Raw genomic sequence first — 228,142 nt, 5'->3', positions numbered from 1 at the left:
GTGCGAGATGAGAACGGTGATCTGCCCGGGGAGCCGGGGTCCTTGGAGGACCGCCTGATAGACGGCGTGTTCGGCGCGCGGGTCCATGCTGGCCGTCGGTTCGTCGAGGAGGAGGACGGGCGCCTGCTTGTAGAGGCCGCGGGCCACCGCGATCTTCGCCCACTGTCCGGCGGAGAGCTGCTGTCCGCCGCGGAAGCGTTTGGACAGCAGCGTGGTCCACGCGTCGGGGAGGGAGGCGATGACCTGGTCGGCGCCGGAGGCGGTGGCCGCGCGGTGGGCGGCTTCGGGGTCCGCGTCGGTGATGGAGCCGCGGGAGACGGTGATGTTCGCCAGTGCGGTGAAGGGGAAGTGGGCGGGTTGCTGGAGGACCATGGAGACCCGCCGCTGAAGGGAGAGGGGGTCGAGGTGCTGTGCGTCGGCGCCGTTCCAGGAGACGGTTCCGGCGGTCGGGTCGTACAGGCCGGCGATGAGTTTGGAACAGGTGCTCTTGCCGGAGCCGTTGACGCCGACGAACGCGACGGTCTCCCCGGCCTTCAGGGTCAGGGTCACACCGTCGAGCGCGGGGGCGTCCTTGCCCGGGTAGCTGAAGCTGACCTCGTCGAGCCGGATCTCCTTCACCGCCTCGGGGGCAGTCAGGCCGCCGGTGCGGGGGAGACGGGTGCGGCAATGGGATTGCACCGTCAACAGGTCCGAGACCCATAGGGCGTTCTCGAACACGAGATGAGCGAGGTTGACGAACGTGGTCAGCGACGTACGGCCGGTCTGGAGGGCCAGGACGGCCCCGGCACCGACGGCGAGCGGAATCCAGCCGTCCAGCAGCATCAGGCACAGCGCCGCGTAGGTGAGCCCGGCACCCAGGCCGCCGACGGCTCGTCCGGCGAGGTTGATCCGGGCCGCGCTCACACCCAGCCTCGTCTCCTCGGCGGCGATCCGCTCGGCGATCCGCCGGTACTCGGACAGCAGCGCGCCCTGGGAAGCGGTCGAGCGCAACTCGGCCGCGGAATCCTGGTCGAGCAGCAGCCAGGTGAACACCCGCAGCCGGCGTTGCATCGCGTTCCACCGCATATGGGAGTGGAAGCGGTCCCGGGCGGCGCGTACGGCGGCGGCCCCGACCGGCAGGACGGACAGCGGCAGCATCAGGATCAGCAGCGGATGGAGCACGGTGAGGACGCTCGCGGTGCCGATGATGTCCAGGGCCGCGGCGGCGAGCGCGACGACGTTGCCGACGATCTGCCGCGCGTAGTACAAGCCCTTGTCGGAGGCGCGGTGGACCGTGTCGTGCCAGTCGGGGTCCTCGACCGCCTCCAGCCGCACCCGCGCGGCCAGGTCGTAGAACTCGGACTCCAGCGCGACCCGGATCTTCGGTGTGAGCTTCGCCTCGGCGGCGGCGACCCCGGCCTCCAGCAGTGCCCGCAGCGACAGCAGACCGACGACGAGAAGCAGTTGGGGGAGCGCGGCACGAACCCTGTCGGGGGTCGGACCGGTCCCGAACAGTTCACGCAGGACACCGACCGAGGCGACCAGACCGAAGGCGGCCATCGCCGCCGACGCGAGCTGGAGGACGACCACCAGCAAGGTGTTGCGGCGATCGGCCCGCCAGGCCAGCGTCCCGACCTGCCGGAGAATCTGCGGCAGCCGGCCGAGGATCTCCCCGACACTCGCCTTCGCCGAAGCCCCGTCGTGCACAGACCAGTACGGCGTCTTCAGTCCGTCGGTGATGTCGTCGCCGTCGGCGGGCCCGGCCGGCACCCGCGCCGGCGGGAGCTCCAGCCCGGGCGCCGGCCGGGGCGGCGGGACGCGCCGCCCTCCGGTACGGGCGGCCCCGCTCTGCGCCCCGGTCATCCGCGCCTCCCCGCCGTCGGCCGAGGGCGCCGGGCGCGCGGACCCTCTTCGAGGGGTGGAGCCGGGGTGCGGGGCGTCGACGTCATCGGCGGTTCTCCTTGTCTCCGCGCCGCGGGGCGCGCGGCGTTCATCGGCCCGGCGGCCACTCGCGGGGCGGATGGGCGGAACGATCTCGGGTCTCGGTGCTGCGGTATCCGTGACAACGACCGGGCCGCCTTCTCGAACACACGTCTTTCAGTCGTGGCGAGAACCGCATGAAGAAGCGAATTCTGGAGGCTGTAGCAGCCATCGACCCGTGCCGCGCCGGGAGTGTCCCCACAGCGCGCGATGGCCGAATCGCCGGGGGCGATAGCCCTGTGACAGGTGGGTTTTCCCGCCTCCGCCTCCGCCTCCGTCACGGGCCTGGGCGTGGGCGTGGGTGTGGGCGCCGGAGTGGACGGGGACGGGGGTCGCGGGCGCCCGGACACGGAAGGCGCCCGGCGCGGAGACGGTGCGGGAGCCGTCGGGGGCCGGGCAGGCGGCGGTGACGGTGCAGAGACCGGGTTCGGCGGTAAGCAGGGACCGCCGCCACCGGAGCCGACGCAGGCACTCTCGTACAGGGCTGGGTTCGCGGAGTAGAGGAAGGCGATGGGCGCTGTCGGGACCGTGCCCGTGGCAGGCGCGAGCCACGGCGAGGAAGAGACGGATGCGTCCGTAAGAAGGTCACACTGGCCAGAGAGCGCCATGTATCGGCGCGGTGCATCGGATCGCGGCCGGAGGCGGCGAGTCGCGGCGCGGCAAGGGCAGGCCGACCGCCCTGCCCGGTGTCACGAGGTCAGGGGGCCGTAGCCGGGCCGCGATGTCATCGGCTTCGATCTCACGGATCCGACCGGCTACCGGTCAGATCTGCTGCACCAGCATCCATATGACGAACGCCAGGAACACCGCCCCGGTCGCTCGCTGCATGGCGTACCCCTTGCCGGTGGGCTCCGTCGCGTCCGGGTCCTTCACCCACCCCCGCTGGAAATTTCTGTTCAGCTTCCAGAGCAGTTGAGGGCGCAGGACCTGAACCAGTCCCATGACGAGGAAGAGGCACAGGAGCGGGATGAGGACCGGGTTGCTGCTGCCGTCAGAGGCCACAATTATCGACGCTTCGATGTTCATGCGTCTCCGGGTGCCCTGACATCGACTCAGGAAACGGTCGGCGTCCGGCGTGAACGCGCCTGCCAGGCCCGGTTCCGTCGCGGCAGCGGAACCATGCGCGATGGGACGCATCCGGCGTCGGGTACGGGCACGGGCACGGTGCGGTACGCGTGGCCTGGGACGGATCAGAGCGGGTGGGGCGCCGTGTGCCGGATGGGTGGCGGCGCCCGGAAGGCCGCGCGCCGATCAGGCACGGTCGGCGCGGCTCCCTTGGGCTGCTCCGCCGGAGGCCGTTCAGACCGTGGAGCCGGGATCCGGGTGCGCCGCCGTCCACGGGGAGCCGTCCCCCGGCAGTGGTCCCCACACCAGCGCACCCCGGTGAAGGCCCGGAGTGGCTTCGTCCATCAGTGGGCCGGTGCCTTCGGTGAGGGCCTGTGCCAGGGCGTCCAGGAACTCACCGAGGGATACGTATCCGGGGGAGTCGTGCGGTGCGGACGGCGGCTCACCGTCGGCCAGGCCGAAGGCCGCGAGCCGACCGTGGGCGTCGACTGCCAGGCCGCTCCAGGGGGTGAGGGCGTAGTCGGACACCGCGAAGGGAATCCAGCTGCCCCAGAACTGTTCGGCGCTACCTCCGCTGTCCCTGACCGCTTCTATCCCCTTGAGCGGCAGCAAATGGTGCTGGGCGAGGAAATGGCCCGGTTCGTACTCGTCGGGGTCGCGGTCCAGGGCTGAGGCGTCGACCGTTCCGTCGCAGGCCGTCAGCAGCCTCACCAGGTCCGCGGGCAGGCGCACTCCCCATTTCTCCTCCGCCGTACGGATGTCGGCCTCGGTCGCGCCTGGTCGCATGACGGTGTGCGAGGCGGGTGCGTGGACCGCCAGCCAGTCCGTGATGGCGGTCCAGGCGGGCAGGACGTCACTCGTCATGTCTTCCCTCATCGTGCTCCTTGGCTGAGGTGAGCAAGAGGTTCGACTCCTTCCTCTCGGTCGCCGTGGGCGCAATGATTATCGAATGAAGCGAATCTCGAAGTCGTGGCGCTGGCCCTTGGCCGGACTGTTGCTCACCTCGGCGGGCGCTCTGGTGGTGCCGGTCGGTGACATGCTCTGGCTCCACCTGGCAGTGACGCTGAGCGCGCTCGTACTGCTCGTACGACTGGCGCATCGCGAGGTTCCGTTCCCGCTGGCCCTGGCCCAGTTACGGCTCGGCGGCGACGATCCGGCCCTCCTGCGCGCCCGTGTCCTGTCGGCGGCGCACGGTATGCAACAGGGGCGGATCGGCCTTGTGCTGACCCGGCTGCGGTTGGTCCTGCCGGATCTGACCCGCGTACTGGGGCCGGATCACCCCGACACCCTGGCCGCCCGTTCGTTGAGTTTGCAGGTGCGGGGCGAGACGGGTGACCTGCCCGACCGCCTCTCCGCGATGCGGGAACTGATCGGCGACATGACACCGGTCCTCGATCCCGGACACCCCGATGTTCTCGCCGCCCGCTATTGCCTCGCCGAGTGGCTCAAGAGCGACGGCTTCACCGCCGAGGCCGAAGCGGCGTTCGCGGACGTCATCGCCTTGGGCACCGAGCAGCTGGGACCCGATCACAACATCGTCCTGATCGCCCGCAGTTCCCTCACGATCCTGCGCTACGACCGCACCGGCTCCGACCCAAGTGCGGCCGTCGAAGACATGATCACCATCGTCGCCGCGATGGAACGCACCCTCGGCCCCGCCCATCCGACCGCCGCCGCTACCCGGCACCTTCTCGCACAGTGGCGAAGCACCTAGGCGGACAGCGGGGCGTGACGGACGCGAGCGGTGGAGCGGGTGTTCGCAGCGCTGCTTCGAGGGGCGCCTGGTCGGCGGCGGGACCGGGCCCACGCCGACACGACGACGGGTGAGGGCCCGACTTCGAGCAGCCGGTCCCGGACGCCCCCACCCCCGTTGGCACATGCCGGGCACGAACGCCCTGATCATCCGGACCGCCGGGACCGCATTGACCTGGTACGCCGTGGCCCACAGCTCCGGCGTGGCCTTTGCCCACGGGACGGGATCGGTGCCCCCGGCGTTGTTGTCCAGGGACCGGCCCCGGCTACCGCCCGGCGTTCAGCGGCGACTTCTCCGGGGGCGCGCCCCCGGATGCCGGACGACGTATCCGTGCTACGAGCAGCCGGCCGCAGGACCAGCACAGGTCCACGAGCACGACGAAGGTCCAGATCCGGCCGCCGCCGTAGACCAGTCCCTCGAAGCCGGAGTTCCGGCCGCCGCCGCTCATCAGGGTGGTGGTGAACCCCTTGGTGAACAGGTCCTCGATCCAGGACAGTCCGAGGAGCAGCAGTGCCACCTGGGCGGCGGCGAACACGGCCAGCCGGGCCCCCAGCTCCCGGACCTGCCGACGCGGTGTCCTCGGTGCGGCCTCAGGAACCGCCTCCGGTGCGGCCGCGGGGACCGACCTCCCAGCGGCCTCCAGCAGATGCTCGGACGGCTGCTCGGACGGCTGCTCGGGTTCCTCGGGCGACTTCGGCGGGGCCGGGGGCGGTACGTCGGCGACGCCGAGACTCCGTACGGCGCGGGGCACGATCACCGAACCGGCCAGCAGCGCTGCCGCCGCGACCAGACAGGCCACGGCCCACTCCACGCTGTCGTAGAGCGCGCCCGCCGCCAGGGAACCAGCCAGCGCGCCCAGCAGGCTCGCCGACTCGTACACCCCCATGCCGCGGCCGGTCTGTTCGCCGGACGCCTCGGCGATCACGGCCTGCTGGATCGGCATCACGGCCGCCCAGGCGAGTCCGCTGAGGATCCAGAGCGCCGCGATCACCACCGGATGCGGCGCCCACGCCAGGTTGGCGGCGAACGCCGCGCTGGAGAGCGAGGCGAACATCAGCACCCGGGTCCGGCCGTAGCGGACCACGATGGTGTGCAGCCGCTCGGCGGCCATGCTCATCGCGATGGCGCCGGGCAGGAACACAAAGGCGACCTCCAGGACCTCCAGGCCGAAGCCGCGCTGGAGATGGAGCACCAGCAGCAGGGATATCGCCGCCTCGGCCGTCATGGTGAAGGCGACGGCGAAGAGCATCGGCCGCAGCCTCCGGCCCATCGCGCCGAGTCCGGCCGCCGCCACGCCCTCGTCGGCGCGCTTCCCGGGAACCGCCCGGCTGGGGGAGGCCAGCAGCAGGACCGTGGCGACGACGCAGGCTGCCGCGCAGGCCAGGAAGACACCCTGGTAGTCGATGGCGCTGATCAGGGTCATACCGACGAGGAACGCGATCCAGGAGCCGTTCTCCTGTGCGGCGAGCAGCCGGGGGAAGACCGCGGAGTCCTCCGCGAGCCGCTCGCTGATGATCGCCCGGACGGCGACCCAGAGCAGTGCGCCGCCCGCGCCGCCGACCGCGGCTGCCGCGTAGGCGAGGGGCGCGCTCTGTGCGAGCGCGTAGCCCAGGGCGGAGAGCGCGTAGAGCGCGGCGCCTGCCGCGGCCACGTAGCGGCGCTCGTAGGTGTCGGCGAGGACGCCGGCGAGGGGCCGCATGACGACCGATACGGCCATCTCGACGGCGAGCAGGATGCCGACCTCGGTGGCACCGAGGCCGATGGCGGCCCCGGCCCAGAGCGGGAGCAGGAAGTCGATCAGCTCGGTCGGCCCGTTGGTCAGGGTGGCCGCCAGGAGGGTGTTCCCCTCGCGGCGGCGACGGGCGCGCGAATGCTTCGTCACCGACACCGGGGTGCCCCCGATCATGCGCAGACCCCCATAACTCCGAACGGTGTTCGGATAACTCCGAACGATATACTGAGTTATTCGGCGGCGCAAAGAGCCGTGGTCGGCCCAAGCGGCCGTCCCTGGGGTCGATGCGCGGCGCGGAGCCGGTCGAACGACAGGTCAGGGGCTTATCAATGGCACAAGCGCCCACCGGGCCCACCGCGCAGGAGCGGGCCCTGGAGCTGCTCTGGAGAAACGGGCGGCGCGGGACCCGCGGCCCCGAACGAGGACTCACCCTGACCCGGATCGTCCAGGTCGCGATCGAGCTGGTGGAGGCCGAGGGGCCCGCCGCGCTGTCGATGCGCGGGGTGGCGACCCGCCTCGGCATCGGCACCGCCTCCCTCTACACCTATCTGCCGGGCAAGGCCGAACTGGAGGCCCTGATGCTCGACGCCGTCGCCACCGGCCCCGTACTGCCGCACGAATGGCCGGGGGACTGGCGCGCCAAACTGGAGTCCTGGGCGCACGACGACTGGCGGGAGATCCAGCTCCACCCCTGGGTGCTGCGGCTGCGCGCGGCCGAGCAGGTGCCCGGCCCCAACATGCTGCGCTGGCTCGACTCCGCGCTGCGCGTCTTCGACGGGACCGGGCTGACCGAGCCGGAGAAGCTCGCCGCCGTCGAGTCGGTGGACGCGTATGTGCGGGGACTCGCACGGCTGCGGCTGGACAGCGGTACGCCGCCCGGTGGCGCCGGTGCGCCGAAGCCCGAGGAGACCCGCCGACGCGACGACACTCTCGGCCGGTTGGTCGACTTCGACCGCTATCCGGCGCTCCGACGTGCCTTGTCGCAGGGCGCCACGCCATACGCCGGTGACCGGTTCGACTTCGGACTCCAGCGGCTGCTCGACGGCATCGAGCGCCTGATCGAGAGCCGCGCCGACCGGACCGGCCGCTGATCCCCGCCCGTCGCTGTTCCGGGGCGGTACACGCGTGGCCGCAGTGAGGGAGCCCGCGCCGTCCGGGCCGGGTACTGGGGTGGGTCGGCCTGAGGCAGTTCGGTCGAGCTGCCCAGGAGGGAAGTCCACACGCCGCTGGGAAGTCCACACGCTACTGGGTGGCCCGGGACGCGACCGGACGACGGCCGTGCGGCCGGGACCGAACTCGCCGGTGTTCTCGTACACCCCCGAACTCGCCGGTGTTCTCGTACACCACCCGTGCTCGTCGGCGTTCCCCACACGGCACAAGAGGTGTGCCGGATCGAGTCAGTGGATGGCACTTCGGTTCAACGGATGAGACTTCGGTCCGCGGTGCCGTCGGCGGGATACGGCCCGGTGAGCGGGTGGTCCGCCGTTCGGATGTGGTGGTGCATCGCGGCGGCGTCGGCGTCCAGCCCCCGGTCGGTGTAGATCGCGGCGGCTTCCTGCCAGCAGGCGATGGCCTCGCTCCGGCGTCCGAGGTGGTGCAGCGATGTGGCGAGGACGGCGAGAGGCCAGGCGAGGGTCTCGTCGTGGCTCCCGAGGGACGCGCGGCCGAGGGCGATCGCGCGTCGGCAGTGGACGATAGCCGTGTCGTGGTCGCCGATGCCCTGCCAGCCCCTGGCGATGGCCGAGAGCGCGCATGCCTCGCCGTCGGCGTCGCCGATCCGATGGCGCAGCAGCGCGCTGCGGGTGCCGTGGTCGACGGCTTGCCGATGGTTGCCGAGATCGGCGTGGAGCTGGGCGATGTTGCCTTCCGCCACCGCTTCCCACCGTCCCGTGTCGAACCCTGGGCTGAGCACACGCACCTCGCCGAAGTGGTGCAGTGCCTCGGTGAACCGGGTCTGCCGACGCAGCAGTTGGCCGAGTTCGGTGCGGGCGGCGATCTGGATGTGGATGTTGCCGACGTCCTGGGCGAGTGCGCAGGCGCGGGCGAGGTCCGGCTCGGCGTCGGCATGCCGCAGGTGCGCCAGCGCTTCCCCGCGAGCGAGCAGCACGTTGGCCTCGTGCTCGGTCCGGCCGGACCGCCGCGCCGCGCGCAGACCCGCGGTGGCGGTGTCGATGCGTTCCTCCCAGCCACCCATGAGCACGAGGAACCCGAGAGCGTCGACGAGGTGCAGGGCGTACCGGTCCATGGCGCGGTCGACGGCGTGGTGCAGGGCGGCGACCAGGTTGGCCCGTTCGGCGGTGAACCAGGCCCAGGCATGGTCACGGTCGGCCACGGGATGGGGATGAGCGGGCTCGGCGGGATGTGTCACCAGGCGTGTGCAGGTGGGGTAGAGGCGCCGGTCGGCGGTGTGAGCGGTGTGGGTGTACCAGGTGAGCACCGCGTCGAGTGCGTGCCGGCGCTCGTCCTCGGTGTCCTGGGCACCGGCCAACTCGTCCGCGTAGGCGCGCAGCAGATCGTGGAAGCGGTATCGGTCGTGCGCGGACGGTTCGATGAGATGCGCGTCGGCCAGAGACTTGAGCAACTGCCTTGTCTCGCGCGGCGGCCGATGTGCGAGGGCCGCCGCGGCGGGCGTCGAGATGTCCGGACCCGGGTGCAGACCGAGGCGCCGGAACAGCTGTGCCTGCGATGCGGTCAGTTGTTCGTAGGACCACTGGAGTACGTTGCGGACCGCCGCGTAGGGGTCCTGGCCCCAGCTCAGCGCGTCCAGTCTGGAGTCCTCTTCGGCGAGCTCGGTGACGATGTCGGCGACGGAGACCTGCTCGTACGCGGCCGCGCGCCCGGCGGCGATCCGCAGCGCCAGCGGCAGCCGCGCGCACAGCCGGATCAGGTCCTCCACCGCGGCCGGCTCTGCTTGGGCCCGCGTCGGGCCGATGATGCCGACGACCAGGCTCAGGGCCTCGGCCGGGGACAGCACGTCGAGGGTGAGCCGGTGCGCGGCTTCGGTGACCACCAGGCCGGTGAGGCTGTCGCGGCTGGTCACCAGCACCATGCACCCGGGTGCCCCCGGCAGCAGTGACCGGACCTGCTCGGCGCTGTTGGCGTTGTCCAGCACGATCAGCATCCGCCGCCCCGCCGCCAGCGTGCGGAACAGTCCTGAGCGGGCGCCGGTCCCGGCGGGTACCGCCGCCGGATGCACGCCGAGCGCGACCAGGAAGTCGTCGAGCACCTCGTCGGGGCTCGCGGGCCTGCCGGGACCGTAACCGCGCAGATTGGTGTGCAACGTGCCGTCCGGGAACCGGTCCTGGACGCGGTGGGCCCAGTGCACCGCGAGCGTCGTCTTGCCCACTCCGCCCGATCCGTCGAGTGCGGAGATCACCACGGCCTGCCCACCGGCAGTCGGTAACAGGGCGTCGAGCGCGTCCAGGTGATCGGCGCGGCCGGTGAAGTCGCGGATCGTCTGCGGCAGTTGCCGGGGCACCGGTGACGCGACGGCGAAGGGCTTCCTCGGGGCAGGCACGGCGCCGAAGGGCCGGGCGCCGTCGTCCCGGCGGGGTCGGGATTCCCCCCGCAGGATCTGCTCGTGCAGCCGCCGCACATCGGCTCCGGGGCCGACTCCGAGTTCTTCGGCGAGACTGGTGCGGAGGCGGTGGAAGACCTGGAGCGCGTCCGCGCGGCGGCCGCAGTGGTCCAGCGCCGTCATCAGCTGCGCGTGCAGCCCTTCGCGCAGGGGATGGTCGTGCACGAGGTCCGCGAGCTCATCGACGACTTCGTGGTGCTCGCCGAGTTCCGTCCTCCACCTGGCACACAACTCCAGCGCGCCGAGCCGCTGCTCGTCCCATCGCGCGGCGGATCTGGTCAGCGCCGCGGTGCCCAGCCCGTCGAGCGCGGGCCCACGCCAGAGGCCCAGTGCCGACCGGATCGCCTGGGTCGCCCGGTCCAGCCTCCCCTCGGCGGCATGGCGGCGGCTGTCGGCCACCCCGGCGGCGAACCGGAGCGAGTCGAGCCGCTCCGCACCGACGCAGATCCGGTAACCGGGTTCCTCGGTGCGGATGAGCCCCTGGCCGGTGTCGCCCAAGCAATCCCGCAGCGCCGAGACCGAGTTCCGCAACTGCTTGACGGCGGTGGCGGGTGGCTCGTCGTCCCAGGTCGTCTCGACGAGCCTGGACAGCGGCACCACCGAGTTCGGTGCCAGCAGCAAAGCGGCCAACAGCCGCTGACGACGCGCCCCCGGCAGCAGCACTCGCCCACAGCCTGTCCAGACCTCAAGCGCGCCGAGTACACGGAAGTCCATCCCCCCGATTTCCCCCCTCACCGAAAGTAATCGGATCAGAGCATAGCGTTCGCGGAGAGGTCCGCTCGACGGCCGATGGGGACGTGGTGAGGACGCCGTGGGGACGGCACGCGGGACGGTGATCGTCGTCAACCCGAACGACCGGGCGACGCCACGGGCGGCGCGCCGACGAACCGTACTCAAGGGGATCAATCATGGAACTCACGGGCAACCTCCTTCGACTCGCCGGTGCGGGAGCGGCGATCGCGCTCAGCGCGACACCGCTGGTCGGCGCCCCATCGGCGCAGGCGGCACCGGTGGTGAACTACCAGGTGGCCAACGGCAACAGCAGGAACGCCTGCCTTCAGGTGGTCAACGCCCACACAGGCACGGGAAACGTCGTCCTCGCCACCTGCGACCGCAGCGCGAAGCAGGTGTGGCGCATCGGCGGCGGGATCTTCAGGAACCCGGCGTCGAACCACTGCCTCGACGGAAACGGCACGGATGTCTACACGACGCGGTGCAACACCGACGGGTACCAGAAGTGGAAGACCACGTCCGGCAGTCCGAAGTACATCAACCAGGACCGGGGCGGGAAGTACCTGCACGCGGCCGGGCGCGTCGGGGAGCATGTCGTCTACAAGCCCAGCAGCGGGACGTCGTCCCGCTGGGTGATCGGCCGGGTGTGAACCGGCTGATCCCGTGAGTCCGGCGGGCCGCCCCCACCGGCGGCCCGCCGTCCCGAACGCGGTGCACGGATGCCGGATGATCAGCTGTCGGTGTCATTGACGATCAATTCGGTCATCTTGAGCAGACAGCGGAAGTTGTCGAACCCCGCGGGATATGTCAACGGATACCCGAGCCTGGCGACGTGCGCACGTAGTTCAGGAAGACTCTCGACGAGGTGGACGCCTGTCCGGACCGGGGGTCCCGAGCCAGGTGGCGTGGCTCCTCGGGGGCTGGCAGCGCGTGCCGGGGTTGGCCTCGGGTGGTGGCCGTTCCGGTCGCCCACTTCAACGCGGACTGCTCAGACGGTGGGAGTTGGCCAGGGCACGTCGATCTCGATGGCGGCGGTGTAGTCGACGCCGGGGACCGAGAAGCCGTAGAGGCGACGGATCTCTTCGCTGAACCAGTCGAGGTCGGCGAGTTCGGTGATGGTTTCGCTGGTGGCGGTGGACCAGCGCTGGGTGACGGCGCTCTGTGCGGCGGGGGCGAGTTCCCAGGTGTCGAGGCGGACGCGGCCCTCCGCGTCAAGGTCGAGGGGGCGGACGCCGGTCAGTTGGTCCCACAGCTCGACCAGTTGATGGATCGGGGCCACCATGGCACTGCCGAGGACACCGCGCAGCAGCCCGACGTACAGAGCGATTCCGGGGATGGCGGTGGAGGACTGGGTGACGGCAGCGGCGTTGACCGAGGTCACGGCCCGGCCGCCCAGGGACTTGCCGAGGAGTTCGTCCAACGTGCGTGCCGTGGCTTCGAGGTGGCCCTTCGCCGTGCCGATGGTGCCCTGCCGGTAGATCGCCGCGGTCAGCGGCGAGCCGATATAGGACAGGGCGGCGGTGGTGAAGCCGTCGGCGAGCAGGGACCGGTCGGCCAGGAAGGTGACCCACCGTTCCCAGTCGGTGCCGCCCATCACCGCCACGGTCTGCTCGATGTCGTCGCCCTCGGCCGGCGCGATGGTGACCTCCTTCACCTCCGGGACGCCGTGCTCGTCGAAGACGAGGGTCTTGGTGGCGTGCGGCGAGCCGACCGGTTTGAGGACCGAGGCATACACATCGCCGGTGTCCGGGTCGGTGCGGCGAGGCGCGGCCACCGAGTAGACGAGGAAGTCGAGCCGTCCCCCGAACCGCTCGGCGAGGAGGCCGGCAACCTGCTCCTTCATCGCGTCGCTGAACGCGTCGCCGTTGAGGAAGACCATGTCCCGCCCGTGCTGTCGGGCGAGCTGGGCGGTGGCGGCGGTGCGGTACCAGCCGGCCGTGCCGGTGCGCCGGGCCGGCGACTTCTCGAAGCACACACCGATGCCGCGGACGCCGGCCCGGGCCAGGCCCGCGATCGTCGCGGCCAGGCCGTACCCGGCGGACGAGCCGATGATCAGGGCCACCGGTCCGTCCCCGCCGCCGGTGACGGGGGCGGGGACGGCCTGCCACATCTCGTCCACCAGCTGTCGGCAGCCGCCGGGATGGGAGTCAAGGAACAGGAAGCCACGGTTCTTGGGCGCGATGACGCGTTCGCTCACGGTGTGGTGCCCCAGTGTTGTCACGGACAAGGAAGCGGCGGCCCCTTCGGCCGTCCCGTCCCGCAAGTCTGCGGCCGCGCGGATGAGATCGGTGATCTTGACCGCCACAACGATGTCCGGCCGCGCTTGGAGGGTCCCTACTGGCTCAAGCGGCGGCCCGGGCCAGTCCGGGCGTGGTGGTACGAGGGATACGGCGCGGCTGGTGCTCGAACGGGGACCGTTCTCGACGCGCCTGGAGCCAAAGCCGCCAGCGTGCGGTGCGGGCGGGGCCGACCGATCGCCGTCATCCCGCCCGAGTCGTACGGCTGCCCTGGGGTGCTCCTGCTGCTTCGCGCTTCCGGCGGTCCCGGTGGTCCCGGCGTGGCCTGTCGCAGGACCGGGAAATCCGGTGTCCTCCAGGGGACGACGACCATCCCGGCATCCTGCCCCTGGACCCCTGAACAGCCACTTGCCGCATTTCTGCTCGCCGTCCATCGGTGCTCCGAGCCGCCCGGCCTGCCGGACGAGGCCCGTGCGAGCATCCCGGTATGAGGCAATTCGAGACCATCACGCATATCGCCGCGCCCCCTGCCGTCGTCTTCGACCTGTCGTTGGACGTGGATCTGCACACCGCCTCCATGGCCCGCTCCGGCGAGCGGATCATCGGTGGTGTCCGCACCGGACGTATGGCGCTAGGTGACGATGTGACCTGGGAGGCCCGGCACTTCGGCATCAAGTGGCGGATGACCTCGCGTATCAGCGCGTACGAGAAGCCAGGAAGCTTCGTGGACGAGCAGGTGGCCGGCCCGTTCCGGCGGTGGCACCACACCCACCGCTTCGTGCCGGACGGACGAGGCGGCACGGTGATGCACGACGAGATCCAGTTCGCCGCGCCGTTCGGCTTGTTGGGCGCGGCTGTGGAGACGGTGGTACTCGCCCGGTACATGCGGAATCTCATTGAGGCGCGCAACGTACATGTGAAGCAGCGCGCGGAGGAGTCGGCCCGGACCTCGTAGGGATCACCTGACGCTCGGGACCGATGCCGTACGGGATGAGCGACGGCCGCGCGGAACGATGACTTCAAAGCCGGGGCCGGAACGGGGACGGCCCCGCTACGCACCGGCAGGCCGACAACGACCGGCCCCCACGCGAGGCTTGTGAAGGAATGGTGAACGTGGTGTGGCCAGATTCTCTCCATCATTGGTATGGACACGTTCAACTAACGCCGATAGTTTGGGCCTTGGTCTAGACCAGAGTGCGCGTACGTCTCACGGAACCCCACGTTCTTCAGGAGTGCAGCATGCGAAAGAAGATGTACGCGGCCATGCTCGGGATGGCCACCGTCGGAGCTGTCACGCTCTCGTCCGGTGGTGCCAGCAGCCACGGGTACACCGATCAGCCCCTGAGCCGCCAGAAGGCGTGCGGGAACGGCGGCATCGTCAAGGGCTGCGGTTCCATCCAGTACGAGCCGCAGAGCGTCGAGGGCCTCAAGGGCTTCCCGGCCGGCGGCCCGGCCGACGGCAAGCTGTGTTCCGCGGGGATCGGCGGCTACAGTGCCCTCGACCACCCGAAGCAGCCGAACGGCACCGCGTGGCCCGCCACGCAGCTGTCCGGCGGCCAGAGCTACAACTTCCGCTGGCAGTTCACGGCCGCGCACGCCACGGCCGACTTCAAGTACTACATCACCAAGAACGGCTGGAACCAGAACGCTCCGCTGACGCGGGCCGCCCTGGAGTCCACCCCGTTCCTGACGGTGCCGTACAACGGTCAGCGCCCGCCGTGGACCCTGTCGCACTCCGGCCAGGTCCCCTCCGGCAAGACCGGGAACCATGTGGTCCTCGCGGTGTGGACGGTCGCCGACACCCCGAACGCCTTCTACGCCTGCTCCGACGTCAAGTTCTGATCTGACCCCGGAGCCGGACATCACTGAGGTCTCCCCGTGACCCCCCACAGGTACGGTCATCGCGCACGCCACCCGTGGCCGCGTGGCATGCGCGAGTACCGGCGCGGGGAGACCTCATGAAGTGCGTGCGCGAAGCCGCCCCTCGCTGGAGCTTCGGTTCAACTGGTGCCGCTCCCGCGTGTGTGGGGACTGCGCGTGTCGCGTCATGGAGATGACCCGCGCGATCCTGTCGTCCCCGCACGGGCGGGGGCCGCTCTCAACGCGTGCTGACCTGCTGGCGCACAACAGCGTGCTGATCTGTCGGCACAGCAGGCGGTAGGCCCCGCCGCGGGTCGAACTCTCGCCTCCCCGCCTCCGGCGACCTATGGCCGGCCGCTCAGGACGTCGGCAGACATAGGGCGTATGCCGTCACCGTGGCCGTGGACGTACCGGTCGCGTTGAAGCTCGGGAGCAGCTCGACCGTCCACGTCGTGGCCCCCGCGTCGGGGTACTCGCTGGACACCCCGAGGACATCGCTCGGCGTCGCACGCCATCCGCCGCCCGTCAACGTGGTCCCGTCCGGGCACGTGGCGGTCACCCGGAAGGGAAAGGGCGAATTCTGGTCGTGGGTCACAGGAGTGCCGGTGACCACGGTCGTGGGCTTCGGCGCCCCGGCAGGTCCTTGCGGACCGGCGGGGCCTTCACGGCCTTCAGCGCCTGCCGGACCTGCAGGGCCGGGAGGACCGGCGGGACCTGCGGGGCCCGGAGGGCCGGGAGGGCCGGAGATCTGGCAGTTGTGGTTCCCGATGTAGGTGACGCAGCGCTTGCCCTCGTCCCCTGACTGAGCCGCGGCCGCGGGAACGGTGGCAGTGGTGGAGAGCCCGAGAGCGAGCAGGCCGCTCATCACCGTGACGGATGTGCGCATCCAAACCTCCTGTGCGGGTGAGTCCTCACACTCCCTCCCCTCCCGTGGGCCCGCGTTGTCGCCTCGCGGTCGACTTCCCCACGAATGGCGCAGAACTTCACCGGCGAGCCTCCTTGCGCTCCCCGCCGCATCCGCTCGCGGAGGGGCCGGTAGTCCCTGCCGGACGCCGGTGAGCACAGCCGCGCCGTGAGCGCAGCCGCCGCCAACGCAGCCGCCGCCAACGCAGCCGCCGTAGACACAGCCGCCGTAGACACAGCCGACGTGAACGCAGCCGGAAGCGTGGGAAGGCCGCGCAGCGTGCGCGCCGCGAGCACATCAGCTCGGAGGCCACGCTCGGGGCCCGGTGCGAGTGACGGCGGCCGCCGTCTAAGCTGACTTAGGTAAGCCTAAGCAGGTTTCTGCGAGGTGGGCCCGCTGTTGTGGTGCCTGCCGGGTGGGCCAGGCGTTCGCGGTGGTGCGACGTCGACCGGGGATGAGGACGGGCGACGGTGTACGGCCGCATGGATCGTCTTCGTCCGGCGCTCCCGCCGGCACGTCCGCCCATGGCTGTCCTCTCCGCTCCTTCGCCCGAAAGTAGATCGTCGATGTCGAGCACCACCCTCCCGTTCCGTCGCGTGCTTCCTGTGTCCGCCGCGCTCGCCGGAGTCCTGACCCTCAGTGCGTGCGGCTCCGGCTCGGGTGGCGGGCAGGGTGCCGGGGGAGGGGACGGCGCGAAGACCCGTACCGTCACCACGGCCATGGGAGAGGTCCAGGTTCCCGCCGAACCGAAGCGGGTCGTCGTGCTCGACACCGCTGAACTGGACTCGGCGGTCACCCTCGGCGTGAAGCCCGTCGGCGCGACCCGCACCGACTCGCCGTCCGGCTTCCCCGCCCATCTGCCCGCCGGCATGGTCGAGGACGTCAAGATCGTCGGTCAGATGCTGGAGCCCAGCATGGAGGCCATCCTCGCGCTGAAGCCCGACCTGATCCTCACCAGCAAGCTGCGCCACGGCGGAAAGTACGCCGAACTGAAGCAGATAGCTCCGACCGTGATGACCGAGGGCACCGGCCCCTCCTGGAAGGAGAACTTCCTCGTGCACGCGAAGGCGCTCGGCAAGGAGGCCGAGGCAGGGAAGACCATCGCGGACTACAGCGCGCGTGCCGCCGAGGTGACCGCCGCGCTCGGCGGCAAGAAGCAGGCCGGCCGGACGAAGGTCAGCATGGTCCGGTTCGTCGAGGGGATGGACGTCTGCCTGTACGGGAAGAAGAACTACATCGGCACCGTCCTCGCCGATGTCGGCCTGGACCGTCCCCCCGTCACGGACCAGGCCAAGGACGGTTTCATCCTCACCGTGAGCCCTGAGAACATCGACCGGGCGGACGCGGACGTGATCTTCCACTCCGTGTACGGGGACCCGAAGAAGGCCAAGGTCCCCGCGGTCACGGGTGGTCCGCTGTGGAAGAACCTCACCGCCGTGAAGAACGACCGGGTCCACGCCGTGAACGACGCGCTGTGGATGCAGGGCATCGGCTACACCGCGGCGGACAAGATCCTCGGCGAGCTTCAGGAAGCCCTCACCGCCTAGGACGTCGTGTCATTCCGGGTGCGAGCCCGTTTCCGCAGCTGCGCACGGCCGTCGTCCCCCTTGTCGGCCGTGAGCCTGTCATGTCGGCTCGGGCTGCCGTCAGGTGTACCCGGAGGACGCCACGAACAAGATCGCGGTTGGGGCCGCCCGCTCGCGGTACGCAGGGATCGGTACCCAGGGATCGGCAGCCAGGGATCGGTACCCAAGGATCGGCAGCCAGGGACCGGTACCCAAGGATCGGTACCCAGGGATCGGCAGCCGGGCGGGCTCAATCGCGGTGGCGTGGCACCAGCGACAGGCCGATCAGCGGGACGGCCGCCAGGGCGAACCATGACAGCCCCCCGCCCGTGTCGAGCAGCGCGCCGGTCGGGGCGCTGCCGAGCAGTACGACCACCCCGGAGACCGACGACAGCGCGCCGGTGTAGAGGCCGAGGCGCCGGTCGTCGGCCAGGTCGGGCAGCCAGGCCCGGACCCCGGGTATCACCAGCATCTGTCCGACGGTGAGCAGCACCACGAAGACCAGCGACGGCAGGAGCCCGCCTGCCAGTGGAGGGAGGGCTCCGGCCGCCGTGAACGCACCCGTGATGAGCAGCAGGCCCCAGCGGACGGCCGCCGCGTGGGACATCGCCCCGGCGACCCGGCCGGACAGCGGCAGTTGTCCGAGCACGACCATGAGGGACGACAGCGCGAGCATCCAACCCAGCGCGACCTGGGATCCGGTGGTCCGTTCCAGCTCCATCGGCAGTGCCAGATAGAGCTGGTTGTAGGCGAGGAGATAGCTGCCGTAGGCGAGGCACAGGGCGAGGAACCGCCGGTTCCGCAGCAGTTCGCCGACGCCCGACCTGGCGGACGTGGACGGAGTGACGGGTTCCGGCGCGGTACGGGGTTCCGGGGCGGGCAGCAGACGGTGGAGCGCGACCAGGATCACCGCGAAAACCACTGCCCCGGCGAGACATGCGGCCCTGAACCCACCCGCGAGCAGCGCCGTGCCCGCGATCGGTCCGATGAGCGCGCCCGCCTGGCCGCCCATGAGGAACAGGCCGAGCGTCCTGGTCCTGGCCACCTTGTCCGTCTGCTCGTGCCGGACCGCCTGCCGGGCGATCTCGGTCTCCAGCGCCGGGGCGTACAGCGCCGCGGCGAAGCCGACGAGGAGAACCGAGCCGATCACCGACCATGTGCTGTGCGCGAAACCGAGCCAGCCGAAGCCGGCGATCCGCAGTGCGCAGCCCGCCAGCATCACCCGCCGTGCGCCGTAGCGGTCGGTGAGCGCCCCGCCGACGACGAAGAGTCCTTGCTGCGAGAACGTCCGGAGGCCGAGTACCAGCCCGACGAGCCATGCGGCCAGGCCGAGCGCGCCCCCGAGATGTTCGGCGAGATAGGGCAGGACGAGGAAGAACCCGAGATTGAAGGCGAAGCCGCTGAGGATGAGCAGACGGGTCACAGAACCGAGCGCCCGAAGATCGCGCACCACCCCCACGCCGCCGCCGGTCACCGAGGAGAGCCGAGAGGTGGTCTTCATGTGATCGGCTGCCGCCTTCGTGTCTGGGGGAGCGACCACACGTGCGGTGGAGCTGTGGCAGCCGACGGACGAAGACGGACACTCCCACCGAACCCGGCCCCGACGGGATACCAGTATGTACCACCGATATCGGAGCGCTTCCCGGGGCGGCCTCAGTGGTGCCTCCGCGGAGCCTCTGCGGCACCTCAAGAGCATTGACGGACGATGACGGGTGCGGAGTTGGCGGGGTCGGGGGCCCAGCCGGTGACGATGGGCTTGTCGGCGGCGGCAGTGCCGGGAGTTCGAGTTCGGCGGCGGAAGCGGAGGCGCGTCGGCGGCCCGTGCGACTCCGAGGCTCTGGAGTGTGGCCCCCGGCAGATCAATCGCCGTTAAAGTAACGGCCGTTGGCGTGCTGGGCGGGGCGGACCGGGGCGGGCGGAAATGCACAGCGACAGGGTGAAGCAGGCGCAGCCGGAGCGTCGATTCGGGCCGTTCACGGTGCTCGGGGAGTTGGCCAGTGGCGGCATGGGGAGGGTGTATCTGGCGACCACCGCGGGCGGTCGGACGGTCGCGGTGAAGACGTTGCTGGCCGACAACGCGAGCGGTGTCGTAGCCCAGGCGGACCGGCGCCGCTTCGCCCGCGAGGTGGCGCTCGCACAGCGGGTGCAGGGGGTCTACACCGCGAGTGTGGTCGCCGCGGACGCGCACGCGCCGATGCCGTGGATGGCCACCGAGTACATCGCGGCCCCTTCCCTGCGAGACCTGGTGGCCGGCTGCGGAACCCTTCGACCGCAGGCCTTGTACTGGGTGGCCGCGGGTATCGCGGAGGCGCTGGTGAGTATCCATGCCGCGGGGCTGGTGCACCGTGATGTGAAGCCGTCGAACGTGCTGCTCCCCATCGACGGCCCCCGGGTCATCGACTTCGGGATCTCCCATGCCGTCGACATGACGAGGACGCAGGCCGTGCTGGGCACGGTCGCGTTCGCCGCGCCCGAGCAGGCCCAGGGGCAGGCCAGCACATCCGCCTCGGATGTCTTCTCGCTGGGCGCCACGCTTTTCCATCTGGCGGTCGGCCGGGCCCCGTACCGGGACGGCGGCTCCGGCCCGGCGATGGAACAACTGGTACGGGCGGCGACCGGCGACCTCGATGTGTCCGGGCTGGCGCCCGAACTCCACGCCCTGATCCTGCCGTGTCTCGCGCTCGACCCCGCTCACCGCCCGACGCCTGCCCGGATCCTGGAGGAATGCGCGGGGCAGTTGAGGCGTCGGCCGACCGGCCAGGGCGGCAGGCATTGGCTGGACCCGGCCTGGACCAGCGAGATCGAACGGTATGGCGAGCGCCGGTCGCGCGAGGTGGAGGACGCGCGGCGGCGGGTGGACCCGGACGCGCCGACCGGGCCGGTAGGAGCGCCCCGGCGCACCACAGTGCTGCCGTCCCCGCCCCAGCACGAGCACGTGCCGCCCGGCGGGCGAGGCGCACGAGGACGTCTCTGGGCCATCGGTTCGGGGGCGGCGGCGGTCGTCATGGTGGGGGCGCTGCTGCTCTGGCGGCCCTGGCAGGAAACCGGCGGGCCGACCCTCGCGGCGCCGGCTGAACCGGTGGGCTTCTACGCCGTGGACAGCAAGGTCAAAGGCGTGTGCTCCACCGATTCCCCGGATCAACCCATGGTCTCTCCCGGTACCGAACCGCCACGGTCCTACACCGCGGACGACCGCAGCGCGTGCGCCACCGTCTCCACGCCTGGCGGCCTGGAGGTGAGGAAGCTGGACGGTGTCCGCACCTTCGAGGACACCGAATCAGGCAGGGACTGGATCGTCGAGATCACGTTCAACAGCAAGGACGCAGAACGGTTCTCCGACCTGACCGGTCAGGTCGCGGGCCGGCCGGAGCCACGCAACCAGATCGCCATCGTCATGGGCGACCGGATGCTCGCCAACCCCGTCATCGCGGAGCGCTTGACGGGCCGCACCATCCCGATCGCGATCCGCCTCACCACAGCACAGGCCAAGATCCTGGCCGAAGCCCTCGGCGCCCGCTGACTCCACGACGGCGAGCGTTCAGCACCCGGTTCCCGTCACTGAACCTCCGGTCGACGTGGTCGGGCGTTCGTCGCGCTCGCCGCGCCGCGGGGCGTGATGCCGACTTCCCGGCAGGGCGGCGGCCAACGTTCTCCAGCGCTTCGGCATCCGCAGATGTCTCGCCGCCGAGGATCCCCGTTCTTCATGGTGCTGCGATGTGGAAAGCCCCGAACCCGCCCTCGCCGCCCCGGATCTGCACCTGGTGATGTGCTGTGCGATGTACACCGTTACCTGTACGCGGTGCTGAGCTGCACGGTCACTGGGGAATCGAACCCCCGCGTTGCTCTTCACGCGCCAGGAGTGGGCCGGAAAACCGCCGGCCCTCGGGTGTGTGCACGCCTCCGAAGCTGCTACCTGCTCCACATCGTCCCGGCCTGCCGGACTGTTCAGTCCAGCAGATCGACCTCCCAGTTCGTACGCTGGATCCGCACATCGACCTCGCGGATCTCCCGGGCGAGCGCATCCGCCTGTCCGCGCAGTTCCGCGACCGGCAGCGCGGAAAGCATCATCAGCTCGGACCGGAGCTGCCGGCCGTGTCCCCGCTCGCCCTTGCCCGCCGCCGCGTCCGCCGCCGAGGTGATCACGGAGTGCCGCAACCGCAGGACATCCCGGCGGGCGAGGGCATCGGTGAGCGTGCCGTCCGGCCCCATTTCCACCGTGGCATTCGTCCGGTTGATCCGTCTGATCAACGTTTCCAGAGCGTCCAACACCTCACCGGCCTCAGCCAACAGCCGAGCCGCGTCCTCGGCGGGTGTCTCCCCTTCCTGGTAACGCGCACTGCTGACGACGCGCGCCCGCAGCTGTTCCACGCGGCGCGTCGCCTCCGCACGTTCTGCCAGTGCCTCGGCAAGCTTCACCGTCTTCCCCTCCCTCCATGAGCTCGCACGAGTATAAGAGCGCGAACCAGCCCATACGCATCCGATTTTTTTGCTCCGCCAGAGCCCTGACCAGCCGCTGGAGCGAGAACGGGCAGCCGACGAGACAATGCGTTCGCCACCATGCGGTCGCCGAAGGCGAGCCGGTACGGCAGCATCCGGGCAGGTCCGATGACGAGGAGCGCGGTGATCACCCAGGGCGTGAGGACCACGGCACCATGCGAAGCCTGCGGCGGCATCCTGATACGCGACACCGGCCAGTTCCTCGACCAAGGAACGCTGTGGTGGGGCACGGAGGGAACCTGCCGGAACTGCCCCGCCGCCTGGTGCGAGCAGGACAGCGGCGGCGCGACTCCCGAGGAGATCCGCCAGGCACTCCTGACGGAACACGGCCCCGCCCGACTCCGGCTGACAGCACCCGAAGCGAACCGAGTGACCGTCCTGCGCGTGCTGCGAGAAGTGCACGAGCTGTCTCCGGCACAAGCACGGGCGAGGGCAGGGGAGTTGAGAACTTCCGGGTTGGTGGGCACTCTCGTCGAGATGGAACTCATAGCCGCCCGGCTTCGGGCCCGCTCCGTAGCGGTGACCGTCGAGACGTCACCCAGCTGACCGGTACGACGAACGGCATACCGGACGAGACACCCACCGTCCCGGGAACAGTCTCCCGTTCCGCGGCGTCGAGGAACGGGCCGCCGGTGGTGGTCGACGTCACCCACCGCAGGTAGTGCCGCCCGATGTCCGTGTATCCGTATGTCCCTCTTGGCCTGTGCGGTGGGTCAGGGCAGGATCTCGACGTACCCGTCGGTTCCGTGCACACGGATACGCTGCCCGTCGCGGATCAGCCGGGTGGCCCGCTCCACGCCCACGACGGCGGGCAGGCCGTACTCCCGGGCGATCACCGCGCCGTGGGTCATCAAGCCGCCCACCTCCGTCACCAGTCCCGCGATCCCGACGAACAGCGGGGTCCAGCCGGGGTCCGTGCACGCCGTGACCAGGATGTCGCCCGCCGCGAGATCGGCCTCCGCCAGGTCGAGGACGACGCGGGCCCTTCCTTCGACGGTCCCGGCGGAGACCGGTACGCCGATCAGGGCACCGGCCGGCACGTCGTCGCGCCGGTAGACCCCGGCGACCGCCTCGCCGTCCGAGGTGAGCACCCGGGGCGGTGTGAGCGCGTGGTACGACCGGAACGCGTCCTTGCGTTCTTGGATGAGCCGCTCATCCACCTGGTTGGAGCGCACGACGTCGTGGAACTCCTGGAACGTGAGGTGGAAGACGTCCTCCTTCTCAGCAAGCACACCGGCCCGCACCAAGCGCTCGGCCTCCGCCAGCAAGGCCTGCTTGTAGACGAAGTAGCGGCTGACGATGCCGTACTTCGGGTACTCCCGGTACCCGATGAAGGTCCGGACCCGGTCGATCATCCGCTTGGCCTCGTCGGCCTTCCGCTCCCCGTCCGGCAGGTCCCGCAAGCGCGACAGCAGGTCCTGTTCCTTCTGCTGGGCCTCCCGCCGCCCGTGTTCGAAGCGCCGCTCGGAGGCACCCGGCTCGAAGTTCCTGACATTGTCCAGGATGGCGGGCACGAGCGTGGAGGGGCGCTCGCGCCAGCGCGGCCTCGTGATGTCGATCTCGCCGATGCAGCGCATGCCGTACCGGTCCAGGTAGTCCTCGATCGCGTCGCGCGCCTCGGCCCCGCCCGGGAGCTTCGCCAGCTCGTCCAGGAAGCCCTCGTCCTCGACGCCCTCCAGCAACGCCACCACCTCCGGATGCGGGCGGATCACGTCCGCGACATCGAGCAGCGCCAGCCCCATCTCCGACGTGACGTTGTCGGGGGCGGACAGCGTCAGGGTGTCGGCCGCGTTCTTCTCTCCCAGCCATTCCAGCAGCTTGTCGTTGAGCCACCGCGTGGCATCCATCCCCGCCATGATCGCCTGAAAGTTCAGCGGATCACCGAGGATCCGCTTGTGCTCCTCGAAGGCCTCCAGCAGGAAGTCGAACAGCGCCGGTCCGCTCTTGGTCCGGATGTCGCGCCCCAGGGCGGCGATGGACGCCTGGCTGCGCTCGATCAGCCCGGCGACGATGGCCGGATCGGTCTCGACAGGGACGGGCGCGTCGGCAGGCGGCCTGCCGGGATCCGCGTCCGGGAGCGACGGGACGAAGCCGTCGCGGTCCAGGACGGTCTCCAGCGCGTCCCTGATCAGCAGATCGTCCTTCCCCAGCGCGTCCAGGAGTCCGGCGCGGCTCGCTGGTGACGCCAGGCGCCGGGTGACGTCGACGAACAGCCTTCCACCGGCCGTGTGCATCGGCACCAGGGCCGTCAGCTGCCACATGGAGAGCCCCAGGGGCTTCATGGGATCGGTCATCATCTGCCCGTGACCGACGGAGACGTAGACGTGATTCTCCTGGTCGCCGGTCTCGGGGGCAGGGAAAAGCGTCGTGATCGGCCGACTCTGAACCATCTGGAAGTCATCGTTCAGCAGACACCATTCGATGTCCTGCGGGCGGCCGAAGTGCGCCTCGATCCGCCGCCCGAGCTCAACGAGCCGTACGACCTGCGCATCCGTCAGCGTCGGCTCTCCCTGGCGCCGCGGGTCGATCGCCACTTCCTCCGTACCACCGGTCGGCCTGGCGTGAACAGCGCGCTGTTTGGCGGCGACCGCTTTGGCGACGATCTCGCCGTCGCGCATCTTGAACACGTCAGGGTTCACCAGGCCGGAGACCAGGGCCTCACCGAGGCCGAAGCCGGCGTCCACCGTGGCGACCTTCCGGTTGCCCGTGAGGGGGTCCGCCGTGAACAGGATGCCCGCCGCATGCGGGAAGACCATCCGCTGCACCACCACGGCCATGCGGACCGTACGGTGGTCGATGCCGTTCCGCCGGCGGTAGGTCACGGCCCGCTCGGTGAACAGCGAGGCCCAGCACCGGCTGATGTGCTGAAGGACCGCCGCGGGCCCCACGACGTTCAGATACGTGTCCTGCTGGCCGGCGAAGGACGCTGTCGGCAGGTCCTCCGCCGTCGCGCTGGACCGGACGGCGTAGCCGGACTCCTCGCCGAGCCGTGCGAGCGCCCGGGTGATCGCCGTCGCGAGATCGTCCGGGAGGGCGATCCCCTCGATGGTCCGGCGGATCCTTGCGCTGAGCGTACGGATCGCCTCCCGGTCATCCGGGTCCAGGCGCGACAGCCGATCGAGTTGATCATCGATGGACGGCGCTTCCGCCATGATCCGCCGGAAGGCGTCCGTCGTCACGCAGAAGCCGTCCGGCACGCGGATGCCTTCGATCCGGGACAGCCCGCCCAGGTGCGCGCCCTTGCCGCCGACGACCGCGACCTGCGTCTCGTCGACCTCTTGAAGATCCAACACGTACTGCTCGATCATCGCGGTACCTCCGGAACAGTCGTGTCCTGTCGCATTGCGCCGGCCGGTCGAATGACCGGCGCCTCCAGCTCTGCCGAACCTCTTGTCGCGCACGTCCTCATCCCTTGGTTGTCTTCCCTCCGACGGTTCGGCCGGTCCGCCCAGCCGAGCGGCGCGCGAGTCGGCCGACCGAGCCGCCCGGCCGAGCACCGCGGACCCCTCCGCACTCCCGTACCACCGCCCCGAGCGCTCACGACCACGCTGCCGGTTCCAGCGCTGGCCCGACGCCACCGCGTCCCCGTACGTCGACAGCGGCACAGGCACGTCGTCCCGCCGTTCCCGCAGGTCGTGGCCTCGGCTGAGGATTCTGCGCCATGACGGGGGCCTTGCCGCAAGCCCCCCGGTGCGCTATACCTTGAGCACGGCAAGGAGAGACCTCCTTGCCGTTGCGTTTTGCCTCCGCGGTGATCCATCAGTCGTTCAGGCCGCGATCGTGGCGCGACGCCCTGCCCGGCGAACACCCTTCTCAGTGCGGATACGGGCCCGCTCGCGTCGTTCGGCCGCGAGGGTGCTCCCGCCTGGCGGCCGGATGCCTTGTGGGCGGCGTCGGCCTGGCCCCCGGGATCGTTCCACGCCCCAACTCGGCTCACCGATAGGGTCGTTGACCATGACTCGAACGCCCACGCCTTTGTCGGACGAACTGTTCGACTACCTGTGCGTCAACGGGAGCCCGCCCGACGCCGTGCAATCCCGGCTGATCGCCGAGACCGCCACTCTCGGACACGAGGCCCGACTCCAGATCTCGCCCGACGAAGGCGCCTTCCTGACCCTTCTGACCAAGCTGACGGGAGCCCGCACCGCCCTGGAGATCGGAACCTTCACCGGCTACTCCGCCTTGGCCATCGCCCGCGGACTCGGTGAGGACGGCCGTCTGACCTGTCTGGACATCAGCGAGGAATGGACCCGGATCGCCCGCCGCCACTGGCGGGCCGCCGGAGTCCAGGACCGCATCGAACTCCGTCTCGGCCCGGCCTTGGACACCCTCACGTCCCTGCCCGACGAGCCGGCCTACGACCTGGTCTTCATCGACGCCGACTACGAGAACTACACCGCGTACTGGGAACAGGTGGTGCCCCGCGTCCGGCCCGGCGGAGTGATCCTGGTCGACAACGTCCTCTACCACGGGCGCGTCATCGACCCCGACGACACCGCCGGGACCACCCAGGCGGTCCGGCAGCTCAACGAACGCGTCCGCACCGACGACCGCGTCGAAGCCACCATGATCCATATCGCCGACGGACTCACCCTCGCCCGCAAGAAGTAGCCGTCCCCCGACCCCGTAGCCGGGCCACCCGGTCATTCCCGCTCGGCGGTGTCCGGTTGCGGCCTCCCCGCGCATCGCCAGGGCTTGGCGCCGGTCTGCCCTCCGGTGCCCCTCGATCTCGAACCCGCACGACACCGCAGCTCTCAACAGCGCGATAGTCGGCATCTTCGCCCTCCAAGGGGGAGAGGATGCCGAGGAGGAGAGATCCCCGTACCTCCGACCGAAAGGCACTCCATGGCGGACGAGTTGCTCATCCGTAAGATCGGCCACGGTTTCGACCATCTCGACCGGGACGGTGACGGCCGCCTCACGGAACACGACCACGTTCTGATGGGGCGGTCGGTCGCCGCCTCCCTCGGACACGCGGGGGGTTCACCAGCCGAGCAGCAAGTGGTCGCCGCCTACCTGGCGATCTGGTGCGACCTGCATCTGCCTCATCTGCCGCCGGGGGCGGACGCGGTGACCCGGGCGGAGTTCATCGTGTCCACCCGGTCGCTGGCGGACGATCCCGCGGCGGCCCGCGCGACGCTCGGCGCCCTCGCGGAGGCGTTCCTGGCGGTCGCCGACACCGACGGCGACGGGAGGGTGGACGGGGAGGAGTTCTTCGCTTTCCAGCACGGCCACTTCCCCGCCCTGACGCGGGAGGCCGCCGCCGAGGCGTTTCGTCACCTCGACCGGGACGGTGACGGGACCCTCTCCCGGGAGGAGTTCATAGGCGGCCTCATCGAATTCTGGACGAGCCGTGACCCCGAGGCCCCCGGCACCTGGTGGACCGGAACAACCTGCTTCCCGGACAACTGAGCCTCCAACCGGGCCCGTTCGACCCCGGCAGCGGGATCGCCCCGGCCGGTCCTTCGGCTCGTACGGCCCTGGGCGCGGGACCAGGCCCGTACCGGAGTACGGGCCTGGCTTGGTACGCCGCGCGATCGAACAGCACCTGCATGAGGGGGCGTTGGAATATGCGCGTGGCTTCGATGCCTCTGGGGGAGCCGGCGCCAGCGGCGTGCGTGACGGCACGCACGCCGCCGACGCGTTTCGGGGGACCTGGGCACCTTGACGTGGCGTCGTGCGGCCGATAGTCAAGGCGGGCGGCTTTGGTATAGACCAGGCTGCCGTACCGGCCCGCTCGAATCGCGCTCGTTCCCTGCCTGGGAGGCAGCAATGCGAAGACCACCGGCGTCGCTGATCGCCATCGTTCTGGGGTTCCTCACCCTGCTGCTCGCCCCACCCGCCACCGCGAGCAGCCCGCTCGCCCAGGTGACCGCGGAGTTCCGCAAGACCTCGTCCTGGGAGAGCGGTTACCAGGGCGGCTACACCATCAAGAACGGCAGCCGCACCCGACTGGACGGCTGGAGCGTCGCGTTCACCCTTCCGGCGAACACCACGGTCAGTACCCAGTGGGACGCCCGTCTCACCCGTGAAGGGTCCCGTCATGTCTTCAGCGACGCGGGCTACAACGGCACATTGGCACCCGGCGCGTCCGTTACGTTCGGCTGGGTGGCCACCGGCCACGGAGTCCCCGCGCACTGCGTCCTCAACAACGGCGGACCCTGCGACAACGGCTCCGACACCACACCGCCCTCGGTTCCGACGGGCGTCACCGTCACCTCGGTCGAGGAATCCGCGCTCCAGATCGGCTGGACGGCGTCCACCGACGACCGGAGCACGCCCCTGACCTACGAGATATCCCTCGACGGGGCAGCCCCCGTCACCGTCGTCGGTGCCACGTCCTACCGGGTCACCGGTCTCAGCCCCGCCACCGGCTACCTGCTCCGCGTCCGCGCGAAGGACGCCGCAGGCAACACCTCCGCGTACAGCCCCGCGGTCACGGGCCGGACGGGCGATCCCCGTCCCCGCCCCCGGACCATGCCCACCGCGCCCTACGTCGACATGGGCGCCTGGCCCACCCCGAGCCTGCCCACCCTGGCCTCGGAGAGCGGGCTCAAGAACTTCAGTCTCGGCTTCATCACCGCCACCACCTGCAAGGCGATGTGGTTCAACCACTTCGATCCGCGCACCGGCTGGGCCGGTGCGGACATCGCCGCGCTGCGGGCGTCCGGGGGCGAGGTGAAGGTGTCCTTCGGCGGAGCGGGCGGCAGGGAGCTGGCCCAGACCTCCGACTCGGTGGACGCGCTGTTCGCCGAGTACGACGCCGTGGTCACCCAGTACGACCTCAAGTACGTCGACTTCGACATCGAGGGCTCCGCCACCGCCGACCCGGTATCCATCGCCCGCCGCTCGGCCGCGCTCGCCCGGCTGCAACAGGCCCACCCCGGCCTGCGGATCTCGCTCACCCTGCCGGTCACCCCCAGCGGGCTGACGGCCACCGGACTCTCCGTGGTGGCCTCCGCCCGGGACGCGGGCGCCGAGTTGGACATCGTCAACATCATGACGATGGACTACTTCATGGTCATCGACTACGGAGACGCCGCCCTGAGTGCCGCCGAGGCCACCGTCGCCCAGCTGAGGTCGCTCTACCCGGCCGGTGACGACGCCCGGCTCTGGGGCATGCTCGGTGTCACCCCCATGCTCGGGGAGAACGACGACCACCAGATCTACGACCAGGCCGACACCCGTCAGCTCGTCGCCTTCGCGCGCAGCCGCGGACTCGGCATGATCTCCTACTGGGACGTCACCCGCGACCGCAACGCCTGCACCGGGGGCCATCTCTCCCTGTGCACCAACATCCCCCAGTCGCCCTACGAGTTCTCCCGTATCGCTGCCGCCTACACCGGCTGACCCGGCCCCGTGTCCGCGCCCGCCCGCCCACCTCGCGAGGGGCGGGCGCGGACAAAGGGTGCCATCCCGTGCACCCGGTTCCCGCACGCACTCCAGCACACTCATCAACTTTGACTAGAGTGGTCAACTTTGACTACTCTGCCGCCATGGCTGAGAAGACGATTCCCCTCCTGCCCTGCCGGTCGGAGCTGATCGAGCCGCTGCTCGACTTCTACACCGCGCTGGGGTTCGGGACGACGTTCCACCAGAAGAGCCCCTACGCGTACGTGGTGGTCGAACGGGGCACCGTGGAGCTCCAGTTCCTCGGCATGAAGGAGTACGACCCCGCCGCCTCGTACTCCGGTTGCTACATCCTCACCGACGACGTGGAGGGCCTGTACGAGGCGTTCCGCAGCGGCCTCAAGAGCGCGTACGGAAGGATTCCCGCCCGCGGGCTGCCGCGCATCGGGCCGCTGAAGGACATGTCCTACGGGGTGCGGCAGTTCCTGATGACCGACCCCACGGGCAACTCCATCCGGATCGGCCAGCCGATCAGCGACGACGGCAGTCACCGCCCCCTGCCCGCGGAGACCTTCGCCCGCGCGCTGCATCTGGCCGATCTCTTCGTGGACTCCAAGGAGGACCTGCCCGGAGCGGTGCGGATCGTCGACCGGGCACTCGCGCAGACCGGCAAGCGGCCCACCCCCGCGCAGTCGCTGCGGCTGCTGGTCCTCCGCGGCGATCTCGCGCAACGGCTCGGCGACGACGGAACGGCCCGCTCCATGCTGGACCGGGCCGCCTCGGTGGCGGCCGCGGACCTCGCCGACCCCGCCGCCCTCGCGGAGCTGACCGAGGAGGAGCGGGGGGCGGTGCGCGACGCCGTGGCCAGGCTCGCGGAGCTGCGTGGCTAACTGATCGTTTCAGAGTGGGGTTCGGAGTCGGTGGAGGCATATGAGGCTGCAGGCCGGTCCGGGCAGGCCCTGGTGGAGATCGGCAGGTCGCTCGTGTCGGATACGGAGCCGTTTGAAACTGGTGGAGCCGGGTGAAGGCGCGCTCGGCCACCCATCGCACTCTGCCCGGTCCGGAGCCGTGGGCGACGCCGTGTCGGGCGGTCATGGGTCCGATACCGCGCTTCCACAGCAGGCGGCGGTACGTGTCGAAGTCGTAGCCACGGTCCGCGTACAGGCGTCGGGGCATATGGGTTGTTGCCCTCCGCCGGATTTCCCAGGAGGTCCCATTCGTTAGTCAGCCACTGGTCGCCAACGCCCTGCCTCCTTGAGAGCTACGCGCACTGCCCACGCGGTCATCACGAGCGCCAGCGTGATCACTATTGTGACGCTCCAGCCGATGAGTGTGACGGGGAGTCCTTCGGCGCGAATGGGAGGGCCTTGCATGGGCAGGGTGAGCACTACCGCGGCGCAGACGCCGATGAGTGTCGCGCAGAGGAAGGCACCGAGGAAGACGAGCAGTGTTGTCCAGGCAAATAGACGTCTGTTTCCCGCCATAACGATGGTGGGTGCCAAGGATTTAGAGAAGCGCAGGAACTCGGCCATGTTGGCGAGGCAGGTGGCAAAAGCAAGGATCGCCAACGTGGCCATCGCGAACATGGGGAGCCACCAGTTGTGTTCCCGGTAGAGGGCTAGTGTAGCTGTCCACTCGTCGCCGGGGACGGTGACGTGCCATCCCGGCATGAGAGTCTGGTTGGCCAGGTGCTTGACCGTTGGCGGGTCAACTTTGTGGCCTTCGGGAGCGATGGCCTGGAGCATACGCAGGTTCTTTGTGGTAGCGACGGCGCCCCGCTCGATGGCGACTGTGCCGTCGGCCATGGTGTCCGCTGCTTGCAGCAGCGCCCGCCCGCGGTTGGAGTGGACCTTTTGAGCGGAGGCAGTCAGGACTTGTCCATCCTTGGACGGGACGGGCAAGCCTGCTTGTCTCAGGGCTGCGTCACCACCAAGAACGCGAGTCCTTTTCTGCGCCCCAGGGCTATCGTTGTTGTAGACAGCCAGTACCTTCTGCTCGCCGGGCAGTGCGGTGATGAAGGACTGCAGTTGTTGGAGCGAGTTGCGGTCCACCCCGTCCACCACTACGGCGGAGGAGTCGAGCATCCGCTGGGTTGCCAGAGCCTCAGCGTCGGACTCCGTGGTTCGGTTGTTCCAGGTGTAGAGCTGGGCCGACAGACCGATCAGGAGAACGATGCTGGTGACGACACGGGTGACGGCAGCCGGGCTGGCTGCGACCCACCGCCCGGCGAGCAGGGCCACCGGATGTCCCCCGCGTCGTCCCCACCACCCGGTGAGTCGGCCCAGTTGCGTGGTGAGGGCTGACAGAGCAGCGGGAAGCATCAGCAACGCGGTCAGGGAACCAGCAGCGTAGGGCAACAGGAACAGCATTTCGTTGTCCTGAGCGCTGAACAGGCTCGGACCGAAGAAGGCAACGGCGAATGCCACAGGACACAGCCATCGCGCGGTGCGTACCAGTGCACGGCCCTGGCCTATGCCTGGGCGGGCCCCGATGACACCAGCGGTGCGCGGCTTGACGGTGACTGCTGCTGTGAGTACGACGAGTGCGGCCAGGCCCGCGCTGCCGAAGAACGGCAGCAGGTGCGGCTGCAGATAGTCGACGGTCATGACGTAATTGACCCTGGGCAAGTTCCAGTTGGTGCCTTGCCAGACATACATCGCCAGGACGGCCAGCGCGGCTCCGGCGAGGATCGGTGGTGCTGTTTCACCGAGGTCGACGAGAAGCCTGTGTCGCCGGGAGGCTCCCATCGCGTGGAGTACCGACTGGCGTCGGTCTCGCTTCACGGAGCCTGTGCGGCATGCGATGACGGTGAGAGCAAGGGCGGGGACCAGACACGTCGCAGTGATGAGGACGTAGAAGCCGGTGGCCGGCTGAATGTTCAGCGGCTCCCCGAAGACAGTTCCCTCAGGATTTCCCCACGCCGAGACGTAGAGCCCTTCCTTCATGGGCTTGGCCGGGCGTACGTAGATGAGGGGCTCGGAAAGGCTGGCCAGCCCTTCGAGTTCCAAACGAGCGTCCATCTCTCCGTAGCGAGAGGTGATGCCCTCGTGTCGGCCAGCCAGTTCGGCGCCATAGGACACTGCAGAGTGGCCCGGTGCCGGCCAGTACCGAAGCCCCGGGGGCGGCGGCGCGTCCTTGCGGAGAGGCTGGATGTAGATCACGGAGTACTGCCGTCCTTCGACAGTGTCAGCCGATTCCATCCAGCGTGCGATGGCCTGTTCTGCCTGCTGCTCAGGGACGGTGACCGGGCTGCGTGCCTCTTGCGCGGCGGCACGGCCTGAATAGGTGGCCGACACCACGACGCAGGCCGCAAAGGACAACGCCAGCACGAGCGTTGCCACACACATGGCGACCAGCCGGATCCTTCCGCTCTCCGCACCCTGAGCCGCACTCCGCCCGATGCGTAGCAGTGACGACACAGTTCCCAGCGGAGCTTGGTTACGCTTCTTCCGTCTGGTGCTCATGCCGTGCCGCCCGCGTGCTCCGCCACGTGAAAGGCCCCTTGACGCAGCACCACATGTCTGTCGGCTTGGCCAGCGATGGAGGCGTCATGCGTGACCACGAGCAAGCCGCAGTTCCACCGCTTGGGCAGCGAGAACAGCAGCGTGGCCACGCTGTCGCGGTTCTCCTCGTCGAGAGCGCCAGTGGGCTCGTCGGCGAGCAGCAACGCCGGCTCGTTGATCAGTGCCCGGGCGACAGCGACTCGTTGTCGCTCCCCACCGGACAGGTCGGTTGTTGCAGTACTGAGTGCTCCTGAGACGGCGAGTTCGTCGAGAAGTTCCTCGGCACGTGAAAACGCCTCACCGCGCTTGCGCCCGGCAAGCAGCGCGGCGAGGGCGACATTCTCAACCGGGGACAGTTCGGGTAGCAGCTCAGCGAACTGGAACACCATGCCGATGGAGTCACGGCGATGCTTGGCAAGTTGCCCGGGCCGCATACGGGTGATCTCCTTTCCTGCAATTTCAATTCGGCCCGATTTCGGCTGAAGTAGACCCAAAAGGCACATTAATAGAGTTGACTTGCCGCTACCGGATGGACCCGTTACTGCCACAGATTGTCCAGATTCAACCGTCAGGGTTGCGCCATCCAGGAGGGTGCGGCCAGGTATTTCATAACGCAGTCCGGTCGCGGAAAGCGCAGAATTGGCGACGGGTGGCAGGATGGGGGCCATGCGTTCCTTCAGGCTTAGAGTTTGCAGCGCCTGGATCGCCTCCCTTCCAAGGGGGGGGCGATCCAGCCGCTTCAGTATCCGGCTTGTCAGCGCAGCTCAGTAGTTCCAGGATCCATAGCGGTCCGCGCCGCCGATCTGCTGTTCGCGGACGCGCAGCTTCATCACGCTGCTGCCGTCACCGCTGGAAGCGCAGGTGTGCACCCCTGTCTGGTTCCACTTGGTCAGCAAGGTGCCTGGGTTCGCGGACCGGTAGTACTGACCTGCAACCGCATGGGCGTCGGCATCGCTATCGCATACCTCGACGAGAGTCCGGGCGTACCACGTCCGAGCGGTCCCCGCGCCACCGAGCGACGCGTGGATCTCGGCTGCGGAAGCCGGAACCGCTATCGCCGCGACACTCGCCCCAACCAGTGCCGTCATTGCCACAGCCTTCATGCGCATGTAAATCTATTCCCCTCCCGAATAGAGCGACGCCGACCGATGAAGGCGCGGCTTCGCAATGTCGAGTTGTAGATTACACAAACGAGAGGGAAGGTCAACTTTACGTAATCGGCCACAGGGGTTTGCCCGACCGAATGTATAGTGTCCGGCTTGACTCTCTAGCGGGTTTCCCGGTATGGGATGATTGAGGGGTTGTCGCCTTGTGTGGTATTTACTCATGTTGGGCGCTTATTGATCACGTGTCATGTTGATCAGAAACTCATGAAGGTCACTCATCGATGATGTGCCGGACGTGCCGACCGCCGAAGTATCCGTGCAAGAGGTGGGGTTGCCGTTGTCGACAGTGGAAGAACCGGCCGGTTCCGGCGGCGAGTTCAAGTCTGATTCTGGCGCCTGGTAGGCGCGAGGCAGGCTGCGTTTAAGGTCGGCGTTGACTATTTTATCCGGGTTCAGTTCGAGTGAGTACGAAGGCGCCAAGTGTAGTTCGACCCCGGTCTTTGCGGTCGGCGAGCACGTCCGGATGGTCTTCGAGCGGCGGGCCGAGTGGCGGTCGACAATCGTGTGGACCTTGTGGTCGAAGTGCCCGACGAGCCAGGCGAGAAAGCGGCACATGACCTTCGCGTCGAACGCCTCGGTGAAGACCATGGAGAACGGTGTGACGATCGGGATGTTCGCGAGGACATCGGGCGCCAGGACTGGCAGATGGCGCTCGGCCTTCTCACCGAGTTCGGGGATGTCCATCCGAAGGTTGGCCGGGACTCGCCCTGCTGGAGACCTCCGGGCTGCTCCTGGGTCTGCCCGCAGCTCTGATCGCGCCGCCGAGCAGGTGGTGCTCGCAGTCGCTCTCGACGAAGAGCCGGCTGGCGACGATGACGGCGAGCATTTCCAGGAACAGTGACCGGGCCTGGAAGGTGAACACGTTCGGGCCGCCGCAGTGGCGGACCGTGGCTACGACTTCGACACGTACCGCCGCCTGCTGTGGAAGCGCGGTATCGGACCCATGACCGCCCGACACGGCGTCGCCCACGGCTCCGGACCGGGCAGAGTGCGATGGGTGGCCGAGCGCGCCTTCACCCGGCTCCACCAGTTTCAAACGGCTCCGTATCCGACACGAGCGACCTGCCGATCTCCACCAGGGCCTGCCCGGACCGGCCTGCAGCCTCATATGCCTCCACCGACTCCGAACCCCACTCTGAAACGATCAGCAAGGGGGAGTGCGGCCGTACCCGCCCCTGCGGCCGTACTCGTACCCGGCCCCGTCATCGGGCCGCCCGCGCGGTCTGCGACCGGGCGCTGTGCCCGAGTTCATGGCCGAGCCCGAAGTAGTGACGGAAGTTGTACACGAGCGGGCTCCAGCGCGCGGGGTCGATGTGATGGGTGGCGGGGACGGTGATGTCCGGTGCCGCGTGGACCCGCAGCACACGGGTCTCGACGATCAGGAACTCCTTGCCGCTGTCGGGGCGTACCTCCTCCGCGACCGTCTCGAACTGGAGCGGGCACTGGGCGACGCGCGGCGGCGCGATGAGTTCGGACGGCACCGCGGTGAGACCGGACGCGGCGAACTTGGCGGGCTCGTGCACGACCGGGCCGCGGGGATCGCCCGGCCGCGGTCCACGGCCGGTGAGCCCGCCCAGCCGCTCGACCTGCCGCCACAGCTCCGGGCCGGGCAGGCTCAGGACCAGTTCCCGTCGGCCCGCGAGCAGATTGTGAGCGGTCTGCCCGTCCGGTCCCAGTCCCAGCACGATCACCTGGCCCAGAGCCCAGGCCGAGGAGATGGGTGCGAGGTTCGGCGAGCCGTCCTCGTTCTCGGTCGTGACAAGCACGACGGGGGTGCCGAAGTAGAGGATGCTCGGGTTGATCGTCTTCGTTTCCATGGCCAGGACCGTAGGCGGTGCACGGTTCGGTACCCGCCGAACCGACAGCGGCGGAAGATGGACGGATGGACACACGTGAGACCGGACAGGGGGTGGCCGCCGTGGCCGCTCTCCTCGCCGACCCGACCCGAGCGGTGTTCTGTCTGGCCCTGCTCGACGGACGGGCCTGGACCGCCGGTGAGCTGGCGCGTCACGCGGGCGTCGCGGCATCGACGGCCACCGGGCACCTCAATCTGCTCGTGACCGCCGGGCTGCTGGCCGAGCACCGCCAAGGCCGCCACCGCTACGTCGGACTGGCCGGTCCGAAGGCCGCGGAGCTCGTCGAATCCCTGGCGGCCCTCGCACCGGGGGACCGGGAGCCGCACCGCTCGCTGAACGCGGCCCGGCGTTCCCGTACCCTCGCCCGGGGCCGTACCTGTTACGACCACCTGGCGGGCATGCTCGGTGTGGCCGTCACCGACGCCCTCACCGAGCGCGGTTTCCTCGACGACCGTCATGGGCTAGCCCTCACGTCCCGGGGCCGTGACTGGCTCACCGGCCTCGGGATCGCCCTCGCCCCCACCCGCCGCCCCGCCGTCCGCACCTGTCTGGACTTCACCGAACGCCGCCCCCACCTCGCGGGTGCTGTCGGCGCCGCCCTGTGCCGCCACGCGTTCGACACCGGCTGGATCACCCGCGTCGGCACCACGCGCGCCGTGGCCCTCACCGAACAGGGCCATGACGAACTCCGCCGTCACCTCGGTCTGGACTTGGCCGCGGCCTGAGAACGGCTCCCGTCTGCGCGACCTCCGGCCCCACGGCGGGCTCTTCGACCGGTCGCTGCCCGGGCCCGCTCCGGACGCCCCTGCCTCCCCGGGCGTCTGCCCGGACCTGCCTCGACTCCGGCGTAGGTCGGCCGAACCCGGGCCGGGCCCGCCGTCACGACAGTCGTCCGTCCCTCCTGTCCGAAGCCCTCCTGTCCGAAGCCTTCGTGCGAATCCTCCCGTCCAACTCACCGACAAATTAATTTGTCTTGACAGTATTAAAGTTCGGTGTGAAGGTGGGGACATGTTCGAAGTAGCGGTGATCGAGGATGCGGCAGCGGCCGAGGCGTCGCTCGACCCCATGCGGGCCGGACTGCTGGCCGCGCTGGCGGCCGGGCCCGCATCGGCGTCGATGCTGGCGGCCCGGGTCGGGCTGGCCCGGCAGAAGGTCAACTACCACCTCAAGGCGCTTGAGCGGCACGGCCTGATCGAGCTGGTCGAGGAGCGGCGCAAGGGCAATGTCACCGAGCGCGTCATGCGGGCCACCGCCGAGTCCTTCGTGATCTCCCCAGTGGTCGCGGAAGGGGTGCGGCCCGACCCCGCGCGCTTCACCGACCAGCTGTCCGCACGCTGGCTGCTCGCCGTCGCCGCCCAGCTCGTGGGCGACGTCGGGGCGCTGATCACCGGCGCGACCAAGGCCCGCAAGCGCCTGGCGACATTCGCGATGGACGGACGGGTGCGCTTCGCCTCGGCGGCCGACCGTGCCGCGTTCGCCGAGGAAATGGCCGGTGCGGTCACCGCCCTGGTCGCCAAGTACCACACCGAGAGCGCCGAGGCCGGACGTGACCACCGTGTGGTGGTCGCCCTCCACCCGAGTGTCGCTCCGCCGGCGGACGGCACCAGCGCCGAGGATTCCTGACACGGCGCCCACAGCGGCAGCCGCCCCGACCGCCACGCCGTACGCGCGGCGAACAGCCCCGCGCACCCGGCCCGATCCGGAACCTGATCCGGTCCGCGACCCGAAACCGGCCCGGTCCGGAAGCGGAACCCGGACCGGTCAGGAACCGGAACCGGTCCGGCGAGAGCTTGCCCCGTCCCCCAGGGACGGACATCACCAGCACGACCGGCCGCGGAGAACCACCACGGCCGCGACGACCACCGAAGGAGCGCATGATGGGAACGATCAAGGTTCAGGAGTTCATCACCCTCGACGGAGTGATCGGCGCGCCGACCTGGACGATGGAGTACGGGTTCACCCCCGAGATGGGCGAGTCCATCGGCGGCTTCGTGGAGTCGTGCGTCGCGATCCTCCTCGGCCGCACCACCTACGAGGAGTTCGCCCCCGCTTGGGCCACCCGTTCCGTGGAGGACGACCCCGGCGCCCCGTTCATGAACGAGACCCCCAAGTACGTCGTCTCCTCCACCCTGGAACACGCCGACTGGAAGAACTCGACCGTCCTCGGCGGGTACGACGCCGACGCCATCCGCCGGTTGAAGGACAGCGTCGACGGAGGGATCTACGTCAGCGGCAGCGGCACCCTGGTCCGCGCGCTGCTCGCCGACGGCCTGGTCGACGAACTCCACCTGATCGTCTACCCCGTCACGCTCGGCACCGGCCCCCGGCTCTTCCCCGAGGGCGCACCGAAGTCGTCACTGAAACTCGCCGGGAGCCGCGCCTTCGGCAACGGAGTGCTGCACCTGACCTACAACCCCGCCACACGCTGACCGCCACCGCGCCGCACCGCCCGGAACCGCGCACCGCCCGGGAGTGCCTGGGCGTGGCCTCCGCCACCCGCGCGGCACGCCACCACGCACCCGACGAAGAACGAGAGATCCCCCGATGCCGCACCCCTTCGAGCTGCGCAAAGAGATCACCCTGGACGCGACACCCGAAGAGGTCTGGGACGCGATCGCGACCGGTCCGGGAATCGACTCCTGGTTCATGGGCCGCAACGAGGTGACGCCGGGCGAGGGCGGCCGGAACGGTATGGACCTGGGCGGTCATGTCCAGGAGTCCACCGTCACCGCGTGGCAGCCGCCCCTGCGCTTCGCGCACCGCTCGGCCGAGGCCGACGACGGTTCGTTCATGGCCATGGAGTTCCTGGTCGAGGGCCGTGACCAGGGCAGCACCGTACTGCGGCTCGTGCAGAGCGGTGTGCTGGGTGACGACTGGGAGACGGAGTACGAGGCCATGGCCGTCGGATGGGACATGTACCTCCACACCCTGGCCGCCTACCTCACCCACTTCCCCGGCCGGACCGCGGCACCCGTGGGCGCCTTCCGCCCGGGAGCCGCCGCACCCGAACGGGCCTGGGCGGTCCTCAAGGAGGCGCTCGGCCTGCCCGACCGCCTCACCGAGGGCGACGCGGTCCGGCTGGCCGTCCCGGGCGGCGCGCCGGTCGAGGGCGTCGTCGACTACCTGGCCGCACCGGCCTTCCTGGGCGTACGCACCGCCGACGGGCTCTACCGCTTCATCCACTCCGGACCGGACCGCGGCAACGTCATCGTGCTGGGCCACCACGTCTTCGAAGCGGACGCGGCCGACGGGCGGATCGAGCGGTCCTGGAGGGACTGGCTCGCCGGGCTGACCTTCTAGGACCGTCCGCGGCGGCTGCGTCAGGACCACGTGCTGTCGGTGTGCGGGGCCGGGCGGACCCTGGGCGGATCGGGTGGTCCGGGGCTTGGGGCGCGCGCCTTCACACACGCGCCGGACACCGGTACCTCGCTCGGGGTCGCCCGCCCCGGGGCGCCCCCGAACCATGTACGGGAGGCCCCACGATGCCTCCGTGGGCCACCCGTGCCGCCCCAATCAGCTTGTTGGAGTGCGGTGGTGCGCCCGCGGACCACGCGCCCTTGCCCGGCACCCCCGCGCGCCGGGGCGCAAGCCTTCTCACCCCTTCCGGCCTGCCGGAATGCTGATGCCGCTGGACACGGAACCCCCTACTTCAGGAGGCAGACATGGCAGTCGCACGCTACTTGGTCGTCGCCGTCGCCGCGGCAGGACTTCTCGCGACCGGTCCGGGGATGGCATCGGCCGCTCCGTCGGCGGTGGCCGTGAGCCGGTTCGACGACGGCAGCTTCGAGTACCCCACCGCGCCGGCGAACTCGTTCACGACCGTCACCGCCGGGCAGTCGATCGGGCCGTGGAAGGTGAGCGCCGGCGGGGTGGACCTGATCGGCGCCGGGTTCTGGCAGGCCGCCGAGGGCGACCAGTCCGTCGACCTCAACGCCACCCAGCCGGGCGCGGTCGCACAGACCTTCACCACCGTGGTGGGACGTACGTACACGGTCACCTACGCGCTGGCGGCGAACCCGGAGGGCGGTGCCGCGGTGAAGACCGGCAAGGTCCTGGTCGACGGGCAGAACTTCCAGGACTTCTCCTTCGACTCCACCGGGAAGACGCGCGCCGCGATGGGCTATGTGCAACGGCAGGTCACGTTCGTGGCAAACGCGCCGACGACGACCCTCGGGTTCGCCAGCACCCTTCCCGGTGCGTACGGACCCGTCATCGACGATGTCCGCGTCACCGCGTCCTCTCCCTGCTCCTGCAACCCCTGACGGCCCGGTCGTCCTGACCTGGCCTGACGTGACCTGATCCGACCCATGCCCGCCCCGGACGCACACCGACGGTGTACGACCCGGGGCGGGACAGCGGGACAGCGGGACAGCGGGACAGCGGCACAGCGAGGCGGCGGGACAGCGGGCGGGGCGCATTCCACGCCGCCGCACCTGCTCGCCGAAGCTCGCGCACCAGGCCGCTAACCTTCCCGGATGGCTGACGTCCCCCTCACGGTCAACCCCCTGTTCGACGGCACCGGCCTCGTCCTCGCGAAGGACCCGGACGAGGCCGGGACGTACCGCTTCCCCCGCCACGACCAGGCGCCGGACGGCACCTGGCGCTCGCTGACCCTGGCCGAGGCACGCCACGCACGTATCCGGCCGGTAGGCACCGCCGAGACGGTCCTGAGGGACTGGACGACACGCGGTCCGGTGCGACGGCCGGTTCCCTGGGTCGACCCGGCGGCCGACGAACCGGTGCGGGTCCGGGCCGGTGCGGTGGTGATCCGCGACGAGCACATCCTGCTCATCGGCTTCGAGGAGGACGGACAGCCGTTCTACGAGATACCCGGCGGCGGGGTTGAGGACGGTGAACCCTTGCACCGCGCGGTGGTCCGCGAACTGCGGGAGGAGTCCGGCCTGAGCGGGGACGTGGTCCGGGAAGTGGCCCGGGTCTGGAAGGAACGACGCCGCGAGCACTACTTCCTCCTGGAAGCCGAAGGAGAGCTCGGCGCCCGCGAAACACTCGACAACCACGGCGGCACCCCCGTGTGGATCCCGGTCCGCCAACTGCCCGTCACCCCCGTCTGGCCGCGGCGGCTCGCCTGGCGGATCACCCACTGGCACACGACGGGCTGGCCGTCCCACCCGGCCGAACTCGCCGACAGCATCCACGACCTGCGAGCCGGGTGCACCTGGTGAGCCGCGCCTTCGGCCGCCGTTGCGCGAGCGGCTGACGCTGAGCCATCGCGTCCGCCCACGTGCCCGTTCAACCCGCCCCCGGTGGACCCCGTCCACCCCACCCCACCCCACCGGCATCGGCATTGGCCGGCACGGCGAGTGGCCCGTGCGCTCATGCCCCCTTCGGTCCTTCGGTGGGTCGGTCCATCGACCTGGTGATCCGGCGACCCGGCGATGTCAGTGGTCGTCCCTAAGCTGCTTGGCGTGGTCCGTTCCCGGGAGCGAGTGGGGGTCGTGGTGCGCAGGCCGGTCGAGGGCAATGTTGAGGTTCATTACAGTCAGATCTATGTCGAGAGCGATCCGGACGGCGTTTTCCCGGAACTCGCGGAAGCGCTCGGCGGACAACGCAACGGGTTGTGCGGGGCGGCGACCCCCGGTCTGCTGTGGCTGATCACCGGCCTGCACACCGGCAGTGTCGTCTTCACCGTGGAGGTGCACGACCAGGCCCCGCCGCTGGACGACGGGTGGGAGGAGATCGTGGAGGTCTCCTTCCGGCCCGCCTCCACCAGCACCGCACTCGTGGAGTGGGGAGGCGGGGGCTCCTGGGACCTGGGCCTGGACGAGATCGACCACCGGGTCCGGTACTGCGCCACACGCATGGACGAGGGGAAGCAGCACGACACCCGGTTCCCCGAGGAGGCCGAACTGGACCGCTATCTGTTGCAGTTCTGGCCGGCACCGCCCGGTCCGGACCGCGTCCTGAAGCAGACCTCGGAGGTCGCCGCCTACTGGCACGACTACGCCCAGGAGCAGCCGCCCCCGCCGACCCCGGCCGAACGTGCCGAAGCCGCGCGCCTCGCCCGGCTCGCGGAAGCAGAAGCAGAGAGGCGGCAAAAGCTCGCCTACGAACTGTGGAAATGGGGAGGGAAGTTGCCGAGCCCGGCGCTCAGCGCCGTCGGCGGCAATGTGCGCGGTCTGCTCCGCTTCGACCCGGCCCTTGTCCACGCTCTCGACGCCGCGGGCTCCGCAACCCAGCGTCAGGTGGCCGTGCTGGCGGCGCGCCGCGCGTGCGAAGCGGCCGGACTGACCGCGCTGGACCCGGTCGCCGCCGCACTCACGGACCTCGCCGAAGGGCGTCCACTGCCGCCGCCCTTCAACGACCCGGACCGTGCGTGGCGGGTTCTGGAGTCCGACCCGCGCTTCCCCGACAGGACCGTGGCCGAGGCTGTCCCGCCCGAGCGGCCTCCCTTCGAGCCACCCGCCCGGGACGGCGTGGACGCCCCGGTCTCACAGCCCTCGCCGGTGGTGCATCTCGTGGGCCCCGCGGCGATGGTGGCGCATCCGGACTACCCGTCGCCCACCGGAGCGACGATGTACGCGCTGACCACGGTCGGCCGGCCCGTCCGGCCGCCCCGCATGTCCCAGCCGCACATGGCCGTCCCCGCCCTGTTCGGTGCCGCCGGGTCCGACCCGCTCCGGGCCGCCCTCGATTCGGTGTTCGCGGCCGTGGTCACCTACGGCGAGGACTATCCGGCACTTCTGCGGGAGATCCGGTCCGCCTGCCAGGAGTATCCGCAGGCGTAGACATCCCGCCGCTGCCCCGGCCGTCGGCGTGGACCGGGTCGGACCGGCGGACCCGGTCCGACCCGGTCCGACCCCGGGATGTCCCCCGGCGGGCCGGCCGGGCGTCACCCCAGGGAGCCCCGGCTCGTTGCACCGGTATGGCCTACTCCGTACCGGGCGCCCGGCCGCAGACGGCCATGCCCGTGCCCGACCGGCACGCGACATCCGGCGTTGGCCCCGCGGCCATGGGCGACGCGTATGTTCCCTGGTCGTGCGATCCCGCCCCGTCGACCGGTGGTCCGGGCCGGTCACCAGCCCCCTGGAGTGATTCATGGAACGTCGCACCTTCCTCCGCACGGCGGTCATCGGTACCTCGACAGCGGCGTTCGGCGGCTCCCTGTGGCGCGGTGCGGCGCTCGCCGATCCCGCGCGGCCCGGCCCGGGCCCGTACGGCACGCTGCGGCCGGCCGACGCCAACGGCATCGCCCTGCCGGGCGGGTTCACCAGCCGGGTCGTCGCCCGTTCCGGCCAGAAGGTCGGCTCCACCCCGTACACCTGGCACGACGCGCCCGACGGCGGCGCGTGCTACGCCGACGGCACGGGATGGATCTATGTCTCCAACGCGGAGGTCACCCCGGGCGGAGCCGGTGCGCTGCGGTTCGCCCCGACGGGGGCGATCACCGGCGCGTACCGCATCCTGTCGGACACCCGGCAGAACTGCGCGGGCGGGAGGAAGCCGTGGAACACCTGGCTGTCCTGCGAGGAGGTGAGCCGGGGCTACGTCCATGAAGCGGACCCCTGGGGCACGGCCCCGGCCGTACGGCGCGACGCGATGGGCCGGTTCAAGCACGAGGCCGCCGCGGCCGACCCCGTGCGCGAGGCGGTCTATCTGACCGAGGACGAGTCGAACGGCTGCCTCTACCGTTTCCTCCCCACCACCTGGGGCGACCTGTCCTCCGGCAGGCTCCAGGTGCTCACCGCCGGAGCCGCCGTCTCCGGCAGCTTCGGCTGGGCGGACGTCCCGGACCCCGGCGGCTCACCGACCGTGACCCGCGACCAGGTGCCGGGTGCGAAGAGGTTCGACGGAGGCGAGGGCTGCCACTACGCCGACGACAAGGTCTGGTTCACCACCAAGGGCGACAACCGGGTCTGGCAGCTGAACCTCACGAGCGACACCTACGAACTGGCCTACGACGACTCGCTGGTCAGCGGGGGCGCTCCACTGACCGGGGTCGACAACGTCACCGGCTCCTCGTCCGGTGACCTGTTCGTCGCCGAGGACGGCGGCACCATGGACATCTGTGTGATCACACCGGCCGGGACGGTCGCGCCCTTCCTGCGGATCGACGGCCAGTCGTCGTCGGAGATCACCGGACCGGCCTTCTCACCGGACGGCTCACGGCTGTACTTCTCCAGCCAGCGCGGCACGAGCGGTTCGTCGTCCGGCGGCATCACCTACGAGGTGACCGGCCCCTTCCGCACCTGATCGCACCCTCGCCGCCCGGACCGTGCCCCACCCGTGCTGGTGCAGTCCGGCGGACGGCGTCCGCGCCGACTCCACTGCCGCGCCCGGCTGTTCACCGAGCCCGGGCCCGGCCCCCGCTCCGGTGCGCGGGCGCGCCGAGACGGACCGGGACTCCCGGTGAGTACAGGACGCTGACCGGCTCCGCGTGCCGCGGCGGCAGCCCCGCCGCCGCGACGAGTCCGTCCTGGCATTCCAGGAGTTCCGCCCGGTACAGCGGCCAGCGCGGGTGGTCGTTGGGCAGATAGGCGACGCCGCGAGGGAAGGCGTTGTGCATGCCCCACCGGGCGGTGAGGAAGTGTTCGAGTTCTGTCGGCTCGCCGACGCGTCCGCCCTTGCGTATGACGACCCGGCTGCTGACGCCGCGCGGCGCGGGCCAGCGCCGGGACGTGGTGTAGGCGACGGTGTCACCTTCGGCGCGAACGGACATACGGGACCACATGTACGGCAGCCGGAACCCGGCCCGCCCCATGACCACCGGTACGAGCCGGGCGGCGTCCATCGAGCGGAACACCACGCCGCGCCTCCCCTCGGCGTCGACCGAGTAGAGGCGCACGTTCGTTTCCGGGAAGGCGCCGAAGTAGGGGACACCCGGCAGCCGGAACCAGCCGACCCGGTGCATCCGGAAGGCCACGAGGCCGACGTACGTGGTCCCCTGGAACGTGTCGGGCACGGTCCCGGCCGGCAGCAGTCCCGCCACGCGGTCCGGGTCCACGGCCCAGTGGACGAAGGCGAGGTCCAGCCACCACTGGGTGAGCAGTGGCCGTGCGATCGCCGTGGTGGCGTCCGGGCTGACGGGCTCCGGGCGGTCTTCTGTGCTCGACATGACGCCAGCATCGCAGCGTGGCCCACGCCGGCCGGGCGGGGGCCTACCGCAGAGGGATGCCGTGTCCGGGGCCGCGCTCATGCTCGGGCCTGGGGCCCGAGTAGCGCCGGTCGGACTCGGCGATGACCGTGTCGTTGATGCTGGCCTCGCGGCGGGTCATGAGTCCGCGCTCGTCGAACTCCCACAACTCATTGCCGTAGCTGCGGTACCACTGGTCCTCGGTGTCGTGCCATTCGTACTGGAACCGGACGGCGATCCGGTTCCCGCCGAACGACCACAGGCTCTTGCGCAGTACGTAGTCGAGTTCGCGTTCCCACTTGGCGGTGAGGAAGGTGATGATCTGCTCGCGGCCCGTGAGGAAGACGTCCCGGTTCCGCCAGACGGAATCCTCGGAGTAGGCGAGGGCGACCTTGTGCGGATCGCGGGTGTTCCACGCGTCCTCGGCGGCCTGGACCTTGGCGATGGCGCTGTCGGCGTCGAACGGCGGCAGCGGTGGACGGGCCTCGGACATGCTGATGATCCTTCCGGGAGTCGGGAGTCGGGAGTCGGGAGTCGGGAGTCGGGAGTCGGGAGTCGGGTCAGGGGACGGCTCGCGCGCGGTGCCGACGTACGGCGTCACGGTTGGCGCAACGCCGGCCACAGTAACGCTGCCGTCCGGGGACCAGGGCGCGCCCCTCTACCGGGAGCTCGGATTCACCGATCGCCCGGACCCCGCGCTGTACTGGCGCCCGTGACCGCCCCGTTCCCGTACGCGCTCCAAGGCGTAACGGTGCGGACCGCGGATGGTGTCCGGATGGCCGTAGCGGCGAGAGGGGGCGCTTCTCCCGGTGCGGGACGGTGGGCTGTTCGTGCGGGGGCGCGTTCATCATGCGATATGCTTCATGTGTGTTCGCCGCCGTGACAAGCGGTGGCGGGACATGCGTTGGTGGTCCAAGGAAAGACACCCCACTTCCCGTGGGGGGATGTAGGTGCAAGGCCTGCCCAGCGCTCGATCAAGACCCGGTCTCCTTCAGGGAGACCGGGTCTTTTGATGTGTGCCGAATAGGGAGTGGGCTACCGGCGGTCGGTGCCGAACGGGCCGCGCCGAATACCTCGCGTCCCCACCGGTCTTCCTTCGCCGCCGCGAAAGGGCCGACGAAGCGCGGTGTCGCTTTCTGCACGGACATCGCGGATGTCGGCACAGCTCTGCGCGGTGAGAAAGAGCTCACCGGTGATTCCGGCGAGCTGAACGTCAGGTCCCCCGCAGTCATCACGCAGGTCACGTATCCCGTGGGGCGAGCGAGCGAGCGGGGCGCCGGGGCCGCGGGGTGAATCCAGTGATCCCGATGTCCTCGCCACCGTCCTCGTGGAGAAGCTCGGGGCCGCTCCTGGGAGTCACGACGCCGCTGTGACGAGTGCTTCTTTTGAGCCGAAGTCGCCGTGTGTCAGGGGCTCTTCAGGGCCCGCGCTCCCGGTGATGCCGCACGCCGTGGTGCCGTCGCGGCTGTACCGTGCGGTATACGGGGTGCCATAGCCCGCAGAAGCGGTGCGGGTGCCCGCCGTATCGCGTTCATGGGCAAACGAAGGGCATTTTCTCCCTGCGCCGACCCGCCCGGCCTGTTCCTCCGCCCTGCCTCCGTATGCCTCATACCGCACGTCCTGCGGGTACGGCTTTCAGCTGTCCAAAATTCATCGCACGATGAAATCAACCGTTGACCTGCCCGTGAGTCGACCACAATTATTCATTTGCGGCAGGGAATCGCAGGCTCCCCCCGGCTGCGTACAGCCGGACAACGGCGTCCGGCTCCTTCCCGCCCGCCCCGCCGGCCTCTCGCCGGGCCAATGGAGCGTGCGACGAAGGCGGTTGACGGTACGGCCACCGTCAAGGGAGCCCTGCTCCGGGGCGACGTCGCGGTTCAGTCGGCACCTGCCCGCCGCCGGGCCCGGCGCAGGCGGTGACCTTCCGCGGCGGCCCCGAACGGACTTCGCGCCAGCAGAGCCCATCGGAAAGGCATCATTCGTGCGCATACTGTTCACCACCCTCGGCAGCCCCTCGCACGGGCGCGCCCAACTGCCGCTCGCCAGGGCGCTCGCCGCCGCGGGCCATGAGGTGCTCGCGGCCACCACCCCGCCCATCGGCTCGGTCTTCGAGCACGACGACGTCCGGGTGACGACCCCCATCGACGACGTCATGCCGGGCGCCGATGTGATGCCCGAGCTGGTGGAGATCGCCGGGCGGACGGATCTGGACGAGAAGGAACGGAACGATCTGACCTTGCAGGTCATGTCCCGGTCGGTGGCCGGCGGCATGGCACGTGAACTCCTCGGCTCCCTGCTCCCCGTGGCACAGGACTTCCAGCCGGACCTGATCCTCCGCGACGGCATGGACCTCGCCAGTGTGCTGATGGGTGAGAAGCTCGGCATCCCCCAGCTGCCCACCCCGTCAGGGACCAGCAACTCCCTCGACCCGGCCGACCTGCTTCCGCATCTGAACGTCCTGCGGGAGGAACTCGGGCTGCCCACCCATGAGGACCCCCTGTCCGTCGTCCCGCGCGGCCGCATCGACTACGTGCCGCCGGAGCTCTCCTTCTCCAAGTATCTGCCGGCGTCGTGGTCGTACCGGCAGACGGTGAACGTGGACCGGGGTTCCGTGCTGCCGCGATGGGTCGCGGAACTGCCCACGGACCGCCCCCTGGTGTTCGCCGCCCTGGGCACCGCGCTCCCCATGTTCCAGGAGAGGCAGGGCAGCGAGGAGATGCCCGAGATGCCCTTCCGGATGCCGGACCCGAACGACTCGCTGCGGACGATCATCGAGGCGGTGTCACGTCTCGACGACTGCACTGCCATCGTCGCGACCATGGGCATCCCGGTGGACACCGACGGCCTGCCGTCGCATGTGCACGTCGCCGAGCGGCTGCCGCAGCCGCTGCTGCTGGAGGCCGTGGACCTCTTCCTGACCCATGGAGGGTTCAACAGCATCCGGGAGGCGCTGCGCACGGCCACACCCGTGGCGGTGCTGCCCCAGTTCGGGGACCAGCACAAGAACGCGCAGCGTATCCAGGAACTCGGCCTCGGCCGGAAGGTCACCGAATCCACACCGGGCGCCATCACCGGTACCTGCCGCGAGGTGCTGGCGGACAGCGCCATCGCCGCGCGGGCCCGTCGGGCCCGTATGTCGATGCTGGCACTGCCGGAGATCGAGAGCGCTGTCGCCGACCTGGAGAAGCTCGTCGGGTGACGCGTCCGTTCCGCGGCTGCCCGGACCCCGTACCGGGCCCCCGTACCGGGCGGCCGGGCGGCTGCGGAACCCCCTGTTCAACCCCCTGTTCAGCAACCCGGGTTCAGCAACCCGGGTTCAGCAACCCGGTTCAGCAACCCGGGTTCAGCAACCCGGGTTCACCAGTCCCATTTCAGTGGTCCGACAGCACGGTGCAAGCACGTGCGGCAGAGAAGGTTGCCAAGGATGTCCCCACCCTCCATGATCCCTGACGCCGTGAACCGTGCCGTGCACCTCGGCCGCCCGTACCGGCTGCCCGACCCGACGGGCGTGAACCGCGCCGCCCGCCGTGGCCGTCCACGCCGACTGCCGGTTACGACGGTGCTCTCGGTTCCGACGGTGTACTCGGCACCGTCGAAGGGCTGGTGCGGCGCACAGCCGTCCGGCGCCATACGTCCGGGCACCACCGCGTGAGCCGGGGAGACGGCCCGGCCGCCCCGGACGCGACCCCACGCGACGCGAAGAGCGGCCCGCAGAGCGAGCAGGCCGCTCCGGCCCGGCTGACGCACCGGCAGATCGTCACCGTTCTCTCCGGCCTCATGCTCGGCATGTTCCTCGCCGCGCTCGACCAGATGGTCGTCTCGTCGGCGCTGCGCACCATCGCCGACGACCTCCACGGGCTGACCGCCCAGGCCTGGGTGACCACCGCCTACCTCGTGGCGGGCACCATCGCCACCCCGCTGTACGGGAAGCTCTCCGACATCCACGGCCGGCGGCCCGTCTATCTGTGGGCGATCGTCCTGTTCGCCGTCGGGTCGCTGCTGTGCGGATTCGCCACGTCCATCCACCAGCTCGCGGCCTTCCGGGCGGTGCAGGGAATCGGCGGCGGCGGACTGATGTCGCTCGCGATGACGATCATCGCCGACATCACCTCGCCGCGTGAACGCGGCCGCTACCAGGGCTACATCACGGCGGTCTTCGCCGGTTCCAGCGTAGCCGGGCCGTTGGTCGGGGGAGTGTTCGCGGAACGCTCCACGCTTCTCGGGCTCGACGGCTGGCGCTGGATCTTCCTGATCAACGTGCCGCTGGCGGCCCTGGCCGTCGTCGTGATCCTGCGCGTCCTTCGCATACCGCACAAGCCGGTGCGGCACCGGCTGGACCGCGGCGGGGCGGTGGCGCTGGCGGTCGGTATCGTCCCGCTGCTCCTCGTCGCCGAGCAGGGACGCGGCTGGGGCTGGGGCTCCCCCCGGGCGCTGACCCTGTGCGCGGTCGGCCTCGCAGGTCTGCTCGTCTTCGTCCTGGTCGAGCGGCGGATGGGGGACGCCGCCCTGCTGCCGCTGCGGCTGTTCCGCATCAAGGCGTTCCGCCTGGGGGCGGCCCTGCACTTCGTCGTCGGTATCCCGATGTTCGGCGCGATGGCGCTGCTTCCCCTGTACCTGCAACTCGCCCAGGGCATGACTCCCGTCAACGCGGGTCTCGCCTCCCTGCCCATCGTGGTGGCGAACGTGGTGGCGACCATCGCGGTCGGCCGGATGATGTCCCGGACGGGGAAGTTCAAGGTGCACCTGGTGGCGGGCATCGGCTCGCTCACCGCGGGCATGGCGGTGTTCGCGACGCTGAGGGAGGACAGCCCGCTCTGGTACGTCTCCATCGGCATGCTGTTCGTGGGAGCGGGACTCGGCGCGGCGATGCAGACGATCACCACGCTGGCCCAGTCCGACGTCCCCCCGGGGGACATGGGCGCGGCGACCGCGTCGGTCAACTTCTTCCGCTCGAACGGCGGCACGGTGGGCACCGCCATGTTCTTCTCGATCCTCTTCTCGCTGGCCGGCCCGCGTATCGGCGAAGGGCTGGCCGAGGCCCGTGAGGAACCGTCGTTCCGCCAACTGGAGGCCGAGCCCGCGAACGCCGGTGCGCTGGAAGGGGTCCTGCGGCCCGACGGCGGTCTCAACCTGGAGGACTCGGCCTTTCTTCGCACTGTCGACACCCAGGTCGCACAGCCCTTCCTCGACGGCTATGTCAGCGCGATGCAGGCGGTCTTCCTCACCGGGGCAGTCGTGGCGCTGCTCGCCTTCGTGATCGCGGCGTGGCGGGTGCCGGACACCACACTGTCCTCGGAGTGATGACGCCTTGTCTCCGGGAGCACGGGAGCACGAAAGCCGGGGGACAGGGACCCGGGAGCGCGGGACCCGGGAATTCCCGGGCATGTCGTCGGCGGGAGGGGGTACCCGCAGGGATGAGAAGAGTGCACCACGGATCGACGATAGGAGTCAGATCGTGCACGCCTCCAAGAGCATGTCCGATATCAGCGCACCTTCCCATGTCCAGGGTCTCGCGGTTCTCAGCCTGGCCCTCGGAATCCTCGGATTCTTCTTCTTCAGCCTGATTCTGGGGCCGCTCGCCATCCTGACGGGATACTTGGCCATGCGAGGCACGGAGCCTCAGCACACGGCCATGGCGAAGGCCGGGATCGCGGTCGGTACCGCCGTCCTGGTCCTCCACGCGATCCTGCTCACGGCCCAGTCCTGAACAGTTCTCACGGTTCTCCTCTGACGGAGCGGCCCGGCGTGGTTCGCGGCGTTCCGTCGGACCCTTCCGCCGGTGCGACCGGCAGCCGGTGCGATCCGGTGAGGTGATCCCGTGACGTGATCCATGTCCGTCCCGTGTCAGCCGTCGCTCCGGGCGGCGAGGCCGGTGGACCCGATCAGTCCGGCGAGCCCGGCGAGTCCGGTGGCCGCGATGCGGCCGCCGTCGCCATGAGCCGGGCCGGGGCCGGTGTGTCCAGGGCATGTCCACGTCGGATGGGGGTACCCGGGCTGGGACACCCAGGGGAGGGAACTCGGATGACGACGACGGACGGGTCCGGTACAGCCACGACGGACCATGAAAGTTCTTGCTGCGGGAGACATCCCGCAGCCGGGAGCCAGGGATCCGAGGAGAGCCCGCGGGAGCGGGTGAACCGGCGGTGGAACGAGATACTCCAGGAGACCCGCGTCGCGCAGACCGGCGTCCAGATCCTGTTCGGATTCCTGCTGAGTGTGGCCTTCACCCAGACCTTCCGTGAGCTGGAGGAGCCCAGCAAGGTGCTGTACGTGGTGACGGTGGCGCTCGGAGCGTCCGCCACCGCGGCCCTGATCGCACCCGTGTCGATCCACCGGTTCCTCTCCGGCCAGAGCATGAAGGACGAGGTCGTCAGCTACGCCGCCCGCCTGGTGATGTGCGGGCTGGTGCTGCTGGCCCTGACCATCGGATGCACCCTGCTCCTCATCCTCCACGTCGTGCTGTCCGGGACGGTGGCCACAATCATCGCCGCGGTGGTGATGATCTGGTTCGTCCTGTGCTGGTACGTACTGCCCTTCCGGCTGAGTCGCCAGGGACCCCGCTCCACCACCGGCGCGGCTTCCAGCACCGACTGACGTCCCGTCGGCGCCGGACTGCCCGACGCGTACGTCAGGCCGTCCGACCGGACCGCGTCGGCAGGGCCCCATGAGGGGGTTTCCCCCACCTCCGAGTTGTGGCCCGCCGGATGGGCAACGGCGTTTCGTACGGCCATCGTTGGGCGTCCGGGCCTCCGTTCGTCCGGCGATGACGGTTCGTCCATGTGAGGGCGGAGCCGCCGTCCGCCACGTGGTGAGGGCGTAGCCGCCGTCCGCGGCGTGCCGCGGAAGGCCGACCGAAGGATCACGAGGGGGAACAGTGGAACGTCCCGTGGAGCGCGGCCTTCCGCGCCGAACGCTGCTGGCCGGTGCCGGGGCTGCTGGTGTCGGGACGGTCTGGGGAGCCGAGGGGGGCGCCGTCGCCGCCGGGCGGACCCGGCCGGTGGGCCAAGGGGCGGTGGACGCCGAGGCGGCACGTCTGGAGCGGGGGCTGATCGCGCTGCGGCGGGACCTCCACCGGCATCCCGAGGCGCCGGGGCAGGAGCGGCGTACCGCCGGTGTGGTGGCCCGCGAGCTGCGGGCGGCCGGGCTCGACGTGACCACCGGGGTCGGCGGCCACGGTGTCGTCGGCGTCCTGCGGGGGGCGCGTCCGGGCCGGACCGTCGCGTACCGGGCGGACATGGACGCGGTACCGGCCAGGGACATCATCGGTGGCGGCCCGTCGGTGGCCCATCTCTGCGGGCACGACGTCCACACCGTCATCGCACTGGGTGTCGCACGGGTCCTGTCGCGGTTGCGGCGCCGGCTGGACGGAACGGCGGTGTTCCTCTTCCAGCCCGCCGAGGAGACCCTGTCCGGAGCCCGTGCGCTGATCGACGCGGGCGTGCTGGAGCGCACCGGTACGAAGGAGATCCACGCGCTGCACTGCGGGCCGTTCCCCGTCGGCCGGTTCGCCGTGACCCCGGGATTCGGGATGCCGGGCCAGGACAAGGCGGAGGTGACCGTCCCTGGGCCGGACGCGCCCGGTACGGCGCGACGACTGGCCGAACAGATCGGCGGGCTCGCGACGGTGCCCTTGCCGCGCACTCCCGCGGACCTTGAGCGACTGGTCGCCGACGCCCGCACGCCCGACGGGCCGCTGGCCCGGTTCGTGACCGTACAGGCCCGCGCACAGGAGGCCGGGGTGAGCGTGTCCTACCGCTGTTGGCCCGAGGACCGGTACCTGGACGTCCGAGAAGACATCCGCCGACTGGCCGCGTCGTTCCCCGGGGCCCGGGTGAGCTTCCCCGCCGGGCCGTTCCCGGCGATGGTCTGCCCGGAGCGCGACGGCCGCGCGCTCGCCCGGTATCTGCGCCGCACCCGCGGTCGGGACGCCGTCATCCGGCTCCATGCCGCCTTCCCACCCTTCAGCGGCGAGGACTTCGCCCTCTACCTGGACCGACTCCCCGGTACGTTCACCTTCCTCGGCGTCCGCGCGCCCGGCGCGCCTGTTACCACGAGTTACCCGCACTTTCCCGACTTCGCCCCGGACGAGCGTGCCATCGGCATCGGCGTACGGGCCATGGCGGGCTGGATCGCGGAGCGGACCCGCGGGCGAAGTAAGTTCCTTCACCCTTGACCTGAACCGTAGTCGAGGTCCTACGGTCGCTGTGGCGGAACTGGCCCCGGTCGACCTCCGGAGCCCGAAGCCTGGTGCGGTCTGGTGCCCAGGGCGCATGGCGAAGCGAAGCGGCCGGAGCGGAAGGCGGAGTGGTGGAGTACTCGCACGAGGACGGGGAACTGGTGGGCCAGCCGGTCGGATACTGGACCTGGGCGGCGAACAAGACGCTCATGGCGTACGTCAGGGGGCGGCTCGCGGCGATCGGGATCACCCAGCCGCAGTGGTGGGTGCTGCACCAGGCCCTGCACAGCGAGCACGGTGTGACCCGGGACGAGTTGATCAGCGCGCTCCAGGCCAACCTCGACGTCGGGGCCGGTCTGGCCCCCGACATCGATCTCCTGGTGGAGCGGACGCTGCTCGTCCCGGACGCGGAGGGACGGCTGCGGATCACCGACGAGGGCAGGGCACTGCACCGGCGCGCCGCCGAGACCCAGCGGACCAGTCGCGAGCATGTGCACGCGGACATCCCGGACGAGGAGTACCTGATCACCCTCAAGGTTCTCCAGCGCATGATTCACAACGCGGGCGGGGACGTGACCCAGCGCTGACGGCCGGCGGCGGCACCCGGCGGGCGGACGGCACCCGGTCCACGGGCCCAAGGGGCCGCGTCGGCAGGGGTGTTCCCGTCGGCCGTGCGGGTGCGCCGGCCGCGGCCCGGGTCACAGCAGACGGGCCAGAGGCAGTGCGGCGATGTCGGCGGCGGGCCGGGACAGATACAGGTCGGCGTGGTAGTAGCCGTCCTCCTCCTTGTCCGCCGTGGGCAGCCCGGTCGCGGCCAGGGCGTCGAACGCCGCCTGCCGTTCCGCGTCGTCGGCGAAGCGGCGCTGCCGGAAGGTGCGGCCGGTCAGCTTCTCCGTCACCAGGCCCGAACCGGCGAGCAGCTCGGCGATCGGCTCGTAGGGCACCGTCCGCAGCACGAACGCCGCGACCCAGGGCGGGGCCGCCACACAGTCGAGGAGCCGGGCGAACGTCCTGGTACGGACGTAGCCGATGCCGCCGGTCACGGTGATGAGGTCCGTGTCCGCCAGTGCGTCGCGCAAGGCGGGGCTCGGCCCGGTGACTTCGAGGTTCTCCGCGAAGGCGTCGTCGAGCAGGCCCGCTTCGCGGGCGTATCCGGCGGCGTGGGCCGCCGCGTCGATTCCCGTCACCGAAACGGCTTCCGGGGTACGGCGCGCCGTGAAGAAGGCCCGGTCCTCGGCCGCGAGCTGCCGGGCCGACAGGGCGGCGATGCGGGGTGTGGCGTACCGGGTGTACAGCTCGGCCAGGGTCACCCGGTGGTTCAGGAGCGCCGCGTTGATCCCGTAGGAACAGCACAGGTCCACCACGGCAGGTGGCGTCCGGTCGGGGCGCAGCCGGCGCAGTGCCTCGGTCAGTGCCCGGAAGGCGGCCTGGCCGTGGTGGGGTATCTGGTACCCCAGCGGGCGCAGCGTCGCGAAGTACGGGCGGGGGTCGGGGCAGTCGTAGATGTCGCCGAAGTTCGCTTTGCCCCAGTCGGCACTCGTGGTGGTGCTGCTCGGTTCGGCAGTCATGGAAGGCCCTTCTGACGTGCGTCGCCATGCAAAGGACTCGACAAACCGTAGAGAGTTACGGCCGAAGGCGGTGCGGTGGTGCGCCACGGCTTCCGGTCCCGCCTCCTCGGCACGGGCGGCACGCGACGGCATCCGGGAGGAGCGGACCGGGCGGGGGCTCCCTACATCCAGTGTCGCCAGCCCGACCGGGCCCGTGCCAGCGACTAACAGGCCAACACACCGGTCCCGAACGGCTCCGTTGCGGATGTCACGCTCCTCGTGGCGGCGGACGCCCGGCCGGTGCGCGGGCCACGCGGCGCCGCGGTTGACCCTGACGCAGGGGCAACCGCGCAGCATGGTCGGCATGACGACAAGAACTGCCGCGACCGAGGTCACGGGACCGCGTGAACCGTACGACGAGCACGAGTTGGCCCCCGGAGCCGGCCAGGGGCCTTGCCCACCGGCGAGCACCTCGACGCGGACCGGTGACGACGGGGGCCACCGGACCGGCGGTGACGACGGGGGCCACCGGACCGGCGGAGGCGACGGGGCGATGCGGCACTTCACGGTCCACCACGACGGCGTGACGATCCCGGTGTCCCGCGGCGGCCGGGGACGACCGCTGGTCCTGTGCCCCGGACTGAACTCGACCCAGGCGGACCTGAGCGAGCTCGCCGAACTCCTTCGACGCGACTACGACGTGGTCACCTTCGACCTCCGGGGCCACGGCCTCGCCTCGGGAGCCGACCGGTACTCCTTCGACGCGTTCCTGAGCGATCTCGTCGCCGTACTCGATGAGCTGGAACGCCACGACCCGGCTGCGGCGCCCGTGCTCGTGGGGTACTCGCTGGGCGCGGATCTGGCTGTGCGCCATGCCGCCGAGCGGCCCGGTGCCGTCGCCGGGCTCGTCCTCATCGACGGGGCGAACCCGTTGCCCGAACCGTTCATCACGGACATCGACCTGGCGGAGTTCCGCGCCATGGCGCGGGATCAGGCGCGAAGCGCCGAGCGGGCCAAGGGCACCGCGCGTCAGGTCCTGCTCACCGCGCGGGACATCTTCGCCCTGGGTCAGGAGATCGACGAGGTGCGGTCCAAAATCCTCGACCGGTACCGGGAGATCGACCGCCCCATCAACATGATCATGTCCACCGCCATCGCCGGTGACAGCACCGAAGGCCGTGCGCCGCGGCACAACCAGCTCTGGCGCAGCGGCGTCGAGCGGCTCGTCCGCGAGCAGCCGCACATTGCCACGTCCTGGCTCGACACCGGCCACCAGCTGGTCTTCACACACGCTCCTCGGATCGCGGAGATCATCCGCCGCGCGCACCACCCGTCGGCCGCGCCCGCTTCCTGAGCGGTCGTAGGAGACTGGTCCGATGCTGACCATCGGCGAGCTGGCGTCGTACGCCGGGGTCACCGTGCGCGCGGTGAGGCACTATCACGCCAAGGGGCTGCTGCTGGAGCCGGAGCGGGACCACTCCGGCTATCGGCGGTACAGCGCCGACGCGGTGGTCGAGCTGATCAGAATCCGGACCCTCGCCCAGGCAGGGGTTCCGCTGTCACGCGTCTCGGAGCTGCTCCAGGCTGGCGGGAAGGAGTTCGCCGCGGCGGTCGCGGACATCGACAAGCGGCTGCGCGCGGAGATCCGGGAGCGTCGGCGGCACCGCGAACAGATCGCCCTCCTCGCCTCCGGGGACGGCCTGGCGCTGCCTCCGGAGGTGGTCGGGTTCCTCGACCGGCTGCGGGCGCTCGGGGTCGACGAGCGGATCGTCCAGGTCGAACGCGACGGCTGGATTCCGCTGGCCGCGCACTCACCCGAGCGGGTCGCCGAGTGGACGGCACGCAAGCGGAAGCAGCTCGCCCACCCGCAGCTCATCGACTTCTACCTCACCCTGGGCCAGGCTCTTGACCGGACCGACGACGATCCACGGCTGGCCGAACTGGCCGACGAGCTCGCCGTCTACCTCGACCGGCTCGCCGACGAACAGGGCGAGGACCACGTGGACGACGCCGAGATCGAGGCACCGTTCGTCACCCTGATGGACACCCTGGCGTTCGACGCCGCGCCACCGGCGCGTCGTCTGATCGAGCTGCTGGAACGGCGCGGCTGGACCGGCTGGACCAAGGTCGAGCGCCTGGACCCCGCACGGAGTGCGGCCGGAGACCGGCAGCAGGGCACGCGGTCGAGACGCCCCCGGCACGAACGCTGAGAACAGCCCTCGACAGCCCCCAACGCCAACGCCGGCTTCGGCCCTGGCCCCAGCTTCAGCTCTGGCCCCAGCCCCAGCCCCAGCCCCGGGCCCGGCTCCAGCCCCAGCTCCGGCCTCGGCCCGGTCGAGTGCCGGGCCGCAGTGGTCAGCGCAGCCGGGCTCCCGGCCCGCTGAACGAGGAACCCGGCTCGGGATCTTGCGGTGACCGTGGGTGGCGTCGCCCATGAGGTGGCTGCGCGGTCCGGCGTCCTGGCCCCGGTCCGGCCGCGCCGGGCAGAGGACCGGCGAGGTGGCCGCAGCGGACGGCGGCGCGGGGGAGTGGGCTTCCTGCCGCCGGGCACTGGGCGGCGGCAGCCGCATTGCGTAGGGTCGAGGTCGTGACCGGAACCGGGCCGACCGCCGTGCGGCAGAATTTCCTCAACTCTGTTCGGCCGGGCGAGGTCAGGAGGGGAACGGTGTCCGGCTTCGAAGGCCGGGAAGCCATCGTGGACCTTGAAGGGGCAACGGCCCCGCCTGGAGTGGTGGTGGGCCGCATCATCCGGCACGAGCTGTCATGGCGTCGCGCGGACGATCCGGCGGAACTGGTCGACATCGGACAAGTGGTCGAGGCCGAGGTGATAGGGGTCGACCGGGGCAGGGAATGTGTCCTGCTCTCGGCCAGGGCCTGTGAGGACCAGGCACTGCGGGCCTTCCTCGTCGGTATCCGGCGCGGCGACATCATGACCGGGACGGTGGCGGGCGTCCACAACTTCGGCGTCTTCGTCAACCTCGATGGCGAACCTGCGGAGAACCGCACCGGCTACGACGGCACGGGATTCATCCGGGGCCCCGAACTGTCCTGGTCGCACATCGATCATCCGTCGGACGCCGTCGAGGTGGGGCAACGGGTCACCGTGAAGGTGCTCGACGCGGACACGCGCCAGGGGCAAGTGGCCGTGTCGTTGAAGGCACCGCAGGAAGATCCCCTTCTCGGGTTCGCCGACCAGGTCGGCAAGGTCCTCCCCGGCCGCATTGTGAAGCTCGTCCCTTTCGGTGCCTTCGTGCGCGTCGCTGAGGGAATCGAGGGCCTTCTTCATCTGACCGACCTCACCGACGAGCCGGTCGGCTCACCTGAGGAGGTCGTCGCGGTGGGGGACCCGGTCACGGTGAAGATCGTCTACGTCGACCCTCAGCACCGCCAGGTCGGGCTGGAGCTTGCGCGCGCGACATAGAACGTCTGCCGGGCCCACCCGCCGCAGCGTCACGGAAAGCGAGTCACGGCCGTTCCGCCTTCCGGGCGACGAACGCGGCGACGCTCCTCGTGGCACCCTCGGCGGGTCCCTCCACCAGGCGCGAGGTCACGACGAGCCCGGCCTCGTCCGGGAGCCCGGCGACCCGATCCGGTGGCAGCAGAGCTGGAGGTCGGCTCCGAGTGCTCCCCGTCCGGCGGTTGCGCGGGGGTATACGCGCTGGGCCGTGTGCGGTGCGCGCCGCCGCGTCGCACACCGGACAACCACTACGCCGATCACCGACCGCCGGTATGCCGAACAACCCGTAGGAGTGAATAGGCGGGAAGTCCTATGTGCGCCGTGAGGGAGCCCGGCAGTCTGCTGTCCGACGCTCAGGGCGGTCCCGGGGGAGGGGCATGTTCGGGCGCCGGGTTCCGGGGGCCGGTGCCACCGCGGACCGTTCGCGCGGCGACGACGGGAGGGGGACACATGCGGATCGAAGAGGACACCGGAGTCCCGGCCTGGGCACCGGCCGGGGCCGGGGCACCCCGTCCGGCGGGCGGGCGGCACAGGAGCGTGCCGCGTCATGTCGCCTGCGTGATGGACGGCAACGGCCGGTGGGCTGCGCAGCGGTCCCTGCCACGTACGTCGGGCCACCGCGCGGCGGAGACGACGGTGATCGACGTCATCGAGGCGGCCCGGTCCGCCGGTGTGGAGTGGCTGAGCCTCTACGCGTTCTCCACGGAGAACTGGCGGCGCCCGGGCAGCGAGGTCGACTTCCTGATGCACCTGGTGCGCCGTGTGGTGCGCAAACACGCGCCGCTGCTCCACGCCCGGGGCATCCGCTGCCGCATCCTCGGCGGGTCGGATGCGCGGATACCGGCCCCGTTGGCGCGGGACTTCGACGACCTGATGACGCTGACCGGGGCCAACCGGGGCATGACGCTGACCGTGGCGTTCGACCACGGGGGGCGCGGGGACATCGTCGAGGCGGCCCGGTCGCTCATCCGCAGCGGTGTGGCGGCCGACGCCGTGTCCGAACAGAGCTTCGCCGCCCATCTGCCCTTCCCCGACACACCCGACGTGGATCTCGTCATCCGCACCTCGGGGGAGCAGCGCATCTCCAACTTCATGCTGTGGCAGGTCGCCTACGCCGAATGGGTCTTCCCGCCGGTGCTCTGGCCCGACTTCCGCGCGGCGCACTTCGTGGAGTGCGTGCACACCTACCAGCAGCGCGACCGCCGGTTCGGCGGCGTCGCACCGGACGTGAACGGAGCCCCCCGATCGTGACCAGCAGCGTGCCCAGCGCCTCCGGCCCCCATCCCGACAGCGGCGAGCCGGAGGCCACCGCCGGCCACGGGCCCGGGCAGCCGCTCCCGCCCGCCGACGCCGATCCCGCGTTCGACCCGGGAGCGCGGTTCCGTCAGTTCTTCAACGACCCCCGCTGGGCACTGGCCATGCTCCGCGCCACCGTGCTGGAGGCCGCGCATCCGCAGATCGGTGCCGCCCTGATCGACAGCTCCACCTTCGTCGCGCACCCCTGGCGGCGGCTCCGGAACACCCTCCTGAGCATGCAGCGGATGTTCGGCGCCGACGACGAGGTGCGGCAGCGGGAGGCGGCACGCCTGAACCGGATGCACGCGCGGTTGAGCGGCACCGACGCGCGCGATCAGCCGTACGACGCGATGGACCCCCAGGTCCGGGCCTGGGTGGTGGCGACGATGTACGAGAGCGCCGTCACCATGTACCGGCTCAGCGGTCAGCCCCTCGACCAGAGCACCATGGAGGGCCTGTACGCCGAGTTCCAGGCGTTCCTCGCGGTCCTCGGGGACCAGGCCGGTCATCTGCCGCCCACGCTCCAGGAGTTCTGGCCGTACTACGACCGCGTGGTCGAGGAGGAGCTGGAGAACACCGAGGCGCTGCGCATCATCCTCTACAAGCTGTTCGACCATCTCCCCGCGCCGGCGGTGCTGGAGGGGCTGCCCACCGTCTGGGCGGCCGGCCGGGCACTCGCCGGACCGGTCCTCGGCGCGGTCACCGTGGCGTCACTCCCGGAGTCCTTCCGCCGTCGCGCGGGTCTGCCCGAACTCCCCGGCGCCCGCACACTGACCCAGAGCGCCTATCTGGCCATCGGCCTGGCACGCTTCCTGCCCGACGACTGGATCCAGGCGGAAGCGGTGGCCGGCCTGCTGACTCTGTCCCCCGACAGCGACGACCCCCGCGCCAGGACGGTCACGGCGGTACGCGACGGGATCAAGCGGGCCGGAGCCCTGATCAGGCTGATCACCCCACTTCCCGCGGAGCCGCCGTCCACGGGGTCCACGGACAGCGCCGGGTCGCGGCGCGGCGCCGAGGAGTTCTTCCACGCGGTGCTGGACCAGACCGGTGACGGCTGTCTGACCTGGCCCGACCTCGCGGCCATGGCCCGCGAGCTCTCCGGCCGCCTCGACCTGGACGAACCCGAGGAGACCCGGCTCTACAACGCCTACGCCGACTGGTGGAAGGAACTCCAGACGGCCCTCGACAGCGACGGCGACGGCCGCGTCAGCGCCGAGGAGTACGCCGCCGCCGTACCCACGCTCGCCGGGCCCGCCCTGATCAGGGTCGCGGACGTCCTCTTCGACGCCACCGACACCGACGGCGACCAGTCCATCGACGCGGACGAGTACCGGGCACTGTTCCGCACCGGCTTCGGCCGCGACCTGGCCGACACCGGCGGCACCTGCTCCCGGAGCGCCTTCGTGAAGGACTTCCTGTCCTTCATGTCGGGTCGCGAGCGCTCCAAGGCCTACGATCCGCTGCTCGCGCAGGCATGAGGCCCCGGGCCGGTCCGGCCAGGGGACGGCCAGGGGACGCCGGCCGGGCGGACCGTGTCACGGCACGGCTGTACGGGGGAGCTTCCCGGCGCAGGAGGCTGACCCGCGGCGACTTCGGGCCGGGGCCCTCGGTGGCGGGACCGGCCCGCGATACGGATCGTGACCATGATCAAAGCACAGGCGTCCGCGGGTCTCCGCGGACGAAGAACCGCAGGTCTGGTGGTGGCGATGGTGGTCGGAGCGCTGGGAGCGGTACTCCCGGCCGCCCCACCGGCCACCGCCACGGGCCACGCACCGGCCACTGCCTCGGGCCTCCCGGCGGCCGTCACCCCGGGTCTGCCGTCGGCCGTCACCCCGGGCCTCCCCGAGACCGCCGCCGCCCCGCTCAGGCCCGCATCGCTCAAGGCCGCCCCGCTCAAGGCCGCCGCCCCGCGTGCCGGGACCCCGTTGGTGGCGGAGACGTTCACGGGCGCGACAGCCGACGCCGGCTTCGTCGCGGTGGGCTCGGCGTGCCTCACCGGGGCCCCGGCCGCCCCGGCGCCGGGGCCGGGCGGGCACCCGCTCGGCGGCTGCCCGGCGGCGCGGACCGGACCGGTCCCTCCGGCCGACGGCGCGCCCCACGGGTACCTCCAGCTCACCGACGCGTCCAACGACCAGTCGGGTGCCGTCCTCTACGACCAAGCGCTGCCCGCCGCCGAAGGGCTCGACGTCACCTTCGACCAGTGGCAGTACGGCAGCACCACTCCGGCGACCCCGGCCGACGGCATCTCGTTCTTCCTGGTGGACGGCGACACCTCGCTCACCCATCCGGGCGCGTTCGGCGGCAGCCTCGGCTACGCGCAGAAGCTGCCCGACGACAACCCCGTCAACTCCTTCGTCCCCGGGGTCGACCGGGGATATCTCGGTGTCGGCCTGGATGTCCTCGGCAACTATTTCGGCGACTGGGAGCAGCGCGGCAACGGCTGCGCCCAGCGCTCACCGGCGGGCACCGCGTTCCGGATTCCCGCCCCCGGCGCCAACATGGTGACCGTGCGGGGTCCGGGTGACGGTATCGAGGGGTACTGCTTCCTGACCGCCACCACGAGCAACTTCACGACGAACGGGCCCTGGCCGTCCACCCTGCCCGGTTCGCTCCAGGGGCCGCTGACGGATCTGCCGCCCGGTGCCACCCCGGCAGAGGCCGAGACCGCGCTGGAGCCGTCGCGCCGCCGGGTGAACGTCCATCTGACCCCGGCGCCGAACCCGGTGCTGACGGTGGCGGTGGACTTCAACGACGGGGCGGGCTTCCAGCAGGTCATCTCCACCCCCGCGCCCGAACCGGTACCCGACACCTACAAGTTCGGCTTCGCCGCGTCGACCGGGCTGTTCACCGACGTGCACCTCATCCGCAATGTCGCCATCGCCACCGAACGGCCGCTGCCCGCGCTGGACCTGGTGAAGCAGGTCCGTGAGCCGCTGCCCGGTCTGCTGGAGGAGGGCAGCGAGGTCCCGTACGACTTCGTGGTCACCAACTCCGGTGGCGCGCCGATCACCCAACTGGTGGTGAACGACCCGAAGGTCGGTCCGGTGAGCTGTCCGGTCACCACGCTCGGTGTGGGCGAGACCGTCACCTGTACGGCGACGTATGTGGTCACCGCCCAGGATGTGGCGCAGGGGTCGATCACCAACACCGCTGTCGCGAGCGGCACTTCGGGTGGTACCCCGGTCAGCTCGCCGCCGTCCGACGAGACCGTGCCGATCGCGCGCGCCCCGGGCATCTCGCTGGAGAAGCGGGTCACGACCCCCGGCCCGTACACCGTGGGCACCCAGGTCGGGTACGGGTACACGGTCCGCAACACGGGGGGCCTCCCGCTGACCGGTGTCACGGTGACGGACGACCGGGTCACCGGCATCACCTGTGACGCGACCACCCTGCAACCGGAGGGCGAGAGCGGCGACAGCACCGAATGCCGGGGCACGTACACCGTCACCCAGGCGGACGCCGACGCCGGTTCCGTCACCAACACCGCGAACGCCACGGGTACCGCGGCGGGCCGGACCGTCACCTCACCCCCGGCCCAGGCGACCCTGCCGATCGCCGGCGGGCCCGCGATCTCCGTCACCAAGCGGGTGACCAGCCCCGGCCCCCACCGGGTCGGTGACACCGTCGAGTACGCGTACACCGTCACCAACAGCGGCACCCGGACCCTGACCGGGGTACGGGTGACGGACGACCACATCACGTCCGTCGTCTGCGCGGCGACGACCCTGGCGCCGGGCGCCGTGACGACCTGCACCGGCGCGTACGTCCTCACCGAGGCGGACGGCCGCGAGGGCGAGGTCACCAACCGCGCCCAGGCCGCCGGGGAGGACCCGGCCGGGAACACCGTGGTGAGCGGCCCTGTCACGGCGACCGTCACGATCCCCCCGGTCAAGGGCACCATCAAGGTCCACAAGACCGACGCGAAGAACGGCCGGGCGCTGCCAGGAGCCGTCTTCGAGGTCTGGGAGGAGACGAACGGGGTGACCGGCCTCCAGACCAGGGCCGCAGGCACCGTCCCCGCGGACACCCGGATCGGTGGCGGCTGCGCCACGGACCGCGCGGGTGTGTGCGTCTTCGGTGATCTGCCCGCGGGCGCGTACTACCTGCGGGAGACCGACGTTCCCGAGGGCTATGTGCTGCCCGCCAGGCCCGTCACCGGTCCCTACGAGATCACCGCCCTGAACGCGGACACCCCGATCGGCGTCCGGATCGCCAACCAGCGGGGTGAGAACCCCAAGGGCAAGGCGGTGCGGTCCTGATCCGACACCATTTCCCGTGCCGGGCTCCCACACGGAGCCCGGCACGGCTGTGCCGGTCCGGGACCGCGGGGCCGAAGCGCACCGCACCGCTCCCGGCTGTGACGGGTGTGCTCCTGGGGCGCCCAGGGGCCGTTGTGCCGTCTGAGTCTGTCCGGACTACGTCTGGCGTACCGCGACGAGTGCTCTACGTCGTACAGCGGTACGAGGCCCGTCGAGCGTGTGAAAGCGCTCCTAAAAGGGACCAACTCCGTTGGTTTCGGAGCGAAATGACGCTGAGTCATATGTCACCGGGTCAGGAAGCGCACAGCTTCTTGCGTATGTCGACGAGTCTGATTAGGTTAGCCTTACTTTACCGAGCGAGGGGGGATGCATGTTTGCCCGGGACGGGGGAAGTACGGGCTCGGTCGCGCTGGTCACCGGGGCGGCCAGAGGGATAGGGGCCGCCGTGGTCGACGGACTGGTCCGTGAGGGCGCGACCGTCGCCGCGGTCGACATCGACGCGGACGGTCTGAAGGATCTCGCGGAACGCTCCGGCGGAAGGGTCGTCCCCTTCACCGCCGATGTGGCCGACCCGGCCGCGGTCGCCGACGTCGTCGACCGGACCGAACACGACATCGGGCCGATCGTCACCGGGGTGTCCGTCGCGGGCATCCTGCGGCCCGCACCGCTGTGCGAGACCACCGACGAGGACTGGGCGGACACCTTCTCCGTGAACACCACGGGCGCGTTCCTCGTCCTGCGTGAACTGGCCCGCCGGATGGTCCCACGAGGGCGCGGTTCCCTGGTGACCGTCGGCTCCAACGCCTCGGGCGTACCACGTACGGGCATGGGCGCCTACGCGGCCTCCAAAGCGGCGACCACCATGCTCACCCGCTGCCTCGGACTGGAGGTCGCCCGCCACGGCATCCGCTGCAACGTGGTCTCACCCGGCTCGACCGACACCCCGATGCAGCGACTGCTGTGGACGGACGAGGACGACCTCGACCGGGTGATAGCGGGCACCCCCGAACAGTTCCGGGTGGGCATACCGCTCGGGCGCATCGCCGAGCCGGCCGACATCGCCGACGCCGTGCTGTTCCTGGTCTCCGACCGGGCCCGGCACATCACCATGCAGAACCTGTTCGTCGACGGCGGCGCGACCCTGCGCGCCTGAGGAAGGAATCGCTGACGTGTCCATATCCGCGCTGGTGCGCCCGAGGCCTGTGCACCGGGCGGCCGACCTCCTGGCTGCCTATCTGCCCGGCTCCTTATACTTCTCCTCCCCCCGGGGGACCCTGCTCGCCGACGGCGTCCACGCCCGGGTGCGGGCCGGTGGCGGGGCGCAGGCCCTCGCCGCGGCCGAGGCGCTCGACGCGGCCGCCACGGCGGGAGTGCCCGAGCCCGTCGTCGCCGGGGCCGTCGGCTTCAACCCGGCGGCGGAGACCGGCCTGGTGGTGCCCTCCGTGGTGCGGCGCGCGGACGCCCCCGCCGGGGTACGGGCCCCCGAAGCGGAGTCCGGCACCTCATGGACGATCACCCCGCGCCCCGAGTCCGCGCGCTACGCCGAAAGCGTCCGCCGCGCCCTGGAACTCATCGGCCGCGGCGACCTGCGCAAGGTCGTACTGGCCCGCGGTCTGGAACTGACCGCGGATGCCCCGGTGTGGGTGCCCGCGCTGCTGGCCCGGCTGGTGCGCGCCGACCCCGCCGCGTACGCCTTCGCCGTGGACGTCACCGCGCCCGGTGACCCCGCCCCGCGCACCCTCGTCGGAGCCAGCCCCGAACTGCTGGTGTCCCGTCGCGGCGCGACCGTGGTCGCCAACCCGCTGGCGGGCTCGGCCCCCCGGTCGGGCGACGACGCGCTGGACCGCGAGCGGGTCGCGCGGCTGCGTGAATCGGCCAAGGACCTCGGCGAACACGCCCACACCGCGGCCCAGGTGGCCGAGGTGCTCGGCAGGTTCTGTGCCGACCTGGACGTGCCCTCGGGGCCCGAGGTGATCGGCACCCCGACCATGTGGCATCTGTCCACCCGGATCACCGGACGGCTGGCGGACCCCACCGACCCCGCCTGTTCGGCGCTGGGACTGGCCGAGGCGCTGCACCCCACCCCCGCGGTGTGCGGTGTGCCCGCGCCCGGCGCCCTCGCCGCCATCACGGACCTGGAACCGCAGGCCCGCGGCTACTACGCGGGGATGGTCGGCTGGACCGGCCTCGACGGCGACGGCGAGTGGGCGGTGACGATACGCAGCGCCGAGGTGTGCGACCGGACCGTGCGGCTGTTCGCCGGGGCCGGGATCGTCGCGGGCTCGGACCCCGCCGCCGAACTGGCCGAGACCGGGGCGAAGTTCCGCACGCTGCTGCGTGCCCTCGGCGTGGAGGACATGGCATGACCGTGGACCATGTGCCCTGGCCGCCGGACACCGCCGCGCGCTACCGGGCGTCGGGCCACTGGCGCGGACAGACCTTCGGGGCGCTCCTCACCTCGCTGGCCGCCGCGTACCCGGACCGGACCGCCGTCGTCGGCGGGGACACCCGCTGGAGCTTCGCCGAGCTGGACGAGCGGGCCCACCGGATCGCGGCGGGCCTGGTCGGCGCCGGGTTCGCGCCCGGTGAACGGATCGTGCTGCAACTGCCCAACATCCCCGAGTTCCTGCCGGTGGTGTTCGGGATGTGGCGTGCCGGGGTGCTGCCGGTGTTCGCGCTGCCCGCGCACCGGCGCAGCGAGCTGCGGCACTTCGCCGCGCACAGCGAGGCCGCCGCCGTCATCACCGTCGGCGAGCACGAGCGGCACGACCACGCCGCGACCGCCCGCGCCGTCGCGTCCGAGGTGGACTCCCTGCGGCGGGTACTGGTGGTCGGCTCGGACGAGTTCGCCGGCCTGGCCGCGACCGCGCCGCGCGAACTGCCCGACCCCGACCCGCAGGGGGTGGCGTTCCTCCAGCTGTCCGGCGGGAGCACCGGGCTGGCGAAGCTGATCCCGCGCACCCACGACGACTACCTCTACAGCGTCCGGGAGAGCGCCCGGATCTGCGGGCTGCGCCCGGACAGCGTGTACCTGGCCGCACTGCCCGTGTCGCACAACTTCCCGCTCAGCTCACCGGGGGTGCTGGGCGCGCTCCACGCGGGCGCGGCCACGGTCATGGCGCCCCGGCCGGACGCGGACACCGCGTTCCGGCTGATCCAGGACGAACGGGTCACGATCACCGGGGTGGTGCCGCCGCTGGCCGCCGCGTGGGTGCAGGCCGCGGCCCGCACCGACCGTGATCTGTCCTCCCTGGAGGTCCTGCTGGTCGGCGGCGCCAAATGCGGGCGCGAACTCGCCGAGCGGATCGGCCCCGCGCTGGGCTGCCGTCTTCAGCAGGTGTTCGGGATGGCCGAGGGCCTGGTCTGCTACACGCGCCTCGACGACCCCGAGGAGACCGTGCTCACCACCCAGGGCCGCCCCATCTCCTCCGACGACGAGATCCGCGTCGTCGCCCCGGACACCGGCGCCGAGGTGGCACCGGGCGGCACCGGCGCCCTGCTCACCCGGGGTCCCTACACGATCCGCGGCTACTACCGCGCCGTCGAGCACAACGCCACCGCGTTCACCGCGGACGGCTTCTACCGCACCGGTGACCTGGTGCGCCGTACGCCCTCGGGGCAGCTGGAGGTCGTCGGCCGGGTCAAGGAGCAGATCAACCGGGGCGGCGAGAAGATCGCCGCCGAAGAGGTCGAGAACCATCTGATGGCGCACCCGGCCGTGCTCGACGCCGCCGTCGTCGCGGTGCCCGACACCTACCTCGGTGAGCGGACCTGTGCCTATGTCGTGCCCGCCGAGGGCGCGTCGCCCACCGGCCGCGAGCTGCGCGCCTTCGTGCGGGAGCGCGGGATCGCGGCGTTCAAGGTGCCGGACCTGGTCCAGGTCGTCGGGGAGTTCCCGGTGACCGGCGTCGGCAAGACCAGCAAGCGCGAGCTGAGAGCGGCACTGGCCGCGCTCGCGAAGAAGGAGTGATGAGTGTGTCCCTGCCCCAGATCCGGCCCTATCAGCTGCCCGTGGCCGCGGAACTGCCCAGGGGACGGGTGCGGTGGACGCCCGATCCGGCCCGCGCCGCCCTGCTGGTCCACGACATGCAGCGCTACTTCCTCGCGCCGTACGCCGGGGCCCCGGTGCCCGAGGCGACCGCGAACATCGCACGGCTGGCGGACGCCGCCCGTGAGCGGGGGATCCCGGTGTTCTACACCGCGCAGCCCGGCAGGCAGGCCGCCGAGGACCGCGGACTGCTCACCGAGTTCTGGGGCGACGGCATCGGCGCGGTGATCGACTCCGACCCCCGGGCCGCGGACATCGTCCCCGAGCTCGCCCCGGCCGAGTCCGACACCGTCCTCGCCAAATGGCGCTACAGCGCCTTCCAGCGCAGCTCGTTCGCCGAACTGCTGGGGGCGCTGGGCCGCGACCAGCTGCTGATCACGGGTGTGTACGCGCACATCGGCTGCCAGGCCACCGCCGTCGAGGCGTTCATGCGTGACGTCCAGCCCTTCCTGGTGGCCGACGCCGTCGCCGACTTCTCCCGCGAACGCCACGACCAGGCCTGCGAGTACGTCGCCCAGCGCTGCGGTGTGGTGACCACGACGGCCGACACCCTGGCCGCGCTGTCGGCGGCCCCGGTCCCCGCGGGAGCCGCACGATGAGCGTGAGCCTGACGCCCGAGCGGGTCCGCGCCGATGTCGCGGAGGTGCTGGGCTGCGACCCCGCCGCGATCGGCCCCGAGGACGACCTGGTCGACTCCGGCCTGGACTCGATGCGGATGATGACCCTCGTCGAGCGCTGGCGCGCGGCGGGAGCGGTCACGCTGGAGTTCCCCGACCTGGCCGAGCGGCCCGAACTGGCCCACTGGACGGCGATCCTGACGGGCGGCACCGCATGACCCGGACCGACCACCGGCACCGGCACCTGGAACGGATCGCGGAGGTCCTGGAGGGCCGGGAAGCCGAGAAGGTGGGCTATCCGATCCGGGTCCGGCAGACCGAGGTCGTGCGTACCGCCAGGGTCGGCGCGGGTCTGCTGCGGGTGACCCTGGGCGGCGCGGGCGCCGAGGGCTTCGAGGCCCACGCGCCCGACGAACACGTGAAGCTCATCTTCCCCGGCCCGGACGGCTCGCTCAGGCTGCCCGAACAGGACGGGGCGATGCTGCGCTGGCCGCGGCCCGCACCCGTCTCACGCGAGTACACCGTGCGCCGCTACGACCCGGTCGCGCGCGAGATCGACATCGACATCGCGCCGCACGAGGGCGGTCTCGCGTCCGACTGGGCGCGCGCGGTGCGGCCGGGCGCGGTCGTGCATGTCGCCGGGCCGCCCGGCGGACTGATCGTGCCGCACGCCTACGACCGCTATCTGTTCGCGGGCGACATCACGGCGCTCCCCGCGATCGCGCGCTGGCTGGAGGAACTGCCCCGCGACGCCCGCGGCTGGGCGTTCGTCGAGGTCACCGACGCGGCCGAGGAGATCGCGCTGTCCGGACCCGACGGGGTCGAGGTGCGCTGGCTGCACCGGGGCGGGCGGCCCGTGGGCACCGGCGACGCGCTCGCGCGGGCCGTGACCGCGGTGACCGTGCCCGACGGCGAACGGCTCTACGTATGGGTCGCGGGGGAGGCGGGGCAGATCAAACCGCTGCGCCGCTGGGTCCGTGACGATCTGCGGCTGGAGAAGGCCGACCACGACATCACCGGCTACTGGAAGCGCGGCGTCGCGGACTTCGACGACGACCACTGAGCCCCGGCGGCTCCGGCCGCGCGGACCGCGACGACCCAGGGGGCCGGGACACCCACGTCCCGCCCCCGTCCGTCCCGCCCGACAGTCCGTCAGGAAGCCGTCGGGCAGGACGAGTTCTCTCTCATATCAAGGAGTTTGCGCATGTTCATGAACAGATCAACGGGTCTGGCCGGTGCCCTGGCCCTCTCCCTGGCCCTGACCGGCTGCGGAGCGTCGGACGACGGGAAGGACTCGGACGCCAAGGACGGCAAGGGCAAGACCCGGGTGTTCACCGCCGACAACGGCAAGATCACCATCCCCGTCGACCCCCAGCGCGTGGTCGCCACCGGGTACGCCGTGCCCGTCCTGGTCGAGGCCGGCGCCCCGCTCGTCGGGATCTCGTCGTGGAAGCGCGGCGAACCGATGATGGGCGAGAAGGAGCTGGTCGCCTACAAGAAGCTCCCCAAGGTCGCGGGCGAGCTGGCGGCCGAGACCAACTACGAGGCCATCGCCGAGGCCGACCCGGACCTGATCGTCATCGGCGTGCCCGCCCCCGTCCTCGGCGACATCGACGTGAAGCGGCTGGAGTCCATCGCCCCGGTCGTCGCGATCGGCCCGACCATCCCGTCCGCGTGGCGCGACCTGTCCCTCAAGCAGTCCGACGCGGCCGGCGCGCTGGAGAAGTTCAACTCCGTGAAGACCGCGTACGAGGCCAAGGCCACCGGACTCGCCGAGAAGTACAAGGACGTACTGCCCGGACTCAAGCTGGGTCACGTCGGCGCCTACGGCGAGGTCGCCAAGGGCACCTTCCAGCGCGAGTTCAACGGCTCCTGGGGCACCAACATCGCGGAGGACCTCGGCGCGAAGTACTACGGCAAGGTCAAGGAGCCCGGACCCGGCTCGCGCGCCGTCAGCGAGTACCCGTCCATCGAGGAACTCCCCGCCGCGTTCCGCGAGGCCGACGTCATCACCTACTCGGTCCAGGCCGACGGCAGCGTGCCCGAGCCGGTGAAGTACGCCATGGACTCCAAGCTGTGGAAGAACCTGCCCGCGGTCAAGGCCGGGAAGACCATCCCGCTCGGCTACACCGAGGCCGCGACCTACGGACAGGCCACCCAGACCCTGGACGTGCTCGACAAGGCGTTCGCGCCGCTGCTGGACCGGTGACCGCCGCAGACCACGCGCCCCGGACGGTGGGAACCCGGCGGGCCGTGCCGCAGGCCGGCATCCTCGTCGGCGGACTGGTGCTGCTGGCGGCGGTCGCCGTGCTCAGCATCGGCGTCGGCGCCCGCCCGGTCCCGCCCGCCGAGGTCGTCCGGGCCCTGGTCGACTTCCAGGGCACCGACGACCACATCACCGTCCGCGATGTCCGGGCCCCCCGCGCGCTGCTGGCCGTCGCGGTGGGCGCCGCGCTGGCGGTGGCGGGCGCCCTGATCCAGACGCTCGCCCGCAACCCGCTGGCCGAGCCCGGCATCCTCGGGGTCACCGCGGGCGCCGGGTTCGCCATCACCGTCGGCTCGGCCCTCGGCCTGGCCGCCGGGCAGGCGGGCGAGCTGGGCTTCGCGATCATCGGCTCGGTGCTCGCGGCACTGCTCGTCGCCGCGGTCGGACGGCGCTCACCGCTGCGCCTGGTACTCACCGGCGTCGCGCTGACCGCCGTCCTGAGCGGTGTCGCCCTCGGTATGCGGCTGATGCTCCCGGACGTCTTCGACGCCTACCGCTTCTGGTCCGTCGGCTCGCTGGCGGCCCGCGAACAGGCGCCGCTGACACTGCCGCTGGCCGCGATCGCGGTGTGCCTGTCCGGCGCGCTGCTGCTGAGCCGATCGCTCAACGCCCTGAGCCTGGGGGAGAGCGTCGCCCACACCCTGGGCGCCGGGGTGAACCGGGTACGGGCCGTCGCGCTGGTACTGATCACCGTGCTCAGCGGGGCGGCCACGGCGGTGGCCGGCCCGATCCTGTTCGTCGGACTGATCGTGCCGCACCTGGTCCGCCGGCCCGCGGCGGGCTCGGTGCCGTGGCTGATGCTCTACACGATGGTCCTCGGGCCGATCCTGCTGCTGATCGCCGACATGGGATCACGGGTGCTGCTGCCCACCGGCGAGGTGCCGGTGGCCATCGTCACCGCCTTCCTGGGCGGCCCCATGCTGATCTGGGCCGTCCGCCGCTACGGCGCGGGATCGCTGTGAGCGCCCTCGGAGTGCGGGCCGAACCCCGCACCCTCGTCCTCGTCGCGGTAATGGTCTCCGCGCTGCTGGGACTCGGCCTGCTCGGGCTGTGCTACGGCGCGTCCTGGTCGTCGCCGGGCGAGGTGCTCGCCGCCCTGACCGGCACGGAACGCTCCGTGGTGATCCTGGAATGGCGGCTGCCACGGGTCCTCGCCGGACTCGTCTTCGGCGCCGCGCTCGGTGTCGCCGGGGCCATCTTCCAGAACCTCACCCGCAACCCGATGGGCAGCCCCGACGTCATCGGCCTCGACGCGGGCGCCTACACCGGCGCCCTGGTCGCCATCACCGTACTGTCGGGCGCCTCCGCGCAACTGGCCGTCGGCTCCGTGCTCGGCGGGCTCGTCGTCGCGGCCCTGATCTACGTCCTCTCGTTCGACCGGGGATTCTCCGGGCTGCGACTGGTGGTGATCGGCATCGCCGTCAACGCGATGGTCACCGCGATCAACTCCTGGATCGTGCTGCGCGCCGAACTGGAGGTCGCGATCGCCGCGGTCGGCTGGAGCGCGGGCTCGCTCAACGGCGTCGGCTGGCCCGACCTGTGGATACCGTTCTCCGTCATCGCCGTCCTGCTGATCCTCATGGCCGCCCGCGCGCACGCCATGCACCAGGCATCGCTCGGCGACGCGATCGCGGTCACCACCGGCGTCGGACTCGACCGGCTGCGCCTGCTGATGGTCCTCGTCGGCGTCGGCTGCACCGCCACGGTCACCGCGGTGGCCGGACCGATCGCCTTCATCGCCCTCGCCGCCCCGCAGATCGGCCGCAGGCTCGCGGGCGCCGCCGGGGTACCGCTGCTCCCCGCCGCGCTCACCGGCGCGGTCCTGCTCCAAGGCGCCGATCTGCTCGCCCAGATGCTGCTGGCGCCCGTCGCGCTGCCCGTCGGCGTGGTGAGCACCGCGATCGGCGGCTGCTACCTGATATGGCTGCTGACCAAGGAAGTGAGGCGAGCGTGACCGCACGCCTGACCGCGCGGGACATCACCCTGCGCTACGGAGACCGGGTGGTGTCCACACGGCTGAGCCTCGACGTCCCCGACGGCGCGTTCACCGCCATCGTGGGCCCCAACGCCTGTGGGAAATCCACCCTGCTGCGCGCCTTCGTCCGGCTGCTGCGCCCCGACACCGGGCAGGTACGGCTCGACGGCCGGGAGGTCGGCGCCTACGCGCCCAAGGCACTGGCCAAGCAACTCGGCTTCCTGCCGCAGGACCCGCTGGCCCCCGAGGACATCTTGGTCCGGCAACTCGTCGGCCGGGGACGCTTCCCCCACCAGTCGCTGCTGGCCCTGTGGTCACCGCACGACGAGGAGGCCGTCACCGGGGCGATGGACGCCGCGGGCGTCACCGACCTCGCCGACCGGCCCGTGCAGGAACTGTCCGGCGGACAGCGGCAACGCGTGTGGATCGCCATGGTCCTCGCCCAGGAGACGCCCTGTCTGCTGCTCGACGAACCGACGTCGTTCCTGGACATCACCCACCAGTACCAACTGCTCGGCCTGCTCGCCCGGCTGCGCGACCAGGGCCGCACGGTGATCGCCGTCCTGCACGACATCAACCAGGCATGCCGGTTCGCCGACCACCTGGTCGCCATGAAGGACGGCCGGGTGGTCGCCGAGGGTGTCCCCGCCGACATCGTGGACGCCGTGCTGATCAAGGACGTGTTCGACCTGCCGAGCGTCATCGTCCCCGACCCGGTGACCGATACGCCGATGGTCGTCCCCACACTTCAAGGAGAGTAAGTTGAGCACCGCACGCGTGCCCTCGGACGGACTGCTCGCCCTGACCAGCGCCCAGTTGGGCATCTGGAACGCGCAGCGCCTCGAACCCGACTCGCCGTACTACCTGGTCGGCGACGTGGTGGAGATATCCGGCGACCGGCCGGTCGACACCGACGCGCTGGCCGAGGCGGTCCGGGCCACCACCGAGGAGGCCGAGAGCCTGCGGCTGCGGGTCCACGACACCCCCCAGGGGCCGCGCCAGAGCGTCGACGGCCGGCCGGTCGAGCGGCCCGTGGTGGCCGACGTCAGCGGCGAGGCCGACCCCGTCGCCGCGGCCCACGCGCTCGTCGCCGCCGAGCGGGCACGGGCGGGCGAGGAATGCCGGGGCATGGTCGACCGGCAGCTGTACGCGCGTACGGTCATCCGGCTGTCCGACCGGGAGGTCTGGTACACCCAGCTCGGCCACCATCTGGTCTTCGACGGCTACACCGCCGCGATGCTCGCCCGCCGCACCGCCGCCCACTACACCGCCCTGGTCAACGGCATCGAACCGCCCCCGTCGTCCTTCGGCAGGTTTGCCGACCTCGTCGCCGCCGACCGCGCCTACCGGGACAGCGACCGCGGCGCCAAGGACCGCGCGTACTGGGTCGAGCGGTTCACCCCGCTGCCCGACCTCGGCGACACGGACACCGCCGCCGGTCCGCCCGAGCACACCGTCACGGCCCGCGCCGTCGTCCCGCCCGGGGAGACGGCCCGGCTGCGCGCGTTCGCCGACCGGGAGGGCGTCACCTGGGGCGAGGCGCTGATCGCCGTCTACGCCGCCTTCCTGCACCGCGTACTGGGCGGCACCGACGTGGTGTTCGCGCTGCCGCTGATGTGCCGGGCGGGCTCGGCCGAGCTGCGCACCCCGTCCATGGCCGTCAACGTACTGCCGTTACGTGTGAGTGTCCGCGGCGGCGACGGACTCGGGGAACTGAGCCGGCGGGTCGCCTCCGCCATGCGCGGGATGCGCGAGCACCAGCGCTACCGGGGCGAGGACCTGCCCCGGGACCTCGGCGCGCCCGGCGCGGGCGCGCTGCTGCACGGACGCGGGATCAACCTCAAGGCGTTCGACCTGGCGATCGACTTCGCCGGGTCGACCGGGGTGATGCGCAATGTCGCGGGCGGCCCGCCGGAGGACATGGGGCTGAGCGTCCTGCCGACCCGCGACGGCGGACTGCTGCTCGGCTTCGAGGCCGACGCCCGCGGCAGCGACCAGGCCGCCGTCGACGGCAAACTGTCCGGCCTGCGCACCCTGCTCACCGCACTGGTCGACGGCCTGCCCGTAGGACGGATCGCCCTGGCCGAGGACGTGGACCGGCTCCTGACGGACTGGTCCCCGCCCGCCCTGCCCGGCACCCCGGTCGACGCGCCGACCGCGTTCGACGCCATGGCCGCCGCGCGTCCGGAGCACACCGCCCTGGTGTGCGGCGACGAACGGCTGTCCGCCGCGCTGCTGGCGGACCGGGTGCACCGGCTCGCCCGCGCGCTGCGCGCCCGCGGCATCGGACCCGACGACATCGTCGCGCTGGCGCTGCCACGCTCCGCCGACTCGGTGGTCGCCCTGCTGGCGGTGATGGACGCGGGCGCCGCGTTCCAGCCCCTGGACGCCGCCCATCCGCCCGAGCGGCTGCGCGAACTGATCGCCGACACCCGCCCCGCGCTCGTCCTCGTCGGTGACACCGGACCCGGGTCCGGTGCCACCGACGGGATCGACGGACCGCCCTGGGCCACCCTGACCGACGGCGCGATCGGCGGACTGCCCTGGGCCACCCTGGCCGACGAGGCCGCCGCACTGTCCGGCGCGCCGCTCACCGCCGACGAACTCGCCGCGCCACGCCACCCCGAGCACCTCGCCTATGTGATCCACACCTCCGGGTCCACCGGGCGGCCCAAGGGCGTGCTCGGCCGGGTCGGCGGCCTCGCCGCCCTGCTGCACCACCAGCGCTCCACGGCCGTCGCACGGGCCGAACGGTCCGCGGGCAGGCCGCTGCGCGCCGCCCACACCTACTCGTTCGCCTTCGACTCCGCCCTCGAACACCTCGTATGGCTGCTCTGCGGCCATGAACTGCACGTCTACGACGCCGGGACCGCCCGCGACGCCGACGCCCTGCTCGCCGCGTTCACCCGCGACGGCATCGACATCGTGGACACCACCCCGTCGATGGCCGCGCCGCTCCTCGACGGCGGACTGCTCGACCTGCGCCCCACCCTGCTCGTCCTCGGGGGCGAGGCGGCGCCGCCCGCGCTGTGGCGGCGGGTCGCCGGATCGGGGATCGCCGCACGCAACATGTACGGCCCCACCGAGGCGTCCGTCACCAGCACCACCGCGCCGATCACCGGCGAGGAGCCGCTGATCGGCCACCCGCTCGCCGGCACCCGGGTCCGCGTACTCGACCACGCGTTGCAGCCGGTGCCGCACGGCACGGCGGGCGAGCTGTACCTGGCCGGGCCGCATCTGGCCCGCGGCTACCTCGGCAGGCCCGGCGCGAGCGCCGAACGGTTCGTCGCCGACCCGTTCGGCCCGCCCGGGACCCGGATGTACCGCACCGGGGACCTGGCCCGCTGGGTGCCCGGCCAGGGCCTTGAGTACCTGGGCCGCGGCGACGGACAGCTCAAGATCCGCGGCCACCGGGTGGAGACGGGCGAGGTCGAGGCCGCGCTGGGCGCCGTGCCCGGGGTCACCGCGGCGGCCGTGACCGTCCGCTCGTCCCGGCTGATCGGCTACGTCGTGTCCGCCTCCGTCACCGGGGACACGGTCCGCGCCCGGCTGGCCGAACGGCTGCCCGACCATATGGTGCCCGCCGCGGTGGTCGTCCTGGACGCACTGCCGGTCACCCCCAACGGCAAGCTCGACCGGGCCGCCCTGCCCGCGCCCTCGTCGTCCGGCGGCGGCCGTGAGCCGGTCACCGAGCGGGAACGGCTGCTGTGCGCGGTGCTCGCCGAGGTGTTCGAGGTCGACCGCGTCGGCGTGGACGACGACTACTTCGCCCTCGGCGGGGACAGCATCACCGCGATCACCGTCAGCAGCAGACTGCGGGCGCGCGGCATCGAGCTGCGGCCCCGGGACCTGCTGGCCCGCCGCAGCTTCGCCTCCCTCGCCGCCTCCGCCGCACTCGTGCGGGACGCGCCCGAGCCGCTGGACGAGCCGACCGGGCCGGTGCCCGCGCCGCCCATCGCGCGCGGTCTGCTCGACCCCGCCCCGGACATCGACACCGTCGCCGGATACGCGCAGTGGACCGCCCTGCACATCGACGCGCTCACCCACGACGACCTCACCGCGGGCGTCCGGGCCGTGCTCGACCGGCACGACGCCCTGCGCCTGCGGATCACCGACGAGGGCGACGGCCACGGCCTGGACATCCTGCCCCGGGGCGCCGTACCGGCCGTCGTCGGCGAGACCCACGGGGAGGACGTGACCGCCCTGGCCCGCCGCCTCGCGGGGGAACTCGACCCCCGCGCGGGCGACCTGCTGCGGGTGTCCCTGCTCCGCACCGGCGACGGCACACCGGACCGGCTCGTCGTCGTCGTGCACCACCTCGCCATGGACGGGGTGTCCTGGCGCGTCCTGCTGCCCGACCTGCGCACGGCGTGCACGGGCGGCGCCCTCGAACCCGCCGGGACCTCATGGCGGCGGCACGCGACGCTCCTCGCCGAACAGGGCGAGTCCGGTGCGCGCCGCGGCGAACTCGACCACTGGCGGACCGCGCTGGGCGCCGCCTCCCGGCTCGGCGCCCGCCCGCTGGACCAGAAGCGGGACACCGTCTCCACCGCCCACCGGTCGCTCACCCTCGCCTCGCCCGAGGTCACCGAGGCGCTGCTGACCACCCTGCCCGCCGCCTACCGCGCCGGTGCCGACGAGGTGCTGCTGGCCGCGCTCGTGCTCGCGCTGCGCGACCGGGGCGCCCACGACGACGCCGTGACCGTCACCATGGAGGGCCACGGCCGCGAACACCTCGACCTGGCCCGTACCGTCGGCTGGTTCACCAGCGAGTACCCGGTCCGCGTCCCCGCCTCCGGCGAGGTCGGGCAGGTGCTGCGCGCGGCCAAGGAGGCCAAGCGCGGCGTCCCCGACGGCGGCATCGGCTACGGCGTCCTGCGCACCCTCGACCCGGTGGCCGGCCCCGAACTGTCCGCCGTCCCCCCGCCCGACGTGCTGCTGAACTACCTCGGCCGGTTCGCCCCGCTGCCCGGCACCGGATGGCGACTGCCCCAGCAGGACGCCTTCTCCGTCATCGAGCCCGACGGCAAGGCCCTGGAACAGATACTCGCCCTCAACTGCTTCGTCCACGAGGAGGGCGGGCCCCGGCTCGCCGTCGAATGGACGGCCGCCACCGAGGTCCTCGGCCCCGAAGCCGTCGCCGCCCTCCAGAGCGCCTGGAACGCCGCGCTGGACGCCCTCGCCGCGCACGCCCTCGGCACCCCCGGTGGGCTCACCCCGTCGGACCTGCCGCTGGTCGACCTCGACCAGGCCGCCATCGACACCCTGGAGAGCCACGACGCCGTCGGCCGGATCGCCGACGTACTGCCCGCCACCCCGCTCCAGGTCGGCCTCACCTTCCACACCCTGGTCCGCGACGACCACGACACCGACGTCTACGTCGTCCAGGCCCTCACCACCCTCGTCGGCGCCCTCGACCCGGACCGGATGGCCGACGCCGCCCGCGAACTGCTGCGCCGCCACCCCGCGCTGCGGGTGTACCTCACCCCCGCCGGGGACGGCGTGGTGCAGGTGATCCCCGCCGATGTCGCCCTGGAATGGCGCCGGGACGACGCGTTCCCCGAGGCCGCCCGCGCCGAACTGGAGCGCCCGTTCGACCCGGCCAGGCCCCCGCTGATCCGCTTCCTGCTCTCCCGGGTCGGCCCCGCCGAGCACAAACTGGTGATCACCAACCACCACGCCCTGCTCGACGGCTGGTCCATGCCACTGGTCGGCCGCACCCTGCTGGGCATCTACGCCGAACTCGGCGGCGGCCCCGCCGTACCCGCCGCCCCGCCGCTGTCGGAGTATTTCCGCTGGCTGGCCGGCCGGGACCACGACGCGTCCCTCACCGCGTGGCGCGACGCCCTCGCCGGGGTCGACGACGCCACCCGGCTGGCCCCCGCGAGCACCGTCACCGGAGTCGAACGGCCCGGCCGGGTGACCGTCGCGCTCGGCCAGGAGTTCAGCGACCGGCTGCGCGCGTTCGCCCGCGAACAGGGCGTCACCCTGACCACCGTGCTCCAGACGGCCTGGGGCCTGCTCCTCGGCAGGCTCACCGGGCGCCGCGACGTCGTGTTCGGCTGCCCGGTCTCCGGACGGCCCGCCGAGGTCGACGGCGTCGAGTCGATGATCGGCCAGCTCGGCACCACCATCCCGGTACGCGTGCGGCACACCCAGGACCGCACGGCACGCGACCTGCTCGCGGACGTGCACGCCGAGAGCGTCGCACTGGCCGAGCACCACCACGTCGGCCTCCCGGAGATCCAGCGGGCGGTGGGCATCGGCGAACTCTTCGACACGATGCTCGTGATGGAGAACTTCCCGCTCTCCAGCCGCAAGCGCACCCCCCTCGCGCCCGGACTCGACCTGGCCGGGGTGGACATCACCGACGCCACCCACTACCCGCTGACCGTGATCGTGATCCCCGACGAAGAGATCACGATCGGCCTCGGCTACCAGCCGCGCGCCTTCGACGAGCCGACCGTGCGCGACTGGGGCCGCTGGCTGCGCAATCTGCTGCGCGAGATCGTCGACGACCCGGCGCGGCCCGCGATCCGGCTGCCCGCCCTCGACGCGGACGAGCGGGAACGGATGCTGCGCACCGGCACCCGGATCGTGCCCGCCAAGGCCCGCGGCCACTGGCTGGAGGAATTCGCCGCCTGGGTACGCCGCAAGCCCCACGCCGAGGCACTGGTCTGCCGCGACCGCAGCCTCGACTACGCCGGACTGGACCGCGCCGCCAACCGGCTCGCCCACGCGCTGATCGCCCACGGGGTACGCCCCCAGGACCCCGTCGCGGTCCTCCTCGGACGCGACATCGAGATGACGGTGGCCCTGTTCGCGGTGGCCAAGGCGGGCGCCGTGTACGTACCGCTGGACCCGAGCTATCCACGGGACCGGCTGGCCTACATGTTCGACGACATCGCCCCGGCCGCCGTCCTGACGACCGGCGCCGAACTGCCCGTCGACCGGGCCGTCCCGGTACTGCGGCTGGACGACCCGGCCACCCTCGCCTCCGCACCCGACACCGACCCGGCCGAGGCACGTGCCACCCTCACCGACGACGCGCTCGCCTATGTCATCTACACCTCCGGCACCACCGGGCGGCCCAAGGGCGTCGGTGTGACCCATCGCGGGGTACCCGACCTGATCGCGCTCCAGGAAGAGGTCGTCGGGATCACCGAGCACGACCGGTATCTGCACTTCGCGTCGACCAGCTTCGACGTCGCGTTCTGGCAGACCATGGTGCCGCTGCTGTCCGGCGGGACCTCCGTCATCGCACCCGAGGAGGTCCGCGTCCCCGGTGACGAACTGCTCGACTACATCACCGAGCACCGGGTGACCGGGGTGAACCTGCTGCCGTCGTTCCTCGCCGCGATGCCCGACGACCGCACGGTCGACCCCGACGTGTTCTTCATGGTCGGCGCCGAACGCCTCGACCCCGAGCTGGCCCGGCGCTGGGGCGAGGGCCGCAAGGCGCTGTTCAACGCCTACGGGCCCACCGAGGTCACCATCAACTCCGTCACCTGGCGCTACGACCCGGCCGACCCCGGACCCCTGCCGATCGGCCTGCCCGACCCCAACGTCCGCGCCTATGTGCTCGACGGCGGACTCCAGCCGGTCGGCACCTCGGTGACCGGCGAGCTGTATCTCGGCGGTCCCAGCCTGGCGCGCGGCTACCTCAACCGCCCCGGTCTGACCGCCGCCGCGTTCGTCGCCGACCCGTACGGCCCCCCGGGGACCCGGATGTACCGCACCGGCGACCTGGTGCGGTGGCGGCCCGACGGACAGCTCGTCTTCCTCGGCCGCGCCGACCACCAGGTCAAGATCCGCGGCTTCCGCGTCGAACTGGGCGAGATCGAGTCCACCCTCACCCGCCACCCCGGCGTACGCGCCTGCGCTGTCGTCGTCCGCGACGGCAGGCTCGTCGGCTACGTCATCCCGACCGACGACACCGACCTCGACCCCGCGGCGGTACGCGCGCACCTCGCCGCCGAACTGCCCGACCACATGGTGCCCACCGCACTCGTCCCCATCGACCGGCTCCCGCTGAGCCCGAGCGGCAAACTCGACGCCGCCGCGCTCCCGGCCCCCGAGGCCGCGGCCACCGCGCGTCGCGAACCCGCCACCGAGGCCGAAGCCGTACTGCTCGGAGTGTTCCGGGACATCCTCGGTACCGACGACATCGGCCCCGACGACGACTTCTTCACCATCGGCGGCGACAGCATCGTGTCCCTGCAAGTGGTGTCGCGGGCCCGCCGCCAAGGACTCGGCCTGACCGCCCGCGACGTGTTCGAGGGCGAGACCGTCGCCGGGATCGCGGCGCTCGCCCGCGCCCTCGACCACGACGAGGCCCCCGCCGTCGGCGACGCGCCGCTGACCCCGCTCATGCGGGACCTGCTGCGCCGCGCCGGGACCGCCGCCGACGGGTTCTGCCAGTGGGTCGAGCTCAGCGTCCCCGCGGGCGGCGACGAGACGGCCTGGCGGGCCGTGCTCGACGCACTCCTCACCCGGCACGACGTACTGCGCGCCCACCTGGCCGACGACATGCTCCGCATCCCGCCCGCGGGCGCCGTCACCGGCGCCGACGTGCTCACCCGCGTCCCCGCCAACGGCGACCTGCGGACCCTCGCCGACGCCCGCACCGCCGAGGCCCGCGACACGATGGACCCCCGCACCGGTCCGCTGCTGCGCGCCCTGTGGCTGGACGCCGGACCCGCCCGCCCGGGCAGGCTCGTCCTGATCGCCCACCACCTGGTCGTCGACGGGGTGTCCTGGCGCGTCCTGCTGGACGACCTCCAGCACGCCCACTCCGGCGGGACGCTCACCCGGCACGGCCAGTCCTTCCTCGGCTGGGCGCGCTCACTGCGCGACGCCGACCGCCGCGCCGAACTGCCGCACTGGGAGCGGATGACCGCCACCCCGGCGCTCACCCGCCCGCTCGACCCCGCCCGGGACACCGTCGCCACGGCCACGCACCACGAGATACGGCTCGACACCGGCACGACCCGCGCCCTGATCACCACCCTGCCCGCCGCCCACCGCACCACCCCCGACGCCGTGCTGCTCACCGCGCTCGCCCACGCCGTACGGGCCTGGCGCGGCCGATCCGAACTGCTCGTCGCGCTGGAGAGCCACGGCCGCCCCACCCAGGTCGACCTGTCCCAGACCGTCGGCTGGTTCACCGCGATCCACCCCGTACGGCTCGACGCCGACGACGACATACGGGCCGTCAAGGAACGGCTGCGCGCCCAGGGCGACGGCCTCGGCCACGGCATCCTCACCGCCGCCGGCCTGCTGGACCCCGTACGCCCGGAGGTCGCCTGGAACTACCTCGGCCAGTTCCCCGGCGCCCCCACCGACGAGACACCCTGGCAGGCACCCCCGGACGCCGACCCGCTCGGCTCCGGCGGCTCCGACACCCTGCCCCTGCCCTACGCCCTGATGGTCAACGCCCTCGTACGCGACGACGCCCTCGGCGTCCGGATCACCTGGCCCTCCGCACTGTTCACCACCGCCGAGATCGAGGAACTGGCCGCACATCTGCGGACCGCGCTGCTGCACACCGCCGCCGCACCGGAGATCCTGGCACTCGACCGCGACCGGGCCGCCGAGGTGCAGCCGCTCACCCCGCTCCAGGAGGTGATGCTGCGGCACTCCCGCACCGAACGCCCCGACCCGTACACCGTGCAGTCGGCCTTCACCCTCGCCGGGACCCTCGACCCCGACGCCCTGCGGGCCGCGGGCGCCGACCTGCTGACCCGCCACCCCAACCTGGGCGCCGTGTTCCCCGCCGGTCTCGCGGTGATCCCCGAAGCGCCCCGTCCGGAGTTCCGTGTCACCGACGGACCGGCCGACGAGGTACTGGCGGCCGACCTGGCCGAGCCGTTCGACCTCGCCGCCGGACCACTGCTGCGCCTCACCGTGATCCGGCGCGGCCCCGACCTCGCCGACCTCGTCCTGACCAGCCATCATGTGCTCTCCGACGGCTGGTCCGCCCCCCGCATCCTCACCGAGCTGTTCGCCCTGTACACCGCCCGCGTCCGCGGCGAGGCCCCCGAACTGCCCGGCCCCGTGCCGTTCGCCGACTATCTGCGCTGGCGCGCCGACCACGAACCCGACCTCGACGCCTGGGCCACCGAACTGAAGGACCTGCCCGAAGGCGACCACCTGGGCTGTGCCGAACCCGGCCCGGCCTGGCAGGAACCCACGCTCATCACGTTCGACGCGGCACTCGTCGCCGACCTCGGACGGCATGCCGCCCGGCGCGGACTGACCCGCAACACCCTGCTGCAAGGCGCCTGGGCGGTGCTGCTCGCCCGGCGCTCCGGCCGCACGGACGTCTGCTTCGGCGCCATGGTCGCCTGCCGTCCCCCGGAGCTGGCGGGCGTCGAGGAGATCATCGGGCTGCTGGCCAACACCGTGCCCGTACGCGCCCGGCTCACCGGCACCCTCGGCGACACCCTCGCCGCCCTCCAGAGCGGGCAGCGCGCACTGGTCGAGCACCACCACGTCGCCCTGCCCGACCTGGAACACCTCACCGGACGGCACAGGCTCTTCGACAGCCTCGTGGTCTTCGAGAACTATCCCGTCGACCCCGACCGGCTGCGCGAACCCGCCCCCGGGCTCACGGTCGTCGGGACCCGGTTCCGCGAGTCCACCCACCACCCGGTGACCCTCACGGTCATGCCCGACGGCGACGGCTGGACCGGAGTGCTCGCCCACCGCGCCGGGGTGGACACCGACGGCCTCGCCGAGGAACTGCTGGACCTGCTGCGCTCCCTGGGCGACCACCTCGACGCCGACATCACAGAACTGCTGGAGCACCGATGAGCAAGGACGCGGCCCCACCGGCCGAGCGGGTCGACGGACAACTGCTGCGGATCGCCTTCATCCTGGTCCTCGGCACGTTCATGGCCACCATCGACGCCACGATCGTCAGCGTCGGCATCGACACCCTGACGGCGGAGTTCGGCGCCTCCGTCGCCGAGATCCAGTGGGTCACCACCGCCTATCTGCTGGCCGTCGTCGCCGCCGTGCCCGCGTCCGGCTGGCTGGCCGACCGGTTCGGCGGCCGGCGGACCTGGCTCGTCGCCGTGGGGGTGTTCCTGCTCGGCTCGGCGCTGTGCGCGCTGGCCTGGTCCGCGACCAGCCTGATCGTCTTCCGGATCGTCCAGGGCCTCGGCGGCGGACTGCTGCCCGCGACCGGGCAGGCACTGCTGGCCCGGGTCGCCGGACCCTCCCGCACCGGACGGGTGATCAGCGTCGTCGCCGTCGTCCCCCTGCTGTCACCGGTACTCGGCCCGCTGGTCGGCGGCTCCATCCTCGGGGTGGCGTCCTGGCCCTGGCTCTTCCTCGTCAATCTGCCGATCGGCGCCGTCGCGATCCTGCTCGCCCGCCGCCATGTGCCCGCGGTACCGCCGTCCACCCGACGGACCGCGTTCGACCTCCGGGGCGCCCTGCTGCTCTCACCCGGACTGGCCGTGCTGGTGTACGGACTGACCGAGATCGCCCACGGCCGCACGCTGCCGGCCACGATCGGGGTCTGCGCGGGCCTGGCGATGCTGGCCGCGTTCACCGTGCACGGACTGCGCACCCGCGGCACCCCGCTGGTCGACCCCCGGCTGTTCTCCCGGCCGCCCTTCGGCGCCGCCGCCTTCGCCCTGGTGGTCCTGGGCGCCTCGGTGTTCGGCACGATGTTCCTGCTGCCGCTGTACCTCCAGACCGCGCGCGGTCTGTCCCCGTGGGAGGCCGGACTGCTGCTCGCCCCGCAGGGCCTCGGCGCGGTGGCCGGATCGGTACTGGTCAACCGCGCCATCGACAAGGTCGCGCCCCGGACCCTGGTGGTCACCGGCATCGGGCTGATCCTCGTGGGCACGGTCCCGTTCACCCAGCTCGGCCATGAGCCCCCGGACCTGCTGATCGCCTCGGCGCTCGTGGTCCGCGGCGTAGGCATGGCCATGATCACCGCGCCCGTCATGAACATCGTCTACAGCCGTATCGAGCCCGCACACCTCCCACGCGCCTCGGGAGCGCTCAACCTGCTCAACATCGTGGGCGGTTCGGTCGGCACGGCGGCCCTCGCCGTGGTGCTCCAGGACCGGCTGGCCGCCCGCGGCACGGACATCTCCTGGGCGTTCGCCGACACCTTCTGGTGGGTGCTCGGATTCTGCCTGCTCGCCGCCGCCGGGGCCACGAGGCTGCCCCGTACCCACGTGAGGAAGTCATGATGAGTGCCAGTGCCCTGTCCGCACAGGCCGAACCCACCGCGCTCCGGCCGGTGCCCGCACCCGCCGGCCCCGGCCCGGCCCACCCGCTGCCCGCACCGGCCGAACTCGCCGCGGCCCACCCGCTGTCCCCGGTGACCGCCGACGCCGTCGCCCGGCACCGCGACACCGTCGCCGCGGTCCTCGCCCGCCGCGACCCCCGCCTGCTCGTCGTCGTCGGCCCCTGCTCCGTCCACGACACCGGGGCAGCGCTGGAGTACGCGGCCCTGCTCGCCGACGCCGCCCAGCGCCTCGGAGACGACCTGGTCGTCGTCCTGCGCGCCTATCTGGAGAAGCCCCGCACCGTCACCGGCTGGACCGGCCTGCTCGCCGCCCCCACCCTCGACGGCAAGGGCGATCTGGCCGCCGGACTGCGCCTCGGCCGGTCCTTCCTCACCGAGGCCGCCGCCACGGGCCTGCCGCTGGCCTACGAGTTCGTGGACCCCGTACTCGCCCCCTACGTGGCCGACACGGTGTCCTGGGCCGCCATCGGCGCCCGCACCGTCGCCAGCCAGCCGCACCGCCATCTGGCGTCCTGGCTGCCCATGCCGGTCGGCATGAAGAACTGCGTGTCCGGCGGACTGGACACCGCGGTCGCCGCGGTCCAGGCCGCCGCCCACCCCCACATGTTCCCCGCCGTGGCCCCCGACGGCCGTCTCACGACGCTGCGGAGCACCGGGAACCCCGACACCCATCTCGTCCTGCGGGGCGGCCCGACCCCCAACTACGACCGGGCGGGCGTCGCCCGGGCCCGCGCGGCCCTCGCCGCGGCCGGCCTGCCGCAGCGCGTCGTCGTCGACGCCTCCCACGGCAACAGCGGCAAGGACCACAACCGCCAGCCCGCCGTCGTCGACGATCTGGCCCGGCAGATCACCGAGGGCGAATCCGCCCTGGCCGGTGTCATGATCGAGTCCTATCTGTCCGACGGCAGACAGGACCCCTCGACGGCACACCTCCGCCCCGACCTCAGCGTCACCGATTCCTGCCTCGGCTGGTCCCGCACCGCCCCGCTGCTCGACACCCTCGCCCTCGCCTCCCGCCGCCGGAGCCGCCCCGGAGGATGAGAGCCGGTCCGGCGGGACAACCCCGTCGGCCGTCCGGGTCCGCCACGGGCGCGGGGCCCCTGCTTGTCCCGCGCCCGCGACGGCGACGGCGTACGGGCCCGCGACGGCGTACGGGCCCCGGCCGCCAGGGGTCGTCGTTCCCCGGCGGCCAGGGCCCGGCAGGTGCGCCCTGCCACGGCCGATACCGCACCGGCCGTGGCACGGGACCACTTGTCGGCCGTGGCGCGGTACTGCCGGTCAGCCGTCGGCGCGGTACCGCCCGCCGGCTGCGGCGTAGGCCTACTTGCCGACCGTGGCGTGGGCCGCGTCGCGGATCTTGTCGGCCACCAGATCGGGTTGCGACATCATCGCGACATGCGAGGAGTCGACCTCGACCGTGTGCGACTTCGCGCGCTTCGCCTCGAAGCGCTCCAGGTCCGGGGCGATGGCCTTGTCGTTCTTCGCCACGATGAACCAGGACGGGATCGTCCGCCACGCCGCCTTGGTCGCGTTCTGCGCGAACCCGGCCTGCGCGACCGGGCGCTGCTCGACCGCCATCACCCGTGTCTGCGCCTCGGGCAGATCGGCGGCGAACACGGAGTGGAACTTCTCGTTCTGGATGTACAGATCGGTGCCGCTGTTCGTGCCGTCCGTGTACGGGACCGGCCGCAGCGCGGTACCGAGGTCACTGCCCGTGAACTTCGTGGACAGCGTGGCGGGGTTCTCGCCCACGTCCGGCATGAACGCCGACACGTACACCAGGGCCTTCACGTTCGCGTTCCCGGCCGCCGCCTGACTGATGACCGCGCCGCCGTAGGAATGCCCGGCGAGCACGATCGGGCCCTTGATGCTCTTGAGGACCGACGCGACATACGCCGAGTCGCTGAGGACACCGCGCAGCGGGTTCGGCGGGGCGACGACCGGATACCCGCGGTGCTGGAGCCGCTCGACGACCGCGTTCCAGCCGGACGCGTCCGCGAACGCGCCGTGGACCAGCACCACCGTCGGCTTCGTCCCCCGGCCCGTCGGTTCGGGGTTCCGCCCGCCGGACGGGTCACCTCCGGCCATGGCGGGCGCGGTGGCGCACACCGCCGCCGCCAGGGACAGGGACACGGCACCCGCTCGCACTATGCGGCGGCGTACCGGACGGGACGGGGAAGGGGGTGACACGGCCATGGGGAGAGCTCGCTTCCGCTGGAGGAGGACCAGGTGGTCGCTCACAGCGTCGGTCCGGCCGCGTACGGTGCGCCCGCCGGACGGGGCGGGCGGGTGAACGCCCGCGCGCGGGCGGGTGAAGCCGAGCCGCCGAAGCGACCGCGCCCCCCGCCGCCGACCGGGCGCGCGAGCACTCCGGACGGCACCACCCACTTGCCGGAGCCCACGCCGACCTGGCACGACGCGGGCCCCGGCCTTCCGGCACGACTGCCACCCTCCCGCGCGGACCGCCACACGCCGGAGTGTCCGCCACCGACCCTGACGGGACCCGGGCCTCCCCGCGTACACGCAGCGCCGAGCAGGACGCCCGCCGGGCCACCTCGGCCGGGTACCGCTGCCAGCGCCGTCGTCGTGGGTGGGTGACGGGTCCACCGACCGGTGGACGCCAGGTCCAACCGATCGGGGCTCATGCCGGGCAGGGCACCTCCACCAGCATGATCGGCATGAAGAACTTCTCTGTGAGAACGGCGCGTTGGAGCGCCCGACACCCCTGGCGCGCGATCGTCGGATGGTTCCTCTTCGTCGCCCTGTGCCTCGGGGCGGGGCTCGCCGTCGGCGGGAACCCGGCCACGTCCGAGGACTACCGCGTCGGCGAGGCCGGTCGCGCCGAGGCCATGGCGGCCGAAGGGGGCCTCCAGCAACGGCCGCTGGAACGGGTACTGATCACCGCGCCGCCCGGTTCCGGACCGCTGGACGAAGCCGCCGCCGACGCGGCCGCCCGGGACATCGCCGAGCGTATGAAGCGGCTGCCGGAGGTCCGCTCCGTGAGCGCACCCGTCCGCTCCCCGGACGGCAGGGCGCTGCGGATCGATGTGACGATGCGGGGGCCCGAGCTCGACGGCCGGAAGCACGTCGACCCGCTGCTGGCCCGCACGGCCGAGGTCGGCGAGGCCCATCCCCGGGTCCGGGTGGAGGAGGTCGGCAGCCCCTCGATCAGCAAGGGCCTCGACAAGCTGCGCGCCGACGACCTCGCCCGCACCGAGATGATCGCGCTGCCCGTCACCCTGCTGACCCTGCTGTTCGTGTTCCGCTCGTTCGCGATGGCCTTCGTCCCGCTGGTGCTGGCTCTGACGTCCATCGTCTCGGCGGTCGGGCTGTCGATGCTGGCGTCGCACGTCTTCCCGGACGCCGGGGTCGGTACCAATGTGATCCTGCTGATCGGCCTGGCCGTGGGCGTCGACTACACCCTCTTCTACCTCAAGCGGGAACGCGAGGAGCGGGCGCGGGCCGGTGGCCGCCTGAGTCCGCACGCGGCGGTCGAGGTGGCCGCGGCCACCTCGGGACGGGCCGTCGTGGTCTCGGGGCTGGCCGTCGCCGCCTCCAGCGCCACCCTGTACCTGGTCGACGACGTCATCTTCTCCTCCATCGCCACCGGCACCATCGTGGTCACGCTGGTCGCCGTCGTCAGCTCACTGACCGTGCTTCCCGCGCTGCTGGTCAAACTCGGCGAACGCGCCGAGCGCCGGGCCGAGCGCCGCGAACGACGCCGCGCGGACCGCCCGTCCGCGTCCCGCCCGCACGCCCGGAACCGCTGGAAGGCGCTGAACCCCCGCACGGCACGCGAGGCGCCGGACACCCGGAAGTCCACCGGTGGCCCCACCGCGATCCTGCTGCGCGCGGTGGACCGCCGACCCGCCGCCACCCTCGCCGTCGGCGTCGTCGCGCTCCTCGCCCTCTCCGCACCGCTGCTGGGACTCAACCTCACCGACATGGGCCGTGAGACCCACTCCCGCACCGTCCCCGCGATGCAGACGTACGACCGGCTCACCGCCGCCTACCCGGAGCTCAAGGCCACGCACCGGATCGTCGTACGCGCCGAGCCCGCGCGGGCCGACGAGGTGGCGGCCGGACTGCGTGAACTCGCCGCCCGCGCACAGTCCGACCCCGACCCCACCGGCCCCGGCACACCCGTGACCTCCCCGGACCGCAGGACCACCCTGCTGGAACTGCCCCTCGCGCACCATGTGAGCGACCCCGGGGCCCACCGCTCGCTGGACCGGGTCCGCACGGTCCATCTGCCGCGGACACTGGAGCGGTTGAGCGGTGCCGAGGGCGCGGTGACGGGGGACGTGGCGCGGTACACCGACTACCCCACCCACCAGAAGAACAAGCTTCCGCTCATCATCGCCACCCTGCTGCTGGTCACCTTCGCCATGACGGTGTGGGCGTTCCGGTCCGTGGTCCTCGGTCTGATCGGCGTGGTGCTCAACCTGCTCTCCGCCGCCGCCGCGCTCGGGGTGCTCGTCCTCACCTTCCAGAACACCTGGGCCGAGGGGCTGCTCGACTTCACCTCCACCGGCTCCATCGGCTCCCGGGTCCCGCTGTTCCTCTTCGTGATCCTCTTCGGCCTGTCGATGGACTACCAGGTGTTCGTGATCAGCCGGATCAGGGAGACCGCCCAGCGCGGTGTGCCCACCCGCCAGGCCGTTCTCGACGGCATCGGCAGCTCCGCCGGGGTGGTCACGAGCGCCGCCTTCGTCATGGTGACGGTGTTCGCGAGCTTCGCCGCCCTGCATCTGATCGAGATGAAGCAGATCGGCTTCAGCCTGACCGTCGCGGTGCTCCTCGACGCCTTCGTCATCCGCGTCGTGATCCTGCCCGCCCTGATGCTGCTGCTCGGCGACAGGGTCTGGTGGCCCGCACGCCCCGTCCGGCGCCACGCTCCCGCCCCTGACCTGCGGAGCCCCCGCCCGGAAACCGTAGGCTGAGCGGCATGGACGAAGGACCGCGGACCGGCGCCGTGTCGGGAACACCCGTGCTCCACCGCTGGAACGCGGTCCTGTGGGTCCTCCTCGGACTGCTGCCGCCGGCCATCGCGACCGCTGACGACCCCACGGCGACGAGGACGGGCGTACTCGTCCTGCTGGGCGCGTTCAGCCTCAGCTACGCGCTCGCCGCCCTCTTCCCCGACCAGCCCTACCTCGGTCCGCACGGCCACCTGTACGTCCTCGCCCTGGGCATGGGCGGGGTGTCGTACCTGATGGGCGGCGGGGCCGCGCTGTACGTGTTCTCCCAGCCGCACTTCTGGATCTACGCCGCGGGTCCCGCCGCCGCGATCGGCTTCAGCGCCCTGGCCGCGATCGTCGTCGTCGCGGGGGACCTGCTGCGGGCCGGACCCGACGGCTGGTGGACCGAGCTGACCACGGGCAACGTCGTCGCGGTACCGCTCGCCTACGCGGGAAGCGTGCTGCTCGGTCTCGCCGTCCGGCGGATGACGGCGGAGAGCGAGGCCCGCGCCCGCCGGCTGGCCGACGAACTCGCCGGCGCGCGGCGGCGGCTGGCCGACATCGAGGCCGAGTCGCTGCGACGGCAGGGCGCCACCGAGGAACGCGAGCGTCTCGCCCGGGAGATCCACGACACCCTGGCCCAGGGCTTCGCCTCCATCATCGTCCTGGCCGAGGCCGCCCGGACCGCCCTGGCCGCCGATCCCGGACGGACCGCCCAGCAACTGCGGTCGATCGAGAACACGGCACGCGAGAACTTCGCCGAGGCCAGGGCTCTCGTGGGCGCGGGCCCGCACAGCGGCCTCACCCCCGGCCCGGTGTCCCTCACCCTGCGCCGGACGCTCGACCGGTTCGCCGAGGACACCGGTATCACCCTGAACGCGGAACTCGGCGAGGTCAGCTGCGACCAGCCGACCCGGATCGCCCTGCTGCGCTGTCTCCAGGAGTCGCTCGCCAATGTCCGCAAGCACGCGGGCGCCTCCACGGTGGCGGTCGTCCTCGCCCAGCACCCGTACGGCATCGAGCTCGAAGTCACCGATGACGGCGGCGGGTTCGTCGTGGAGGAATCCCGGGGGTTCGGCCTCGACGGTATGCGCAAGCGACTGGCCGAACTCGGCGGCGAGCTCACCGTCACCAGTTCGGTCGGCGACGGGACACTCGTCCTCGCCGTACTCCCCTCGAAAGGGCAGATGTGACATGCCGACGGACAGTCCGGCGGAGCGGGTTCTGCGCATCATCCTCGCCGACGACCACACGGTGATGCGTGCGGGCGTCGCCGCGCTGCTCGCCGCCGATCCCGGTATCGAGATCATCGGGGAGGCGGACAACGGCCGCCAGGCCGTCGAGCTCGCCGAACAGCTCGCCCCCGATGTGGCGCTGCTGGACCTCAGGATGCCCGTGATGGACGGGGTCGACGCCACCGCCCGCATCGTGGCGGGGCCCGCGCCGACCCGGGTACTGATCCTCACCACGTACGACACCGACGCCGAGATCGAGCGCGCCGTCGAGGCCGGGGCCATCGGCTATCTGCTCAAGGACACGACCCAGGAGCAGCTGACCGACGCGATCCGCGCCGCGGCCCGGGGCGAGACCGTGCTGGCCCCCCGGGTGGCCGAACGGCTGGTCGCCAGGATGCGGCAGCCGGCCCGGATCGCGCTGACGTCACGGGAGGCCGAGGTACTGGGCGGTGTCGCGGACGGGCTTTCCAACGCGGAGATCGGCAGACGGCTGGTCATCGCGGAGGCCACCGTCAAGACCCACCTCCTGCGGGTCTTCGCCAAGCTCGACGTCAACGATCGTACGCACGCGGTGGTGACCGCCCTGGAACGCGGCCTGCTCACCCGCCCGTCCGCCCCCTGACGCCTGCTCCGGTGGTCTCCCGTTCCCGCCCCGGCCCGTCCCGGTCCGCGAGGTCCGCCGCGCGCCTGTCCCACCGACGGCGGCGCAGGCGCTTGGATACCTGAACATGACTACTACCGATCCGCAGCGCTTCACCGTCCTGTTGGTCCCCGAGCACGTCGAAGGCAAGGGCGGCGCCACCGTGGAGGACTCGGCCGTGCGATCGGCGGTCGTCGAGGCGACCGGCGAGACGGGCGCCTCGGGCTACCCCCGCTATGCCGGGAACGGGATCGAGGCCGACATCGACCCGCGGACCCGTACCGTCGAGGCGCTGCTCGTCGACGGCAAGGAGCTGGTCTACGGCCTGACCGCCAAGGTCGGTTCCTGAGGAGCGGCGCCCGGTGAGTTCCACCGAGCCCTCCCCGCTGGCGTCCCGCCGGGAGAGGCCCCCGGCCCGTCGGCCGCGCACCCGTCCGGCGAGGCGCGGGACTCCCGCGGCACGCGGTGCGCGGACCCGGGCGGAGCCCGCCGGTGGCGGCGGTCACGACAGGTCCGGCAAACCCTGGGAGAGACCCCCCGGGGCCTCTTCGAGGCGGACGGACGAACCGTGGACGAGATCCTGAGCCGCCTCGGAACACGGGTCACCCTCGCCGAGATCGAGCGGGCGGGGGGCAGCACCAAGGCCTCACGCGCGTGCAGGAACGGCTGAACGGGTGCGGCCACCTCACGACGGGCGATGTCCCGGCCGCGGTCTGCCCGTCGGGGAAGGGCGCGAGCCGCGGCGCACACCGTTCAGATACCCCCCATGGGTATTTGACCGCGCCGGGTGGGGCGAGCTAACCTCCCGTCAGACAGATACCCCGCCGGGGTATTTGGGACGGGAGCGGTGATGACCGGGACGAACTGGCACCTCAAGGGCGAGTGGTTCGATGTATGCAGCTGCTCGATGCCCTGTCCGTGCACCTTCGCGCAGGCTCCGACGGACGGCGCCTGCCTGTTCACACTCGTCTGGCAGATCCACGAAGGGCACTTCGGGGATCTGCGCCTGGACGGCCTGGGTGTCGTGGCCGTCGGCGAGTTCGCCGGGAACATGTGGGTGGACGACCCCGACGCCACGATGGCGGCGATGTTCTACATAGACGCGAAGGGGACAGCCGCGCAGCGGGACGCCCTGGAGCAGATCTTCCGCGGCAACGCCGGGGGATGGCCGGGCAAGTTCGGATCCCTGATCAGTGAGGTACGCGGCGTGGAGTACGCCCCGATCCGGTTCGACGCCGCGGCGGACCTCGCGCACTGGGGCGCCACCGTCTCCGACAAGGTGGACGTGGGAGCCAAGGCGCTGACCGGCCCCACCGCGGACCCCACGCGCCGGGTACAGCTGATCAACGCCCCGGGGTCGGAGGTCGGGCCCGGCCAGGTCGCGACTTGGGGTGTGGTGAGCGCGGACCACGCCGAGGGCTTCGACTTCTCCCGTGAGTACCGGGGCGGGTCCAGCAAGCACTTCCCGTTCGACTGGCGACCGGACGCGTAACGGCCGACGTGCCGCGGTCGGGCCACCCCCGCCTCGCAGGGTGGCCGCCGCCCACCTGCTCGCGGCCCCGGCCTACCGGCGGCTGTCCTCGGTCCCGCACTGACCGGAGAACATGACCGAAGTGGTCGTACCGACCCGCCGGACATGGAACTTCGCCGGGCGGGAACGCGTTGTCACAACGACGCGCGGAACACACGCGGACGAGCAAACGGGTAGCCGAGGTGGCACGGATGGCGATGTGGGACCGGATCAAGGACCAGGCCAAGGGTCTTCAGCAGTCACAGGGGGCACGGAGCTCCGGCGGCCACGGACGGCCGGCGTCGGGGTCGGGGTCAGGATCGGGCGGAGGCTCGAAGGCTCAGCTCGTGGGCCTGCTCAAGACCCAGCTCACCTCCCTCAAGACCGAGCTCAAGAGCGGCTCCTACCGGGACGCCAGCATGGCCATGTGCGCCTTGGTCGCGGCGGCCGACGGGTCGGTCGACCCGGCCGAGCGGCAGCATGTCGAGTCGCTGATCCTCCAGAACGACGTCTTGCAGAACTTCCCGCCGGAGCAACTGCGGCAGCGGTTCAACAAGCACGTCGACCAGCTGATGTTCAACTTCCAGCAGGGCCGGACCGAGGCCATGCAGGAGATCGCCAAGGCGGCGAAGAAGCCGGTGGAGGCCAAGGCGGTCATCCAGACCGGCTTCGTCGTCGCCGGGGCCGACGGCTACATCGCCCCGGCCGAGGAGCAGATCCTGCGCGAGGCGTGCGTGGCGCTCGGTGTGTCCCCGCACGAGTTCGGACTCTGACCGGATCCCGGGCCCGGTGACCCCGGGCCGCCGTGAGCCACGCGAGGCCCGGCGGCCCGGTCGCCTCACGGGGTGAGCGGTCGTTCCCCGCCGACGAGGAGAACGCCGTCGCGGACGCCCGCCCCAACGGCTTCGTCGCCGCTGGGGCCGGGTCGCGTGGGGCCGGGCCGCGGCACGGTGGTCCGCCAAGGCTGTCCCAGGACATGGCAGGGCGGGAAGCTGCGGCTCGCGTCATGAAGCGGCATCCGCCGGACGTCGATCGGCTCCGCACGTGATCGGTCCCGGACGTGATCGGTTCCGCCGGAAGATCGGCCCAGGTCGAAGGTCGCGGTGTCCCGCGGCGGCCGGAGCACGCGTTCAGACCTCCGACCGGGCAGCCCCCTCCGTAGCGGCAGCCCCGTCCAGGGCGGCTTCGTCGGCCTGCGGCTCACCGCCGCCGATGACCCCGATATGCCGCAGCGCCACGGCGGACAGCAGCGAGAGCACCAGGCTGCCGACCGCGGCGACCAGCATCGCCATGTGCAGCCCGGACGTGGCCGCTTCCCTGGCCTGGTCGAGCCAGCCGTCGGGCATCCGGTCGGCGACCGAGGACGCCCCGGCGAGGCTGTCGCCCGCCGCTTCGGCCACCTCGGGCGGCGTACCGGCGGGGATGTCGTCGTCGGCGCGGTCGCGGTAGACGGCGGTGGCCAGACTGCCGAGGATCGCCACGCCTAGGGCGAGGCCCAGTTCCTGCACGGTCTCCGACATCGCCGACGCCGAACCGGCCTTCTCCGGCGGTGCCGCTCCGACCACCAGGTCCGTGCCCAGGGCCGCGATCGCCCCGAGCCCGAGGTAGACCAGCCCGAAGCCGATCACCATCAGGGCGACACCACCCGCGGCGTCCACCTGGGTGAGCAGCACATACCCGAACGTGGAGAGCGCCAGGGTGACGGCCACCACGATCCCCGGCGGCACCCGGCGCGCGACCAGCGGCGCCCCGATCGCCGCCACGAACATCATCAGCGCGGGCGGCCCCATCCACAGACCCGCCTCGACGGGCGGCAGTCCCTCCACGAGTTGGAGCTGCTGGGTGATCAGCAGCATCGAACCGCCGACACCGACGAGTCCGACGAGCAGGACGCTCAACGCGGCGCTGAACGTACGGTCGGTGAACAGCCGCACATCCAGCAACGGGCTCGCCAGCTTGCCCTGCCGCCGTACGAACAGCACCGCGAACACCAGGCCGATCACCGCGGCGCCGATCGTGGCGGTCCCGAGCCCGTCCTTGGCGACCCGCTTCACCGCGTAGACCACCGGCAGGATCGCGATCAGCGACAGGACGACGCTCAGCAGGTCGAACCGGCCGCCGCGCGGCGCGCGGTACTCGGGGATCAGCAGCGGTGCGGCCACCAGAGTCACGATCGCGACCGGGACCGCGACCAGGAACGCCGAACCCCACCAGAAATGGGCCAGCACCGCACCACCCACCACCGGCCCCAGCGCCATGCCGAGCGCGAAGCTCGTCGCCCAGACACCGATCGCCACCGACCGCTGGCGCGGATCGGCGAACATATTGCTGATCAGGGCCAAGGTGGACGGCATCAGCGTGGCACCGGCGATACCCAGTGCCGCGCGCGAGGCGATGAGCAGTTCGGTGCTGTCGGAGAAGGCTGCCACCGCCGAGACGGCCCCGAAGGCGGCGACCCCGATCATCAGCAGCTTCCGGCGGCCCACCCGGTCACCCAGCGTGCCCATGGTGATCAGGAAACCGGCGATCAGGAAGCCGTAGGCGTCCATGATCCACAGCGCCTCGGTGCCGCTCGGACGCAGATCCTCCGCCAGGGAGGGAAGGGCGAGGTACAGCACGGTGACGTCCAGGCCGAGCAGCACGGTCGGCAGCGAGAGGACGGCCAACCCTCCCCATTCCCAGGGACCGGCCCTGTTCACGGTCGATGAGCTCATTGCACTCCCATGCGTGTCGAGTTCGAGAACATGCGAGGTCACTGTGGCGACGGGCGCGCACGAAATCCTGACGGTCCGGCGGCGATACACTGCGTCCATGCGCTACGGGGTACTCGGCCCGCTGGCCGTCTGGGACGCCGAGGGACTGCCGGTCAAGGTCCCCGAGGCGAAAGTGCGCGCCCTGCTGGCGAATCTGCTGATCCACGGCGGCGGCCCGGTACCCGCGGACCGTCTCATCGAGGACCTGTGGGCGGGCAGCCCGCCCGGCGGATCGGTCAACACCCTTCAGACCAAGGTCTCCCAACTGCGCCGTGTGCTGGGCCGTGAGCAGGTCGTCCGCGAACCCGCGGGCTACCGGCTGCTGCTGGCGGACGACGTGGTCGACGCGCTGCGCTTCCAGGAACTGGCCGAACGCGCCCGCGCCCACGAGGAACCGGCGGTGCGCGGAGACCTGTTCGCCGACGCGCTCGCGTTGTGGCGGGGCCCCGCGTACGCCGATGTCGCCGAGCCCCTGTCCGCCCGCGGTGAGATCGACAGACTGGAAGAGCTGCGCCTTACCGTCCTGGAGGACCAGGCCGAGGTACGGCTGACCCTGGGCGAACACCTGGCGCTGGCCCCCGAGCTGGGCGAACTGGTGGCGCGGCATCCGCTGCGCGAACGACTGCGCATGGCCCAGATGCGCGCGCTGTACCGGGCCGGGCGGCAGGGCGACGCGCTGTGGAGCTTCCAGGAGCTGCGCCGTCGGCTGGCCGAGGAGCTCGGGGTGTCGCCCGGGCCCGCGGTCACCGCGCTGCACGAGGCGGTCCTGCGCCAGGAGCCGCATCTGGCCCCGCCGACCGTCGAATCACTGTCCTGCCGTACCAACCTCCCCGCGCCGCTGACCTCGTTGATCGGCCGACGGAAGGCGGTCGGCCAGGTGCGAGCGTGGCTGAGCCCGGACTCCCGTACCCGGCTGGTCACCCTCACCGGTCTCGGCGGGGTCGGCAAGACCCGACTGGCGACAGCCGCGGCACGCGACATGACCGACCGGTTCCCCGACGGGGTGTGGCTGGTCGAACTGGCCGCTCTGGACGCCACGTCGACCCCGGACGACATCGCCGAACGCGTCATCACGACGCTGGGACTGTGCGACACCGCGGCGTCGGAACCGGACCTCGACGACCTGGTGGGCTGGCTGTGCCGGGCGGTCGCCGAGAAGCGCCTGCTGATCCTGCTGGACAACTGCGAGCATCTGATCGAACCGGTCGCCGCGCTCGCCGGAGCCGTGCTGACGGCGGTGCCGGAGGGGCATCTGCTGGTCACCAGCCAGGAAGCCCTCGGTATCCCCGGCGAGAGGGTGCACACGGTGCCACCGCTGGCGCTGCCGGAGCACACCGGTCCGGGAGCGGTCGCCCGGGCGGGCGCCGTCGAGCTGTTCGTGGAGCGGGCGGCGGCAGCGGTGCCCGGCTTCGTCCTCGACGCGGACAACGCGGCGGCGGTCTCCGCGATCTGCCGTCGGCTGGACGGCATTCCGCTCGCCCTGGAACTCGTGGCCCCCCGGCTGCGCACGCTCAGCCCGGACGAGCTCGCCACCCGTCTGGACAGCAGGTTCACCCGGCCCGAGGTCCACGCCCGCGGGCTGCCGGCGAGGCAGCGGACGCTTCGGGCCATGCTCGACTGGAGCTGGCAACTGCTGACCGAGGACGAGCGGACCGTGCTGCGTCGGCTCTCCGTGCACGCCGACGGCTGCACACTGCCGACCGCCGAGGCCGTGTGCGCCGACCGGGACCTGCCCACCGACCGGGTGCCCGAACTGCTGTCCCGGCTGGTCGACCGTTCGCTGGTGGTCCGGGAGGCGGGCCGGTTCCGGCTGCTCGAATCGGTTGCCGCCTACTGCGCGGAACGGCTCGCGGACGCGGACGAGACGGCGACCCTGCGCACGCGGTTCGTGCGGTGCCACACCGAACTGGCCGAACAGCAGAGCGCCCTGCTGCGCGGCCCCGACCAGCGGCGCGGCTTGGAGCGCCTCGACGCGGAGACCGTCAATCTGCGCCGCGCCCTCGACCTCGCGGTCGCGGGCGACGACGCCGGACACGCGCTGCGGCTGGTGAACGCCCTGACGTGGTACTGGTTCCTGCGCGGTCGCCTGATCGAGGCCCGCAGATCGCTGCGGGCCGCGCTGGCCGTCCGGGGCGGGACCGTCCCGGACGCACGACTGGCGGCGCGGGCCTGGCTGACCGGAATGGAACTGCGCACCTCACCCACCGACGCGGCACCGGAACCGGTCGGTGGGGACCCGGCGGCCGGTCTCGGCGATCCGGTGCTCCGGGCCCGGTTGCGGTGGTTCGTCGGCACCGGTCTGACCGGCCACGGCCACCACCGCGAGGGACGGCGACTGGTGGAGGCGAGCCTGGCCGGCGCGCGGTCCGCCCGGGACCACTGGGCGGAGGCCGCGGCCCTGGTCGAGCTCGCCGGTCATGACCCGGCCCAGGGCGCATCCCACGCGGAACTGGGCGCCGCCCTGTTCCATGAGGTCGGTGACCGCTGGGGGCAGCTCCGGGCCACCCGGGCACTGGCCCTCGTGGCCGAACGCGACGGCGACCACACGCGGACCGAACGGCTGCACCAGGAAGGTCTGCTGGCCGCCGAGGAACTCGGGCTGTGGACGGAGGTCGTCGAGGCACTCACCTGCCTCGGCCGGACCGCCCTCGCCACCGGCCGGTCCCGGCGGGCGACGGAACTCTACGAGCGCGCGCTGTCCGTCTCGGCCGAACGGGCCCACCGCCGGGGCGAGATCCGCGCCGAGACCGGACTGGGGCTCGCCGCGCGCCTCCGCGGTGACGAGGAGACCGCCCGACGCCATCTGAACCGCGCCCTGGCCAAGACCCGTTCAACGGCCATGACCGCCGACACCCTGGACATGGCCGCCGGCATCCTTTGCACGGCCGCCGACACCGCCGACACCCCGGACACGCCGCCGGAGCCGGAGCCCGCGCGGCCACGGCGGACCGGGAACCGGGACGCCCCGCCGCCCGGGGCCGTACGATCCGCTCCATGACATCCCGCCGCCGCCCCCTCGGGAACGGCCCCCAGGAGCCCCCGACCCACCCTCCTGCCGACGACGAGCCGGCCCACAGCCGGGTCAGCGCGACCGAGGCCGACCTCGGGGGAGGCCCGCTCTACCGACAGGACAACGCGGACGAGTTGGAAGGCCTCAGAGCACGAGGTCTGTTCACCGCACAGCCCCGCACCGGTACCAGGCCGGGACGCCGGGGCCGCTCGGACTGACCGGACCCACCGGGCGCCGCCCGCGCTCCGCGCCCGGCGCCTTCCCCGGAAGGGAGGCTGCCGGGAGTGCCCGTGCGGCCCACGCGGGCGGGAGGGACCGGACGGGGGTTCACCGGAGGCGGCGGCGCAGCCACCAGTACCCGAGTGCCGCGGCGACGCCATGCGCCGCGAGCACGGTGGCGGCCAGGACGAGCCCCGCCGGACTTCCCCGCCAGAAGTGCCAGGCGACGCCGATGAGGATCAGCGCGAGGGCCGCATGACGTACGGCCCCCCGGGACGGGCCGCGGCTCACAGGCCCGCTGCCCCCGTCGGCCTGGCCGCCCGCACCCAGTGCAGGAAGGGGCGCAGGTCCCCCGACGCGGACACGTCGAATCCCGCGCCGCGGACCAGGGGCGTCAGGAGGTCGACGCGGTTGTCCCGCATGACGGGGCCGACCGTCACGCCGACCAGTCGCCGGGCCGCCCGGCCCCGGGGCGGGCGGTAGTCGGCGAGCAACAGTCTCCCGCCGGGCCGCAGCACGCGGAACATCTCCGCGAGTGCCCGCTCGCGGCGGTCCTCGGGGATGTGGTGGAACGCCAGGCTGGAGATCACCAGGTCGAATGTGCCGTCCTCGCAGGGAAGTTCCTCGGCCACCCCCTGGGCAAAGGTGCAGTGGTCCCGCCGGGCGTGACGCCGGGCGTAGTCGATCATCGCCGGTGCCGGATCGATACCGGTCACCGTCCCGCCCGGGGTCACCGATCGGGCCAGCAGACCGGCGAGATAGCCGGTGCCGCAGCCGATGTCGAGCGCCCGCTCACCGGGCCGGGCCCCGCTCAGTTCCACCAGCCGTCCGTACAGCCGCTGTCGTCGGCCGGCGAACACCACTGCGGAGAGGGCCTCGTATGCGCGGGCCCGTCCGATCGCGTTCGGTGCCGCAGGGTCGTGATGACCGTGCAGGAGATGTCGCAGATCCATCCCCACTCCTTACTTAGTGGCGACTAAGAACAGTCGTATCTTAGTCACGACTAAGTTGTGGGCGGGCTGCTATATCCTGAACGGCGTGAACTCCTCCCAGCCGCCCGCTCGATCGGCAAAGCCGCGCGGAAGGCGTCTGACCGCTCCCGAACGGCGCGAATCGATCCTGCGCGCCGCGACGGAGGTCTTCAGCGAGACGGGCTACCTACGGGGTAGGACATCCTTGATCGCGGCCCGCGCCGGGGTGAGCGAACCCGTGATCTTCAACAACTTCGGGACCAAGCCGGCCCTGTACGCGGCCGTGCTGGAACGCGCCGTGATGTCCGTCTGCCGCACCCTGCGCGAAGCGGCCCTCGGCGGCGAGAGCGTGCCTCAGGTGCTCGGGCGGTTCCTGGAACCGGCCCACGTCGAACGCTTCCACCGCCCCGGGGCCATCGGCTTCCTGTTCGCCGACGCCTCGACCCTGACATCCGACCCCGGCGTCGGCGAGGCGGCCGGTGAGTACTTGCGCGCCTTCGCCGCGGAACTGGCCGACCTGCTGCGCCAAGGCCAGGCGGCAGGCGGCATCCGCGCCGGGATCAACGCCGACGCCGCCGCTTGGTGGCTGCTGTCGATGGTGGCCACGCGTGCCTTCCGCGCCACCGCCATGCCCGGAGCCGACAGCCTGGAAGCCGATCTGACCGCGATGACCCTGGCCACCCTCACCACCGGCATCTGACTGCCTGGGCGCTCTTCGCCCGCCCGACCGGTGCTGGACGCACCCTCCCCGTGCCACGCACGTCTCGGATCCCCCGCCGAGAGGCCCCGTCGTACTGGGAGCCGACACGGCTCCGATGGCTCCATGACACGGTTCACGCCTTGCCAATTCTTCCCGGTATCCCTTGAAGGGCGCGGAAAACATGCACGGGCGCGCCTGTAGCGCCCCGTACCCGAGGCATACCTGTGACCCGGGGACCGGCGAAGCGAGGACCGACCTGCGTCCGTGGAGCAGCGCCTACGACTGCCTGTCCCGGGCTTCGGAGGCACGCGCGGCGAAGTTGTCCTCGATCCACCGGGCGTCCGTCAGATACCGGCGGTCGTGTCCCTCCGCCACATGCGCGCTGAACGCCGGGTGACCCGCCGCGGCGAGCCCCCGCATCCACACCACGAGCGTCCTCAACCGCTCGGCCGCCGTGACCGGCAACCGGGCCCGCTCCTCCGGGGACAGACCGTAGGAGTCGGCGAACAGGGCGAGTCGGCGCCGTGCCTCCGGAATCGGGACGGTGTGCTCCACCTCGTCCGGGGCGTACAGCGGGACGAAGCGGTAGGCGGTGTAGGCGGCGTCCCACAGCCGGGGGCCCGGATGGGCCGTGTCGAAGTCGATGAACGCGAAGGGGAGCCGGTCCCGGAAGACGGTGTTGTACGTCGCCGCGTCGCCGTGGCAGATCACCTCCGCCGGTTCACGCGGGGGCAGTTGCCAGACATCGTCCCGTGTCCGGGCGAATCCGACGGTGGCGTCATGGAGATCACGCAGCAGGCGCCCGGCGGCCACCAGCGAAGCGTCGCTCCGCACTTCGGGTGCGGCGAAGTCGTGCCCCACCTCGCCGGGCAGGTACTCGACGAGTTCCTCGGCACCGTCGCCGCTGAGCCCGTACGGGCGCGGCGCGCCGGTGAACCCCGCTTCGCGCAGATGCCCGAGCAGCCGCTGGACGGTGACGCTCCAGGCTCCGGCGGGGCGCCGGACCAGACCGCCTTCCCGGACGACCCGGTTCACGCCGCCGACGAACACCTCGCGATCATCCACGAAGCCAGGCTAGCCGGACCGGCCACCCTCGGCAGCCGAGTTTCCGCGGGGCGGGTGACGCGGTCGGGGCCGCCTCACGCGCCCGCACCAGTCGCACCGGCGGTCACAGTCGCACCGGCCGCACCCGCACCCCGTACCGGCGGGGACCCGGCTCCCGCCGAGTCCCCGCCGAGTCCCTGTGGAGCGCCGTCGGCTCCGCTAGACGATCGTCCGGATGAGCTTCTTGTTCACGAACTCCTCGATGCCCGGTCGGCCGAGCTCGCGGCCGAACCCGGAGCGCTTGACGCCGCCGAAGGGCAGTTCGGCGCCCTCCGCCCCGACACCGTTGACGAAGACCATGCCGGCCTCGATCCGGTCGGCGACCCGCTCGGCCTGCGACGGGTCGTTGGTGAAGAGGTACGAGCCGAGACCGTAGGGCGTGTCGTTGGCGATCCGTACGGCGTCCTCCTCGTCGGAGGCGGTGAAGACCATCGCCACCGGGCCGAACAGCTCCTCCCGGGCCGCCGCGTGCTCGGTGGTGAGGCCGGTCAGGACACCGGCCGGGAAGTAGGCCCCGCGTCGCTCGCCGGTGCTGTGCAGGGTCGCCCCCTGGGCCACGGCCGCGTCGACCTGACGGCCCAGGTTCTCGGCCGCGGCGGCCGACGACAGCGGCGCGCCGGTCTCGCCGGCGAGCAGCTTGGCGGTGAACCGCTCGACGAACGCGTCGTGGAGGTGGTCGAGGACGACGAACCGCTTGGCGGCGTTGCACGCCTGGCCCGTGTTGTCGAGGCGGGCGGCGACGGCGGATTCGACCACCGCGTCGAGGTCGTCGGTGGCCAGGACGATGAAGGGGTCGGAACCGCCGAGTTCGAGGACCACCTTCTTGAGGTGCCGTCCGGCGATCTCCGCGACGGCCGAACCGGCCCGCTCGGACCCGGTCAGCGAGACGCCCTGGATCCGGGGGTCGGCGATGACGTCGGCGATCTGCTCGTTGGTGGCGTACACGTTGACGTAGGCGCCGGCCGGGAAACCCGCCTCGGCGAACAGCTTCTCCAGCAGCGCCGCGGTGGCCGGGCACTGCGGCGCGTGCTTGAGCACGATGGTGTTGCCGATGGCGAGGTTGGGGGCGGCGAAGCGGGCGACCTGGTAGGCCGGGAAGTTCCACGGCATGATCCCGAGGAGCGCTCCCACCGGGCTGCGCCGGATGACAGCGGTCCCGGGGCCCGAGACGACGCCGATCGGCTCGTCGGCCAGGTACTCCTCGGCGTGGTCGGCGTAGTAGCCGTAGATGTCGGCGCAGAAGTCGACCTCGCCCTCGGCCTCGGCGAGCGGCTTGCCCATCTCCTGGACGATGCTCGCGGCCAGCTCGGCCCGGCGCTCGGTGTGCAGCTCACCGAGGCGCCGCAGCAGTGCGGCCCGCTCGGCCACGGACCCGGTGCGTCCCCAGGCGGTGGCCGCGTGGGCGGCGTCGACGGCCGCCGACACCTCGGCGTCCGTGGCGGTCGGGTAGGTAGCGGTGATCTCACCGGTGGTCGGGTCGGTGACGGCGTACATCATGCCTCCTGGGAGCTGGTCGGGGGACAGCCGCGGCCGCTGTCCCCCTCAAGTGTGCGACGGCCGGAGCCGGTGCCGCGGTCCGGCCGGAAAGCTGCCTCAGGGTTCGAGAATCGTTCGGACCCCGGTGTTCGAACGGAGATCGTCAAGGGCGTCCGCGGCCTCGCTCAGGGGCCGGGTGCGCCCGATCAGGTCGTCCAACGGCAGCCTTCCGGACAGATAGAGACGGGCCAGCTTCGGGATGTCGATCTCCCCGATGCTGGAGCCATAGTTGCAGCCCAGGATACGTTTGCCCTGGTCCGCGAGGTCGAAGGGGTCGAATGTGGCGGTCGCGCCGGTCGCCGCCATCCCCACCAGCACCGCGGCCCCGCCCGAGGTGAGCATGGCCGGGAGGGTGCTGATGACCTTGGGGCTGCCGATCGCCTCGAAGGCGTGGTCGACCCCGCCGAGCTCGTCCTGGCACCAGGCGGCGACATCGGCCGTGTTGCCGTCGAGGGTGTGGGTGGCGCCGAACCGCCGCGCCGCGGCGAGACGTTCGGGGGAGAGGTCGACGGCGATCACGGGGTCGGCGCCGACCAGCCGCAGGCCCATCACGACGGAGAGTCCGACGCCGCCCGTCCCGATCACCACCGCGGACTCGCCGGGGCGGACCCCCGCGGTGTTCACGACGGCGCCGATACCGGTCGTCACGGAGCAGCCGAGCAGGGCGCCGATGCTGAAGGGGAGCTCGTCCGGGACCTTCACCGCGGCGACCTCCGGCACGACCAGCCGCTCCGTGAAGGCGCCGAGTCCCAGGTAGGGCCAGACCGGCTCGCCCTGGTCGTCCGCGAACGCGGTGGTGCCGTCGGGGAGCATGTTGGCGACGGCCTTGGTGCCGGTGCACAGCCACGCCTCACCGGCCACACAGCGGCGGCAGCGGCGGCACGGCGCGAACCAGGACAGGACGACATGGTCACCGGCCCGCACCGAGGTGACGCCGTCCCCGACCGAGGTCACCACCCCGGCCGCCTCGTGTCCGAGGACGAGCGGGCGGTCGGTGGGCCAGTCGCCCGTCACGACATGCAGGTCCGAGTGGCAGACGCCCGCCGCGCGGACCTCGATCTCGACCTCGCCCGGTCCGGCGGGCCGGACCGACACGTCACGGGACCCGAGCCCCGAGACGGGGTCGAGGACAAGGGCGGGGGAAAGCTTCGGCGTCATCGGGATGCCTTCTTCTCTTCGGTGGCCGGGCCTTCGGTGGCCGGGGTGGCGGGGAGCTTGGTGTGGGGCTTGGCGATCACGACGTAGAGCAGGCCGACGACGAAGAGGACGGAGAAGACCAGGATCACGGCCCAGACCTGGACCCAGCTGCCGTCGGCAGGGGCGAGCTCGACACGGGGCCAGGCGATGTTGACGGCCTCGAAGAGCAGCCACACGACGGCGATCACATTGACCACCAGCCCCGCCCGCCCGAGCCTCAGCCGTCCCGCGGCGGGGTTCCACCGGCCGGTCAGCCGGGCGACGAGCGCCACGACCGCGACCGTGAGGAAGATGAAGTAGAAGCCGCCGGAGCCGAAGGCGATCAGGGTCGCGGCGGCATTGCCGTTCAGCCCGAGCAGCAGTCCGAGGCTGGCCAGCACGGCCGTCACGATGAGCGAGACGTACGGGATCTGGCGCGGCCCGACGGTGGCGAGCGTCGGGGAGAACGGCAGCTGGCGGTCGCGGGCGAACGCGAAGACGGCGCGGCCGATATAGGTCTGGATCGAGATGGCGCAGGCGATGAACGCGATCAGGACGACCAGGATGAACGGCTTCTCGCTCCATCCGCCCAGGCCCTCCGTCACGGCGGTGAAGACCGGGTCCGCGAGCGCGCCGGACACGGCGTCCTCGGGCTTGCGCAGGGCGAGCGTCACGGCGAGCCCGGTCAGCAGGACCGTGAGGGCGACGAAGAGATAGGCCCGCAGGAGCGCCCGGGGGACGCTGCGTCTCGGCTGCTCGGTCTCCTCGGCCACCTGTGTGGTCGCGTCGAAGCCCAGGAACGCCCAGCCGGCGACCGCCAGCGCGGTCAGGAAGCCCGCCAGCGCCGACCCGCCGGAGACCGACTCCGCGCCGAGGGTCTCGAAGAGGATCCCGAACCCGTTGTTGTGCACGAAGACCAGGAGGAACACGCTCACCGCGATCGAGGCGACACCCTCGGCGATGATTCCGGCGTTGAGGAAGTGCTTCACCGGGTTGACGCCGAGGAGGTTGATCCCGAGGGCCACCGCGATGAAGACCACACCGAGCAGCACATGGGAGGTGGTCGACAGCGTGCCGTCACCGAACAGCATGTGCAGCCAGGTCGCCCCCAGATAGGCCACGGTGGTCAGGGACGCCACGGCGGAGGCGAGATAGATCCAGCCCACCATCCAGCCGAGGCGTGGCCCGCCGAGCCGCCGCACCCATTGGTACACGCCGCCCGTGACCGGGAACTGGGACGACAGCTCGGCGTAGACCACGGCGACCGTCAGCTGCCCGAGAAAGGCGACGACGACCGCCCAGATCCAGGCGGGGCCCGCGAAGACGAAGCCCAGCTGGACGACGGCGTAGACCCCGACGACGGGTGAGATCGTCGCGAATCCGATGGCGAACACGGCCCAGGTCGACAGGGTCCGTCTCAGCTCCTGCTGGTAGCCGTACTCGGCGAGTTCGCCGGCGTCGGTGCGAGTGTCGTCCACATTGATCTCCTGTACAGGTGCTGCGCGCTGGTCCGCGTGCACGGGCCGTGCCCGTCGGCGCGGGGGTCGCAACCGGCACGGTGCGCTCCGGGTGCCGGTCCGACGGGGCGGTGAGGCGTTCCACCGACCCCAGGGCGGGATACCGCCCGAGCTGCGGATCTCTGCGAACCGCTCGTTATTGGTCGCTTGGCCAATTGCCGATTGGTCACTCACTCAATAACATTCGCCCCATGACGTCAAGGGATACCGGCACACGAACCCGCAAGGCGCCGGCCGAGCGCCGCCACGAGATCATCCGCGCCGCCGCGCGGGTCGGGCTCGCCGAAGGACTGGAGTGCGTCACCCTGCGGCGGATCGCCGACGAGCTCGGCGTCCAGCCCGGACTCGTCGGCCACTACTTCCCCGCCGCCGACACCCTGGTGGCCGACGCCTTCACCAGCGCCACCATGGCCGAACTCGACGGACTCCTCCCCGCGGCCCCGGCGGACCCCACCGACCTGGAGCGCCCCAAGGGCCCCGCGACCCCGGCGCCCCCCGGGCACCCGGAGAGCCCCGCGGCCCCCAAGGACCCCGCGGCCCCGGCGGACCCGGACCGTCCCGGGCACAAGGACCCCCTGAGCACCCTGCGCCGCTTCTTCACCCTCATCGCGAGCACCGAGTTCGACAACGTCAGCAAGCTCTGGCTGAACGCACGCCACCTGTCGCGCTACCGCCCCGTGCTCCGGGACCACGTCATCGACCAGGAACTGCTGTGGTGCCGCCGCATCGAGCAGTTGATCGCCACGGGCGCGAGCGCGGGCGTCTTCCGCTGCGCGAACCCCTGGGCGGCCGCCGTACGCATCCTCGTCGCGATCGACGGAAGCAGCGCCTACATCAACACCAGCGCCGACACCCGTACCGCACCCATCGCCGATCTGGCCCGCACCGTCGCGGAGACGGAACTCGCGCTGCCGCCCGGCAGCCTGGCCGCCGAAGGGACCACCATGCTCCCGGCCGCCTCAACAGGCCCCCGCTGAACGGCGCTTGAGACCCTGCGCCGCAGAGGACGACCGAATAGCACGGGGCGACCGTGGTGATGGCCACCCACCGACGCGGACGTGGTGGCCCGCGACCGGGTTGTCCGGCCGCGCGACGGCCGGGTCGTACGAGACGGCCCGGCCTGCCGCAACCCTCCCCGAGCACGGTTCCGTCCACGCCCGTCCCGTACTTTCGGCCGGTACGCGAGGCGCCGGAGGTTTTCTAGCCTGAGCGGTATGGATACAGGGGAGCGGCGGACGCGACCGGCCGGCAGGACGTTCGACACGGGGCTCGGTGCCGTGTTCGTCCTGGGGATCGTCTTCACGGCATACATGTTCACCACCAGCTGGGGCGGTGTCTCCTGGATGTTCGGCTCGGCCGTCTCGGTCGCCGTGAGCGGACTCGCGCTGCTGCGCGCACGGTGGAAGCCGCTGCCCGTGTGCGCGGGCCTCGTCGTGACGTCCACCGCCGTCGTGGTGTCGATGACCGCCGGGGACGACCTCCCGCAGGAGCCCGCGCCCGTCACGGCGCTGGCCCTGGCGGTACTCGTCGGCTCCGCGCTCAGGACCCTGCCGAGGGGACCGGCCGCCGGGATCGCCGTCGCTGGCGCTGTGCTGACCGGGATCATCTGGTCCGAAGGCCTGAGCGGCGTGCCGGTCCTCGCGACGACCGGGATGGCCGCCGCCCTCGTGACGGGGCCGGTGCTGCGCGGCCTCGACCGCGACCGGCGCACCGATCGTGCGCCGCGGGGCGCCCGTGCCGACGAATCGCGGCCGTAGTGCGACCGGAGCACCAGGAGGAACCGGTGAACACCGCCCGTACCCCGCCACCGCCGAACGGGTCGGCTCCCGGGCGGGGAGCGTCCGCCCTGACCGAGGTGATCGTCCCGGCCCGATGGGCCAGGGCCGTCCCCGCCCTGGGGCTCGGTGTCACGTTCCTCGCGGCGATCGCCGTCCAGGCCCTCGCCGTCGCACAGACCTGGGGAGTCGCGCCGTCGATACCCGGAGCCCTCGCCGCCACGCTGGTGTCCGCGCTCGCTCTGAACCGCCGTCGGAACCGGACCTGGACCGCGGTCGCGGGCCTCGCCGTCACCGCGTCGGCGGTCCTCGTCCCGCTGCTGCCCGGCACCCGGCTGCCCGCCGGACTCGGCCCCTCCCTGGCGCCGGCCCTGGCCGTGCTCACCGCCTCCGCGGTCAGAACGCTGCCGGTGGCGCGGGCCGGGGCCGTCGCGGGCGGCGGTTTGGTACTGATCGCCGCCCAGTCGGCCGCCCGACCCGCGTCGGCGGTGGTGGCCATCGCCGCGGCGGCCTGGCTGGCCGCCCTCGGGGCCGGGCTGTCGCTGCGTATGCTCGACGACCGGGCCAGGGCCACCGCCGAACAGGTCCGCAGGGCCGAACGGCTTGAGCTGGCACGCGAGTTGCACGACATCGTGGCCCACCACATCACCGGGATGCTGATCCAGTCCCAGGCCGCCCGGATCGTCGCGCGACGCGACCCGGAGAACGTGTCGCGGTCGCTGGCCGGGATCGAGGCGGCCGGCTCCGAGGCCATGGCCGCGATGCGACGCGTGGTCGGACTGCTGCGCGACACCGACGACGCGGCGCCCGCCTCACCCGGACCCGAGGAACTGAGCGCGCTCGTCGAGCGCTTCAGCCGCCAGGGCCCGGACGTACGCCTGAACATGCCCGACCACGACACGGGCTGGCCGCCGGAGGTGACCAGCACCGTGCACCGCGTCGTCCAGGAGTCCCTGACGAACATCCTGCGGCACGCGCGGCACGCCCGCTCCGTCGAGGTCACCGTCGGCCGCGCCCCGGACCGCGTCACCGTCGAGGTCACGGACGACGCCCCGCCGAACCCCGCCCGGCCCCAGCACCGCGGCGGGTACGGTCTGATCGGTATGCGCGAACGCGTCGAGACGCTCGGCGGCTCGCTGTCCGCCGGCCCCCGGCCCGGCGCCGGCTGGTCCGTACGGGCAGCCCTGCCCGTCCCCATCAGGGAGCCCGGATGACCATCACGGTCCTGCTCGCCGACGACCAGGCGATGATCCGCCACGGCCTGCGGCTGATCCTGGAGGACCAGCCCGACATCACCGTCATCGGGGAAGCCGCGGACGGCGTCGAGGCGATCGCGACGGCCCGGCGGCTGCGGCCCGACGTATGCCTGGTGGACATCAGGATGCCCGGACTCGACGGCATCGCGGTCACCCGCGCACTGGCCGGCCCTTCCGTGACCGACCCGATGCGGGTCGTCGTCGTCACCACGTTCGACCTCGACGAGTACGTGTACGGGGCGCTGCGCGGCGGCGCGGCGGGATTCGTCCTCAAGGACGCGGGTCCGGCCCTGCTCATCGAGGCCGTCCGCGCCGCCCACAACGGTGAGGCGCTCGTCTCCCCGTCGGTCACCCTCCGGCTGCTGAACCACCTGAACGCGACCGGGGCCGCGCCCCGCGGGCGCGCCGCGCAGACACCGCAGCTGTCCGGACGCGCGCTCGAAGTCGTACGGGCCATCGCGCGCGGCCGCACCAACCAGGAGATCGCCGCCGAGCTGTTCATCACCCTCAGCACGGTCAAGAGCCATCTGTCGGGCATCCAGACCAAGCTCGGGGTCCGCAACCGCACCGAGATCGCCGTCTGGGCCTGGGAGAACCGCGTCGTCGACCGGACCTGAAGGCCGCCCCCGCGCACCGGCCGGAAGTACGGCCGCCGGTAACGGGAACCGTGCTTTCGACCGATGCCGGGAAAGACCCGGGAATTCCAGGATATGGGCATGCCATACATGGAATCCCCGCCGGCGTTCCACGCCGAGGGCTTGACGAAGAAGTACGGCCGCCGCCGCGGGCCGGCCCTGCGCGATGTGGACCTCACCATCCCCTCCGGCCGGGTCATCGGGCTCGTCGGCCCCAACGGAGCGGGCAAGTCGACCCTGTTGCACCTGGCCTGCGGGCTGATCGAGCCGACATCCGGCTCGCTGACGGTACTGGGATCACGCCCCGCGGCGAACGCCTCGCATCTGGCCCGGGTGGGATTCGTCGCGCAGAACACCCCGGTGTACGGCTCGTTCACCGTCGCCGAACACCTCAGATTCGGCGCCAGGATGAACCCGGCGTGGGACCAGGCCCTGGCCGAGCGGCGCATCGGCCAAGTGGGGCTGAACCCCGCACAGAAGGCGGGACAGCTCTCCGGCGGCCAGCGGGCACAACTGGCGCTGACCATCGCCGCCGCCAAACGCCCCGAACTGCTGATCCTCGACGAACCGGCCGCGGCACTCGACCCCTTGGCCCGCCGGGGGTTCCTGGAGAACCTGATGGAATTCGTACGCGAGCTCGGCGCCAGCGCCGTGCTCTCCTCGCATCTGCTCGGTGACATCGAGCAGGTCTGCGACCACCTCGTCGTCCTGTGCGACTCGCGGGTGCAGCTCGCAGGCGACACCCGGGACCTGCTGGCCACGCACGCCCGGCTCGTCGCACCACGCGGCGAGCTCGACCCGCTGCCCACCTGGGTCGACGTCATCTCGACGGACCACCACGGCGAGCACAGCAGCGCCGTCGTCCACATCGGCGACACCTCCCGGGCCCTGCCCCATCAGGTCCGGCCCGTCACCCTTGAGGAACTCGTCCTCGCCCATATGACCCGGGCCGCCGCCCGACCCGCCCCGACCGGGGCCGAAACCTGGGGGACACCGCGATGATGTGGCTGACCTGGCGACAGTTCCGCGGCCAGGCGCTGGCCGCCGCCTGCGCGATGGTGGTCGTCGCCGCGTACCTGGCGTACCTCGGCGGGGACATCCGCGACGCCCACGACGCCCACCAGGCCATCTGCCGCGACCGGGCCGACTGCGCCCGGGCGACGAGCCAGTTCCGCGGCGCCTACCAGAACACCCTCCTGTTCCTGGCCGCCGGACTCGCCCTGATCCCCGCCGTCATCGGCACCTTCTGGGGAGCTCCCCTGCTGGCCCGGGAGCTGGAGAACGGCACCCACCGACTGGCGTGGAACCAGAGCGTCACCCGCCCGCGCTGGCTCATCGGCAAGGTCCTGTTCGTCGGCTCGGCCGCAGTGCTCGTCACCGGCACGGCCTCGGCCCTGCTCACCTGGGCGGCCCGCCCCTTCGACGAAGTGGTCAAGGAGGAGTTCAGCACCTTCGTGTTCGGCGCCCGGGGCATCGTCCCGATCGGCTACGCCGCGCTGGCCCTCGCCCTCGGCACCGTCGCCGGACTCCTGCTGCGCCGGACCCTGCCCGCGATGGCCGTGACGCTCGTCGTCTTCCTCGCCTTCCAGTTCTTCTTCCCCAACGTGGTGCGGCCCGCCCTGATACCGCCGGAGAGGGCCACGCTGGCGATGACGGCCACGGCCATCAACGGCGCGCGGAACCTGGGCGGCATCGGCGGCGGCTCCGTCATCGGCGGGGTCAGGATCCCGGACGCGCCCGACGCGTGGATCGCAGGGACGAGTCCGCTGCGCACCCCGGACGGCCGGACCCTCGGCGGGCCCGAGTTCAACGCCTGCCTCGACAGCCCGCCCAGGACCGGCGCGGGCGGCACGTTCGGCGACACCGCGGTGTGCCTCGCCGGGCACGACCTCCATATCGACGTCCGCTACCACCCCAGCAGCCGCTACTGGGCGTTCCAATGGCTGGAGACCGCGATCTACCTGGCACTCAGCGGTGTCCTCACCGCGTTCGCCGTTCGGCGGATCCGGCGCCGGGTGAGCTGACGCCCGTCGACGCGCGGGAACCGGGTCCCCGTCAGGCGGCGGGCGGAGGTGGGGTGCTCGCGCGTCAGGCCGGGGGAGTCAGCAGGCCCTCCAGCTCGGCTTCGAAGAGCAGGGAGGGGTCGAAGTCCATCCCGCCGAAGTGACCCGCCAGCTCCAGTGACAGCAGGCCGTGCAGCCGGGTCCAGACGACCAGGGCCCGGTGAAGGGCGGCAGACGGGGCGGGATGGTCGCCTGCCCAGCCCCGGTGCCCCGCCAGATGGGTGCTGAACGGCGTCGCGGGGCTGTCCGGGACGAGCTCCGCGCACGCGTCGAGCAGCGCGGTCATGATCTCGGCGGAGATCGCGGTGATGTCCTCGGGCGCGTGGTAACCGGGGACAGGCGTTCCGTAGATCAGCAAGTACCGCTGGGGGTCCTCCAGCGCCCAGCCGCGCAGGGCGTGCGCCAGCGGGGCCGGCCCGGTGCCGGTGGACGACGCCGAACGCAGCGTCCCGGCGAGACTTCGGTACGCCTCGCGGATGAGTTCGGTGATCAGGTCGTCGCGGCTGGCGAAGTAGCGGTAGAGCGCGGGCCCGCTCATCCCCATCCGCTTGGCGATCGCGTTGAGGGAGAGCGCGGACGCTCCCGCCGTGGCGATCTGCTCCCACGCGTGTTCCTTGATCTCCGCCCGCACCTGGGCGCGATAGCGCTCCCGCGGTGTCGTGGCGTCGGTCTTCGGCATGGCCCGCCCTCTTCCTCACCCATAACGCTACAGCTCCATAAGTTAGTTAGAAGCTATCACGAAAGCTGTTGACCTCTCACGGTGCGGGGCGTTATAACTTCTCACCAAGGCGAGATGCTCTATCTCGCCGCGGTGCGCGGTACGGCCACGCCACCGACCGCTTCACCGGACGAGAGGAACTCCGTGGCCACCACGGTCGAGTCACCCCACCCCCGTACGGGCCGCAGCGTCCCGCTGCCGGTGACCGTCGCCTCCTGGGCCGTCCTCGTCATGATCGTCGGCCAGTTCTCCCTGGTCGCGGCCGTCCCGGTCGTGATCACGGTGTTCGGCGCGCTCCGGCACGTCCCCGACCTGGCGGTGCGCTGGACGGCCACCCTGCTCGCCGGTACCTACGCCGTCCCGCTCGTCGTATGGCTGACCCGGCCCGACGGGGCGCGGAGCCTCTCCCAGGACATGCACCCGCTGTCCTTCGGGCTGATCGTCGCCGCGTCCGCCGCAGTGATCGTCGCGCTCCACCGGACCCGGCGCCGCCACCCTTCCGCACGGTGACGAGCGCCCCGCGCAGCCGCCCGACCCCCGCCCATCGGCCCCGCGTCCACCGCCCGGCGCATCCGCGCACCCGACGGCGCCCACGCACCCGACACATGACCCGGGCTCAACAAACCACGCACCGCACACCGACCGACAAGGGAAACACCATGCCCGTCATCCGCAGCACCAGCACCCGCGCCGCCCTGCTCGCCGCCCCGCTCGTCGCCGCTCTCCTCGGCACCGCCGCCGCACCGGCCGCGGCCACCCCCTCCCCGCCCGGCGAGTCGCTCACCTGCCGCGGGGAAGGTGTCGACCCCGACGCACTCGTCCGCCACCGGACCGAGACCGTGATCCAGGCGCCGCTGCGCACCATCTGGAAGCTCCAGACCGATGTGGAGCGCTGGCCGTCCTGGAAGGCCGCCGTCACCACCGCGGACCGCCTCGACCACGGCCCCTTCCGGCCGGGTTCCGCGTTCCGCTGGACGATGCCGGTGCCGCCCAACCCCGTGACGTCCGCCCCCAGCCTGGACATCACCTCGACCGTGGAGCAGCTGAAGCGGAACTCCTGCATCCGCTGGACCGGCCCCGCGACCGGTGAGGGACTGCGCATCGACGGCGTCCATGTGTGGACCTTCACCAAGGTCAAGGGCGGTGTCCGGGTGAGCACCGAGGAGACCCACACCGGCCCCCAGGTCGAGGCGAACGTCGGAATCGCGACCGAGATCCTTCGCCAGGGCCTCGAAGCATGGCTGCGCGACCTGAAGACCGCCGCCGAGGCCCGCGCCCACGACCGGCCGTGCTGAACCGCACCCCGGACCCACCCCCGCACGGCGTCCCCTTCGGCCCGCTTCCCCGGCGACCGACGGGCCTCGCCTGACAACGGCGCAACGCCCCGTCACCCACACAAAGGGCGACGGGGCGTTGCCGTGTCCGCTCAGGGTCCATCCGGTCCCGGCCCGCGAGCGGCCGCTCGCGTCGCGGTCACGCGCGTGCGGTGACCCTCCAGTGGTAGCCGTCCAGGTCGGTGAAGTGCCCGGCGTAGTCGCCCTGTCCGGTCTCGGCGGCAGCGCCGGTGACCCGGCCGCCGGCCGGGCCCACGGCCGCGAGAAGGGTGTCCACGTCGTCACGGGAAGCGGCGGTGTGCGTGAGGACGAGCGCGGAGAAGCCGTCGCCGTTCTCGTCGACGCCCGCGTCCTTGGCGAGGGCCTTGCGCGGCAGCAGACCCAGCCGGCACACCCCGTCGGCGATGGTGAAGTCGATGAACTTGTCGCCGTAGTCGCGGTCCACGCTCATGCCCAGCGCCTCGTAGAACACCTTGGACGTCTTCGGCTTGGCGACGCCGAGATAGACGGCGGTCTCGGTCGGCCTCGGCGGGTCGGGGACGGTGTCCGTGTCCTTCTTGGACGCGGCGGCCAGCTTCCAGACGGCCCCGTCCGGCGACCGGTAGACGGCGGCGAACTCGCCGAACATCTCCTTCTTGGCAGGCTTGACGACCGTCGCACCCTGGGCGGCGGCGGTGTCGAGGAGGGCCCTGACCTCGGCAGGCTGACTCACGATGGAGGACAGCACATAGCCGCGGAAGCCCGAGGTCGCCGGATTCGCACCGGACTCGGCGGCGAGTGCCTCGATCTGCTGGAGGCCGAGCCGTCCGGTGCCGTTGAGGTCGAGACCGGCCGTGCGGCCGTCGTCAGCGGCCGTGGCCGTGGACGAGAACGCGGACGAGTAGAAGGCGCTCGCGCCTTCCACCTGCGGTACGCCGATAGTGATGAGGTCGACGGAGAGCGCCATCGGATGGCTCCTTCATACGGTGCGGGGTGGGTCGGGCCGGTGGCCGGAGTGCTGCGGCCGTGCTCACTCGGGTGAGCTGATCGGTACGGGCACTCAGCTGAGCTGGTTGATACGGACGAGGTTGCCGGCGGGGTCACGGAAAGCGCAGTCACGCACCCCGTAGTCCTGGTCGATGGGCTCCTGGACGACATCCGCGCCCGCCGCCTGGAGACGGTCGAAGAGGCCGTCGAGGTCGTCGGTGGCCAGCGTGACGGCGGTGTACACGCCCTTGGTGATGAGTTCCAGGACGGTGCGGCGCTCCTCGTCGGTGACACCCGGGTCGGTGGCGGGCGGGTGCAGCACGAGGGAGGTGCCGGGTTGGCCCACCGGCCCGACGGTGATCCAGCGCAGCTCCTCGTAGCCGACATCGTTGCGGACCTCGAAGCCCAGGATGTCGCGGTAGAAACCCAGAGCGGCCTCGGGATCGGTGTGCGGCAGGAAGGCATGGTGAATGGTGATGCTCATATCCCTCACGCTAGGCAGAGCCACCGGGCGCGGGCTTCTTGATTCCTGACCGGTCTGCTCACCGGCTCGCCCTGACAGGGCGGCATCCCGCCCCGGCCCGCCCACGGGGCCGAGGTGTGCCCAGATCAGACGTACGCCCAGGAGCACAGGTGTACCCGGGAGCATGAAGCGGGCATCGATCAGGAATCGAGAAGCGCCAGGTCTCCCGGCCCGACTAGCGTCAGGAACACTTCAGACCGATCACTACCGATTCACACCGATCACGACCAGGAGAGTGACAGCGATGAGCGAGAGCACCGGCACCGACGGCAAGAAGAGCACGAACGGCTTCTCCGAGCAAGAGCGTGCCGCCATGAAGGAGCGTGCCGCCGAGCTGAAGAAGGAGGCGAGCCGTGGCCGTGGCAACAAGGCCGCCGCCGAGGAGCTCGACGTGCTGGCGAAGATCGCGGAGATGGAGGCATCGGACCGCGCGGTGGCCGAGCGCATCCACGCCATCGTCACCGCCAACGCCCCCGACCTGTCGCCGAAGCTCTGGTACGGACAGCCCGCCTACGCCCGCAAGGGCAAGGTCGTCTGCTTCTTCCGAAGCGGGCAGGTCGACAAGGAGCGCTACTCGACCTTCGGTTTCACCACGGCGGGCAACCTCGACGACGAGAGCGGCCTGTGGCCCACGTCCTACGCCGTGACCGAGCTGAGCGACAAGGCCGAGAAGGCGCTCGTCGCCCTCGTCAAGAAGGCCGTCGGCTGACACCACGCCGAGGCGCGGCCCGGCCCGGCCCGACTCCCCGAGCACGGGCCGGGACACATCGGGGTCATCGAGGTGCGCCGCCATCAGGCACACCCCACCGTGAGGCACACCCACGGCGACGCACACCTGCCGTGACGCGTCTCCAAGGTCCCGTGGAAACTCCAACCACGATCCGACAGCGCTCCGATGACCGGCCAGCAGGTCTGGGAGGATCAGCGGGACCGAACGGATGAACGCGGGAAGTGGGGACATGATCGCTCTGGTGTTGCTCGTCGTACTGGCGCTCGTTGTCGGCGGGTGCGTATGCGTGGTCTGGGCGGAACGTGGTGGACCCCGTTGGGTCCGTGCCGTCGCGACCATGACCCGCACCGCGAGCGGGATGGCGCGGCGCGCGGAGCGGAACCGACGCCGCGGTCTGACCGGGGGCAGCGGCGACGGCGGCTAGGGATGTGACCGGAAAGGGTTCACCGGCCCGCGACGCCCGGCACCGTGCCTCGATCGACGCCCGGCACCGCGTCTCGACGCACGTCCCACGAGCGCACCGGTGCCGAGTAGGCCTTGGGAGGAGCGGCCTATGAGCGCCCCGCGGCCGGGCTCGGCGGGACATCCTTGACGAACACGATGCCGTCAGGGTCCGCCAGATGGGCCGGGTCCAAGGGGGAGTACCCGAACCAGGGGGACACACGGGGCGCGGGCAGCGCGCCGCCGAGGGCGGCGGCCAGTCGCGGCGCGTCGATGACGCAGCGGTCCTCCGAAAGCGCGTACAGAAGTCCTTCGACGGTGTTCGGCGGCGGTGTGTCCACTCCCTGGTGCCGGATCGTGCCGAGGGCCGTGGCGACGAAGGCGTATTCGTCGCCGAGCTGGGCGCTCACCAGCGCACCCGCGCTCCACCACTCCACCGGCCTCCCGCCCATTCGCATCGTGCTCTTCTCCCGCTGGAGATGGGAGTTGTGGGCGTGGACGAGTGCCGGGCCCCGAGCGGCGAGAGCGAGGAGATTGTGGGCCATCATCTGGTCCCGCACGCTCACGAGCCAGGTCATCCGGGCCGGTGAGGTGTCGGCCATCCAGTGGTGGTAGCGAAGCAGTCCGGTCGCGGTGCGTCCGTGCAGCCGCGCCCGGTCCCAGTCGTCCCGCGAGGCTGTCGCGAGCAGGTGTGGCGTCTGCGCGTCGAGCAGCGCCACCAGATCGTCGGCGAGCAGCCGTAGCCGGCCGGCCTCGGCCGACTGCCCGACGGACCGGGCCGGGTCCCTCATCGCGGCGGGATCGGTCCACCGGCCGTCGGCGCCGAGCAGCCGGTCGAGCGTTTCCCCGGTGCAGGGGAGCAGGCTCGCGTCGATCCGGGTCGAGAGATAGTCGTGGAGTGCGGTGAGTGCGTGCCGGGGGCTCGCGGCGCCGGTGATCTCCAGCGGGCCGTCGAAACCGGCGAAGCGGACCCGCTCGGACGCGGGCCGACCGTCGTTGTGGGCGCGCATCCAGCGGACGAGCTCCCGGTTGGCCGCGAAGGCGCCCCAGCCATGGCTGAATCCGCGCTCCATCACCTCGTCCAGGGTGCCCGTGCCTGAGGTGACGTAGTCGTCCACGACCAGGCCCGTCACGCAGTCGCTCTCGATCGCGACCGTCCGGTAGCCCTCCTGCTCGACGAGCTCCCGGAAAAGTTCGTTGCGCAGTTCGAGCAGGGTGTCCTCGCCGTGGGTCGGTTCGCCCAGCGCGAGCAGCCGAGGCCGGGCCGGGAGCAGCCGCATGACGGCGGCAGCGTCGACGGCACAGGCGGTGTCCTTGATGTCGGTAGCCATACCTTGAACGGTATCGTTGAACTTTCGATTGAAACTTTTCCGCGATAACCTCCGCCCGATGGAGCGGAACCTTCAAAGTGCCAAGCGGCTCAGGCCCGTTGACCTGGCGCGCGGACACGGTCTGTCCACGCAGGCGATCAGGAACTACGAGGCGGCCGGCATCCTTCCGCCCGCCGGTCGCACACCCCACGGCTACCGCACCTACACCCCGTTGCACGTGGCGGCCCTGCGCGCGTTTCTCGCCTTGCTGCCCGGCCACGGCCACCCGACGGCGACATCGATCATGCGGGCCGTGAACCAGGGCATGACCGATCAGGCGTTCCACCTCATCGACGGGAGCCACGCCCAACTCCTCGACGACCGGCGGACCCTCCAGGCCGTGGAAAACGCCCTCCATGACCTTGGCGTCACCGTGACGCCCGCGCTGTCCCCAGGGCCCGTCGCCACCCCGGCGGCCCACCCCACGCCGACGCCCCGATCCGCCGTCGTGTCCGGGCCGGGCGCTACGTTCATCGGGCCGCTGGCGGGAAAGCTCGGTATCCGGCCCGCGACACTGCGCAAATGGGAGCGCGCCGGCCTGGTGCGCCCGCGCCGCGACCCGCGGACCGGGTACCGCGTCTACGACGAGACCGATGTACGCGACGCCCGGCTGACCCACCAGCTCAGAAGGGGCGGCTACCTGCTGGAGCAGATCGCCCCGCTGATCGCCCAAGTACGGGCGGCCGGTGGGGTGGAGCTGCTGGAGGCCGCACTGTGCGACTGGCGCGACCGGCTGGCGGCCCGTGGGCGCGCGATGCTGACCGGGGCCGCGGAGCTGGAGGCGTACCTGCGTGAGCGCGGGTGAGACTTCGGTGGTCGCGCCGGGCCCGTACCACCACGCAGGGTCCCTGCCGACCGGGGGACAGGGCAGGAACCTCGGACGACGGGTCCGGAACCGCGGCACACGGCACTCCGGAACGGTTCGCGCAGCCAACAGGTGGTCGGAGCATCGCGCGCCTCCTCACGGAAATCGTCGTTGACGAAGGCCGCGACCTGGCGAGCGTATCGAGCGGGCCGGGAAGGCCGGCGGAAGGCCGTACCCGGCAGCCGGATCGGCCTCGGCGGCGGACGCGCGCAGGAGAGCGCGCCCGGGAGCCGGATCGCGCTGCCGCACCCCTTCGCCATGGCGTTTGTCCGCCGTGCCACAAGTGGGACCGATCGGGCACCAGTTGGGGTGTTCGGCGCTTTGGTGAACCTCAACCACCCTTCTGAGCTGGGCTGTTGAGAGAGATGACGGCTGGTGTCGAAGCGCATTGGATCTTGCGTTAGCGTCCCCCCATGATGAGTCGAAACTGGGCCGCCGCGGCTGTCGCCCTCTCCTGTCTCGCCGTCTCCGCCGCCCCTGTCGCGCACGCTGCCGACCCCTCCGCCGCCGGGGAATGGCAGCCGGTCGGCACCGGGATCACCGGTGGCGCCAGCGGACTCGCGGTGATCGAGAACGGCGCGAACGAGGGCGAGCCGATCGACCTCGTGATGGTGCGGGACAACAAGAAGCCCGGTGAGAACCGGATCGCCACCGTGCAGTACCGGCATTCGAGCCCTCCCCTGGTGAGGGAGCTCCCCTGGCGGGGCATGGAGGAACCGAAGGACCTGGAGGCCGTCGACGCGGTACCCGGCCAGCCAGGGGACTTCGTCGCCCTGTCCAGCGACGGCACGGCCTACCACTTCACCCTCGACCCGGACGCGGCCATGGTGTGGGGAAGCTCCCCGGTCCCCGGCCGCGCCTCCGGGGACAACTACGAGAGCTTCGCACTCACCCGTCAGCACGGCCGGACCATCGCCGTCTGGGCGACCCGAGGATCGAGCGACGCGCAGCCCGCGCAGGTGCGCGCCGCCGAGTACGACCCGAACAGCGGGGCGTTCGGCCCCGCGTCGGGCCCGGCCCGGTTCAGCGTGCCCGACCCGCTGCCCGTGGACGGACAGGAAGTACGGCACGCCAGCGACATCAAGATCCACGCGGACGGCACACTGCTCCTCACCGCGGCATCCGACCCGAACATCAACTCCGGCCCGTTCGCCTCGGCCGTCTACCGCGCCGGAAAGGTGACGTCCGACACCGCGGGGCGGATCGCACTGGAGCTGCGTCCCAAGAACCGGCTCACCCCGCTCGCGTCCTTCAACAAGGAAGTGGACAACCGCAAGATCGAGGCGGTCGCCTGCCCCGCCAACAGCGGCTCCGGGATCGTGGGCACGGACGACGAGGACCAGGGCGGCTCGCTGCTGCTCCTCGACATCTGCCCGAAGCCGCGGAACTGACCGTAAGGATTTCAGGCGCTCCTCCCGCCAACCCGCGGCCGACCCTTCCCCCTCGGCGCCGAAGCAGCGGGCAGAGCGAATCTTGGCCCGGCCCCGCGCGCACGCGGAGGGGCCGGGCCGACGTACTCGCAGCGGCAGCTGACGGCCCGCAGGCCACCAGCTTCCGACGAAAACTCGTCGATGAACCAGGCCCGAATCATGCGCGAGTCAAGGCACTGTCCCGACAGATGTGTCTCCGGACCCGCTCGAACGGCCGAGCGCTTCGGCATCAGGACAGGCGTGGTCAGACAGGCCGGAGGCGGGTGCGCAGAAGACAGAACTCGTTGCCTTCAGGGTCGGCCAGGACGTGCCAGCTCTCGTTGCCGGTCTGGCCGACATCGGCGGGCACGGCGCCGAGAGCGAGCAGCCGCTCCAGCTCGGCTTCCTGGTCGCGGTCGGTGGCGCTGACGTCGATGTGCAGGGGGAGCTGCCCGGTCCGCGGGGCGCTGCTGGGACTGAGGACGAGAGTGGGCTGCGGGCCGCCGCCGGGCGGCCCGATCTCGATGCTTCCGTCGTCCTCCCGGCCGACTTCGACGTAGCCGAGGACCTCGCTCCAGAATGCGGCGAGCCGGTCGGGGTCGGCAGCGTCGAGGACCAGTTCACTGATGCGGCATGCCATGCCCGGAGTCTACGTGGACGTACAGAGGAGGACGGGCCCGGCTGGGCCGCAGGCGCCGCGAGGGGGAGGGCGGTGGGGACCGGCGGCGGCGCCGCTGTTCGTCAGGGAGGCCGGCACCCGCGCGTCGATCGTCCCGCCTTCGAGGCGCCGGCCTCCGGTGCTGCTCCGAGGACGCGCGGAGCGTGGGGTACTCCTGAGCAGCACCGGAGGGCCGTCGAACGGGAAGTCGTCGGAGGGGAATTATCCGGCCGGCCAACGGACTTGTACCGACCATGACGACGACCGTGACCGCCCGTGAGGCGGCAACCGCCCTGTTCGATCAGCTGTTCTCCGGTGCCGCGCCCAACGAGCTGGCAGAACGCTTCGACGAGAGCGTGGACTGGTTCATCCCTGGTCATACCGCTGTTGTGCCGTGGATCGGCCGCAAGGTCGGCCGTGCCGGCGTCGCCGAGTTCTACGCCCAGCTCGGGCAGGGGGCCAAGGTCGAAGAATTCAAGGTCGACACCGTCATCGGGGACGGTGACCGCTGCGTCGTCCTCGGCAGCCTGCGGACCACGATCCTCGCGACGGGCCGCGACATCGAGACCGACTTCGCGTTCGACATCGAGGTCCGTGACGGGCTCATCACGCGCTACCGCATGTTCGAAGACAGCTGGGCGGTCGCCGCGGCGTTCGAACCGAAGGCAAGCTGACCCGGGCGCCGCCCGGAGACCGGGCGCTGACCTGGGCGCCGCCCGGACACCGGGGACCGTGGCGGCGGCTTGAGCATCAGGCCGCCGCCGCCCGGCCCCAGGGACATCCGACGCCCACCCGTCGATCCCTGGGGCGTCCGACCCGCGAGGCGTCCGGTGCTACGGGGTCCGCTCACGCCCACTGGTCGAACGCCAGCTTCGCGACCAGCGAGAAGACCACCACCAGCAGCACTCCCCGGACGAACCCGCTGCCCTTGCGCAGCGCCATCCGCGCCCCGGCCATCGCCCCGGCCAGATTGAACACCGCCAGTATCGCCGCGAGTTGCCAGAACACCGTGCCCTGGAACGCGAAGACGGCGAGCGCGCCCGCGTTGGTGCAGACATTGACGATCTTCGCGGTCGCCGAGGCGGTCACCAGACCCAGCTGGAGTACGGCGGTCAGCCCCAGCACCAGGAACGTGCCGGTGCCGGGGCCGAACAAACCGTCGTAGAAGCCGATGCCGCCGCCGACCAGGACGATCGCCGTGACCGTACGGGCCCGGGTGACCGGCTTCGAGCCGCCCCCGGTGGCCGTGCCGAAGCCGGGACGCAGAAGGACGAAGGCGGCCACCCCCAGCAGCGCCAGCATGATGACCGGCCGCAGCACCTCACTGCTGATCCCTGCCGCGAGGGACGCACCGCCCATCGATCCCGCGAGCGCGGCGAGCCCGATCCGCACCGCCGTCCGCACGTTCACCGGTGTGTTGCGTACATAGGTGACGGCCGCCCCGGTGGTTCCGACGATGGCGACCGCCTTGTTGGTGCCGAGGATATGTGCGGCCGGCGCCTGCGGCAGTCCGAGCAGCAGGGCGGGGAGCAGCAGCAGTCCGCCGCCTCCCACCACCGCGTCGATCCAGCCGGCCGCCGCGGCGGCCAGAGCGAGGAGAACGAGCGTGGTCAGCGATATGTCAGGCATGATCGACGACCCTAGTACCACCGTCGCGGCTGGGGCCGACCGCGTAGTACGGCCGGATGCTCGATGCCCTGCTCCGGGATCGGTACGGCGGCGCCGAGGGCGGACGCTCGGGTGTCCGGCGCCGGCGCCGCCGGCCGGCCGGGCCGGTGTCGCCGACCGGCTCACTCGTGCGGTCGGGTCCGAGGACCACGAATTTGCCTGTGACCGGTGGTGAACCGGGCGCGTCTCCCGTGGCGGGGCTCAGGCCGGCGGGTGGACGACGAGGCGGTTGCGCTGTCCGTCGAAGACATCGGCCAGAGAGAGGGCGTCGGGGTGCTGCCCGGTGAAGAAGCCCCGCTGCTCGACGTGGACGGTCAGTAGGTCGTGACGGTCGATGACATCCGAGATGCCCCGGGTGTCGATGGTGTCGGCCCACGCATCGAGGTTCCGGCCGAACCAGACGGGCAGGCCGCACGGCCCGGCGACCGCGTCCCAGAAATCCTCAAGCGTCTCGATCGGCTGTCCGCGGAGGTCGATCACCAGCTCGCTGTCCGTCACCGCAGCAGACTAGCCAACCCGACGCCCGGGCCGTTCGGGGGGAGACGGCGTAGATGCGCCGGGGGCTGCCGCCCGGAGCAGACCCGGTCACGGGCGCCTCACCGAAGCCGGCCCGGTCTGCCCGGTCCCGGAGGTCCCGGGGCTTTGAATCCGGTGAAGATCCACCCGGTGCCTGCCGTGTCGCCGGTGTCCGGAGTGCAGTTGGACAGGACATGATTTCTTTCCGGGCGTTTCGCCATACCGTCGTGGCCGCACTGCTCGTGGCCGCCCTCGATGTTCCCGCTGCCTCGTCGGCCGCACCCGTACAAGCCGCTGCTCACTCGTCGGTGCGCCCGGCCGACATCCTCGATCCCCCGCTGCCGGTCGAAGCCTTCCCCCGACAGGTCAAGGAGGCGTGCGGGATCTGGAAGGAATTGGAGTGGCCGCAGGCGGCCCGGGGCACCGACTACCCGGTCGTGAACACCCGCCTCGTCATCCGCGGCAGTAACGTCTACCGCAACCGCTCCGGCGACCTGCCTCTCAGCGGGAGCTACCGCGAGTACGACGTCAACCCCCGCCCCCCGGGCCAGCGCCGCGACGCCGAACGCGTCGTCCGCGACCCCGGCACCCGCACCGTCTGGTACACGGCCGACCACTACACCAACTTCCGGGAGATCAGCTCCGGTTGCGGGTGAGACCCGGACCACCGGAGTCCGGCGAGCCGTACGGCGCGCCGGACTCCACGGTACGTGGGCGCCGGGGCCCGCCCTCCTGGCGGTCGACCGATCGCCGCCCACGAGAGGACGTGCGGTACGAGTGCACGTCCGAGGCCGGTGACCGGAACCGCATCGCCCGTCCCGTGTCCGCCCGTGTGTCCCGCGCCGAACGAGTGCGTCGTTTCTGGCCGTTCCGGCGATACCGAACAGGACGATCTGACTGGACGCCACGATCCGCCCGGTGGGTTCCGCAGGCACACTGGGCGAGACGTTTCCGTACGGCGTGACGTGCACCGTGCCCACGCGGGAGCCGGGCCTGCCGATCACGGTCTGATCGGCGGTGTCCTCCAAGGTCTCCCAAGAGCTTCCAGGACGGACGGTATGAGGAACTTCGTCGAGGGCGTCCCCTGGGGCGTGGTCCGTATCGAGCCCGTCGGCTCCAGCGGGAACATCCCGCAGATCGACCCACTGCGGTCACCGGTGGTCGCGGACGACCAATGTGTGGTCGCAGCGGTCGTCCACCCCGACATCTCACCGGTGACGATCTCGGTGCTCGGAGAAGGCGACGCGAACCGGGGAATCCCCGTCTTCGACGGACACATGGACACACCGCACCATGCAGTGGTGATCGCCGACCTCGTGGGCGACGACTTCATCCACACAATCCCCGTGCCAGGGGGACGCACCCGCGTCCGGATCTTCATGGACGATCCCCGCGAGGCCCAGCACATCGAGATCCGCTTCGCCTGAGAGCTCCACCGGCCAGAAGCACACCGCGCTCAAGGGGACACGCCCACCTCCTGACCACAGGCGGCGAAGGGTTCATCGTCCCTCCTCCTGGCGAGCCCTCTCCTCGCAGTGGCACGGCAGGGCCCGGGGAAGCGGTGACGCGGACTTGGACTGCTGAGCGGCCTTCCGGGACACTGCTCGGCATGGTGCGGTTGAGGGTTCTCACGGAGGATGACTGGCCGCTGTGGCGGGATGCCCGGCTGGCAGCTCTGACGGAGGCGCCGCACGCGTTCAAGTCCCGGCTTTCGGACTGGCGCAACGGCGGCGAAGAGTTGTGGCGGGCGCGCTTCGCGTTGCGCGCATCCTGCAACATCGTTGCGTTGCTGGACGGCCGACCCGTAGGGATGGCTACCGGTCTACCGGAGGACGGCGGTGGCTGCGAGCTGAGGTCCGTTTGGGTCAGCCCCGGAGCGCGGGGCCGTGGTGTCGGAGACGGCCTGATCGAGGCGGTCGAGACGTGGGCCCGGCGGTCGGGCGCCGTGATGCTGAAGCTCGCGGTGCTCCCCGGCAACGAGGCCGCGCTCGCCCTGTATAAACGCAACGGCTTCGCCGTCACGACAGAGTCCGGTGAGGTGCTACCCGACGGGGTGACCAGGGAACGCGTGATGCGGAAGGAGCTCCGCTGAAGGAATGGCACACGGTGCCACCCAGGTCATGACGCCACACGGCCAGCGTGTCCGGCCGACGACCCACTGCCGATCGGGGCTGCGGGAAATGTCCGCACCCCGGTGAACGCGCAGTCCGGCTCGCCACGGAGCAGATCGGGCGGGCGGCTGATATGAAGTCTCGCGGGCCATCCGCGCGGAGCGCTGAAACGCCTCCCCGTGGTTGCGGCTTGCACGACTACGTGCCGAGCGGGCCCTGGCCTGACCGGCCACGGCCCGCTCGGACAGCGGGCCGGGGGTCAGCTGGGCTGGTCGCCGGTGTAGCGGTAGATGTCGCCGCCGGTGTTGATGTGCCACGCGGTGCCGTCGGCGCCGGCGGCGATGTCGATGGCGGTGCCGGGGATCTTGACCCACGGGTTGCCGCCGCTGGCGTCGTTGTTGGTGTACCGGTAGATGCTGCCGCCGGGGTCGACGCCCCACACGTTGGTCCGGGAACCCACCGCGATCCGCTTGAGACTGCCGTTGACGTTCTTCCACGGATTCGCGCTGTCCTGGTCCCCGGTGTACCGGAAGACCTGGTTCCCGCCGTTCACGCCCCACACCGTGCCGTCGGCGCCCGCGCCGATGTCACTCAGTGCTCCCGGGATCTTGATCCACGGGTTGGCGTCGTTGTTGGTGTACCGGTAGATGCTGCCGGCGGAGTCCACGCCCCACACGTTCGTCCGGGAGCCCGCGTCGATGCGGACCAGACTCCCGCTGATGCCCACCCAGTTCGTCGTGGACTGGTCTCCGGTGTACCGGTAGATCTGGTTGCCCGCGTTGACACCCCACGTGGTGCCGTCCGACGCGGCACCGATATCGCTCAACGCCCCGGGGACGTTGATCCAGGGGCTGCCGTCGTAGTTGGTGTACCGGTAGATCGCGCTCGCCGCGTTCACACCCCACACCGTCGTCCTGGATCCCGCCGAGATGGCCGTGAGACTGCCCGCGACCTTCACCCAATCCGCCATGCCGAGAACTCCCCTTCCTCGCACCGGTAGTGGAAGCCATCCAACGCGACGAGACGAGCCCATAGGCGGGTGAATTCCTCTCCCGCTGACAAACAAGCCAGTGAAGTCAGTGTTTGAATCCCTGCGGACTGCCAGGGTGAGGGCAACAGCGGCCCGGCGAGGAGCACTTCGGCTCAAAGAGCTGTCCCACCCGCGGGGGATCGACACGGACATCAGCCCATGCGTCCACGCCTGGCCGGCCCGCCCGCCGCCCGGCCGGAGGGCCAGGGTGCTCGCGGTGGTCGGCGCGGCACGGCTCGCCGCCGACCTCCACGGATACGGCGGCTACACCGCCAAGTCCGCCCGTGCTGACCGCCGTGCTCGACCACGCGGTGACGGCCGCGGGCGGCTGACGACCGGCGCCGGGCCTCCTCCGGCCGGGCCTCCCCGCCCCGGCCCCGGTCAGGGAGGTCCATCGCCGGCCGCGACGATGGTCTGCGCGGCGCGTGCCGCTCGGGCCGCTGTGCCCGCAATGCTTGACGTGATGAACGGACCGCCCCCGGCGAGGTCTCCCACCACGTGCAGGCGCGGGTCACCCGGAACCAGCCCACCGGCCGGATCCAGTTCGGCGGAACCGTCGGCCAACAGGGCCGTGACCAAATGCCCGGCCCCCCGAGGTATCGCCCGCGGTGGCGGGTTCACGGCGTTGATGACGGCGTCGAAGGTGCGTGCGCCGTCGTCGCTGTGCACCCGGAACGCCCCGTCCGACACCTCGATCTTGCGGACGCCCGCGACGACGGCGAGTTGCCCGGAGTCCAACAGCCGCATCATGGTGACGGCGTTCACCGGGACCATCGGTGAGGCCACGCTCGTCGCCGTGCGGAAGTGGCGCCGCAGCCGGTCACGGTCGGGCTCGGGCAGCAGCCGCCACACGTACGGGCCAACGCTGTGCGCGGTCTCCTGAAGGACCCGGCGGCCGATCCTGGAGTCGTCGACAGCGTCCAGTTGCGCCCGCAGGCGCTGGACCGGATCCTCGGTTGTGGTCGCCAGCAGTTCGGCCACGAACGCTTCGAAGTCCTCTCCCGTCTCGGCCAGTTCGGCTCGCAGGAGCCCGATGAGGTCGTCAAGGGTCACGGCACCGTGCTGCCGGTGCAGCACCCCCACCCGCTCGGCGGTCATATGCTGCGGCCGGTGCTCGACCGGGCGCTGCCAGACGTGGGGCAGTACACCGCTGCGGGACAGCAGCGTGATCGGCCCGGTGTGCCCGTACGCGGCGAGCGACACGACGACGTCGACCGCGGTCAGACCGCTCCCGATGACCGCGATGTCGCTGCCGGCCGCGATCCGGTCGAGTGTGCGTGCCAGCGGGTACGGATCGTGCACGAAACCGGAGGCGCCGCCGAGACCGTAGTGGTCCTGCGGCGTCCCCCCGCCCACGCACAAGGCCACATGGTCGGCCTCGTGCCCATGTCCGTCATCGGTGCGGAGCGACCAGCCGGCCCCGGACCGGGCCGCCTCGATGACGCGGGCGGTGACGACCCGCACCCGCCAGCCGAGTTCGCGCAGGGTGGCCAGCGACGTCTCCGCGGTGTGTGCCAGGTACTCGCCGTAGAGCGCGCGCGGAACCAGCGGCCGGTCCATCCGTTCGTCGAGGTGAGCCCGGCCGCGCGTGCCCAGCCAGGCCGCGTAGTGCCCGAAGTCCAGGTGGCGGATCGACATGATGGCCGGTGGTGCGTTGACCAGCACCGTGTCCAGGTCAGGGCCGTACGGGCGGCCTCGCCACAGATGCGGGGACGGCTCGAACACCGTGATGGCCCCAGGGCTGTCGGCGGTGGCCGCCAGGCTGTCCAGCAGACCGACCGCGGCGGCACCCGCTCCGACGATTGCGATGTCCATGCTCATCGTTCGTCCCTTCACGTTCCGTGCCGCCGCCGGAATGAGCCGCGGCCTGATCGAGACTCGCCGCCCCCAGGGCGGAGCCCCATCCCCCGCGAGGGGTGACCAGCCGGGAACAACCCCCTCGAACAGGGGGTTGGCGCGGGACAGGAAGGCGGGCAGGCTGGCCCGCATCCACACCACGGGAGGGATCTCCATGTCCGACGCGCGCCGCCACATCGACGCGCTGTCAGGTCACGCCAAGGTGCTGTCGAGTGCCGATCGGGTCACTGACACACGTGAACTCTTCAGCCGGACGTCCGCCAAGCTGCGACGGCTTATTCCGTTCGACTCAGCCGTATGGGCGGCCACCGACCCGGAGACAGGTCTCATCACCGCGCCGATGCTGGTGGAGAACCTCGGCTCCGGCGAGGGCTGCGCCCAGTACTGGGAAAGCGAACTCCTGGAGGAGAACGTCCTCCCGTTCCGGGACCTCGCCCGCGCCGCCGTCCCGGCGGCCGGTCTGCGCGCGGCCACCGGCGACCTGCCCGCGCGCAGCGCGCGCTTCCGCCGGTTGCTCGGAAGCCAGGGCGTGGACGACGAGCTACGGGCCGTGCTGCGGGTCGGCGACCGGCCATGGGGCGTGGTGAGCCTGTTCCGTATGCGCGGTGGCGCCCCGTTCGGCCCGGCCGAGATCACGCTGCTGGCCGGTCTGTCCGGTCCGCTGGCGTCGCGGGTGCGCCGGTTCGCCCGCCCGTCCGCGTCCGGCCACGGAACCGACGCACCAGCGCCCGGACTGGTGCTCCTCGACCCTTCCGGCGAGCCGACGTCGATCAACGACGAGGCGCGGCAGCACCTCGCTCAACTCCCTGAAGGTCCTTCCATCCCCTCGCGGTTGGGCCTGATGCTGCCGATCTGGGTGGTCGCCACGGCGTTGCAGGCCCGGGCGATCGCCCTGGGCCGCGACCGGGCAGGCGGCGCGAGGACACGCATCCGAACCGTTGACGGCCGTTGGTTGACCTGCCACGCCTCCTGTCTCAGCGGTCCCGCTGGGCAACCCGGTCCCGTGGCACTCGTCATCGAGCCGGCGGCCGCCACCGACCATGCGGTCCTCATCGCCGAGGCGTACGGCCTGACGCCGCGGGAGCTGGAGATCACCCAGCTCATCACGCGCGGGCTGCCCACCACCGAGATCGCCGCCACACTGTTCATCTCCCCGCACACCGTGCGCGACCATCTCAAGGCCGTCTTCGTCAAGGCAGATGTCTCCAGCCGAGGTGGACTCGTCGCACGACTCTTCGGCGAGCACTACCGGCCCGTGTGAGCACCCCCCCCCGCACAGGCGTCGAAGCGGCGGCGGCCGGTCTCGATGTGACCGAGGTACTGAGTGACACATCTGCGCGGCCGTCGTCGGCCGCCTCACCTCCGGCGGCAACATCATCGCCACCGGCCACCGGCCACCGGCCACCGGCCACCGGCCACCGGCCACCGGCATCGGCATCGGCATCGGCACCGACGCCGACGCCTACCGCCTGGCCACCACTCGACCACGCGACCACTCGCGTCCGAGCCGGAGGGCGGGCCGCCGACCGGCCTCGCTTCACCGGTCGGCAGGGCCTCGATCCGCCGTGTCGGACGGGTGGGGCAGGATGTCTCCATGGCACAGCAGACCTTGCCCCCGTCGGAGTCCTGGCGCCTGATCGACGCCTGGCTGGCCACGCACGCGGCCGCCGATTCCGCACTCCTCAATGCGGCGGCGACACCGGACGAGATCCGACACGCGGAACAGATCCTCGGCGCCCGGCTGCCCGATGACCTCGCCGCATCCCTGCGATGCCACAACGGCGTGAGCGCCTGGACGACCTTCCTGCCGGAGCAGTCCCCGCTCACGGTGAGCGGCATCGTGGACCGCTGGCAGACCTGCGTGGACATCGCGGCGGACAACGAGGGCCTGACTCCCCGCCCCTGGGAAGAGGAGCCTTGGTGGCACCGCCTCTGGGTCCCCTGGGCCGAGAGCGCCGACGGCGTGGCGCAGGTCATCGACCGGCGTCCTGGCCCTGACACGGGGCGTCTCGGCTGGGCGGGCCACGGCGGTGGCGGTGACTTCACCGATTCCTGGCCCGATCTGGCGAGCCTTCTCCACGCGGTCGCGCAAGCACTCCATGAAGGCGGGGGCGTCCGCGGACTGCACCCCTACCTCACCACGCAAGGTGGGGTGTGGTGGGACGAAGAGGGCTGCGGCGAGGTGAACGGTCGCCCGCTGAAGTCCGCACCGATCGGGCTGCCCTGACCACCGGCCGACGCAGACCGCCGCCGAGCCGACGCGAACCCCCCGGCCGCTCCTGCTTCTCACCAACACTTTCTGGGCCTCCGACCCCGGTCGTTCTCACCTCGCGTCGACAAACGCCCGGTCAGCCGGGGTCCTCTTCGCCCAGGATCTTCGCCGTGGGTCGCCGTGGGTCGAAAGGAGCCCAGCCCGGGTTGCCGGTGCGGGCGAACGCGACCCAGGCGCCGTGCACTCGGGCCGCCGGCCTGGCGGGGGCGGGGGCGGGGCCGAGCAGGTCGGCGTCCCCGTGCAGCCGGGGTTCATCGGCGACGTCGAACACGAAGGGCAGTTCGACGGTGTGGGCGGCGCCGAGCCGCCCGTCCAGGGCCGTCGAGCGGTACCCGAACGAGTAGAGGCGCGTGCGGCCGCCCGAGATCCGTGCGTGGGCCCGCGCCATGCGCGTCGTACCGGCTTCGAACAGGACCTGCCCGAGCACGGCGGAGCGCAGCGAGCCCGGTGTCGCGTCCGGCCGTGCCGCGCGGAGTGCGGCGAGGACCGTCCGCGGGTCCGCGCACGCCCGGGTGGCGAAAGCGACCAGGTCGGCCTGCGTGGTGGACTCCAGCTCGCCCCGCGGTGCGAGATAGAGGTGCCCGGATCGCCGCCGAAGGCCGCGATGGTGTCGCGTACCCAAGCGAGCGCGGCGAGCAGGTCGAGCGGCCCGCGGTTCGGTGGAGCACCCGCCAGGTCGAGGAACCCGGGGATGCCGAGCCGGTAGTTCACCGTCACCAGGACGACGCTGTCGCGGGCGAACGCGCTGCCGTCGTAGAGCGCCGCGCGGTTCGAGCCTGTGACGAAGCCACCGCCGTGCACGCAGACCATGACGGGTCGTCTGCCGACGGCTGCGGGCGTATGGATAGCGACGGTCAGGTATTCCGCGCCAGGCACCCAGCCCGGCCCGAAGAAGGGGGGTCGCGACGCTGCTCTGTTCCTCCCGCTCTGTCAGGACCTGAAACAACATCTCAGCCTTTCACCGGTCGGCGGCCGCCGAGGGGAGAACAGCCGACCGGGGCACGAACCTGCTCAGCGTGTGGCTATCCGGAAGGTGCTGAGTACGGCCTTGTGGTCGGTCGGCCAGGTCCAGGTGGGCTCCCAGAACCTGTCCCTGCCCGACTCCGGCACCCGTTCGTTGCGGACGATGGTGCTGGACGGCCCGACGATCACGCTGTCGAGCAGCCGGATCCGCCGGTCCGGGTGGTAGAAGACGAAGTCGATCCGGTCCCGCTCGTCGGCCTTCGGCGCCCAGGTGAGCTGGCCGACGTCGGCGCCCGGGTTGTCGCTCGGCCAGGTGAAGCCCGGCCTGCGGACGGGGTCCGGGTGGATCACGCGATAGCTGTCGCGGAATCCGGCGTCCTCGATCGCCTGCGTTGTCGACCACTTGACGACGGCGCCGTTGTGGTCGAACAAGTTCCGGGTCCGGTGGTTCCAGTCCCGGTGGGAGGGCTCGTTGAAGTCACCGGCCAGCAGCGTGAGCCGCCCCTTGGCCCGCTCCTTCGCGGCGTCCGCGAGTACCGTCCTCGTCACCTTCGTACGTCCCGAGGCCGCGTTGAGCCGTGTGATCAGGCCGGCATCGGTGACCGGACCGGTCGGGATCTCGTCCCAGCCGTACTCGGAGGTCTCCAGGGGCGTGGGCGTGCCACCGCCGTACCCGCGCGGCAGGTAGTTGACGTAATAGCGGTACTCCAGGTGCCCGGAGTAGGCCGCGACCTCGGTGCCGTGGACCGAGACGACCGCCTTCGACCAGTACGGGAACGACGCGTGCTCGATGATCGGGTAGCGCGAGATCACCGCGGGATCGGCTGGGTTCTCGTTGTCGAAGTAGGTCAGCCCGCGCTCGGCGAGATCGGCCAGGAGATGGGCCACCCGCTCCGGGTTCGACTCGCTGAGCATCACCACGTCCGGCTTGACCGCGGCGATGGTGTCGGCGATCCCCGCCCGGCCGCCGGGCACCCGGCTACCGCCGAGCCAGATGTTGAACTGCATGACCTTGAGCGTTCGGTGCGACGGCCTGCGGTGCTTCCGCGCATCCTGCGGGGCGGCCTCGGCCGTGCCCATTGCCAGCACTCCCGCTCCCACGGTCGCGCCGACCATCCCGAGCAGTTCGCGACGCTTGACCATCAATGACCTCCAGTAACTGCCATGCACCCATGACCCGGTCACGATTCGACCTGGGCCGGGACAAGCGTCAAGGCCTCGCGTGTATGACACATGAACCCAGCGGCAACGTCAGATATTGAATGATCAACAGCTGTGCGGGCGTGTTCTGCCGACCCGTGCCGACGCCCGACGCGGCCCGGCCCAGTTGACGAAGCGGCAGAGGAGCGTGGCACGGCGACCGCGTGGTGCCGGTGCGCGCGGCGGGTGCGCCTCGCCTCCGGACACACCCGCGCCTCGTCCCCTTGAGGTCCGTCCCGAACATGTGGTCTTCCACATCGCGGCCGGGCTGGCAACGGCGCCGATGTCGCCGTGCGCACCCCGGTCGCCGCTCGTGACCACCGGGTGCGTGCACCAGGACAGCCTGGTGACCCCAGGTCGGGCGGGGGCGACGCCTCAGTCGTCGAGTCATGTTCTGGGCACCGCAGGACCAGCACGACCACTCACCGGGCAGTGCTCACCGGAACGAGAATCCGCACCCGCTGCTCACTCCCGTGTCCGCCTTCGCCACGGCGATCCCGAGGTGCGCCGTATCCGCGACGATCACGGTGACGCTGCTCGCGGGTGCCTCGGTCCGCCCGCCCGGCGGGATGTCCGTGTGGGTCATACGGGGGCGGTGGGCGGACGGGGGCCCGGGGGAGGGGCCCCACTTCTGCGCCGCGGGGGTGGCGAGGAGTGACGTGGGCCGTCGCCGGTTTGTCGGGTGACCCCGATGGAATCTTGGCGTCGGCGCCCTGCCGCTACCCGTACGGGGAGGTCCGAGTAGGCCGGTGAGAGGGCGGCCGAACGGCTGGCCCTGTCCGCAGGTTCTCCTCTGACCAGGCCTTTCGGCCCGCACGGGACACGGTCGTGTGGTGGGCCGGGGTATGAGGGCGGCCGGTCGTCAAAGGGACACGGGGTGATTTCGGTGCTTGTCTTCCGGTGTGAGCCGCTTCGGTTCCCGCTCATGTGGAATCGCGGTCCGGCTGTCGTGCCGGATCCTCCGGGCTCACCCTTCTCCCGACAGGGGTTCTCTCATGAAGCTGCACCGCATCGCCGTCACGTCCCTCACCGCGGGCGCCCTTCTGGCCGGCGGCAGTGCCATCGCGTGGGCCGGTGCCGACGCGCCCGCCGCATCGGCCGGTCGTACAGCGGCCGATCCCGTCGCCTGCGCGGCTTCGACCACAGCTGCCGCCACCTCGGCGGCCAACGCCGCTGCCGCCGCCGACGCGGCCAAGGCCGACGCGGCGACAGCCGCCGCTGCCGCCAAGGCCGTCGCCGCCGCGATCGCCGCGGCGGAGCCGTACGCGGTCCTCGCCGAGACCGCCGCCACCGCGACCGAGGCGACCGCCGCCGCAGTCACCTCCGCCGACGCGAGTGCCGCCGCCACCACTACTGCTGCCGCCGCCACCCAGGCGGCCGTCACCGCCTGCGCGGTTGCCCCCTGACCCGCCGCTCCCGTACGGTCCCGGCGGCCGGGGTCGTCGTACGGGCCACGGCGATGGCCGCACACTTGTCGACTCCCCAGCCCGTGCTGCCGTCGCCTGCGGCGAGACGGCTCCCGTTGCCGCGGTGAACGCGGCGAACACGAAAGGTGGGAGCAGGGGCGCGGTGAACGCCCTTGATCCGTGAGCTGGCGCTTCGCTCGGCCGGTTCCAGGGACCGGGACCCGGGTCCGGAGCAGGACGTCTCCGGTGTCCTGGACGGACAGGAAGGCGACCGCGGTGTCCTCTCCCACTGGCAGTGGGGGGAGCGGGTGGGTGGCGACCGCCTCGCCCAGGGCTCGCCACAGCACATACGCCGTGGTGTCCGACTCGATCAGCATCTCCACCTCGGGGTTCAGCACGGGCGCACTCTCCAAAAGTCGCAGGGGGTTTCTCCGGGAGCATCCGTGACCCGGTGGCACCGCACAGGCCCCGGCGATGTCTTGCGGCTCCACCGGCACGAGCGGCGCGGTGGCGGTGCTCTCGGGGACGACGGCTCCTCAGGTACGGGCCGCCCCGCTAACCGCGGAGGCCTCCAGGACACCCTCGAACTGCGGACCTGTTGACAGAGTCCGGCGCGGAGCCACTGAGGTCGGACCGATGAGGGAACGGGATCGGTCTAGGCTGCGGTGGTGAACTACAGCGAGGTCGAGGCAAGCATTCTCCGGCTGGTCACCGAAGCCACCGAGGACAGTGCCCGCGCCTTCGCGGAGCAGACCGTCACCCGCCTGGTCCGGCCGGAACTGCTGCGCGCCGCCGCCGAGGACGAACTCACCGAGGATGCCCGAACGGCCTCACCACCGGGTGCGCGAACGTCCTGATGATGGGCCCCGCCGAACTGCACGACCTGCTCGCGGCGATCGACGGCGGAATCCTGGTCGACGACGGTCTGGACACCGGAGTCCTCACCGCCGTCACCGCATTGGAGCACTGGAAGAACTACCTGGAGCAGAACCGGCGCAGCGAGCTCTACGAACTCGCCGTCCGTTCCATCGAAGACATCGACCATGAAGTGTCCGCCACCCTCGACGACTTTCTCGCCACACCGGAGATGGCGGCCGAATACGCACGCATCCGCCGACTGCTGACCCCCGGACCGGAGTAGGCGGCACCCGCCCGCTGCGTACAGCAGGGCAGGGCCGATGGCAACGGCCCGGGTCACGTCGGCTTCGCGCAGCGTCCCGTGCGGATGGCACATGGCATCATCGGTGGCCAGTGAAAGTCGGTCGAGGCGCGATTTCGGTGGTCGGCGTTCGCGAGGCGGCGCGCGACTGTTCGGCCGTATCCCGTGGGAGGACCTGCGCGACGGCACCGAAGTCCGTGCTGAACCTGCCGCCTACGACGGGCCCGACGACTACCGGGCCGGGTTGCGCCAGGCGGCGCTGGACTACCGGCTGGACCGGCAGGACGGTCAACCGGTGCGGCTGGAAATCGTCTGCGAAGCAGCCGGGACGGTTCCGCAGCCGGTCGCCGGCGCAGCGACCCGGGCCCACCCGGGCCGGAAGGGGCTGACCAGCACCGTTGCGTCCTGCGGGGACGGGGACCGGGTCACCGCTCGGCCAGGTCTCCGGCCACTGCCAGGCACCCCTTCGGGCTCGCGCGAAGCGGCACCGCGATGGCGTGGCGGCGCGACGGACTACCGTATGCTTGTCACTCCATTGACTGCGAACCGTCGTCCTCATCGGCGCGCACCGCCGCCGGCTGTGGCCCGGCGACCGACCCACCGGAGGGCGCTCGGAAACGGGAGCGAGAATGACATCTGGAGCCGTCGAGGACACCCACGCACCGGCGGAGGCCCTGCGGGCGGAGATCGCGCGCCTCGACCGCCGCGTGGCCGAGCTGGAGGCGGACCGCCGCAGGCACGCGCACGGCTCCGGCTCCCTCACTCTCGATGAATTCCTCGAACCGGTCCGTCTCTCGCGCCGGGCCTTGGACCTGCGGCGGGCGAGCGGGGAGCCGCAGGACAAGGTGATCAAGGTTGTCCGGCCGTCCGCGGTGACGCTGCCCCTCTCCTCCTCCTTCCGCCGGGAGCCGCCGCGCAAGCCGGAGGACCAGCAGCCCGAATACCTTGAGCAGTTCGACGCCCGCACCCTCTTCTACGACGTCTTCCAGCACGGCGACGACGTGTGGCTGAGCGGCCCGCCGGTGAGCAACCTCAAGGCGCCGCTCAGCAACGGGGCCTGGCGCGTCGACGGCGTCGACGTCACGGGCGACCTCGGTCTCCGTGACTGGGGCCGCACGCAGCGCTCGGTGATCGCGGGGGCCGGCGCGGGCCGCGAGCTGTCCTTCAGCCTGGGGAACGACAGGTTCAGCGCGGACATCGCGCCGAACGAGTCGGACCTCTTCGCCGGGCAGCGCACGATCATCACGAAGTCCAAGGACAACGACCTCGTCTGGATCCAGGACTTCCTGCGCTACTACCACCTCGTGCACGGGGTGACCGGAATCGTCTTCTACGACAACAATTCCACGCGCTACACCCCGCAGGACGTCGCCGACGCCATCGCGGAGGTGGACGGGATCACCACGGCCGTCGTCGTGGACTGGCCCTTCCCCTTCGGCCCGCAGGGCGGCCCCAACAAGATCTGGGACTCGGACTACTGCCAGTACGGGCTCCTGGAGCACGGCCGCTTCCGCTATCTGTCCGAGGCGGCCGGTGTGATCAGCGCGGACATCGACGAGCTGATGCTCGCCGATGACGGCCGGTCCGTCTTCGATCACGCCGCCGAGTCGGAGACCGGCGTCGCGATGTTCTCCGGCTACTGGATGGCCAAGGCGACGCGCACCCCGATGCCGTCCGACCGGCAGCGCCGCTTCACCGACTACCACCACCGTTCCAAGGGCACGACGACGGTGAAGTGGGCGGCCCTGCCGGGCGTCGTGGACGAGATGACCACGCAGTGGCGCGTGCACAGCGTCGCAGGCTCGGGAACCGTGAAGACCGACAAGGTCCACCACCGGCACTTCGCGGGTGTCAACAGCGGCTGGCGTTACGACCGTTCCGAGGGCGTCGCCCAGCCGGACGCCCACATCTACGACCCACGCATGAGCCGCGTCCTCGACATCGTCTTCGGCTCCAGCCCCGAAGAAGTCCGGGGCACCTGGTAGCCGCCCGCCTCGCTCGCCCGCGCGCCCGGAGCAGCGCGCAGGCGGGCGCGCACAGCGCGGCGCCGCACCAGAAGGTGGCGCTGTAGCCGGTCCGGGCGGCGACGAGGCCGGTGAGGGCGCCGACGAGAAGCTGGGCGACGGGGAAGGTCGCCGAGAAAAGGACGTCGGCGGCCCCCACCAGCCGCTTCCCGCCCAGCAGCCCGGTGAGCCGCCCCGCCCCGATCAGCAGCGGACAAAGCATGTTGCGTCCCTGAGCTGCTGAAAGCCCACGCGCGCGAGGAGGTACGGGCGAGCGTGCGTGTTGCACGGTCCTGCCCTGGCAGCGCGATACCCCGGGCCTGCTCCAAGGGGGGTGGTTGTTCCTATGGCGGGATCGGGGCTCCGGCGTCAGCGTTTCGGGGCTGCTTGACCGGTGTCACTCGCTGGAAGCGGACATGAATGCCGCTGAAGCAGGGCTGAAGGCCTCTCAGAGCATCGCCATTCCCGCCACGGCTGTCGCTGCGAGTACGACGACAAACAGAACGTGGAGTGTCACGCCCTGTTCCGCCGAGCGGTGTTCGGCCGCGCGGTCCAGTGTGAAACCGGCCGGGTCGGCGGACGGGTAGTGGACTGTGACGTCACGGCCGTACGCGCGGGCGGGGTTCGGGATGTTCGACGCGCAGTGGGCCGTGACGTCCGTGCCCTCACGGGTGGTGAACGACAGGACCGGGGTGATGGTGATCGAGGTGTCACCGTCGTCCTGGTTGGCTTTGACGTCCTTCAGAACCGCGACGACCCGTCCCCGCACGGTGTCCATCGATGCCAGTCTCTCGATGCGGCGGTTCTTGGCGCGTACCGCCCCGGGCAGATGAACGGCGGCGACGACAGCCAACGGCCCGCCGGAGCCGATCAGCGCCCACGGCCACCCCCAGCCGACCGCGGCGAGGACCACCAGCCCCACGTAGACCAGGAAGACCGCGAAAATCGGCCAGCCGAGCCCACGACTGGGCTCCTCCGGAGTGCTGGAGAACCGGTAGGCGTGCGGTCTGCCTCGTGGGTGGCTGACCCCGATCTCCCGGCCCTCCCACGCAGAGGTGATCGTCTCGCCCCGCTCACCGTCGTTCGTCACCGTGACCTTCTGACCGGAGGCCGGGTCGCGGTAGGAGACGACCACCCATATCCCGCCCGACCGGGACCCGCCGTGCCGGGGCTCCCGTACCTGTTCGATCCGCCCGGTGAGCAGGACCGTCCGCTGCGCCTTGGTCACCCCGGCCAGCGACATGCCGTACCCGGTCAGCGCCACCACACCCCACACCGCGCACCACAGCACCAGGAACTCGTCCCACCTCATGCGCCGCTCCTCCTGCCGATCCCGTCAACTGCCGCTTTTCCGCAACACTTTGCCCCGGCCGTCCGCTCTCAGTGTTCCCGTGCTCCCGCCGTCGGTGACCACAACCATGAGCGTGAGCGAGCCGGTGACGCCGTCGGCGGTGAGCTGCCAGCTCCGCGGGGACTCGGCGCCGACGGTGGTCCCGGCCTCCTCGACCAGACCGGGAACGCGATCGTAGGGCAGGGACCTCGGGTCGAACCCGGCACGCTTCCCGCCGGTGAGGGAGAAGACGACCGTCAGCAGGCGGTCCCGCACGACGACGGAAAGCACCTGACGCCTGCCTGCGACCTGCGTCAACGACTCGACCGCAGCGCGTAGTTCACCCTCATCGAGCATCGACTTCCCAGGCCCGAGGGCGACCGTGCCTGTCGCCGAGGTCACGGTGACGGTGGACGATGTCACGGTGGTGGTGGACGACGAGGAGGAGACGGACGGTTCGGGGGCTCCGCTGTCGCCCCCCTGGGAGCCGAACAGGTCGGCACGGAACAGCAGAAGTACGGCGGCCGCGCCGAGCAGCAGCCCGAAGAGATTGAGGAGCCCGCTGGAACAGCCTTCCGGGGTCTCGCTCTTCATGGCCGGACCGGGCACCGAGTCGACCTGGGCCACGGCCGCCCGCTCCTCCCACTCCGGCGTCGGGCGCTTCACGATCCTTGTCTTCCACGGCCGGTCCGGCGGATACTCCACCACCACGACCGCACGCGGCCGGTAATCGGCCAGCTCGACGACGTTGACATCCTGCCGTATCTCGACACGGAAAGCGGGCGCGTCCTCCGGAACGACGGACAGATCGAACCGCACCGGCACGTCGCTGGTCTCACCCCCGACGGCCTCCCGACTCTCGATCACCGCGAGCGCCGTGCGCGGCGCGACGGCCGCCTCCCGGACACGGCGCGGCAGTGTGGCGAGGAAGAAGACAAGCCCGTAGACCGCGGGCAGGACCAGCCCGGTGAGGACCAGAGGCGCTCTCCCGACGACGCAGCCACCGATGAAGGCGGTCAGCGACGCCCCGATCACCCCGCCCGTCAGGAACCCCAGAGCGAGGTCGGCAGGCGTGTTGTGCGTGGGGGGCGCGCCCGCGGTGCTTGTCATGCCGCCGATTGTGCACGTCATGGGCAGAGGCCGACAGACCTGCGGATCGCGAGCGATACATCGCAACCGGCGCTGCGGATATCCACGCCCCGCCCCGATGGGGCTTCCAGACGCCTGGCCAGTTCGAGCGCGTTACGGTGGCCACGGCGTCTCGGCTCAGGCCCACCAGGATCGTCCCCGGATCAGGACGCCTTTCGTGGTGCTCCGCGAGATCGGGAGCGCGGCTGGGGCGGTGACTGACGCGGTTCGCCACGGAAGCAGCGGCGAGCGAGCGGAGCCGGAGTACGGGCTCAAGGGGCAGGAACTGAATGAGCGGCTGGAGAAGTGCGCCCGGTTCACCGCTGGACGGTGAAGGGCACCGACGGCCGGTGTGGGGTGAGCCGCTCCAGCCCATCCCTTCTCCGCGGCGCCCCGACATCTCGTGGACAGGACAGGAGCGCAGCTGTCTCGCAGCCCGCGTTCGCCACGTCCCCGTTTCTGACTAGCCGTCCAGCAACGCGGCCACAAGGCGCGCCATCGGGGGGCGCGGGTCAGGCGTGTCGGGTCGACTGGTCATCAGGAGGTGGTGGGCGGTTCCGACGATGGCGAGGGCCGGCGTGTCGGGGGCGATGCTCTTCGCCACCCGGCCGAGTTCCTGCTCGGCCTTCAGATAGTCGGTGATGGCTTCCTGGATCGCGGTGAATCCGGGTGCCCCGCCTTCCAGGGCATCGCGGATACGCAGTGCGGCGGCGGGGCGGGTCATGGCCAGACCCGCGATGGCGGGGCCGCCGGAGTCGAGCAGCGCGAAGGCGACGGCCGTGAGGTTTGTCTGCACCGTACCCTGCCCGGCGAGCCCTGAAAGGGCCTGGGCCTTCGCCGCTGTCCGCGCGAACCGGTCGAGGCAGAGCTCGGCGACGAACTCGTCGAGACCCGCGAAGTGTGTATGCAGCAGCCCTTTGGCGCAGCCCGCTTGGGCCGTGACGGATCTGCTGGTGAGTGCGCCGGGGCCGTCTCTCCTCACGACGTGCTCGGCGGCGGCGAACAGGAGCTCGCGCACGTCCGGCGTCGCTACTCCGCGCGGTGACATGGACTCCTCCTTCGTTCCGATTCCGCCGTTCCCCAAGGCGCGACCGTGTGGATTGTAGCGAGGATTGCCAGTTTGGGCACGTGCCCATAGTGTTTGGGCGCACGCCCATACTGCGGCCGTCCGCCAAAGGAGACACCTGTGCCCAACATCGTCAACACCGAGCAGGCACACGCATGGAACGGCGCCGAAGGAGCCCACTGGGTCCGCAACCAGGATCGCTGGAACGCCGTGACCGACGGCTTCAACGAGCCACTCCTCAACGCCGCCGGCATCACCGGACACCACCGGACCCTCGACCTCGGCTGCGGCTCGGGACAGACCACACGCCTCGCGGCGCTCCGGGCACCCCAAGGTCACGCGCTGGGCCTCGACCTGTCCGGCCCCCTGCTGGCCGAGGCCCGAACCCGCGCCGAGAGGGAAGGCATCGGCAATGTCTCCTTCACACAAGGCGACACACAGGTGCACCCTTTCGAAACGGGCACCTTCGACGCGGCGATCAGCCGCTACGGGGTGATGTTCTTCGCCGACCCCGCAGCCGCCTTCAGCAACGTCGGCCGGGCACTGCGCCCGGGTGGACGCCTGGCGTTCGTCTGCCCGGCCGATGCGGCGCTCAACGACTGGGTGACTGCGATGACGTCACTGCGCGACCTTCTTCCGGTCGGTGACTTCGCGCGGCCGGGGGCGCCCGGCATGTACTCCCTGGCCCCGCCGGACCGCATCCGCGATGTCCTCACCGCGGCCGGATTCACGGGCATCACCCTCAACAAGACCCAGGTGTACGGGGTGTGGGGACACGGAGCCGCAGACGCGGCGGAGTTCATCCTCGGAACGGGTCCAGGTCGCCACCTGACCGGGCAGGCCCCCGCGGCCGTACGGACCCGCGCCCTCCACACGCTCACGGACCACTTGCGCGCCCACGAGACAGCGGACGGCACCGTCCGGCTGCGCAGCACGTCATGGCTGGTCACCGCGGATCGCCCGACCGGCCCGGCAGACAAGCCCTGACGCAGGACCATCAGCGCGCCCTGGGCGTAGCGCAGAGGCCGCCGCAGAACCGCTTCCACGACGGCGGCCCGGCCGACAAGCGGCTTGACTGTCGGCCCTGCGACGCCCCGGAGACAAGTCCGCACCACCGGGGGGCGTGAACGGGGGATTCAATCAGGTATCCCGGGGCACTCTGCCCTCCATGACCACGGGCGGTGATTCCCCCGCTGCCTTTAGCCACGAGGAAGGAGGGCTCCCAGCGATGGCTGATCTGGATGACCCGTTGGGCCGGGGCAGCGCGGTGAGCGACGCCGCCACACGAGCCGGACTCCTGCTTGCCCTGGGCGGCACGGGCCTTCTCACCGTTATCGGCTTGATCACAGCCGTTCTGGGGTACTCAGCCGGCCTCTGGGTCGCGCTCGCGGGTGTGGTCTGCTCCATAGGAACGGCGTTGGCCATCCGCAACCGGCGGAGTTAGGGCTGCGGATTGCCCGGGTGCCCCTGTCTCCATGGGCCCCGTCGGCGGGGGAGTGGACTGGGCATGGTGTGGGGTCTGTAAACACGAATGGTCGGGCTCCCCCGCAACCAGCGGGGGAGCCCGACCATCCCTGGTGCTCGGCACGGTGTGGAGACGCCGGGCCGTCAGGGCACCGAGCACCCGCCGGTATTGGGAGCAGTGCTGGGCTCATTGGCAGGGACCCGGATCATGCGTGCCCTTGTCTGCGGCGGCCTCCAGGAACTGGAGGGCGTCAGCCTCGTACAGGTCGGCGTGGCTCTGATGGTCGCTGGCCCAGCGAGCGGGGCTCAGCGAGGTTGGTGGGGTCGGGCCGGCACTGCGCTCCACTCGGCCCTTCGGAAACACGGCCGTTTCGGTCGGCCCTGCGGCTGGGTCAGCCCGGTTTGACCCCCAGCGTCGCAAAGTAGCTGGACATGTATGAAGCGGATGCGTTGGATTGGTGCGGCGCTTCCGCGAAGCCGGTGAGGACGAACCCCGCGGCGAGTTGCCCGCCGATCTGGTCGGTGAGGGTGTGGCTGTACTCAAGGGCGGCATCCGCGCCGAACTTCGTGGCGCGTTCCTCGGCGGAGTACTGCGTGACATCGCTGTAGGGCAGCTTGTGCACGACGATCAGTTCGCCTCGCTCGTCAAGCGCCTCGTGGTCGAACAAGTACCCATCGGGGTTGAGGAAGCCCGCGAGCAGGGTTCCGCCCGGTCGCAGGACGCGGAAGCACTCACGCCACACCGGTGCCAGGTCGGGTACGAACAGGTTGGACACCGGATGGAACACGACGTCGAACGCTGCGTCGCCGAAGGCGCTGAGGTCGCGCATGTCGCCCAGAACGGTGCGCAGTTCGAGTCCGTCGCGCGCCGCCACCATCTGGTCCTGGCCGAGCTGGCCGGGTGAGTTGTCGAACACGGTGACCCTCGCCCCCGCGGCGGCGAGGATCGGGCCCTGCTGGCCACCGCCGGAGGCCAGGCACAGCACGTCCTTGCCGGTCAGGTCCGTCGGCAGCCAGGAGCGGTCGACCGGCTCATGCCCGACGAGAACGATCGACCAGTCGCCCGCGCGGGCGCGCTCGACTTCCTCAGCACTCACCGGCGTCGACCACTCGTTGCCCTCTTGGACGTACTTGTCCCAGGCTGCCCGGTTGTGGGCAGCGGGGTCGACAGCACTGTCCTGCACGTTGAACTCCCTGCTATGGCCGAGCGGACACCTGCGGTGCCGACAGTTCGGTGCCGCCAGCCAACACGATCGCAGGGTGCGGGCTCAACGGAATTTGCGGGCATCGAGGTGCTCACGGCGGAGCGACGTCGGCACGCCCGTTCGTCGCAGCGCCAGCGGGTCGCCTCGAAGGCTTCCAGCGACATCGAAAGGTACGCACTCACCCACGACCAGGACGATCCGCCCCCAGATGCACCAGGAAGTCAACGACAACCGCTGACCCCACAGGTGTTGTCGGTGAGCAGTGCAGCGGGGCCGTGCAGATAGTGGGAGGCATCGCCGGGTGGGGCGCGGCCTCGCGGATGTCGTACGTGACCTTCAGCGTCCCCTCCGACTTTGACGCGGGTGGAGATCTTCTCGGAGAACACGCGCTTGCAGTTCGCGCGGTCGAGGGCGTCGAGCTGGGACTGCTGTTTCTGCTGGGCGGTGGAGCAACGGGCGTACCCGATCCGGATCGCGGCCGCGGTCGGCGCCGGCTTCGACGCGCGGGCCCGGAACCCGGGCCTGGCCGGGACTGCGGTCGTCGGGCACGGCGACGTCGAAGAACTCGGCCAGGTCTGGCGACATCTGGGGCAGGCAGGGGCCCGGGGTTGATGGCCGATCACGTCCTACTGGTGCGACTCGTACCTACTCCTCCTCTCCTTGTCGTTCCTGTTCGGGCCGCCGCCCTGCCGGCGAGCCGGTCATCGTCTCGACCGGCCCTGGCTCGGTTGTGCCGGTCGGGGCTGCGGCCGCCACCGGGCGCCAACGCGTGACCGCGGCGGACAGCCCCAGCCCCATGCGCGGATCGCAGAAGAGGACGGTCCGGTCGTCGCCTCACTGTCCGTCGCGGACCACCGCCAACCCGCCGACGCGGGTCGTGATGCCCGCCGGCCCGCGTCGGGCCGGAGCGAGCACGCTGGCCGGTCGACCGAGGGTGTCGCCCTGCTCCACCTCGATCGTGACCGGAGCCTGTACGGCCGGCACGCCGCTGTCAGCCTGCCGAGGTGCGGGCGGACTCGGAGCAGCGCCGACCGGTCTTGGACCGGTACCAGCATGCGTGGAGTGCCGGGCGCGGCGATCCGTGGCGGTCGGATGCAGGTCGTCCGCGGTGAGCCCGAGCGCGGCGACGATGGCGGCGCGCTCGTCCGGTGCCGGGTGACGCAGCGCGACGAGGCCCTGGTCGAACCACACCTTGATGCCGGCGGGGCGGCGGATCGCGACGGTGTCGAACGTGCGCCCGCCGGTGTGCTGGCGGCCGTTCAGCTCGCTCAGCGCGGTGCGGGTCAACCGGACGGCCTGCGCGGCAACGGTGCCGTGGCCGCAGCCGGACAGTTCGGCGATGGCCGTGAAGAACCGGACCGGCAGGCCACCGTCCGGTGTCCGCCCCGGGCCGAGGAACGCCGCGTGCGAGGTGCCGGCCGCAGCAGCGACCGCACGCCGGTCCGCGTCCGTCGCCGCCGGGTCGTCGTCGGTGACGGCCGTGGGGCTACCGCCCCGCCCGTCGCGCCGCACGCACGCATCAACCACCAAGACATCCGGCCAGGACATCGCTCAGTCGATGCCTTCGACGATGCGGAAGTCGCGCTCGACGCCGTCGGAGAGGGCGACCAGCGCCTCCTGGTAGGCCGCACTCTCGCGCACCGCGACGGCCTGCTCGAAGCTGTCGAACTCGACCACGACCGTGCGCTCGGCGATTCCGGCGTCATACGCCTCGACCCGACCGCCCACGACGATGGTCCGGCCGCCCCCGGGCTCGACGGCCAGGGGAGCCAGCTCGTTGTAAGCAGCCAACTTCTCAGGGTCTGAAATGGTGCGGTAGACGCTGACCCAGTAGCCCTTGGGCATGGAACCTCCAGTGTCGGGATGAGTGCGTTTGACTCACGGGTTGGCCTCGGACGAGCGTCGGCGGGCGAGAGCGAGGCTTGTCAGCGTCGTGATCACCATGGCGCTGATGTCGACCGGCACCTTCGTGTCATGCGCGCGAGCAGCGCGCCTGCCTGGTCGGTGAACCGCGGTTCCGGCAGGGCTGTCCGCGATGTCGGCTCTCCCGTCGAGCTTGTTTCGAAATCAGAAACGCCTAGGTGGATGCTAGTGTTTCGAATAACGAAACGCAAGGAGGGTCATGCCGACACCGCGCCCAGGAACACCGGTTCGTGGATCGACTACCGGCCGTCCCCTCATGGCCGCGATGGACCTGTTCGGCCGTCGGTGGGCGCTGCGTATTCTCTGGGAACTGCGTGCGGGTCCGCTCGGCGCCCGCGCACTGCTGGCACGGTGCGAAGGGCTGTCATCCAGCGTCCTCTACCAGCGACTCCGCGAACTCGTGTCGAGCGGGATCGTCGCGCCCTCGGCCGATGGCTACGAGCTCACTCGGCTGGGGACAGCGCTCCGTGATGCCCTTGGTCCGCTCGACGAATGGGCGAACGCCTGGGCGCAGGAGCAAGAACACCACGATCAGGAGCCCACGGAGACGTGAAGGTCACGCCCGACCAGGTGGAGCGGTGATGTGAGTCTCCGGTCCTCGTCGGCGCCGAGCCAGGTCCGGCCCGCCGCGTCAAGGAACCCCGGCCAGACGGCTACCGCGAAGGCGTACTTCCTGCGCGTGCCCGCGCTCGCGTTGCGCATCCGCGCCGAGGCGAAGAACCCGTCGACCTCCGGCAGCGACCACCCGTCGGCCCGCAACAGCACCAGCTGCTCCGGCTGCGTGCCGTGCGCGTGCGCCGACTGCTCAGGCGGGCAGACCGCCCAAGGGTCGCGATCACCATGGTTCTAGCGGGGTAGCCCCAGCTCGCCTGCACGCAGCCCGGCCTGGAAGCGGGAGTCGGCCTCAAGTTCGCCCATCAGCTCGGCCACACGCCGCCGGTAGGTGCGCAGGGAGACGCCGAGCCGTTTGGCTGCCGATTCGTCGGTGAGGCCCGAAGCGAGGGCTTTGAGGATCATGCGGCCGTCGGCATCGAGGTGCGGGACGTCGCTGCGCAGATAGCTTTCGAGATCGACGGCGGCGTCCCAGATCGCCCGGAACAGCGAGTGAACACCGTCGACCAGGATCTGTGACGTCGTCACGGTGTACTCGCGGCCGGTGGGGGTCTCCCGGCCGGCAAGGATCATCACCCGCCGGTCGATGAGGATGGTCTCGTGCGGCAGCGGCGAACGGCTGATCCGAACGAGAGCGCCTCTACTCCGCACCAGCCGCAGATGCGCGCGGGCCTCCTCGTCGGCGAGCGCCACCGGGCTGAGCAGCTTCCGAGGGGTGAAGCCGACGGGATCCGCCGCGCGCATCCGAGTCCGGACCGCGGCCCTGGCCCCCAGCCGCGACCAGGTCTGGAGATCCCGGGCGGCGCACAGGAACTCGGTCCGCGCGGACTCGAAGAGATGACCTGCGCGCGCGATCAACTCCGCGTCTCCTCGCACTGCGAACACCTCTTCGTTCCGCATCCCGCCAGTCTGGCAGCAAGCTGCCACGAGCTCGCCGGGAGTCGCGCCGGCGGACACCATCAGCGTCATGACGATCAAGACCTTCTCCCTTGGCGGAGAGCTGACGATCAACCGGCTCGGCTTCGGCGCGATGCGCCTGGCGATGGGCACCTTCGCCGGTCCGGCGCGAGATCCCGAGAAGGGCATCGCGGTGCTCCGCCGGGCGGTGGAGCTGGGCGTGAACCACATCGACACGGCCGGTTTCTACGGCAGGGACGCGGTGTGGGCCAACGAGCTGATCCGTACGGCATTGCCCCCCTACCGTGATGATCTGGTGATCGCGACGAAGGTGGGGCCGTTGCCCGGGCCGAACGGTGTGCCGAGCGGGCAGGCGACGGCTGACCAGCTGCGTGGCCTGGTCGAGGCGGATCTGCGCTGTCTGGGCATCAACCGGCTCGACCTGGTCTATCTGCGGGTCGGCGGGACGACCGGGCCGGGTGGCGAGTCGATCGCCGAACGGTTCGCGGTCCTGGCCGAGCTCCGCGCGGAGGGGCTGATCCGACACCTGGGCGTCAGCAACGTCGACGACGCCCAGCTCGCCGAGGCCCGGGCGATCGCGCCCGTCGCGGCGGTGCAGAACAGGCACACCGGTGATATGGGGCTGCTGGCGGAAAGCGAGGAGGCGGGCATCGCGTACGTGCCGTACTTCCCGCTCGGCGGCGGAGTCGGCAGCGGCCTACTTGACGCCGAACGGCTCGGCAAGGTCGCGGCACGTCTGGGCGCGACCACAGCGCAGGTCGCGATCGCGTCGCTGCTGGCAACCTCGCCGACGGTGCTGGCGATTCCGGGTACGGGCTCTCTCGAACACCTGGAGGAGAACCTCGCGGCGAACGATCTCAGTCTCAGTGACGAGGACCTGTCCGACCTGCGAGGCTGACTGGTCGGCTCCGGAAGTCAGCTTGCCTGTCATGCCCGTTGCCGCCGCCCGCCTGATATCCCTGACTGCCACCGAGCGGCACTGGCTGAAGAAGGCAGCGTGCGGCCACAACACCGAGTACCGGCTTCGAGTGCGCGCGCAGATCGTGCTGCACACAGCCTGCGGGCTTCGCAGGCTGCCGGGTGCCGGGTGCCGGGTGCCGAGGACCGTGGTGGGCTCGCAGCACAGCCAGCTGCGGTCGGTGCAGCCGAGCGGGCGGCCGTGGAGCGCAGGCCGCAGCGTGACCGGCGCCGGGGTGGATCAGGGCGACGGCGATCGTCCCGGTGTCGTGGTCGTCGCCGGGGCGCGGGTGTGCGCGTTCCATGAACGGGCCGACGCACACGGTGGCGTCGAGGGCGTGGGTGGGTGCCCAGGGCCGCAGGTCGCGTACGGCGGTGAGCATCGCACGGAACTTGTCGGCGGCGGCCTGGTCCACGGCGGTGAGGGCGCCGGGAGCAGAGCAGCGGCGGGTGGCGCATGCCCTGATTCACGCGGGGGCGTACGCCCCCTTACTCCTCCTGGGTGACCCTCTCGGGACGCCGATTGCGGCAAGATCGAAATCAGTGATCTTGCCGCACAAGCTTCCTCCGTTCATGCCGTCGGGTTGCGCGAGGGCCCAGCCCTCGGGAGCGGGCACTCAGGGTCCTCTCGCGTGGTGCGGAGGGCGTCCCCTGTGCCGGGAGCGCGTCAATGCGCAGGTCACACCTACCGCATGGTCAATTACGTGAACGCATGAGGAGTATTGATATGGCGTTGACATCGGCAACGGTCGCGACCGAGTTGGAGGCCGCGAGCAAGGTCGGGGATCCCCCCGCCGACGCGCTTGTTTCCGATCTGCTCAAGAACGGCGAGGTCGACGGGGTCAACGCCCTGTTCCGGACGATCGGAACGCTCAAGCCCGACACGGATCTGTCACGGCTTCCCGACCGGCTGGCGCAGTTCCTGCGGGAGGCCGCCGCCCCGCCGCCGGACTGGAGCGAGGCAGACGTCAAGGCCGCCGAAGGCTTCTTCGGACACCACCACGGCACCGCCTCGATGCTCCAGGGCACCGTCGGACTCATCGGCACCTACCTCTCACCCACCGGAGCGTTCACCCTGCGCTCCACCGGCCGCCTGGGAGGAGTCGAGGGACCAGGACGACGGTTGTCGCAGTCCTCCCGGCTGTTCCTCGACATGGGCGACAAGAACGCCATGCGCGACGGGACCCTGGCCGCCGCCGTGACGAAGGTGCGCCTCGTGCACGCCTCGGTCAGGCAGCTGCACAAGCAGAGCGGCCAGTGGGACTACGACAAGTGGGGCGAGCCGGTCTCCCAGAAATACACCACCGGCGCCGCCTGCATCTTCAGCACCCAGATCCTGCAAGGCATGAGGAACCTCGGCATCGATGTCTCCGCCGACGACGCCCGCGGCTTCATGTGCGCCTGGCACTACGTCAACCACTACCTCGGCACGCCGGAGAAATGGCAGCTGCCCAAGGACGCCGACGAGACCGAGCGGCTGTGGAACCAGGAACGGGACAAGGAATGGCAGAAGACCGACGACGGTGTCTTCATGACCGCCCAGGCAATCAAGTTCTACCGCGACCTTCTGAAGCCCGGGGCCAGTGACGCGTACATCGCGCTGACCCGCGTAGCGCTCACCGACAAGTACGCGGACATGGCCGGCGTGCCCAAGAGCCCCCTCGATCTCGTGGGCAAGCCGCTCGCCGCCGGCCACGGCCTCGTCAGCGGAACGGCCGGCGGCCTCTTCGGCGGAGCTACCCAGCGGACCGTCGGCGTCAACCCCTACAAAGACCTCCTGGGCGTCGCCTCGAAGGCGTTCAACGACATCGAAAGGTACGCACTCACCCACGACCAGGACGACCAGCCCCAGATGCACCAGGAACTCGACGACAACCGCTGACCCCCAAGGTCCCGCCGTCCTGACTGAACCGCCAAGCGCACGGGAGCACCGCGCGCTTGGCGGCTGCGGCCTCTCGCACAGGCCAAGGACGGAGGCAACCGGCCCCTCAGCCCCGATTCAGTTCAAAAGGCTGAACTTGACGGAGAAGCCGTCGCTGATCACCTCGCGCAGCGCGTCCAGACAGCACCTGCGAGGCGGGCCAGGTCCCCGCATGCGTCGACTTCCCGGCCCCGCCATGGCTTTGAGGACCACCGAGCTGCGCTCGGGTATCTCCGGGTGGAACGTCGGGTCCCTGAGCCGCGGCAGGATTCTTATCCGGCGGACGACCTCAAGTGCGGTGCCGCGCACGTCGACTGGGTATCCACCGGCCCGGAGGGCATCCGGACCGAGGCCGACACGCTTGTCCACGCGGTGCGCACCCCGGTCGGACGAGCCCTTGGTGCGGGTCTTCCACGAGCTGTACGCCACCCGCGACGCGTTCCAGGTACACGAGGAGCAGGCCCACTCCCAGCGCTTTCTCGCGGCCCGGCATGCACAGTTCCGGTGTCGGCAGCGGGATTCGCCGCGCCCTTCGTTCGTGTGTGCGCTCCCTGGCGCTCCGGGGCGGTCGACGTCGGGGCGCATACCGTGCTGACTGACGGGGGAGCCGGTTTCAAGGGCGAGGGTATGGCGGGATGTCCGAGATCACCGAACCGACGTGGCGGGCCCACGTCGGCGCGGGGGATGCCGGACCGTTGTGGTCATCCTGACGGTTCCGGTGGTCAGTTCGGCAGAGGGCGTGCTGGATCGCCGTGTCGGTGGCCTTCTCCACCGGCTCCCAGACCGTAACCCGGGAGGACAAGGAGAGCACGACGGCCCGGCGGCCGTCGCCGGTGACACCGGCGCGGGTGGCGTAGCCGGGGACGCTGCCTGGGTGGGTCCAGTACCAGCCGCCACAGGGCAGGGGGATCCGGGCGATGCCCAGGCCGTACCGTCCGCCGAGGCGCGTGTCCACGGTGGTCCTCATCTGCGCCAGTTGCGCGGGCCTCAGCAGTCGGCCACTCATGAGCCCCTGCCAGAAGCGGGTCAGATCGTCGGTGGTGGTGATCAGTTCACCGGCTGGACCGGCCCAGCTGTAGCTGAGCCTGGTGGTGTCGATCAGCGGCCCGCCCTCGGTGAACTGCTCGTAGCCTCTGGCGTGCGGATGCGGCAGGTACGCCCACTGCTGGGGCGCGAAGGTGTGGGTCAGGTGCAGCGGCCGCAGGATGCGGTCGGTCACCTCCGTGGACCAGTCACGACCGGTCACCTTCTTGATGATCATGCCGAGCAGGACGTAGTTGGTGTTGGAGTACGACCAGCTCCGATCACCGGGCTTGTGCCGCATCGCCATCGCCACCAGCCGCTCCGGTGGTATGTCGTCGTTCCAGTGGCGGCGGTACCCCTCGGCGGAGTTGAGGACCGGCAGGTCGATGGTGTAGTCGTACAGGCCGCTGGTCTGCTGGAGCAGCTGCCGCAGAGTGATCCGGTCGCCGTCGTTGCCGTTGCCCCACACCACGCCGGGCAGCCATCTGGCGACCGTGTCGTCCAGGGACAGCCGCCGCTGTCCCGCCAGTTGCAGCACCACCGTTGCCACGAACGTCTTGGTGTTGCTGCCCATCCGGAAGTACCCGCACCTGGGCACCGGCCGGCCGGTGCCCAGGTCGGCCACTCCGCTGCGAGCGGACCACCGGCCGCGCGGGGTGCGTACCTCTGCCTGGACCCCGGTGACACCGGCGGAGCGGATCGCGTCCACGTCGTGCCGCAACACCCGCCCGCTCTGATCGTCCACGGCCGCGGTCGACGCGGCCGGGAGCGTCCCCGCGCCGAGAAGGGCGAGAACGGCCCCCAGCGCCACGCGCCTTCCCCGACGGCGCGTCGCGCGGGTGCCGCGCCTGCTCCACCTCACGGCATTCACGTCTACCGCACCCCTCCTCGTCGCCTCGTGGCCACCACTGGACCCGAGACCACGCATGGGCTGTGCGGTGCACGGGGAGCCGGGGGACCATCCACCGCTCATGTAACACCCGCCCTGGCGGAACCGGCCTCCTTCCCCGGCCCGGTCCTGCCGGGGCTCGCGTGCGACGAACGATGTACTGCCGTGTCGTACTCCACGACGACGTCGTGCCACACGGTCGCGGCCGGTGCCGACGGATTCCCTCCCCAGGCACCTGGCCGGGCCTACAGCCTGTGGCGCTCGACAGAGGAGCCGGTCGGCCCAGGCGAAGACCGGATCGTACGGTCCGCCGACGGAGGCAGGAGGGGAGCCCGGTGCAAGTATCCCGGTGCGTGAGCGGACGATGGATCAGCCCCCAGGCTGTGAGCGCTGGTGGCAGCCCGCCCGGTTCAGTACGGAGCGTGAAGCAGCTGAGAACTCTTGGGCATCGCACCTCGGTGCCTGTAGGGCCTGAGTGCCGGGGCGGACCTGCCCGGTGTCACGGTCGCCGGCCTGACGGCCGGTTCGCCACCTGCCTATGACCGGCTGCTGCTGTCACGTACTGCGCTTCATCCGAGAGATCGCCACCAGCGGATGGCGAGTTTCCCGGCTCTCCTGCTGGAACTCGCGGTAGAAGTCGCCCATCGCCGCGGCGACCGGTGCGTCACGGACGAGAAGCGCGGCGACCGACGCGGGAACCCCTTCCGGAGGCACCCCTTCGGCGCACGCGTTCACAAACACCTTGCGTTCCTCCGGGGTGCAACCGTGGAGAGCGACGGCAAGCCAGTTCACCAGGTGGGTGGCGGCGTAGCACCGGTCGTAGGTGCGGTGCTCGTCGAAGAAGTCGGCCTCGTCCCGTGCAAGGTCGAAGCGTGAGGAGATCGCGAGGCCGTAGTCCGTGAAGAAGAGCCGTCGGCCATCGGTGAGGATGTTCTCGAAGTGGGCGTCGAAGTGCAGAAACCCGCGGGCGTTCATGAACGAGAGGCCGGCTTCCAGCTCGTCGTCGACCATGGCGCAGGCCCGCTCGGCCGCCTCGTCGCCGGCCCCTATCTGGACGCCCAGCCAGTCGTGCAGGTTCTGCGGGATGTACTCCAGGAACAGCACAAGGCTTGCCGTGGACTGCCGGAGAGCTTCGATCCGGCGGCGTACCGCTGGTCCGCCTCCCCAGTAGGCGACAGCCCGCTCCACGTCGGCCAGTTCCTCGGGCAGCGGCCGGCCGGAGTCTGGGATCACCCGCCAGTGGTACATCAGAGGGAAGCCGTCATGGTCTCCCGCGATCACCCAGTTCGTCGTCATGGTGTGCGCGGCCAGCTCCCGCCAGGCCCCGAACCCCGGGCCGCCGATCGTACCGATGCCGTAGTGGCAGAAGGCCGGCAGCCCGAACAGATTCGCGGTGGAGTGAACAAGCCCCGGCCGCCGCTCCAGATCGGTCAGCCGTACCTGCTTGACGAAGACCCGGGATCCCTCGACCTCCAGCAGGACCGTCTCCCCGCCGATGCCCGACCCCAGCGGCGCGCCTGCGTCCACGAACTCGCGCAGACCGCTGTCACTGCGCGCCGCCAGCGAGGTGGAAACCGCGCTGTGGGCGGCCAGACGAGCACCGCGCGACATATCAGGGCCCTTCACTCGCGTCTCCCCTCGTGCCCCGCCCCTTCTTCACGGCTTCAGCAGACACCGGGACGCGGCCAAACGCCACCCTCACCACCCTCACCATCCTCGTCACCCGGGACACGACCCACGATGGCACCTTCGTCCTGGACCTCTGCTGCCCAGAGCCGAACTCCCCCGGCCATCGTTGTTCTCACACCCTGTGAAGCCCGACGCGTACCTGTCCCTCGCCAACCTGCCCAGAACGAACCTACGTGGCGCGAACCTACGTGGCGCGGGGTCTGCATGGCACCTCTGGTTTGACGAGAGCAGGTTGCTTCGGCCTGTGTTGACGGTAGGACGCAACTACTGGGGCGGGTTTCGTAGCTTCGTCGCAGCTGGCACGCACCGGCAGGACTGTGCCGGGCTGCCCGGCCGGAGGCCATCCACGTCCGGGCAGTTGGTGGTGGACGACCTCGGCCCGGGTACCGCGGCAGGTCAGGCTCTGCACGAGTGCGTCGGCGACGACGACCGCGCGAACGCCGACCGTCCTCGCCGCCGGCCAGCACCCTCAACCGCAGGTTGCGCGCGGCATCGGCGTCCAGCAGTGCCCGGGCCTGGTCACTGGCGCGCCCCAGGACCGTGAAGGCCCGAGGAGAAGCGAGGACGTGCTGCACGGGGGCCACGTCCGTGCCGTCACGGCCTCGCGGCCCGGCTCGTCGGCGCGGTCGTCGAGGACGGTGCCGCGACCACGATCGCCAGCGGGAGACGGACTTGGCAGGGCCTCGGCCGGGGTACTGCCGCAGGTGAGGGTTGGCCCTCTACGGCCGCGACCGTTTCCCCGTCGTCAGCTGCCGGTTGGAGGCGCCCGCGTGCCCGTTCCCGACCCCGCGTCCGCCAGTTCGGCGATGATCTCGGCATGGCACGTCTCCGGTAGGCGCCAGCAGCCGAGCAGCCGAGCAGCCGCCCGCGTAGCCCGGGGAGAAGGGCGAGCAACTCCGGGTGGGACAGCCGATGGGTGCGGTACTCGTCCGTGATCTGCTCGCGGGTGCCGGCGGGACTTGGGCGGTAGGGGCCGGTCGGCGGGGAGCCGTCGAGGTGCCGACCGCCCCGATGCATGGGACGGCCCACGTGAACCACCTCTGCGTAGTACTACGACGGGACCCACCAGACGATCGCCGGACCGGTCTCCGACCACGCAGCCCTTCGGTGATCGCCCACCAGCCGACCTCCCAGGTCACCAGCGCCCGACCTCGATCGCGCACTACGCCGTAACCTGCGGTGGTGACCGGAACCGAGCTGGATGAGTTGATCGTTGCTGACGGCGCGGCGCTGCGCGCGTGGCTGCTGGACAATCACACCGTCTCTCCTGGCGTGTGGCTCGCCCTGACCAGGAAAGGCGGTTCCGTCACCACGCTGACCTGGCAGCAGGCGGTCGACGAGGCACTGTGCTTCGGCTGGATCGACGGTCAGGCCCGCAAGCGCGACGAGGGGAGTTCCTGGAGGCGGTTCACCCCGCGTCGGCCCCGCAGTGTCTGGTCCCGGCGCAACGTCGCCAACGTGGCCCGCCTGGAGGCTGCCGGCCTGATGCTGCCCGCCGGCCGCGCCGCGGTGGACGCCGCGAAGGCCGACGGGCGGTGGGCGGCCGCCTACGCGCCGTCATCGGAGGCGGAGGTGCCGGCCGACCTGCGAGCCGCGATCGCCGCCGACCCGCAAGCGCAGGCGATGTTCGAGGTACTCACCAAAGCCAACCTCTTCGCCCTCATCAGCCGGGTCAATGCCGTCAAACGGGCCGAGACGCGCACCCGGAAGATCGCCGAGTGCGTGGCGATGCTGGCCCGGCACGAGACGTTCCACCCGCAGCGAGCCGAGCCGACGGACCCACCGCCGTCGTGACCGGGGGTCTGGGGGGCCGCCAATCTGCTGAAGAGACAGGTGTACGGCCGAGCCGACTTCGACCTGCTCCGACGCCGCATCCTTCTGTTGCCATGATCAAACAGCTGCTACTCCCGAGATGGAGACAGCGCCCAGAACTTGAGCCAGTACCCGAGTCTTGGCAGCCCTGGGGTACTTGCCAGGGCCCGGCCAGGAAGTCCGGACGGGCTCGGGTGACGATCCGGTACAGCCAGGGACGCAGCCGCTCCGGGTCGTCCGGGGACTCCCGTTCACGCCAGGCCCGGATCATCGTCTCCTGGACGAGGTCCTCGGCGTCCGCGTAGGAGCGGACCGTCCGGTAGCAGTGGACGCGCAGTTCACCGCAGTGCCGCTCCGCGCGGGAGGACAGGTCCCGCGCCGTCGCAGTCTCGTGTGCCGCCCTGGCCGTCGTCGTCCCGTGCGTCATCGGCCGAGGCTACCTGTCCGGAAAGTGATGGCCTGGCAGTGGCGGGAAGACGCCGTCATATGGGGGCCGATCCGGGCGTCCGGGTGGCCGAAAACGTACGTCCTGTGTCCGGAGCGGGGGTCGGGGGAGGGTCCCGGAGGGCCAGGGGAGGGTCCCGGGGGCCGGGCGGAGGTGGTGCGCGCCCGGCGGGCCGTCCGACTATCGCGACGATCGCACCGGGCCCGGACCCTGAGCCTGTGACCTGGGCGTGTGGACGCGGCCGGGGTTCGGAAGAGGGGCGCGGGGGCGCGGCGCGCGAGCGAAGGGGGGCGGAGGCGCAATTGGTGCTCGGGAGCATCGTGATCGGACTGGTGACCAGTCTCCTCGGGGGCGCCCTCGTCCGGGCGTGGGCACGCGCCAAGCGGGCCCGTGCCGTGAACCGGCGGGGCGCGTTCTTCGGGGTCCGGCCGGGCAGGGAGTGCCTGGGCGAGCTATGAAGGACCCGGCGCCTCCGCCTACCGGGATGTCCGCGCGGTTATGGAACTCGCGCTGCTCACCGGTGAGCTGGGCTGCCGGGTCGAGAGGGAACCGGGCGGGTTCCGGGGCGGCGACGGCGACCGCACCGAGTTCTGCGGGGCGCCTCGCCTCCGGCCTCCGACCTCCGCACCCGTGGCCATCTGGCCGCCCATCTGCCCGGGACGGCCTTCCACCCCTACGATCCGGAGCAGCCGGAATCGGTGGCCGTCACGATCGGCGGGACGACGTACCCGTTCTGCAAGGGGGACGTCGAGTACGCCCTGGTCGACAGGTTCACCCCGGAGGAGTCCGGCGCGCTCATGTTCGTGGTGGCTGGGCGGTCCTCCCTGACCAACCTGGCGGCGACGCGCTTCCTGCGCCGCGAGTACGGCCGGATGGCGCGGTAGCCGGCATCGGTGGAACGGTTCTGCCTGCTGGTCCGGGTCTCCGGGATCGCGGCCTACGCCCACCACCGCGCGGAACTCGCGCGGGATGTCACCGCCGACGTGTTCGGGACGGACGGCGACCGGCGCGGGCGGTGAGCACGAAGGCGGGGCCTCCGGTCCCGCCCGGGGCGAACCAGCCCCGGGCGGCCGACCGTGAGGCCCCGTCCGTCGTCCGTCTCCGCCCGGAACTCGCCGGCCCGGAGACGGAACCGTTCTACCGCCTTACGCGATGCCGTTACAGAACGCGGTGCTCCCGCCGGGCGTTCCGACGGAGACGTAGACCTTACGGCCCTCGGGGATCTCGAAGTCGACCACCTTGGAGTTCCCGGAGCCCATGTCCAACTCCCAGGTCCGCTCGATGGCGGTGCCGCTCGCGTTCGCCCACTGCAACTTGTAGCCCATCATGGCGCCCGACCAGTTGTTGATCGACAGCTTCTCGGTGGCCGCCTTGAAGGTCGCCTTCGCGGCCTTGCCCGGGTCGTTGGTCCGGTAGATGAGGGCGGTCAGGTCGTGGGCGCCCGGGTCGCCGTCCGCCGGGAACTTGTCACAGTCGACGGTCCAGTAGGCGGGTACCGGGGCCGCCTGCGCGTTCCCCGGCACCGCCAGGGCGACGGCGGCGAGGGTCGCGGCAGCCAGTCCGGCGGCGCGGGCGAAGTTCTTCGTCCTGGAGATCTGCATGGTGTTCCAGCCTCTCTCATGTGTGAATCGTTGGGAGTCGTCGCAGATCGCTGCAACGACCACACACAATTCCCCAGTGATGAACACGGATCAATGAGCCCTGTGTGACTGGCTGGAATGGATGGGCGGGTACGGAGCAGTGGGGCTGCGGAGAACGGAGATCTCTGGTAAGGGGCCTGTGGTGCGGGTTTTCCGGTGCGAGGTTCTCCGGTGTGGGGCGCGGGGCGGTCAGCCTGTTCCCGTCCCGGCTCCGGCCCCGGTGATGGCCACTGTCACCGTCCATGTGCCCGCCGTCGGGGGTCGGCGGGTGGGCAGCCGACGTTCGGCGTACGCGACAGCGGCGGGCGGGAACGGGTCCGCGAGAAGGAGCCGGGACACGGCCGAACACGTCACCGGACCCGGCAGGAGGCATGGGTCCGATCGTCGACCCCGGGGTGTGCAGAGGCGGGCCTTGAGCAGCGACGACGTCGCTGTCCGGGAGCCGGACGCCGGTCAGCCGACTCCGCACGGTTCATCGCGGCAGTCCGGTCCAGTCGTCCGCGTCGCCGCGGTCTCCGTGCCGAGCGACCGCCCCCGCGCCAGCTGCGCGGTGTACCCGCGGCTCCCGAGCGCAGCCCGTACGGTGGTGGCGATCCGCTCGACGTCGCCGCGCTCCCCCGGCGGCAGCGGCGCCCCCACCGACTCCCGTGCGGCCTCGGCCGCGCCCAGCAGCCGGGCGGCCTCGTCGTACCGTCCGGTCAACGCGCGCGCGCCCGCTGCCCCCTCCAGCGCGAGCGCCACCGCGCGGATGTCACCGGTGCCGCGCGCCGCTGCCAGGCCCTCCTCGTGCAGCGCGGTCGCGGCGGCGGCGTCGCCGCGCAGCTCGGCGACGAAGCCCAGTTCGGCGAGGATCAGCGCGATGCCCGGGGCGCCCTCCCACTGGCGGCACCAGGCCAGCCAGGTGCGCAGATGCGCCTCGGCCACCGCCAGTCTGCCCTGCCGTCGGGCGACCAGGGCGAGGCCGACCTCGGCGACCTCCCGGGCCCGCTGGTCGGCGTGGTGGACGGCCAGCCTGCGGGCGCGCTCGTGGTACTCCTCGGCCGCGGCGAGGTCGCCGCGCAGCAGCGCCGTGCGGCCGGTGCGGGAGAGCAGCGCGGTGGTCTCCGAGTTCAGGCCCAGCTCCTCGGCGAGGCGCAGGCCGTCCCGGTCCAGGCCTTCGGCCGCCGCGTAGTCCCCGGCGATCTCGACCAGTCCGCGCCGCACGCGCATCGCGCGGAGCATCCCCCAGCCGTCGCCGACCTGTTCGAACAGGGCCAGACTCCGTCCGCTGTCCCGCAGCGCGGTGTCGGTGCCGGACGCGTGCAGCTGCGACGCCCGTACGCTCAGCGCGGCAGCCGTGCCCCATGGGTCGCCAAGGGCGGTGAACCCGGCGTAGGCGCGGTCGATCAGGTCCCGGCTGACGGCCGGATCGCCGAAGCCGGTGTGCGCGAAGCCGAGGAACCACTGGGCCATGGCACGCGCGGCCGGGTCTTCGACGGCTGCCGGGAAGTCCGGGATCCGCTCCAGCGGGGTGCGGTCGGCACCGTCCAGGATGAGCAGCGCGATGCCCGCGCGCCAGGCACGGGCCCGCGCGCGCAGGTCCCGGACGGGCGCCGTCTCCGGGAGCGGGTTCAGTTTCGGGGACGGGATCGGTCCCGGGTGCGGAATCGGCTCCGGGACGGGGCCGGGCGTGTGCAGGGTCAGCGCCAGGTCCAGAGCGGCGCGCGCCTCACCGAGCCGGCCGCGCAGGTACCAGTACCAGGACAGCGCGTTCACCAGCCGCAGCGCGAGTTCCGCCGCGTCTTCGCCGGTGCCGCGCGCCAGACCGTCCAGGGCCGTCCGCAGGTTGGCGGTCTCGGCGTCCAGACGGCGCAGCCAGTCGCGTTGCGCGTGGCCGCGCAGTCGGGGCTCCGCCCGCTCGGCCCACTCGACGTAGTAGCGGTGGTGCCGCGCCCGTACCCGTTCGGTCCCGCCCGGCTCCGCGTCCTCGCACTCCGCCAGCCGTTCGCGTGCGTAGGCGTGTACGGACTCCAGCAGCCGGTACCGTGCCGGAGGCCCGGCCACCGCCACGACCAGCGAGCGGTCCACCAGCTGCCCCAGCAGTCCGAGGACCTCCGACCGCCGCACCCCGTCTCCCGCGCACACCGCCTCGGCCGCCTCCAGCGTGCAGCCGTCCGCGTACACGGACAGCCTGCGCAGCACGGTCCGTTCGGCCCCGGTCAGCAGTTCCCAGCTCCAGTCGATCACTCCGCGCAGCGTCTGCTGCCGCGCCGGGGCGGCGCGCCGTCCACCGGCCAGCACCGCGAAGCGGTCGTCCAGCCGCTCGGCCAGTTCGGCCGCGCCGAACATCCGCATCCGTGTGGCCGCCAGCTCCAGCGCGAGCGGCAGCCCGTCCAGCCGGCGGCAGACGGCGGCCACCGCGGCGGCGTTGTCCTCGCCGACGGTGAACCCGGGCACCGCGGCGGCGGCCCTTTCGGCGAACAGCCGTACGGCACCCGACTCCCGCAGCGCACCGTGCGACGCGCCCGGTGGCGGGGTCTCCAACGGCGGCACCGGGAACACCAGTTCGCCGGGAACCTCCAGCGGGGCGCGACTGGTGGCCAGCACACGCAGTCCGGGCGCCGTCCGCAGCAGTGCCCCGGTCAGCTCGGCGACCGGGCCGATCACATGCTCGCAGTTGTCCAGGACCAGCAGCATCCGGCGGGTGCGCAGCGCGTCGGCCAGCTGCTCGGCCGTGGTGGTGCGGCCCTCGTCCCGCAGGCCGAGAACGGTCGCCAGCGTCCTCGCGATCCGGGGCACGTCCGCCGTCCGCTCCAGAGCGGCGAGTTCGGCCAGCCGCACGCCGTCCTCGTACAGGCCGTGCGGATCGTACGGTTCGGCCGACTCGGCGGCGGCGGCCAGCGCGAGCCGGGTCTTGCCGACACCGCCCGGGCCGGTGAGGGTGACCAGCCTGCCCCGCCCGAGCCGCTCCCGTACCCCGGCGAGGGCGGCTTCGCGGCCGATCAGGCCGGAGAGCGGGGCGGGCAGGTTCGTGGGCGGGGCGGGCAGATTCGTGGCCGGGGGCGGCGCGGCGACGGGCGGGCGGGCGGCGTACGGGGCGGGGCCTGGGGTGAGAGCGGGCTCCTGGCGGAGCATCGCCTCGTGCAGTGCGGCCAGTTCCGGTCCCGGATCGACGCCCAGCTCATCGGCCAGCAACCGGCTCAGCTCCTGGTAGGAGGCCAACGCCTCGCCCTGCCGCCCGGCCCCGTACAGCGCCCGCAGGTGCGCCGCCCGCAGCCGTTCGCGCAGCGGGTGCGCGGTGACCGGCGCGCTCAGCTCACCCGCCAGCGCGATGTGTTCGCCCAGCGTGAGCCGCGCCTCCGCCCGGTCCTCCAGGGCGGTCAGCCGCTCCTCCTCCAGCCGGGCGGACTCCGGCCGGACGAACGCCTCGTCGGCGAAGTCGGCGTACGCCGGGCCGCGCCACAGGGCCAGCGCGTCGGCCAGCAACGCGGCGCGCTCGGCCGGGGCGGCGGTCGTACGGGCCCGTGCGGTCAGCGTCCGGAACCGCTCGGCGTCCACGCTCGCGTAACCGTCGCCGGTCCGCAGCAGGTATCCGGCGGGGCTCCATTCCACCAGCCCCCGCGCACCCGGTTCGGCCCGCTCCAGCGCCGCCCGCAGCCGCGACACCTTGGCCCGCAGCGCCGCTGCCGGGTGGACGGGCTGCCGCGTACCCCAGAGGCCCTCGATCAGACGGTCGGCCGTCACCGGACGCCCGGCATGCACGAGCAGCGCGGCGAGCACGGCGCGGACCTTGGTCTCGCGGACCGCGGCCGGCTTCCCGTCCGCCGCCCGGACCGCCAGCGGGCCCAGCACCCCGAATCGCATGCGCCTACGATATGCGCCGGCCGACCGGCACCGGAGCGGCACCCGAGCGGCACACCCGCAAGCCACAGTCGTCCCATGACCACGAACGACAACACCAACCCCGGCCCCGTTCAGACCCGCACTCCCGTGGCGGTACTCGGCCTCGGCCTGATGGGCCGGGCCCTGGCCGCCGCCCTGCTCGGCGCCGGCCACCCCACCACCGTCTGGAACCGCTCACCAGGGAAGGCGGATGCCCTGGCTGCCCAGGGCGCCGTACGCGCGCGGACCGCCGCCGACGCCGTCCGGTCCGCCCCAGTGGTGATCGTCTGCGTGTCGACGTACGACGTGGCCCACCAGGTGCTCGACCCGCTGGCCGCCGACGTGGACGGCCGCACCCTGCTCAACCTCACCAGCGGCACCCCCGAGGAGGCCCGCCGGGCCGCGTCCTGGGCCGCAGCGCACGGCGCCGACTACCTCGACGGGGCGATCATGGGCGTGCCGCAGATGATCGGCCTGCCCGGGACCCTGCTCCTGCACGGGGGCCCGCGAAAGACGTTCGATGCCCAGGAACCCCTGCTCCGCGTCCTCGGCGGCGCCAACACCTACCTCGGGGACGACCCGGGACTGCCGTTGCTCTACGACATGGCGCTGCTCACGCTGCTGTACGCGACCGGGCAGGGGCTCACCCACGCACAGGCCATGGTCGGCACGGCGGGCGTCTCCGCGACCGAGTTCCAGCCGCACGCGGCCAGCGTGTTCCACACGGTGCTCGCCGGGCTCTTCGACGCCGAGAGCGCCCGCGTCGTCGACGAGGCGGACTACGCCACCGAGGTCTCCAACATCTCCACCAACCAGCTGGCCGTCGGCCACATCATCCGCACCAGCCGCGAACTCGGCCTCCCCACCGACTGGCTCGCGCCCGTCCAAGCAGGGCTCGACCGGGCGGTCCGGGAGGGACACGCGGCCGACAACCCGGCCCGCCTGATCGAGTACGTCCGCCCGGACTCCCCATAGTTCACAGCCGTTGTGGGGGTCCTTCTCTGTAGCGTCCCACGGGTCCTGTCTACGGCCTGCGAGGCGGCGCGCACCCCACCGGAGCTGTCCGAGCCCACCTGTTGGCACCGTGATCCCGGTGCCGGTGCCGGTGCCGGTGCCGGTGCCGGTGCCGGTGCCGGTGCCGGCCTGCGGGCCGGATGCCGCAGGCCCTTCACGGTCACGGGTGCTGCCCGAGGGGCGGGCGGCTCAGCGGCCGGACGGTTCGGGGGAGCGCAGGCGCCGCCGTTCGGGGTCATCCGTGCCGATCGCGTACCAGGGTTCGCCTTGCTGGAGGCGGGGCAGGGTGTTGACCCAGACCGCGATGGTGATGCCGCGGACGTCGGCGGCTGTCGAGGAGGTGCCGTGCGGTCCGAACCCGGCCCGGACGGCCCTCGCCCCGGTCACGGCCCTCGGACGCCGGGGCAGCTCGTTGCCGTCGGCCAGGGCCTTCCGACCGGCCACTGTCAGGTGCCGGACCGGGTGTCGGCCGTCCTTGGCGTTCGTCTCCGCCAGCCCTCGCTGCGCCGGTTCCGTCATCGCCCGCCGCACGTACGACCGGCCGTCCGACCGCCCGCGGTGACCACCCGGGCCATCTGCCTGGTGAAGGGGTGTCGCAGGGTGTGGAGGCCGGTTCCGAACAATGACCGGTTAGATCTGCCCTTCGGGGCATGCCGAAAGTCGGTATCGCGCCGCTGTGGTGTCGTGTCAGACTCCCGCGCATGTCAGTTCGATACCCGCGCCCCCTGCGTCCTGGTGACCGCATCGGCATCACTTCTCCTTCGAGCGGGGTCCCGAAAGAGCTGCACAGTCGCCTTGACGTGGCGATTCACGATGTAGAGGCCCGGGGATACGAGGTAGTTGTCGGCCGCTGTATGGACGGTGCCGGCCATGTCAGTGCCCCTGCGGCCGATCGCGCGGGAGAGCTGATGTCGATGCTGACGGATCCCGGCATCAGAGCCGTGGTGCCGCCGTGGGGTGGGGAGACGGCGATCGACCTGCTGCCGCTGCTGGACTGGGACCGGCTGCGTGATGCCGAGCCGACCTGGCTTGTCGGGTTCTCCGACATGTCGACCATCATCACGCCGCTGACCCTCCTCACCGGGATGGCGACCGTGCACGGCAACAACCTCATGGACACGCCTTACCGCGTACCGGAAGGACTGTTGTCATGGCTCGATATCGCCGCTGCCCCGCGGGGGCATCGGTACGCGCAGACCCCGCCGAACCGCTACCGAGCCACGGGCTGGGACGACTACCGGGCCCACCCGGAGGTGCGCGAGTACACGCTCGACACGCCCGGCAGGTGGACCCGGCTGGACGGCGAGGGAGATCTGGAGGTCGAGGGGCGTCTGATCGGGGGCTGTATCGAGATGCTGTGCAACCTCACGGGAACGCCCTACCTCGATGTCTCGGCCTTCGCACAGGCGGAGTCTCCGGAAGGTCTCCTCGTGTATGTCGAAGCAGGAGGCGACGACGCCTTCGCCATCTGCAGGAACTTGCATGGGATGCGGCTGGCCGGCTTCTTCGACAAGGCGAACGCGATCCTTGTGGCACGGACGTCGGCACCCGGCGCCGACTCGCTCACCCAGCACCAAGCCGTGCTCGACGCGCTCGGCCCCTTGAACGTTCCGATCATCGCTGATGTCGAGTGCGGCCACGTCCCGCCGTACCTACCCATCGTCAACGGAGCACGCGGCCGGGTGGTACACACCTCAACTCGCAGCGAATTGATCCAGATACTGGACTGATGCCTCATGTCAGAGGCCGTATATGACTTCGGTGTCTACCGCACGGGTTGCCTCGGTGCCTCTGGCTGTTCATTTCCATGCCGGGGAGCCGGGGTGGTCGCGGGTGGCCGGTTGAGCCCCGTTCTTGCTCTCCTGCTCGCCAAGGCGCTCCGTGGTACTGGGGCCTGGGGGGCGGGGCGGGGCGTGCGTCATTCGTCCGGCTGATCCTTCGCGGCGAAGCGTATGGCGCCACCTCAGCGATGGGCAGTACGCGAGCACACACGCGCCGGCTGTCTTCCCGGCGCGGCACCACTGGAGGAGACATGGCCAAGAACTGGAAGACCTTCGTTCGCCTCGGCGCGGTCGCCGCCGTACTCTGCGCAAGCCTGACGGCTTCACCGCCCGCCGGGGCCGAGGCTGCCCCTGCGACGGCGGCATACCGGTTCCGCCTCCTGATGGAGAGCGGGGGCTTCCCCAACGTCCGGTTGTGGCTCAACGAGGACACGCGGAAGATCCACGCGGACATCACCGGCAACCCGCACAACTACTTCCGGCTCATCCACCTCCGGGAGGGCTACTGCCCGAACCGGCCCAGCCGAGGGTCGCTGGAGAACAGTTGGGTCCACCCCGACCAGGGCACCGTGACCCTGTCGGTGACGCCTACGTCCAAGTGCGAGTACACGGCATGGGCCGAGCCGCACGGCTCGGCCCTCCCCCCTAAACTCTCCGGCTGGTGGGTCGCCGACTGACCTGAGCAGCCCGCCGGGCCGCTCAGGACGGTGCCCATGGCGGCCCGGTCCAGGGCCGGCCAACCCGCTCGCCTCACCCGAGGACATCGAGGACCTGGCCGGCCGGACGCTCCACCGGCTACGCCACAGTGCCCCTACCCACGGCGCTGAGGGACGGCGCCTCCACCCCGATCCCGCTGGCCCGCTACCGCCAGGCCCCGCGCGACCGATGCACGCCCCGCACGGGTACCCAGGTTCGCCACCCCGTCCCACGTGCACTACTCCCCGCAGAATCCATCATTCGGCGCGGCCGGGCGCCACCTCTCACGAGGAGTGCACTACTTCGTTCGGGCTCGACGGCGCCCGGGCACGGTCTCCAGCGGACCACACCGGCCGCACCTTCGACGAACGGCTCCGCGAGCGTCTGCGCAGGCCCGTGTGCACAGGCGGGGGCATCGCCGAACCGAATCGGCTCCGGGGATGGGGAGTTGGCCGGATCGGGCCCGGGTGCCGACGGTGATGGCTACGGTCGGCGCATGGCGTGGGATGAGGGGACCGAGAGCGGCGGCAGGGGCGGGCGAGGCAGGTGAGCGGACACGGAGAGGAGCACGGGGAGCGGCGGCTCGACCCGGGGGCGGGGGCCGGACCTGTGCAGCGGTTCGCCGCGGATCTCCGAGCCCTGCGGGAGTCGGTGGAGTGCCCGACGTATCAAGTGATGGCGCGGAATGTACCGTTCTCGGCGACCGCCCTGTCGCAGGCGGCGGCCGGCGGGCAACTCCCCACGCTCGCGGTGACCCTCGCCTACGTCGGCTCCTGCGGCGGCGACCCGGAGGAGTGGGAGCGGCGCTGGCGCGAGACGGGCGCTCAGGCCGCCGTCCTGTCCGCCGACGCCGACGTTCGACCGCCCTACCGGGGTCTGACCCGGTACGAACCGGATGACGCCGCCCTGTTCTTCGGGCGCGACCGGCTGGTGGACCGGCTGACCGCGCTGACCCGGCGGCACCGCTTCACCGCTGTCTTCGGCCCCTCCGGCAGCGGCAAGTCCTCCCTGCTCCGGGCCGGCCTGATCCCGCGTCTGTGCGATCCGGGATCCGGCCCGGACGCACCCGCGCCCCCCGCGGCCGTACGAATCCTCACCCCGGGCGCAGAGCCGCTGCGCGCCCACGCGGACCGACTGGTCCCCGTACCGGACACGACCGCGGACACCTGGCTGATCGTCGACCAGTTCGAGGAGCTGTACACCCTCTGTACGGACCCGGCCGAGCGCGCCGCCTTCATCGACCGGCTCCTCGCCGCCGACGTCCCCGGTGCCGCCCTGCGCGTGGTGATCGCCGTCCGCGCCGACTTCCTGGGCCGGTGCGCGGAGCACCCCGCGCTCACGGCCGCGTTGCAGGACGCCACTGTGCTCGTCGGCCCGATGAGCCGGGAGGAGCTGACGGAGGCCGTCGTCCGGCCGGCCGCCGCGGCCGGACTGGTCGTCGAAGGCGCCCTGACCGCGCGTCTGCTCGACGAGGTCGACGACGGACCGGGTGGACTGCCCCTGATGTCCCACGCGTTGCTGGAAACCTGGCGGCACCGCACCGGCCGCACCCTGACCGGGTCCGCATACGAGGCGGCCGGCGGACTGCGCGGCGCCGTCGTCCGGACCGCCGAGGAGGTGTACGGCGCACTCACCGCAGCCCAGGCCGACCTGGCCCGCCGCATCCTGCTCCGGCTGGTCTCCCCGGGCGACAACACACCCGACACCCGGCGGCCCGCCGAGCAAACGGAACTCGGACTCGGTGACCCCGACGACACCCGTGCCGTGCTGGACCATCTGGTCCGGGCCCGGCTGCTCACCCTCGACGACAGCACCGTCGAACTGGCCCACGAGGCCCTCATCACCGCCTGGCCCAGGCTGCGCCGCTGGATCGACGCCGAACGCGACCGGCTGCGCGTCCACCGGACGCTCTCCGAAGCGACCCGCACCTGGCTGGATCTCGGCCGGGAGAGCGCCGCGCTCTACGCGGGCTCGCGGCTGGCCGCCGCCCGCGACGCCTTCCCGCAGGACCACCGGAGTACCGAACTCACGCCCTCGGAGCAGGACTTCCTCGGTTCCTCCCTCCGCCGGCGGCGCCGTGCGGGATGGCTCCTGCGCGGACTGTCGGTCACTCTCGCCCTTCTGGTGCTGATCGCCTCGGGCACCGCTGTCGTCGCCCTGCGGCTGCGGGACACCGCCCGGAACGAGCGGGACGAGGCGGTGTTCGGCCGGATCACCGCGGAGGCCGACCGGCTGCGCGGCACGAACACCGCGCTGACCGCCCGGCTCGACGTCGCCGCGCTCGACATGCGCGCCACCCCTGGCCTTCGGACCCGGCTCGCCGCGGACGCCGGCCGGGTGCTGTCCACCCGGCTGTCCGGGCACAAGGGCATCGGCAGCGCCGTGGCGTTCGCCCCCGACGGCCGGACTCTCGCGAGCAGCGGTCACGACGGCACCGTACGGCTGTGGGACATGACGAAGGCGGGCGGGGGAGAGCCGCTCGGCGAGCCGCTGCGCGTCACCGGCGCAACGGTAGGCGCCGTGGCGTACTCACCCGACGGCGCGCTGCTGGCCGCGGTCGGCAACCGCGGCACCCTACGGCTGTGGGACGCGCGCGACCGCGAGCGGCCGCGTCCCGTGGGCAGGCCCGTGGTCAGCCATGAGGGGAAGTCCGTCGTCGATGTCGCGTTCGCCCCGGACGGCCGCACCCTCGCCACCGCCGGCGCCGACGGCACCGTACGGTTGTGGGACACCCGTGTCCCGGCCGGGCCCGCGCCCCTCGGCCGGCCCGTCGCGGCGGATCCTCGCAGCGTCCGCGGTGTCGCCTTCTCGCCCGACGGCCGCACCCTTGCCACGGCCGGTCACACCGGGACCGTGCGGTTGTGGCGGCTGGACGGCACCGGCGGGGCGAAACCGCGCGGCGAGCCGCGGCGCGCGCACGAGGCGCCGGTCTGGTCCGTGGCGTTCGCCCCCGACGGCAGGACCCTGGCCACCGCCGGCTACGACGAGACGGTGCGCCTGTGGGACGTGTCCGGCTCGGGCGGCCCGCGCCCCTTGGGCGACCCGCTCGCCGCGCACTCCGCCGCCGTGTGGGCCGTGGCCTTCAGCCCCGACGGACACACGCTCGCCACGGCGGGGCTGGACGACACCATGATCCTGTGGAACGTGGCCAACCCTAAGTACCCGCGGCAGCTCGGCGAACCGCTGACCGGACACACTGAGGGACTGTGGGATGTGGCGTTCGCCCCGGACGGCCGCACCCTCGCCACCACCGGCGCCGACCGCAGCGTCCGCGTCTGGCATCTGCCGGAGAACGTCCTCACCGACTTCACCAACCCCCTCACCTCCGTGGCCTACGCCCCGAAGGGCCTCCTGCTCGCCGCCGCCAGCACGGACGACGCCCTGGTCCGGCTCTGGGACGTCCGCCGGCGGGGACGTCCCCGTCCGCTGCCCCGGCATCTCACCGGCCACGAGGCCCCCGTCCAGTCCGTGGCCTTCGCCCCCGACGGTCTTACGGTCGCCGCCGGTGCCGAGGACGGCACGGTCCGGCTGTGGGACGTCTCCGCGCCGACCAGTCCCGCCCCCGTCGCCACCCTCCCGGACGCCCACCGCGGCGGGGCGCTCACCGTCACCTTCGCGCCGGACGGCCGCACCCTCGCCACCGGCGGCGCGGACGGCAGGGTCCGGCTGTGGAACGTGCGCGACCCGGATGACGTACGTCCCGCCGGTAAGCCCCTGGTCGCCCACACGGGCTGGATCACCTCCGTGGCCTTCGCGCCGGACGGGCGCGCTCTCGCGACCGGCAGCCAGGACGGGACGGCCCGCCTGTGGGACGTGAGCGACCGTGACCGGGCCCGCCCCGTGGGCGTACCTCTCACCGCCCACGGAGACTGGGTCAACTCGGTGGCGTACTCCCCGGACGGCGACACCCTCGCCACCGGCGGACGGGACCGTACGGTTCGGTTGTGGGACGTCACGGAACCCGGCCGGGCCCGCCCTCTGGGCGAGGAGCTGACCGGACACCGCGGCGGTGTCACCTCGGTGACTTTCGCGCCGGACGGCCGCACCCTCGCCACCGGCGGCGAGGACCACGCGGTACACCTGTGGAACGTCACGGACCCCGCCCGCGCCGAGCCCTTCGGTCATGAACTCGCCGGCCACCTGGACACGGTCACCTCGGTCGCCTTCAGTCCCGGAGACGACACCCTCGCCTCCGCGAGCTACGACCTCACGGCCAGGCTCTGGACACTCGACACCGACCGGGCAGTCCGTCACATCTGCGCCCGCACCGGTGGAGACCTCACCCCGGCCAGATGGCGTGACCTCCTCCCGGAGCTCGCCTTCCGGCGCACCTGCTAGAGCGCGCCGGATCACGTCCCCACCCGCCACACCGCGTCGGTGACGGTCACCTGCACATCCGCCGCCGCGACCAACCCGCTCCGTCGCGTGTTTCTCGGAGAGCCCGTTCCACTGGGGGGCGGGCCTTCCTCTGCGGTGACGATCGCCCTCGTCGCCCTCGTCGGGCGTGCTGACCGGGAGAGATGTTCCCTTTCGGGTGTTCATCGCTTCGATATGGGTGCTCGCCGGATTCCCCCGTCCGGGCCCAGCGGGTGGCCTTCAGCGCCCCGCAGGTGGTCTTCAGCGTTTGACACGTCCGCGGACGGCGAGAACGGCGAGGCCGAGGAGGACAGGTTCAGTGAGTCGAGAGGTCATTTCGGCGTAGGTGCCCGCGGTGGTGAGGTCCTGGCCGCTGCTGCGGAAGATGACCGAATTGACGACCACGCGCAGGCTCTTCTCGAAGCGCTGGGTGGTGAGGCGTTCGTGAAGGGCGTTGCCCGGGTTCACCGGGTCGGGCTTCTCCGCGGGGAGCCGTACCTGCCCTCCGCCGATGACGGCGGTGGTCTCGGGCTTCCAGTGGTCGGCGGGCAGGCCCCAGAGCATCATCGCGAACAGGGTGGCCGTCATCGCGGCCACCAGCCACAGGGCGGCGCGGGCGGCACGCAGCCCGTACCCGGACAGGGCCCAGTAGGCCGTCAGCAGCGTCCGCTCGGCGCGGGGCCGGGCCCCGTCGTGCCGGCGCATCTCCATCTCGCCGAAGTAGAAGTCGGCCGCGTCCGGCTCGTTCTTGCTGTCCTCGAACGCCTTCCGCAGCGCCCGGTAGACCGGCGCGAGCTGCGCGGGCCCCGTACGTGTGGTGGTCGCGGGGGCCTGGTGCCAGCCCGGGGCCGGGTGGGGCCGGCGCGAGCGCCAGTGGTGTTCCTCGGCGAGGGTCCGGCGCTGGGTGAACCGCCAGGGACGCAACCGCCGCCGTCGCGGGACGGTGGCGAAGGCGCAGTCGCCCTCCAGACGGATCTGGTCGAGATGAATCGTGCCGGTGAACAGGCAGCGGGTCAGATCCAGATCGGCGAGAACCAGGTGCGCGGCATCCACCCCGTGCAGGGACATCATCCGCACACGCGGTCCCGGGGTACCTGCCAAGCGGTCCTCGCACAGAGGCCCGTCCTCGTCGCTGAAGGGCTCCTGCTCAGCGGCGATGCTCAGCGGATACTCGAAGACAGCATGGGTGAAGTCGACCTCGGCATGACGCAGCCGCAGCGCCGCCGTCGACACCCACCGCGTCCGGACGCACGCCGCACGCCGCGCCGCGATCGACACCGTCACCGGCCCGTTGAACCGCGCACCCGACAACACGACCGTCCCGGCACAGACGAACGGACCCAGCTCGTCCGCCCGCTCGAACACCGCCGAACGAAAGCTGACAGCCCTGCCGAACACCGCTGATCGGAACCGGGCGTCGCTGTGGAAGGTGGCCGAGCCGAACCGTGCGTCATTGGTGAACACCGCCAGGCTGAACCAGGCGTCGCCGGTGAAGGCCGCCGAGTCGTACTGGACCGGCCCGCTGAACGTCGCCGACCCGAACTGGGCGTCGCCGGTGAAAACCACCGACCCGAACCGGGTCGGCCCGGCGAACACCGCCGACCCGAACCAGGCGTCGCTGTGGAAGCGGGCCGAGTTGAACTGGGCATCACCGGTGAACACCGCCGACGCGAACCGGGCCGGCCCGGTGAAAACCGCCGACCCGAACCGAGCGTCGCCGACGAACGCCGCCGAGCTGAACCAGGCGTCGCCGGTGAAAACCGCCGACCCGAACTGGGCGTCGCTGTGGAAGGTGGCCGAGTTGAACTGGGCGTCGCCGGTGAACGTCGCCGACGCGAACCGGGCGGGCCCTGCGAACACCGCCGACCCGAACTTCGCTGCTCCGAAGCGTGGTTGCTGTGTCGCGGGGTCGGTGAGGGCGCCGAGGAGCCGGTCGAGGAGGTGTGCTGTGAAAGTGGTGCCGCGGTAGTCGATGTCGTCGCCGGGCGCGAGACCGGTGAGGTGGGTGTCGCGATCACGATCGATGAGGTGGGCCAGGCAGGCGCCGTGCGGGTCCTTGGAACGGCCGATGCAGCCGGCGCGGTCTCCGCCGCTGACACCGTCGCCGCAGTACGGCCACCGTGGACGAGCGGGCGAGGGGAGGGTGGGTGACATACGGGTGAGGACATCACCTGACCACAGACGGTTGCCGCACCGCAGCGGCGACGTCTCGTTCGGCGCTGTGACCGTCTTCCTCGAAGACCAGCCCGAAGAAGCCCAGCGCAGCAACACCGAACACCACCGCGCAGCCGCGACGGCCACGACCTGAGACACACGGGACCAACTCGGCGGTGCCGCGGGGGCGATCGCCAGGGTTGCAGACCATTGACGCAATGGCGCCCCGGTGGCCAGGCACACGCGGGCGCCCTCTCCACCCTGGCGCGGGCGTTCTCCAGGGTGTGGAGACTGGAGCGCCGACGGGGCGAGGATGTGGCGGCGGTGATCAGGAAGCGGAAGCCCGGCGCGTGGCGCTCGGTCCGAGCCTCGATCCGGTCTGCATGGCTTCCTGTCACCCGGGGTCCACGCTCCGTCGAGGCCGCCGTCCCCTGCGACGCCTCTCGTGTGCTGCGGGCGGGCGCTGCGGACGGCAGCGCCGGGTTCCGGCCGTGCTTCAAGGACCTTGACGCTCCATCCGGCATCCCCCAGCCGATTCGCGGCCATGAGCCCGTAAGGAGCCCGCGCCGATCACTACCGCATCGGGCACGTTTCCACTATTTCGCTGGTTCCTGATGGCGCCAGGTGGACCTGACGGGCCTCATGTCCGCTCAGCCGACCTGGGGGACGTGCTCTCGACGACATCGGCGAGGCGGCTGAGCATCTTCCTGTTGCGCAGCTGGAGCAGGGAGTCGAGCGCGGTGTTGTGGAGGCGTCCGCCCGGCCCGCGCAGCGGATGTTCGTCCACGATGACCAGGCTGTTCTCGCCCCATGGGCGTACTTCGATGGCGATACGCGCGGTACCCAGTCGGCCGCTTTCGGCCTCCAGTTCGATCCGGCGCGGCGGCTCCACATCGCGGACCACCGTCCTCCCGGCCCCCGACCACGGGCCCAGGCGAACGGTGTACTCCAGGGTGGCGCCGGTCCGCGGCCAGTCGCCGTCCGTCTGCCGGGAGGAATCCGGGCCTACCACCCACTCGCCGTAGCGGGACCCGTCGGCGAGCACTGCCCACACCTCAGCGGGCGGCCTGCGAATCAGCTGGTGACGCACTGCCATGAGATTCTCCAGCAACTCCGGGGAACATGTTTTGCCCCCCGTGTGCCCACCGTAGAACGATCCACCCGCCCCGGCCCGGTGCCGCGCGGCTGACCACAGGGCATCACGTAGGTCCACACCGGTTCCTGCGCCCAGTGGTACGTGCGGTACCGCCCAGCGAGCCCGGAGCGGGAAGAAACCGACGCAGGCCCGGGGCGCCGGGGGCCGCCGGGCAGTGCGGCGGACGCTTCGCACCCAGCCAGGGGCATCCGGGGAAGCCGTTGCACCGGCGGATTCGGCCCCGACGCCCAGGACCTGGCCGGATCGGCCTGGCCAGGTCCACGACCGTCGGTGACAGCCCGGCCCGTCCGGCCGTCATGTCCGCCCCCTGTCCCGCTCTGCTCCGCGCCGGTCCGCCTCGGCTGCTCGCGTGCCGGCTGTGCGCCGCTGTCCACGTTTCCTCCTGGGCATCGGCCGGGGCTGTGAACAGCTCCAGGTCGAGGACGGTGATGCCGGGCCGCGCGGCCAGTTGCTCCGCTGCCTCCGGACGGGCGCGGGGCGGAGGCTTCCAGTGGGCGTATGTCGTTTGTGCGTGTGGTCAGGGCCGGGTGGGCGTATGTGCCCGGGTGAAGAGGGGCCGCAGAGGTCATGGAGGCCGGGGGCGCCGTAGCGGTCTCGGGGGAGCTGGGCGAGGCGGGTGCGCAGGGCGGTGACATCGTCGGTGCCGACGGTCCAGCGTCCGAGAACGGAGCCCTCGGGGTGACTGCTGGTCACGACAGCGGCGGGCGGGCCTCCCGTGGCTCCGGTACTGCGTTCGTTGATCCCGTACATCGCGAGCGTGCCCGCGAGCTCCGCCGCGGGCGCCCCGGGCCGGGGATTCTCTCCCGCACCCGCGTTGCCGTTTCTTCCCGTCCGCAGAGGCAGTCGCCCGATCCGGTGGTCATCGCAATGGCCGGGGGAGGGCGCGTGCGTGCTCGGCGGTCGCGTGCGCGACCGCCAAGCCGCACCCGGGCGGCCAGGTGGGAAGTCCGTTCTTCCCGTGAGGGCCGTCCGGCGTCTGCTGCGGCGGTGCGCGGTGCCCCGGTAGCCACCGCCGATCACGGTGGTGCGGCCGGCGGCGGCCTTGGCTCTGGACAGCGCCCACGCTCCGCAGTCGTTGCGGTTGCCGGGCAACGGCCGGCCGACCACGACGACGCGCCGGGTGTCGGTGGTGGTTGGTGGAGCAGTGGTAGTTCTTCAGGTCATTTCACTCGTCGCCAGTGTCCCGTTCACGGCAGCTCTCGACGGTCCCACCGAACCATGAGCGGCCGCTCCTCACCGGCTCCTGGTGCCTGGTCAGTCGAAGAGGGCAACGACTCCATTCACCCAGATCGCGAGGAACGCAAGGGCCCCCACCAGGCAGCCGACGCCCGCCAGCACACCGCCGACCGTCCACGGCTCGGACGACGCGTCCCCGTACTTCTCCTCCAGGCCGTCCCGGTAGGAGGCGGGGTCGTCCCAGTCGACGGAGTGCCCCAGCTCCTCGGCGCAGGTGGTCCGCACCGCGACCAGTTGCCCCTCCGCGAAGGAGGTGGCAGCCACAGCCTCGGGGCCGTGCCAGGCGAGGGCCTTCATCCGCCACCCGGAAGACCCGTACCGCGCCTCGAAGGCGGCGGTCTCGTCGGCGTCGCGGTCCTCTTCGAGGTACATCCAGCGTCCGGCCTCGGCGGCATCACCGTAGAGCCGGTACACCTCGGCCAGACGCCGACGGAGCGTCAGGTCATGCGGGAAAGATGAGACAAGGCCGCGCAAACGCTGGCGCGCGACGGGAACCCGGCCGGCGGCCAGGTCCGCATCGACTCGGGCAAGAGTCTCTATCAGGGGCATGAACACATGATCGGGTACCGCACCGACCCACGTCGACCTGGTTTGTCGCTCAGCACTCGCCCGCTCTCAGCAGTACCGATCCGACCCCACTGAGACGTGACACCATAGACTTACGGGACAACCTTTGGACACATCTTTCACGAATGTCCAGTCAAGAGGATGCGAATTCCGATACCCCTGAATTCAGCACCTGCTGTAAACCGCGATTGAGCCACAGCGGGATGGTTGTCACAGGGGCGCCCTTGTTGTCGCAATGGCGGAAATCTGTCACATGCGAGGGATGCGCAGGTCCAGGATCGCCCGTAGCCGCTCTAGGTCCCCGGTCTCACGTATGTCCCGCTTGGCCAGGACGTCGAGGATCATGATGTTGGGGTCACGGCTGAGCAGGACGAAGTGACCTTCCGTTTCTCGGTATCCCCGGAATATGGACCACTTCTGGATCAGTGTGCTGTGGTCAGTACGGCATGTGATCCCGTCGGGAGACACGGTGGTTCGGTACTCGCCCTGCCATCCGACGATCCGCTGCACGTGGGCAGCTTGCACCCACGTGCGCGACCACACCAACAGGACCACGATAAGGACCGGAACCGCTGAGCCCACGTTGATACTCCCGCGGCCAACGCTGGAGAGCACCCACAGTCCTACACACAGGAGAACGAGCCCGCCCCGCAGCAGTATCCCGGTCCGCTTGATCCGCTCGCGGACCCGCAGACCGACCCGGTGGTCGGAAGGCCGGGGCCGGTAGGTCAGTTCGACCACGGCCCGCTCGTCCATGAAATTGTCAGAGGTTTCCGCATTGTCGGTGCCCTGATCGCTGTGGCCTTCGGCCATGGTTCCTCCTGGTATATGACATACGGGTCATAACGAACTGCATTCCGCCCTCACCCCGGGCCCGAAAGCTTCCCTCATGCATGAGGGAAGGCCGGGCCGGAGCCGGTGACCACCACCCCTGCTTCGCGTAGTTCTGGTGACAGATAGCCCGCCGGTCCGGTGACGCGACCAGCATGCCCGGTGCCCTCCGTTCCTGGGGCGTGGGGCGTGGGGCGTGTGGCGAGGTCTATCTCGTGGTCGTGCGCGTTTCGTTGGAGCCTGGGCCCCGACGGAACGCTTTCATCCTCTGATCACCAGGTCGTCCATAAGCAGTCGGCCTTGTTGTCGACTGCGGAGTCGACCGCCTGGTCTTCGGTATGCGCGGATCCCGTCCACAGAACGGGGGGCTGTTGATGAACTTGCAGCTTCCGTCGACGCCGCGGTTGGCCACCGGGATCGTCTTTCCGCCCTTGTCGGACCAGGACGATACCCTGTTTTCGAAGTCATACTTCGAGAAGAGCACCGGGTCGCTCCGGAGCTTCGCCGCTGGGGATCTCGGCGGGAACGCCAAGTCGAAGCCGGGCTCATGACCCGCACAGCGGCCGGGCCATCGAGCGCGGGAAGCCGGGCGGTGCTTCGGTCCACGGATGCCCCGCCCTTGCCCGAAGGCCCGCCACGCGTCCAGGTGATGAGCCGTCCGGTTCCGCCCCGGATCCCGGTGCCGCTGCTGAGGTCCACCGGCATTTCCGGGCAGTTCCGGCAGTGCGGGACCGACAGCCTGCTCTCCCGGTGCTGAGGCGGCGCGGAGGGCCATGAGGCTGCCGGACCGGTCCTCGCCCAGCTGCGCGCCGATACCCGCGCCGCGCAGTGGGCGCCTGCCTTCGAGCGGGAGTGGGCGGCGGCGCTGGGAGTCCCTCAGGTCGTTCGCCCTATGCCAGGGCTGTCGTGCGCCGGCCCGGGAGAACGACCCCAGAGGCCGCATCCCCGGACCACCTAGAAGGCGACGGGATGGTCCAACCGCGCTTCCCCCTCAGGGCGGAGATGAGCTCGTCCCCCGGGGCAGCGGGGCCAGGTGCGGGCACAGCGACGGCGACATCGGGTGTGGCGACCACTGCTTCGGGTGCGGGCACAGCGACAGGGGAGGCGATTGCGGCGGCGATGGCGAGGACAGCGGTGGCGCGCAGGATCCACTTCAGCACGGGGAAGCTCCGATCTCGACGTGTCCGGCATGCGCCTTGATCGTCGCCCCCTATCCGGTGTCCGGGCATCGTCCGAAGGTCGCGACCGTATCCGCCCCACGGGGAGGTGGCCGCCGGGGGTGCCTCCCGTCCTCGTGAATATCGACCCTGGGCAGATCGGACCGCCTCCCGAACTCGTGAACTACCACTGCAAAGAGCCGAGGAAGGTTCGGGTGTTGTGGCGGGCGGTGGCGAGGTCGATCGCGGAGCGGATGGTGGTGGCACCCGCGCACATGGTTTCCCTCGGGTTCACGCTGTCGTTGTCGGTGCCCGGCCTGCCTACCGGTTTCCTTGTTCCCTGGCCCGCACCGTTCAACTCGGCAGGGGTCCGATTGCCTCACTTTCGAACTCACGAAAATCTACGTTGGCCGGGGTAGACATTGGGTGGTGGTGCGGTTATGGTTTCTCTTGTAGCCGAGATCGACAGGGCCTGGCAGAGACGAACTGCCGGTCAGCAGTACAGGTAGTACCCGCAGTTGCAGTACGGCAGGGCGGTGCGGCGGTGGAGTTCCGGAGCCAGAGCAAGTGCAGGACGGTGACGGGACTGACGGCCGGACCGGGTGGCCTGCGGTGATCAGGGGCCGCCAGAGCAGAACCGCAGTTCCATGGCAGTACCCGCAGGTGAAGTACGCGGTAATCCAGCAGTGAAGTCAGTGAGCGGTACCCCGGTGAAGGCGTCGGCTGCGGGCGCGCGCACCGGGAGGTCCGGCAGTGGGGTTCCAAGCCAGAGAAGAACGAAGTACGGGCGAGCGGGGCTGGCTGCCGGAGCGTGACGCTTGGTCAGGTCACCAGCGGTACGCATCACCAGCAGTGCAGAGCAGTACGCAGTGGCAAATAGTTGTTCATTGAGGGAAAGAACGGAGGGGCCGAGCGCCATCAGGATCGCCCGGGCGGAAGTGTTGGGCCCGGGTACCGCAGGACATCGATAGTGAGGTGGTCTCCGGTCGAGCAACCGCGATCCCCGCACACGCCCCCAACCCCCGCGGGCTGGTGCGGATACAGAAGGCCGGCGCAGTTCCGAGGCCGGCGGATGGTGTAGCAGTTCCTTCGGGGCCCTGGTGCCATAGGCACCAGGGCCCCTCCAGCGTGTTCCGCAGAGAGGCCGTCGGCGAAGCCCTCCTCATCACCCCCCTCCGCTCGCACCGGCGGACACCGCCGCTACTCCCGCTACCAGCTCCGCATCGCCGCCCGCGCCCGCGAACTCGTCGACCACGGCACCCCCGTCGCAGCCGCCTGCCGCATCGTCATCCTCGAAGAGGCCCCAGCGCATCAACACCGAACACCACCTCCGCGCAGCGGCAACGGCTCACGATCGTCAGCTGAGACGTACGGCCCTCCTGCTTCAGCTGGAAGCCCTGCGGCGCGCAACCGACAGCCTGCCTTCCCACCACTACGGCGGCGCGGTCATGACGGATGGAGCAGCGATGCCAGGCTCAAGAGATGAGCCGGCTCTGTCGGCGGTGCTGCCCTGGTGACGGTGACCGAGGTGCTCCGGGCCCGGCTCCTCGCGAGATCCCTCGCCCAGCCGCAGGGTCTTTCGCTGGTGGAGCAGACCCTGCTGGTGACCGCGGCCAGCGCCCTGGCCGCCGGAACGGCCCGGCACGGTGGGGGCGGACGACGCAGGCCGCGAGGGTGTGTGGCGGCGCGCGGCGCGGTGTCCGTCTGGTCTTCCGCGGCGACCGCGCCCAGCCCGCCTCGCCGGGCCGTGCACATGTTCGGGGGAATGCCGGAGGACACCGGCCCGGCTCCTGCCCTCCGAGGTGCAGAACGGCTTCTGGCACCCTGCACGCCTACGCCGCCGCCCCGAACCGGGTCTCGTGCGCCCGGCCGGACCTCGCCAGCTACCTCACCACCGTTCGAATTCTGAGCTGGGCAAACGTACAGCTCAGGATGGAAAAAAGGCGCTGAGCTTCCCGTTTATCCTCGGCGTGAGATGAGTCGGGCGAGTGACTTTGTCGGCCAGCAGAGCCAATCGAGGAGAGGGCTGGTGACCACGAACCAGTGGACACTGGTGCGGCCCTGCTCCTTCTCCAGGATCAGTGGTGCCTCGTCCCGGTAGACGTAGCGAAGGTACCGGCGGCGGATCGGTGTCCCGGCTATCAGCAGCACCGGTGAGGCGACGAGGATGGCCACCGGGATCAGGGCTCTCGCTGCGGTGAGCTTCGCTTTCTCCTCGTGTCGCATGCGCTCAGTGTGCTGACCTTCACCGTCGCTGTCAGCCTGTCCAGCGGCGTTTGGTGCCGACCTTGTGGTGAGCGGGTCGGCTGTATGCCTCGCCGGTGGCGAGCACTCTGCCGACGTCATGACGTGTGGCTGGGTAGCGGTTCTTCGAACCGGGTGACCGACCCGGACCGGGGCGGGATGGTTTCGGTGCACCGGCTGGGGAATCGGTCCTCGCGCGCAGGTTTCTGAACTCTCTGCGGACGCGGGCTGGTGTGCGTTTGTTCGGCTCGGCTGGGTTCTCCTATGGCCTGCGGAGGTCCGTGGCCAGTGCGCGGGCCAGCCGGAGTTGGGCATCGGCGGGGATCACCAGCCAGGTCCTCCGGTCGGCCGCTTCCGAGTTTCGAAGTCGGGGCCTGGTCCAGCCGAGCGTCTGCTTGAACAGGCGAATAGCGGGCAGATGCCGTCGGCCCGGATGGCGGGGCATGCCGGCTGCCCAGCCATCCCGGCCGACCCTGGTGATGAGTTTTCGCGACCGTACCCGTCACATGTACGACCGGACAGGGCGAGACGGAAGGATGACGTGATGAGTGCGGACACCGTGCTGGAGGAGCTGGGTATGAGCGGGCTGGGCGAGGCCGACGAGTCGGGGTTCTCGGGGCTGGCCGAGCGGCACCGGCGGGAGCTGCACGTGCACTGCTACCGGATGCTCGGGTCGTTCGAGGACGCCGAGGACACCGTGCAGGAGACGTTCCTCCGTGCCTGGCGGCGGCGGGAGACCTTCCAGGGGCGGTCGACGCTGCGGGCCTGGCTGTACCGGATCGCCACCAACGCCTGCCTGGACCTGCTCGCCAAGCGCCGCCCCGAGCCCGCGACCGGCGGCGAGGCGCGGTGGTTGCAGCCCTACCCGGACCGGCTGCTCGACGAACTGCCCGCGGGTGACGCGGACGAGCCGGAGACCGTCGCCGTCGCGCGGGAGACGATCGAGCTGGCGTACCTGGTCGCGGTCCAGCACCTCGCGCCGCGCCCGCGGGCCGTGCTGATCCTGCGGGACGTGCTCGGCTGGCCGGCGAAGGACGTCGCGGAACTCCTCGGCGACTCCGTCAACTCCGTGAACAGCGCCTTGCAGCGCGCCCGGGCCGGGATGCGGGAGCACCTGCCCGCGGAGCGGCAGGACTGGACCGGCGGAGAGGAGGACGCCACCATGCGTGAGCTGGTGCGCCGCTACACCGAGGCCAGCGTGGCCACGGACGTCGAGGCGCTCGCCTCGATGCTGCGGGACGATGTCCGCTTCTCGATGCCGCCCACGCCCGGCCTGTACGTCGGCCGCGACGCAGTGGTGAACTTCTTGACCGAGAGCGGCTTCGAGGGCATGACCGGCCTGCGCGCCGTTCCCACCTCGGTGAACCGCCAGCCCGCCCTGGCCTTCTACCTCTGGCAGCAGTCCGAGGGCGCATACCTGCCGCTGACGATCGACGTCCTGCGCGTCACCGGCGGGACGATCACCGAGATCACCACGTTCCACGACGACCGGTTTCCGCGGCTCGGACTGCCGGAGCGCCTGTCGGGCGACGGTACCGAGTAACCCCGGTGCACACGCTTGCGCTGCGCGCCGGCGCACGCGTCGCCGTGATCGCGGACGAATGGCACAACGCGTTCTGCGTCGTCACCCGTGGCCGGGTGCGGCTGGAGCTACGTGACGGCGAGCTGGGGCCGGTCCTCGGACACGACGCCGCGTTCTGGCTCCGCGGCACCGGCGTCCGCGCCCTGCACAACCCCTACCGTCGCACGGCCAGGGTGCGCGTCATCACTCCGCCCGGAAGCCAGGCCCTTGACGAATGACGAGAGGAACGACATGAACAGCATGAAGGAAACCGCCGTCGTTACCCACCAGGGCGCCGACCGCGCCAGTCACCCCCACCGACTCCGCCGCCTCGTCGGCACCGGCCTCATCGCCACGCTCGCGGCGGCGGCGGCCACCACTCTCGCCGCCGCGCTCGCACGGGCCGCCGGAGCCGACTTCGAGGTCCAGGGTGGCGAGACCGTCCCGCTGTCCGGCATCGCCGTCGTGACCGGCTTCTTCTCGGCCGTGGGCATCGTCATCGCCGCCGCCCTGCTGCGCCTGAGCGCTCGCCCCGCCGAGCGATTCGTGTGGACGGCCATGTCGCTGACCGCCATCTCGCTGATCCCTCCCCTTCTCTCCGGGGCGACCACGGCCACCACCACCGCCCTCCTCGGGCTGCACCTCGTCCCCGCAGCCGTGATGATCCCGACCCTGACGCGGACTCTGGGAACCCCAGCGGGTTGACGATCTCCAACGGACATCTCCCTCGTCCGTGCCCTCGGCCCGGTCTTCCTCCGTCCCGGCCAGGTTCCCGACCGCTGGCGGGGGCGCGGCCGGCGAGGGTGGCCGACGGTGCCGAGGCGGAGCGCGGTGGCGTACTTCACCATCTGGTCGTACTGCTGCTCGATCAGCTCCCAGCGGATCGGCCGCGTCAGCGAGGCACCGAGCGCCGGCCAGCCGGGCGGGGAGCCGTCCGGGCCGTACAGGCGGATGCTGCCGATGTTCTTCAGCCGCGGCGGCGGGCGGAAGTCCAGCAACTCGGTGAAGGCGAACCCGACCACGCTCCCGCCCTGCGTGTCGCGCCGTGCGTGTCGACGTACTCTCACCAACCGTGACCGCCGTGGCCATGGCTGTGGCCACAGCGCTCTTCGCGCCGGCTGGTTCGGCAACCGCCAGCACCCCGACCGAAGGCCCGGCCCCCGGGACCGGGGTCCTCACGCCGGAGGAAGAGGTTCGGCTCCAAGAATGCCTCGATCGGAGCCGGCCCTCTATCGCTGCCTACGGCGGGACGTGTCCCCGCGGCATGCCGTCGCGCGGCACGTCAGGTGGGACGGGGAAGCCGGACCACGGTCACGAAGAACTCGTCGATCTGCCGGATCGCGCGGATGAACTGGTCGAAGTCGACCGGTTTGGTCACGTAGGCGTTGGCGTGGAGCCGGTAGCTGCGGAGGATGTCCTCCTCGGCGGCTGACGTGGTGAGCACGACCACCGGGATATGACTCAGTCGGGCGTCGGATTTGATTTGTTTCAGGACTTCGCGGCCGTCGTACTTCGGAAGGTTCAGATCCAGCAGGATGAGATCCGGGAGGGGCGCGTCCGCGTGCTCCCCGCGCCGATGGAGGAAGTCCAGTGCCTCCAGGCCGTCCCTCACGACGTACAGGGTGTTACCGATCTTGTTGTCCTCGAACGCTTCCCGGGTCATCAGCTCGTCACCGGCGTCGTCCTCGACGAGGAGGACGACGACCGGCTCGGGCTGGGGGACGGTGCTCATGGGACGCTTCCTTCTGTGGTGGCCGGCACGGCGGGGTCGGACTCGGTGGACGCGTTCCCGGCGTCGCGCACGGGGAGGGTGAAGGCGAGGCGGGTGCCGTCGGTGTGCGAGGTGTCGATCCAGATCCGGCCGCCGCTGTGCTCGACGATCTTCTTGCACAGGGACAGGCCGATGCCTGTCCCGTCGTAGGAGTCCCGGCTGTGCAGGCGCTGGAAGATGACGAAGACCTTCTCGGCGAACTCGGGCGGGACGCCGATGCCGTTGTCCGTGACGGTGAACGTCCAGTGCGGGGGCTCGACGGAGGTGTCGCGGTCGACGGTGATCGCGACACGCGGAGGCCGGTCGGGGTGCCGGAACTTCACCGCGTTCCCGATGAGGTTCTGCCAGAGCATGGCGAGCAGCGTGGGGTCTCCCACGACTTCGGGCAGCCGCTCGGGACGGTCTATCCCGGCGTCACCGGCCTCGATCGCGGTGGCGAGGTTGTCCAGGGCGCGATCGAGGACCCCGTCCAAGGGGACGGTCCGGCGCTCGTCCTGGAGCCGCCCGACGCGGGAGAAGGTGAGGAGGTCGTTGATCAGGATCTGCATGCGCTTGGCGCCGTCGACGGCGAAGGCGATGTACTGGGTGCCCCGCTCGTCGAACCGCTCCCCGTACCGTTTCTCCAGCAGCTGGCAGAACGAGGCGACCTTGCGCAGCGGCTCCTGGAGGTCGTGCGAGGCCACGTAGGCGAACTGCTCCAGTTCGGCGTTGGAGCGGCGCAGTTCGACCGCCTGGGCATCCAGGTCCTGGGTGCGCCGTCTCAGCTCCGCCGCGTTGTGCCGGGAGGCGGCGAGTTCGCTGACGGTCCGCCGGCGCATGGCCTCGACGGCCTGGGCCAGCGACCGCAGATCGGCCGGGCCGGTCTGCGGTATCGCGTGATCGAACTCGCCCTGGGCGACGCGGCGGGATGCCAGACGTACGGCGGTCAGCGGGCGTACCACGGCTACGCGCAGCAGAACGGCGAGGCACACCCCGGTGAGCAGGAAGGCGATCAGCACGGCCGCGAACACCTGGTCGCGTTCCGAGCGCGCCTGGCCGAAAGCGGTTCGTGCCTCGGCCTGCTGCCGGGTCAGATGGTCCTGGAGGACGTCGAGCCGTTCGCGTATCCGGTCGAAGTGCCGCTTGCCGCGTTCCACCGCCTCGGAGTCGGTGCGCCCGCCAGTCGAGACGGCGGCGGTGGCGAACTTGGCGCGCCAGTCGTCCGCCGCTTGTTCTGTCGCCCGTAGATCAGCGAGCGTCTCGGGAACGTGGTGCATCAGCCGGTCCAGGGCGGCGGTCGATTTCTTCTCGGCGGCGAGGCCCCGGTGGTAGGGCTCCAGCAGGTTCCGGTCGTCGTTGAGGAGGTAGCCGCGAACGCCCGTCTCCTGGTCGAGCAGGGCAGTGCGCAACTGGAACGCTTCCGTGCGGGCCGGGTCGATGTGGTCGACCAGGTGGTTGCCCGCGTCGGTGCTGCGGGAGAGCAGCGCGGCTCCCACTCCGGCGGCGACCAGGGTCATGGCGCCCAGGACGGCCAGGGCGAGCATGAACCACGCCTGGACGGTGAGGCCGCGGGGTGCGGGGGCCAGGGGTGCGGGGGGCTCTTCCGGGGCGGTCACGTGGGGCGCTTCCATTCGAGGTGGAGCACGGCGACGTCGTCGGCGAGTCCGCCGTCCGCCGCTGCGAGTTCCTGGGCGGAGTGGATCAGTGTGTCGACGAAGGCGTGCGCGGGCAGGTCCGCGTGGAGTCGTGCGAGGGCGAGAAGTCCGTCCTCCCCGAGGCGTTCGGTGCCCACCCCGGTGCGTCCTTCGACGAGGCCGTCGGTGAAGAGCATCACCGCGCCGTTCTCCGGGACCGGAACCCTGGTGACGGGCCAGTGGGCGGGGTGGTCGGGCAGCAGGCCGAGCGCCGGGCCCCCGGGCACTTCCTCCAGGCGGACGCCGGTGCCGGGGGAGCGCAGCAGCAGGCCCAGATGGCCCGCCCGCTGCACGTCCATGTGCGGGTCGCCCGCGGTGCGGCTCAAGGTGGTGAGTGTGGCGAAGATCTCCGGCCCGGAGCGCTCGGCGAGGAGGATGCGCTCCAGCAGTCCGAGCAGTCGCTGGCCCCGGGCCCCGGCGAGGACGAAGGAACGCCAGGCCACGCGGAGACAGACGCCGAGAGCCGCCTCGTCGGGTCCGTGCCCGGACACATCGCCCACCACCGCGTGGGTCGTCCCGTCGGGGGTCTGGACGATGTCGTAGAAGTCTCCGCCCAGCAGGGTCTGCGCCCGGCCCGGCTGGTACCGGGCGCAGATGGCCACGGAGTCGTCGACCAGCAAGGGGGTGGGCAGCAGACCGCGTTCCAGCCGTGCGTTCTCCTGGGCGCGCAACCGTCCGGCCTGGAGCGCGGCGGCGGCGAGTTCGGTCTGCTTGCGCTGGACCGCGTAGCGGATGGCGCGGACGAAGAGGTCCGCCTCCAGCCGCCCCTTGATCAGATAGTCCTGGGCTCCCGCGGCGACGGCGGCGAGCCCCGCCTGTTCCTCGGCCAGCCCGGTCAGCACGACCACGGCCGATTCGGGGGTGCGGTCGAGGACCGTCCTGAGCGCTTCCAGGCCCTGGGCGTCCGGCAGATGCAGATCCAGCAGGACACACTGCGGTACGTGGATCGCCAGCTCCCGCACGGTCTCCGCCAGCGAGGTGGCCCGCCTGAGTTTCAGCGGGACACCGCTGTCGAGAACCAGTTCCTCGACCAGGAGCGCGTCGCCGTCGTCGTCCTCGATGAGCAGGACACTGGGAGCTTCGCTGTTCCACGGGGCGCCCGGGGGGCCTGTGCGCGGGCGCGGACCCGGCAGGGGATCCGCGGGGCCGGTGGTTCTGCCCCTGCTCACCTCATGCCGGATGTCGGGGCCGGTTCCCATGGCTCAGCTTCTCCTCTCGCCAGGGGCGCGGTGTCCCGTGGTGGGCCGCCGGGATGCGTCCGGGTCGAGAGTAGAGCGATCATTTGTCGCATGGCAATATTTCAATGCCGGACCACCAGTCGGCCCGGAGGCCCCGAGTGCGATGGCGGCCCGCCCCGCGTACGGTCGGGCTGCCATAGTTGCCCTATGACAACATTCCCGCTGGGGGAACGATCTGTTCTCCCGGCGTCAGTGGACCTTCGACCGGAGCGTGACCGATGGACGGGACCCGCTTCCGGGTGACGCTACGCACTGTTCGCGACGGAAGCGGCACCGTCGCTCGCGGACGCTCCTCGGCGGCCTTCGATCTGGGCCGCCGCCGCGCGGAACGCCGCGAGCCCTTCGGCGAGCGCGTCCAGGGCGGCGGGCCCCATCACGGCCAGCACGGCGGCCACCTCACGTTTGCGGTTCGCGCGGCTCTCCCGCAGCAGGACGCGGCCCCGTGGGCTGAGACTGAGCTCGACCTCGCGCCGGCTCGTCCGGCTGGGACGTCGTTCCACCAGTCCCATCGCCTCCATCCGGTCGCACAGCCGGCTCACCGACGGGGGGCTCGACCCGATCGCTTCACCGAGCGCCCGGAGATTCGTCCCCTCGTCCTGTTCGATGACGAGGAGGGCACGCAGCTGCGACGGAGAGACGGTGACGGCGTGCGTGGCCTCCTGGCCCCGTCCCCACAAGACCTCAAGAAGCTCCGAGGCGTCGCAGACTGCCTCGGACAACTGCTCGTCCGTAGGGGACCGGCCGGAAAAACGGGACACCCGCCCACTTTGTCACCCGGGCACCGTGTCTGTCAGCCCGGGACCCCGCCCACCTCAGATCGAAGGACGCTGGAAAGACCGTGACCCACAGCCCCGAGACGGCGGAAGCACTGCGTGCGGCGGCCCCGTACGACTTGCTGGAGACGGTGCGTGACCTGCTTGCGGCGTCGCACGGAGCCGTCCTGGTGGACCTTTTCCTCGCGGACTACGGACTCACCGCCCTGAACCCCCTGGAAGCCGCCGACCGGGAGACAGCGCCGGCCGGTGATCCACCGCACCCGGTGCCGATCCACCACGGCCCCCACGGGCGGTCCTTCGGCAGCCAGGAGCCGTACGCGCACACCGACCGCCCCGGAGGCCCCGTCGACCACTACCTCCCGGTGACCGTACGCGGGGAGCGGCTCGGCGTGCTGACCGTACGGCTGCCCGCCGACCGGTCCACCCGCGAAGCCGCCGAAGCGCTGATGCGGACGGCCGACATCCTGGGTCACGCGATCCTCGTCGCGGAACGGGACACCGACCTGTACCGGCGGGCGCGCCGCACCAGCAGACTCACCCTGGCGGCGGAGATGCAGTGGCACCTGCTGCCCGCCCGCGCCTGCTCGGGCGAGGAGTACGCCATCGGCGCGCAGTTGGAGCCCGCCTACGCCATCCACGGCGACAACTACGACTGGGCCGCGGACCGCGATGAGCTGACCCTGTCCGTCACCAACGGCATGGGCGACGGGATCCAGGCGTCCCTGCTCACCCACCTGGCGGTGAACGCGCTCCGCAACGCCCGCCGGGCCGGTATCCCCCTCGCGGACCAGGCCGCCCTCGCGGACCAGGCCCTCTACGAACAGCACCGGGGCGCCGCCCACGTCTCCACCCTGCTCATGCGCTTCGAGCTCTCCACCGGACGTACGCAGATCGTGGACGCGGGCTCCCCCCAGCTCTGGCGGCGTCGGCAACGGTCCGTGGAGCGCATCGAGGTGGACGCCCAACTGCCGCTGGGCATGTTCGAGGAGACGCACTATGTCGCCCAGGAACTCCAGGTCCTGCCCGGCGACCGGCTGCTGGTGGTGAGCGACGGAGTGTTCGACGCCACCTCACCCCGGGGGGACCTCTACGGGGAGCGGGCCCTCGCCCGCGCGATCCACGCCACCAGCCTGCTCCCGGCGGCGAACGTGCCCCGTGCCGTACTCCGCGCGCTCGCCGAATTCCGGGAGGCGGACACGATCGACGACGCCCTGGTGCTCTGTCTCGACTGGTTCGGCCGCCCGAACGCCCCCGGGAGATGAGGCCGGGCAAGCCGGTCCGCAGGACTGAGGTCGCCGGGCTCCACCGCGAGCGCGGCACGCGTCAGCGGCGGAGCCCGGCGGGGCGGCAGCGCACGGCGGGACGCCGCACGAGCCCGTGACCGCTGGTGTGCGCCCCCGATGCGCCATGGACCGTGCGCGTGGGCGACGGGACGATCGGCAGTACGCCGGGGCGACGCCCACCGCGGCACCGCCCCGGCCCGCAGTTCCCTCCCTCATCACCTACGTGCCGTTCGAGAACCGGAGTGCCGTGGACCTCAACCTCACTTCGAAGACGGCGGTCGTCACCGGCGCCGGACGGGGCATCGGACTCGCCACCGTCCGGGCCCTGACCGCCGAGGGCGTCCGTGTCGTCGGTGCCGCCCGCACCCTCACCCCCGAACTGAAGGACACCGGCGCGCACACCGTGTCGGCCGACCTGAGCACCGCCGAAGGCGTCGCCGCCCTGATGAGCGAGGCCCTCGACACACTCGGCGGCATCGACCTGCTGGTGAACAACGTCGGCGCCGGGGACGACATGGACCCCTGCGGATTCCTCGACACCGACGACGCGCACTGGTCCCGGGTCTTCGACCTCAACCTGCTCAGCGCCGTGCGCGCCACCCGCGCCGCCCTGCCCAGCCTGATCGAACGCCGTGGATCGATCGTCAACGTCTCATCCATCAGCGCCCGGCAGCCCACCAGCGGCCCGGTCGCCTACAGCGCGGCCAAGGCGGCCCTCACCGCGCTGGGCAAGACCCTGGCGGAGGAGTTCGGGCCACTGGGCGTACGGGTGAACACCGTGTCCCCCGGCGCGGTCCGCACCCCCGTCTGGGTGGACCCCGACGGCTACGGCGGCAAGGTCGCGGCCAGAGCCGGGATGGACCACGCCACCTTCCTGGAGCAGATGCCACCGGCCTTCGGCATCGTCTCGGGCCGCATCACCGAGCCGGAAGAAGTCGCGGCCCTGATCGCCTTCCTCCTCTCGGACGTCGCCGGCAACATCACCGGCGCCGACCACATCATCGACGGCGGCACGGTCAAGACGGCCTGACCGAAAAGGATCTCCTCGGTCGCGGCGCGGCGGCGGCGTTCCCGGCCGGCAGTCCGAAGCTGATGCAACGGAGTCGACCACTCCGGCGCGTGCGAGCCACACCTGATGATCGGCATGAATGCCCCCACATCGGCCGGTAGCCCCTCACCTCCCGACGAAGAGCCGGGCCGACAGCCGGGACGGGGCGGGAGGACGGGGGGCCTTCGCCGTGGGACGACGGCCTGGTTGACGGCGCACTGGTGGACCGGTGTCGGGGGCGTGGTCGGCGTGCTCGGTCTGTTCGTGGGCGTACTGGCATGGCTGGCGCCGGCCGGGGACGACGAAGTTCCGGCGGTCGGCAAGGCCGACCACCAGGGGCAGGAGAGGTGGAGCTCGGTGAAATCGCTCGGCAACGCGCCCCTGGACCTCGATCCGGTACCGCCGACCGCCGACCGCCGACCGCCGACCGCCGACCGCCGACCGCCGACCGCCGACCGCCGACCGCCGACCGGGCGTCGGGGTGACATCTGGGTCGACACCACCGAGGCGCTGACGGCCGACTCCGCCCTCGTTTCGCCGAGCGAGCTCAGTGGTGTGCGGAAACGGCGCCTGACCGACGCCCCGTCCCTCCATTCCTGCCGCAGCGAGCTGCGGCGCCCGAGCGAGGACGAGGTGAGCGTGAAATACGGGCACTTCTTCTGCGTCCGCACCAGTGAGGACCGCGTCGCCGTCATCGCTGTCGACTCCGTCTACCAGGACGACTCCGGAGCTGCGGGAGCCCAGTTGGCCATCACCGTGTACGAGAAGTGAGTGACCAAGCGGCGCACCGGCACGGCTCTGCGGCGCGACGGCCGCGGACCGCTCGGACTACTCGGTGCGGAGATCGACATGATCCCGAGGTCCGAGGGCGTGAGCGCAGTCGGGGCACCGTTTCGTCGCGCGCAGGGTGGTGTTGCCGTCCGTCGCCCGCGCGGGCGACTGTTCACCGAGCCGGGCCCAGAGCCCCCGCTCCGGGGAGGGGATCCAGCCCCAGCCTGCGTCCCGCGGCGACTCCACGTGGTGGACGCAGGCCCCTGGGACATGGGCGTAGCCCGTCGGAGAGACGAGGAGCACCTCGGCTGCGGTCTCCCGCCGGATCCGTGGGCCCGCGCTCGCGCCGTCCACGGCCCGGGGAGCCGTGCCGTCCGGCGGGCAGTCGCATCCCTGGCCGACGAACAGGTCACATCGTTCGCATCGCTTCATGGCCCCATCATGGCGCCCGGACGGCGGCGGACAGACCACCTTGGCTGTGCCGTCGCGCCTTGGAGGGGGCTGCCGGGGAGCCGCTGGCACAGGACGTGGGGTCTCATGGCTCGATGCCGACGGTCTTCCACACCGTGGCCTGCTGCTTGTTACGCGGCGCCGACGTCGAAGCCCGTGACATCCAGGACGAGGGCCGCGGTGAGGTCCCGGCCGGGATGCCGAGGGTCAGGACCGCCAGCACCCTTTCGAGCCGCGATGAAGGCCGCGGACGCAAGTGCCTAGCGCGTGAGCGCTGCGAGGCAGGCATCCAGGGGCTGAACCTGTCCGGGGAGCAGTTCGCCGAGGTCCCACCAGTGCATGGCAGTCGTCTCCTCATTGGCCCGGAACCCGCGGACCACGGTGCAGTTGCCGGTGAACACGGCCAGGTACTCGGCTCGCTGGTCGGGGGCCAGGACGAACTTGGCGTACCCGGTGAAGCGCAGCGGTTCGTCAGGCGTCTGCCCGCTCTCCTCCAGCAACTCACGCGTGGCCGCCTGACGAGGCGACTCACCCTGCTCGATGCACCCACCGGGAAGTTCCCAGCGCTGACGGAACTGACCGAAGACCATGAGGACCCGGCCGTCGTGCCACAGAGCGACCAGCGCCGCCGGGGTCGGCGCATCCCCCGGTGGCGTTCCCTCGTCCTCCCGGAGGAAGGAGACCAGGGTGTTTCCGCGGTCATCGGTCGCGAGCGGTTGGTCGTCGGAGCCGGCCATGTCCCTATGCTTCCCGGGTTCCTCATACGGGAAGCCCGTCACGTACCTGCTCAGGCCCCGCTACGTGAGGCAGCCCCCGAGCGTCAGCGGTGCCGGCCGGGGCGGTGGAGGGCGGGGTCTCCTTCGGCCGGGTCGTGGTGAACGGCGGGAAGCCGATCGCGGTCGGGGTCAGGGAGGAGGCCGGGGTACGTACGGCCGTGCGGATGGTGGCTCCGACCTCGGCGAGCGGCTGGGCGAGGTGGCGGCCGCGTATCAGGATCTCGCCGCCTCCTTCCGGACGGCGGTCCGTCTCCGCTGCGACCTGCTGGTCCGCATCGGCTGACGTGCCGCGGCCCCATGCTGAGGTCAGCGGACGGGTTTTTCCCAGGTCAGCGAGTACCGGCGGAGCACATGGCGGCGGTAGCGCACACCGGGCAGCAGCCTCCGTGCCACGGCCCGCACCTGTCCGTAGCTCATCCGCGGGACGGCGACCGGCATGCCTTCCGGCTCACTCGCGCGGCGCAGCTTCTTCGTGATCCGCACGACCGGGGCTGCCGCGATCATCGCTGCCCACTCGGTCACGTTCGCCTCGCGGGCCAGGCCGACGACCATCAGCGTGCCGCCCGGCCGCAGCAGTGCACGCATACGCACCAGGGCGGCCTCGAAGTCCATGTGATGGATCGTGGTCACCGAGCAGATGAAGTCGTAGCCCGCGGAAGGGAGTTCGGCGGTGAGGAAGTCGCCCTCGACGAGGGAGAGGTCCGGGCTGTCGACCGCGAGGTCACGGGCTCGGGCGATCATCTCGGGCGACTTGTCGATGCCCGTGACGCGGTGCACCCGCGCGGCGAGCTTCCGGGCCAGCAGCCCGTCCCCGCAACCGACGTCCAACGCATCGCCACAATCCTCGGGCACGGAACGGAGGATGTCCGGGTGCCGGGCGACGTTGGTGTTCCAGTAGGGCTTCGGATCGGCCGGGTGCACAGCTTCATCGTAGGAGCAGCGTCGGGGTCCCCCGGTGGTTTACCCGACCCGGCCGATGAACTCACCGGTGGGCCTCAGTTCGACGGCGCACAGACCGTTACCGCGTTCCGCCCACTGCCGCTCGACCGAGGTCAGCCGGTCCATCGCTTGCTGGTGGGTGTAGGCGCCCACGAACCAGTTCACCCGCTCGTCCTCGTGAAGCGCGACGAACGCTTCGACATCCCCGATCGAAGGGCAGCAGCCGTTCGGTCTCGATCACGTTTCTCCAGCCAGCGGCTGGTCGGGCGGGGCGACGAACCGCCGAGGCCGCCCCCGCGCCGACCCTCGCGGGGAGACTCGTCCCCCCGGGGAGGGCCGCCCTCGTGTCGGCCCCGCCTTGGCTCTGCCAGGGATGGCTATGCGGCCCGGTCGTAGTGGGTAGGTTCTTCGGGGGAGGAGGGATCATCCTGCCCGTCCTCCCCGCTGGCGGCCCGCCGCAGGAGCCTTTTCTGGGCAGCTCGGAGGAGGGCCCAGGTGATGAACAGGACCGCAGTCGCCGCCCAGGTGACGACCCACCAGTCGGTGGCCGACCGGAGCATGGCCTCGGCGGCGGTCAGGGCCATGGCGGCCGCGTGGGCCCAGCACAGCAGAACGCCCGCCCAGCGGGTCGCGCGGTCGATTCCGTGGATGCCGTGCTCAACTCGTCGGCCGTCCTGTTCCATGATCCCCCCTGTTTGGCACGTTCTTCTTTGCCCGACCTTGACTTTTCGTACGTTCGAGCGCGCGGAACGGCACCCTCCGGGATTGGTCTCCAGCCCCGCTTCAGTCTTCGGTGGAGCGGGGATTGATGTGTACGCCTGTCGGCCGGCCGCGGCTCGCATGTGCGGCGGTGCCGGGATGTCCGGGTAGCCGTCGGCCGGGCCATATGCCTGCTTGCCGGGGCGGGCGGCCTGCCGCCATGGCGGAGCCGTCGTGGACTTCTCGCCGGTGGCGGAGCGTGCGCCGTTGCCGCCGCTTCCGCGGGGAGCACCCGGACCGGGTGCGGGTCATGGGGCGTGCGCTGGTGCCCGGGTGGTTCAGATGGACGGGGTGCCTGTGTATTCGAGCTTGTGGTCGCCCTGGCCGTCGTTCCGGTGGTTGTGGACGATCATGGTGTCACCCATCAGCGGCGGGGCGGCCGACGACCACGGAATCCGGCAGATATGCCTGTCGACGCGGACGTTGTTGACCCGGGTCCTCAGGTTGCAGACGGTTCCCTTCTGGACGATGTCGTACCTCTCCAGCCGGAGGTGGAGCTCCAGCTTCTCGAAGTCGACCCGGCCGCCGTGCCGCCAATCGGTGGTGCTCTCGACCCGGAAAACACTTGTGGAGTCCCTCTGCACGCAGAAGGCGAGAGCGAGGTCGACGTCGTCCCCGGGCGAGCGTCGATACGGTCGCGGCGGCGGGCATGCGTGACTTCACGTCTTCTCCCTGAATGCGGTGGACCGGGGCGGTCGCCCCTCTGACCTGGACGTACAGGCCACGGGAGCGAACCGCTCGCACGAACGTATCCAGGGGCGGGGGCGCTGGCTGTGCATTGCCCGCACGATGCCTTAACCAGGTGTGCGGTCCGGGCCGCGGTCGGGCGTGCGGTGCCGGACCTGGTCGCCCGCTTCCTGGCGGTATTCGGTCGGGCTCGTTCCGTAGGCGTTGCGGAAGGCGCGGCTGAACGTCACCGCGCTGGTGAACCCCCAGCGGGCGGCGATGACGTGTACGGGGCGGGCCTCGCCCGGTCGGGCACCGGCGGTGCGGGCCAGTTCGGCGCGGCATTGTTCGAGGCGGCGGCGCCGTACGGACGCGCTGACGCTCTCGCCCCGTTCCTGGAAGAGCGCGTACAGGTGGCGGACCGAGAGGTGGTGGTGGGCGGCGATGGCCCCGGGGGTGAGGCCCGGGTCCCCGAGATTGCCGTCGATGAAGGTGTCGATCCGTCGCAGCAGCAGGTGTTTGCGGGTCCTGCCCGGCAGTTCGTCGTGAGCGTCCAGATGGTGGGCGATCAGCCCGGACGCCAGATCCACGGCGACGGCGCCGAGACGGCCCAACTCGGCGGGACCGCAGTGGTCGGCCTGGGAGTCGAGCGTCGTGATGAACCGTGCCAGGAACGCCCCCACTCCCCGGTGGACGTCCAGCCGTCGTGCCAGCAGGCGGTCCACCTTGTCCGGCGGGAGGGGTATCACCGCCCTGGGCAGCCGCAGGATGTGCGCCTGCACACGCCGGCTCGCCGTCTCCGCCTCGAAGGGGCGGGACGTGTCGAACAGGACCGCGTCCCCGGCCCTCAGCTCCACGTCACCACGGTTCTGGGACAGCCGTTTCACACCTCGCGAGATCAGGGCCAGCGCGTACTCGCCCGGATCGCTCCGTCTGATCAGCGCCGGGGTGCGCCAGGCCCGGTGAGCACCGTAGGAGAACCGGACAGCCCGTACCGCACCCAGGTCCAGGCTCCCGGCCCGCGCGTGGAAACCTGTCTCCTTCGCCATGACCAACCGGGTGGGGGCCACCTCACGCGAGATGAGATCGATGTACCACTCGGACCTGTCCCGCAACGCAAGAGCATCCGTCGACACCACGTCCCACACCCGGCCCCACCCCCGCACTCCCCGACGGCGGGCCCGCCACCAGCCGTCACCACACCCCGAACGCTAGGCCGCCGACGGACCGGAGCGCATCCGCCAAGAGACGGGCCGGCCCGCCGCGGGAGAACCCACAGACGCGCGAGACCCGCCCGCTCGCCAACAACGTGGGAGTCCCCGGCGTGCGCCCGGTGCGCGGGTCTGTTCGGTGGGGGAGGTGACGACGGCCTCCCGGGCCCAGCTCATCGTGCTGCGCGGCAACAGCGCCACCGGCAAGACCTCGGTTGCCGCCGGAGTGCGCGAGCGCTACGGACGCGGCGTCGCCGTGGTCGGTCAGGACACCCTGCGCCGGGATGTACTGCGCGAGCGCGACATCCCCGGCGGCGCGAACGTCGGCCTGGTCGGCCTCACCGTCCGGTACGCACTGGAGCACGGCTTCCACACGGTGCTGGAAGGCATCCTGTACGTCGGTCACTACGGTGACATGCTCGCCGGGCTGCTCCCCGAGCACCCCCAGTGCAGCCACTGCTCCTACTTCGACGTCCCGTTCGAGCAGACCCTGGAACGGCACGCGACCAAACCGATCGCCTCCGAAGTCGGCGAGGCGCAGCTGTCCGAGTGGTATCGACCGCTGGATCTGCTGCCCGGCGGAGTCGAGACCATGATCTCCGCGACCAGCACCCTGGACGAGACGGTCGACCGGGTGATGCGAGCGTCGGTCCTGACTGCTCACCCCTCCGCACCGAACGCGGTCGACGGCAGCGCTGGGACTGCGAACCGCACCCCGCGCTGAGCCGCGATGCGGCGATGACAGCCGAACCGGTCGCATCACGCGCTCTCCACGTCCATGGCCACAAGGGGAACGCCTGGCTGGATGACGGGGTGATCGTTCTCCATTAGGACGGACTGCGGCGGCGTATACCGCTGGCGGCCGTCGCCGAGGTCCGCAACGGAGGCCGCAGACAGCCCTCCCTGGAGATTGCCCTGCGCACGGACGAAGGCGCCGGGACGGAGACCGGGATCGGGACCGGGACCGGGCGGGGCTCATCCCGTCGCCGCGCGGCCCGTCCCACCGCGGTCACCGAACACATCACCACGGTCGAAGACGTCTGCTTCGCCATGCCCGCCCACCACGAGGACCCGATGCCAGATGACCACCGACCTCAGCAAACGCCCCCGCACCAAGGATTTCCCCTTGCTGGCCGGGATCAGCTGCCCCAGGGCGCTGCGCGCCGTCCCCGCCGACCGGGTGCCACAACTGGCCGCGCAGATAAGAGACTTCCTGGTGGAGAGGTGTGTGCCTCGGGCGGTCATCTGGGCCCGAACCTGGGGACGGTAGAACTCACCCTCGCCCTGCACCGGTTGTTCGACTCGCCGCGCGACAGGGCGGCAGCGTTGTCGTGGGCGGTGAGCGGCACGGTGCAGGTCTCCCCGGCCACCGTCACGGTCACGTGGACGGCGTGACATGTGACGACAGAACCTAGGGTGGTGAACGGACGCCGAGCATCACCGGCCCGGCCGAACGAGGAGAACCCGCTTGTGAGCGAGAACCCCGCCCGTCACCTGTCCGAGGCCGACGCCATCGCGGCGCACCCCATCCTGGACAACGTCGGAGACCTCGCACGGCTGCTCTCCCAGCTCCCGCCGGACATGGCCCTGACGCTCGATCAGCATGTGCGCGCGGACCCCGCCGAGCCCGCCGAGATGTACACCGTCACGCCGCGTCTGGTCGGCATGGTCAACGACGAGACCGCGCAGACGGTGCCGGGACTCCAACTCGGCACGGTCTACGTGCCTGCCGAAGGAGACGAGAACGCCCAGGCCGCCGCAGCCGTCCGCCGCGACCTCCTCCCGGAGAACCTCCTGGCCCGCGCCGGAGCCCGAATCCTCGATGGCCGGGATCTCCAAGCAGGCCTCAAGGACCTCACCGGTCTGCTGCAGGAGGTCGGGCTCCTTCTCGGGGAAGGCGCGAAATGGCTGTCCAGGGACGACCCGGCCATGACATCGCTCCAGGTGGAGGCCGACCGTATCCAGCACGCAGCCGCCCGCATCACCCAGCTCGCCGATACGGTGGAGTCGCCTGAATGGTAGATCGCCTGTACCTGCGGCACCCCACCGTGCCGGCGTCCCAGCGGCTGCGGGAGAGCAGGTATCGCAGTCCGTCCGGGGTGGCGCGGCCGGCCCACTCGGCGAGCTGCCGCCCGTTCCCGCGCAAGTGTCCGCTCTGTGCTCCGGGGAAAGAAGTACATGTACCGGTCAGGGCTGCTTCCTCGCGCGCCCGTGCCGGAGTCCGTCAACTCTTCGGTAGCGGTGAGGGCCGGGCGATGGAACGTTCGAGGGAGTCGGTCAGCCAGAGGTGGGAGGTGCCCAGTGTCACCGGGGTGTCGCCTGCCTCGGCTACGAGACGCCAGTAGTGACGCATCCGCGGGACCCGGTCGGCGGCTACATGGCCCAGTAACCGGTTTCTGAACTCCGGGGTGTCGCGAGCGCCGCGCACCGAGGCATGTACGGCGACGAACCGGTCGAGCGCGGGGCCCGCGCGGGGCGGCTCGCCCGCTCGTACCATGGGTTCGGCCAGCGTGCACGCGTCGCCGATCCCCTTCATCAGCTCGTCCTCGTCAGCGATCAGGTCGGCGTTGTCCCGCGTCATGGCCAACAGGCCGCGCGTCAGCGACCGGTCGCCCGCCAAGGCGAACAACTGGGCGAACGCGACCACTTGCAGCGGGGTCGGGTCGGCCGGCGGCTCGGGCACGGCCATGGTCACGAACGCGGTGAACATCGCTTCGGACACCGGGGCGACCATGGTGCGGGCCGACATCCGGGAGCGTCCGGTCGGGCTTCCCGGGCCGGACCGTGGGGGGCCGGTGCTCGCGGTGCGGTCCGTCGGCGCCGGCGGGACGGTGAGGTCATGACGAGTCCCTGTTGGTGGTCTACCCACCGGACAAGCGTGGGTGGAGGCGGCTGCGCGGAACGGGCAGATCCTCCTGGGAGGATGGTCACCCTTCCGTCGGCACCGGCCCGCCTCCCCGCCGACCGGGCCGCTGTGGCGCCCCGGGCAGGGCGCCCGTGCCGAACGGGGGTGTGCCGAGGCCGGAGGCGGCCGGGGGTGCGCTATCGGTCGGCGTGCAACGCCTGGTTGCGTGAGGTGCGGAGCCGACCGGGCCCGTGATGCTGGCGGGCCCGGCCGATCTCTCGGGGCGGTGGGTTCAGTGGCCGCACCGACGCGGCATCGACGATCTCGGGCGTCCAATCAGCTCACGTCTGGCACCGAGCTCGTTCAGGACCGTCCGGTGCCGCCGCCTGCGTCACAGGCCGCCCCGGTCCACACGGTGAACCGACGGTGCGCGGTGGCAGGCCAGACGCCGAACGACTCCGGCAACACCGCCAAGCGCACCCGCTCGTCAGCACGTGCACGACAGCCGTGCACACCGCCGTCTCGTCTGCCGGGACAGCACTCCACCCTGCGGGCGGGACGTCGGCCTCGGCACCAGCGGAGCCGCCACTTCCCACAGTTCGTCCGGAGCCGGTCGACGCGACAGATCAACCCCCACATTGCGGCAGCGTGCCGCACCCACCCCGAAGTGCCGCGTGAGAAATCCTCCTAGATGAAGTTCTTGTTGATCAGGAGGTCCAGGATGTCGGTGCGGTAGTTGGGGAAGTCCATCGGCACTATGCCGAAGCGGGCCCGCTGATTCCTTCTGGGGTCCAGATACGCGTAGACGCTCGGAAGGATCTTCTCGGCACCGATGGCGGGATTGGGGATGGGGCCCTTGGCTGTACTGGTGAAGTTGATGAACATCTTGGACGTGCTGTGGTCATAGAAGGCTTTGTCGAAATGCGCGACGATCGCCCTCCTCTTCGCATCGTCCGAAACGTTGTACTGGTCCTGGATGTCGCAGTGGCCGCTCCATCTGAGGGTCGACCAGTCGTGGGTGAAGTCGGTGAGGAGCACGACCTTTCCGCGGGCTTGTCCCAGGGTGGGCCACGACGGGTTGGTCCAGAAGAGCGAGCGGAAGCCCATGGACGGGTCGTCCAGGTGCCAGTTGAAGCGGCGCTTGAATTCCTCCGCGTTGAGTTTGTTGCCGCCGCTGTGCTCGTTCTTGATCCGCATGACGATTACTTCGCCCGGGTTGCCGCGGAGGAACGTTCTACAGTCGCTGAGAACGTCTTGGTAGCGCTTGTACATGTAGACAGGGCCGTGGTAAAGGCCCATCTCGTTCGCAGTTCCCGCCAGGCCGTTCAGACGGATGTCGAGGAATCGGATACCGTTGCCGAGCTGCGTCGGCAGGTTCCAGTCCTGGCATTTGGGGACGGCGCCCCCGGTGATGGAACACGTGTTGTGGGTGCCGGGGATCGTCAGGCTGGTGATGGGCAGGCTGCTGGAGAGAGAACTCATCCAGGAGCGGTAGGCCCAGCTCGCGGCAGTGGCCGCACTTGGCATGCCGAGCACCGCGGCGGTGGCCAGGCCACCGGCACCGGCTCCCCACTTCAGAACGTCACGACGGGTAGGGGACATCTGCACACTCCGGTTCGACAAGGGGAATTACCGCATTTACTGGGGCGTGCTTTCGTCCGCCCCGCCCGCGCGGGGGCTTCGAGCTGCTCCGCGAAACGGGTTTCTGCTCCACTCTGAAATTGCTCGGTGGCCGTCTCCGAACGGATAGGGAGGCTGTATGCCCGGGGTGAGTACCTGCTTGTACCTGCGCCGGACCGGCGTCCGGGCAACCCGCAGCGCGACACCGCGAACCCGCCCCCGCCGGATCCCGTCGGGGCGGGGGCCACTGGCAGGGGCCCCCGGACGCGGAACGGACCCGCCTGGGTCGATGCAGGAACGCGTGCTCCGACTTGGCGGTGCCCGGCTGTGCGCGCTACCGCCCCCCTGCCCCGCGGATACGGAGTTTGCCTGCGGAAGAGGTGATTCAGCCATCTGGCCACATCAGCAAGACCGTTCACCCGACGACGCTTCCAGCGAGAGAGAGGGACCACCGGCCCCGGAGGTTGCCTCACCCCGCCATCCGGCTCACCTGCCTCACCCACCTCATCTGCCTCACCTGTTCAAGGGGACCGGCGGAACCTGCGGCAGACACACCACGTCGGCCCCACTACGCGGGGACGCTCCTCGCTCCTCGCTGTGCTCGACCGCCCGGCCCAGAGCGTCGTCGTCGGCGTCGTCGTCCGGGGCCCGCCCCGCCCTTGCCTCCTGGGCTGTTCGACGGCCAAGAGGCACCGCGAGGGCCGTATGGGTCAGGTCTTGCTGCACCGGCCGTCAGGTATGGAGTCGAGGAATCGGCGGATCGCGACCGCTGACTCCTTCGGCCTCCGTAGATGGGGCCAGTGGTCGGCGTTCAGTTCGACCAGGGTGGTGCCGGGGCGTCGGGATGCCATCTCGCGGGCCTGCGCGGTGGGCAGCACGGTGCTGGCCGTGCCGTGCAGGAGCAGCGCGGGGCAGTGGGAGCCCAGCCATTGGTGCCAGTGGTCGCCGAGCAGACGGGTGTCGGAGTCGATCATGTCCGTGGGGTGGGAGCCGAGCCGCCACCCGTCGTGGTGCGGTCGCAGTCCGTTTTCCAGCAGGGGTGTCAGGGAGCCGCAGGCGGCCAGGAGTTCCTCGCGTGTGGGGGCGGAGTACGGAATGCCGAGCAGGACGGACAGCGGGACGGGGTTCACGACGGGCAGGTACGCGGGCCCGTCGATGTTGATCAGTGCGCTCACCGCGTCGGGGCGGGCCGCGGCCAGGTAGTAGGCGTTGACGGCACCGAGGGAGTGCCCGAGGACGGGCAGGGGCTGATGGCCCAGGCCCAGGTGGGTGAGCAGGAGGTTCAGATCGTCGAGGTATCCGGTCCGGTCGTACCGCTTCGCCCGGTCGGAGTCCCCGTGCCCTCGCTGGTCCGGTGCGACCACCCGCCACGCGTCGGGGCTCAGGTCGCGGGCGAGGTCCGCGAAGTCGGCTCCTTCGCCGAGGTGCCCGTGCAGCGCGAGCAGGGGCCGTCCCTCCGTCGGCCCGAAGTCGAGACAGGAGAGGCGCCGCCCGTCGGGAGTGGTGAGGTGCTCGCGTACGGGTTGACCCGGGGCTGGTTCGGTGGGCATGGCTTCACCGTAGAGAACGCGCACACGGGACGTGCCACCATTTTTCCCCGCCAGGTACGCCCCACTGCGCGAGTACGCCGACGAAGTCGAGCGCGTATGCCTCTTGTACTGGGTGGCAGCTTTTCGAACCGCGGTCGTCGTCGTGGGAGCACGTACTTGACCGCGTCACCGTCCGCAGCCGTGCCGGAACGCCCGTCGGGCCGCCTGTGAGGGTCGGCCCGGCGGGCGTTCCAGGGTGGCCCTTCGCCGGGTATCGGTCGGTCGATACCCGGCGTCGCTGTGCGGTCGGCCTGGGGTCGGATCCAGGCCGGGGTCACTGCGGGCTCTGTGCCTCCGGTGTCTCCGGCAGTCGCTGCTCGGCCTTGGGGCCCGGCTTGGTCTTGACGAACTTCAGCCCGATGACGCACAGGATGATCCCGCCGAGGAACACGATCTTGAGCGGGGAGGTGGGCTCCTCGCCGGTGATCATGGCGTAGAGGACCGTCAGGGCCGCTCCGATGCCGATCCAGACCGAGTAGGCCACGCTGATCGGAATCCGGATCATGGCGTAGCCCAGGCCCGCCATGCTGAGGGCGAGCCCGACGAAGAAGACGACGGTGGGGACCGTTTTGCTCAGCCCGTCGGAGAGACCGAGGGCCGTGGCCCAGACGGCTTCGAACACGGCACTGATGAGAAGGATGACCCAGGACATCAGCTGACCGCCTTCAGTCCGACGACGCAGCCGACGAGACCCAGCAGCAGGAGTACTCGCGCGGTGGTGGCACGCTCCTGCCCGGTCGCCATGGCCCAGACGGCGGTGAGCACCGCCCCGATGCCGACCCAGACCGCGTACGCGGTCCCCGTCGGCAGACTCTTCATGGCGAACGCGAGACCTGTCATGCTCGCTGCGAGAGCAACCCCGAAGATGATGGTCGGGACGGGGCGCTTGAAGTTCTTGGACGCTGACAGTGCTGTGGCCCAGACGGCCTCCAGCACTCCTGATACGACGAGAATGAACCACGCCATGACGGAACTGACCTCCCAAGTGGCCAGTCTTGTCGCTGAGCGGGTACTGATCCGTCGTCCGCAGGCCCCGCGGGGGCCTCATCACCTGTATAGCACAACGGAGTGGCGCCCTGGTGAGCCCGTTCGAGGCCAGGAGCGCGTGGTCCTGGCCGCCCAAGGCGATCTCCCGGGGCGACCACCTTGGCCGGCGGAAGCGCCGGCGCCGCTGCTGAGGCCGTGGTGGCCTGGTGGCCCATGAGCCGCCCCGGCACGCTCCGGCGCGGCAGCCCCGCTTCGCGCCGAGCCGGACCGGTGAACGCCTGGTCGCGTGAGGTACGCCGTCCGGTCATCCGGTCGGGCGGCCCGCTGCTCCGGCGACGACAAGGGCGCGGGCGGTCTCCTTCAGTGCGACGCGGGCGGCAGGGGTCCCGGCGGGGGTGTCCCAGTAGGGGTGGGCCGCGATCCGGGCGGACAGGGCCAGAAGCCGACGGCGGCACGCGGCCGCACCGGTGCCGGTGACGGCCGTGTCCGCGAGGCGCCCGTACGTGACGTACCAGGCGATCTGGCTCTCCAGGAGGTCGGCAGGGAAGCTGTGCTGTTGCGCCATGAACCAAATTAGATCGCATGTTCGATTTGCATGGCAAAAGCCCTCCACCTTTGACCTGCCGCGGTGAAGGTTGAGGGGTCCGGTCGTGGCAGGGACGGTGAATGGGCTGGAGGCGGCCTTGGCTGAGGCGAGCCGCGATGAACTAGCCGAGTGCCTGGAGGATCCGGCCTGGCGGGCTTCCCGAACCGCCGCTTACGGGCTGGGTAATGTCACAACCGGGACACATCGCCTATGGGGCAGCGCCAGGTCGGCCAGGATCGGCTGATGAAGAAGAAGTTGCTCATAGCCCTCGGCGCCGTGTTCGGGTCCCTCCTGCTACTGACGGTCATCGGGTTGATCGTCGGCGAAGAACCGCCCGCCGACACGGCTGCCGACTCCAAGCCCGCCAGTGCTGTCAAGAAGGACGAGAAGAGCGATGTCAAGGCCGAGATCGCAACGCTCCCGGACATGACCGGCAAGGGACTGCAAACGGCCCAGGACGAGGCGCAGGCCGCCGGATTCTTCGGGCTGGTGTCGCACGACGCACTGGGGCGCGGCCGCTTGCAGGCACTGGACCGGAACTGGAAGGTGTGCAGTCAGACCCCCAGACCGGGCGAACACTCCATCGAGTCGGACATCGACTTCGGCGCGGTCAAGCTCGAAGAGCAGTGTCCCGGCAAGGACATCGCGGAACCGCCGACCGCCGGGGAGTCGATGCCCGACTTCGCGGGCAAGGCCGTGTCCGTCGCCCGCCGGTCCTTGGACGGCGGCGCCAGCATCACCGTCAACGACATCTCCGGAGAGGACCGGATGGTCCTCATCGAGTCCAACTGGAAGGTGTGCGGTCAGCAGCCCGCCGCAGGGGCGGCGCTCAACGGGCAGCCCATCACCTTCAGCGCGGTGAAGTTCGAGGAGTCCTGCTGATCACAGCGTGAAGCTGCACGTTGCCGGGCCCGGCCTTGCTGATCGCGCGGCCGGGGCCTTGACCACCTCGGGACGTGCCGCAACGTTGGACACAGCGGCCATGATGGCCGGTCGGTCCGCGCGAGCGCGCCTCATTCGAGAACCTCCTCCTGCTGGTCGCCCGCAAGGCCGACTCCTCAGCCGTCCCGACACGCGGGAGGGGATCCGCACCACCGACATCCCGAGAAAGCCGCCTGGCGAAAGGAAGCACGATGCCCCCTGACCTGACCGAACTGGCCCGTACAGGACGTGTGCTGGAGGAGGCGCGGTCCCTGCTGGAGGCCGACCGCGCACGCCTTGAGGAGCGGTACGGCCCGTCACCGTACGGAGATATCGCCGCCGGGAGCCCGGACCAGACCCTGCGCGGCATCAGGGACATGTCCAGCAGCGTGTCCGACGCCCTTGAGAGGATCGCCCTGGCCGCCGGCTACTCCGTACTCGGCTTCGACCAGCGGGCCGACCGCGCGCTTCGGCTGGCCCGGATGACGCCCGTGTCCATCCCCTCCGGCGCGGACCGCATGGCCCGCCCGCTCGGCGAAGCCACCGTACGGGCACTGGAGATGATCCGGGACCTCGGCCTCTTCCCCGGCGAGACCGCGATCGCGATCGACGTGGCCCTCGCGGCGCCGCAGGCGACGTATCCCCCCGCGGACTGGGACGCCTACGCGCGCGAGAAGAGGTGGCGCTCCGAGCACCCCTGACCCCGACCGGCCACCCCGGCAGCAACGCCGCGCCCAGGCACACCCGCTGCCCGTCGGAGCCCACGCCACGGCCGAGGTCCACGACGCCGTCGCAACCGGCCCCCGCCCTGTTCCACACGCGAGACACCGGACCGGCCACGGCCGGACCGGTGCCCGGCCTCCACCGGCGGGCCCCGATCGCCGTCTCCGCCCGGACAGGTCACCGCACCGCTCCTCACCTGCGGATGACGCGGGTTCCTCAGGCGGTTTCCCGGTGGCCGAGCGACTGGGTGGGTTCGCTGACCGCGTCGCACAGTGCGCTGAGCCCGGTGGCGAGGGCGTGCCGGGCGTCGGGGGCCATCCGGCTCATGGCCTGTTGCAGGGCCAGTTCCCGGCGGTGCCTGATGCCGTGCAGGTGGGCGGTGCCACTGTCGGTGAGTTCCAGCTGCATTTCGCGGCGGTCCTGGGGGCGCGGGGTCCGGCGGAGGAATCCGGCGGCCTGGAGGCGGTCGCAGAGGCGGGTGACGGAGGGCGCGGCCGCGGAGAGGCGGCGGCCCAGGGTGCTCGCGTTGATGCCGGGTTCGCGTTCGATGATGTACATCACACGCGTCTGGGCGGCCGAGAGTGGCGCGGTGCTGAGGGTGCCGCGGCCCCGCTCCCAGGCGATTTCGAGGAGCTCCAGGACCTGGCCGATGTCGGGCGCGGCCGGGGAGCCGTGCGGGTGCGGGGGGGCGGGGGTCTCGCGCATGTGACACTCCCGAGTGGGCCTTGTGTGCCCGTTCCGGCTGGTCGATGTGGACAGTCGCACAGATGAAGATATGTGAAGGAAGGAAGGACCGGTACCGGTGGACAGACCCAGCGCGGTCGAGCGCTCCCTGCGCGAGGCCGCGCCCCACGAGATCTTCGACGTGGTCCGCTCCCTGATCGAGCGCCGACACCATGCCCGTGCGGTGGAACTGCTGATGGCCGACTACGCCATGACCAGGCTGCAACCTGTCGGAGTCCTCCCGCACACCCGGCCCCCGGTTTCGGTGCACGACAGTGCACCGGGCCGTGCGTTCGGCGCCCAGGAGGCGCACTGTGTGTCCGACGGTTCGGGGTCCACGGTGACGGCGCACCTGCCGGTCAGTGTACGGGGGGACCGGCTGGGGGTGCTGAGCGTCACGCTGGAGGCCGGGGCGGGCGGGCCGTCGGCGGATGTGCTGGAGGAGCTCCAGGAGTGCGCGAACGCGCTGGCGCACGAGGTGGTGGTCGCGGAGCGGGACACCGACCTGTTCCTCCAGGCGCGCCGCGCGGAACGGCTGACGCTGGCCGCCGAGATGCAGTGGCAGTTGCTGCCCGGGCGTTCCTGTGCCCGGCCGGAGTACAGCCTCGGCGCCCAGCTGGAGCCCGCGTACGCCATTTTCGGCGACAGCTTCGACTGGTCGGCGTCGGCCGACGACCTGTACCTGACCGTCAGCAACGGTATGGGCGAAGGGATCGACGCCGCGCTGCTGACCAATCTCGCGATCAATGCCCTGCGCAACGCCCGACGCGCCGGCCTGGACCTGGTCGATCAGGCGTATCTCGCCGACCAGGCGATCCACGGACAGCACCAGGGCAGCCATTACCTGTCGACGCTGCTGCTCCGGTTCCACCTCCCCACCGGAGCCGTGGAGATCATCGACGCAGGCTCCCCGCGCATCTGGCGGCTGCGCGCGGGCGTGGTCGAGGCGATCGGGCTGGAGGCACAGATGCCGCTGGGCATGTTCGACGACACCACCTATGTTCCCCAGCACTTCCAGGTCGAGCCGGGGGACCGCCTGCTCTTCATCAGTGACGGGGTCTATGACGCGCTGTCACCCGGCGGTGAGAAGTACAGCTCCCGCGCGCTGGCCGCTTCGATCAGCGCCACGCGACTGCTGCCCGCCGCGCAGGTGCCCAGAGCCGTGCTGCGGGAGCTGCTAGGACATCGCGGCTCCGGCCCTGCGGTGGACGACTCCCTGGTGATGTGTCTGGACTGGCACGGCCGTCCCGGCCCGGTCCAGGACGCCAGTTCTCCCACCCGGGTCATATGACCTTTCGGTGAAGGTTGTGAACCTTCACCGCGAGGAGTGCGCGAGACGCGCCTTTCCCGAACGGCGGCCCGTGGGGGCGGGTTGCCATCGACGACACGCCTGAGTGATGCTTGCCGTCGGTTAAGTATTTTTCCTCCAGTGGGAAGGGTGGTGTGGTTCGCCTCGGGCGGGCCCTCTATATGGCCTCTACCGAGATGGTCTCCGTCACGGGACCCGAGCAGCACTCGTACGGTCTGTGGGCTCAGGCCCCCTGCCCCGCGATCATGGCCGACGGGACCGGCACCCTCGTACAGGTGAACCCCGCGGCCGCCCTTCTCCTGAAGGACGCGGTGCCCGGCGCGAGCCTGCGGGACGCGGTCCCGGACTGGCTGGCCAGCGCCCACCGGGAAGCGGTCGCCCACGGGCAACTCCTCGCGCAGGACCGCCGGCACGCCGAGGCACTCCCTCCGGTATCGGGACGGATCGCGGCGCACAGCTTCGAGGCGCACCCCACTGCACAGCGGGACGGGAGCGTGGCGTGGTGGCTGATCGACGACACCGACCGGCGCAACGCCGAAGAGGCGCTCGCCACCGAGCGCGAACGCACCAGATTCCTCGCGGAGGCGTCCAACGTCCTGCTGGCCTCACTGAACACCGACAGGTGCATGGCCGCCACCGCGCAGCTGGCCGCCGAATACCTCGCGGATGTGGCGGTCGTCGTCGCCCCGTCGTCCGGCGGAAAGCTGCCCGTCGCCCTCGCCATCACGGGCCAGGACGTCATCCGCACCAGGGTGTCCGCCGATCCGTCCCAACTCCCGGGCCTCAGCGAGGCGTTGCAGGGGTTCCCGCCCGTGCCCTCACGCTGGATCGACCCCGCGGCCCTGCCCGACTGGACCGTCCCGCAGGACTTCGGCGGAACGATCCGGTCCGTCGTCGTGACCCCCCTGCCCGGCCACGGCGTGCCCGCCGGAGCCCTGATCCTGCTGCGCACCACCGACCACGCGCGGTTCAGCGAGAACGAAGAGATCTTCGCCCGGCTGTTCGCCGCCCGGGCCGGCGCCGCCCTGTCCGCCTCCCGCCTCTACAGCGAACAGAGCGCCATCACCCAGACCCTCATGCGCGACCTGCTCCCGCCCCGGCTCCAGCGGCTCAACGGCGTGGAGATCAGCGGCGGCTACCGGGCCGCCGGGGCCGGTGAACGGGTGGGCGGCGACTTCTACGACGCCCACCCCGGCAGCACCCCGGACGACGCGTCACTGGTGGTCCTGGGCGACGTGTGCGGCAAGGGCCTGGACGCGGCGGTCCTGACCGGCAAGATCCGCAACACCCTCCAGGCGCTGATGCCGATGGCGGACGACCACGAGCGCATGCTGCAACTCCTCAACGGAGCACTCCTGACCTCGCACCACACCCGCTTCGCGACCCTGGTGATGGCGTCGGCGCAGCGCACGGAGAACCAGGTACGGCTGCGCCTCACCTCGGCCGGTCATCCCGCCCCGCTGGTGATCCGCATGGACGGCAGCGTCGAGGAGGTCCCCACCCACGGCACTCTGATCGGCGCCCTCCCGACCATCGAGGTCCGCTCGGTCGAGACGGTTCTGCAACCGGGCGAGACATGCGTGCTCTACACCGACGGATTCACCGAGGCCCGCGGCGGACCGCTCGGCGACGAACTGTTCGGCGACGAACGCCTGAAGCATGCCTTGGCGGAGTGCGCCGGCATGCCCGGGGAAGCCGTCGTCGAGCGCATCCAGATGCTCGCCTCGCAGTGGCTGCGTGACGGCCGCCGCGACGACATGGCCGTCATCGCGATCAGCGCCCCCCTCACGACCCACCTGAGTGCGGTGAACGGCCACACCCGGGGCAGGTACACCGCATGAACCCGACCGACAACACCGAAACCGGCGACGTCCGAACTCTCCAGGACCGGCTGTGGAAGGCGGTGACCGGCCGCGACGAACACCGTGCCGCCGATATCGTCCTCACCGCCCTGGAGGATGGCGTGGACGCGGAGACGATCCTGCTGGATCTCATCGCCCCGGTGCAGGTGAAGGTCGGTGCGCAGTGGGCGGCCAACCGCCTGAGCGTCGCACAGGAACATGCCGCCACCGCGATAACCGAGCGCGTCATCGCCGCCCTCGCCCACCACCCCGCCGTCCGCACCCCACCTGCCCTGGGCCGGGTCACCGTGGCGTGCGTGGACCAGGAATGGCACGTCCTGCCAGCCCGCCTCCTCGCCGAAGTCCTCACCCTGCGCGGCTGGCAGGTCGACTTCCTGGGCGCCCAGGTGCCCACCCACCACCTCATCACCCACCTCCACCACCACGGCGCGGACGCCGTCGCGCTCTCCTCCTCCCTCCCCACCCGACTGCCCACCGCCCACGCCGCGATCACCGCCTGCCAGGCCATCGGAATCCCCGTCCTCACCGGCGGAGCGGCCTTCGGACCCGACGGCCGCTACGCCCGCCTGCTCGGAGCCAACGCCTGGGCCCCCGACGCGCGCGCCGCCGCCCGGCAGCTCGCCGACGGCATCCCCCCGCCCAGCCTCGCCGCCGGGCGGCAGCAGATCGACGACCTTCCCCACCTCGCCGACCAGGAGTACACGTTCGTCGCCCGCTCCCAGGGACAGCTCGTCAGAGGAGTCCTCGCCCGGCTCGAAGAGCAGTTCCCCGCGATGGCCGCCTACACCACCCCCCAGCGCGAGCGCACCGCCGAGGACATCGGACACATCGTCGACTTCCTGGCCGCGGCCCTCTACACCGATGACGACGACCTGTTCACCACGTTCATCATCTGGACGGCCGGCATCCTCACCGCACGCCACGTCCCCGCCCGGTCCCTGCACCCCGCCCTGAACATCCTGGCCGCCGAACTCAAGGACTTCCCCCGATCCACCCGGCTGCTCGACCAGGCACGCTTCGCCCTGGACGGCGCGCCCCTGCCGGCCGGAACACACCCCGGAGTCACCGCATGACCCCCATGCCCCATTCCCCCTTCATCCTCACCGTTGAAGCCGGCCCGGGCACCGCATCCCTCCATCTCGCGGGAGACCTCGACCACGCCACCAGCGACGAACTGGTCCAGCACGCCGACCACTGCCTCACCACGCGACCCGACCTCCACGATCTGCGTCTCGACTGCACCGCACTCCGGTTCTGCGACACCATGGGCATCTCCGCCCTCCTGATGATCCACCGCAAGACCACCGCACGGGACGTACGGCTCCATCTGGACGGTCCGCCCCCGTTCCTGGAACGCATCCTGAACACCACCGGAGTCCGGCAGCTCTTCCACTCCCCGGCGCACCCGTCCCAGCAGGCCGACCAGGCGCCCCCCGGGAACCGCACCTCACCCGAACCTCCCGGCTGATCCCAGGGGGCGAAGCCCGGGACAGCGCGCTCCCGCTCAGGCGGAAGCGGAGGCCACGAAGAACGGAATGGCGATGAGGAGGCGGCCGGCCTCGGCGCGGCGGCGCTGCTCGGCGAGCCATTCATCCGCCTGGTCACGGCCGACGGCGCCGCCGGCGCAGGCCGGCTCGGCGAGCCTCGCGAGCAGCGACAGCGTCGCGGGGTCGGTGAACACGCTGGTGTGCGCCTCGACCGTGACATCGTCGAAGCCGCCGGCCAGGAGCAGGCTGCGGTACTGGCGGCCGGCGCGGGGCGTGCCCAGGAGGTCGGCGCGGGCGTGCACGATCGTGCGGGTGAACGCCGCGTCATCCGAGTCGATCATGATGGCGTCCCAGTCCTGACCGACCAGGGCGATCCTGCCGCCCGGGCAGAGGACCCGTCGTGCTTCCGCCACCGCGCGTCCTGGCTCCTGAAGTACGTGGAAGACCTTGTCGGCACGGTAACCGCGCACACACTTCCCTCGGCGAACGGCAGATCCTCCGCCCCCGCCTCCCGGAACTCGGCCTCCGGCCACCGCTCCCGGGCCGCCGCCAGCATCCTCGGACTGGGGTCCACACCCACCGCGTGGACGCCTCGTTCGGCCAGTTCGGCGACGGCTCGTCCGGCTCCGCAGCCGACGTCCACGACGGTCGAGCCCGGGATGAGGGACAGCAGTTTGTAGGAGCGGGCTCGCAGCCGAGTGGCGCTCGGCATCCGGTCCGCGGCATCGAGGACGGCCAGCAGGGCTTCGGTGTCGCGGTGCTCTTCCACCGCTTCCTGATTCTTGGGCATGGACGTCATGCTGCGACTTAATGTCGGCATGAAGTCAAGCGAAGACGGCGGCGGCACCTTGAGCATCGGCGCCCTCGCGGCACGGTTCGGCCTGGCCACGCACGTGCTGCGACATTGGGAGGCGATGGACCTGCTGCACCCCCGACGGGACGCGGGCGGGCGCCGCCGCTACGGTGCGGACGACCTCACCCGGGTGGCGGCGATCCTTGTCATGAAGCAGGCCGGTCTCGGTCTGAACATCATCAGGAGCCTGACCGCGAATGCGGACCGCGCCACCCGGCACGAGATCCTGCGTCCCGTGGCCGAGGAGCTCCGGTCGGGAATCGCGGCGGCCCAGGCCTCGTTGGAGCTCATCGAGGGCGGCCTGAACTGCGAGTACGAGAATGTCACCCAGTGCCCGAACTACCGGCGGCTCATCGCCGAGCGCGGCCGGTCCCCGAAGTCCGGCCGGAGAACCGACGATCGACGCCGTGGCACCGGTCTCATGAGAGTGCGAAACGAGGACGCACCAGAGGAGTGAGGACGCAGTCACATGACCCGCGTGCCGGACAGCGCGAAGCGACTCCGCCCCCCTTGCTCCGGGGGCTGTTGGGGTGGGTGGTGTCGCGGTTCGGCTGCGGGTCGGGGCGTAGGGGATGTGCGTCGGGTCGTTGCGGGCGGGTCCGGCTTGTCGGCCTCCGGCAGGGGCGGACCGGATCTGGCGGGTTGCCGCCTGCGCGTACCAATGTGGACGGTCCGGGAACCGTGACCGGCTGCGCGCCGACTACTGGCCTGGCGAGGGAAACCTCCTCCCCTGGGGAGGGCCGGCAGTTGGCACACAACTCCCTTGCTATTGGTACGGACCAATGTGATCCTCTGGTGCAGACCACCGCCCCAACCCCACACACCCGGGCCGGTGTCGTCCCATCCCTCGCGACGTCCCTACACGTACGGGAGTGAGCCCCCATGTCCGCTGTCCGACGCAGCCTCGCCACAGCCTCCGTGGTCGTATCCGCCGCGACATTCATATCCCTGACACCCTCACCCGCGAGCGCCCACGGCTCCGTCTTCGGGCCGGTCAGCCGGGTGAGCGCCTGCTTCGCCGAAGGCCCGGAGACGCCGAAGTCCCAGGTCTGCAAGGACCTCGTCGCCGACTCCGGGACCCAGCCGCTGTACGACTGGAACGAGGTGAACATCGCCAACGCCGACAGCAAGCACCAGCAGATCATTCCCGACGGCAAGCTCTGTTCCGCCAACCGCACGAAGTACCGCGCCCTGGACTGGGCCCGCACCGACTGGCCCGCCACGACGGTCGCCCCGGGTCCCTACAACTTCAACGTGCGGATCACCGCGGCCCACCTGGGCACGATGACCATGTACATCACCAAGCAGGGCTTCGACCCGACGAAACCGCTGAAGTGGTCGGACCTGGACGCGACCCCGGTGGGCACCTACGCCACACCGCGCGCCAGCGACAACGGCTACTACCGGTTCACCGGCGCCCTCCCCGCCCGCACAGGCCGCCACATCGTCTACAAGGTCTGGCAGCGCCACGACAGTCCCGAGGCGTTCTACGGCTGCTCGGACGTCGCCTTCGGTACGGCGGCCACGTCCACGGCCAAGGCTCCGACCGAGGGGAAGATCGATGCGGGCGCGTCCCGCTCGACCGTCAGCCACGCGGGGCACGGCGGGGACGAGCACCCGCCCGCACCGGTCTCCGCCCGGTCGCAGCCTTCCGGTTCCCCGTTGGCCGGTGCTGTGACCTGGGCCGGGGGCGCCGCCGCGTTCGCCGTGGGTGCCCTGCTCTTCAGCCGCGGTCGCCGCACGACGAACTGAAGCGTTGACCGGGGGGTATGACGGCGCCGCGAACACCTCGCACGGGACCTCGCGGTAGCGCGGACTCATTCCCCGCACGGCCTTCGTCTGGTCGCGGCGCCCCACCGGCCGGAGTAAAGGACCAGACGGAGGCGGGTGCGCGTCCCCCCTCCCGGAATCCCCGGGCCCCTGCCCGTGGCCGGTGGCCGCGAGGATCACGTGGACGGCTGCGCACGCCGCGGCGAGCGACTCGTGGACTCAGGCCGGCTGAGTGACGGCTCACCCTTGCCGGCAATGGGCCGGCTCCCCGGCCGGACCCGGATCGCGCGACGCCGCTTGCCGAGCCCGAACACCGTCGGTCCACGGCGCGGGCACGTCGGTCCCGCTACGCGGGGATGCTCCGATGACCACCGTGATCGGCTCGTTGGTTAAGGAAACACTCGGCTATAGGTAGGTGCCGACTCATAGTCAATGACATGCCTAACTATGGCGGATCGCTGGACCGGGTTTTCCAGGCGCTGGCGGACGGAACGCGCCGGGCGACGGTGGAGCGCTTGGTCCGCGGGCCGGTGTCGGTCAGCGAACTGGCGAGGCCACTGGAGATGTCACTACCGGCCGTCATGCAGCACATCCAGGTGCTGGAAGCCTGCGGGCTGGTCAGATCCGAGAAGACCGGCCGCGTCCGCACCTGCCGCATCGAGCCGGACGTGCTGCGGACGGCCGAGGACTGGCTCGCCGGGCAGCGCACCTCCTGGGAACGGCTGCTGGACCGGCTCGGCGACCACCTGCTCGACGATCCCGGCACACCGGAGCAAGGGAGCCCGTGATGACCGACCGTTGCGTCACCCACGCCACGTTCACCCTCGAACGCCTCTACCCGGCCCCGGCGGCCCGGGTGTTCGCGGAATGGGCCGACCCGAAGGCCAAGGCCCGCTGGTTCTCCACGCCCGACGCCGACCATGAGCTGGACTTCCGGGTCGGGGGCCGGGAGGTCAACCGCAGCCGTCCGGACAGCGGCCCGTCGCTGACGTTCGAGGCGCTGTACCGCGACATCGTCCCGGACGAGCGCATCGTCTACACCTCTGTGCTGTACGCGGGGGACGCTCTCGCGACGGCGTCACTGACGACCGTGGAGTTCTGCCCGGCCGACGGGGGCACCCGGCTGGTCCTCACCGAGCAGGGCACCTTTCTCGACGGTCGGGAGGAGTCTTCCTGGCGGGAGATCGGTACCGGCGACTGGCTCGACGCGCTGGGAGCCGAGCTGGGTGCGGGAGGGTACGGGTGAGCCCGCGGCCGTCCCCTTCGAAGTGGCGGGTGCTGGTGCTGCTGGGCACGGCGTTCTTCATGACCATCCTGGACGGCACCAGTCTGCTGACCGCCCTGCCGGCCATCGAGGGGGAGTTCCGGGCGCACGGCGCCACCATCCACTGGGCGGTCAGGCCTATGCGCTGGCCTTCGCCGGCCTGCTGCTGTTGTGCGGCCGCGCCGCGGACCTGCTCGGTCGCCGCAGGGTCTTCCTGGCCGGAATGTCGCTGCGCGTGCTGGCCTCGCTGGGATGCGGGTTCGCCCCGTCGGCGCCGCAGGTCGGGGCCAACGTGGTGCCCATGGGTCAGAAGTAGCCGTTCCCGGGGGCCACCGGTGTACCGGGAACCGCGCCAGGGAGGGTCGTTACCTGGCCGTGGCGATCGTGTACGCGCCGAGCGCGATGACTGCTACGGCGCAGAGCCTCTGACTATGGCGCACTCAGCTGCGAACAGACAGATGCCGGGCGAAGCGGCGAACGGCTTCGGTGAAGGCATCTGGATCGTCGAAGTTCGCGAGATGTCCTGCCCGCGGGATCAACTCGACGCGGGCGTTCGGATGCGCGCGGACGAAGTCGATCTCGCCGGACCGGAAGACGGTGTCCTTCTCGCCGTTCAGGATGAGCACGGGCGCCGCCACATGACGCATCGCACCCGCGTCGAATCGGCCCAGCACCTCGCCCCAGGCGGCCGACACAGTGTGGAAGGCGTAGCCGGAGCGGATGGTCGCCTCCACCACCTCGGGAGGATAGAGCCGGCGCAGCAACCGGTCGTTCCACCGGGCCAACCGGTCCGCCGGTATGCGAGGGATGAGCCCGGCGACCCACCGATACGGCGTCGCCCACGGGCCACAAGTTGAGGCGCTGGCCCCCGTAAGGACCAGCCCGCGCAGCTGCTCCGGGCAGCGCCGCGCGAACTCCAGTGAGGCGTATCCGCCGAGCGAGTGCCCGACGACCAGAGCCGGCCCGCGGTCGAGCGAGTCCACCGCGGAAGCGATGATCTCCGTCGCCGCGTTCAGGCTCCAGGGTTGAGCGGAGCGGGTGCCGTGGCCAGGCAGGTCGACGGCGGCTACCGGGAAGTCTGCTTGAAGTGCGGCGAGCTGCGGGCTCCACTGTCCCGCACTGAACCGCGTCCCGTGTACCAAGACGATGGGCGGTGCATCCGTTGCCGTCATGAGTCCCCCAGATCAGCGCTCTCCCCGGAGCGACTCTACCGGCGGGGCCATCCCCGGCGCTGAGCCGCGAAAGTGTTGTCCAGCGGGGAAGCTCGGACTGGCCAACGGGGGCGGCTGACCGAGCACGCCACGGCATGGCTGCGCGACGTCGGCATGCGGGTCGCCATGATCGACACGGGCGGTGACGCCGGGCATGCGCCAGCGCGCTGCGTCTACCTCGCAGTGAAGGTTGAGCGATTCCCGGCGAAGGTTGAGTGAGAGGCCTGGCTGATACGAAGAGCCATGATTGTCGGCACCTCTGTCGCTCACCTGTGCCAAGATTCAAGGGTGGAGATCACCGATGTCACGCGTGCGATCGCGGCTGCGACTTCGGTCGCCACGTTGCTCGACCTCCCGGCCGACGACGCGATCGTTCTCCACAACTCGAACAAGCTGGCGCTGCGGCTGACTCCATGCGACGTCTTTGCCCGAGTCGCCCCTGTGGGGCGAGAGGTTGCACAGTTCGAAGTCGAGCTCGCTCAGCGGCTCACCGAGATCGGATGCCCGGTGTGCCCCTTGGAGCCTCGGGCGGACCCGCGTGTGTACACGCGTGATGGATTCGCAGTCACGCTGTGGACCTACTACGAGCCTGTGGCACCTCGCTTCTCACCGGTCGAATACGCCAAGGCGCTGGAGCAGCTGCACGCCAGCATGCGCGACGTCGATATGCCGAGCCTGAGGTTCACGGACCGGATCGCTGAGGCGGAAGGAGTTGTCGCCGACCCGGACCGCTCGCCGGAGCTCGCCGACGCAGACCGAGTGTTCCTCGGCGGGAGGCTGGCCGGCCTGCGAAGCGCGATCGAGAAGCGCGGCGCCGTGGAGCAGCTGCTCCACGGAGAGCCGCATCCGGGCAATGTGCTCAGCACGGGGAACGGCCCTTTGTTCATCGACCTGGAGACGTGCTGTCGTGGACCCGTCGAGTTCGACCTCGCCCATGTTCCCGAGGCGGTCTGCAACAACTACCCGAACATCGACCAAGGGCTTCTGGACGAGTGTCGACAGCTCGTTCTCGCGATGGTCGCCGCGTGGCGTTGGGAGCTTGGCGACCAGTTTCCGAACGGGAGGCGCTTCGGAGAGGAGTTTCTGCGCGTACTGCGCGGCGGTCCTCCTTGGCCGACCCTCGACATGATGAACAAGCGACCGGGCGGCCTGTAGAAGTCGCCGAAGGTGCCGCGCTGAAAGTGGAGCCGGAACGGCTGTGAGGCGATCTCCATCGCATCCGGGGCGAAGTCCAGCAAGATCAGTCGGCCCGCTCCGGCCACGACTCGTAGCCGGAGCGGCCTTGCCTGTGGTCACCCCGCGTGGTGCCGGCTCGCGAAGCTGCGTACAGCCGGTATGTCCTCGAACCGGACGCCCCGCCCGGGGCCCAACATGGTGCGGTGGTTCAGCGTCAACGCCTTCCTCACTGCGGGCGGGCAGCTGTCGTGGAGCCGGTGCCGGACCAGAGCGCCGCGCTCATCCCAGCCGCCCCGTGTTGAGGCGTTGCCGGGCCCTGGTGCGTGGGTGGGGGCCGGGCAGGTTAGTTTGCTCGGATGAGTCTTCTTGATGATGTGGCCGAGCGCGACGGCTGGCGGTGCTGGGTGTGTGACGAACCGGTCGACCCCGACGAGTCGGTGAACGACCCGCGGGGGCCCAGTGTCGACAGCCGCACCGCAGACCGGAAGGCCAAGGTCGCCGAGCGGCTCGCGCATCGCGGGTGCAATACCCGCAAGGGCGCGGTCAAGGCGGTCATCGCCTGGCCGGAGCGCCTGTACGTAGTCGAACCCGCGCCGCTGCTCGCCGTTGCCGAAAGGCTGTCGCGCAAGGGAGGCCGCGAGATGGTGGGCCGGTGCCCGACCAGGAAGGACGCTCAAGAGGCGGCGGATTGGCTGGAGGACCGGTTCTCCCGACTGGTACCGGGGCTGCCCGTGACCGCCGGTATCGAGGCGGGCGGCGGCCAGTTCCTCGTCATCCTGGCCACCGGCCGCCACTAACCGGGATCACCCGCGCACACGTGCGTCGAGACGGCGGTCTCCGGAGAGGCGGGGGGAGTGGTGCTCTGCTGACCGCGTTACCGGGCCGGCTGGATGTGGAGAGCGCGGGCCACACCCATGTGGCGGCGATGAGGGCGGAGGCGTGGGACGGTGAACCCGCTCCGCAGCATCCGCCGAGGGCGAGGGCGAGGGCGAGGGCGAGGGCGAGGGCGACCGGGCAGCCGGACCGTCCCTGTACCTCCTCCTCGACGGACACCTCCGCCTCATCCCCGAGGACCACAACCAACGCCGCGCCTACGACGGCCACGGAGACCGCAACGCCCTCACCGCCTGCCTCGGCGCGGGCTCGGACGGCAAGCAGACCGAAGAACGCTACGCCACCCCGCCGCGGAGACCGTCCGTGGACAGGCCCGCCCCGGACGGCTCCTCCTCACCAGCGACGACGCCTACGAGCCCTACGGCGACGACGATCACGTCCTGACCGACTACCTCACCGGCGTGCCGCGCGCGTCCGCCCGGCGCCTGGTGGAGAACGCTGTCTGCCGGGCGCGGGCGGTGCCCGATCCGCACGCGGACAATGCCACCGCTCCTTGTCGCCCCTCTCACCTGACGACGACCGGAGGGGTCCTCCCTCCTCGGCTTCGGCCGGCCCGACGGGCGGAGACGCTGAAGCCGGCCTGGCTGCTCGTTCCCGGCTGAGCTGCGGGAGCTCTCGCAGCTCACTCACAAAGCCAGGTTTCGGTGGTCCTGGGCGGTGAGGCATTCGCAGGGTGGTGATGTGGCCGGCGCTGGGAGCCGCGCGAGAACGAGTCCGTCACCGGCCGGGCGGCGGGACGGCTGACGTGAGTCCGGCGCTGGTAAGGTCGGGGGTCACGCTCGCAGACAACCGGGGCCCGTGCCGGACAAGGCACGGGCCCCGGCCCGTTCAGGGCATCGAAATGAGGAAGGACCCCATGAAGGCGAAGCAGCCCTCCTTCGGCCGCTCCGGACCAGGCAGGTCTGACCAGGGGAGGGCCCCGCAGGGCGAGCTCTCAGTGCCGGGGACGTCGGCCCCCGGCCTTCCGCCGGCCGTGTCCTTCGCGGACCTGGAACTGCCGGTCGAGCTGATGAGGGTGCTGGCGGAGCTCGGCGTACGGGATCCGTTCCCGATCCAGGCGGCCATCCTGCCCAGCGCGCTGGCCGGCCGGGACGTCCTGGGCCGCGCGCGGACCGGATCGGGGAAAACCCTCGCCTTCGGGCTGGCGCTCCTCGCCCGTACGGCGGGCCATCGCGCCGAACCGAAGCGCCCCCTCGCGCTGGTCCTGGTGCCGACGAGGGAACTCGCGCAGCAGGTGAGCGAGGTGCTGGCTCCCTATGCGGAGGCGCTCGGACTACGGTCGGTGACCGTGGTGGGCGGGCTGGCGATCAACCGGCAGGCGGCGGCTCTCCGGGCGGGTGCCGAGGTCGTGGTGGCGACGCCGGGACGGCTGGCCGATCTCGTCACCCGGCGGGACTGCCACCTGGACCGGGTACGGATCGCGGTGCTGGACGAGGCGGACCAGATGTGCGACATGGGCTTCCTGCCGCAGGTCTCGCAGATCCTGGAGCAGGTTCCCCGCGGCGGGCAGCGGATGCTGTTCTCCGCGACGCTCGACCGGAACGTCGATCAACTTGTCAGGGACCATCTGAGTGAGCCGGTGCTCGCCACGGTCGACCGGGCGGAGGGTTCGGTCGCGACGATGGAGCACCACGTGCTGAACGTCCATCCCGCCGACAAATACGCGACAGCCACCGAGATCGCGGCCCGGGACGGGCGGGTGCTGATGTTCCTGGACACCAAGCAGGCTGTGGATCAGTTCACCCGCCATCTGCGGAGCAGCGGCATCAAGGCAGGTGCTCTGCACAGCGGGAAGTCGCAGCCGCAGCGAACGCACACGCTGGCCCGGTTCAAGGACGGCGCGATCACGGTGCTGGTGGCCACCAACGTTGCCGCCCGTGGCATCCACGTCGAGCACCTGGACCTCGTCGTCAACGTCGATCCTCCCTCCGAACCCAAGGACTACCTCCACCGCGGCGGGCGCACCGCGCGTGCCGGCGAGTCCGGCAGTGTGGTCACCCTGGTCACGCCAAGCCAGCGCCGGGACGTGAACCGGATGATGTCGGATGCCGGCATCCGGCCCACGGTCACCCAGGTCCGCTCCGGCGAGGAGAGGCTGACCACGATCACCGGCGCGAAGCGCCCGCCGGTGCAGGACAAGGCAAACACCGGCAACGCGGCGTTCCGGGGTCTGGGCGCCCGCCCGCCGAAGGAATCCAGGAAAGCCGCGGAGGCGCGCATGATGGCAGAGGCCCGCAAGGCCGGCCGTGTGCGCAAGGCCCACTGACGGGCGGTGCGCGCCACCTCGGGCAGCAGACACAAGGAGGCACCCACTGCCTCACGTCGAGTGCAGCGTCAAGGAGTGCCGATGGCAGACAGGGTCCATCAACCCCAGGAGGACGCCGAGTTCGAGTTCATCCTGGCGAGGGCGGACGTCCCGGTACTCGCGTACTTCCACGGGGTGTGGCCCAAGGCCGTGGCAGCATGCAAGGAAATGGAGCCCCTGGTGCGGGAGGCGGCCGACGCCTACCAGGGGCGGCTGATCGTCGTGCGGGCCGACATCGCCAGGTGCCCCGGCCCTGTACGGCGGTACGGCGTCACCGGCGCGCCCTCCTTCGTGCTGATCGATCGGGGCGAGGCGACTGCGGCCGGGAGCGGTCCGATGGCCGGGGCCGCGCTCAGGGAGTTCCTGGACGCCCACCTGTGAGCAGGCCGCATACCGGCTGGCGAGATGGTGTCCCGCCGCACCGAGGTGTGCGAAGAGCTGGGCCTGGCCACTACTTCCCCGTGAGGTGACGGCGCGTTCACAGCCGGTGAGGGAGTCCGCAGATGTGGACCGGCGGCGCGATGTGTCCGCCGCCACGGCTTCGAACCCGCCCGTCCGGCCCAGTGGGAGGTGAAGGCACGGGAACCGGCCGCACTCCAGCGTCTGCCCGCGCTGCCTGCCCCCTGGTCCTGATCGGACCCCTGAGCCCACTGGTCCGGTGGCATCTGGGGATGACGGGCACCTTCGGGGTGTTCGCCCACCGCCCGGCTCTGACGGCAGCCGTCGCGTAACCTCCCGCCACTTGGCGCGAGGCACAGGCAAGGCCCGCGACCGCACGTGGTGGGCCCGCCTTCGTGGAGATGAGTGCCGCAACGCCCTGCCGGGGAGACGTACGCGGGTACCCGTGGTGGCTCAGGTGGGCGGGGTCCGGTCGATGGGGAACAAGGCGATCGCGCCGGTCATCTCCAGAAGGTTCAGCACCTGCCGGGGCGGTCCGGCGAGGCGCAGGACGTGGCCTGCTTCCTGCGCGTGGAGGCGGGCGCCGAGGAGCACGTTGAGCCCTGAGGAGTCGCAGAAGGTCAGGCCGCTGAGGTCGACGGTCACGGCGGCGGATCCGGGCGCCGCTTCGATGGCCTCGCCGAGGTCGACGCGGAGCGCTTGCGCCCGGTCCATGTCCAGCTCGCCGGTCACACGGATCACGATGGGCTGCGATGCCCCCTTCTGCTCGTGCTGCACGCTCTTCTTTCCTCCGGGTATCGGGTATCGGGTGTGGGGGTGGGAGTGGGACAGACCGTACCTGCAAGGCGGGCAGCGTCGTCCGGCACTCGGTGCCTGGTCCGCTTCGGAGCCGGGGCGGTGGGCAGCATGACGAGGAGTGGGACGGGTGACCCTCAGCTGTCCGCGGGGCCGGCCAGGGCGACGGCCGCGGTGATGCGTTTGCCGCCGGGTTCCCGCTCGATGCGCAAGGTCTGCGCGGAGGCCGCGACAATTTCGAGCCCGTGTCGGCCGATGCGATAAGGGTCGGGTGCCAGGATCGTCGGCAGGGCGGGGTTGCTGTCCCGGACGCTCACCTCGACGCAGACGTCGCGGAGTTCGAGGGTCAGCAGGTAGGGGCCGGGGGCGTACTTGCGGGCGTTCGTGACGAGTTCGCTGACCACGAGTTCGACGAGTTCCGCGGCGAGGCCGGAGACGGGCACACCGTGCTCGTTCCGCAGGCCGGCGAGGAACGTGTGGGCCCTGGCGCGGGCCTGCGCGACGGCTTCCGTGCCGTGGAACTGCGTGGAGGATTTGAGCGCACCGGCTTGCAGCTGCTCGTCGTTGCCGTCCGCAGCCTGGTCCATGGAGCCTGCCTTACCTGCCGAGCGCCTGTTCACCTGGTCGCTTCCCTCGCACACCCTACGGACCCGGCCCGACGGTCCCGCCGCAGCACCCGAGCACCCGACACCGACCGACGGGGCGCCGCGGGTGCGGAAGGTACCTGCCCTCAAGGGGGGAAACGGCCGGGACCCGGTCAGGGTTCCGTCCGGTGCGCTCACGCGGAGGCGGGGGCGCGGGCTTCATACGGGGGGCCGGATTCTGGCGGTGAAGATGATGATGTCGTCGTCGGGATCCCCGGCGAATGCCTCCGTGAGTTTCGTGCAGAGGGCTTCGGGTTCCTCGGGGCCGGTCGCGGCGGTGGCGGCGAGGAGATCGAGACGGGCGTAGAGGTCGCTGTCGCGGTTTTCGATGAGTCCGTCGGTGATCATGAGGAGTCGGCTGCCGGGCTCGACGGTGTGGCTGACAGCGGGCGGCTGGGGCAGCCCGATGCCGAGCAGGGGGCCGTGTTCGCGCAGAAACCGCGGCGGGCCGTCCGGCGGCAGGAGCAGTGGCGGCAGGTGACCGGCGTTGGCGATGTGGATACGCGTGTTGCCGGGTTCGATCAGGGCGATGCACAGGCTGGTGGTCCAGCCGGGCTGGTGCAGGCCCATCAGGTGGTCGAGGTGTTCCAGCAGGGTGTGAGGGGGGTGCCCCTGGGCGGCGTAGGCGCGGAGGGCGTGGCGGAGCTGGCCCATGACCATGGCGGCCTGCATGGAGTGCCCGGCGACGTCGCCCACGGCCAGGAGGAGCCCGTGGGGGGTGTGAAGGGCTTCGTAGAAGTCGCCGCCGATCTCGGCCGTGGTGGTGGAGGGCAGGTAGCGGAAGGCGAGTTCGACGCCGGGGCTGTCCGGGAGGCTGGTCGGCAGGAAGGAGCGCTGGAGGGTCAGGGCGAGTTCGTGTTCTTCCCCGTAGCGCTGGACGACGTCCTTGTGCTCGACGGTGAGTTCCGCGTAGAGGGCCATCACCCCGGCGTTGGTCTCGGTGAGTTCCTCGTTGAGGCGTTCGAGCTCGTCGCGCTGGGCGTGTGCCTCCTCCAGCGCGGCCATCAGGTCGCGGGTCTGTGCCCGCAGGTCGTCGATCGCGCTCGCGGGTGCATCCGCCTCCAGAAGCGCCGCGACCTGGTCCATGTCCGGGACCGGGGCGGATGCCGGGAGCGGGCAGACGATGTCGATCCGGCCGCCGACGCCGTGGGAAGCCGCGGCCCCACGTACCCGGGCGTGCAGGGCAGACTCGTAACTCGTCTGCGGCAGCAGCCGGGTGACGGAGGCCAGCGACTCGTTGCTGGGCGTGCGGTCGTCGCGCCACCGCAGTGAAGCCCTCAGCGCGGCCGGCTCCCGGAGAACGTCGAAGGTGACGGTCATCGGCGCGGGACGCAGCAGGTCGCGCCCCAGCTCACTGAGGGCGGTGGCGAGGCGGACCTGGTCGCGGTTGTCGAGGCCGACGGCCTGAGCGACGAACTTGGCCCGCCGCCGCAGGGCGAACACGTCCTGCTCGGTGGCGACCGCTGTGGCCAGGCCGGCGGCTCGGCTGCGGGGGGCGGGCACGTTCACCAGGCTCCCTTGGCGATCACGACGCTGGCGTCGTCGCGACGGGTCCCGGCATGACGCAGGAGTCCGGCGGCTATCACGGCGGGCGGGTGGTGGAGCAGCGTGGCCAGGTCCCCGGGTCTCCAGCGTTCGCTCAGTCCGTCGGAGTGCATCACCAGCGTTCCGCCGGCAGGCATCCGCTGTTCGTAGGTGCGCAGCTGGCGCATCTGGCTGCCGACGATCCCGGGATGGGAGAGCAGGTTCGCGCGGGTCCCCGTGGTGACGACGGAGGCGGCGATGTTCCCGATGCCGCAGAACAGCAGCCGCCCACCCGCCTCCAGGCGGGCCACGGCCACCGCGGCCCCACGGGTCCCGCGCAAGGCCCGGTGCACCTCCTCCACCACTTGCTCGGGGGTACGGCCGGACCCTGTCCGAAAGGCATGGACGGCGGCCTGCGAGGCGCGCGCGGCCATCGGGCCGTGGCCGAGCCCGTCGCACGACATCACCAGCACCCCCTGCCCCGGCCCCTCAGCGGCACCGCGAACGAGCTCCGAGCGCTCGCCCGCCGGCCGCGACGAGCGCACCGGTTCCGCCGCGGCGTGCCGCGCGGCCCTGTGACCCGTTCCGGCCGCGGTCATGGCCGACCAGTCCGGCACGGCGCCGGAGCCGGTCAGACGGGATCCGCTCTGCTCGGCCGGTACCCGTGCGGCCTCCTCACCCGCACCCGCGTCGCTGCGCGCGGCCCATGCGTCACCACAGACAACCTCACCGCCGATGGGCCTCGTGATGCCGCCCACGACTGCCTCACCGGCCACCGAAGCCGGCAGGGGGCGGGGCCAGAACCGGGCCAGCTGCACGGTACCGACGCCCGGCACGGAGTGCACATCGAACCGGTCCGCCAGACGCTTCACCGAGCCCAGGCCGATGCCCAGAGTCCCGATCGTCGATACCCCGTCACGCAAGGCCGCCGGCACATCGGCCATGCCCGGCCCGGTGTCGAGCACGAGCACCTCGACACCGGCCACCGCGGGATCGCGCAGCACACGCAGCAGTACGGAGCCGTCGTTGCTGTGCTTGGTGACGTTCGTCGCCAATTCGGCGACGGCGAGCACCAGCTGGGCAGTGCGGTGCTCTCCCAGTCCGACACGCCGGCCCAGAGCGGCGGCCGCACCGCGAGCGGCGTCGGGCTGATCACGGAACCAGGCGACGTCCTCGCAGTCCAGCAGCAGCGGCTTGCCCACGGCGATCACCGGGCCCACTTGGTGATGGTGACGGTGGTGCCCCGACCGGGCCCGGTGTCCAGGACGAAGTCGTCGACCAGTCGCTTGGACCCGGACAGGCCAAGGCCCATACCGCTGCCCGAGGTCCAGCCGTCGGTCATCGCCAGGTCGGTGTCGGGGATGCCGGGCCCCTCATCGGCGAAGACCAGGCGTACACCGCGGCGACCTCTTTCCTCGACCAGTGCGGCCGTCATCGCGCCACCACCGCCGTAGATGAGGGTGTTACGGGCCAGCTCGCTGGCCGCGGTGATCAGCTTGGTCTGCTCCACCAGGGACAGCCTGCACTCCTGGGCCAGGGCGCGGACCATCTGCCGGGCCTGAACGACGCCGGCGTTGGCGGAGATCTCCAGCACCTGAGGGTCACGACCAAGGCCGCTCACTGCCCGGCCGCGGAATCCGGCGCCACGCCCTCATCCCCGAAATCACCCCAGGCATCCGCCGTCGTATCGGCCACCGCGTTCCTGCGGGCCCGTGCCAGGACCTTCAGGCCCTTGTCCAAGGTGAGCGCGGTGCGCACCCCGCCCAGCGAGAGCCCGAGCTCGACGAGGGTGATGGCGACAGCCGGACGCATGCCGACCACGACGGTCTGGGCGTCCAGCAGGCGGGAGATGGAGGCGATGGTGGACAGCATCCGGCCCACGAAGGAGTCCACGATCTCCACGGCGGTGATGTCGATGACCACCCCGTGCGCGCCGGAGTCCACGACCGCGGCGGCGAGGTCGTCCTGCAATTGCAGCACCGCCTGGTCGTCCAGATCCGTCTGGATGGACACCAGCAGTACTTGTCCGATCCGAAGGACCGGTACCTGCTCGCTCACCGGCTACCGGCCTGCGGGGCGGTACGCGAGAAGGTCACACCGGAGCGGCGCAGCGCGTGCCGCAGGGCGTCGGCGAGGGTGGCCTTGGTGACGATGTCACCGAAGTCGATCCCCAGCGCCACGATCGTCTGCGCGATCTGCGGCCGGATCCCCGAGATCGTGCACTCCGCACCCATCAGGCGCGCGGCGACGACCGTCTTGAGCAGGTGCTGGGCGACCTCGGTGTCGACCGCGGGGACACCGGTGATGTCGATGATGGCCTGCTCGGAGCCCGTGTCGATCAGGGCTTGGAGCATCTTCTCCATCACGACCATGGTGCGCGCCGAGTCCAGGGTGCCGACCAGCGGAACACCGATGACCCCGTCCCACAGCTTCACCACCGGCGTGGAAAGCTCCATCAGCTGCTCGGCCTGCGCCGAGATCAGCTCCTCCCGGGTACGCGTGTACACCTCGATGGTGAACAGGCCCAGGTAGTCCAGCAGGGCGGCGAACTTCAGGTACACAGGGACATCGCTGTCCTTGCCGTCCAGCGCCGGCTCCAGAACCTCCTTGAGCGCGAACACGCTCACCGCGGTCTCGGTCGGGGTGAACCCCTGCTGGGCCCGGGTCCGCGACAGCTCGGTCAGCAGGGCGCGGACCTCGCCGAAGGCCTCCGCACGCCCGTCCAGGTGTCCCTCACCCAGGGCGGCCACCAGGGCGCCGTACAGCTCCTGCAGTTCGCGCTGGACCTCTCCGCGGCTGACGCGCCCTCCCAGCGAACCGGTGACCTTGTCCGCCCACTCCGAGGCCAGGTCCTCACCGCGAACCGACAACAAGCCGATCAGGCGATCCGATATTTTTTCATCCGCCACAGCACACATCCCGTTCTCAAAGGGACCGGCGGGCCCCTCCCGGACTCTAAGGCACCGTGCCGGACGAGTGATACCGCATCTGACATCGCGTGATCTTGCGCACTGGCGGGGGCGAATCACCGGTGGGCCGGAGCTCTGCCGACGACCGAGGGCCGGTGTGTGGCGGGCGGCCGGTCGCGGGTGATGGGGCGGTGGAGCTGATGGCGGGGAAGCGGGAGACGAACCCGGCGGGAGCGCTGCCCTCGACCCCGTCCAGCGGGTCGCCGCCGTCCGCGCTCACCGGCAGGCCGCGGTGCCGCAGGAGTGTCCGCGGGACCGGACGGCCGCCCCGGAAACGCGGGTGACCACATCGGTGGTCGGGCCGCGGACGATGCACTGCTTCGGAAGGCTGAATTCTGCTGCCTCTCGCTGTGGGCGCGGCCGTCCGTCCCTGCCTCCGGGGCCCGGGTTCCGCCGGCCGCTCCGCTCGACCAGTCCGGGTGCCTGTCAGCTCGGCGCCCGTGGCCTGCTCGTTCGGATGAACGGGTGACGTAGATCTGTCGGCCGGTCAACAGCCGCTGCTACTAATGGTCTTGCGCTCGGGCCCGGGCCGGGAAGCACCTCATGGCCGTGCATGAACCGCATGCCTACAGGAACGGATTCCACCCATGGCAATCGCATTCCGCAGGACGCTCGCCCTCGCCGCGCTGGCCCTGACGGCCTCGCTTCTCCCGGCCACCGGGGCGGGGGCCTCAGAGACCGCCGCGCCGTCCCAGCGTGTCCCCGGCCGCTACTGTCTGGCCAACGCTTGGGGCACGCCGGACATCTCGAGCAAGCCGTGCGACAGCGCCGACCGCGGCCAGCAGTGGACCGTCTCGGGGCAGCAGATCTCCCTCACCAACGCGCGGGGTTACTGTCTCGCCAACGCCTGGGGCACCCCGGGCATCTCCACGAAGCCGTGCGACCCCGCCGACCAGGGCCAGTACTGGTCCGTCTCGGGGCAGCAGATCTCCCTCACCTTCGACCCGGCCTACTGTCTCGCCAACGCCTGGGGAACCCCGAACATCTCGACCAAGCCGTGCGACAGCGCTGACCGCGGCCAGCACTGGGTGATCTTCAACAACCAGATCAGCCTCGCCCTCGCCTGAGGCCCACCCCACCGCCGTGCCCGGACCGCACTCAACAGCCCCGGACACGGCGGCCCCCACACCCTCACCGGTGACGCTCGCACCACGACCTCGATCGCCCTGGTCACCAGGCCCGTGACGCTGCGAGTCATCGCCCGCTGGATGCGCCACCACAGCGCCCGCGGGCGCATCCTCGGCAGGAAGCGGATTTCCCACCCGCGGACGCACGGTCTGCCCGGGGGAGCAGACACCGACGCCACTGTGCCGTCCACCGGACTCCGGGCTGATGCCCGTCCGGTGGAGCGCGCCGCATCGCCTGTGGGCACGCGCCGTGGTGCGTACGGAGGCGGAGGCCACGTGGTGCGTGGCAAACGCTCCGGCGGTGCGGCCTGCGGCGCGCCGATTCCGTCCACGGCGGCCCGCAGGAACGCCTTCCCCGGCGCTGACCGGGAGCCGCGCAGCACCCGCGTGCGGGCCCCGGCCTGTTCTGGCCGCGGGCCCGCACGCATGGTGGGGCAGGATCAGCCGGGCTGGTCGCCGGTGCAGCGGTAGATGCCGCCGCCGGCCGGCCAGCGGCGGGATCCTGGGCCTGGCGTTCTCCGACCGGCCTGGGTGGAGCGACGCGACGCCGCTGCGCACCACGGAACCGCAGCCTGACACCACCTGCGGCCCGGAACGGACCGGATATGCCACCGGGTCACGGGGCATCATGTCCCGGGCCCGGCGCCAGGCGCAGCGCGTGCGCCCGATTCCCCGCCCGGCCGGGCGGCTCCCGCTGGGCGGGCCTTTCTAGTCGCCTTGCTCGATGAGGCGGTCGGCGAGCTGTTCCACGACCAGTGCGGCGTCACCCGGCTGCTGTGTCTCGTTGTAGCGGCCGATGAGGATGCTCTGGTTGGTCTTGACCAGGACGACGCCGGTGGCGCCCTTCTTGCCGTAGACCGAGCGGGAGTCCCCCTTGATCCCCATGTACTTGACACCGCTGACGGTGACGCCCTTGGCGAAGACGTCGGCCGGCTTCCTGAACAGTGCCACGATGGCGGCGCCCTCGCCGGGCTTGAGCAGCCCGGCGGTTGTCGCCCGGGTGTTCCCGTTCGCGGCGTCGATGATGGCCGCGGCCTGGACCCGGCCCGAACCCACAAGATCGTTGTCCACGTACGACTGCCAGGACATGGCATACCTTCTCTCGGCAGAACAGCGGTGAACCGAGCCCGGTCGCGGGTCACGGCCCGGGAAGGCTGCCGCTCTCCCGGCGTGCGGAAACGCACGGTGGGATCATGCGACTGGGAACTGACGCTCTGTCACTCGTCGGAGTGAACGGGCCCCGCATGTCCCGGCCACCCAGGCCTCCCGGTCGCCTCCGGTCGCAGCTGGGTGGGACGAAGGGGCACGGCCTGTCCGGCCGTGCCCCTTGCTTCACGGAAGATGTGTCCGTGCCCGTGCCCGTGCCCGGTGGTTCGGTCCGGCCGTGAGCGGCCCGACAGGCCCGATGGCGAGCAGGCTTTCCGATCCTCTTCCCGGCCTTCGTCCCGCACCGGTCACGCTCGCGGTTGGTCGGTGCTGGTGTCCCCGCATACGGCATCCCGGGCCGGAAGCGGGGCGGGAGTGCAGCGTGGGTGTGATCGTGCGCACCGGTCATCCCCGGGAGCGGGTGGCCGGCTTGTCCGGGGTGTGGGTCTAGCGGGGTGTGTGCCAGCTGAACTCGATGATGGCGTCGTTGTAGTCGGAGTCGTCGCCGTTCTCGGCGACGATGATCAGCATGTTGTAGGTGCCGATGCTGTAGGGCCCGCCGTTGTTGAGCTTGCTCGGCTTGCCCGACTCCCCGCCGTCGCTGTACGTGAAGGTGCCCTGGAGGGGGCTGCTGTTGGGGCGGGTGAGGGTGGTCGTCCCCTGCGGGGTGGCACCGGCCCGGGACGACATCCTGGACCTGCGCGCGCTGGGCCAGCGGTCCCGCACACTGGCGGGCATCAGAACCCCCAAGTCCGTCGACCTGCGCACGATCCGGCAACGCTGGCTGCGCGATCTGCTGCGGACCTGGACGATCCAGCAGCGCCCCGGAGCGGACGAGTTCGGCCGCACACTGCGCGGGGTGGAGCTTGCTTCCCGGGCCCGCGCGCCCCGCCCGGAGCCGAAGCACGGGCGGAGCTGGCGGTGGTGAGCGCCTGCCATCTCGCTGACGCCGCCACCCCGACGGCGTGGAGCACGGGCGCGGCCGAGGATGCTCTGGACGCGATCGGCGTCCTGGGCGCCGCCCTCTCGCGGATCAGCCCGGAGACCGCCGGGGCCCTCGCCGCCGTGGCGGCGGCCACCACCGCCGCGCGCCGCCACCTCGCTCTCCCCGCCGACCCCGACATCGCGCCCGCCTCCGGTGCCGCCGGAGGGCTGGACGCGGCCCGGTTCCTTGGAGACGGCGCATCCGATGGACTCGTGCGGTCCGCTTCAGGTCACACGTGCGTCCGTCCGGTTTGTGGTCGGTGGAGGTAGAACAGCTCGGGGTCGCCCTCGTCGAGGCCGTGGAGAAGGCCGGCCGGGATCCATCCGGCCTTCTGGAGCAGTCGCTGCATCGGCTGGTTGGAGACATTGGCCGAGGTGAAGAGCTTCGGTGTCGTGCACGAGGCGGCCGCAGCGTCCAGCAAGCGACGGCCAACACCCCTGCCGCGGGCCGACGGGGCCACCATGAGCATCGTGACGAAGCCCTGCTCGAAGAACGTGTACTCGACCACGCAGTAGCCGAGCAGGCCAGACGTGTCCTCTGCCACGACAACGAGGCCCTGCTGGCACCATCTTCGGATGCTCGCCCGTCTCCCGGCGTCACCTCCGACCGCGACCGAGTCGATACCAACCAGCGCGTCCGACTCCGACTCATGCGCGCTGCGCACAAGGAACCTGCCGAGGTCTGCCGCATCGTCCATGAGCCCATGCTCTCAGTTCGCCCCGGAGGCACGTCCCGCTCGCGAGCGCTGCACTGGAACGGCCCGCTGATGACGGGTGTGTGGATGGAGCTCTGCCCGGCCTGCGCCGCCCGCCGTCCCGCCGCCCGCGCCCTGTCCCGGATCCGCCACTCCAACGTCTGGCTGTGGTGACGACGCGGTCAGACCCCGAGTACGCCTACCGCATACCCCGACCGACCTATGGAAAGGGATGGCGCATGCCCATCATCGGCCCCGGCCCCGACGACCCCGAGAACGACGGCTGGGATCCCCGCTGGGAGGACCAGGACACCCCGTTCCGGCGCTGGCTCTACGAAAAGCTCACCGCGGCCGGATTCGAGTGCGCGGCCGATGCCGTCATCATGTACGCGCCCGCCAACCGGTACCACGGCCTCGACGACACCCAGATGGGCCTGATCGCCACCCTCACCGGCGCCAGCTACGACACCGTACGGGCCGCCCACAAGGCCGACCTCGGCGCGTGGTCCCGCGAACAGCAGCTCCGCGACCACCCCGACCTCGCCGTCCTCGACGCGGACCTGGACCGCATCCGGCACCGCACCTGACCGCGGGCCGGTGCTGCGCGCGCACCCGTATGCGCGGCGCGCACGAAGCACCGGACCTCGTGGGAGGTGCGCGCACGGGATGCGCGCGGCGCGGTCCACGGTGCGCATCGTGCGCGCGCCTCCCACCG

The 228,142-nt window shown here is 71.2% G+C and carries 202 protein-coding genes, 9 pseudogenes and 1 riboswitch (1 of these 212 cut by a window edge); of the genes and pseudogenes, 118 read left to right on the top strand and 93 right to left on the bottom strand.

Annotated features, from left to right (window positions below; translation table 11 throughout):
- The 3 genes from AB852_RS15105 to AB852_RS15095 form a co-directional block, all read right to left on the bottom strand.
- On the bottom strand, positions 1 to 1,842 hold the 5' portion of the coding sequence (locus AB852_RS15105) for an ABC transporter ATP-binding protein (protein WP_073788264.1). Its footprint begins 195 nt before the window's first position; the window shows 1,842 of its 2,037 coding nt (coding positions 1-1,842); its start codon is at positions 1,840 to 1,842; its stop codon lies off the left edge, out of view.
- 879 nt (positions 1,843 to 2,721) lie between these two features.
- Positions 2,722 to 2,985, bottom strand: coding sequence for a DUF6199 family natural product biosynthesis protein (locus tag AB852_RS15100; RefSeq protein ID WP_073788262.1), 264 nt, complete (start codon positions 2,983 to 2,985; stop codon positions 2,722 to 2,724).
- 273 nt (positions 2,986 to 3,258) lie between these two features.
- The gene (locus tag AB852_RS15095; protein WP_073788260.1) at positions 3,259 to 3,888 is read right to left on the bottom strand and encodes an SMI1/KNR4 family protein; all 630 of its coding nucleotides are present in this window, start codon (positions 3,886 to 3,888) and stop codon (positions 3,259 to 3,261) included.
- Between the two features lie 85 nt (positions 3,889 to 3,973).
- Between AB852_RS15095 and AB852_RS15090 the strand changes: the two genes are divergently transcribed.
- A complete protein-coding gene (locus tag AB852_RS15090) occupies positions 3,974 to 4,738 on the top strand; it encodes a tetratricopeptide repeat protein (protein WP_073788258.1) in 765 nt (254 codons plus the stop codon).
- A 304-nt stretch (positions 4,739 to 5,042) separates the two neighbouring features.
- Here AB852_RS15090 and AB852_RS15085 read toward each other — a convergent pair whose 3' ends face one another.
- Positions 5,043 to 6,659, bottom strand: a complete 1,617-nt coding sequence (locus AB852_RS15085) for an MFS transporter (protein ID WP_245876790.1) — start codon at positions 6,657 to 6,659, stop codon at positions 5,043 to 5,045.
- A 179-nt stretch (positions 6,660 to 6,838) separates the two neighbouring features.
- On the opposite strand from AB852_RS15085, the gene AB852_RS15080 reads away from it, so the two are divergent.
- Positions 6,839 to 7,600: a TetR/AcrR family transcriptional regulator gene (locus AB852_RS15080; RefSeq protein WP_073788254.1), complete on the top strand. Its 762-nt coding sequence runs from the start codon at positions 6,839 to 6,841 to the stop codon at positions 7,598 to 7,600.
- 326 nt (positions 7,601 to 7,926) lie between these two features.
- On the opposite strand, the gene AB852_RS15075 is transcribed toward AB852_RS15080, so the two are convergent.
- Positions 7,927 to 10,800: an AfsR/SARP family transcriptional regulator gene (locus AB852_RS15075; protein WP_073788252.1), complete on the bottom strand. Its 2,874-nt coding sequence runs from the start codon at positions 10,798 to 10,800 to the stop codon at positions 7,927 to 7,929.
- Between the two features lie 194 nt (positions 10,801 to 10,994).
- On the opposite strand from AB852_RS15075, the gene AB852_RS15070 reads away from it, so the two are divergent.
- Positions 10,995 to 11,468 carry an RICIN domain-containing protein gene (locus AB852_RS15070; protein ID WP_073788250.1) on the top strand — a complete coding sequence of 158 codons (474 nt, stop codon included), beginning with the start codon at positions 10,995 to 10,997 and terminating at the stop codon, positions 11,466 to 11,468.
- 338 nt (positions 11,469 to 11,806) lie between these two features.
- Here the strand turns inward: AB852_RS15070 and fabV are convergent, their stop codons facing one another.
- Positions 11,807 to 13,015, bottom strand: a complete 1,209-nt coding sequence (gene fabV, locus AB852_RS15065; RefSeq protein ID WP_073789148.1) for an enoyl-[acyl-carrier-protein] reductase FabV — start codon at positions 13,013 to 13,015, stop codon at positions 11,807 to 11,809.
- 527 nt (positions 13,016 to 13,542) lie between these two features.
- Between fabV and AB852_RS15060 the strand changes: the two genes are divergently transcribed.
- On the top strand, positions 13,543 to 14,010 hold the full coding sequence (locus AB852_RS15060) for an SRPBCC family protein (protein ID WP_073788248.1): 468 nt from the start codon (positions 13,543 to 13,545) through the stop codon (positions 14,008 to 14,010).
- A 284-nt stretch (positions 14,011 to 14,294) separates the two neighbouring features.
- Positions 14,295 to 14,897 (top strand): lytic polysaccharide monooxygenase auxiliary activity family 9 protein, encoded by a 603-nt coding sequence (locus tag AB852_RS15055; RefSeq protein ID WP_073788245.1) that lies wholly within the window; start codon positions 14,295 to 14,297, stop codon positions 14,895 to 14,897.
- 376 nt (positions 14,898 to 15,273) lie between these two features.
- On the opposite strand, the gene AB852_RS39225 is transcribed toward AB852_RS15055, so the two are convergent.
- A complete protein-coding gene (locus AB852_RS39225) occupies positions 15,274 to 15,474 on the bottom strand; it encodes a hypothetical protein (protein ID WP_143201237.1) in 201 nt (66 codons plus the stop codon).
- A gap of 911 nt (positions 15,475 to 16,385) precedes the next feature.
- Here AB852_RS39225 and AB852_RS15045 point away from each other — a divergent pair.
- Complete coding sequence (locus AB852_RS15045; protein ID WP_073788241.1) at positions 16,386 to 17,366, top strand: ABC transporter substrate-binding protein; 981 nt, start codon at positions 16,386 to 16,388, stop codon at positions 17,364 to 17,366.
- A gap of 268 nt (positions 17,367 to 17,634) precedes the next feature.
- Here the strand turns inward: AB852_RS15045 and AB852_RS15040 are convergent, their stop codons facing one another.
- Entirely contained in the window at positions 17,635 to 18,885 is a 1,251-nt protein-coding gene (locus AB852_RS15040; RefSeq protein WP_079184620.1) for an MDR family MFS transporter, read from the bottom strand.
- A 420-nt stretch (positions 18,886 to 19,305) separates the two neighbouring features.
- Between AB852_RS15040 and AB852_RS40235 the strand changes: the two genes are divergently transcribed.
- Positions 19,306 to 20,904 carry a serine/threonine-protein kinase gene (locus AB852_RS40235; protein ID WP_079184619.1) on the top strand — a complete coding sequence of 533 codons (1,599 nt, stop codon included), beginning with the start codon at positions 19,306 to 19,308 and terminating at the stop codon, positions 20,902 to 20,904.
- Between the two features lie 425 nt (positions 20,905 to 21,329).
- On the opposite strand, the gene AB852_RS15030 is transcribed toward AB852_RS40235, so the two are convergent.
- The gene (locus AB852_RS15030) at positions 21,330 to 21,800 is read right to left on the bottom strand and encodes a DIP1984 family protein (protein ID WP_073788237.1); all 471 of its coding nucleotides are present in this window, start codon (positions 21,798 to 21,800) and stop codon (positions 21,330 to 21,332) included.
- 189 nt (positions 21,801 to 21,989) lie between these two features.
- On the opposite strand from AB852_RS15030, the gene AB852_RS15025 reads away from it, so the two are divergent.
- Positions 21,990 to 22,427 carry a hypothetical protein gene (locus AB852_RS15025; RefSeq protein WP_245876789.1) on the top strand — a complete coding sequence of 146 codons (438 nt, stop codon included), beginning with the start codon at positions 21,990 to 21,992 and terminating at the stop codon, positions 22,425 to 22,427.
- Between the two features lie 167 nt (positions 22,428 to 22,594).
- Here AB852_RS15025 and rph read toward each other — a convergent pair whose 3' ends face one another.
- Positions 22,595 to 25,189 carry a rifamycin-inactivating phosphotransferase gene (gene rph, locus AB852_RS15020; RefSeq protein ID WP_073788235.1) on the bottom strand — a complete coding sequence of 865 codons (2,595 nt, stop codon included), beginning with the start codon at positions 25,187 to 25,189 and terminating at the stop codon, positions 22,595 to 22,597.
- 646 nt (positions 25,190 to 25,835) lie between these two features.
- On the opposite strand from rph, the gene AB852_RS15015 reads away from it, so the two are divergent.
- From AB852_RS15015 to AB852_RS15000, 4 genes are all read left to right on the top strand, one after another.
- Positions 25,836 to 26,492: an O-methyltransferase gene (locus AB852_RS15015; protein ID WP_073788233.1), complete on the top strand. Its 657-nt coding sequence runs from the start codon at positions 25,836 to 25,838 to the stop codon at positions 26,490 to 26,492.
- 234 nt (positions 26,493 to 26,726) lie between these two features.
- Positions 26,727 to 27,293, top strand: coding sequence for an EF-hand domain-containing protein (locus AB852_RS15010; protein ID WP_073788230.1), 567 nt, complete (start codon positions 26,727 to 26,729; stop codon positions 27,291 to 27,293).
- Between the two features lie 360 nt (positions 27,294 to 27,653).
- Positions 27,654 to 29,231 carry a cellulose binding domain-containing protein gene (locus AB852_RS15005; RefSeq protein ID WP_073788228.1) on the top strand — a complete coding sequence of 526 codons (1,578 nt, stop codon included), beginning with the start codon at positions 27,654 to 27,656 and terminating at the stop codon, positions 29,229 to 29,231.
- Between the two features lie 146 nt (positions 29,232 to 29,377).
- Positions 29,378 to 30,121 (top strand): bleomycin resistance protein, encoded by a 744-nt coding sequence (locus AB852_RS15000; protein ID WP_073788225.1) that lies wholly within the window; start codon positions 29,378 to 29,380, stop codon positions 30,119 to 30,121.
- 330 nt (positions 30,122 to 30,451) lie between these two features.
- Here the strand turns inward: AB852_RS15000 and AB852_RS14990 are convergent, their stop codons facing one another.
- From AB852_RS14990 to AB852_RS14975, 4 genes are all read right to left on the bottom strand, one after another.
- Entirely contained in the window at positions 30,452 to 32,572 is a 2,121-nt protein-coding gene (locus tag AB852_RS14990; RefSeq protein WP_143201235.1) for an FtsX-like permease family protein, read from the bottom strand.
- 119 nt (positions 32,573 to 32,691) lie between these two features.
- Positions 32,692 to 33,402 (bottom strand): ABC transporter ATP-binding protein, encoded by a 711-nt coding sequence (locus AB852_RS14985; protein ID WP_073788221.1) that lies wholly within the window; start codon positions 33,400 to 33,402, stop codon positions 32,692 to 32,694.
- 96 nt (positions 33,403 to 33,498) lie between these two features.
- Positions 33,499 to 33,837, bottom strand: coding sequence for a hypothetical protein (locus AB852_RS14980; protein ID WP_143201234.1), 339 nt, complete (start codon positions 33,835 to 33,837; stop codon positions 33,499 to 33,501).
- Positions 33,838 to 34,071: 234 nt separating this feature from the next.
- Positions 34,072 to 34,584, bottom strand: coding sequence for a transposase (locus tag AB852_RS14975; protein WP_073788216.1), 513 nt, complete (start codon positions 34,582 to 34,584; stop codon positions 34,072 to 34,074).
- 196 nt (positions 34,585 to 34,780) lie between these two features.
- Between AB852_RS14975 and AB852_RS14970 the strand changes: the two are divergent.
- Positions 34,781 to 35,039, top strand: a pseudogene (locus tag AB852_RS14970) (IS5/IS1182 family transposase); the annotation flags it as partial.
- Positions 35,040 to 35,102: 63 nt separating this feature from the next.
- Here the strand turns inward: AB852_RS14970 and AB852_RS14965 are convergent.
- Positions 35,103 to 35,717 (bottom strand): flavin reductase family protein, encoded by a 615-nt coding sequence (locus tag AB852_RS14965; protein ID WP_073788214.1) that lies wholly within the window; start codon positions 35,715 to 35,717, stop codon positions 35,103 to 35,105.
- A 65-nt stretch (positions 35,718 to 35,782) separates the two neighbouring features.
- Between AB852_RS14965 and AB852_RS14960 the strand changes: the two genes are divergently transcribed.
- The 8 genes from AB852_RS14960 (at position 35,783) to AB852_RS14925 (ending at position 43,967) form a co-directional block, all read left to right on the top strand.
- Entirely contained in the window at positions 35,783 to 36,481 is a 699-nt protein-coding gene (locus AB852_RS14960; protein WP_073788212.1) for an ArsR/SmtB family transcription factor, read from the top strand.
- A 283-nt stretch (positions 36,482 to 36,764) separates the two neighbouring features.
- Positions 36,765 to 37,379, top strand: a complete 615-nt coding sequence (locus tag AB852_RS14955) for a winged helix-turn-helix domain-containing protein (protein WP_073788210.1) — start codon at positions 36,765 to 36,767, stop codon at positions 37,377 to 37,379.
- A gap of 254 nt (positions 37,380 to 37,633) precedes the next feature.
- On the top strand, positions 37,634 to 38,185 hold the full coding sequence (locus tag AB852_RS14950) for a dihydrofolate reductase family protein (RefSeq protein ID WP_073788208.1): 552 nt from the start codon (positions 37,634 to 37,636) through the stop codon (positions 38,183 to 38,185).
- A 115-nt stretch (positions 38,186 to 38,300) separates the two neighbouring features.
- Positions 38,301 to 39,056 carry an SRPBCC family protein gene (locus AB852_RS14945; RefSeq protein ID WP_073788206.1) on the top strand — a complete coding sequence of 252 codons (756 nt, stop codon included), beginning with the start codon at positions 38,301 to 38,303 and terminating at the stop codon, positions 39,054 to 39,056.
- Positions 39,057 to 39,418: 362 nt separating this feature from the next.
- Positions 39,419 to 40,018, top strand: a complete 600-nt coding sequence (locus AB852_RS14940) for a choice-of-anchor C family protein (protein WP_073788204.1) — start codon at positions 39,419 to 39,421, stop codon at positions 40,016 to 40,018.
- Positions 40,019 to 40,231: 213 nt separating this feature from the next.
- On the top strand, positions 40,232 to 40,939 hold the full coding sequence (locus AB852_RS14935; protein WP_073788201.1) for an NUDIX domain-containing protein: 708 nt from the start codon (positions 40,232 to 40,234) through the stop codon (positions 40,937 to 40,939).
- A 243-nt stretch (positions 40,940 to 41,182) separates the two neighbouring features.
- The gene (locus tag AB852_RS40230; RefSeq protein WP_245876788.1) at positions 41,183 to 42,502 is read left to right on the top strand and encodes a hypothetical protein; all 1,320 of its coding nucleotides are present in this window, start codon (positions 41,183 to 41,185) and stop codon (positions 42,500 to 42,502) included.
- A 310-nt stretch (positions 42,503 to 42,812) separates the two neighbouring features.
- Positions 42,813 to 43,967: an alkaline phosphatase PhoX gene (locus AB852_RS14925; RefSeq protein WP_073788199.1), complete on the top strand. Its 1,155-nt coding sequence runs from the start codon at positions 42,813 to 42,815 to the stop codon at positions 43,965 to 43,967.
- A gap of 91 nt (positions 43,968 to 44,058) precedes the next feature.
- On the opposite strand, the gene AB852_RS14920 is transcribed toward AB852_RS14925, so the two are convergent.
- Together AB852_RS14920 and AB852_RS14915 are read right to left on the bottom strand one after the other, a co-directional pair.
- Positions 44,059 to 44,829: a YqjF family protein gene (locus tag AB852_RS14920; protein WP_073788197.1), complete on the bottom strand. Its 771-nt coding sequence runs from the start codon at positions 44,827 to 44,829 to the stop codon at positions 44,059 to 44,061.
- A 43-nt stretch (positions 44,830 to 44,872) separates the two neighbouring features.
- On the bottom strand, positions 44,873 to 45,340 hold the full coding sequence (locus AB852_RS14915; protein WP_073788195.1) for a nuclear transport factor 2 family protein: 468 nt from the start codon (positions 45,338 to 45,340) through the stop codon (positions 44,873 to 44,875).
- A gap of 1,488 nt (positions 45,341 to 46,828) precedes the next feature.
- Between AB852_RS14915 and AB852_RS14905 the strand changes: the two genes are divergently transcribed.
- The 3 genes from AB852_RS14905 to AB852_RS14895 all read left to right on the top strand — a co-directional run bounded on the left by AB852_RS14905 (position 46,829) and on the right by AB852_RS14895 (position 50,554).
- Positions 46,829 to 48,046, top strand: a complete 1,218-nt coding sequence (locus AB852_RS14905) for a glycosyltransferase (protein ID WP_073788191.1) — start codon at positions 46,829 to 46,831, stop codon at positions 48,044 to 48,046.
- Between the two features lie 449 nt (positions 48,047 to 48,495).
- Positions 48,496 to 50,148 carry an MDR family MFS transporter gene (locus AB852_RS14900; RefSeq protein ID WP_079184699.1) on the top strand — a complete coding sequence of 551 codons (1,653 nt, stop codon included), beginning with the start codon at positions 48,496 to 48,498 and terminating at the stop codon, positions 50,146 to 50,148.
- A gap of 154 nt (positions 50,149 to 50,302) precedes the next feature.
- Entirely contained in the window at positions 50,303 to 50,554 is a 252-nt protein-coding gene (locus tag AB852_RS14895) for a DUF4190 domain-containing protein (protein WP_245876787.1), read from the top strand.
- Between the two features lie 137 nt (positions 50,555 to 50,691).
- Here AB852_RS14895 and AB852_RS39760 read toward each other — a convergent pair whose 3' ends face one another.
- Positions 50,692 to 50,850, bottom strand: a complete 159-nt coding sequence (locus tag AB852_RS39760; RefSeq protein ID WP_178391022.1) for a hypothetical protein — start codon at positions 50,848 to 50,850, stop codon at positions 50,692 to 50,694.
- 18 nt (positions 50,851 to 50,868) lie between these two features.
- On the opposite strand from AB852_RS39760, the gene AB852_RS14890 reads away from it, so the two are divergent.
- From AB852_RS14890 to AB852_RS14880, 3 genes are all read left to right on the top strand, one after another.
- Positions 50,869 to 51,441: a DUF6328 family protein gene (locus AB852_RS14890; protein WP_073788189.1), complete on the top strand. Its 573-nt coding sequence runs from the start codon at positions 50,869 to 50,871 to the stop codon at positions 51,439 to 51,441.
- A 280-nt stretch (positions 51,442 to 51,721) separates the two neighbouring features.
- Positions 51,722 to 53,020, top strand: coding sequence for a M20 metallopeptidase family protein (locus AB852_RS14885; protein ID WP_245876786.1), 1,299 nt, complete (start codon positions 51,722 to 51,724; stop codon positions 53,018 to 53,020).
- Positions 53,021 to 53,154: 134 nt separating this feature from the next.
- Positions 53,155 to 53,610, top strand: a complete 456-nt coding sequence (locus AB852_RS14880) for a MarR family winged helix-turn-helix transcriptional regulator (protein WP_073789133.1) — start codon at positions 53,155 to 53,157, stop codon at positions 53,608 to 53,610.
- 111 nt (positions 53,611 to 53,721) lie between these two features.
- Here AB852_RS14880 and AB852_RS14875 read toward each other — a convergent pair whose 3' ends face one another.
- Positions 53,722 to 54,591: a hypothetical protein gene (locus AB852_RS14875; RefSeq protein WP_073788187.1), complete on the bottom strand. Its 870-nt coding sequence runs from the start codon at positions 54,589 to 54,591 to the stop codon at positions 53,722 to 53,724.
- A gap of 343 nt (positions 54,592 to 54,934) precedes the next feature.
- Between AB852_RS14875 and AB852_RS14870 the strand changes: the two genes are divergently transcribed.
- The 19 genes from AB852_RS14870 (at position 54,935) to AB852_RS14780 (ending at position 85,803) form a co-directional block, all read left to right on the top strand.
- Positions 54,935 to 55,924: an alpha/beta fold hydrolase gene (locus AB852_RS14870; RefSeq protein ID WP_245876785.1), complete on the top strand. Its 990-nt coding sequence runs from the start codon at positions 54,935 to 54,937 to the stop codon at positions 55,922 to 55,924.
- A gap of 22 nt (positions 55,925 to 55,946) precedes the next feature.
- Entirely contained in the window at positions 55,947 to 56,780 is an 834-nt protein-coding gene (locus AB852_RS14865) for a MerR family transcriptional regulator (RefSeq protein WP_073788183.1), read from the top strand.
- 377 nt (positions 56,781 to 57,157) lie between these two features.
- Positions 57,158 to 57,991, top strand: a complete 834-nt coding sequence (locus AB852_RS14860) for a S1 RNA-binding domain-containing protein (RefSeq protein ID WP_107499242.1) — start codon at positions 57,158 to 57,160, stop codon at positions 57,989 to 57,991.
- Positions 57,992 to 58,477: 486 nt separating this feature from the next.
- Positions 58,478 to 59,278 carry a polyprenyl diphosphate synthase gene (gene uppS, locus AB852_RS14855; protein ID WP_073788181.1) on the top strand — a complete coding sequence of 267 codons (801 nt, stop codon included), beginning with the start codon at positions 58,478 to 58,480 and terminating at the stop codon, positions 59,276 to 59,278.
- The gene (locus AB852_RS14850; protein WP_245876784.1) at positions 59,275 to 60,804 is read left to right on the top strand and encodes an oxygenase MpaB family protein; all 1,530 of its coding nucleotides are present in this window, start codon (positions 59,275 to 59,277) and stop codon (positions 60,802 to 60,804) included. Before uppS ends, AB852_RS14850 begins: the two co-directional genes overlap by 4 nt.
- A gap of 165 nt (positions 60,805 to 60,969) precedes the next feature.
- Positions 60,970 to 63,585 (top strand): DUF7507 domain-containing protein, encoded by a 2,616-nt coding sequence (locus tag AB852_RS14845; protein ID WP_143201233.1) that lies wholly within the window; start codon positions 60,970 to 60,972, stop codon positions 63,583 to 63,585.
- Positions 63,586 to 63,955: 370 nt separating this feature from the next.
- The gene (locus AB852_RS14840; RefSeq protein WP_073788177.1) at positions 63,956 to 64,738 is read left to right on the top strand and encodes a 2,3-dihydro-2,3-dihydroxybenzoate dehydrogenase; all 783 of its coding nucleotides are present in this window, start codon (positions 63,956 to 63,958) and stop codon (positions 64,736 to 64,738) included.
- Between the two features lie 16 nt (positions 64,739 to 64,754).
- Complete coding sequence (locus tag AB852_RS14835) at positions 64,755 to 65,951, top strand: isochorismate synthase (protein ID WP_073788175.1); 1,197 nt, start codon at positions 64,755 to 64,757, stop codon at positions 65,949 to 65,951.
- Positions 65,948 to 67,555, top strand: a complete 1,608-nt coding sequence (locus AB852_RS14830; protein ID WP_073788173.1) for a (2,3-dihydroxybenzoyl)adenylate synthase — start codon at positions 65,948 to 65,950, stop codon at positions 67,553 to 67,555. The genes AB852_RS14835 and AB852_RS14830 overlap by 4 nt, the downstream gene beginning before the upstream one ends.
- Positions 67,556 to 67,560: 5 nt before the next feature.
- Positions 67,561 to 68,232, top strand: coding sequence for an isochorismatase family protein (locus AB852_RS14825; RefSeq protein WP_281257798.1), 672 nt, complete (start codon positions 67,561 to 67,563; stop codon positions 68,230 to 68,232).
- Entirely contained in the window at positions 68,229 to 68,468 is a 240-nt protein-coding gene (locus tag AB852_RS14820) for a phosphopantetheine-binding protein (RefSeq protein WP_073788170.1), read from the top strand. The genes AB852_RS14825 and AB852_RS14820 overlap by 4 nt, the downstream gene beginning before the upstream one ends.
- A complete protein-coding gene (locus AB852_RS14815) occupies positions 68,465 to 69,313 on the top strand; it encodes a siderophore-interacting protein (RefSeq protein WP_073788167.1) in 849 nt (282 codons plus the stop codon). The genes AB852_RS14820 and AB852_RS14815 overlap by 4 nt, the downstream gene beginning before the upstream one ends.
- A gap of 141 nt (positions 69,314 to 69,454) precedes the next feature.
- On the top strand, positions 69,455 to 70,459 hold the full coding sequence (locus AB852_RS14810) for a TroA family protein (RefSeq protein ID WP_073788165.1): 1,005 nt from the start codon (positions 69,455 to 69,457) through the stop codon (positions 70,457 to 70,459).
- Positions 70,456 to 71,478 carry a FecCD family ABC transporter permease gene (locus AB852_RS14805; protein ID WP_073788163.1) on the top strand — a complete coding sequence of 341 codons (1,023 nt, stop codon included), beginning with the start codon at positions 70,456 to 70,458 and terminating at the stop codon, positions 71,476 to 71,478. The genes AB852_RS14810 and AB852_RS14805 overlap by 4 nt, the downstream gene beginning before the upstream one ends.
- A 50-nt stretch (positions 71,479 to 71,528) precedes the next feature.
- Entirely contained in the window at positions 71,529 to 72,470 is a 942-nt protein-coding gene (locus tag AB852_RS14800; RefSeq protein WP_073789128.1) for a FecCD family ABC transporter permease, read from the top strand.
- Positions 72,467 to 73,252 carry an ABC transporter ATP-binding protein gene (locus AB852_RS14795; protein WP_073788160.1) on the top strand — a complete coding sequence of 262 codons (786 nt, stop codon included), beginning with the start codon at positions 72,467 to 72,469 and terminating at the stop codon, positions 73,250 to 73,252. Before AB852_RS14800 ends, AB852_RS14795 begins: the two co-directional genes overlap by 4 nt.
- Position 73,253: 1 nt before the next feature.
- Positions 73,254 to 83,306 (top strand): non-ribosomal peptide synthetase, encoded by a 10,053-nt coding sequence (locus AB852_RS14790; RefSeq protein WP_073788158.1) that lies wholly within the window; start codon positions 73,254 to 73,256, stop codon positions 83,304 to 83,306.
- Positions 83,303 to 84,703 (top strand): MDR family MFS transporter, encoded by a 1,401-nt coding sequence (locus tag AB852_RS14785; protein WP_073788156.1) that lies wholly within the window; start codon positions 83,303 to 83,305, stop codon positions 84,701 to 84,703. Before AB852_RS14790 ends, AB852_RS14785 begins: the two co-directional genes overlap by 4 nt.
- Positions 84,703 to 85,803 (top strand): 3-deoxy-7-phosphoheptulonate synthase, encoded by a 1,101-nt coding sequence (locus AB852_RS14780; RefSeq protein ID WP_079184618.1) that lies wholly within the window; start codon positions 84,703 to 84,705, stop codon positions 85,801 to 85,803. Before AB852_RS14785 ends, AB852_RS14780 begins: the two co-directional genes overlap by 1 nt.
- A 279-nt stretch (positions 85,804 to 86,082) precedes the next feature.
- On the opposite strand, the gene AB852_RS14775 is transcribed toward AB852_RS14780, so the two are convergent.
- Positions 86,083 to 86,958 (bottom strand): alpha/beta hydrolase, encoded by an 876-nt coding sequence (locus AB852_RS14775; protein ID WP_073788154.1) that lies wholly within the window; start codon positions 86,956 to 86,958, stop codon positions 86,083 to 86,085.
- Between the two features lie 482 nt (positions 86,959 to 87,440).
- On the opposite strand from AB852_RS14775, the gene AB852_RS14770 reads away from it, so the two are divergent.
- The 6 genes from AB852_RS14770 to AB852_RS14745 all read left to right on the top strand — a co-directional run bounded on the left by AB852_RS14770 (position 87,441) and on the right by AB852_RS14745 (position 93,881).
- Positions 87,441 to 89,705, top strand: a complete 2,265-nt coding sequence (locus AB852_RS14770; protein WP_079184697.1) for an MMPL family transporter — start codon at positions 87,441 to 87,443, stop codon at positions 89,703 to 89,705.
- A gap of 5 nt (positions 89,706 to 89,710) precedes the next feature.
- On the top strand, positions 89,711 to 90,916 hold the full coding sequence (locus AB852_RS14765; protein ID WP_073788152.1) for a sensor histidine kinase: 1,206 nt from the start codon (positions 89,711 to 89,713) through the stop codon (positions 90,914 to 90,916).
- A 1-nt stretch (position 90,917) separates the two neighbouring features.
- A complete protein-coding gene (locus tag AB852_RS14760; RefSeq protein WP_073788151.1) occupies positions 90,918 to 91,580 on the top strand; it encodes a response regulator in 663 nt (220 codons plus the stop codon).
- A 106-nt stretch (positions 91,581 to 91,686) separates the two neighbouring features.
- A complete protein-coding gene (locus AB852_RS14755; RefSeq protein WP_073788150.1) occupies positions 91,687 to 91,947 on the top strand; it encodes a hypothetical protein in 261 nt (86 codons plus the stop codon).
- 501 nt (positions 91,948 to 92,448) lie between these two features.
- The gene (locus AB852_RS14750) at positions 92,449 to 93,090 is read left to right on the top strand and encodes a DUF1326 domain-containing protein (protein WP_073788149.1); all 642 of its coding nucleotides are present in this window, start codon (positions 92,449 to 92,451) and stop codon (positions 93,088 to 93,090) included.
- A gap of 230 nt (positions 93,091 to 93,320) precedes the next feature.
- Complete coding sequence (locus AB852_RS14745; RefSeq protein WP_073788148.1) at positions 93,321 to 93,881, top strand: tellurite resistance TerB family protein; 561 nt, start codon at positions 93,321 to 93,323, stop codon at positions 93,879 to 93,881.
- Between the two features lie 357 nt (positions 93,882 to 94,238).
- Here the strand turns inward: AB852_RS14745 and AB852_RS14740 are convergent, their stop codons facing one another.
- Positions 94,239 to 95,822 (bottom strand): MFS transporter, encoded by a 1,584-nt coding sequence (locus AB852_RS14740; RefSeq protein WP_073788147.1) that lies wholly within the window; start codon positions 95,820 to 95,822, stop codon positions 94,239 to 94,241.
- A 97-nt stretch (positions 95,823 to 95,919) separates the two neighbouring features.
- Between AB852_RS14740 and AB852_RS14735 the strand changes: the two genes are divergently transcribed.
- Together AB852_RS14735 and AB852_RS39205 are read left to right on the top strand one after the other, a co-directional pair.
- Positions 95,920 to 98,859, top strand: coding sequence for an AfsR/SARP family transcriptional regulator (locus AB852_RS14735; RefSeq protein WP_079184617.1), 2,940 nt, complete (start codon positions 95,920 to 95,922; stop codon positions 98,857 to 98,859).
- The gene (locus AB852_RS39205) at positions 98,856 to 99,089 is read left to right on the top strand and encodes a hypothetical protein (protein WP_143201232.1); all 234 of its coding nucleotides are present in this window, start codon (positions 98,856 to 98,858) and stop codon (positions 99,087 to 99,089) included. The genes AB852_RS14735 and AB852_RS39205 overlap by 4 nt, the downstream gene beginning before the upstream one ends.
- A gap of 109 nt (positions 99,090 to 99,198) precedes the next feature.
- Here the strand turns inward: AB852_RS39205 and AB852_RS14730 are convergent, their stop codons facing one another.
- Both AB852_RS14730 and AB852_RS14725 read right to left on the bottom strand, forming a co-directional pair.
- Positions 99,199 to 99,381, bottom strand: coding sequence for a hypothetical protein (locus AB852_RS14730; protein ID WP_073788146.1), 183 nt, complete (start codon positions 99,379 to 99,381; stop codon positions 99,199 to 99,201).
- The gene (locus AB852_RS14725) at positions 99,378 to 100,043 is read right to left on the bottom strand and encodes a class I SAM-dependent methyltransferase (protein WP_073788145.1); all 666 of its coding nucleotides are present in this window, start codon (positions 100,041 to 100,043) and stop codon (positions 99,378 to 99,380) included. Before AB852_RS14725 ends, AB852_RS14730 begins: the two co-directional genes overlap by 4 nt.
- 16 nt (positions 100,044 to 100,059) lie before the next feature.
- On the opposite strand from AB852_RS14725, the gene AB852_RS14720 reads away from it, so the two are divergent.
- Complete coding sequence (locus AB852_RS14720) at positions 100,060 to 100,761, top strand: TetR family transcriptional regulator (protein ID WP_073788144.1); 702 nt, start codon at positions 100,060 to 100,062, stop codon at positions 100,759 to 100,761.
- Positions 100,762 to 101,037: 276 nt separating this feature from the next.
- Here AB852_RS14720 and AB852_RS14715 read toward each other — a convergent pair whose 3' ends face one another.
- The 4 genes from AB852_RS14715 to AB852_RS14700 form a co-directional block, all read right to left on the bottom strand.
- Entirely contained in the window at positions 101,038 to 101,826 is a 789-nt protein-coding gene (locus AB852_RS14715; protein WP_073788143.1) for a phosphotransferase, read from the bottom strand.
- A 198-nt stretch (positions 101,827 to 102,024) separates the two neighbouring features.
- Positions 102,025 to 103,359, bottom strand: a complete 1,335-nt coding sequence (locus AB852_RS14710) for an NAD-dependent succinate-semialdehyde dehydrogenase (protein WP_073789124.1) — start codon at positions 103,357 to 103,359, stop codon at positions 102,025 to 102,027.
- A gap of 99 nt (positions 103,360 to 103,458) precedes the next feature.
- Positions 103,459 to 104,559 (bottom strand): alcohol dehydrogenase catalytic domain-containing protein, encoded by a 1,101-nt coding sequence (locus AB852_RS14705; protein WP_073788142.1) that lies wholly within the window; start codon positions 104,557 to 104,559, stop codon positions 103,459 to 103,461.
- The gene (locus tag AB852_RS14700) at positions 104,556 to 106,055 is read right to left on the bottom strand and encodes an APC family permease (RefSeq protein WP_073788141.1); all 1,500 of its coding nucleotides are present in this window, start codon (positions 106,053 to 106,055) and stop codon (positions 104,556 to 104,558) included. The genes AB852_RS14705 and AB852_RS14700 overlap by 4 nt, the downstream gene beginning before the upstream one ends.
- Before the next feature lie 230 nt (positions 106,056 to 106,285).
- Between AB852_RS14700 and AB852_RS40765 the strand changes: the two genes are divergently transcribed.
- From AB852_RS40765 to AB852_RS14665, 6 genes are all read left to right on the top strand, one after another.
- The gene (locus AB852_RS40765) at positions 106,286 to 107,071 is read left to right on the top strand and encodes a TetR/AcrR family transcriptional regulator (protein WP_245876781.1); all 786 of its coding nucleotides are present in this window, start codon (positions 106,286 to 106,288) and stop codon (positions 107,069 to 107,071) included.
- A gap of 237 nt (positions 107,072 to 107,308) precedes the next feature.
- Complete coding sequence (locus AB852_RS14685; RefSeq protein WP_073788140.1) at positions 107,309 to 107,851, top strand: metal transporter; 543 nt, start codon at positions 107,309 to 107,311, stop codon at positions 107,849 to 107,851.
- Between the two features lie 26 nt (positions 107,852 to 107,877).
- Positions 107,878 to 109,083: a sensor histidine kinase gene (locus AB852_RS14680; RefSeq protein WP_245876780.1), complete on the top strand. Its 1,206-nt coding sequence runs from the start codon at positions 107,878 to 107,880 to the stop codon at positions 109,081 to 109,083.
- A complete protein-coding gene (locus tag AB852_RS14675; RefSeq protein ID WP_073788139.1) occupies positions 109,080 to 109,742 on the top strand; it encodes a response regulator in 663 nt (220 codons plus the stop codon). The genes AB852_RS14680 and AB852_RS14675 overlap by 4 nt, the downstream gene beginning before the upstream one ends.
- Positions 109,743 to 109,841: 99 nt before the next feature.
- The gene (locus tag AB852_RS14670) at positions 109,842 to 110,762 is read left to right on the top strand and encodes an ABC transporter ATP-binding protein (protein WP_245876779.1); all 921 of its coding nucleotides are present in this window, start codon (positions 109,842 to 109,844) and stop codon (positions 110,760 to 110,762) included.
- A complete protein-coding gene (locus AB852_RS14665) occupies positions 110,759 to 111,784 on the top strand; it encodes an ABC transporter permease subunit (RefSeq protein WP_073788137.1) in 1,026 nt (341 codons plus the stop codon). The genes AB852_RS14670 and AB852_RS14665 overlap by 4 nt, the downstream gene beginning before the upstream one ends.
- A gap of 64 nt (positions 111,785 to 111,848) precedes the next feature.
- Here AB852_RS14665 and AB852_RS14660 read toward each other — a convergent pair whose 3' ends face one another.
- Positions 111,849 to 112,502 carry a TetR/AcrR family transcriptional regulator gene (locus AB852_RS14660; protein ID WP_073788136.1) on the bottom strand — a complete coding sequence of 218 codons (654 nt, stop codon included), beginning with the start codon at positions 112,500 to 112,502 and terminating at the stop codon, positions 111,849 to 111,851.
- Positions 112,503 to 112,616: 114 nt separating this feature from the next.
- Between AB852_RS14660 and AB852_RS14655 the strand changes: the two genes are divergently transcribed.
- On the top strand, positions 112,617 to 113,051 hold the full coding sequence (locus AB852_RS14655) for a hypothetical protein (protein WP_245876778.1): 435 nt from the start codon (positions 112,617 to 112,619) through the stop codon (positions 113,049 to 113,051).
- A gap of 149 nt (positions 113,052 to 113,200) precedes the next feature.
- The gene (locus tag AB852_RS14650; protein WP_073788135.1) at positions 113,201 to 113,836 is read left to right on the top strand and encodes an SRPBCC family protein; all 636 of its coding nucleotides are present in this window, start codon (positions 113,201 to 113,203) and stop codon (positions 113,834 to 113,836) included.
- A gap of 178 nt (positions 113,837 to 114,014) precedes the next feature.
- On the opposite strand, the gene AB852_RS14645 is transcribed toward AB852_RS14650, so the two are convergent.
- Both AB852_RS14645 and AB852_RS14640 read right to left on the bottom strand, forming a co-directional pair.
- A complete protein-coding gene (locus AB852_RS14645) occupies positions 114,015 to 114,821 on the bottom strand; it encodes a VOC family protein (RefSeq protein ID WP_073788134.1) in 807 nt (268 codons plus the stop codon).
- 93 nt (positions 114,822 to 114,914) lie between these two features.
- Positions 114,915 to 115,325, bottom strand: a complete 411-nt coding sequence (locus tag AB852_RS14640) for a VOC family protein (protein WP_073788133.1) — start codon at positions 115,323 to 115,325, stop codon at positions 114,915 to 114,917.
- Between the two features lie 283 nt (positions 115,326 to 115,608).
- On the opposite strand from AB852_RS14640, the gene AB852_RS14635 reads away from it, so the two are divergent.
- Both AB852_RS14635 and AB852_RS14630 read left to right on the top strand, forming a co-directional pair.
- Positions 115,609 to 116,073, top strand: a complete 465-nt coding sequence (locus AB852_RS14635) for a DUF1801 domain-containing protein (RefSeq protein ID WP_073788132.1) — start codon at positions 115,609 to 115,611, stop codon at positions 116,071 to 116,073.
- A gap of 250 nt (positions 116,074 to 116,323) precedes the next feature.
- Positions 116,324 to 116,518 (top strand): hypothetical protein, encoded by a 195-nt coding sequence (locus AB852_RS14630; protein ID WP_178391020.1) that lies wholly within the window; start codon positions 116,324 to 116,326, stop codon positions 116,516 to 116,518.
- A 127-nt stretch (positions 116,519 to 116,645) separates the two neighbouring features.
- Here AB852_RS14630 and AB852_RS14625 read toward each other — a convergent pair whose 3' ends face one another.
- On the bottom strand, positions 116,646 to 117,866 hold the full coding sequence (locus tag AB852_RS14625) for an erythromycin esterase family protein (RefSeq protein WP_073788131.1): 1,221 nt from the start codon (positions 117,864 to 117,866) through the stop codon (positions 116,646 to 116,648).
- 58 nt (positions 117,867 to 117,924) lie between these two features.
- Here AB852_RS14625 and AB852_RS14620 point away from each other — a divergent pair, with 58 nt between their 5' ends.
- Together AB852_RS14620 and AB852_RS14615 are read left to right on the top strand one after the other, a co-directional pair.
- A complete protein-coding gene (locus AB852_RS14620) occupies positions 117,925 to 118,710 on the top strand; it encodes a TioE family transcriptional regulator (RefSeq protein WP_073788130.1) in 786 nt (261 codons plus the stop codon).
- A 473-nt stretch (positions 118,711 to 119,183) separates the two neighbouring features.
- Complete coding sequence (locus AB852_RS14615; protein ID WP_073788129.1) at positions 119,184 to 120,161, top strand: hypothetical protein; 978 nt, start codon at positions 119,184 to 119,186, stop codon at positions 120,159 to 120,161.
- 283 nt (positions 120,162 to 120,444) lie between these two features.
- Here AB852_RS14615 and AB852_RS14610 read toward each other — a convergent pair whose 3' ends face one another.
- Positions 120,445 to 120,819 (bottom strand): VOC family protein, encoded by a 375-nt coding sequence (locus AB852_RS14610; RefSeq protein WP_073788128.1) that lies wholly within the window; start codon positions 120,817 to 120,819, stop codon positions 120,445 to 120,447.
- 272 nt (positions 120,820 to 121,091) lie between these two features.
- Here AB852_RS14610 and AB852_RS14605 point away from each other — a divergent pair, with 272 nt between their 5' ends.
- Positions 121,092 to 121,511: a nuclear transport factor 2 family protein gene (locus AB852_RS14605; RefSeq protein WP_073788127.1), complete on the top strand. Its 420-nt coding sequence runs from the start codon at positions 121,092 to 121,094 to the stop codon at positions 121,509 to 121,511.
- A 172-nt stretch (positions 121,512 to 121,683) separates the two neighbouring features.
- Here AB852_RS14605 and AB852_RS14600 read toward each other — a convergent pair whose 3' ends face one another.
- Both AB852_RS14600 and AB852_RS14595 read right to left on the bottom strand, forming a co-directional pair.
- Positions 121,684 to 122,466, bottom strand: a complete 783-nt coding sequence (locus AB852_RS14600) for a sulfite exporter TauE/SafE family protein (RefSeq protein WP_073788126.1) — start codon at positions 122,464 to 122,466, stop codon at positions 121,684 to 121,686.
- Positions 122,467 to 122,706: 240 nt separating this feature from the next.
- Entirely contained in the window at positions 122,707 to 123,003 is a 297-nt protein-coding gene (locus tag AB852_RS14595; RefSeq protein WP_073788125.1) for a barstar family protein, read from the bottom strand.
- Between the two features lie 245 nt (positions 123,004 to 123,248).
- Between AB852_RS14595 and AB852_RS14590 the strand changes: the two genes are divergently transcribed.
- The 3 genes from AB852_RS14590 (at position 123,249) to AB852_RS14580 (ending at position 125,113) form a co-directional block, all read left to right on the top strand.
- Positions 123,249 to 123,677, top strand: coding sequence for a ribonuclease domain-containing protein (locus tag AB852_RS14590; RefSeq protein WP_245876777.1), 429 nt, complete (start codon positions 123,249 to 123,251; stop codon positions 123,675 to 123,677).
- A 402-nt stretch (positions 123,678 to 124,079) separates the two neighbouring features.
- The gene (locus AB852_RS14585) at positions 124,080 to 124,448 is read left to right on the top strand and encodes a hypothetical protein (RefSeq protein ID WP_073788123.1); all 369 of its coding nucleotides are present in this window, start codon (positions 124,080 to 124,082) and stop codon (positions 124,446 to 124,448) included.
- A 182-nt stretch (positions 124,449 to 124,630) separates the two neighbouring features.
- Positions 124,631 to 125,113: a GNAT family N-acetyltransferase gene (locus AB852_RS14580; protein WP_073788122.1), complete on the top strand. Its 483-nt coding sequence runs from the start codon at positions 124,631 to 124,633 to the stop codon at positions 125,111 to 125,113.
- 278 nt (positions 125,114 to 125,391) lie between these two features.
- Here AB852_RS14580 and AB852_RS14575 read toward each other — a convergent pair whose 3' ends face one another.
- Positions 125,392 to 126,102 carry a tectonin domain-containing protein gene (locus tag AB852_RS14575; RefSeq protein WP_073788121.1) on the bottom strand — a complete coding sequence of 237 codons (711 nt, stop codon included), beginning with the start codon at positions 126,100 to 126,102 and terminating at the stop codon, positions 125,392 to 125,394.
- 441 nt (positions 126,103 to 126,543) lie between these two features.
- The gene (locus AB852_RS14570) at positions 126,544 to 127,977 is read right to left on the bottom strand and encodes an FAD/NAD(P)-binding protein (RefSeq protein WP_073788119.1); all 1,434 of its coding nucleotides are present in this window, start codon (positions 127,975 to 127,977) and stop codon (positions 126,544 to 126,546) included.
- A gap of 196 nt (positions 127,978 to 128,173) precedes the next feature.
- Between AB852_RS14570 and AB852_RS14565 the strand changes: the two genes are divergently transcribed.
- A complete protein-coding gene (locus AB852_RS14565) occupies positions 128,174 to 129,280 on the top strand; it encodes a helix-turn-helix domain-containing protein (protein WP_073788117.1) in 1,107 nt (368 codons plus the stop codon).
- 333 nt (positions 129,281 to 129,613) lie between these two features.
- A complete protein-coding gene (locus AB852_RS14560; protein WP_073788115.1) occupies positions 129,614 to 130,246 on the top strand; it encodes an SMI1/KNR4 family protein in 633 nt (210 codons plus the stop codon).
- Positions 130,247 to 130,367: 121 nt separating this feature from the next.
- Here the strand turns inward: AB852_RS14560 and AB852_RS14555 are convergent, their stop codons facing one another.
- The 4 genes and pseudogenes from AB852_RS14555 to AB852_RS39755 form a co-directional block, all read right to left on the bottom strand.
- A complete protein-coding gene (locus AB852_RS14555; RefSeq protein WP_425444170.1) occupies positions 130,368 to 130,913 on the bottom strand; it encodes a carboxylesterase/lipase family protein in 546 nt (181 codons plus the stop codon).
- Positions 130,874 to 131,188: pseudogene (locus AB852_RS41635) on the bottom strand (carboxylesterase family protein); the annotation flags it as partial. The pseudogene AB852_RS41635 and the gene AB852_RS14555, both read right to left, overlap by 40 nt.
- Before the next feature lie 114 nt (positions 131,189 to 131,302).
- Positions 131,303 to 132,397: an endonuclease/exonuclease/phosphatase family protein gene (locus tag AB852_RS14550; RefSeq protein ID WP_245876776.1), complete on the bottom strand. Its 1,095-nt coding sequence runs from the start codon at positions 132,395 to 132,397 to the stop codon at positions 131,303 to 131,305.
- 493 nt (positions 132,398 to 132,890) lie between these two features.
- Positions 132,891 to 133,040 (bottom strand): hypothetical protein, encoded by a 150-nt coding sequence (locus AB852_RS39755; protein ID WP_178391019.1) that lies wholly within the window; start codon positions 133,038 to 133,040, stop codon positions 132,891 to 132,893.
- A gap of 409 nt (positions 133,041 to 133,449) precedes the next feature.
- Between AB852_RS39755 and AB852_RS14540 the strand changes: the two genes are divergently transcribed.
- The 4 genes from AB852_RS14540 (at position 133,450) to AB852_RS14530 (ending at position 137,004) form a co-directional block, all read left to right on the top strand.
- Positions 133,450 to 133,860 carry a hypothetical protein gene (locus AB852_RS14540; protein ID WP_073788111.1) on the top strand — a complete coding sequence of 137 codons (411 nt, stop codon included), beginning with the start codon at positions 133,450 to 133,452 and terminating at the stop codon, positions 133,858 to 133,860.
- 668 nt (positions 133,861 to 134,528) lie between these two features.
- Positions 134,529 to 134,717 carry a hypothetical protein gene (locus tag AB852_RS40225; protein WP_218623259.1) on the top strand — a complete coding sequence of 63 codons (189 nt, stop codon included), beginning with the start codon at positions 134,529 to 134,531 and terminating at the stop codon, positions 134,715 to 134,717.
- Positions 134,718 to 134,719: 2 nt separating this feature from the next.
- A complete protein-coding gene (locus AB852_RS40220; protein WP_218623258.1) occupies positions 134,720 to 135,001 on the top strand; it encodes a hypothetical protein in 282 nt (93 codons plus the stop codon).
- A 647-nt stretch (positions 135,002 to 135,648) separates the two neighbouring features.
- Positions 135,649 to 137,004 carry a glycosyltransferase family protein gene (locus tag AB852_RS14530; RefSeq protein ID WP_073788109.1) on the top strand — a complete coding sequence of 452 codons (1,356 nt, stop codon included), beginning with the start codon at positions 135,649 to 135,651 and terminating at the stop codon, positions 137,002 to 137,004.
- Between the two features lie 466 nt (positions 137,005 to 137,470).
- Here AB852_RS14530 and AB852_RS14525 read toward each other — a convergent pair whose 3' ends face one another.
- The 3 genes from AB852_RS14525 to AB852_RS14515 form a co-directional block, all read right to left on the bottom strand.
- Positions 137,471 to 138,334, bottom strand: a complete 864-nt coding sequence (locus AB852_RS14525) for a DUF3592 domain-containing protein (protein ID WP_073788107.1) — start codon at positions 138,332 to 138,334, stop codon at positions 137,471 to 137,473.
- Between the two features lie 24 nt (positions 138,335 to 138,358).
- A complete protein-coding gene (locus tag AB852_RS14520; RefSeq protein WP_073788105.1) occupies positions 138,359 to 139,462 on the bottom strand; it encodes a hypothetical protein in 1,104 nt (367 codons plus the stop codon).
- 481 nt (positions 139,463 to 139,943) lie between these two features.
- The gene (locus tag AB852_RS14515) at positions 139,944 to 140,528 is read right to left on the bottom strand and encodes a TetR/AcrR family transcriptional regulator (RefSeq protein WP_073788103.1); all 585 of its coding nucleotides are present in this window, start codon (positions 140,526 to 140,528) and stop codon (positions 139,944 to 139,946) included.
- A 138-nt stretch (positions 140,529 to 140,666) separates the two neighbouring features.
- On the opposite strand from AB852_RS14515, the gene AB852_RS14510 reads away from it, so the two are divergent.
- The gene (locus tag AB852_RS14510; RefSeq protein WP_073788100.1) at positions 140,667 to 141,533 is read left to right on the top strand and encodes a class I SAM-dependent methyltransferase; all 867 of its coding nucleotides are present in this window, start codon (positions 140,667 to 140,669) and stop codon (positions 141,531 to 141,533) included.
- Between the two features lie 869 nt (positions 141,534 to 142,402).
- Here AB852_RS14510 and AB852_RS14500 read toward each other — a convergent pair.
- A complete protein-coding gene (locus AB852_RS14500; protein WP_073788096.1) occupies positions 142,403 to 143,194 on the bottom strand; it encodes a class I SAM-dependent methyltransferase in 792 nt (263 codons plus the stop codon).
- 384 nt (positions 143,195 to 143,578) lie between these two features.
- Between AB852_RS14500 and AB852_RS40755 the strand changes: the two genes are divergently transcribed.
- Entirely contained in the window at positions 143,579 to 143,827 is a 249-nt protein-coding gene (locus AB852_RS40755) for a hypothetical protein (RefSeq protein ID WP_073788094.1), read from the top strand.
- A gap of 222 nt (positions 143,828 to 144,049) precedes the next feature.
- On the opposite strand, the gene AB852_RS14490 is transcribed toward AB852_RS40755, so the two are convergent.
- Entirely contained in the window at positions 144,050 to 144,727 is a 678-nt protein-coding gene (locus tag AB852_RS14490; RefSeq protein WP_245876775.1) for a PhzF family phenazine biosynthesis protein, read from the bottom strand.
- A 39-nt stretch (positions 144,728 to 144,766) separates the two neighbouring features.
- Complete coding sequence (locus tag AB852_RS14485) at positions 144,767 to 145,060, bottom strand: DUF1330 domain-containing protein (RefSeq protein WP_073788092.1); 294 nt, start codon at positions 145,058 to 145,060, stop codon at positions 144,767 to 144,769.
- A 334-nt stretch (positions 145,061 to 145,394) separates the two neighbouring features.
- On the opposite strand from AB852_RS14485, the gene AB852_RS14480 reads away from it, so the two are divergent.
- A complete protein-coding gene (locus AB852_RS14480) occupies positions 145,395 to 145,691 on the top strand; it encodes a winged helix-turn-helix transcriptional regulator (protein WP_079184615.1) in 297 nt (98 codons plus the stop codon).
- Here the strand turns inward: AB852_RS14480 and AB852_RS14475 are convergent.
- Both AB852_RS14475 and AB852_RS14470 read right to left on the bottom strand, forming a co-directional pair.
- Positions 145,670 to 145,903, bottom strand: coding sequence for a hypothetical protein (locus AB852_RS14475; RefSeq protein WP_073788088.1), 234 nt, complete (start codon positions 145,901 to 145,903; stop codon positions 145,670 to 145,672). The genes AB852_RS14480 and AB852_RS14475 overlap by 22 nt on opposite strands.
- Before the next feature lie 81 nt (positions 145,904 to 145,984).
- Positions 145,985 to 146,650 (bottom strand): helix-turn-helix domain-containing protein, encoded by a 666-nt coding sequence (locus AB852_RS14470; protein WP_073789112.1) that lies wholly within the window; start codon positions 146,648 to 146,650, stop codon positions 145,985 to 145,987.
- A 67-nt stretch (positions 146,651 to 146,717) separates the two neighbouring features.
- Here AB852_RS14470 and AB852_RS14465 point away from each other — a divergent pair, with 67 nt between their 5' ends.
- Positions 146,718 to 147,566 (top strand): oxidoreductase, encoded by an 849-nt coding sequence (locus AB852_RS14465; protein ID WP_073788073.1) that lies wholly within the window; start codon positions 146,718 to 146,720, stop codon positions 147,564 to 147,566.
- 786 nt (positions 147,567 to 148,352) lie between these two features.
- Entirely contained in the window at positions 148,353 to 149,507 is a 1,155-nt protein-coding gene (locus AB852_RS14460; RefSeq protein ID WP_245876774.1) for an oxygenase MpaB family protein, read from the top strand.
- A 117-nt stretch (positions 149,508 to 149,624) separates the two neighbouring features.
- On the opposite strand, the gene AB852_RS39200 is transcribed toward AB852_RS14460, so the two are convergent.
- The 3 genes from AB852_RS39200 to AB852_RS14445 all read right to left on the bottom strand — a co-directional run bounded on the left by AB852_RS39200 (position 149,625) and on the right by AB852_RS14445 (position 153,069).
- Positions 149,625 to 149,855 carry a hypothetical protein gene (locus tag AB852_RS39200; RefSeq protein WP_178391013.1) on the bottom strand — a complete coding sequence of 77 codons (231 nt, stop codon included), beginning with the start codon at positions 149,853 to 149,855 and terminating at the stop codon, positions 149,625 to 149,627.
- Positions 149,856 to 150,159: 304 nt separating this feature from the next.
- Complete coding sequence (locus AB852_RS14450) at positions 150,160 to 151,380, bottom strand: serine hydrolase domain-containing protein (RefSeq protein WP_073788069.1); 1,221 nt, start codon at positions 151,378 to 151,380, stop codon at positions 150,160 to 150,162.
- Positions 151,381 to 152,013: 633 nt separating this feature from the next.
- Positions 152,014 to 153,069 carry a protein kinase family protein gene (locus AB852_RS14445; RefSeq protein WP_073788067.1) on the bottom strand — a complete coding sequence of 352 codons (1,056 nt, stop codon included), beginning with the start codon at positions 153,067 to 153,069 and terminating at the stop codon, positions 152,014 to 152,016.
- Between the two features lie 1,257 nt (positions 153,070 to 154,326).
- On the opposite strand from AB852_RS14445, the gene AB852_RS14435 reads away from it, so the two are divergent.
- Complete coding sequence (locus AB852_RS14435; RefSeq protein WP_073788065.1) at positions 154,327 to 154,941, top strand: YdeI/OmpD-associated family protein; 615 nt, start codon at positions 154,327 to 154,329, stop codon at positions 154,939 to 154,941.
- On the opposite strand, the gene AB852_RS40215 is transcribed toward AB852_RS14435, so the two are convergent.
- Positions 154,829 to 155,386 carry a sigma factor gene (locus AB852_RS40215; RefSeq protein WP_073788063.1) on the bottom strand — a complete coding sequence of 186 codons (558 nt, stop codon included), beginning with the start codon at positions 155,384 to 155,386 and terminating at the stop codon, positions 154,829 to 154,831. The genes AB852_RS14435 and AB852_RS40215 overlap by 113 nt on opposite strands.
- A 323-nt stretch (positions 155,387 to 155,709) precedes the next feature.
- Between AB852_RS40215 and AB852_RS40750 the strand changes: the two genes are divergently transcribed.
- The 3 genes from AB852_RS40750 to AB852_RS41340 all read left to right on the top strand — a co-directional run bounded on the left by AB852_RS40750 (position 155,710) and on the right by AB852_RS41340 (position 156,423).
- The gene (locus AB852_RS40750) at positions 155,710 to 155,862 is read left to right on the top strand and encodes a hypothetical protein (protein WP_245876773.1); all 153 of its coding nucleotides are present in this window, start codon (positions 155,710 to 155,712) and stop codon (positions 155,860 to 155,862) included.
- A gap of 240 nt (positions 155,863 to 156,102) precedes the next feature.
- Positions 156,103 to 156,288 (top strand): hypothetical protein, encoded by a 186-nt coding sequence (locus AB852_RS40745; RefSeq protein ID WP_245876772.1) that lies wholly within the window; start codon positions 156,103 to 156,105, stop codon positions 156,286 to 156,288.
- Between the two features lie 9 nt (positions 156,289 to 156,297).
- On the top strand, positions 156,298 to 156,423 hold the full coding sequence (locus tag AB852_RS41340) for a hypothetical protein (protein ID WP_281257791.1): 126 nt from the start codon (positions 156,298 to 156,300) through the stop codon (positions 156,421 to 156,423).
- A gap of 126 nt (positions 156,424 to 156,549) precedes the next feature.
- Here AB852_RS41340 and AB852_RS14420 read toward each other — a convergent pair whose 3' ends face one another.
- Positions 156,550 to 157,005, bottom strand: a complete 456-nt coding sequence (locus AB852_RS14420; RefSeq protein ID WP_073788060.1) for a hypothetical protein — start codon at positions 157,003 to 157,005, stop codon at positions 156,550 to 156,552.
- 492 nt (positions 157,006 to 157,497) lie between these two features.
- Positions 157,498 to 160,887: an AfsR/SARP family transcriptional regulator gene (locus tag AB852_RS14415; RefSeq protein WP_073788045.1), complete on the bottom strand. Its 3,390-nt coding sequence runs from the start codon at positions 160,885 to 160,887 to the stop codon at positions 157,498 to 157,500.
- A 75-nt stretch (positions 160,888 to 160,962) separates the two neighbouring features.
- Between AB852_RS14415 and AB852_RS14410 the strand changes: the two genes are divergently transcribed.
- The gene (locus AB852_RS14410) at positions 160,963 to 161,880 is read left to right on the top strand and encodes an NAD(P)-dependent oxidoreductase (protein ID WP_073788042.1); all 918 of its coding nucleotides are present in this window, start codon (positions 160,963 to 160,965) and stop codon (positions 161,878 to 161,880) included.
- Between the two features lie 228 nt (positions 161,881 to 162,108).
- Here the strand turns inward: AB852_RS14410 and AB852_RS14405 are convergent, their stop codons facing one another.
- On the bottom strand, positions 162,109 to 162,438 hold the full coding sequence (locus tag AB852_RS14405; protein WP_073788040.1) for a hypothetical protein: 330 nt from the start codon (positions 162,436 to 162,438) through the stop codon (positions 162,109 to 162,111).
- A 182-nt stretch (positions 162,439 to 162,620) separates the two neighbouring features.
- On the opposite strand from AB852_RS14405, the gene AB852_RS14400 reads away from it, so the two are divergent.
- The 3 genes from AB852_RS14400 (at position 162,621) to AB852_RS14385 (ending at position 168,734) form a co-directional block, all read left to right on the top strand.
- The gene (locus tag AB852_RS14400) at positions 162,621 to 163,649 is read left to right on the top strand and encodes a S66 family peptidase (protein WP_073788038.1); all 1,029 of its coding nucleotides are present in this window, start codon (positions 162,621 to 162,623) and stop codon (positions 163,647 to 163,649) included.
- Positions 163,650 to 163,951: 302 nt separating this feature from the next.
- Positions 163,952 to 164,377: a hypothetical protein gene (locus AB852_RS14395; protein ID WP_073788036.1), complete on the top strand. Its 426-nt coding sequence runs from the start codon at positions 163,952 to 163,954 to the stop codon at positions 164,375 to 164,377.
- A gap of 694 nt (positions 164,378 to 165,071) precedes the next feature.
- Positions 165,072 to 168,734, top strand: coding sequence for a WD40 repeat domain-containing protein (locus AB852_RS14385; RefSeq protein ID WP_079184694.1), 3,663 nt, complete (start codon positions 165,072 to 165,074; stop codon positions 168,732 to 168,734).
- 279 nt (positions 168,735 to 169,013) lie between these two features.
- Here AB852_RS14385 and AB852_RS14380 read toward each other — a convergent pair whose 3' ends face one another.
- The 5 genes and pseudogenes from AB852_RS14380 to AB852_RS14365 form a co-directional block, all read right to left on the bottom strand.
- Positions 169,014 to 170,906, bottom strand: a complete 1,893-nt coding sequence (locus tag AB852_RS14380) for a pentapeptide repeat-containing protein (RefSeq protein ID WP_073788032.1) — start codon at positions 170,904 to 170,906, stop codon at positions 169,014 to 169,016.
- Positions 170,907 to 171,546: 640 nt separating this feature from the next.
- A complete protein-coding gene (locus AB852_RS14375; protein WP_073788029.1) occupies positions 171,547 to 172,002 on the bottom strand; it encodes an SRPBCC family protein in 456 nt (151 codons plus the stop codon).
- A gap of 1,020 nt (positions 172,003 to 173,022) precedes the next feature.
- A pseudogene (locus AB852_RS40735) lies at positions 173,023 to 173,218 on the bottom strand (IS5/IS1182 family transposase); the annotation flags it as partial.
- A gap of 98 nt (positions 173,219 to 173,316) precedes the next feature.
- Positions 173,317 to 173,847 carry a DUF6584 family protein gene (locus AB852_RS14370; protein ID WP_073789108.1) on the bottom strand — a complete coding sequence of 177 codons (531 nt, stop codon included), beginning with the start codon at positions 173,845 to 173,847 and terminating at the stop codon, positions 173,317 to 173,319.
- 267 nt (positions 173,848 to 174,114) lie between these two features.
- Positions 174,115 to 174,678, bottom strand: a complete 564-nt coding sequence (locus AB852_RS14365; RefSeq protein ID WP_079184613.1) for a YcxB family protein — start codon at positions 174,676 to 174,678, stop codon at positions 174,115 to 174,117.
- A gap of 2,318 nt (positions 174,679 to 176,996) precedes the next feature.
- On the opposite strand from AB852_RS14365, the pseudogene AB852_RS40730 reads away from it, so the two are divergent.
- Positions 176,997 to 177,199 (top strand): annotated as a pseudogene (locus AB852_RS40730) (MerR family transcriptional regulator); the annotation flags it as partial.
- A gap of 613 nt (positions 177,200 to 177,812) precedes the next feature.
- On the opposite strand, the gene AB852_RS14355 reads toward AB852_RS40730, so the two are convergent.
- Together AB852_RS14355 and AB852_RS40720 are read right to left on the bottom strand one after the other, a co-directional pair.
- Positions 177,813 to 178,079 carry a hypothetical protein gene (locus AB852_RS14355; RefSeq protein WP_073788027.1) on the bottom strand — a complete coding sequence of 89 codons (267 nt, stop codon included), beginning with the start codon at positions 178,077 to 178,079 and terminating at the stop codon, positions 177,813 to 177,815.
- Positions 178,080 to 178,110: 31 nt separating this feature from the next.
- Positions 178,111 to 178,503 (bottom strand): annotated as a pseudogene (locus AB852_RS40720) (NF041680 family putative transposase); the annotation flags it as partial.
- A gap of 138 nt (positions 178,504 to 178,641) precedes the next feature.
- On the opposite strand from AB852_RS40720, the gene AB852_RS14345 reads away from it, so the two are divergent.
- The 3 genes from AB852_RS14345 to AB852_RS39745 are packed head-to-tail and all read left to right on the top strand — an operon-like array spanning position 178,642 to position 180,363.
- On the top strand, positions 178,642 to 179,640 hold the full coding sequence (locus AB852_RS14345) for an RNA polymerase subunit sigma-70 (RefSeq protein ID WP_073788025.1): 999 nt from the start codon (positions 178,642 to 178,644) through the stop codon (positions 179,638 to 179,640).
- A gap of 5 nt (positions 179,641 to 179,645) precedes the next feature.
- Complete coding sequence (locus tag AB852_RS39750) at positions 179,646 to 179,897, top strand: hypothetical protein (RefSeq protein WP_073788022.1); 252 nt, start codon at positions 179,646 to 179,648, stop codon at positions 179,895 to 179,897.
- 13 nt (positions 179,898 to 179,910) lie between these two features.
- Complete coding sequence (locus AB852_RS39745; RefSeq protein WP_073788019.1) at positions 179,911 to 180,363, top strand: DUF6069 family protein; 453 nt, start codon at positions 179,911 to 179,913, stop codon at positions 180,361 to 180,363.
- A gap of 164 nt (positions 180,364 to 180,527) precedes the next feature.
- Here AB852_RS39745 and AB852_RS41630 read toward each other — a convergent pair.
- From AB852_RS41630 to AB852_RS14310, 5 genes and pseudogenes are all read right to left on the bottom strand, one after another.
- Positions 180,528 to 180,680: pseudogene (locus tag AB852_RS41630) on the bottom strand (hypothetical protein); the annotation flags it as partial.
- 260 nt (positions 180,681 to 180,940) lie between these two features.
- Positions 180,941 to 181,390 (bottom strand): response regulator, encoded by a 450-nt coding sequence (locus AB852_RS14325; protein ID WP_073788017.1) that lies wholly within the window; start codon positions 181,388 to 181,390, stop codon positions 180,941 to 180,943.
- Complete coding sequence (locus AB852_RS14320) at positions 181,387 to 182,952, bottom strand: sensor histidine kinase (protein WP_425444172.1); 1,566 nt, start codon at positions 182,950 to 182,952, stop codon at positions 181,387 to 181,389. The genes AB852_RS14325 and AB852_RS14320 overlap by 4 nt, the downstream gene beginning before the upstream one ends.
- 68 nt (positions 182,953 to 183,020) lie before the next feature.
- Positions 183,021 to 184,301 (bottom strand): PP2C family protein-serine/threonine phosphatase, encoded by a 1,281-nt coding sequence (locus AB852_RS14315; protein ID WP_079184611.1) that lies wholly within the window; start codon positions 184,299 to 184,301, stop codon positions 183,021 to 183,023.
- A gap of 284 nt (positions 184,302 to 184,585) precedes the next feature.
- Positions 184,586 to 185,059: a MarR family winged helix-turn-helix transcriptional regulator gene (locus AB852_RS14310; protein ID WP_073788012.1), complete on the bottom strand. Its 474-nt coding sequence runs from the start codon at positions 185,057 to 185,059 to the stop codon at positions 184,586 to 184,588.
- A 119-nt stretch (positions 185,060 to 185,178) separates the two neighbouring features.
- On the opposite strand from AB852_RS14310, the gene AB852_RS14305 reads away from it, so the two are divergent.
- The 3 genes from AB852_RS14305 (at position 185,179) to AB852_RS39740 (ending at position 188,218) form a co-directional block, all read left to right on the top strand.
- A complete protein-coding gene (locus tag AB852_RS14305; protein ID WP_073788010.1) occupies positions 185,179 to 186,378 on the top strand; it encodes a PP2C family protein-serine/threonine phosphatase in 1,200 nt (399 codons plus the stop codon).
- 268 nt (positions 186,379 to 186,646) lie between these two features.
- Entirely contained in the window at positions 186,647 to 187,429 is a 783-nt protein-coding gene (locus AB852_RS14300; protein WP_073788008.1) for an oxidoreductase, read from the top strand.
- A 225-nt stretch (positions 187,430 to 187,654) separates the two neighbouring features.
- Positions 187,655 to 188,218, top strand: a complete 564-nt coding sequence (locus AB852_RS39740) for a hypothetical protein (RefSeq protein WP_178391018.1) — start codon at positions 187,655 to 187,657, stop codon at positions 188,216 to 188,218.
- A 57-nt stretch (positions 188,219 to 188,275) separates the two neighbouring features.
- Here the strand turns inward: AB852_RS39740 and AB852_RS14290 are convergent, their stop codons facing one another.
- The 7 genes from AB852_RS14290 to AB852_RS14265 form a co-directional block, all read right to left on the bottom strand.
- Positions 188,276 to 188,650 (bottom strand): hypothetical protein, encoded by a 375-nt coding sequence (locus AB852_RS14290; protein WP_073788006.1) that lies wholly within the window; start codon positions 188,648 to 188,650, stop codon positions 188,276 to 188,278.
- Between the two features lie 278 nt (positions 188,651 to 188,928).
- The gene (locus AB852_RS14285) at positions 188,929 to 189,405 is read right to left on the bottom strand and encodes an NUDIX hydrolase (protein ID WP_073788004.1); all 477 of its coding nucleotides are present in this window, start codon (positions 189,403 to 189,405) and stop codon (positions 188,929 to 188,931) included.
- Positions 189,406 to 189,750: 345 nt separating this feature from the next.
- Entirely contained in the window at positions 189,751 to 190,365 is a 615-nt protein-coding gene (locus AB852_RS14280) for a class I SAM-dependent methyltransferase (RefSeq protein ID WP_073788002.1), read from the bottom strand.
- A gap of 39 nt (positions 190,366 to 190,404) precedes the next feature.
- Positions 190,405 to 190,548 carry a GNAT family N-acetyltransferase gene (locus AB852_RS39735; protein ID WP_178391017.1) on the bottom strand — a complete coding sequence of 48 codons (144 nt, stop codon included), beginning with the start codon at positions 190,546 to 190,548 and terminating at the stop codon, positions 190,405 to 190,407.
- A gap of 212 nt (positions 190,549 to 190,760) precedes the next feature.
- Complete coding sequence (locus AB852_RS14275; protein ID WP_073788000.1) at positions 190,761 to 191,066, bottom strand: hypothetical protein; 306 nt, start codon at positions 191,064 to 191,066, stop codon at positions 190,761 to 190,763.
- A gap of 354 nt (positions 191,067 to 191,420) precedes the next feature.
- Positions 191,421 to 191,726 (bottom strand): hypothetical protein, encoded by a 306-nt coding sequence (locus AB852_RS14270; protein WP_073787998.1) that lies wholly within the window; start codon positions 191,724 to 191,726, stop codon positions 191,421 to 191,423.
- A gap of 210 nt (positions 191,727 to 191,936) precedes the next feature.
- Complete coding sequence (locus AB852_RS14265) at positions 191,937 to 192,923, bottom strand: AraC-like ligand-binding domain-containing protein (protein WP_245876771.1); 987 nt, start codon at positions 192,921 to 192,923, stop codon at positions 191,937 to 191,939.
- Between the two features lie 244 nt (positions 192,924 to 193,167).
- Here AB852_RS14265 and AB852_RS14260 point away from each other — a divergent pair, with 244 nt between their 5' ends.
- From AB852_RS14260 to AB852_RS14250, 3 genes and pseudogenes are all read left to right on the top strand, one after another.
- Positions 193,168 to 193,743: a P-loop NTPase family protein gene (locus AB852_RS14260; protein ID WP_073789102.1), complete on the top strand. Its 576-nt coding sequence runs from the start codon at positions 193,168 to 193,170 to the stop codon at positions 193,741 to 193,743.
- Positions 193,744 to 194,100: 357 nt separating this feature from the next.
- A pseudogene (locus AB852_RS37820) lies at positions 194,101 to 194,336 on the top strand (1-deoxy-D-xylulose-5-phosphate synthase N-terminal domain-containing protein); the annotation flags it as partial.
- 153 nt (positions 194,337 to 194,489) lie between these two features.
- Positions 194,490 to 195,041, top strand: a complete 552-nt coding sequence (locus AB852_RS14250; RefSeq protein WP_073787995.1) for a hypothetical protein — start codon at positions 194,490 to 194,492, stop codon at positions 195,039 to 195,041.
- A 202-nt stretch (positions 195,042 to 195,243) separates the two neighbouring features.
- On the opposite strand, the gene AB852_RS14245 is transcribed toward AB852_RS14250, so the two are convergent.
- From AB852_RS14245 to AB852_RS14220, 6 genes are all read right to left on the bottom strand, one after another.
- Positions 195,244 to 195,768 carry a hypothetical protein gene (locus tag AB852_RS14245; RefSeq protein ID WP_073787993.1) on the bottom strand — a complete coding sequence of 175 codons (525 nt, stop codon included), beginning with the start codon at positions 195,766 to 195,768 and terminating at the stop codon, positions 195,244 to 195,246.
- Between the two features lie 783 nt (positions 195,769 to 196,551).
- Positions 196,552 to 197,466, bottom strand: a complete 915-nt coding sequence (locus tag AB852_RS14240) for a phosphatidylinositol-specific phospholipase C (RefSeq protein ID WP_073787991.1) — start codon at positions 197,464 to 197,466, stop codon at positions 196,552 to 196,554.
- Positions 197,467 to 198,194: 728 nt separating this feature from the next.
- On the bottom strand, positions 198,195 to 199,034 hold the full coding sequence (locus tag AB852_RS14235; RefSeq protein WP_073787989.1) for an alpha/beta fold hydrolase: 840 nt from the start codon (positions 199,032 to 199,034) through the stop codon (positions 198,195 to 198,197).
- 313 nt (positions 199,035 to 199,347) lie between these two features.
- Positions 199,348 to 199,725 (bottom strand): DMT family transporter, encoded by a 378-nt coding sequence (locus AB852_RS14230; protein ID WP_073787987.1) that lies wholly within the window; start codon positions 199,723 to 199,725, stop codon positions 199,348 to 199,350.
- On the bottom strand, positions 199,725 to 200,039 hold the full coding sequence (locus AB852_RS14225) for a DMT family transporter (protein ID WP_073787985.1): 315 nt from the start codon (positions 200,037 to 200,039) through the stop codon (positions 199,725 to 199,727). The genes AB852_RS14230 and AB852_RS14225 overlap by 1 nt, the downstream gene beginning before the upstream one ends.
- Positions 200,040 to 200,057: 18 nt before the next feature.
- Positions 200,058 to 200,121: riboswitch (guanidine-III (ykkC-III) riboswitch) on the bottom strand.
- A gap of 243 nt (positions 200,122 to 200,364) precedes the next feature.
- Positions 200,365 to 200,625: a hypothetical protein gene (locus AB852_RS14220; protein ID WP_073787983.1), complete on the bottom strand. Its 261-nt coding sequence runs from the start codon at positions 200,623 to 200,625 to the stop codon at positions 200,365 to 200,367.
- A 264-nt stretch (positions 200,626 to 200,889) separates the two neighbouring features.
- Here AB852_RS14220 and AB852_RS14215 point away from each other — a divergent pair, with 264 nt between their 5' ends.
- Complete coding sequence (locus AB852_RS14215) at positions 200,890 to 201,528, top strand: hypothetical protein (protein WP_073789100.1); 639 nt, start codon at positions 200,890 to 200,892, stop codon at positions 201,526 to 201,528.
- Positions 201,529 to 201,779: 251 nt separating this feature from the next.
- Positions 201,780 to 202,268 carry a hypothetical protein gene (locus tag AB852_RS14210; protein ID WP_073787981.1) on the top strand — a complete coding sequence of 163 codons (489 nt, stop codon included), beginning with the start codon at positions 201,780 to 201,782 and terminating at the stop codon, positions 202,266 to 202,268.
- 238 nt (positions 202,269 to 202,506) lie between these two features.
- On the opposite strand, the gene AB852_RS14205 is transcribed toward AB852_RS14210, so the two are convergent.
- Positions 202,507 to 202,995, bottom strand: coding sequence for a MarR family transcriptional regulator (locus AB852_RS14205; RefSeq protein ID WP_073787979.1), 489 nt, complete (start codon positions 202,993 to 202,995; stop codon positions 202,507 to 202,509).
- A gap of 97 nt (positions 202,996 to 203,092) precedes the next feature.
- Between AB852_RS14205 and AB852_RS14200 the strand changes: the two genes are divergently transcribed.
- From AB852_RS14200 to AB852_RS14185, 4 genes are all read left to right on the top strand, one after another.
- On the top strand, positions 203,093 to 204,304 hold the full coding sequence (locus tag AB852_RS14200; RefSeq protein WP_073787977.1) for a PP2C family protein-serine/threonine phosphatase: 1,212 nt from the start codon (positions 203,093 to 203,095) through the stop codon (positions 204,302 to 204,304).
- A gap of 179 nt (positions 204,305 to 204,483) precedes the next feature.
- On the top strand, positions 204,484 to 206,163 hold the full coding sequence (locus AB852_RS14195) for a SpoIIE family protein phosphatase (RefSeq protein WP_425444169.1): 1,680 nt from the start codon (positions 204,484 to 204,486) through the stop codon (positions 206,161 to 206,163).
- Positions 206,160 to 207,257, top strand: coding sequence for a cobalamin B12-binding domain-containing protein (locus AB852_RS14190; protein WP_073787975.1), 1,098 nt, complete (start codon positions 206,160 to 206,162; stop codon positions 207,255 to 207,257). The genes AB852_RS14195 and AB852_RS14190 overlap by 4 nt, the downstream gene beginning before the upstream one ends.
- A gap of 5 nt (positions 207,258 to 207,262) precedes the next feature.
- The gene (locus AB852_RS14185; protein ID WP_107499263.1) at positions 207,263 to 207,652 is read left to right on the top strand and encodes an STAS domain-containing protein; all 390 of its coding nucleotides are present in this window, start codon (positions 207,263 to 207,265) and stop codon (positions 207,650 to 207,652) included.
- A 36-nt stretch (positions 207,653 to 207,688) separates the two neighbouring features.
- On the opposite strand, the pseudogene AB852_RS14180 reads toward AB852_RS14185, so the two are convergent.
- Positions 207,689 to 208,461: pseudogene (locus AB852_RS14180) on the bottom strand (methyltransferase domain-containing protein).
- Here AB852_RS14180 and AB852_RS14175 point away from each other — a divergent pair.
- The 4 genes from AB852_RS14175 to AB852_RS14160 all read left to right on the top strand — a co-directional run bounded on the left by AB852_RS14175 (position 208,460) and on the right by AB852_RS14160 (position 211,540).
- Complete coding sequence (locus tag AB852_RS14175) at positions 208,460 to 208,981, top strand: MerR family transcriptional regulator (protein WP_342748477.1); 522 nt, start codon at positions 208,460 to 208,462, stop codon at positions 208,979 to 208,981. The pseudogene AB852_RS14180 and the gene AB852_RS14175 sit on opposite strands and share 2 nt — an antisense overlap.
- A gap of 425 nt (positions 208,982 to 209,406) precedes the next feature.
- Positions 209,407 to 210,276 carry a lytic polysaccharide monooxygenase auxiliary activity family 9 protein gene (locus AB852_RS14170; RefSeq protein ID WP_073787971.1) on the top strand — a complete coding sequence of 290 codons (870 nt, stop codon included), beginning with the start codon at positions 209,407 to 209,409 and terminating at the stop codon, positions 210,274 to 210,276.
- A gap of 455 nt (positions 210,277 to 210,731) precedes the next feature.
- Positions 210,732 to 211,082: an ArsR/SmtB family transcription factor gene (locus AB852_RS14165; protein ID WP_178391016.1), complete on the top strand. Its 351-nt coding sequence runs from the start codon at positions 210,732 to 210,734 to the stop codon at positions 211,080 to 211,082.
- Positions 211,082 to 211,540 carry an SRPBCC family protein gene (locus AB852_RS14160; protein WP_073787969.1) on the top strand — a complete coding sequence of 153 codons (459 nt, stop codon included), beginning with the start codon at positions 211,082 to 211,084 and terminating at the stop codon, positions 211,538 to 211,540. Before AB852_RS14165 ends, AB852_RS14160 begins: the two co-directional genes overlap by 1 nt.
- A 458-nt stretch (positions 211,541 to 211,998) precedes the next feature.
- Here the strand turns inward: AB852_RS14160 and AB852_RS14155 are convergent, their stop codons facing one another.
- Positions 211,999 to 212,730, bottom strand: coding sequence for an alpha/beta fold hydrolase (locus tag AB852_RS14155; protein ID WP_073787967.1), 732 nt, complete (start codon positions 212,728 to 212,730; stop codon positions 211,999 to 212,001).
- A 327-nt stretch (positions 212,731 to 213,057) separates the two neighbouring features.
- Here AB852_RS14155 and AB852_RS14145 point away from each other — a divergent pair, with 327 nt between their 5' ends.
- The 4 genes from AB852_RS14145 to AB852_RS14125 all read left to right on the top strand — a co-directional run bounded on the left by AB852_RS14145 (position 213,058) and on the right by AB852_RS14125 (position 217,525).
- Complete coding sequence (locus AB852_RS14145; protein ID WP_178391015.1) at positions 213,058 to 213,924, top strand: phosphotransferase; 867 nt, start codon at positions 213,058 to 213,060, stop codon at positions 213,922 to 213,924.
- 377 nt (positions 213,925 to 214,301) lie between these two features.
- Complete coding sequence (locus tag AB852_RS14140; RefSeq protein WP_073787963.1) at positions 214,302 to 214,742, top strand: hypothetical protein; 441 nt, start codon at positions 214,302 to 214,304, stop codon at positions 214,740 to 214,742.
- A 953-nt stretch (positions 214,743 to 215,695) separates the two neighbouring features.
- Positions 215,696 to 217,105 carry a DEAD/DEAH box helicase gene (locus tag AB852_RS14130; RefSeq protein ID WP_073787959.1) on the top strand — a complete coding sequence of 470 codons (1,410 nt, stop codon included), beginning with the start codon at positions 215,696 to 215,698 and terminating at the stop codon, positions 217,103 to 217,105.
- Between the two features lie 81 nt (positions 217,106 to 217,186).
- The gene (locus tag AB852_RS14125; RefSeq protein ID WP_073787957.1) at positions 217,187 to 217,525 is read left to right on the top strand and encodes a thioredoxin family protein; all 339 of its coding nucleotides are present in this window, start codon (positions 217,187 to 217,189) and stop codon (positions 217,523 to 217,525) included.
- Positions 217,526 to 217,996: 471 nt separating this feature from the next.
- On the opposite strand, the gene AB852_RS14120 is transcribed toward AB852_RS14125, so the two are convergent.
- The 7 genes and pseudogenes from AB852_RS14120 to AB852_RS14090 form a co-directional block, all read right to left on the bottom strand.
- A complete protein-coding gene (locus AB852_RS14120) occupies positions 217,997 to 218,320 on the bottom strand; it encodes an STAS domain-containing protein (RefSeq protein ID WP_107499240.1) in 324 nt (107 codons plus the stop codon).
- A 155-nt stretch (positions 218,321 to 218,475) separates the two neighbouring features.
- On the bottom strand, positions 218,476 to 218,925 hold the full coding sequence (locus tag AB852_RS14115; protein WP_073787953.1) for an ATP-binding protein: 450 nt from the start codon (positions 218,923 to 218,925) through the stop codon (positions 218,476 to 218,478).
- A gap of 216 nt (positions 218,926 to 219,141) precedes the next feature.
- Positions 219,142 to 220,491 carry a PP2C family protein-serine/threonine phosphatase gene (locus tag AB852_RS14110; protein ID WP_073787951.1) on the bottom strand — a complete coding sequence of 450 codons (1,350 nt, stop codon included), beginning with the start codon at positions 220,489 to 220,491 and terminating at the stop codon, positions 219,142 to 219,144.
- Positions 220,488 to 221,726 carry an ATP-binding SpoIIE family protein phosphatase gene (locus AB852_RS14105; RefSeq protein ID WP_073787949.1) on the bottom strand — a complete coding sequence of 413 codons (1,239 nt, stop codon included), beginning with the start codon at positions 221,724 to 221,726 and terminating at the stop codon, positions 220,488 to 220,490. Before AB852_RS14105 ends, AB852_RS14110 begins: the two co-directional genes overlap by 4 nt.
- The gene (locus AB852_RS14100) at positions 221,714 to 222,055 is read right to left on the bottom strand and encodes an ATP-binding protein (RefSeq protein ID WP_245876808.1); all 342 of its coding nucleotides are present in this window, start codon (positions 222,053 to 222,055) and stop codon (positions 221,714 to 221,716) included. The genes AB852_RS14105 and AB852_RS14100 overlap by 13 nt, the downstream gene beginning before the upstream one ends.
- Positions 222,056 to 222,210: 155 nt before the next feature.
- Positions 222,211 to 222,564 (bottom strand): annotated as a pseudogene (locus tag AB852_RS14095) (STAS domain-containing protein); the annotation flags it as partial.
- Entirely contained in the window at positions 222,561 to 223,415 is an 855-nt protein-coding gene (locus AB852_RS14090; protein WP_385926156.1) for an STAS domain-containing protein, read from the bottom strand. The pseudogene AB852_RS14095 and the gene AB852_RS14090, both read right to left, overlap by 4 nt.
- 647 nt (positions 223,416 to 224,062) lie before the next feature.
- On the opposite strand from AB852_RS14090, the gene AB852_RS14085 reads away from it, so the two are divergent.
- The gene (locus AB852_RS14085; RefSeq protein WP_073787940.1) at positions 224,063 to 224,542 is read left to right on the top strand and encodes a ricin-type beta-trefoil lectin domain protein; all 480 of its coding nucleotides are present in this window, start codon (positions 224,063 to 224,065) and stop codon (positions 224,540 to 224,542) included.
- 768 nt (positions 224,543 to 225,310) lie between these two features.
- Here the strand turns inward: AB852_RS14085 and AB852_RS14080 are convergent.
- Together AB852_RS14080 and AB852_RS14075 are read right to left on the bottom strand one after the other, a co-directional pair.
- Positions 225,311 to 225,691 (bottom strand): profilin, encoded by a 381-nt coding sequence (locus AB852_RS14080; RefSeq protein ID WP_073787938.1) that lies wholly within the window; start codon positions 225,689 to 225,691, stop codon positions 225,311 to 225,313.
- A 504-nt stretch (positions 225,692 to 226,195) separates the two neighbouring features.
- Positions 226,196 to 226,438, bottom strand: a complete 243-nt coding sequence (locus tag AB852_RS14075; protein ID WP_073787936.1) for a fucose-binding lectin II — start codon at positions 226,436 to 226,438, stop codon at positions 226,196 to 226,198.
- Between AB852_RS14075 and AB852_RS14070 the strand changes: the two genes are divergently transcribed.
- Positions 226,416 to 226,676 carry a hypothetical protein gene (locus tag AB852_RS14070; protein WP_178391014.1) on the top strand — a complete coding sequence of 87 codons (261 nt, stop codon included), beginning with the start codon at positions 226,416 to 226,418 and terminating at the stop codon, positions 226,674 to 226,676. The genes AB852_RS14075 and AB852_RS14070 overlap by 23 nt on opposite strands.
- Before the next feature lie 286 nt (positions 226,677 to 226,962).
- Here the strand turns inward: AB852_RS14070 and AB852_RS14060 are convergent, their stop codons facing one another.
- Complete coding sequence (locus AB852_RS14060; protein ID WP_073787932.1) at positions 226,963 to 227,430, bottom strand: GNAT family N-acetyltransferase; 468 nt, start codon at positions 227,428 to 227,430, stop codon at positions 226,963 to 226,965.
- Here AB852_RS14060 and AB852_RS39730 point away from each other — a divergent pair.
- Both AB852_RS39730 and AB852_RS14055 read left to right on the top strand, forming a co-directional pair.
- The gene (locus AB852_RS39730) at positions 227,383 to 227,601 is read left to right on the top strand and encodes a hypothetical protein (protein WP_178391012.1); all 219 of its coding nucleotides are present in this window, start codon (positions 227,383 to 227,385) and stop codon (positions 227,599 to 227,601) included. The two genes, AB852_RS14060 and AB852_RS39730, sit on opposite strands and share 48 nt — an antisense overlap.
- A 65-nt stretch (positions 227,602 to 227,666) precedes the next feature.
- Positions 227,667 to 228,014, top strand: a complete 348-nt coding sequence (locus AB852_RS14055; protein WP_073787929.1) for a hypothetical protein — start codon at positions 227,667 to 227,669, stop codon at positions 228,012 to 228,014.
- The last annotated feature ends 128 nt before the right edge of the window (positions 228,015 to 228,142 follow it).

The sequence above is a fragment of the Streptomyces uncialis genome, assembly GCF_001905345.1.
Lineage (GTDB): Bacteria > Actinomycetota > Actinomycetes > Streptomycetales > Streptomycetaceae > Streptomyces > Streptomyces uncialis.
Note: the sequence above shows the minus strand (reverse complement) of the source record. Positions and strands in the feature narration are given on the sequence as shown.

Excerpts from the sequence above, each read along its gene's own strand:
- AB852_RS15100 (WP_073788262.1), bottom strand. The coding sequence starts at position 2,985 with ATGAACATCGAAGCGTCGATAATTGTGGCCTCTGACGGCAGCAGCAAC.
- AB852_RS15095 (WP_073788260.1), bottom strand. The coding sequence starts at position 3,888 with ATGACGAGTGACGTCCTGCCCGCCTGGACCGCCATCACGGACTGGCTG.
- AB852_RS15090 (WP_073788258.1), top strand. The coding sequence starts at position 3,974 with ATGAAGCGAATCTCGAAGTCGTGGCGCTGGCCCTTGGCCGGACTGTTG.
- AB852_RS15080 (WP_073788254.1), top strand. The coding sequence starts at position 6,839 with ATGGCACAAGCGCCCACCGGGCCCACCGCGCAGGAGCGGGCCCTGGAG.
- AB852_RS15075 (WP_073788252.1), bottom strand. The coding sequence starts at position 10,800 with ATGGACTTCCGTGTACTCGGCGCGCTTGAGGTCTGGACAGGCTGTGGG.
- AB852_RS15070 (WP_073788250.1), top strand. The coding sequence starts at position 10,995 with ATGGAACTCACGGGCAACCTCCTTCGACTCGCCGGTGCGGGAGCGGCG.
- AB852_RS15060 (WP_073788248.1), top strand. The coding sequence starts at position 13,543 with ATGAGGCAATTCGAGACCATCACGCATATCGCCGCGCCCCCTGCCGTC.
- AB852_RS15055 (WP_073788245.1), top strand. The coding sequence starts at position 14,295 with ATGCGAAAGAAGATGTACGCGGCCATGCTCGGGATGGCCACCGTCGGA.
- AB852_RS15045 (WP_073788241.1), top strand. The coding sequence starts at position 16,386 with ATGTCGAGCACCACCCTCCCGTTCCGTCGCGTGCTTCCTGTGTCCGCC.
- AB852_RS15040 (WP_079184620.1), bottom strand. The coding sequence starts at position 18,885 with ATGAAGACCACCTCTCGGCTCTCCTCGGTGACCGGCGGCGGCGTGGGG.
- AB852_RS40235 (WP_079184619.1), top strand. The coding sequence starts at position 19,306 with ATGCACAGCGACAGGGTGAAGCAGGCGCAGCCGGAGCGTCGATTCGGG.
- AB852_RS15025 (WP_245876789.1), top strand. The coding sequence starts at position 21,990 with ATGACGAGGAGCGCGGTGATCACCCAGGGCGTGAGGACCACGGCACCA.
- rph (WP_073788235.1), bottom strand. The coding sequence starts at position 25,189 with ATGATCGAGCAGTACGTGTTGGATCTTCAAGAGGTCGACGAGACGCAG.
- AB852_RS15015 (WP_073788233.1), top strand. The coding sequence starts at position 25,836 with ATGACTCGAACGCCCACGCCTTTGTCGGACGAACTGTTCGACTACCTG.
- AB852_RS15010 (WP_073788230.1), top strand. The coding sequence starts at position 26,727 with ATGGCGGACGAGTTGCTCATCCGTAAGATCGGCCACGGTTTCGACCAT.
- AB852_RS15005 (WP_073788228.1), top strand. The coding sequence starts at position 27,654 with ATGCGAAGACCACCGGCGTCGCTGATCGCCATCGTTCTGGGGTTCCTC.
- AB852_RS15000 (WP_073788225.1), top strand. The coding sequence starts at position 29,378 with ATGGCTGAGAAGACGATTCCCCTCCTGCCCTGCCGGTCGGAGCTGATC.
- AB852_RS14985 (WP_073788221.1), bottom strand. The coding sequence starts at position 33,402 with ATGGCCCCCATCCTGCCACCCGTCGCCAATTCTGCGCTTTCCGCGACC.
- AB852_RS14980 (WP_143201234.1), bottom strand. The coding sequence starts at position 33,837 with ATGAAGGCTGTGGCAATGACGGCACTGGTTGGGGCGAGTGTCGCGGCG.
- AB852_RS14975 (WP_073788216.1), bottom strand. The coding sequence starts at position 34,584 with ATGGACATCCCCGAACTCGGTGAGAAGGCCGAGCGCCATCTGCCAGTC.
- AB852_RS14965 (WP_073788214.1), bottom strand. The coding sequence starts at position 35,717 with ATGGAAACGAAGACGATCAACCCGAGCATCCTCTACTTCGGCACCCCC.
- AB852_RS14960 (WP_073788212.1), top strand. The coding sequence starts at position 35,783 with ATGGACACACGTGAGACCGGACAGGGGGTGGCCGCCGTGGCCGCTCTC.
- AB852_RS14955 (WP_073788210.1), top strand. The coding sequence starts at position 36,765 with ATGTTCGAAGTAGCGGTGATCGAGGATGCGGCAGCGGCCGAGGCGTCG.
- AB852_RS14950 (WP_073788208.1), top strand. The coding sequence starts at position 37,634 with ATGGGAACGATCAAGGTTCAGGAGTTCATCACCCTCGACGGAGTGATC.
- AB852_RS14945 (WP_073788206.1), top strand. The coding sequence starts at position 38,301 with ATGCCGCACCCCTTCGAGCTGCGCAAAGAGATCACCCTGGACGCGACA.
- AB852_RS14940 (WP_073788204.1), top strand. The coding sequence starts at position 39,419 with ATGGCAGTCGCACGCTACTTGGTCGTCGCCGTCGCCGCGGCAGGACTT.
- AB852_RS14935 (WP_073788201.1), top strand. The coding sequence starts at position 40,232 with ATGGCTGACGTCCCCCTCACGGTCAACCCCCTGTTCGACGGCACCGGC.
- AB852_RS14925 (WP_073788199.1), top strand. The coding sequence starts at position 42,813 with ATGGAACGTCGCACCTTCCTCCGCACGGCGGTCATCGGTACCTCGACA.
- AB852_RS14920 (WP_073788197.1), bottom strand. The coding sequence starts at position 44,829 with ATGTCGAGCACAGAAGACCGCCCGGAGCCCGTCAGCCCGGACGCCACC.
- AB852_RS14915 (WP_073788195.1), bottom strand. The coding sequence starts at position 45,340 with ATGTCCGAGGCCCGTCCACCGCTGCCGCCGTTCGACGCCGACAGCGCC.
- AB852_RS14890 (WP_073788189.1), top strand. The coding sequence starts at position 50,869 with ATGACGACGACGGACGGGTCCGGTACAGCCACGACGGACCATGAAAGT.
- AB852_RS14875 (WP_073788187.1), bottom strand. The coding sequence starts at position 54,591 with ATGACTGCCGAACCGAGCAGCACCACCACGAGTGCCGACTGGGGCAAA.
- AB852_RS14870 (WP_245876785.1), top strand. The coding sequence starts at position 54,935 with ATGACGACAAGAACTGCCGCGACCGAGGTCACGGGACCGCGTGAACCG.
- AB852_RS14865 (WP_073788183.1), top strand. The coding sequence starts at position 55,947 with ATGCTGACCATCGGCGAGCTGGCGTCGTACGCCGGGGTCACCGTGCGC.
- uppS (WP_073788181.1), top strand. The coding sequence starts at position 58,478 with ATGCGGATCGAAGAGGACACCGGAGTCCCGGCCTGGGCACCGGCCGGG.
- AB852_RS14845 (WP_143201233.1), top strand. The coding sequence starts at position 60,970 with ATGATCAAAGCACAGGCGTCCGCGGGTCTCCGCGGACGAAGAACCGCA.
- AB852_RS14840 (WP_073788177.1), top strand. The coding sequence starts at position 63,956 with ATGTTTGCCCGGGACGGGGGAAGTACGGGCTCGGTCGCGCTGGTCACC.
- AB852_RS14830 (WP_073788173.1), top strand. The coding sequence starts at position 65,948 with ATGACCGTGGACCATGTGCCCTGGCCGCCGGACACCGCCGCGCGCTAC.
- AB852_RS14820 (WP_073788170.1), top strand. The coding sequence starts at position 68,229 with ATGAGCGTGAGCCTGACGCCCGAGCGGGTCCGCGCCGATGTCGCGGAG.
- AB852_RS14815 (WP_073788167.1), top strand. The coding sequence starts at position 68,465 with ATGACCCGGACCGACCACCGGCACCGGCACCTGGAACGGATCGCGGAG.
- AB852_RS14810 (WP_073788165.1), top strand. The coding sequence starts at position 69,455 with ATGTTCATGAACAGATCAACGGGTCTGGCCGGTGCCCTGGCCCTCTCC.
- AB852_RS14800 (WP_073789128.1), top strand. The coding sequence starts at position 71,529 with ATGGTCTCCGCGCTGCTGGGACTCGGCCTGCTCGGGCTGTGCTACGGC.
- AB852_RS14785 (WP_073788156.1), top strand. The coding sequence starts at position 83,303 with ATGAGCAAGGACGCGGCCCCACCGGCCGAGCGGGTCGACGGACAACTG.
- AB852_RS14780 (WP_079184618.1), top strand. The coding sequence starts at position 84,703 with ATGAGTGCCAGTGCCCTGTCCGCACAGGCCGAACCCACCGCGCTCCGG.
- AB852_RS14775 (WP_073788154.1), bottom strand. The coding sequence starts at position 86,958 with ATGGCCGTGTCACCCCCTTCCCCGTCCCGTCCGGTACGCCGCCGCATA.
- AB852_RS14770 (WP_079184697.1), top strand. The coding sequence starts at position 87,441 with ATGAAGAACTTCTCTGTGAGAACGGCGCGTTGGAGCGCCCGACACCCC.
- AB852_RS14765 (WP_073788152.1), top strand. The coding sequence starts at position 89,711 with ATGGACGAAGGACCGCGGACCGGCGCCGTGTCGGGAACACCCGTGCTC.
- AB852_RS14760 (WP_073788151.1), top strand. The coding sequence starts at position 90,918 with ATGCCGACGGACAGTCCGGCGGAGCGGGTTCTGCGCATCATCCTCGCC.
- AB852_RS14755 (WP_073788150.1), top strand. The coding sequence starts at position 91,687 with ATGACTACTACCGATCCGCAGCGCTTCACCGTCCTGTTGGTCCCCGAG.
- AB852_RS14750 (WP_073788149.1), top strand. The coding sequence starts at position 92,449 with ATGACCGGGACGAACTGGCACCTCAAGGGCGAGTGGTTCGATGTATGC.
- AB852_RS14745 (WP_073788148.1), top strand. The coding sequence starts at position 93,321 with ATGGCGATGTGGGACCGGATCAAGGACCAGGCCAAGGGTCTTCAGCAG.
- AB852_RS14740 (WP_073788147.1), bottom strand. The coding sequence starts at position 95,822 with ATGAGCTCATCGACCGTGAACAGGGCCGGTCCCTGGGAATGGGGAGGG.
- AB852_RS14735 (WP_079184617.1), top strand. The coding sequence starts at position 95,920 with ATGCGCTACGGGGTACTCGGCCCGCTGGCCGTCTGGGACGCCGAGGGA.
- AB852_RS39205 (WP_143201232.1), top strand. The coding sequence starts at position 98,856 with ATGACATCCCGCCGCCGCCCCCTCGGGAACGGCCCCCAGGAGCCCCCG.
- AB852_RS14725 (WP_073788145.1), bottom strand. The coding sequence starts at position 100,043 with ATGGATCTGCGACATCTCCTGCACGGTCATCACGACCCTGCGGCACCG.
- AB852_RS14710 (WP_073789124.1), bottom strand. The coding sequence starts at position 103,359 with ATGTACGCCGTCACCGACCCGACCACCGGTGAGATCACCGCTACCTAC.
- AB852_RS14705 (WP_073788142.1), bottom strand. The coding sequence starts at position 104,559 with ATGACGCCGAAGCTTTCCCCCGCCCTTGTCCTCGACCCCGTCTCGGGG.
- AB852_RS40765 (WP_245876781.1), top strand. The coding sequence starts at position 106,286 with ATGACGTCAAGGGATACCGGCACACGAACCCGCAAGGCGCCGGCCGAG.
- AB852_RS14685 (WP_073788140.1), top strand. The coding sequence starts at position 107,309 with ATGGATACAGGGGAGCGGCGGACGCGACCGGCCGGCAGGACGTTCGAC.
- AB852_RS14675 (WP_073788139.1), top strand. The coding sequence starts at position 109,080 with ATGACCATCACGGTCCTGCTCGCCGACGACCAGGCGATGATCCGCCAC.
- AB852_RS14670 (WP_245876779.1), top strand. The coding sequence starts at position 109,842 with ATGCCATACATGGAATCCCCGCCGGCGTTCCACGCCGAGGGCTTGACG.
- AB852_RS14665 (WP_073788137.1), top strand. The coding sequence starts at position 110,759 with ATGATGTGGCTGACCTGGCGACAGTTCCGCGGCCAGGCGCTGGCCGCC.
- AB852_RS14660 (WP_073788136.1), bottom strand. The coding sequence starts at position 112,502 with ATGCCGAAGACCGACGCCACGACACCGCGGGAGCGCTATCGCGCCCAG.
- AB852_RS14655 (WP_245876778.1), top strand. The coding sequence starts at position 112,617 with ATGCTCTATCTCGCCGCGGTGCGCGGTACGGCCACGCCACCGACCGCT.
- AB852_RS14650 (WP_073788135.1), top strand. The coding sequence starts at position 113,201 with ATGCCCGTCATCCGCAGCACCAGCACCCGCGCCGCCCTGCTCGCCGCC.
- AB852_RS14645 (WP_073788134.1), bottom strand. The coding sequence starts at position 114,821 with ATGGCGCTCTCCGTCGACCTCATCACTATCGGCGTACCGCAGGTGGAA.
- AB852_RS14640 (WP_073788133.1), bottom strand. The coding sequence starts at position 115,325 with ATGAGCATCACCATTCACCATGCCTTCCTGCCGCACACCGATCCCGAG.
- AB852_RS14635 (WP_073788132.1), top strand. The coding sequence starts at position 115,609 with ATGAGCGAGAGCACCGGCACCGACGGCAAGAAGAGCACGAACGGCTTC.
- AB852_RS14630 (WP_178391020.1), top strand. The coding sequence starts at position 116,324 with ATGATCGCTCTGGTGTTGCTCGTCGTACTGGCGCTCGTTGTCGGCGGG.
- AB852_RS14625 (WP_073788131.1), bottom strand. The coding sequence starts at position 117,866 with ATGGCTACCGACATCAAGGACACCGCCTGTGCCGTCGACGCTGCCGCC.
- AB852_RS14620 (WP_073788130.1), top strand. The coding sequence starts at position 117,925 with ATGGAGCGGAACCTTCAAAGTGCCAAGCGGCTCAGGCCCGTTGACCTG.
- AB852_RS14615 (WP_073788129.1), top strand. The coding sequence starts at position 119,184 with ATGATGAGTCGAAACTGGGCCGCCGCGGCTGTCGCCCTCTCCTGTCTC.
- AB852_RS14610 (WP_073788128.1), bottom strand. The coding sequence starts at position 120,819 with ATGGCATGCCGCATCAGTGAACTGGTCCTCGACGCTGCCGACCCCGAC.
- AB852_RS14605 (WP_073788127.1), top strand. The coding sequence starts at position 121,092 with ATGACGACGACCGTGACCGCCCGTGAGGCGGCAACCGCCCTGTTCGAT.
- AB852_RS14600 (WP_073788126.1), bottom strand. The coding sequence starts at position 122,466 with ATGCCTGACATATCGCTGACCACGCTCGTTCTCCTCGCTCTGGCCGCC.
- AB852_RS14585 (WP_073788123.1), top strand. The coding sequence starts at position 124,080 with ATGAGGAACTTCGTCGAGGGCGTCCCCTGGGGCGTGGTCCGTATCGAG.
- AB852_RS14580 (WP_073788122.1), top strand. The coding sequence starts at position 124,631 with ATGGTGCGGTTGAGGGTTCTCACGGAGGATGACTGGCCGCTGTGGCGG.
- AB852_RS14575 (WP_073788121.1), bottom strand. The coding sequence starts at position 126,102 with ATGGCGGATTGGGTGAAGGTCGCGGGCAGTCTCACGGCCATCTCGGCG.
- AB852_RS14570 (WP_073788119.1), bottom strand. The coding sequence starts at position 127,977 with ATGGACATCGCAATCGTCGGAGCGGGTGCCGCCGCGGTCGGTCTGCTG.
- AB852_RS14565 (WP_073788117.1), top strand. The coding sequence starts at position 128,174 with ATGTCCGACGCGCGCCGCCACATCGACGCGCTGTCAGGTCACGCCAAG.
- AB852_RS14560 (WP_073788115.1), top strand. The coding sequence starts at position 129,614 with ATGGCACAGCAGACCTTGCCCCCGTCGGAGTCCTGGCGCCTGATCGAC.
- AB852_RS14550 (WP_245876776.1), bottom strand. The coding sequence starts at position 132,397 with ATGGTCAAGCGTCGCGAACTGCTCGGGATGGTCGGCGCGACCGTGGGA.
- AB852_RS39755 (WP_178391019.1), bottom strand. The coding sequence starts at position 133,040 with ATGACCCACACGGACATCCCGCCGGGCGGGCGGACCGAGGCACCCGCG.
- AB852_RS14540 (WP_073788111.1), top strand. The coding sequence starts at position 133,450 with ATGAAGCTGCACCGCATCGCCGTCACGTCCCTCACCGCGGGCGCCCTT.
- AB852_RS40220 (WP_218623258.1), top strand. The coding sequence starts at position 134,720 with ATGGGCCCCGCCGAACTGCACGACCTGCTCGCGGCGATCGACGGCGGA.
- AB852_RS14530 (WP_073788109.1), top strand. The coding sequence starts at position 135,649 with ATGACATCTGGAGCCGTCGAGGACACCCACGCACCGGCGGAGGCCCTG.
- AB852_RS14525 (WP_073788107.1), bottom strand. The coding sequence starts at position 138,334 with ATGAGGTGGGACGAGTTCCTGGTGCTGTGGTGCGCGGTGTGGGGTGTG.
- AB852_RS14520 (WP_073788105.1), bottom strand. The coding sequence starts at position 139,462 with ATGACAAGCACCGCGGGCGCGCCCCCCACGCACAACACGCCTGCCGAC.
- AB852_RS14515 (WP_073788103.1), bottom strand. The coding sequence starts at position 140,528 with ATGTCACCGCGCGGAGTAGCGACGCCGGACGTGCGCGAGCTCCTGTTC.
- AB852_RS14485 (WP_073788092.1), bottom strand. The coding sequence starts at position 145,060 with ATGCCCAAGGGCTACTGGGTCAGCGTCTACCGCACCATTTCAGACCCT.
- AB852_RS14480 (WP_079184615.1), top strand. The coding sequence starts at position 145,395 with ATGGCCGCGATGGACCTGTTCGGCCGTCGGTGGGCGCTGCGTATTCTC.
- AB852_RS14470 (WP_073789112.1), bottom strand. The coding sequence starts at position 146,650 with ATGCGGAACGAAGAGGTGTTCGCAGTGCGAGGAGACGCGGAGTTGATC.
- AB852_RS14465 (WP_073788073.1), top strand. The coding sequence starts at position 146,718 with ATGACGATCAAGACCTTCTCCCTTGGCGGAGAGCTGACGATCAACCGG.
- AB852_RS14460 (WP_245876774.1), top strand. The coding sequence starts at position 148,353 with ATGGCGTTGACATCGGCAACGGTCGCGACCGAGTTGGAGGCCGCGAGC.
- AB852_RS14445 (WP_073788067.1), bottom strand. The coding sequence starts at position 153,069 with ATGTCGCGCGGTGCTCGTCTGGCCGCCCACAGCGCGGTTTCCACCTCG.
- AB852_RS40215 (WP_073788063.1), bottom strand. The coding sequence starts at position 155,386 with ATGACGCACGGGACGACGACGGCCAGGGCGGCACACGAGACTGCGACG.
- AB852_RS14420 (WP_073788060.1), bottom strand. The coding sequence starts at position 157,005 with ATGCAGATCTCCAGGACGAAGAACTTCGCCCGCGCCGCCGGACTGGCT.
- AB852_RS14415 (WP_073788045.1), bottom strand. The coding sequence starts at position 160,887 with ATGCGATTCGGGGTGCTGGGCCCGCTGGCGGTCCGGGCGGCGGACGGG.
- AB852_RS14410 (WP_073788042.1), top strand. The coding sequence starts at position 160,963 with ATGACCACGAACGACAACACCAACCCCGGCCCCGTTCAGACCCGCACT.
- AB852_RS14405 (WP_073788040.1), bottom strand. The coding sequence starts at position 162,438 with ATGACGGAACCGGCGCAGCGAGGGCTGGCGGAGACGAACGCCAAGGAC.
- AB852_RS14400 (WP_073788038.1), top strand. The coding sequence starts at position 162,621 with ATGTCAGTTCGATACCCGCGCCCCCTGCGTCCTGGTGACCGCATCGGC.
- AB852_RS14395 (WP_073788036.1), top strand. The coding sequence starts at position 163,952 with ATGGCCAAGAACTGGAAGACCTTCGTTCGCCTCGGCGCGGTCGCCGCC.
- AB852_RS14385 (WP_079184694.1), top strand. The coding sequence starts at position 165,072 with ATGGCGCGGAATGTACCGTTCTCGGCGACCGCCCTGTCGCAGGCGGCG.
- AB852_RS14380 (WP_073788032.1), bottom strand. The coding sequence starts at position 170,906 with ATGTCACCCACCCTCCCCTCGCCCGCTCGTCCACGGTGGCCGTACTGC.
- AB852_RS14375 (WP_073788029.1), bottom strand. The coding sequence starts at position 172,002 with ATGGCAGTGCGTCACCAGCTGATTCGCAGGCCGCCCGCTGAGGTGTGG.
- AB852_RS14370 (WP_073789108.1), bottom strand. The coding sequence starts at position 173,847 with ATGCCCCTGATAGAGACTCTTGCCCGAGTCGATGCGGACCTGGCCGCC.
- AB852_RS14365 (WP_079184613.1), bottom strand. The coding sequence starts at position 174,678 with ATGGCCGAAGGCCACAGCGATCAGGGCACCGACAATGCGGAAACCTCT.
- AB852_RS14355 (WP_073788027.1), bottom strand. The coding sequence starts at position 178,079 with ATGCGACACGAGGAGAAAGCGAAGCTCACCGCAGCGAGAGCCCTGATC.
- AB852_RS14345 (WP_073788025.1), top strand. The coding sequence starts at position 178,642 with ATGAGTGCGGACACCGTGCTGGAGGAGCTGGGTATGAGCGGGCTGGGC.
- AB852_RS39745 (WP_073788019.1), top strand. The coding sequence starts at position 179,911 with ATGAACAGCATGAAGGAAACCGCCGTCGTTACCCACCAGGGCGCCGAC.
- AB852_RS14325 (WP_073788017.1), bottom strand. The coding sequence starts at position 181,390 with ATGAGCACCGTCCCCCAGCCCGAGCCGGTCGTCGTCCTCCTCGTCGAG.
- AB852_RS14320 (WP_425444172.1), bottom strand. The coding sequence starts at position 182,952 with ATGCTCGCCCTGGCCGTCCTGGGCGCCATGACCCTGGTCGCCGCCGGA.
- AB852_RS14315 (WP_079184611.1), bottom strand. The coding sequence starts at position 184,301 with ATGGGAACCGGCCCCGACATCCGGCATGAGGTGAGCAGGGGCAGAACC.
- AB852_RS14290 (WP_073788006.1), bottom strand. The coding sequence starts at position 188,650 with ATGAAGCGATGCGAACGATGTGACCTGTTCGTCGGCCAGGGATGCGAC.
- AB852_RS14285 (WP_073788004.1), bottom strand. The coding sequence starts at position 189,405 with ATGGCCGGCTCCGACGACCAACCGCTCGCGACCGATGACCGCGGAAAC.
- AB852_RS14275 (WP_073788000.1), bottom strand. The coding sequence starts at position 191,066 with ATGGAACAGGACGGCCGACGAGTTGAGCACGGCATCCACGGAATCGAC.
- AB852_RS14245 (WP_073787993.1), bottom strand. The coding sequence starts at position 195,768 with ATGTCGGCCCGCACCATGGTCGCCCCGGTGTCCGAAGCGATGTTCACC.
- AB852_RS14240 (WP_073787991.1), bottom strand. The coding sequence starts at position 197,466 with ATGTCCCCTACCCGTCGTGACGTTCTGAAGTGGGGAGCCGGTGCCGGT.
- AB852_RS14235 (WP_073787989.1), bottom strand. The coding sequence starts at position 199,034 with ATGCCCACCGAACCAGCCCCGGGTCAACCCGTACGCGAGCACCTCACC.
- AB852_RS14230 (WP_073787987.1), bottom strand. The coding sequence starts at position 199,725 with ATGTCCTGGGTCATCCTTCTCATCAGTGCCGTGTTCGAAGCCGTCTGG.
- AB852_RS14225 (WP_073787985.1), bottom strand. The coding sequence starts at position 200,039 with ATGGCGTGGTTCATTCTCGTCGTATCAGGAGTGCTGGAGGCCGTCTGG.
- AB852_RS14220 (WP_073787983.1), bottom strand. The coding sequence starts at position 200,625 with ATGGCGCAACAGCACAGCTTCCCTGCCGACCTCCTGGAGAGCCAGATC.
- AB852_RS14215 (WP_073789100.1), top strand. The coding sequence starts at position 200,890 with ATGAAGAAGAAGTTGCTCATAGCCCTCGGCGCCGTGTTCGGGTCCCTC.
- AB852_RS14210 (WP_073787981.1), top strand. The coding sequence starts at position 201,780 with ATGCCCCCTGACCTGACCGAACTGGCCCGTACAGGACGTGTGCTGGAG.
- AB852_RS14205 (WP_073787979.1), bottom strand. The coding sequence starts at position 202,995 with ATGCGCGAGACCCCCGCCCCCCCGCACCCGCACGGCTCCCCGGCCGCG.
- AB852_RS14195 (WP_425444169.1), top strand. The coding sequence starts at position 204,484 with ATGGCCTCTACCGAGATGGTCTCCGTCACGGGACCCGAGCAGCACTCG.
- AB852_RS14190 (WP_073787975.1), top strand. The coding sequence starts at position 206,160 with ATGAACCCGACCGACAACACCGAAACCGGCGACGTCCGAACTCTCCAG.
- AB852_RS14185 (WP_107499263.1), top strand. The coding sequence starts at position 207,263 with ATGCCCCATTCCCCCTTCATCCTCACCGTTGAAGCCGGCCCGGGCACC.
- AB852_RS14175 (WP_342748477.1), top strand. The coding sequence starts at position 208,460 with ATGGACGTCATGCTGCGACTTAATGTCGGCATGAAGTCAAGCGAAGAC.
- AB852_RS14170 (WP_073787971.1), top strand. The coding sequence starts at position 209,407 with ATGTCCGCTGTCCGACGCAGCCTCGCCACAGCCTCCGTGGTCGTATCC.
- AB852_RS14165 (WP_178391016.1), top strand. The coding sequence starts at position 210,732 with ATGCCTAACTATGGCGGATCGCTGGACCGGGTTTTCCAGGCGCTGGCG.
- AB852_RS14160 (WP_073787969.1), top strand. The coding sequence starts at position 211,082 with ATGACCGACCGTTGCGTCACCCACGCCACGTTCACCCTCGAACGCCTC.
- AB852_RS14155 (WP_073787967.1), bottom strand. The coding sequence starts at position 212,730 with ATGACGGCAACGGATGCACCGCCCATCGTCTTGGTACACGGGACGCGG.
- AB852_RS14140 (WP_073787963.1), top strand. The coding sequence starts at position 214,302 with ATGAGTCTTCTTGATGATGTGGCCGAGCGCGACGGCTGGCGGTGCTGG.
- AB852_RS14130 (WP_073787959.1), top strand. The coding sequence starts at position 215,696 with ATGAAGGCGAAGCAGCCCTCCTTCGGCCGCTCCGGACCAGGCAGGTCT.
- AB852_RS14125 (WP_073787957.1), top strand. The coding sequence starts at position 217,187 with ATGGCAGACAGGGTCCATCAACCCCAGGAGGACGCCGAGTTCGAGTTC.
- AB852_RS14115 (WP_073787953.1), bottom strand. The coding sequence starts at position 218,925 with ATGGACCAGGCTGCGGACGGCAACGACGAGCAGCTGCAAGCCGGTGCG.
- AB852_RS14100 (WP_245876808.1), bottom strand. The coding sequence starts at position 222,055 with ATGGTCCGCGCCCTGGCCCAGGAGTGCAGGCTGTCCCTGGTGGAGCAG.
- AB852_RS14085 (WP_073787940.1), top strand. The coding sequence starts at position 224,063 with ATGGCAATCGCATTCCGCAGGACGCTCGCCCTCGCCGCGCTGGCCCTG.
- AB852_RS14080 (WP_073787938.1), bottom strand. The coding sequence starts at position 225,691 with ATGTCCTGGCAGTCGTACGTGGACAACGATCTTGTGGGTTCGGGCCGG.
- AB852_RS14075 (WP_073787936.1), bottom strand. The coding sequence starts at position 226,438 with ATGTCGTCCCGGGCCGGTGCCACCCCGCAGGGGACGACCACCCTCACC.
- AB852_RS39730 (WP_178391012.1), top strand. The coding sequence starts at position 227,383 with ATGCGCGCTGCGCACAAGGAACCTGCCGAGGTCTGCCGCATCGTCCAT.
- AB852_RS14060 (WP_073787932.1), bottom strand. The coding sequence starts at position 227,430 with ATGGACGATGCGGCAGACCTCGGCAGGTTCCTTGTGCGCAGCGCGCAT.
- AB852_RS14055 (WP_073787929.1), top strand. The coding sequence starts at position 227,667 with ATGCCCATCATCGGCCCCGGCCCCGACGACCCCGAGAACGACGGCTGG.